The sequence below is a fragment of the Deinococcus taeanensis genome, assembly GCF_020229735.1.
GTDB classification, from domain to species: Bacteria; Deinococcota; Deinococci; order Deinococcales; family Deinococcaceae; genus Deinococcus; species Deinococcus taeanensis.
In genome coordinates this window covers 1,224,194-1,448,480 of record NZ_CP083455.1, presented here as the reverse complement: position 1 = coordinate 1,448,480, position 224,287 = coordinate 1,224,194, and the positions used below count along the sequence as shown (strand labels likewise).

At 68.3% G+C, this 224,287-nt stretch carries 217 protein-coding genes, 2 tRNA genes and 3 pseudogenes (2 of these 222 cut by a window edge); 121 read left to right on the top strand and 101 right to left on the bottom strand.

What is annotated here, in order from left to right:
- Positions 1–869, bottom strand: the 5' portion of a protein-coding gene (gene mntE, locus LAJ19_RS07050) for a manganese efflux transporter MntE (RefSeq protein WP_285892295.1). The gene continues 61 nt to the left of window position 1, outside the view; only the first 869 of its 930 coding nucleotides appear in the window; the start codon lies at positions 867–869; its stop codon lies off the left edge, out of view.
- Between the two features lie 110 nt (positions 870–979).
- Between mntE and LAJ19_RS07045 the strand changes: the two genes are divergently transcribed.
- Complete coding sequence (locus LAJ19_RS07045) at positions 980–3,196, top strand: ATP-dependent helicase (protein WP_225475075.1); 2,217 nt, start codon at positions 980–982, stop codon at positions 3,194–3,196.
- Between the two features lie 30 nt (positions 3,197–3,226).
- On the opposite strand, the gene LAJ19_RS07040 is transcribed toward LAJ19_RS07045, so the two are convergent.
- From LAJ19_RS07040 to LAJ19_RS07020, 5 genes are all read right to left on the bottom strand, one after another.
- Positions 3,227–3,652, bottom strand: coding sequence for an NUDIX domain-containing protein (locus LAJ19_RS07040; RefSeq protein ID WP_225475074.1), 426 nt, complete (start codon positions 3,650–3,652; stop codon positions 3,227–3,229).
- A gap of 131 nt (positions 3,653–3,783) precedes the next feature.
- Positions 3,784–5,184, bottom strand: coding sequence for a hypothetical protein (locus LAJ19_RS07035; RefSeq protein ID WP_225475073.1), 1,401 nt, complete (start codon positions 5,182–5,184; stop codon positions 3,784–3,786).
- 54 nt (positions 5,185–5,238) lie between these two features.
- Positions 5,239–6,060, bottom strand: coding sequence for an NAD(+) diphosphatase (gene nudC, locus LAJ19_RS07030; RefSeq protein ID WP_225475072.1), 822 nt, complete (start codon positions 6,058–6,060; stop codon positions 5,239–5,241).
- Positions 6,057–7,196, bottom strand: coding sequence for a vWA domain-containing protein (locus LAJ19_RS07025; RefSeq protein WP_225475071.1), 1,140 nt, complete (start codon positions 7,194–7,196; stop codon positions 6,057–6,059). The genes nudC and LAJ19_RS07025 overlap by 4 nt, the downstream gene beginning before the upstream one ends.
- A gap of 71 nt (positions 7,197–7,267) precedes the next feature.
- Positions 7,268–8,293: an ATP-binding protein gene (locus LAJ19_RS07020; protein ID WP_225475070.1), complete on the bottom strand. Its 1,026-nt coding sequence runs from the start codon at positions 8,291–8,293 to the stop codon at positions 7,268–7,270.
- Between the two features lie 344 nt (positions 8,294–8,637).
- On the opposite strand from LAJ19_RS07020, the gene LAJ19_RS07015 reads away from it, so the two are divergent.
- From LAJ19_RS07015 to LAJ19_RS07005, 3 genes are all read left to right on the top strand, one after another.
- Positions 8,638–11,823, top strand: a complete 3,186-nt coding sequence (locus tag LAJ19_RS07015; RefSeq protein ID WP_225475069.1) for a (Fe-S)-binding protein — start codon at positions 8,638–8,640, stop codon at positions 11,821–11,823.
- Between the two features lie 146 nt (positions 11,824–11,969).
- Positions 11,970–12,815, top strand: a complete 846-nt coding sequence (locus tag LAJ19_RS07010) for a DegV family protein (protein ID WP_225475068.1) — start codon at positions 11,970–11,972, stop codon at positions 12,813–12,815.
- Positions 12,816–13,106: 291 nt separating this feature from the next.
- Positions 13,107–14,015 carry a serine hydrolase gene (locus LAJ19_RS07005; RefSeq protein ID WP_349774800.1) on the top strand — a complete coding sequence of 303 codons (909 nt, stop codon included), beginning with the start codon at positions 13,107–13,109 and terminating at the stop codon, positions 14,013–14,015.
- Between the two features lie 79 nt (positions 14,016–14,094).
- Here LAJ19_RS07005 and LAJ19_RS07000 read toward each other — a convergent pair whose 3' ends face one another.
- Entirely contained in the window at positions 14,095–15,093 is a 999-nt protein-coding gene (locus LAJ19_RS07000; protein ID WP_225475067.1) for a DHH family phosphoesterase, read from the bottom strand.
- A gap of 66 nt (positions 15,094–15,159) precedes the next feature.
- Here LAJ19_RS07000 and LAJ19_RS06995 point away from each other — a divergent pair, with 66 nt between their 5' ends.
- From LAJ19_RS06995 to aceA, 3 genes and pseudogenes are all read left to right on the top strand, one after another.
- Positions 15,160–15,825 (top strand): hypothetical protein, encoded by a 666-nt coding sequence (locus LAJ19_RS06995; RefSeq protein ID WP_225475066.1) that lies wholly within the window; start codon positions 15,160–15,162, stop codon positions 15,823–15,825.
- Between the two features lie 63 nt (positions 15,826–15,888).
- A pseudogene (locus LAJ19_RS06990) lies at positions 15,889–16,502 on the top strand (HAD family hydrolase).
- Positions 16,503–16,727: 225 nt separating this feature from the next.
- Complete coding sequence (gene aceA / locus LAJ19_RS06985) at positions 16,728–18,038, top strand: isocitrate lyase (protein ID WP_225475065.1); 1,311 nt, start codon at positions 16,728–16,730, stop codon at positions 18,036–18,038.
- A gap of 100 nt (positions 18,039–18,138) precedes the next feature.
- Here aceA and LAJ19_RS06980 read toward each other — a convergent pair whose 3' ends face one another.
- From LAJ19_RS06980 to LAJ19_RS06970, 3 genes are all read right to left on the bottom strand, one after another.
- On the bottom strand, positions 18,139–18,378 hold the full coding sequence (locus LAJ19_RS06980; protein ID WP_225475064.1) for a hypothetical protein: 240 nt from the start codon (positions 18,376–18,378) through the stop codon (positions 18,139–18,141).
- A gap of 113 nt (positions 18,379–18,491) precedes the next feature.
- The gene (cdd, locus tag LAJ19_RS06975; protein WP_225475063.1) at positions 18,492–18,935 is read right to left on the bottom strand and encodes a cytidine deaminase; all 444 of its coding nucleotides are present in this window, start codon (positions 18,933–18,935) and stop codon (positions 18,492–18,494) included.
- The gene (locus LAJ19_RS06970) at positions 18,928–20,262 is read right to left on the bottom strand and encodes a hemolysin family protein (RefSeq protein ID WP_225475062.1); all 1,335 of its coding nucleotides are present in this window, start codon (positions 20,260–20,262) and stop codon (positions 18,928–18,930) included. Before LAJ19_RS06970 ends, cdd begins: the two co-directional genes overlap by 8 nt.
- Before the next feature lie 297 nt (positions 20,263–20,559).
- On the opposite strand from LAJ19_RS06970, the gene LAJ19_RS06965 reads away from it, so the two are divergent.
- Positions 20,560–21,567, top strand: coding sequence for an MDR family oxidoreductase (locus LAJ19_RS06965; RefSeq protein ID WP_285892306.1), 1,008 nt, complete (start codon positions 20,560–20,562; stop codon positions 21,565–21,567).
- Positions 21,568–21,636: 69 nt separating this feature from the next.
- Here LAJ19_RS06965 and LAJ19_RS06960 read toward each other — a convergent pair whose 3' ends face one another.
- Positions 21,637–23,709 carry a S8 family serine peptidase gene (locus tag LAJ19_RS06960; RefSeq protein ID WP_225477878.1) on the bottom strand — a complete coding sequence of 691 codons (2,073 nt, stop codon included), beginning with the start codon at positions 23,707–23,709 and terminating at the stop codon, positions 21,637–21,639.
- A gap of 70 nt (positions 23,710–23,779) precedes the next feature.
- On the opposite strand from LAJ19_RS06960, the gene LAJ19_RS06955 reads away from it, so the two are divergent.
- From LAJ19_RS06955 to LAJ19_RS06920, 8 genes are all read left to right on the top strand, one after another.
- Positions 23,780–24,295: a metal-binding protein gene (locus LAJ19_RS06955; protein ID WP_225477876.1), complete on the top strand. Its 516-nt coding sequence runs from the start codon at positions 23,780–23,782 to the stop codon at positions 24,293–24,295.
- A 104-nt stretch (positions 24,296–24,399) separates the two neighbouring features.
- A complete protein-coding gene (gene secG / locus LAJ19_RS06950) occupies positions 24,400–24,624 on the top strand; it encodes a preprotein translocase subunit SecG (protein WP_225477874.1) in 225 nt (74 codons plus the stop codon).
- Positions 24,625–24,939: 315 nt separating this feature from the next.
- On the top strand, positions 24,940–26,706 hold the full coding sequence (locus LAJ19_RS06945; RefSeq protein ID WP_225477872.1) for an ABC transporter substrate-binding protein: 1,767 nt from the start codon (positions 24,940–24,942) through the stop codon (positions 26,704–26,706).
- Positions 26,707–26,793: 87 nt separating this feature from the next.
- Positions 26,794–27,777, top strand: a complete 984-nt coding sequence (locus LAJ19_RS06940; RefSeq protein WP_225477870.1) for an ABC transporter permease — start codon at positions 26,794–26,796, stop codon at positions 27,775–27,777.
- A gap of 1 nt (position 27,778) precedes the next feature.
- On the top strand, positions 27,779–28,912 hold the full coding sequence (locus LAJ19_RS06935) for an ABC transporter permease (protein WP_225477868.1): 1,134 nt from the start codon (positions 27,779–27,781) through the stop codon (positions 28,910–28,912).
- Positions 28,913–29,023: 111 nt separating this feature from the next.
- Positions 29,024–30,070 (top strand): ABC transporter ATP-binding protein, encoded by a 1,047-nt coding sequence (locus LAJ19_RS06930; protein ID WP_225477866.1) that lies wholly within the window; start codon positions 29,024–29,026, stop codon positions 30,068–30,070.
- Complete coding sequence (locus LAJ19_RS06925; RefSeq protein WP_285892305.1) at positions 30,067–31,083, top strand: ABC transporter ATP-binding protein; 1,017 nt, start codon at positions 30,067–30,069, stop codon at positions 31,081–31,083. The genes LAJ19_RS06930 and LAJ19_RS06925 overlap by 4 nt, the downstream gene beginning before the upstream one ends.
- A 113-nt stretch (positions 31,084–31,196) precedes the next feature.
- On the top strand, positions 31,197–32,486 hold the full coding sequence (locus tag LAJ19_RS06920; RefSeq protein ID WP_225477864.1) for a DUF4139 domain-containing protein: 1,290 nt from the start codon (positions 31,197–31,199) through the stop codon (positions 32,484–32,486).
- A gap of 271 nt (positions 32,487–32,757) precedes the next feature.
- Here LAJ19_RS06920 and LAJ19_RS06915 read toward each other — a convergent pair whose 3' ends face one another.
- The 5 genes from LAJ19_RS06915 to LAJ19_RS06895 form a co-directional block, all read right to left on the bottom strand.
- On the bottom strand, positions 32,758–33,498 hold the full coding sequence (locus LAJ19_RS06915) for a methylenetetrahydrofolate reductase (protein WP_225477863.1): 741 nt from the start codon (positions 33,496–33,498) through the stop codon (positions 32,758–32,760).
- Positions 33,495–37,202 (bottom strand): methionine synthase, encoded by a 3,708-nt coding sequence (metH, locus tag LAJ19_RS06910; protein ID WP_225477861.1) that lies wholly within the window; start codon positions 37,200–37,202, stop codon positions 33,495–33,497. The genes LAJ19_RS06915 and metH overlap by 4 nt, the downstream gene beginning before the upstream one ends.
- 362 nt (positions 37,203–37,564) lie before the next feature.
- Entirely contained in the window at positions 37,565–39,076 is a 1,512-nt protein-coding gene (locus LAJ19_RS06905) for a tripartite tricarboxylate transporter permease (protein WP_225477859.1), read from the bottom strand.
- Entirely contained in the window at positions 39,076–39,594 is a 519-nt protein-coding gene (locus tag LAJ19_RS06900) for a tripartite tricarboxylate transporter TctB family protein (protein WP_225477857.1), read from the bottom strand. The genes LAJ19_RS06905 and LAJ19_RS06900 overlap by 1 nt, the downstream gene beginning before the upstream one ends.
- 86 nt (positions 39,595–39,680) lie before the next feature.
- Positions 39,681–40,631 carry a Bug family tripartite tricarboxylate transporter substrate binding protein gene (locus tag LAJ19_RS06895; RefSeq protein ID WP_225477856.1) on the bottom strand — a complete coding sequence of 317 codons (951 nt, stop codon included), beginning with the start codon at positions 40,629–40,631 and terminating at the stop codon, positions 39,681–39,683.
- Positions 40,632–40,839: 208 nt separating this feature from the next.
- Between LAJ19_RS06895 and LAJ19_RS06890 the strand changes: the two genes are divergently transcribed.
- From LAJ19_RS06890 to LAJ19_RS06880, 3 genes are read left to right on the top strand one after another with little or no spacing between them, the layout of a single operon-like run.
- Positions 40,840–42,432 (top strand): ATP-binding protein, encoded by a 1,593-nt coding sequence (locus tag LAJ19_RS06890; protein ID WP_225477854.1) that lies wholly within the window; start codon positions 40,840–40,842, stop codon positions 42,430–42,432.
- Entirely contained in the window at positions 42,429–43,112 is a 684-nt protein-coding gene (locus LAJ19_RS06885) for a response regulator (protein WP_225477852.1), read from the top strand. Before LAJ19_RS06890 ends, LAJ19_RS06885 begins: the two co-directional genes overlap by 4 nt.
- A 50-nt stretch (positions 43,113–43,162) precedes the next feature.
- Complete coding sequence (locus LAJ19_RS06880) at positions 43,163–44,041, top strand: hypothetical protein (protein WP_225477850.1); 879 nt, start codon at positions 43,163–43,165, stop codon at positions 44,039–44,041.
- A gap of 76 nt (positions 44,042–44,117) precedes the next feature.
- On the opposite strand, the gene LAJ19_RS06875 is transcribed toward LAJ19_RS06880, so the two are convergent.
- The 3 genes from LAJ19_RS06875 to LAJ19_RS06865 all read right to left on the bottom strand — a co-directional run bounded on the left by LAJ19_RS06875 (position 44,118) and on the right by LAJ19_RS06865 (position 45,860).
- The gene (locus tag LAJ19_RS06875; RefSeq protein WP_225477847.1) at positions 44,118–44,540 is read right to left on the bottom strand and encodes an inorganic diphosphatase; all 423 of its coding nucleotides are present in this window, start codon (positions 44,538–44,540) and stop codon (positions 44,118–44,120) included.
- Entirely contained in the window at positions 44,537–44,908 is a 372-nt protein-coding gene (locus LAJ19_RS06870; protein WP_225477845.1) for a hypothetical protein, read from the bottom strand. The genes LAJ19_RS06875 and LAJ19_RS06870 overlap by 4 nt, the downstream gene beginning before the upstream one ends.
- Before the next feature lie 64 nt (positions 44,909–44,972).
- Positions 44,973–45,860, bottom strand: a complete 888-nt coding sequence (locus tag LAJ19_RS06865) for an alpha/beta hydrolase (protein WP_225477844.1) — start codon at positions 45,858–45,860, stop codon at positions 44,973–44,975.
- A gap of 142 nt (positions 45,861–46,002) precedes the next feature.
- Between LAJ19_RS06865 and LAJ19_RS06860 the strand changes: the two genes are divergently transcribed.
- The 3 genes from LAJ19_RS06860 (at position 46,003) to LAJ19_RS06850 (ending at position 50,776) form a co-directional block, all read left to right on the top strand.
- Positions 46,003–47,466: a lycopene cyclase family protein gene (locus LAJ19_RS06860; protein WP_225477842.1), complete on the top strand. Its 1,464-nt coding sequence runs from the start codon at positions 46,003–46,005 to the stop codon at positions 47,464–47,466.
- A gap of 102 nt (positions 47,467–47,568) precedes the next feature.
- Positions 47,569–48,234 carry an L-serine ammonia-lyase, iron-sulfur-dependent subunit beta gene (sdaAB, locus tag LAJ19_RS06855; RefSeq protein ID WP_225477840.1) on the top strand — a complete coding sequence of 222 codons (666 nt, stop codon included), beginning with the start codon at positions 47,569–47,571 and terminating at the stop codon, positions 48,232–48,234.
- A gap of 103 nt (positions 48,235–48,337) precedes the next feature.
- The gene (locus LAJ19_RS06850) at positions 48,338–50,776 is read left to right on the top strand and encodes an EAL domain-containing protein (RefSeq protein WP_225477838.1); all 2,439 of its coding nucleotides are present in this window, start codon (positions 48,338–48,340) and stop codon (positions 50,774–50,776) included.
- On the opposite strand, the gene LAJ19_RS06845 is transcribed toward LAJ19_RS06850, so the two are convergent.
- Positions 50,745–51,455, bottom strand: coding sequence for an IclR family transcriptional regulator (locus LAJ19_RS06845; RefSeq protein WP_255639845.1), 711 nt, complete (start codon positions 51,453–51,455; stop codon positions 50,745–50,747). The two genes, LAJ19_RS06850 and LAJ19_RS06845, sit on opposite strands and share 32 nt — an antisense overlap.
- A 23-nt stretch (positions 51,456–51,478) precedes the next feature.
- Positions 51,479–51,796 carry a DUF1349 domain-containing protein gene (locus LAJ19_RS06840; protein ID WP_225477836.1) on the bottom strand — a complete coding sequence of 106 codons (318 nt, stop codon included), beginning with the start codon at positions 51,794–51,796 and terminating at the stop codon, positions 51,479–51,481.
- 225 nt (positions 51,797–52,021) lie between these two features.
- Between LAJ19_RS06840 and hutU the strand changes: the two genes are divergently transcribed.
- The 5 genes from hutU to sdaAA all read left to right on the top strand — a co-directional run bounded on the left by hutU (position 52,022) and on the right by sdaAA (position 58,858).
- Positions 52,022–53,722 carry a urocanate hydratase gene (gene hutU / locus LAJ19_RS06835; RefSeq protein ID WP_225477834.1) on the top strand — a complete coding sequence of 567 codons (1,701 nt, stop codon included), beginning with the start codon at positions 52,022–52,024 and terminating at the stop codon, positions 53,720–53,722.
- On the top strand, positions 53,719–54,657 hold the full coding sequence (locus tag LAJ19_RS06830; protein ID WP_225477832.1) for an arginase family protein: 939 nt from the start codon (positions 53,719–53,721) through the stop codon (positions 54,655–54,657). Before hutU ends, LAJ19_RS06830 begins: the two co-directional genes overlap by 4 nt.
- Complete coding sequence (gene hutI, locus LAJ19_RS06825) at positions 54,654–55,859, top strand: imidazolonepropionase (protein ID WP_225477829.1); 1,206 nt, start codon at positions 54,654–54,656, stop codon at positions 55,857–55,859. The genes LAJ19_RS06830 and hutI overlap by 4 nt, the downstream gene beginning before the upstream one ends.
- Positions 55,860–55,903: 44 nt before the next feature.
- Positions 55,904–57,406 (top strand): histidine ammonia-lyase, encoded by a 1,503-nt coding sequence (hutH, locus tag LAJ19_RS06820; protein WP_225477827.1) that lies wholly within the window; start codon positions 55,904–55,906, stop codon positions 57,404–57,406.
- Between the two features lie 558 nt (positions 57,407–57,964).
- Positions 57,965–58,858 (top strand): L-serine ammonia-lyase, iron-sulfur-dependent, subunit alpha, encoded by an 894-nt coding sequence (sdaAA, locus tag LAJ19_RS06815; protein WP_225477826.1) that lies wholly within the window; start codon positions 57,965–57,967, stop codon positions 58,856–58,858.
- 55 nt (positions 58,859–58,913) lie between these two features.
- Here the strand turns inward: sdaAA and LAJ19_RS06810 are convergent, their stop codons facing one another.
- The 5 genes from LAJ19_RS06810 to LAJ19_RS06790 form a co-directional block, all read right to left on the bottom strand.
- On the bottom strand, positions 58,914–59,378 hold the full coding sequence (locus LAJ19_RS06810) for a hypothetical protein (RefSeq protein WP_225477824.1): 465 nt from the start codon (positions 59,376–59,378) through the stop codon (positions 58,914–58,916).
- Positions 59,375–59,923 carry a hypothetical protein gene (locus tag LAJ19_RS06805; RefSeq protein ID WP_225477822.1) on the bottom strand — a complete coding sequence of 183 codons (549 nt, stop codon included), beginning with the start codon at positions 59,921–59,923 and terminating at the stop codon, positions 59,375–59,377. The genes LAJ19_RS06810 and LAJ19_RS06805 overlap by 4 nt, the downstream gene beginning before the upstream one ends.
- Positions 59,920–60,225: a PadR family transcriptional regulator gene (locus LAJ19_RS06800; RefSeq protein ID WP_225477821.1), complete on the bottom strand. Its 306-nt coding sequence runs from the start codon at positions 60,223–60,225 to the stop codon at positions 59,920–59,922. The genes LAJ19_RS06805 and LAJ19_RS06800 overlap by 4 nt, the downstream gene beginning before the upstream one ends.
- Positions 60,226–60,298: 73 nt before the next feature.
- Positions 60,299–60,982 carry an HAD family hydrolase gene (locus LAJ19_RS06795; protein ID WP_225477820.1) on the bottom strand — a complete coding sequence of 228 codons (684 nt, stop codon included), beginning with the start codon at positions 60,980–60,982 and terminating at the stop codon, positions 60,299–60,301.
- Entirely contained in the window at positions 60,982–61,320 is a 339-nt protein-coding gene (locus LAJ19_RS06790; RefSeq protein ID WP_225477818.1) for a histidine triad nucleotide-binding protein, read from the bottom strand. Before LAJ19_RS06790 ends, LAJ19_RS06795 begins: the two co-directional genes overlap by 1 nt.
- Before the next feature lie 198 nt (positions 61,321–61,518).
- Here LAJ19_RS06790 and LAJ19_RS06785 point away from each other — a divergent pair, with 198 nt between their 5' ends.
- Both LAJ19_RS06785 and LAJ19_RS06780 read left to right on the top strand, forming a co-directional pair.
- Positions 61,519–62,445, top strand: a complete 927-nt coding sequence (locus tag LAJ19_RS06785) for a ferritin-like domain-containing protein (RefSeq protein WP_225477816.1) — start codon at positions 61,519–61,521, stop codon at positions 62,443–62,445.
- Between the two features lie 82 nt (positions 62,446–62,527).
- Positions 62,528–63,661: a DNA glycosylase AlkZ-like family protein gene (locus LAJ19_RS06780; protein WP_225477814.1), complete on the top strand. Its 1,134-nt coding sequence runs from the start codon at positions 62,528–62,530 to the stop codon at positions 63,659–63,661.
- Here the strand turns inward: LAJ19_RS06780 and LAJ19_RS06775 are convergent.
- Complete coding sequence (locus LAJ19_RS06775; protein WP_225477812.1) at positions 63,616–64,632, bottom strand: phosphotransferase family protein; 1,017 nt, start codon at positions 64,630–64,632, stop codon at positions 63,616–63,618. The two genes, LAJ19_RS06780 and LAJ19_RS06775, sit on opposite strands and share 46 nt — an antisense overlap.
- A complete protein-coding gene (locus tag LAJ19_RS06770; protein ID WP_225477810.1) occupies positions 64,632–64,874 on the bottom strand; it encodes a hypothetical protein in 243 nt (80 codons plus the stop codon). The genes LAJ19_RS06775 and LAJ19_RS06770 overlap by 1 nt, the downstream gene beginning before the upstream one ends.
- A gap of 77 nt (positions 64,875–64,951) precedes the next feature.
- Here LAJ19_RS06770 and glmM point away from each other — a divergent pair, with 77 nt between their 5' ends.
- The gene (gene glmM / locus LAJ19_RS06765; RefSeq protein ID WP_225477808.1) at positions 64,952–66,283 is read left to right on the top strand and encodes a phosphoglucosamine mutase; all 1,332 of its coding nucleotides are present in this window, start codon (positions 64,952–64,954) and stop codon (positions 66,281–66,283) included.
- A gap of 482 nt (positions 66,284–66,765) precedes the next feature.
- Here the strand turns inward: glmM and rpsT are convergent, their stop codons facing one another.
- Positions 66,766–67,044, bottom strand: a complete 279-nt coding sequence (rpsT, locus tag LAJ19_RS06760) for a 30S ribosomal protein S20 (protein WP_225477806.1) — start codon at positions 67,042–67,044, stop codon at positions 66,766–66,768.
- Positions 67,045–67,258: 214 nt separating this feature from the next.
- Here rpsT and LAJ19_RS06755 point away from each other — a divergent pair, with 214 nt between their 5' ends.
- The 7 genes from LAJ19_RS06755 to LAJ19_RS06725 all read left to right on the top strand — a co-directional run bounded on the left by LAJ19_RS06755 (position 67,259) and on the right by LAJ19_RS06725 (position 71,249).
- On the top strand, positions 67,259–67,834 hold the full coding sequence (locus tag LAJ19_RS06755; protein ID WP_225477804.1) for a regulatory protein RecX: 576 nt from the start codon (positions 67,259–67,261) through the stop codon (positions 67,832–67,834).
- 170 nt (positions 67,835–68,004) lie between these two features.
- Positions 68,005–68,081, top strand: a tRNA-Pro gene (locus LAJ19_RS06750).
- Positions 68,082–68,137: 56 nt separating this feature from the next.
- Positions 68,138–68,845 carry a metallophosphoesterase gene (locus LAJ19_RS06745; protein WP_225477802.1) on the top strand — a complete coding sequence of 236 codons (708 nt, stop codon included), beginning with the start codon at positions 68,138–68,140 and terminating at the stop codon, positions 68,843–68,845.
- 97 nt (positions 68,846–68,942) lie between these two features.
- A complete protein-coding gene (locus LAJ19_RS06740; protein ID WP_225477800.1) occupies positions 68,943–69,368 on the top strand; it encodes a MerR family transcriptional regulator in 426 nt (141 codons plus the stop codon).
- A complete protein-coding gene (locus LAJ19_RS06735; RefSeq protein WP_225477798.1) occupies positions 69,365–69,826 on the top strand; it encodes a putative antibiotic biosynthesis monooxygenase in 462 nt (153 codons plus the stop codon). Before LAJ19_RS06740 ends, LAJ19_RS06735 begins: the two co-directional genes overlap by 4 nt.
- Positions 69,823–70,818, top strand: a complete 996-nt coding sequence (locus LAJ19_RS06730; RefSeq protein ID WP_225477795.1) for an aldo/keto reductase — start codon at positions 69,823–69,825, stop codon at positions 70,816–70,818. The genes LAJ19_RS06735 and LAJ19_RS06730 overlap by 4 nt, the downstream gene beginning before the upstream one ends.
- A gap of 65 nt (positions 70,819–70,883) precedes the next feature.
- Positions 70,884–71,249 (top strand): hypothetical protein, encoded by a 366-nt coding sequence (locus tag LAJ19_RS06725; RefSeq protein WP_225477794.1) that lies wholly within the window; start codon positions 70,884–70,886, stop codon positions 71,247–71,249.
- A 134-nt stretch (positions 71,250–71,383) separates the two neighbouring features.
- Here LAJ19_RS06725 and LAJ19_RS06720 read toward each other — a convergent pair whose 3' ends face one another.
- Positions 71,384–73,138 (bottom strand): DEAD/DEAH box RNA helicase, encoded by a 1,755-nt coding sequence (locus LAJ19_RS06720; RefSeq protein WP_225477792.1) that lies wholly within the window; start codon positions 73,136–73,138, stop codon positions 71,384–71,386.
- Between the two features lie 165 nt (positions 73,139–73,303).
- Positions 73,304–74,269: an RluA family pseudouridine synthase gene (locus tag LAJ19_RS06715; RefSeq protein ID WP_225523216.1), complete on the bottom strand. Its 966-nt coding sequence runs from the start codon at positions 74,267–74,269 to the stop codon at positions 73,304–73,306.
- A 127-nt stretch (positions 74,270–74,396) separates the two neighbouring features.
- Here LAJ19_RS06715 and LAJ19_RS06710 point away from each other — a divergent pair, with 127 nt between their 5' ends.
- From LAJ19_RS06710 to LAJ19_RS06700, 3 genes are all read left to right on the top strand, one after another.
- Entirely contained in the window at positions 74,397–74,636 is a 240-nt protein-coding gene (locus tag LAJ19_RS06710; RefSeq protein WP_225477790.1) for a Sec-independent protein translocase subunit TatA/TatB, read from the top strand.
- 82 nt (positions 74,637–74,718) lie between these two features.
- Complete coding sequence (locus LAJ19_RS06705) at positions 74,719–75,255, top strand: RNA polymerase sigma factor (RefSeq protein ID WP_225477788.1); 537 nt, start codon at positions 74,719–74,721, stop codon at positions 75,253–75,255.
- A gap of 59 nt (positions 75,256–75,314) precedes the next feature.
- Complete coding sequence (locus LAJ19_RS06700) at positions 75,315–75,998, top strand: anti-sigma factor (RefSeq protein WP_225477786.1); 684 nt, start codon at positions 75,315–75,317, stop codon at positions 75,996–75,998.
- A gap of 65 nt (positions 75,999–76,063) precedes the next feature.
- On the opposite strand, the gene LAJ19_RS06695 is transcribed toward LAJ19_RS06700, so the two are convergent.
- From LAJ19_RS06695 to LAJ19_RS06685, 3 genes are all read right to left on the bottom strand, one after another.
- Positions 76,064–77,833 carry an ATP-binding protein gene (locus LAJ19_RS06695; protein ID WP_225523215.1) on the bottom strand — a complete coding sequence of 590 codons (1,770 nt, stop codon included), beginning with the start codon at positions 77,831–77,833 and terminating at the stop codon, positions 76,064–76,066.
- Positions 77,834–77,880: 47 nt separating this feature from the next.
- The gene (locus LAJ19_RS06690) at positions 77,881–78,927 is read right to left on the bottom strand and encodes a DNA double-strand break repair nuclease NurA (RefSeq protein ID WP_225477784.1); all 1,047 of its coding nucleotides are present in this window, start codon (positions 78,925–78,927) and stop codon (positions 77,881–77,883) included.
- 91 nt (positions 78,928–79,018) lie between these two features.
- Positions 79,019–79,645 (bottom strand): cyclic nucleotide-binding domain-containing protein, encoded by a 627-nt coding sequence (locus LAJ19_RS06685; RefSeq protein WP_225477783.1) that lies wholly within the window; start codon positions 79,643–79,645, stop codon positions 79,019–79,021.
- A gap of 202 nt (positions 79,646–79,847) precedes the next feature.
- Between LAJ19_RS06685 and LAJ19_RS06680 the strand changes: the two genes are divergently transcribed.
- On the top strand, positions 79,848–80,744 hold the full coding sequence (locus LAJ19_RS06680) for a histone deacetylase family protein (protein ID WP_225477782.1): 897 nt from the start codon (positions 79,848–79,850) through the stop codon (positions 80,742–80,744).
- Positions 80,745–80,799: 55 nt separating this feature from the next.
- Positions 80,800–82,026 (top strand): MFS transporter, encoded by a 1,227-nt coding sequence (locus tag LAJ19_RS06675; RefSeq protein ID WP_225477780.1) that lies wholly within the window; start codon positions 80,800–80,802, stop codon positions 82,024–82,026.
- 63 nt (positions 82,027–82,089) lie between these two features.
- Here the strand turns inward: LAJ19_RS06675 and LAJ19_RS06670 are convergent, their stop codons facing one another.
- A complete protein-coding gene (locus tag LAJ19_RS06670) occupies positions 82,090–82,815 on the bottom strand; it encodes an amino acid ABC transporter ATP-binding protein (RefSeq protein WP_225523214.1) in 726 nt (241 codons plus the stop codon).
- 237 nt (positions 82,816–83,052) lie between these two features.
- Here LAJ19_RS06670 and LAJ19_RS06665 point away from each other — a divergent pair, with 237 nt between their 5' ends.
- Both LAJ19_RS06665 and LAJ19_RS06660 read left to right on the top strand, forming a co-directional pair.
- Complete coding sequence (locus tag LAJ19_RS06665) at positions 83,053–84,021, top strand: TAXI family TRAP transporter solute-binding subunit (RefSeq protein WP_225477778.1); 969 nt, start codon at positions 83,053–83,055, stop codon at positions 84,019–84,021.
- 69 nt (positions 84,022–84,090) lie between these two features.
- Complete coding sequence (locus tag LAJ19_RS06660) at positions 84,091–86,247, top strand: TRAP transporter permease (RefSeq protein WP_225477776.1); 2,157 nt, start codon at positions 84,091–84,093, stop codon at positions 86,245–86,247.
- Positions 86,248–86,249: 2 nt separating this feature from the next.
- Here the strand turns inward: LAJ19_RS06660 and LAJ19_RS06655 are convergent, their stop codons facing one another.
- The 6 genes from LAJ19_RS06655 to LAJ19_RS06630 all read right to left on the bottom strand — a co-directional run bounded on the left by LAJ19_RS06655 (position 86,250) and on the right by LAJ19_RS06630 (position 91,305).
- Positions 86,250–87,242, bottom strand: coding sequence for a diacylglycerol/lipid kinase family protein (locus LAJ19_RS06655; RefSeq protein WP_225477774.1), 993 nt, complete (start codon positions 87,240–87,242; stop codon positions 86,250–86,252).
- 46 nt (positions 87,243–87,288) lie between these two features.
- A complete protein-coding gene (locus tag LAJ19_RS06650) occupies positions 87,289–87,501 on the bottom strand; it encodes a hypothetical protein (protein ID WP_225477772.1) in 213 nt (70 codons plus the stop codon).
- Between the two features lie 134 nt (positions 87,502–87,635).
- Complete coding sequence (locus LAJ19_RS06645) at positions 87,636–89,282, bottom strand: methylmalonyl-CoA mutase family protein (RefSeq protein ID WP_225477771.1); 1,647 nt, start codon at positions 89,280–89,282, stop codon at positions 87,636–87,638.
- A 109-nt stretch (positions 89,283–89,391) separates the two neighbouring features.
- Positions 89,392–90,421, bottom strand: a protein-coding gene (locus LAJ19_RS06640; protein WP_225477769.1) for an IS630 family transposase whose coding sequence is annotated in 2 segments (ribosomal slippage) — positions 89,392–89,958 and positions 89,960–90,421 — 1,029 coding nt in all. Because the reading frame shifts where the segments join, the coding sequence is not laid out codon by codon here.
- A 187-nt stretch (positions 90,422–90,608) separates the two neighbouring features.
- Entirely contained in the window at positions 90,609–90,944 is a 336-nt protein-coding gene (locus LAJ19_RS22045; protein WP_225477767.1) for a TerC family protein, read from the bottom strand.
- The gene (locus LAJ19_RS06630) at positions 90,874–91,305 is read right to left on the bottom strand and encodes a TerC family protein (RefSeq protein WP_225477765.1); all 432 of its coding nucleotides are present in this window, start codon (positions 91,303–91,305) and stop codon (positions 90,874–90,876) included. Before LAJ19_RS06630 ends, LAJ19_RS22045 begins: the two co-directional genes overlap by 71 nt.
- A 140-nt stretch (positions 91,306–91,445) precedes the next feature.
- Between LAJ19_RS06630 and LAJ19_RS06625 the strand changes: the two genes are divergently transcribed.
- Together LAJ19_RS06625 and typA are read left to right on the top strand one after the other, a co-directional pair.
- Positions 91,446–92,729, top strand: a complete 1,284-nt coding sequence (locus LAJ19_RS06625; protein WP_225477764.1) for an AI-2E family transporter — start codon at positions 91,446–91,448, stop codon at positions 92,727–92,729.
- Positions 92,730–92,872: 143 nt separating this feature from the next.
- Positions 92,873–94,654: a translational GTPase TypA gene (typA, locus tag LAJ19_RS06620; RefSeq protein WP_225477761.1), complete on the top strand. Its 1,782-nt coding sequence runs from the start codon at positions 92,873–92,875 to the stop codon at positions 94,652–94,654.
- A gap of 101 nt (positions 94,655–94,755) precedes the next feature.
- On the opposite strand, the gene LAJ19_RS06615 is transcribed toward typA, so the two are convergent.
- Positions 94,756–96,792, bottom strand: a complete 2,037-nt coding sequence (locus LAJ19_RS06615) for a beta-N-acetylhexosaminidase (RefSeq protein WP_225477759.1) — start codon at positions 96,790–96,792, stop codon at positions 94,756–94,758.
- A 75-nt stretch (positions 96,793–96,867) separates the two neighbouring features.
- Positions 96,868–98,112, bottom strand: coding sequence for an ABC transporter substrate-binding protein (locus tag LAJ19_RS06610; RefSeq protein ID WP_225477757.1), 1,245 nt, complete (start codon positions 98,110–98,112; stop codon positions 96,868–96,870).
- A gap of 221 nt (positions 98,113–98,333) precedes the next feature.
- Here LAJ19_RS06610 and nagZ point away from each other — a divergent pair, with 221 nt between their 5' ends.
- Positions 98,334–99,800 (top strand): beta-N-acetylhexosaminidase, encoded by a 1,467-nt coding sequence (gene nagZ / locus LAJ19_RS06605; RefSeq protein WP_349774833.1) that lies wholly within the window; start codon positions 98,334–98,336, stop codon positions 99,798–99,800.
- Positions 99,801–99,827: 27 nt separating this feature from the next.
- On the opposite strand, the gene LAJ19_RS06600 is transcribed toward nagZ, so the two are convergent.
- From LAJ19_RS06600 to LAJ19_RS06585, 4 genes are all read right to left on the bottom strand, one after another.
- Positions 99,828–100,703 (bottom strand): DegV family protein, encoded by an 876-nt coding sequence (locus LAJ19_RS06600; RefSeq protein WP_225477755.1) that lies wholly within the window; start codon positions 100,701–100,703, stop codon positions 99,828–99,830.
- Positions 100,700–101,584: an NAD(P)-dependent oxidoreductase gene (locus LAJ19_RS06595; protein WP_225477754.1), complete on the bottom strand. Its 885-nt coding sequence runs from the start codon at positions 101,582–101,584 to the stop codon at positions 100,700–100,702. The genes LAJ19_RS06600 and LAJ19_RS06595 overlap by 4 nt, the downstream gene beginning before the upstream one ends.
- Before the next feature lie 103 nt (positions 101,585–101,687).
- On the bottom strand, positions 101,688–102,515 hold the full coding sequence (locus tag LAJ19_RS06590) for an SDR family oxidoreductase (RefSeq protein ID WP_225477753.1): 828 nt from the start codon (positions 102,513–102,515) through the stop codon (positions 101,688–101,690).
- A 223-nt stretch (positions 102,516–102,738) separates the two neighbouring features.
- Positions 102,739–103,338, bottom strand: coding sequence for a TetR/AcrR family transcriptional regulator (locus LAJ19_RS06585; protein ID WP_225477751.1), 600 nt, complete (start codon positions 103,336–103,338; stop codon positions 102,739–102,741).
- Positions 103,339–103,450: 112 nt separating this feature from the next.
- On the opposite strand from LAJ19_RS06585, the gene LAJ19_RS06580 reads away from it, so the two are divergent.
- Positions 103,451–106,177: a YhgE/Pip domain-containing protein gene (locus tag LAJ19_RS06580; RefSeq protein ID WP_225477749.1), complete on the top strand. Its 2,727-nt coding sequence runs from the start codon at positions 103,451–103,453 to the stop codon at positions 106,175–106,177.
- Between the two features lie 56 nt (positions 106,178–106,233).
- On the opposite strand, the gene LAJ19_RS06575 is transcribed toward LAJ19_RS06580, so the two are convergent.
- From LAJ19_RS06575 to LAJ19_RS06550, 6 genes are all read right to left on the bottom strand, one after another.
- Entirely contained in the window at positions 106,234–107,484 is a 1,251-nt protein-coding gene (locus LAJ19_RS06575; protein WP_225477747.1) for an MFS transporter, read from the bottom strand.
- A 37-nt stretch (positions 107,485–107,521) separates the two neighbouring features.
- On the bottom strand, positions 107,522–108,277 hold the full coding sequence (locus tag LAJ19_RS06570) for an RluA family pseudouridine synthase (protein ID WP_225477745.1): 756 nt from the start codon (positions 108,275–108,277) through the stop codon (positions 107,522–107,524).
- Complete coding sequence (locus tag LAJ19_RS06565) at positions 108,274–108,864, bottom strand: NADPH-dependent FMN reductase (RefSeq protein ID WP_225477743.1); 591 nt, start codon at positions 108,862–108,864, stop codon at positions 108,274–108,276. Before LAJ19_RS06565 ends, LAJ19_RS06570 begins: the two co-directional genes overlap by 4 nt.
- A 15-nt stretch (positions 108,865–108,879) precedes the next feature.
- Complete coding sequence (locus LAJ19_RS06560) at positions 108,880–109,968, bottom strand: M48 family metallopeptidase (protein ID WP_225477741.1); 1,089 nt, start codon at positions 109,966–109,968, stop codon at positions 108,880–108,882.
- Positions 109,968–111,113 carry a YjgN family protein gene (locus LAJ19_RS06555; protein WP_225477739.1) on the bottom strand — a complete coding sequence of 382 codons (1,146 nt, stop codon included), beginning with the start codon at positions 111,111–111,113 and terminating at the stop codon, positions 109,968–109,970. Before LAJ19_RS06555 ends, LAJ19_RS06560 begins: the two co-directional genes overlap by 1 nt.
- Positions 111,114–111,213: 100 nt before the next feature.
- On the bottom strand, positions 111,214–111,471 hold the full coding sequence (locus tag LAJ19_RS06550; RefSeq protein ID WP_225477737.1) for a cold-shock protein: 258 nt from the start codon (positions 111,469–111,471) through the stop codon (positions 111,214–111,216).
- Positions 111,472–111,746: 275 nt separating this feature from the next.
- Here LAJ19_RS06550 and LAJ19_RS06545 point away from each other — a divergent pair, with 275 nt between their 5' ends.
- Both LAJ19_RS06545 and LAJ19_RS06540 read left to right on the top strand, forming a co-directional pair.
- Entirely contained in the window at positions 111,747–112,304 is a 558-nt protein-coding gene (locus tag LAJ19_RS06545) for a gamma carbonic anhydrase family protein (protein WP_225477736.1), read from the top strand.
- 18 nt (positions 112,305–112,322) lie between these two features.
- Complete coding sequence (locus LAJ19_RS06540; protein ID WP_225477735.1) at positions 112,323–113,156, top strand: hypothetical protein; 834 nt, start codon at positions 112,323–112,325, stop codon at positions 113,154–113,156.
- Between the two features lie 52 nt (positions 113,157–113,208).
- On the opposite strand, the gene LAJ19_RS06535 is transcribed toward LAJ19_RS06540, so the two are convergent.
- Genes LAJ19_RS06535 through LAJ19_RS06525 form a run of 3 tightly spaced genes read right to left on the bottom strand, consistent with a single transcriptional unit; the run spans position 113,209 to position 115,053 of the window.
- Positions 113,209–113,697, bottom strand: a complete 489-nt coding sequence (locus LAJ19_RS06535; RefSeq protein WP_225477733.1) for a hypothetical protein — start codon at positions 113,695–113,697, stop codon at positions 113,209–113,211.
- The gene (locus tag LAJ19_RS06530; RefSeq protein ID WP_225477731.1) at positions 113,694–114,620 is read right to left on the bottom strand and encodes a prohibitin family protein; all 927 of its coding nucleotides are present in this window, start codon (positions 114,618–114,620) and stop codon (positions 113,694–113,696) included. Before LAJ19_RS06530 ends, LAJ19_RS06535 begins: the two co-directional genes overlap by 4 nt.
- Positions 114,621–114,666: 46 nt before the next feature.
- Entirely contained in the window at positions 114,667–115,053 is a 387-nt protein-coding gene (locus LAJ19_RS06525; RefSeq protein WP_225477728.1) for a YchJ family protein, read from the bottom strand.
- A gap of 70 nt (positions 115,054–115,123) precedes the next feature.
- On the opposite strand from LAJ19_RS06525, the gene LAJ19_RS06520 reads away from it, so the two are divergent.
- The 3 genes from LAJ19_RS06520 to msrA are packed head-to-tail and all read left to right on the top strand — an operon-like array spanning position 115,124 to position 117,693.
- On the top strand, positions 115,124–115,924 hold the full coding sequence (locus tag LAJ19_RS06520) for a TrmH family RNA methyltransferase (protein WP_225477727.1): 801 nt from the start codon (positions 115,124–115,126) through the stop codon (positions 115,922–115,924).
- Entirely contained in the window at positions 115,921–117,090 is a 1,170-nt protein-coding gene (locus LAJ19_RS06515; protein WP_225477724.1) for a hypothetical protein, read from the top strand. The genes LAJ19_RS06520 and LAJ19_RS06515 overlap by 4 nt, the downstream gene beginning before the upstream one ends.
- Before the next feature lie 51 nt (positions 117,091–117,141).
- Positions 117,142–117,693, top strand: a complete 552-nt coding sequence (msrA, locus tag LAJ19_RS06510) for a peptide-methionine (S)-S-oxide reductase MsrA (RefSeq protein ID WP_225477722.1) — start codon at positions 117,142–117,144, stop codon at positions 117,691–117,693.
- Positions 117,694–117,765: 72 nt separating this feature from the next.
- On the opposite strand, the gene icd is transcribed toward msrA, so the two are convergent.
- Positions 117,766–119,022 carry an NADP-dependent isocitrate dehydrogenase gene (icd, locus tag LAJ19_RS06505; RefSeq protein ID WP_225477720.1) on the bottom strand — a complete coding sequence of 419 codons (1,257 nt, stop codon included), beginning with the start codon at positions 119,020–119,022 and terminating at the stop codon, positions 117,766–117,768.
- A gap of 216 nt (positions 119,023–119,238) precedes the next feature.
- On the opposite strand from icd, the gene LAJ19_RS06500 reads away from it, so the two are divergent.
- From LAJ19_RS06500 to LAJ19_RS06480, 5 genes are all read left to right on the top strand, one after another.
- A complete protein-coding gene (locus LAJ19_RS06500; protein ID WP_225477718.1) occupies positions 119,239–119,472 on the top strand; it encodes a hypothetical protein in 234 nt (77 codons plus the stop codon).
- Positions 119,473–119,577: 105 nt separating this feature from the next.
- Entirely contained in the window at positions 119,578–120,519 is a 942-nt protein-coding gene (locus LAJ19_RS06495; protein WP_225477716.1) for a carbohydrate ABC transporter permease, read from the top strand.
- On the top strand, positions 120,512–121,444 hold the full coding sequence (locus tag LAJ19_RS06490; RefSeq protein ID WP_225477714.1) for a carbohydrate ABC transporter permease: 933 nt from the start codon (positions 120,512–120,514) through the stop codon (positions 121,442–121,444). Before LAJ19_RS06495 ends, LAJ19_RS06490 begins: the two co-directional genes overlap by 8 nt.
- Positions 121,444–121,947: an NUDIX domain-containing protein gene (locus LAJ19_RS06485; protein WP_225477712.1), complete on the top strand. Its 504-nt coding sequence runs from the start codon at positions 121,444–121,446 to the stop codon at positions 121,945–121,947. Before LAJ19_RS06490 ends, LAJ19_RS06485 begins: the two co-directional genes overlap by 1 nt.
- Positions 121,944–123,317, top strand: coding sequence for an FAD-dependent oxidoreductase (locus tag LAJ19_RS06480; RefSeq protein WP_225477711.1), 1,374 nt, complete (start codon positions 121,944–121,946; stop codon positions 123,315–123,317). Before LAJ19_RS06485 ends, LAJ19_RS06480 begins: the two co-directional genes overlap by 4 nt.
- Positions 123,318–123,512: 195 nt before the next feature.
- Here LAJ19_RS06480 and LAJ19_RS06475 read toward each other — a convergent pair whose 3' ends face one another.
- The 8 genes from LAJ19_RS06475 to LAJ19_RS06440 form a co-directional block, all read right to left on the bottom strand.
- Positions 123,513–123,872: a hypothetical protein gene (locus LAJ19_RS06475; protein WP_225477709.1), complete on the bottom strand. Its 360-nt coding sequence runs from the start codon at positions 123,870–123,872 to the stop codon at positions 123,513–123,515.
- A 314-nt stretch (positions 123,873–124,186) separates the two neighbouring features.
- Positions 124,187–124,426 (bottom strand): DUF7669 domain-containing protein, encoded by a 240-nt coding sequence (locus LAJ19_RS06470; protein ID WP_225477707.1) that lies wholly within the window; start codon positions 124,424–124,426, stop codon positions 124,187–124,189.
- Positions 124,427–126,510: 2,084 nt separating this feature from the next.
- Positions 126,511–126,592 (bottom strand) — tRNA-Leu (locus LAJ19_RS06465).
- A 42-nt stretch (positions 126,593–126,634) separates the two neighbouring features.
- Complete coding sequence (gene purD, locus LAJ19_RS06460; protein WP_225477705.1) at positions 126,635–127,882, bottom strand: phosphoribosylamine--glycine ligase; 1,248 nt, start codon at positions 127,880–127,882, stop codon at positions 126,635–126,637.
- Positions 127,882–128,793: an MBL fold metallo-hydrolase gene (locus LAJ19_RS06455; RefSeq protein ID WP_225477704.1), complete on the bottom strand. Its 912-nt coding sequence runs from the start codon at positions 128,791–128,793 to the stop codon at positions 127,882–127,884. The genes purD and LAJ19_RS06455 overlap by 1 nt, the downstream gene beginning before the upstream one ends.
- Positions 128,790–128,963, bottom strand: coding sequence for a hypothetical protein (locus LAJ19_RS06450; RefSeq protein ID WP_225477703.1), 174 nt, complete (start codon positions 128,961–128,963; stop codon positions 128,790–128,792). The genes LAJ19_RS06455 and LAJ19_RS06450 overlap by 4 nt, the downstream gene beginning before the upstream one ends.
- Positions 128,964–129,022: 59 nt before the next feature.
- Positions 129,023–129,367, bottom strand: coding sequence for an RNHCP domain-containing protein (locus LAJ19_RS06445; RefSeq protein ID WP_225477702.1), 345 nt, complete (start codon positions 129,365–129,367; stop codon positions 129,023–129,025).
- Positions 129,364–129,807 (bottom strand): prominin family protein, encoded by a 444-nt coding sequence (locus LAJ19_RS06440; RefSeq protein WP_225477700.1) that lies wholly within the window; start codon positions 129,805–129,807, stop codon positions 129,364–129,366. Before LAJ19_RS06440 ends, LAJ19_RS06445 begins: the two co-directional genes overlap by 4 nt.
- 61 nt (positions 129,808–129,868) lie before the next feature.
- Here LAJ19_RS06440 and LAJ19_RS06435 point away from each other — a divergent pair, with 61 nt between their 5' ends.
- Positions 129,869–130,516, top strand: coding sequence for an MOSC domain-containing protein (locus LAJ19_RS06435; RefSeq protein WP_225477698.1), 648 nt, complete (start codon positions 129,869–129,871; stop codon positions 130,514–130,516).
- Between the two features lie 78 nt (positions 130,517–130,594).
- Here LAJ19_RS06435 and nadA read toward each other — a convergent pair whose 3' ends face one another.
- The 3 genes from nadA to nadB are packed head-to-tail and all read right to left on the bottom strand — an operon-like array spanning position 130,595 to position 134,020.
- Positions 130,595–131,596 (bottom strand): quinolinate synthase NadA, encoded by a 1,002-nt coding sequence (gene nadA, locus LAJ19_RS06430; protein ID WP_225477696.1) that lies wholly within the window; start codon positions 131,594–131,596, stop codon positions 130,595–130,597.
- The gene (nadC, locus tag LAJ19_RS06425) at positions 131,593–132,441 is read right to left on the bottom strand and encodes a carboxylating nicotinate-nucleotide diphosphorylase (RefSeq protein ID WP_225477694.1); all 849 of its coding nucleotides are present in this window, start codon (positions 132,439–132,441) and stop codon (positions 131,593–131,595) included. The genes nadA and nadC overlap by 4 nt, the downstream gene beginning before the upstream one ends.
- Before the next feature lie 40 nt (positions 132,442–132,481).
- Entirely contained in the window at positions 132,482–134,020 is a 1,539-nt protein-coding gene (gene nadB, locus LAJ19_RS06420) for an L-aspartate oxidase (protein ID WP_225477691.1), read from the bottom strand.
- 80 nt (positions 134,021–134,100) lie between these two features.
- Between nadB and LAJ19_RS06415 the strand changes: the two genes are divergently transcribed.
- From LAJ19_RS06415 to LAJ19_RS06400, 4 genes are all read left to right on the top strand, one after another.
- On the top strand, positions 134,101–134,445 hold the full coding sequence (locus tag LAJ19_RS06415; RefSeq protein WP_225477689.1) for a hypothetical protein: 345 nt from the start codon (positions 134,101–134,103) through the stop codon (positions 134,443–134,445).
- A 26-nt stretch (positions 134,446–134,471) separates the two neighbouring features.
- Positions 134,472–135,251, top strand: a complete 780-nt coding sequence (locus LAJ19_RS06410; RefSeq protein ID WP_225477687.1) for a class I SAM-dependent methyltransferase — start codon at positions 134,472–134,474, stop codon at positions 135,249–135,251.
- 96 nt (positions 135,252–135,347) lie between these two features.
- On the top strand, positions 135,348–135,785 hold the full coding sequence (locus LAJ19_RS06405; RefSeq protein WP_225477686.1) for a Panacea domain-containing protein: 438 nt from the start codon (positions 135,348–135,350) through the stop codon (positions 135,783–135,785).
- Positions 135,786–136,296: 511 nt separating this feature from the next.
- Complete coding sequence (locus LAJ19_RS06400) at positions 136,297–137,829, top strand: B12-binding domain-containing radical SAM protein (RefSeq protein WP_225477684.1); 1,533 nt, start codon at positions 136,297–136,299, stop codon at positions 137,827–137,829.
- Between the two features lie 55 nt (positions 137,830–137,884).
- On the opposite strand, the gene LAJ19_RS06395 is transcribed toward LAJ19_RS06400, so the two are convergent.
- A complete protein-coding gene (locus LAJ19_RS06395) occupies positions 137,885–138,604 on the bottom strand; it encodes an MIP/aquaporin family protein (protein ID WP_225477683.1) in 720 nt (239 codons plus the stop codon).
- Positions 138,605–138,838: 234 nt separating this feature from the next.
- On the opposite strand from LAJ19_RS06395, the gene LAJ19_RS06390 reads away from it, so the two are divergent.
- The 5 genes from LAJ19_RS06390 to lysX all read left to right on the top strand — a co-directional run bounded on the left by LAJ19_RS06390 (position 138,839) and on the right by lysX (position 142,292).
- On the top strand, positions 138,839–140,122 hold the full coding sequence (locus LAJ19_RS06390; RefSeq protein ID WP_432804231.1) for a homoaconitate hydratase family protein: 1,284 nt from the start codon (positions 138,839–138,841) through the stop codon (positions 140,120–140,122).
- Positions 140,123–140,280: 158 nt separating this feature from the next.
- The gene (locus tag LAJ19_RS06385) at positions 140,281–140,775 is read left to right on the top strand and encodes a LeuD/DmdB family oxidoreductase small subunit (RefSeq protein ID WP_225477680.1); all 495 of its coding nucleotides are present in this window, start codon (positions 140,281–140,283) and stop codon (positions 140,773–140,775) included.
- A 9-nt stretch (positions 140,776–140,784) separates the two neighbouring features.
- Complete coding sequence (locus tag LAJ19_RS06380) at positions 140,785–141,123, top strand: hypothetical protein (RefSeq protein ID WP_225477678.1); 339 nt, start codon at positions 140,785–140,787, stop codon at positions 141,121–141,123.
- A 56-nt stretch (positions 141,124–141,179) separates the two neighbouring features.
- Positions 141,180–141,353, top strand: coding sequence for a lysine biosynthesis protein LysW (gene lysW, locus LAJ19_RS06375; protein WP_225477676.1), 174 nt, complete (start codon positions 141,180–141,182; stop codon positions 141,351–141,353).
- Between the two features lie 75 nt (positions 141,354–141,428).
- On the top strand, positions 141,429–142,292 hold the full coding sequence (gene lysX / locus LAJ19_RS06370; protein WP_225477674.1) for a lysine biosynthesis protein LysX: 864 nt from the start codon (positions 141,429–141,431) through the stop codon (positions 142,290–142,292).
- A gap of 53 nt (positions 142,293–142,345) precedes the next feature.
- Here the strand turns inward: lysX and LAJ19_RS06365 are convergent, their stop codons facing one another.
- Positions 142,346–142,969: a CBS and ACT domain-containing protein gene (locus LAJ19_RS06365; protein WP_225477672.1), complete on the bottom strand. Its 624-nt coding sequence runs from the start codon at positions 142,967–142,969 to the stop codon at positions 142,346–142,348.
- Positions 142,970–143,091: 122 nt separating this feature from the next.
- Between LAJ19_RS06365 and LAJ19_RS06360 the strand changes: the two genes are divergently transcribed.
- Together LAJ19_RS06360 and LAJ19_RS06355 are read left to right on the top strand one after the other, a co-directional pair.
- Entirely contained in the window at positions 143,092–143,580 is a 489-nt protein-coding gene (locus LAJ19_RS06360; RefSeq protein ID WP_225477670.1) for an OmpH/Skp family outer membrane protein, read from the top strand.
- 71 nt (positions 143,581–143,651) lie between these two features.
- A complete protein-coding gene (locus LAJ19_RS06355; protein ID WP_225477668.1) occupies positions 143,652–144,122 on the top strand; it encodes an OmpH family outer membrane protein in 471 nt (156 codons plus the stop codon).
- 63 nt (positions 144,123–144,185) lie between these two features.
- Here the strand turns inward: LAJ19_RS06355 and LAJ19_RS06350 are convergent, their stop codons facing one another.
- Together LAJ19_RS06350 and LAJ19_RS06345 are read right to left on the bottom strand one after the other, a co-directional pair.
- Positions 144,186–144,677, bottom strand: a complete 492-nt coding sequence (locus LAJ19_RS06350; protein WP_225477666.1) for a pyridoxamine 5'-phosphate oxidase family protein — start codon at positions 144,675–144,677, stop codon at positions 144,186–144,188.
- A 38-nt stretch (positions 144,678–144,715) separates the two neighbouring features.
- Positions 144,716–145,417, bottom strand: coding sequence for a hypothetical protein (locus LAJ19_RS06345; RefSeq protein WP_225477665.1), 702 nt, complete (start codon positions 145,415–145,417; stop codon positions 144,716–144,718).
- A gap of 70 nt (positions 145,418–145,487) precedes the next feature.
- Here LAJ19_RS06345 and LAJ19_RS06340 point away from each other — a divergent pair, with 70 nt between their 5' ends.
- A complete protein-coding gene (locus LAJ19_RS06340) occupies positions 145,488–145,664 on the top strand; it encodes a hypothetical protein (RefSeq protein WP_225477663.1) in 177 nt (58 codons plus the stop codon).
- A gap of 15 nt (positions 145,665–145,679) precedes the next feature.
- Here LAJ19_RS06340 and LAJ19_RS06335 read toward each other — a convergent pair whose 3' ends face one another.
- A complete protein-coding gene (locus LAJ19_RS06335) occupies positions 145,680–147,323 on the bottom strand; it encodes a chloride channel protein (protein WP_225477661.1) in 1,644 nt (547 codons plus the stop codon).
- Positions 147,324–147,498: 175 nt separating this feature from the next.
- Here LAJ19_RS06335 and sodA point away from each other — a divergent pair, with 175 nt between their 5' ends.
- Entirely contained in the window at positions 147,499–148,122 is a 624-nt protein-coding gene (sodA, locus tag LAJ19_RS06330) for a superoxide dismutase (protein ID WP_225477659.1), read from the top strand.
- Between the two features lie 43 nt (positions 148,123–148,165).
- On the opposite strand, the gene LAJ19_RS22040 is transcribed toward sodA, so the two are convergent.
- From LAJ19_RS22040 to LAJ19_RS06310, 4 genes and pseudogenes are all read right to left on the bottom strand, one after another.
- Positions 148,166–148,435, bottom strand: coding sequence for an AMP-binding enzyme (locus tag LAJ19_RS22040; RefSeq protein ID WP_225477657.1), 270 nt, complete (start codon positions 148,433–148,435; stop codon positions 148,166–148,168).
- Between the two features lie 130 nt (positions 148,436–148,565).
- A pseudogene (locus LAJ19_RS22035) lies at positions 148,566–149,153 on the bottom strand (AMP-binding protein); the annotation flags it as partial.
- Positions 149,154–149,563: 410 nt separating this feature from the next.
- Positions 149,564–150,406: an SDR family NAD(P)-dependent oxidoreductase gene (locus tag LAJ19_RS06315; RefSeq protein ID WP_225477655.1), complete on the bottom strand. Its 843-nt coding sequence runs from the start codon at positions 150,404–150,406 to the stop codon at positions 149,564–149,566.
- Positions 150,407–150,456: 50 nt separating this feature from the next.
- Positions 150,457–151,293: a prephenate dehydratase gene (locus LAJ19_RS06310; RefSeq protein WP_225477654.1), complete on the bottom strand. Its 837-nt coding sequence runs from the start codon at positions 151,291–151,293 to the stop codon at positions 150,457–150,459.
- Positions 151,294–151,361: 68 nt separating this feature from the next.
- Between LAJ19_RS06310 and LAJ19_RS06305 the strand changes: the two genes are divergently transcribed.
- Positions 151,362–152,777, top strand: coding sequence for an amidase family protein (locus LAJ19_RS06305; RefSeq protein WP_225477652.1), 1,416 nt, complete (start codon positions 151,362–151,364; stop codon positions 152,775–152,777).
- Between the two features lie 59 nt (positions 152,778–152,836).
- Here the strand turns inward: LAJ19_RS06305 and LAJ19_RS06300 are convergent, their stop codons facing one another.
- Positions 152,837–153,451 carry a septum site-determining protein MinC gene (locus tag LAJ19_RS06300; protein WP_225477650.1) on the bottom strand — a complete coding sequence of 205 codons (615 nt, stop codon included), beginning with the start codon at positions 153,449–153,451 and terminating at the stop codon, positions 152,837–152,839.
- A 101-nt stretch (positions 153,452–153,552) separates the two neighbouring features.
- On the opposite strand from LAJ19_RS06300, the gene LAJ19_RS06295 reads away from it, so the two are divergent.
- Positions 153,553–153,933 carry a S1 RNA-binding domain-containing protein gene (locus LAJ19_RS06295; protein ID WP_055362658.1) on the top strand — a complete coding sequence of 127 codons (381 nt, stop codon included), beginning with the start codon at positions 153,553–153,555 and terminating at the stop codon, positions 153,931–153,933.
- Between the two features lie 73 nt (positions 153,934–154,006).
- Here the strand turns inward: LAJ19_RS06295 and LAJ19_RS06290 are convergent, their stop codons facing one another.
- Both LAJ19_RS06290 and LAJ19_RS06285 read right to left on the bottom strand, forming a co-directional pair.
- Entirely contained in the window at positions 154,007–154,828 is an 822-nt protein-coding gene (locus tag LAJ19_RS06290; RefSeq protein ID WP_225477649.1) for a PIG-L deacetylase family protein, read from the bottom strand.
- Between the two features lie 12 nt (positions 154,829–154,840).
- Entirely contained in the window at positions 154,841–155,098 is a 258-nt protein-coding gene (locus LAJ19_RS06285; protein ID WP_349774832.1) for a hypothetical protein, read from the bottom strand.
- A gap of 61 nt (positions 155,099–155,159) precedes the next feature.
- On the opposite strand from LAJ19_RS06285, the gene LAJ19_RS06280 reads away from it, so the two are divergent.
- From LAJ19_RS06280 to trpA, 6 genes are read left to right on the top strand one after another with little or no spacing between them, the layout of a single operon-like run.
- Entirely contained in the window at positions 155,160–155,768 is a 609-nt protein-coding gene (locus LAJ19_RS06280) for a ParA family protein (RefSeq protein ID WP_225477647.1), read from the top strand.
- A gap of 9 nt (positions 155,769–155,777) precedes the next feature.
- Complete coding sequence (locus LAJ19_RS06275; protein ID WP_225477646.1) at positions 155,778–156,017, top strand: hypothetical protein; 240 nt, start codon at positions 155,778–155,780, stop codon at positions 156,015–156,017.
- On the top strand, positions 156,014–156,538 hold the full coding sequence (locus tag LAJ19_RS06270) for a hypothetical protein (RefSeq protein WP_225477644.1): 525 nt from the start codon (positions 156,014–156,016) through the stop codon (positions 156,536–156,538). Before LAJ19_RS06275 ends, LAJ19_RS06270 begins: the two co-directional genes overlap by 4 nt.
- Positions 156,528–157,421: a tRNA glutamyl-Q(34) synthetase GluQRS gene (gene gluQRS / locus LAJ19_RS06265; protein WP_225477642.1), complete on the top strand. Its 894-nt coding sequence runs from the start codon at positions 156,528–156,530 to the stop codon at positions 157,419–157,421. The genes LAJ19_RS06270 and gluQRS overlap by 11 nt, the downstream gene beginning before the upstream one ends.
- Before the next feature lie 53 nt (positions 157,422–157,474).
- Positions 157,475–158,752 carry a tryptophan synthase subunit beta gene (gene trpB / locus LAJ19_RS06260; protein WP_225477640.1) on the top strand — a complete coding sequence of 426 codons (1,278 nt, stop codon included), beginning with the start codon at positions 157,475–157,477 and terminating at the stop codon, positions 158,750–158,752.
- A complete protein-coding gene (gene trpA / locus LAJ19_RS06255; RefSeq protein WP_225477638.1) occupies positions 158,749–159,558 on the top strand; it encodes a tryptophan synthase subunit alpha in 810 nt (269 codons plus the stop codon). The genes trpB and trpA overlap by 4 nt, the downstream gene beginning before the upstream one ends.
- Positions 159,559–159,612: 54 nt before the next feature.
- Here trpA and LAJ19_RS06250 read toward each other — a convergent pair whose 3' ends face one another.
- Complete coding sequence (locus tag LAJ19_RS06250; protein ID WP_225477636.1) at positions 159,613–160,914, bottom strand: sugar efflux transporter; 1,302 nt, start codon at positions 160,912–160,914, stop codon at positions 159,613–159,615.
- Between LAJ19_RS06250 and pepF the strand changes: the two genes are divergently transcribed.
- Positions 160,913–162,724 (top strand): oligoendopeptidase F, encoded by a 1,812-nt coding sequence (pepF, locus tag LAJ19_RS06245; RefSeq protein ID WP_225477634.1) that lies wholly within the window; start codon positions 160,913–160,915, stop codon positions 162,722–162,724. The two genes, LAJ19_RS06250 and pepF, sit on opposite strands and share 2 nt — an antisense overlap.
- A gap of 194 nt (positions 162,725–162,918) precedes the next feature.
- Here pepF and LAJ19_RS06240 read toward each other — a convergent pair whose 3' ends face one another.
- From LAJ19_RS06240 to LAJ19_RS06230, 3 genes are all read right to left on the bottom strand, one after another.
- Positions 162,919–163,380 carry a type III secretion system chaperone family protein gene (locus tag LAJ19_RS06240; RefSeq protein WP_225477632.1) on the bottom strand — a complete coding sequence of 154 codons (462 nt, stop codon included), beginning with the start codon at positions 163,378–163,380 and terminating at the stop codon, positions 162,919–162,921.
- 100 nt (positions 163,381–163,480) lie between these two features.
- Complete coding sequence (locus tag LAJ19_RS06235) at positions 163,481–164,011, bottom strand: septal ring lytic transglycosylase RlpA family protein (RefSeq protein ID WP_225477630.1); 531 nt, start codon at positions 164,009–164,011, stop codon at positions 163,481–163,483.
- A complete protein-coding gene (locus LAJ19_RS06230; protein WP_225477628.1) occupies positions 164,008–165,057 on the bottom strand; it encodes a M24 family metallopeptidase in 1,050 nt (349 codons plus the stop codon). Before LAJ19_RS06230 ends, LAJ19_RS06235 begins: the two co-directional genes overlap by 4 nt.
- Positions 165,058–165,210: 153 nt before the next feature.
- Here LAJ19_RS06230 and sucC point away from each other — a divergent pair, with 153 nt between their 5' ends.
- The 6 genes from sucC to LAJ19_RS06200 all read left to right on the top strand — a co-directional run bounded on the left by sucC (position 165,211) and on the right by LAJ19_RS06200 (position 170,078).
- On the top strand, positions 165,211–166,356 hold the full coding sequence (gene sucC / locus LAJ19_RS06225) for an ADP-forming succinate--CoA ligase subunit beta (protein WP_225477626.1): 1,146 nt from the start codon (positions 165,211–165,213) through the stop codon (positions 166,354–166,356).
- Positions 166,356–167,261: a succinate--CoA ligase subunit alpha gene (gene sucD, locus LAJ19_RS06220; RefSeq protein WP_225477624.1), complete on the top strand. Its 906-nt coding sequence runs from the start codon at positions 166,356–166,358 to the stop codon at positions 167,259–167,261. The genes sucC and sucD overlap by 1 nt, the downstream gene beginning before the upstream one ends.
- A 131-nt stretch (positions 167,262–167,392) precedes the next feature.
- Positions 167,393–167,962, top strand: a complete 570-nt coding sequence (locus tag LAJ19_RS06215) for a hypothetical protein (RefSeq protein ID WP_225477622.1) — start codon at positions 167,393–167,395, stop codon at positions 167,960–167,962.
- 77 nt (positions 167,963–168,039) lie between these two features.
- Positions 168,040–168,453 carry an Rrf2 family transcriptional regulator gene (locus tag LAJ19_RS06210; protein ID WP_225477620.1) on the top strand — a complete coding sequence of 138 codons (414 nt, stop codon included), beginning with the start codon at positions 168,040–168,042 and terminating at the stop codon, positions 168,451–168,453.
- 68 nt (positions 168,454–168,521) lie between these two features.
- Complete coding sequence (locus LAJ19_RS06205) at positions 168,522–169,379, top strand: SDR family oxidoreductase (RefSeq protein ID WP_225477618.1); 858 nt, start codon at positions 168,522–168,524, stop codon at positions 169,377–169,379.
- A 96-nt stretch (positions 169,380–169,475) separates the two neighbouring features.
- Positions 169,476–170,078, top strand: a complete 603-nt coding sequence (locus tag LAJ19_RS06200; RefSeq protein ID WP_225477616.1) for a histidine phosphatase family protein — start codon at positions 169,476–169,478, stop codon at positions 170,076–170,078.
- A gap of 93 nt (positions 170,079–170,171) precedes the next feature.
- Here LAJ19_RS06200 and aspS read toward each other — a convergent pair whose 3' ends face one another.
- The 3 genes from aspS to LAJ19_RS06185 form a co-directional block, all read right to left on the bottom strand.
- Positions 170,172–171,902: an aspartate--tRNA ligase gene (aspS, locus tag LAJ19_RS06195; RefSeq protein WP_225477615.1), complete on the bottom strand. Its 1,731-nt coding sequence runs from the start codon at positions 171,900–171,902 to the stop codon at positions 170,172–170,174.
- Positions 171,899–173,194 carry a histidine--tRNA ligase gene (hisS, locus tag LAJ19_RS06190; protein ID WP_225477614.1) on the bottom strand — a complete coding sequence of 432 codons (1,296 nt, stop codon included), beginning with the start codon at positions 173,192–173,194 and terminating at the stop codon, positions 171,899–171,901. Before hisS ends, aspS begins: the two co-directional genes overlap by 4 nt.
- Before the next feature lie 116 nt (positions 173,195–173,310).
- Positions 173,311–173,682 (bottom strand): IPT/TIG domain-containing protein, encoded by a 372-nt coding sequence (locus LAJ19_RS06185; RefSeq protein ID WP_225477613.1) that lies wholly within the window; start codon positions 173,680–173,682, stop codon positions 173,311–173,313.
- Positions 173,683–173,708: 26 nt separating this feature from the next.
- On the opposite strand from LAJ19_RS06185, the gene LAJ19_RS06180 reads away from it, so the two are divergent.
- Positions 173,709–174,668 (top strand): diacylglycerol/lipid kinase family protein, encoded by a 960-nt coding sequence (locus tag LAJ19_RS06180; protein ID WP_225477612.1) that lies wholly within the window; start codon positions 173,709–173,711, stop codon positions 174,666–174,668.
- A gap of 143 nt (positions 174,669–174,811) precedes the next feature.
- On the opposite strand, the gene LAJ19_RS06175 is transcribed toward LAJ19_RS06180, so the two are convergent.
- Together LAJ19_RS06175 and lnt are read right to left on the bottom strand one after the other, a co-directional pair.
- Positions 174,812–175,780, bottom strand: a complete 969-nt coding sequence (locus tag LAJ19_RS06175) for a tyrosine-type recombinase/integrase (RefSeq protein ID WP_225477599.1) — start codon at positions 175,778–175,780, stop codon at positions 174,812–174,814.
- Positions 175,781–175,839: 59 nt separating this feature from the next.
- Entirely contained in the window at positions 175,840–177,351 is a 1,512-nt protein-coding gene (gene lnt / locus LAJ19_RS06170) for an apolipoprotein N-acyltransferase (protein ID WP_349774831.1), read from the bottom strand.
- A gap of 73 nt (positions 177,352–177,424) precedes the next feature.
- Between lnt and LAJ19_RS06165 the strand changes: the two genes are divergently transcribed.
- Positions 177,425–178,129 carry a metallophosphoesterase family protein gene (locus LAJ19_RS06165; protein ID WP_225477595.1) on the top strand — a complete coding sequence of 235 codons (705 nt, stop codon included), beginning with the start codon at positions 177,425–177,427 and terminating at the stop codon, positions 178,127–178,129.
- A gap of 64 nt (positions 178,130–178,193) precedes the next feature.
- Here the strand turns inward: LAJ19_RS06165 and LAJ19_RS06160 are convergent, their stop codons facing one another.
- On the bottom strand, positions 178,194–179,345 hold the full coding sequence (locus LAJ19_RS06160; protein ID WP_225477593.1) for an alanine--glyoxylate aminotransferase family protein: 1,152 nt from the start codon (positions 179,343–179,345) through the stop codon (positions 178,194–178,196).
- A gap of 205 nt (positions 179,346–179,550) precedes the next feature.
- Here LAJ19_RS06160 and LAJ19_RS06155 point away from each other — a divergent pair, with 205 nt between their 5' ends.
- From LAJ19_RS06155 to LAJ19_RS06135, 5 genes and pseudogenes are all read left to right on the top strand, one after another.
- Entirely contained in the window at positions 179,551–180,252 is a 702-nt protein-coding gene (locus LAJ19_RS06155) for an HAD family hydrolase (protein ID WP_225477591.1), read from the top strand.
- 8 nt (positions 180,253–180,260) lie between these two features.
- A complete protein-coding gene (locus LAJ19_RS06150; protein ID WP_225523212.1) occupies positions 180,261–181,244 on the top strand; it encodes a dipeptidase in 984 nt (327 codons plus the stop codon).
- Positions 181,245–181,316: 72 nt separating this feature from the next.
- Positions 181,317–182,192, top strand: a complete 876-nt coding sequence (locus LAJ19_RS06145; protein ID WP_225477589.1) for a C40 family peptidase — start codon at positions 181,317–181,319, stop codon at positions 182,190–182,192.
- Positions 182,189–183,220 carry a mandelate racemase/muconate lactonizing enzyme family protein gene (locus tag LAJ19_RS06140; RefSeq protein WP_225477587.1) on the top strand — a complete coding sequence of 344 codons (1,032 nt, stop codon included), beginning with the start codon at positions 182,189–182,191 and terminating at the stop codon, positions 183,218–183,220. Before LAJ19_RS06145 ends, LAJ19_RS06140 begins: the two co-directional genes overlap by 4 nt.
- Positions 183,217–184,421: pseudogene (locus tag LAJ19_RS06135) on the top strand (Gfo/Idh/MocA family protein). The gene LAJ19_RS06140 and the pseudogene LAJ19_RS06135 overlap by 4 nt, the downstream one beginning before the upstream one ends.
- A gap of 104 nt (positions 184,422–184,525) precedes the next feature.
- Here LAJ19_RS06135 and LAJ19_RS06130 read toward each other — a convergent pair.
- Together LAJ19_RS06130 and LAJ19_RS06125 are read right to left on the bottom strand one after the other, a co-directional pair.
- A complete protein-coding gene (locus LAJ19_RS06130; protein WP_225477586.1) occupies positions 184,526–185,272 on the bottom strand; it encodes an alpha/beta fold hydrolase in 747 nt (248 codons plus the stop codon).
- Positions 185,269–186,021 (bottom strand): alpha/beta fold hydrolase, encoded by a 753-nt coding sequence (locus tag LAJ19_RS06125; RefSeq protein WP_225477585.1) that lies wholly within the window; start codon positions 186,019–186,021, stop codon positions 185,269–185,271. The genes LAJ19_RS06130 and LAJ19_RS06125 overlap by 4 nt, the downstream gene beginning before the upstream one ends.
- Before the next feature lie 181 nt (positions 186,022–186,202).
- On the opposite strand from LAJ19_RS06125, the gene uvrC reads away from it, so the two are divergent.
- A complete protein-coding gene (gene uvrC / locus LAJ19_RS06120) occupies positions 186,203–188,056 on the top strand; it encodes an excinuclease ABC subunit UvrC (RefSeq protein WP_225477584.1) in 1,854 nt (617 codons plus the stop codon).
- Between the two features lie 84 nt (positions 188,057–188,140).
- Here uvrC and LAJ19_RS06115 read toward each other — a convergent pair whose 3' ends face one another.
- Complete coding sequence (locus LAJ19_RS06115; protein WP_225477583.1) at positions 188,141–188,299, bottom strand: hypothetical protein; 159 nt, start codon at positions 188,297–188,299, stop codon at positions 188,141–188,143.
- Between the two features lie 205 nt (positions 188,300–188,504).
- On the opposite strand from LAJ19_RS06115, the gene LAJ19_RS06110 reads away from it, so the two are divergent.
- Positions 188,505–189,224, top strand: coding sequence for a phosphatase PAP2 family protein (locus tag LAJ19_RS06110; RefSeq protein WP_225477582.1), 720 nt, complete (start codon positions 188,505–188,507; stop codon positions 189,222–189,224).
- A 10-nt stretch (positions 189,225–189,234) separates the two neighbouring features.
- Here the strand turns inward: LAJ19_RS06110 and LAJ19_RS06105 are convergent, their stop codons facing one another.
- A complete protein-coding gene (locus LAJ19_RS06105) occupies positions 189,235–190,644 on the bottom strand; it encodes an aspartate kinase (RefSeq protein ID WP_225477580.1) in 1,410 nt (469 codons plus the stop codon).
- 120 nt (positions 190,645–190,764) lie between these two features.
- Here LAJ19_RS06105 and LAJ19_RS06100 point away from each other — a divergent pair, with 120 nt between their 5' ends.
- The 9 genes from LAJ19_RS06100 (at position 190,765) to LAJ19_RS06060 (ending at position 199,626) form a co-directional block, all read left to right on the top strand.
- Positions 190,765–191,316 (top strand): YceI family protein, encoded by a 552-nt coding sequence (locus LAJ19_RS06100; protein WP_225477578.1) that lies wholly within the window; start codon positions 190,765–190,767, stop codon positions 191,314–191,316.
- A gap of 175 nt (positions 191,317–191,491) precedes the next feature.
- Positions 191,492–192,484 (top strand): type I glyceraldehyde-3-phosphate dehydrogenase, encoded by a 993-nt coding sequence (gap, locus tag LAJ19_RS06095; protein WP_225477576.1) that lies wholly within the window; start codon positions 191,492–191,494, stop codon positions 192,482–192,484.
- A gap of 81 nt (positions 192,485–192,565) precedes the next feature.
- Positions 192,566–193,738 carry a phosphoglycerate kinase gene (locus LAJ19_RS06090; protein ID WP_225477574.1) on the top strand — a complete coding sequence of 391 codons (1,173 nt, stop codon included), beginning with the start codon at positions 192,566–192,568 and terminating at the stop codon, positions 193,736–193,738.
- Between the two features lie 40 nt (positions 193,739–193,778).
- The gene (locus tag LAJ19_RS06085; protein ID WP_225477572.1) at positions 193,779–194,810 is read left to right on the top strand and encodes a GNAT family N-acetyltransferase; all 1,032 of its coding nucleotides are present in this window, start codon (positions 193,779–193,781) and stop codon (positions 194,808–194,810) included.
- A 5-nt stretch (positions 194,811–194,815) separates the two neighbouring features.
- Entirely contained in the window at positions 194,816–195,550 is a 735-nt protein-coding gene (gene tpiA / locus LAJ19_RS06080) for a triose-phosphate isomerase (protein ID WP_225477570.1), read from the top strand.
- Between the two features lie 444 nt (positions 195,551–195,994).
- Positions 195,995–197,338: an asparagine--tRNA ligase gene (gene asnS, locus LAJ19_RS06075; protein WP_225477568.1), complete on the top strand. Its 1,344-nt coding sequence runs from the start codon at positions 195,995–195,997 to the stop codon at positions 197,336–197,338.
- 126 nt (positions 197,339–197,464) lie between these two features.
- Positions 197,465–198,355 carry a PhzF family phenazine biosynthesis isomerase gene (locus LAJ19_RS06070; protein ID WP_225477566.1) on the top strand — a complete coding sequence of 297 codons (891 nt, stop codon included), beginning with the start codon at positions 197,465–197,467 and terminating at the stop codon, positions 198,353–198,355.
- Between the two features lie 55 nt (positions 198,356–198,410).
- Positions 198,411–199,205 carry a Cof-type HAD-IIB family hydrolase gene (locus LAJ19_RS06065; protein WP_225477565.1) on the top strand — a complete coding sequence of 265 codons (795 nt, stop codon included), beginning with the start codon at positions 198,411–198,413 and terminating at the stop codon, positions 199,203–199,205.
- Positions 199,206–199,269: 64 nt separating this feature from the next.
- On the top strand, positions 199,270–199,626 hold the full coding sequence (locus LAJ19_RS06060; RefSeq protein ID WP_225477563.1) for a DUF1622 domain-containing protein: 357 nt from the start codon (positions 199,270–199,272) through the stop codon (positions 199,624–199,626).
- An 18-nt stretch (positions 199,627–199,644) separates the two neighbouring features.
- Here LAJ19_RS06060 and recQ read toward each other — a convergent pair whose 3' ends face one another.
- From recQ to LAJ19_RS06040, 4 genes are all read right to left on the bottom strand, one after another.
- Positions 199,645–201,810 (bottom strand): DNA helicase RecQ, encoded by a 2,166-nt coding sequence (gene recQ / locus LAJ19_RS06055; protein WP_225477561.1) that lies wholly within the window; start codon positions 201,808–201,810, stop codon positions 199,645–199,647.
- Positions 201,811–201,965: 155 nt separating this feature from the next.
- On the bottom strand, positions 201,966–202,847 hold the full coding sequence (locus LAJ19_RS06050; RefSeq protein ID WP_225523211.1) for a hypothetical protein: 882 nt from the start codon (positions 202,845–202,847) through the stop codon (positions 201,966–201,968).
- Between the two features lie 197 nt (positions 202,848–203,044).
- On the bottom strand, positions 203,045–204,352 hold the full coding sequence (locus tag LAJ19_RS06045) for a S1C family serine protease (protein ID WP_225477558.1): 1,308 nt from the start codon (positions 204,350–204,352) through the stop codon (positions 203,045–203,047).
- Positions 204,353–204,484: 132 nt separating this feature from the next.
- Positions 204,485–205,801: a S41 family peptidase gene (locus LAJ19_RS06040; RefSeq protein WP_225477557.1), complete on the bottom strand. Its 1,317-nt coding sequence runs from the start codon at positions 205,799–205,801 to the stop codon at positions 204,485–204,487.
- Between the two features lie 142 nt (positions 205,802–205,943).
- On the opposite strand from LAJ19_RS06040, the gene ftsE reads away from it, so the two are divergent.
- From ftsE to recG, 9 genes are all read left to right on the top strand, one after another.
- Positions 205,944–206,627 (top strand): cell division ATP-binding protein FtsE, encoded by a 684-nt coding sequence (gene ftsE / locus LAJ19_RS06035; protein WP_225477555.1) that lies wholly within the window; start codon positions 205,944–205,946, stop codon positions 206,625–206,627.
- The gene (locus LAJ19_RS06030) at positions 206,624–207,487 is read left to right on the top strand and encodes a cell division protein FtsX (protein ID WP_225477553.1); all 864 of its coding nucleotides are present in this window, start codon (positions 206,624–206,626) and stop codon (positions 207,485–207,487) included. Before ftsE ends, LAJ19_RS06030 begins: the two co-directional genes overlap by 4 nt.
- A gap of 2 nt (positions 207,488–207,489) precedes the next feature.
- Positions 207,490–208,935 (top strand): murein hydrolase activator EnvC family protein, encoded by a 1,446-nt coding sequence (locus LAJ19_RS06025; protein WP_225477551.1) that lies wholly within the window; start codon positions 207,490–207,492, stop codon positions 208,933–208,935.
- 135 nt (positions 208,936–209,070) lie between these two features.
- A complete protein-coding gene (rpsP, locus tag LAJ19_RS06020) occupies positions 209,071–209,319 on the top strand; it encodes a 30S ribosomal protein S16 (RefSeq protein ID WP_225477549.1) in 249 nt (82 codons plus the stop codon).
- A 99-nt stretch (positions 209,320–209,418) separates the two neighbouring features.
- Positions 209,419–209,658 (top strand): KH domain-containing protein, encoded by a 240-nt coding sequence (locus LAJ19_RS06015; protein WP_225477547.1) that lies wholly within the window; start codon positions 209,419–209,421, stop codon positions 209,656–209,658.
- Entirely contained in the window at positions 209,655–210,230 is a 576-nt protein-coding gene (gene rimM / locus LAJ19_RS06010) for a ribosome maturation factor RimM (protein ID WP_225477545.1), read from the top strand. The genes LAJ19_RS06015 and rimM overlap by 4 nt, the downstream gene beginning before the upstream one ends.
- Positions 210,220–211,044: a tRNA (guanosine(37)-N1)-methyltransferase TrmD gene (trmD, locus tag LAJ19_RS06005; RefSeq protein WP_225477543.1), complete on the top strand. Its 825-nt coding sequence runs from the start codon at positions 210,220–210,222 to the stop codon at positions 211,042–211,044. The genes rimM and trmD overlap by 11 nt, the downstream gene beginning before the upstream one ends.
- Positions 211,045–211,182: 138 nt before the next feature.
- Positions 211,183–211,785 carry an LON peptidase substrate-binding domain-containing protein gene (locus LAJ19_RS06000; RefSeq protein WP_225477541.1) on the top strand — a complete coding sequence of 201 codons (603 nt, stop codon included), beginning with the start codon at positions 211,183–211,185 and terminating at the stop codon, positions 211,783–211,785.
- A 105-nt stretch (positions 211,786–211,890) separates the two neighbouring features.
- Positions 211,891–214,227: an ATP-dependent DNA helicase RecG gene (gene recG / locus LAJ19_RS05995; RefSeq protein WP_225477539.1), complete on the top strand. Its 2,337-nt coding sequence runs from the start codon at positions 211,891–211,893 to the stop codon at positions 214,225–214,227.
- 332 nt (positions 214,228–214,559) lie between these two features.
- On the opposite strand, the gene LAJ19_RS05990 is transcribed toward recG, so the two are convergent.
- The gene (locus LAJ19_RS05990) at positions 214,560–215,075 is read right to left on the bottom strand and encodes a hypothetical protein (protein ID WP_225477537.1); all 516 of its coding nucleotides are present in this window, start codon (positions 215,073–215,075) and stop codon (positions 214,560–214,562) included.
- Between the two features lie 229 nt (positions 215,076–215,304).
- Between LAJ19_RS05990 and purB the strand changes: the two genes are divergently transcribed.
- The 7 genes from purB to LAJ19_RS05955 all read left to right on the top strand — a co-directional run bounded on the left by purB (position 215,305) and on the right by LAJ19_RS05955 (position 222,510).
- Positions 215,305–216,612: an adenylosuccinate lyase gene (gene purB / locus LAJ19_RS05985; protein WP_225477535.1), complete on the top strand. Its 1,308-nt coding sequence runs from the start codon at positions 215,305–215,307 to the stop codon at positions 216,610–216,612.
- A 336-nt stretch (positions 216,613–216,948) separates the two neighbouring features.
- Entirely contained in the window at positions 216,949–217,317 is a 369-nt protein-coding gene (locus tag LAJ19_RS05980; RefSeq protein WP_225477533.1) for a phage holin family protein, read from the top strand.
- A complete protein-coding gene (gene panC, locus LAJ19_RS05975) occupies positions 217,314–218,189 on the top strand; it encodes a pantoate--beta-alanine ligase (RefSeq protein WP_225477531.1) in 876 nt (291 codons plus the stop codon). The genes LAJ19_RS05980 and panC overlap by 4 nt, the downstream gene beginning before the upstream one ends.
- A complete protein-coding gene (locus LAJ19_RS05970; protein WP_225477529.1) occupies positions 218,186–219,262 on the top strand; it encodes a type IV pilus twitching motility protein PilT in 1,077 nt (358 codons plus the stop codon). Before panC ends, LAJ19_RS05970 begins: the two co-directional genes overlap by 4 nt.
- Positions 219,263–219,488: 226 nt before the next feature.
- Positions 219,489–220,661 carry an ABC transporter ATP-binding protein gene (locus LAJ19_RS05965; protein ID WP_225477527.1) on the top strand — a complete coding sequence of 391 codons (1,173 nt, stop codon included), beginning with the start codon at positions 219,489–219,491 and terminating at the stop codon, positions 220,659–220,661.
- Positions 220,662–220,817: 156 nt separating this feature from the next.
- Positions 220,818–221,573: an ABC transporter substrate-binding protein gene (locus LAJ19_RS05960; protein ID WP_225477525.1), complete on the top strand. Its 756-nt coding sequence runs from the start codon at positions 220,818–220,820 to the stop codon at positions 221,571–221,573.
- Positions 221,574–221,724: 151 nt separating this feature from the next.
- Positions 221,725–222,510, top strand: a complete 786-nt coding sequence (locus tag LAJ19_RS05955) for an amino acid ABC transporter permease (protein ID WP_225477523.1) — start codon at positions 221,725–221,727, stop codon at positions 222,508–222,510.
- 83 nt (positions 222,511–222,593) lie between these two features.
- Here LAJ19_RS05955 and LAJ19_RS05950 read toward each other — a convergent pair whose 3' ends face one another.
- Together LAJ19_RS05950 and LAJ19_RS05945 are read right to left on the bottom strand one after the other, a co-directional pair.
- The gene (locus LAJ19_RS05950; RefSeq protein ID WP_225477521.1) at positions 222,594–223,790 is read right to left on the bottom strand and encodes an AI-2E family transporter; all 1,197 of its coding nucleotides are present in this window, start codon (positions 223,788–223,790) and stop codon (positions 222,594–222,596) included.
- 158 nt (positions 223,791–223,948) lie between these two features.
- A protein-coding gene (locus LAJ19_RS05945; RefSeq protein WP_225477520.1) for a hypothetical protein crosses the window boundary here: on the bottom strand, positions 223,949–224,287 show its 3' end. It continues 357 nt past the right edge of the window; the window shows 339 of its 696 coding nt (coding positions 358–696); its start codon lies off the right edge, out of view — the gene reads right to left on this strand; it ends in the stop codon at positions 223,949–223,951.

Genomic DNA, 224,287 nt, shown 5'->3' with positions numbered 1-224,287 from the left:
GAGGACTGCGGTGACTGTGCGCGGATGGCGTCCTCCAGACGGTCGCAGATGGCGTGCGCCTCGGCGACTGTCATGCTGCCGGGCACGACCATGTGAAACTCGATGAAGGTCACGCTGCCCGCGTGCCGGGTCCGCAGGTCGTGCATTTCCAGCGCGCCCTCGCCGTGCTCGCTCATCGCCTGCCGGATGCGGGCTTCCGTCTCGCGGTCAACGGCGGCATCCATCAGGCCGCCGATGCTGTCGCGCACCAGCAGCCACCCGCTCCAGAGAATGTTCACCGCGACCACCACGGCCAGCAGCGGATCAAGCCACCCCAGCCCCGAGAGCCGCGCCGCCAGGACGCCCACCAGCACGCCGATGCTGGTCACCACGTCACTCATCACGTGCCGCCCGTCAGCGAGCAGCGCCGGGGACCGCAGAAGCCGTCCCTGCCGGGTCAGGATGGTGGCCCACACCGCGTTCAGGGCGCTGGCGCCCAGGTTCACTGCCAGACCGGACAGTCCGGTCCCGGACCGGCCCTGCAGCAGCTGCGGGTTGAGCAGCACCGGCAGCGCTTCGCGGACAATGGCGGCGGCGGCCAGCACGATCAGGACCCCTTCGGCCACCGCGCTGAAGTATTCGGCTTTCGTGTGCCCGTACGGGTGGTTCGCGTCGGCCGGGCGCGCCGCGACGCGCAGCGCAACGAAGGCGGCGACGGCCGCGGCCACGTTGATGATGCTTTCCAGCGCGTCGGAGTACAGTGCGACGCTTCCGGTCAGCAGGTAGGCCAGGAATTTCAGGCCCAGCACGACCAGGGCCACGAGAATACTGCCCAGCGCCAGGCGGGAAGCGCGGGAGGAGGTCTGCTGGGAGGCGGAAGGCACCGTCACCGCAGGAGCGTACCAGGGTTAGTCCCGGCGAAAGGCGTGCCCCGTGCAGGGACAACGTCGCACCCTGCCCGTTACGTCCGAAACAGAACCGGCCCTGATACACTTCCAAAGTGACCGCGCCCGACCTGCTTCAACAACTGAACCCCACCCAGGCCCAGGCTGCCGACCACTTCACCGGCCCGGCCCTGGTGATCGCCGGCGCCGGCAGCGGCAAGACCCGCACCCTGATCTACCGCATCGCCCACCTGATCGGCCACTACGGCGTGAACCCCGGCGAGATCCTGGCGGTGACCTTCACGAACAAGGCCGCCGCCGAGATGCGCGAGCGCGCCAGTCACCTCGTGCCCGGCGCCGACAAACTCTGGATGAGCACCTTCCATTCCGCCGGCGTCCGCATTCTGCGCGCCTACGGCGAGCACATCGGCCTGAAACGCGGCTTTGTCATCTACGACGACGACGACCAGCTGGACATCCTCAAGGAGGTCATGGGCAGCGTGCCCGGCATCGGCCCGGACACCAACCCCCGCGTGATCCGGTCCATCCTTGACCGGGCCAAGAGCAACCTGCTGACCCCCGCCGACCTGGCCCGCAGCGGCGAGCCGTTCATCAGCGGCGTGCCGCGCGAAGCGGCTGCCGAAGCGTACCGCCGCTACGAGACCCGCAAGAAAGGCCAGAACGCCATTGACTTCGGGGACCTGATCACGGAAACCGTCCGGCTGTTTCACGAGGTTCCTGCCGTGCTGAACGCCGTCCAGAACCGCGCCAGATTCATTCACGTGGACGAGTACCAGGACACCAACAAGGCCCAGTACGAACTGACGCGGCTGCTTGCCAGCCGTGACCGCAACCTGCTCGTCGTGGGTGACCCCGACCAGAGCATCTACAAATTCCGCGGCGCGGACATCCAGAACATCCTGGATTTCCAGAAGGACTACGCGGACGCCAGGGTGTACCTGCTGGAGCACAACTACCGCTCCAGCGCGCGGGTCCTGACCATCGCCAACAAACTCATCGAGAACAACGCCGAACGCCTCGACAAGACACTGAAACCCGTCAAGGAGGACGGTCACCCCGTCGTGTTCCACCGCGCCACCGACCACCGCGCCGAAGGGGACTTCGTGGCCGAGTGGCTCACGCGCCTGCACTCCCTGGAGGGCCGGCGCTTCAGTGAGATGGCCATCCTGTACCGCACCAACGCGCAGTCCCGCGTCATCGAAGAAAGCCTGCGGCGCGTTCAGATCCCCGCGAAGATCGTCGGCGGCGTCGGCTTCTACGACCGGCGTGAAATCAAGGACATCCTCGCGTACGCCCGGCTCGCCATCAACCCCAGTGACGACGTGGCCCTGCGCCGCATCATCGGCCGGCCCAAACGCGGCATCGGTGACACCGCCCTGGAGAAACTTCTGGACTGGGCTCGCCTGCACGGCACGAGCCTCCTGACCGCCTGTGCGAACGCCGAGGAGCAGCGCATCCTGGACCGCGGCGCACAGAAACCCGTGGAGTTCGCCCGCCTGATCGAAGCCATGAGTGACGCCGCCGACAACTACGAACCCGCCCAGTTCCTGAGGTTCGTCATCGAAACCAGCGGCTACCTTGACCTGCTGCGCCAGGAAGGACAGGAAGGCCAGGTGCGCATGGAGAACCTCGACGAACTCATCAACGCCGCGCAGGAATGGTCCCAGGAGCACGAGGGCACCATCGCTGACTTCCTCGACGACGCCGCGCTGCTCTCCAGCGTGGACGACATGCGCACCAGAACGGAGAACAAGGGCACCCCCGAGGACGCCGTGACCCTCATGACCATGCACAACGCCAAGGGCCTCGAATTCCCCGTGGTGTTCATTGTGGGTGCCGAGGAGGGCCTGCTGCCCAGCAAGGGCGCCCTGGTCGAGGCGGGCGGCATCGAAGAGGAACGCCGGCTGTTCTACGTCGGCATCACCCGCGCCATGGAGCGCCTGTTCCTGACAGCCGCGCAGAACCGCATGCAGTTCGGCAAGACGAACGCCGCCGAGGACAGCCGTTTCCTGGAAGAGATCGAAGGGCACTTCGACACCATCGACCCGTACGGACAGGTTATCGAGTACCGCGCCAAAACCTGGAAGAACTACCGCCCCACGGTCCCCCTGCCCTCCGCGGTGAAGAACACCAGCCCCATGACTGGCAGCATGGCCTACCGCGGCGGCGAAAAGGTCCGTCACCCCAAATTCGGGGAGGGGCAGGTGCTGGCCGTGGCCGGCGTGGGCGACCGCCAGGAGGTCACCGTGCACTTCCCCGGCACCGGCACGAAGAAACTGCTCGTGAAGTTTGCCAACCTCAGCCCCGCCTGAAGACCGGACCGGACTGAACCCGCGGGGCCCTCACGCCTCGCGGTTCAGGGTGTGCCGCACCACACCAGGCGGGACACTGAGCAACGCCGTGAGCACCAGCGGGTACACGGGAGTGGCCTCAAGCTGGGTGAACGGGACCCACTGACCGGTCACGGCCGCGTTATCCAGGACCGTAAACGGTTCGTCCGGCAGGGCGTCCGGGGCCGCCATGTGGGAGGAGAAGCCCACTTCGTGCTGCCGCCGTCCGCGCGCGCCGAAGCAACTCTCAATCACCCCCACCAGCCGCAGAGGGCCAGGCTGCAGGCCAGTCTCTTCCTGCCACTCCCGCGCCGCACAGGCCGCGGTGTCCTCGTCGGCTCTCAGGGCGCCGCCCGGGAGGAAGTGAAACCCACTTCCGTTCGCTCCGGCGCCCGTGTTTGTCAGGAGGAAGGAACCGCGCGGGCACAGAACCGACACGCGAACACTGAACTGCAGGCCCCCCCCAGGGGCAGGCGAAGATCCGTCACGCCCGCAGTCTCACGGGCAACACGATCAGGGCGCCTCTGCCTTCTGGCGTACGGCGCGGACAGATTGTCCGCGCCGAGGCTTCAGCCCTGCGTCAGGGCGGCTTCCTCACGCACGCTGGGTTCCGTGTCGGCCAGGAGCCGCGCCCGCACGGCAGGGGAGAGGTCCGCCCGGCCCGCCACAGCCAGCCGCACGCCGTCATCGGTATCTCCCGCCAACGCGTCCAGCTGTCCAGCCGGCAGCGACGGATGAAGCGCCGCGGCGCGCCGCACCCCGGCGTTCACGTCACCCGCCAGTACCGCCAGCGTGCCCGGCGGCGTGCCCGCTGCGTACGCCACGGCGCGGCGCACCTCCGGGTTCAGGTCGGCGGCCAGCGCCGCCAGCCTCGACTCACCCAGGTCCGGCCGGACCGCCAGCACCGTGCGGACACTGGCGTCCAGGTCCCCTATCAGAACGTCGAGCACCGCGCCGCTCAGATCCTCCGCACTCGCGACGTGCAGGCGGATGTCCTGTTCAGGCGCCCGCGCCAGGGCCAGCACCGCCTCATCCGGCAGGTCACTGCGTTCCAGCACCGCGCGCCTCACCGTTTCAGACTCGTCGCCCGCCAGACGGACCAGCAGCTGCGCCGGCAGGTCCGGGCGGCGCGCCAGGGCGGCCCGCACGTCCGCGTCGGCGTCCTGCTCTGCGCGCACCAGCCACGACCCGGGGACGGTCCAGGCCTGCAGGGCGGCGGCCCGCACAAGCGGCTGGTCACTGGTGGAGAGCCACTCACGCACGCTGCGCGGCAGGTCCACGCGGCGCGCCAGGGTGCCCAGCACGTCCGGGTCACCGTCAGCTGCCAGCGTGATCATGCAGTCCAGCGGCAGGTCCAGCCGGCGCGCGACGCTGGCACGGACCATGCCGTGCCCGTCCTGCACGAAGCGTCGCAGAACGTCCCCTGGAAGGTCCGTTCGGGCCGCCACGGCCTTGCGGACGTCGTAGTCATCATCTGCGGCCAGCTGACGCACCAGGGCCTCACTGAGTCCCTCCCGCCGCGCCACCGCCTCGCGGATCTGCCACCCGGCGTCCTGCGCGAGCGCCGCGACCCGCTCGGCACTCAGGCCCGGCCGGGCAGCCAGCGCGGTGCGCACCGCGTAATCGTCGTGCCGCAGGGCGGCGTCCACCACCCACCCGGGCAGACCGGGCGCGTTCAGCAGGGCAATCACGCCGTCTGCAGGAAACGCGTTCAGCAGATTGGGGCGGGCCAGACGCATCAGCGGCAGGCCAGGATTGGCCAGCACGTCCGCCGGATACGCCGCAGCGAGGCTGCCCAGCACGTCCACCGGCGTGTTGGGGTGGCGGGCCACCAGGGCGCGCACGCGGGAATCCGGGTGCGCGCTGAGGCCCGAGAGGGTGTCAGCCGTGGCGCGGGGAGCGGCCGCGGCCTCCAGGGCGCCCTCCACTCCCAGAATGGTCAGTGTGCGCGGGTCTAGCTCGCCAGTCATCCGCCCGATGATGCCACGAGCGCCGGGGAGCGCGGCGTCCCTGAACCGGGCCGCCTAGAGGGGAAGCGCGGCCTGCACCGCCCGGTCGATCAGCGCGCGGGCGATACTCACCGGTGCCGGCAGGGTCGGCAGGGCCGTGACCGGAAACCAGCGGGCGTCCTCGATCTCACCGGCCTGGGGGGTGATCGCCCCGCTCACGTACTCGGCGTCAAAACCCAGCATCAGGGAGTGCGGGAACGGCCACGGCTGACTGAACGCGTAGCGCAGCTCCCCCACCTGCACGCCCACCTCCTCAAGCACCTCGCGCCGCGCCGCTGTTTCCAGCGTCTCAGACGGCTCCACGAAGCCGGCAATGGCGGAGTACATTCCGGGCGGAAAGTGCGGACTGCGGGCCAGAAGCAGTTCCGTGGCGGCGCCCTGCCCGCGGTGAATCAGGACCATTGCCACGGGCGCCACGCGCGGGTACACCGCCAGGCCGCAGTTCGGGCAGCGGCGGGAGCGCTCATGCGCCGCGTCGGTCAGGGCCGAGGCGCAGCGACCGCAGTAACGGTGGGTGCGGATGAAATCCAGCACCTGCGCCGCGTACCCGGCCAGACCCATCCGGTCATCCGGCAGGCGGCCGAAGCACGCCCGGACGGGCAGCGCCGCCCAGCCCTCCGGCGCGTCACCGCTCAGACCCGCAGTGAAGAACGGCACGTCCTCCTGGCGGCCCAGCGGCGTGACGTCCTCCAGCGCCCAGGGCACCTCACCCTGGGGGAGGGTGCCGTCCTCACGCACCAGCAGTCTGGGCCCCTGAAAAACGAACCACACGGTCTGCGGGGTGGGACTCAGGGTCAGGTCCGGCTCGAACGCCTGTGGGCGGCTCGTGGCGATCATGTGTGTTCCTCCAGGCGCAGCACCTCACCGAACGGGAAGCCTTCGTCCTCCAGCCCACCAGGCGGCACCACCCACAGCGTCGGGACGCGCGGCGCCGCGTCCGGGAAGTCCCCGTACCCGTCCGTGAGGTACACCAGCACGTCCGGCTCATGCTCATCGAGCAGGGCGAACACCGGGCGGAAGTCCGTGCCACCCCCACCCTGCGGCGGCGGGATCTCCCCGCCGGGGGTCAGGTCGTGCGGACCGTACGCCTCCGTGTCCGCGTAGTACAGCGTGGCCCGCACGTGCGGGTACGCGCCCAGCACCCCCTGCACCTCGCTCACCAGGGCGCGCACGGCGTCGTCATCCACACTGCCTGAGGTGTCCACGGCGATCAGGGCGCGCAGGGACTCGTCATCCAGCGCCTCCAGGTACAGGCCCCGGCCCACGAACCGCCGGTCGAACCCCCCGAAATCCACCGGCGTCCGGGCGAGGAAGCGCCACAGGTGCGCCCGCCAGTCGAGCCGCGCAGGCGCGAGGCGCTGCAACTCGCGGTGTTCGCCCAGCGGGTCGTCGCCCTTGCCACTCATGGCTTCCACGCTGCGGGCCTGCGCCAGCGCCTGCTGCCACTGACGCTGGGTCTGTCCGCTCTGTCCGGGTTTCTGCCCGCGGGGCGGCGCGTCACTTGGGGGGCCGTCGAGCAGGTCATCCCCTTCGTCCTCGCCGTCGCCCTGCGCTTCGGCCTCAATGGCGGTGTACACCTCTTCCACGCTCAGGCGCTCCAGGTGCTCGTCCCGGCGGGATTGCGGCGGGACCGGCAGGCCCGCGGCGGCCACCATGCCGTTCACGATCAGGTCCGCACTCTTGTTCCAGCGTTTCTTCTCGCGCGGCCCGCGCCGCTCCACGTGCGACAGCGCGGCGTGCAGCACCTCGTGCAGCAGCAGGCCATCGAGCACATCCACGGGCAGACTGGCGGCCACCTCCGGGTTCACGTACACCCGCTCACCGTCCGTGCCCGCCGCCGCAACCTCGCGGGACGGAACGAATTCCGCGTGCAGCAGCAGCGTCGCGAAGAAGGCCGAGCGGCCTCTCAGGCGCAGCCGCGCTCCGGAAATCAGCCGCTGAAAGTCCGGCGTGACCGGCACAGGCCCCGTCACGGCGCCCCCGCCGCCCGGAGCGGGGAGCGGCCGGGGCGCCGGCTGTCGGTCCTCACCGGCCGCCGCTGCACCTACGCGCCCTCCGTGAGCGTCAGGGTGGTCTGCACCAGGGTCGCCAGGCGGTCGTCACGGCCCACCAGATCTGCCAGATCCGCGAGCTGACCGATCGCCTGGAACTTGCTGACCAGCGTCGCCACGTACAGCTGCAGCCATTCCGGACCGGCACTGTCGGCCAGCCACGTGAAGGCGTGGTACGCCTCGTCGGCCGTCTGCGCGCGCGCCGCGAGACCCACCACGGCCGCGTAGCGCACGCTCGGTTCGTCCGGCAGGCGCAGCCCACCGCCGCGGCCCTCCAGCACGATGCCGAGGTCCGGCAGCTGCTCGTACAGCCGCACGAATGCACTGAACTCCGCTCCGGCGGCCTCACCGATGGCGGGGGCCGCGTCCAGCCCGGCGCGGTGCAGCCGGGACGCCATCTCCCACGCGCGCGGGCTGGGCCACGCCGGCTGCTGCGGGTCCAGGCGGTGCAGCAGTTCCGGGCGGAACGTCAGGAAGGCCACCACGTGCTCGTGCAGGCCGCGTCCCAGCGCGTAGGCGCGCCACGAGTCGAAATCGGGCCGGACCGTGAGGTGCAGGAAGCGGTTGGCAAGTGGGGCGGGCATGTCGAACACGCTGGCGCGGTCCTCCTTGCGGTTCCCGGCCGCCCACACGAACCACCCGTCGGGCAGTTCGTAACTGCCCACCCGGCGGTCCAGGATCAGCTGCTGCGCCATGCCCTGCATGGTGGGAGGCGCCATGTTCACCTCGTCCAGGAACAGGATGCCGCGCCCGTCGCGGGGCAGGAACTCCGGCGGGTACCAGCGGCTCACCCCGCCGCCCTGCCCGTCGCTTTCCGGCACGGGCAGCCCGCGCAGGTCCGTGGGCGCCAGCTGGGAGAGGCGCACGTCCACGAACCCCAGCCGGTTCGCGGCGGCCACCTGCGCCACCACGCTGCTCTTGCCCACGCCGGGCGGTCCCCAGATCATGGTGGAGAGTTTCAGTTCGCCCCGGACGAGGGCATTCAGGTACGTCTGAAGTTCAGCAGCAGTGAGGCTCACGCCTGTCAGGCTAGCGCACCCACCCGGCCGGGGCAGGCACGCCTGCCGGCGGGCTGAAGGCGGTGGCGGCGCGGCCATCGGGCCCAGGGTTCGGCGGTGGTCCCGGCTATACCGTCCGTGGCCCGCCCAGGGGAGGCCACCGTGCCACTGGTGTCTACCCGGTCAGGCCGGGGGTGGGCCCGGGGAGGCTCCCGTGCCGCTGGATGCCCGGCGTTCTTCTGGGGGAGGGAGTGGCGCCGGGGGGGAATTTCAGTGTGCTGTGACCGGTGAACCTGTGATAATTTGACTCAGTTCAAGTTCGCGCCGCAGTACAGTTGAAGTATTTCGCCTGAAGGAGTTGCCCCTTGCTGCCCCTGACCCACCAGATTCTGTTTTTCATCTTCGCCCTGGCCGCCGGCGCGTTCGGCGCCTGGAACTTCTACCGCCTCTATCGCCGCGTTGCCCGCGGCGCCCCCGCCAGCGAGAACCGCGCCGGCTCCCCGGCCGCGCGCCTGCTGTACGCCCTGCGCGTCTCCCTGACCCAGGAACGCACCTTCCGCCGCCGCACCGCCATCAGCGTGCTGCACGCCTTCATCTTCTACGGCTTCGTGTACTACCTGCTCGTCAACGTCATCGACGGCCTCGAAGGGTACCTGAACTTTCACATCGACAGTGACGCCAGCCCGCTGTTCGCGGCGTACAACATCCTGGCAGACGTTCTGAGCCTGCTTGTCCTGGTGGGCGTGATCAGTCTGGTCGTGCGGCGCCTCTTCACGCCCTCCCGGCGTGACTTCCGGTTCACCGAGAAAACCCTGCTGCACCCGCTGCTGAAAGCCAACTACATCCTGCGCGACAGCCTGATCGTCAGCGCCTTCATCACCTTCCACGTCGGTAGCCGCCTCCTTGGCAACGCGGCCAAGATGGCGCAGGAAGGCGGTGATCCGTTCCAGCCGTTCAGCACCGCGCTCGGCAACCTGATGTTCGGCGGCCTGAGCGAGCAGGCCCTGCAGGGCTGGCGCATCTTCGGGTACTGGGGCGCGCTCGGCAGCGTCCTGGCCTTCCTGGCCTACTTCCCGTTCACCAAGCACATCCACATCTTCATGGCGCCCGTCAACTACGCGCTGAAACGCCCGGTGGGCAGTGGCGTCCTGCCGCCCATGAAGGGCCTCGAGGAAGCGATGGAAGCCGAGGAGCCCAAGCTTGGCGTCGAGAAGCTCGAGGACCTCGAATGGCCGCGGCTCCTTGATGCGTACGCCTGCATTCAGTGCAACCGCTGCCAGGACGTCTGTCCCGCCAACGCCACCGGCAAAGCCCTGAGTCCCGCCGCACTGGAAATCAACAAACGCATGGAACTCAACGTGATCGGCGCCCACCCCAGCCCGTTCACGCTGAAACCAGCCCCCTTCGAGAGTGGCGCCAGCACGGCCCACCCCCTGCTGGAGTTCGCCATCAACGAGGAGAGCGTCTGGGCGTGCACCACCTGCGGCGCCTGCATGCAGGTGTGCCCGGTGCAGGACGAGCAGATGCTCGACATCATCGACATCCGCCGCCACCAGGTCATGGTGGCCGGCGAATTCCCCCCGCAGCTGCAGACCGCGTTCCGCGGCATGGAACGCGCCAGCAACCCCTGGGGGATCAGCCGCGACAAACGCATGGAATGGGCCGAAGGCCTCCGGGTGCCCACCATCGACGAGAACCCCACCCCCGACGTCATCTACTGGGTCGGCTGCGCCGCCAGTTACGACCCGGGCGCGCAGAAGGTCGCGCGGTCCTTCGTGCAGCTGCTCGACAAAGCCGGCGTGAACTACGCCGTGCTGGGCAAGAAGGAAGCCTGCACCGGCGACAGCGCCCGCCGCGCCGGCAACGAATTCCTGTACCAGCAGCTTGCCCAGGAGAACGTGGAGACGCTGAACACCGTCGCGCCGAAGCTGATCGTCGCCACCTGCCCGCACTGCATGAACATCATCGGGAACGAGTACCAGCAGATCGGCGGCGACTACCGCACCATTCACCACACCGAATACCTCGAGACGCTGGTGGCCGCCGGGAAACTCCCCCTGGAAAAACTCCCCGAGCACGTCACGTACCACGACCCCTGCTACCTCGGCCGGCACAACGGCGTGTTTGACGCTCCGCGCGCCCTGATCACCCAGATGGCCGGCGAGGTGCTGGAACTCGAACGCACCCGCGAGAATTCCTTCTGCTGCGGCGCAGGCGGCGCGCAGTTCTGGAAGGAAGAGGAGGAGGGCCGCGAGCGCATCAGCGACAACCGCTTCCGTGAAATTCAGGCCCGCCTCGACAGTGCCAGAACCACGAGCGACACCTTCGAGCAGACCGGCAAGGTGGTTGCCGTCGGCTGCCCCTTCTGCAAATCCATGATGAACTCCACGCCCGAAAAGCAGAAACGGGACGACATCATCGTGAAAGACGTCGCGGAACTCATGCTGGAAAGCGTGCAGCGCGCCGACGGTACGTGGCAGGCCCCCACCGGCCCCGTTCCGGACGCCACGCCCCTCGAACAGCCCGAACCGGTCACGGCGCCCAACGCGCAGATGCCCATGACCCGCACCGGTGACACCCCCGCCGCCGGCAGCCCGGTGGTGGGCGAAACGAGCGCGGACGTGCTGAATGCCCAGCCCGGCAGCCCCGTGCAGAACCCGGACACGCAGCCCGAACCGCAGGCCGCCCACCCGGAAGCCGCCGCCCGGAAGGCGTGGACCCCCAAAACCGGGGACGACGTTCAGCGCCCCGCAGCGCCCGCAGAAGGCACCCCGGCCCGCAAAGCCTGGGCGCCCAGAACGAAAGGGGACGACGTGAGCGCGGCGCCGGCCGCCCAGACGGATGACGTGCCCGCCGCCCCGACCCCCGCGGCCCGCAAGCCGTGGGCCCCGAAGGCCAGCCCGGATGACGTGAGCCCAGCCCCGGTGGGGGCCGCCCCGACCCCCGCCCCCACGGACGCTCCGGTCCGCAAAGCGTGGGCGCCAAAAGCAAAAACACCGGCGGCCGACGCTGCCGACCCCGCCCCCACGCCCACAGAGATGGCCACGGAGCCGCCGGTCACGCCCGAGCGGAAGAAATGGACTCCTGGTGCCCGGTCGGCCCCATCAGCAACCCCGGCCCAGGACAGCGGCACCACCGGCGAGGCCGCTGCGGCCACCCAGCCAGTCGAACAGCCAGTCACGGAGGGCGCCGACAGCGAGGCCACTCGCCGCAAATGGACCCCTAAAACCCAGGTGGCACCCGAGCAGACGCAGCAGATTCAACCGGTCGAGGTCGCGGCCGCACCGACCAGCGCCGCCCCGGTGGGGTCCGCACCCGACGTGACCATCGAGGCGCCGGCAGTGCCGCCCGCCCCTGAAGGGGCCGCAGCCCCGGGGGCGCGCCGGAAGTGGCAGCCCCGCAGCGCCGCCCCCGCCGCCGGGACCGCCCCGCAGGGCACAGCCGAGCCGACCGACGCCCCGGCCGTCCCGGCGCAGGACAGCGCTCCCCCGGCCCCCAGCGAGGCGGGAGCGGCCGCCCGCCCGAAGTGGCAGCCGAAAAAGAAGGACTGAGACTGCCGTGAGAAGGGACCGCTGCTCTTGTCAGGGCCGCGGTTCCGTCCTGTAGGCACCTGCGCCAGTGCCCGCCGGACCACTCGGGTCATCCCCGTGCCTCCGGTGCGTGCGGGGAGCGGGGCGCGTCACGCTAGTATCATCGAATGACCATTGCAATTGTCACGGATTCCACGTGTGACCTGAGTCCGGACCTGCTCGCGCAGATTCGCGTGACCAGCGTGCCACTGTACGTTCTGTTCGATGGCAAGATGCACAGAGACGGACTGGAGATCCGGCCGGGCGACATCTTCGCGGGCCTGAAGGCCGGGAAGAAGACGCCCAGTACCTCCCAGCCCAGTCCGGCCGAGTTTGCCGTGGCGTACAGCCACGCGCTGGAACACGCGGACGAGGTGCTGAGCATCCACATCAGCGGGCAGATGTCCGGCACGGTCGGCAGCGCGCGGCTGGCCGCGCAGGAATTCGGCGGGAAGGTCACGGTCGTGGACAGCCGCTCGGTGAGCATGGGGCTGGGCCTGCGCGTGCTGCGCACCGCGGAACTCGTTCATGAAGGGCGCAGCATGGCGCAGATCGTGGCGAAGCTGGAAGCCGCGGCGCAGCACGCGGACATCCGCTTTACGGTGGACACCCTGGACTTCCTGCGCATCAACGGCCGGATTGGTGGGGCGCAGGCGCTGCTGGGCGGCCTGCTGAACATCAAGCCGATCCTGGTGGTCCGCGACGGGCGCGTGGAATCCGGCGGCCGCGTCCGCGGCCACAAAAAGGCCATGGCGGACATCGTGGACCACGTGAAGAAGTACGTGGCGAAGCACGGTGGGGCGCGCGTGGCGATCATGAGCACGCCCGGCGGGGAGGCGTTCGTGCAGGAGGTCCGTGACGGGCTGCGCGGCGTGAACTTCGAGGACATGGGCAACCACCAGATCGGTGCCGTCGTGGCGACGCACGCCGGGCCCGGTACGGTCGGCGTGACCCTGGAACCCGTTCAGGTCTGACCCGGATTGCGTTCCCTGGCTTTCACCTTTCACGCCGCCTGCGCCCCCCTGCTGGGCCGGGTGGGCCTCGCGGCGCTGGTGTGCGGGCTGCTGGTGGCCTGTCGTTCAGGTGGCCCGGCCTCCAGTGAGGGCCACGTGCGGCTGCAGCGCCACGGGGCGGCCCACGCCGCCGCAGATCCGATGCGAGATGAGCGGGGGTGCCTGCGCGCCGCGCCGGCAGTTCCGCGTGCACCGGCCCCTCCGCGGCCCCTGAGTGGCCGGTTGGGCCTGTGGGTGGCGGAGGTGGACCCCGTGACCCTGCGGCCCCTCCGCGCGGTTGCTGCTGACCCGGACGGCGTGTTCCCACTGGCGAGCACGTACAAGCAGGCGGTGCTGTGGGCGGTGCTGCGCGAATTGGACGCCGGACGGCTGCAGGCGAAGGAGCGTTTCAGCGTCACGCGGCAGAACCAGTCGCTCGGAAGTTTCCCGTTCGATCACTCGGACGTGCGGACCCTCTCCGAGCGCATGATCCGCAACAGTGACAACACGGCCACCGACATCCTGCATCGCCGCGCCGGGCTCCAGACCGTTCAGGGGCTCGCGGATCACCTGGGTCTGTGCCACACGCGGCTGATTCTGCCCACCAAGGCCTGGTGGGCGGCGCAGGCAGGGCTGTCTCCGGCGTTCAACGCTGCCTCCGCCTGGCCGGAGGCGCGCGGGCCGGAGCAGGCCAGACTTGCCGGGCAAATCGACGCGGACGCCCAGCAGACCCGGCCTGATTATCTGCAGCGGCAGCTGGACACGTACTTCGAGCAGCGGCACCGGCTGGCGGAGGACCTGCGGGTGTACAACCTCAGCACCCCGTATGAGTTTGGAACGCTGGTCGCGCAGGAATTCCTGCGGCCCGACCTGAGTGAGGGGGCGCGCCGCTGGCAGCGGGACGTGATGGCCCTCGGGTTCGGCCGCTCGGCCCTCACCATCACGCATCAGGGACGCGTGCGGTACGTGGGCGCCAAAGGCGGCAACGGCTGGCAGCTTCTCACGTACAGCGGGTACGTGGAAACCACGGACGGGCGGCACCTCGTGTACGTGTTCATGCAGCACGGCGCAGAGCAGACCTACACCATGCCGAACACCCGCCGGGCATTCCTGTGGATCAACGCGGCGCTGAAGGTGATCCTGGACGGTCCGCCGATCAGATCGGCGGTCTCCTGGCCCTGACCCCTGACGAGAGGGGCGCCGTGGCCCGCGGCGCCCTCTCGCCTTACTGCCCGCCGCGCCGCGTGCCGACCCCACTGGATTACTGCGCGGCGTCCACCCGGGCCAGTTCTGCAGTGATCGCAGCCTCCAGGCGTCCAAAAGCCTCGGCGAACGGCTCCTGGAGGCTCGCGCCGGCCGCCGGGACGTGCCCGCCCCCCCCGAGACTCACGGCAATATTCTGGGCACTGACGCCACCCCGGGAGCGCAGTGACAGCTTCACGCGGTCCCCGTAGTCCTTGACCATCACGGCCAGCTGGGCACCCTCGGCGTTGCGCAGCATCCCCACGTAGTTCTCCACGTCCTCCCAGCTGGCGCCGGAACGGTCCAGCATGGCCTCGTCCACGCGGGCCAGCACCACGCGGCCGCCGTGCAGAAACTGCAGGGTGCCCAGCACCTCACGCAGCAGATGGTAGTAGGTGTGGGGGTTCTGGCTGAGGTGGTCACTGATCCAGCCCAGGCGCGCTCCGGCCTCCCGCAGGGTCGCGGCGGCCCGGAAGGCGTCGGGGGTGACCGAGTCGAAGCGGAACGACCCCGTATCGGTAATCAGCCCCAGCATCAGGGCGGTGGCAATCTGTTCCGTCCAGCGAACCCCCAGCAGCTGAACCAGGTCTGCGACCATGATGGCTGCGGCCGGCTGGCTGGGGTCCACAGCGAGCGCCGTCGCCTGCCGGCGATTCGTGCCGTGGTGGTCCACATTCACGACCGGGCCGGTGAAGGTGGTCAGGTCCGCGCCAGCCACGCGGCTGGGGTCATTGTTGTCCACGTCCAGCACGGCCACCAGCGCTCCTTCGGGCCAGTCGTCCAGGCGGGGGCTCAGTTCGCCCGGCTCGGTCATGAACGTCAGGTACCGGGGGACGTGCATCGGGGCGATCACCTCGCGGCCCAGCTGGCGCAGCGCGCGGGTGAGTCCCAGGACACTGCCCAGCGCGTCGCCGTCCGGATTCTCGTGGGACAGAACCACGATGGGTCCCTGGTGGGCAAGCAGTACGGCCGCGACCTGCCGGAGGTCGCCGTGCGCGGCGGAGGAGAGGGTGGTCATCGCAACCACTATAGGGAGCGGCCCGGTGTGCTGAAAGTGTAAGGGTGGCACGTTATTCTCTGGGGCGTGCCCCGTTGCCTGAACCTGGCTGCCCTGACCGATGAGGAACTGCAGCAGCTCGTCGGTCCTGAGCGCGCCGTGGGGCTGCTGGCCGACATCAGCCGCGCACGCCTGGAGGGCCGCGCGGTAACCGGCCCCGGCGTGACCGACGCCCTGAGTCCACAACTGCTGGAAGACCGCGCCTGGGGCGCCACCCCGGAGCAGTCGCGCGCCATTACCGCCACGCACGCAGACCTGCTGGCGTTGGGGGCGGCGCCTCAGGGAACATTCTACCTGCCGGGCCTCAGCGAGGTGCGGCACGTGCGCGCCTACACGCTGGAGCCGGACATGACGGTCACGCTGCGCTGGAGTGAAACCCCGGAGAGCGCGCAGACGGGCTGGCCGGTCGTGCAGGTGCTCACGTGGCTGCGGGACCGCGCCAGCGGTTTCGCGTGCGTCCTGACCAGCGGCGCGCCCCAGGCTCCGGCGCCCGCGCTGAGTGAGGAGATCGACGTTCACCGTCATGCGGACGCCAGCGTGCCGGAGCTGATTGCCTTTCACCGCGCACATGTCGTGCGGCACGGCCGGGGTCAGAAACTCCCGGTGGACGCTGACTGGACGCGGCCGTGGCAGGCGGTCCACACCCTGAACGTGAGTGCCTGGGCAAGGCGTGGACTGCTGGTGGAGTGCTGAGCGGCCTCTCCGGTCTGCACAGCGTCAGCAGGCGCGGACGTTCCCTGCGGCACAATCGGGCGCATGAGTTCAAGCAGCAGCAACCGGCACGTCGCCTTCGACTGGGGGGCGTGTTCACCATCGGCACCTTCGACGGACGCAGCACGCAGAATGTCGCCGACCGCAGCGGCGTCCCGGTCGAGCGGGTGCGTGACAGTTACTTCCGGCACGTCCGGCAGCTGGAGGTGGGCGCCTGGACGCTCCCGCAGTTCTGGACGGTGGTGCAGGAGGAAGCGGGTGTGCCCATGCCGTACGACGACTTCGAGCGCCTGTACCTGGGCAGCATTGCTGACAACGACCCGATGTACACCACCCTGGCTGCGCTGCCGCGCGAGGTCCGTGTGGGCCTGCTGAGCAACAACTACCCGGTGGTGAGTGACCACCTGCGCCGGGACCCGCGGTTCAGTCGGTTCGACGCCCTGGTGTTCAGCAACGAACTCGGGCACAAAAAGCCCGCTCCGGAGGCGTTCGCAGCGCTGGAGCAGGCCATGGGCGTCCCGGCCTCTCAGGTGGCCTTCGTGGATGACGTGCAGGAGAACATCGACGCCGCGAACGCTGCAGGGTTCCACGGTCTCCTGTACCACCATGATCACCACGCGGCGTTCGAGCAGACGCTGCGCGCATGGCTCAGCAGCTGAACCCACCGTGCCGAAGGCGCCCGCACCCGCGGGCGTTTTTTTTGCCTCAGGTGGTGTACCTGACCACCTGGTGTACTTCCCGGTGTCATGACTACACCACCCCCTGCGGCCCGGCCGGACCTGCACAATGCCTTCACCGCAAGCTCCCACCCACCGGGCGCACCGCTCTCCCACCACCCCGCCGGCACCGGCGAGGACCGCTCCGCACACCCCAGGAGGACCACCATGACCCCCACCCCCCGCACACCCGCCGAAATTCTGGAGAAAACCTGGCAGACCGAGGACCGCTGGCAGGGCATCCGGCGCAACTACACCGCGGATGAGGTCGTGAAACTCCGCGGCAGCCTGCCCATCGAGCACACCCTCGCCCGGCACGGCGCCACCAAACTCTGGCGCCTGATGAAGGACGAACCCTTCGTGAACGCCCTGGGCGCCCTGACCGGCAACCAGGCCATGCAGCAGGTCAAGGCCGGCCTGAAAGCCATCTACCTCAGCGGGTGGCAGGTCGCTGGCGACGCCAACAACGCCGGACAGATGTACCCCGACCAGAGTCTCTACCCAGCCAGCAGTGTCCCGGACGTCGTGAAACGCATCAACAACACTCTGCGCCGCGCCGACCAGATTCAGCACAGCGAAGGCAGAAGCGACATCGACTTCTTCGTGCCGATCGTCGCGGACGCCGAGGCTGGCTTCGGCGGCCCCCTGAACGCCTTCGAACTCATGAAGGCCATGATTGAGGCCGGCGCCGCCGGCGTGCACTTCGAAGATCAGCTGGCCAGCGAAAAGAAATGCGGTCACCTGGGCGGCAAGGTGCTGGTGCCCACCAGCCAGTTCATCCGCACCCTGAACGCCGCGCGCCTTGCGGCAGACGTGAGCGGCGTGCCCACCGTCCTGATCGCCCGCACCGACGCGGACGCCGCCAATCTGCTGACCAGCGACATTGACGAGAACGACCGGGCGTTCACGACCGGTGAGCGCACACCCGAAGGGTTCTACTACGTCCGGCCCGGCATTGAGCAGGCCATCAGCCGCGCCCTCGCGTACGCCCCGTACGCCGACGTCATCTGGTGCGAGACCTCCGTGCCCAACCTGGAGGACGCCCGCCGCTTCGCGGAGGCAGTGCACGCCAAATTCCCCGGGAAACTTCTGGCGTACAACTGCAGCCCGAGCTTCAACTGGCGCAAGAATCTCGATGATGAGACCATCGCGAAATTCCAGGTCGAACTGGGCCGGCTGGGATACAAGTTCCAGTTCATTACGCTGGCCGGCTTCCACTCCCTGAACATGAGCATGTTCGATCTCGCGTACGGTTACGCCCGCACCCAGATGAGCGCGTTCGTGGAACTTCAGGAACGGGAGTTCGCCGCGCAGGAACGTGGATTCACGGCCGTGAAGCACCAGCGCGAGGTCGGCACCGGGTACTTCGATCTGGTGGCGCAGGCGGCGGGTGGCGGACAGAGCAGCACCACCGCGCTCGCCGGCAGCACCGAAGCGCAGCAGTTCGGCCGCAAGGAACTGGCCGGCGCCCACGACTGACCGCCCGCCCCGATACGGCAGCGTTTCCGCTGCGCCATGACCGCCCGACAGGGGAGAACCGAAGGTTCTCCCCTGCCGGCGTGTGACTGCCAGTCGGGTGTTATCGCCGCCCGCGGGGGCGGCGGGCCGGTTGCCCGGTCAGGACCCGCAGAGCCTCCAGCGTCCCCTGCGCCAGGGCCTGGACAGGTGTGGCCAAGGGCAAGGTCGCCTGCATGCGCCGGCGCTGCGCGCGGGCGGTTGCCTGTTCCTCGGGGGTAGGGCGTGAGGTCAGCGGCTGCATGAGCAGCAGCGCCGACAGGGAACCAGCCAGGCCCAGCAGGGTGCGCCACGTTCGGGTCATGGCCCGCAGTTTCCAGCACAGCTGAAGGGGGCCGTTCCACTTTGCGTGAAGGTCCCTCAACGCCAGGGCCGGGCCTCCCGCATCAACGGTGAAGCCCGGCCCTGGCGTTGAGGTCAGTCTGCGCTGAGGTCCTGCCCGTCGTCCCGGTGTTCCAGCCGGAACCCGTGCGGCAGGAAATCCCGCACGTACCCGCTCACGATGTCGCCGTGCTGGTTCGTGCAGACCACGCGGGCGTCAGGCGCGAACTCGAACAGCACCTGACGGCACGCGCCGCACGGGCTGGCAGGCGGGGACGCCTCGGAATACACCACGATGTCCGTGAATTCCCGCTCGCCCGCCGTGGCCATCGCCTGCACGGCACTCTGTTCGGCGCAGCGGCCCAGGCCGTAACTGGCGTTCTCGACGTTCGCGCCGAAGAACACGCGGCCGTCCCGGGTGCGCAGCGCGGCCCCCACGTGAAACCGGCTGTACGGCGCGTACGCCTGCCGGAAGGCCGCCTGGGCGCCTTCCAGAAGCTGCGGATCAGGCGTCAGGTTCAGGGGGTTGCTGTTACTCATAGGATTCCTCAGGGGCGAGTGGATCGGGGTTCTGGACGCGTTCGACGCGCACGCGCGTCACGCGGCGCTGGTCTGCGTCCTCGACCGTGAAGGCCCAGCCGTTGTGAATGAAGTTCTGCCCGGCTTCAGGGATATCCCCGAAGTGACTGGTCATAAAGCCGCTGAGGGTGTCGAATTCGCCCTCGCCGTCCTCAATGTTGCTGCCCAGGCGTTCCTCGACCTCTCCCACGGTGAGGCTGGCGTCCATCAGGTACACGCCTTCGGAAAGCACCTCGATCATGGGGACCTCCTCCTCGTCGGTCTCGTCGTAGATCTCCCCGACGATCTCCTCAAGGGCGTCCTCCAGTGTGACCAGGCCGGCGGTGCCGCCGAACTCGTCCACGACGATACTCAGGTGACTTTTCTTCTCCCTCATCTTGGTGAGCAGGTCCTTGATCTTCATGCCTTCCGGCACGAAGAACACTGGCCGCATGATGTCCGCCACCAGCGTGTGGTCCAGGGCGTCCAGGTGGGTCAGCACGTCGCCGGTGTGCACGATGCCCACGATGTTGTCCGGCGTGTCCTGAAACACGGGAATGCGGGAGTACCCGTGCTCGGCCCGCAGGTCCAGCAGGCGCCGCAGGGGAGAGGCGCCGTCCATGAGGACCATCTCGATGCGGGGGGTCATAACCTCGCGCACCGTGGTGTCCGACAGGTCGAACACGTTGTACACGAGTTCCTTTTCACTGTCTTCCAGCACGCCTTCCTGGCTTGACGCGCTGACGATCATGCGGATTTCCTCTTCGGAATAGGCGGTGTGGTGTCCGGCCACACCCCGCAGCCCGAACATGCGGACCACGCCGTTGCCGAGGGCGTTCAGGCCACGGATGGCCCATTTGAACACGGTCGTGAACAGCAGCAGCGGCCGCGTGATCAGCAGGCTGACCTGTTCGCTGCGCTGCAACGCCCAGCTTTTGGGCGCAAGCTCCCCGAACACGATGTGCAGCACGGTGCTGATCGCGAACGCCACCCCGAAGGAAATCGTTTTGATCTGGCGTTCCGTGAACTGCCCTTCCGGAAACAGCGGGTGAATGAGGTGCTCAATGGCGGGCTCAGCCACGAAACCGATGGCGAGACTGGCCATGGTGATGCCCAGCTGCGTCGCAGCGATGTACAGGTCAAGGTTCTGCAGGGCCCGCTGCGTGGCGAGGGCCGTTTTGTTGCCCTCTTCTGCCAGCTGGTCGATGCGCGTTCGGCGCACGCTGACGAGCGCGAACTCCGCTGCGACGAAAAAGCCGTTCATGAGCACCAGAAAGAACAGGGCAACGATACCAAGAAGGTCGTTCATGTATGGACGCGCTCCATGGTCGCGTCCCGGTCATCCGCACGGCACGTGCTGCCCGCCCCGCCTGTTCTCAGGCGGCGGCGTCGGTGACCGGTAAAAGGGGAGTGCCACGGCAAAAAATCCGCCCTCGGGCGGTGGTCTCCGGGCGCGGTACGAGAGCCGGAACTGGGAGGCTCCATAGCAGGTGGGAGTTTAACACACCCGGCCCGGGCCGGACTGTTACGCGCCCGGGAGCGCACACGGGCGCGGATCACACGGTACGCTGCGGGCAGTTCATTCCAACTTCCGGAGGTTCCCGACGTGAGCACCCCTGTCCTGCCCGAAACGTACCGTGCCCTGCGAGTGCTGAACGATAACGCCGGCGTCCGCGCCGAACTTCAGGAACTGCCTGTTCAGGCTCTCCCTGACGGTGACGTGCTGATCGAGGTCAGCCACTCCAGCCTGAACTACAAAGATGGCCTCGCCGTCTCCGGGCGGCCCGGCGTGCTGCGCACCCACCCCATGACGCCCGGCATTGACCTGGCGGGCACCGTGGTGCAGGACCGCTCCGGTCGCTGGGCGGAGGGCAGCGCCGTCATCCTGACTGGGTGGGGCGTCGGCGAGCGGCAGGACGGCGGCTACGCGACGCTGGCCCGCGCGCGGCCCGGGTGGCTGGTTGCGCAGCCGGGCGGCACAGACGCCCACTGGGCCATGAGTGTCGGCACGGCCGGGTTCACCGCCATGCTCGCTGTCATGGCGCTGGAAGAGCACGGGCTCACTCCCGGGGACGGCGAGGTGCTCGTGACTGGGGCGGCCGGCGGCGTGGGCAGTACGGCGGTGGCCCTGCTGGCCCATGCGGGTCACACCGTGGTGGCCAGCACGGGCCGCCCCGAAGAGGAAGCCTACCTGCGCGCCCTGGGGGCCAGCGCGGTCCTGCCACGCGAGACCCTGCCCGCCCTGAAACGTCCGCTGGAAAAGGAACGCTGGGCGGGCGTCGTGGATACCGTGGGCGGCGCCACGCTGGCGGGGGCGTACGCCTCCACCCGCACGCACGGGGCTCTGGCCGTGTGCGGCCTGGCAAGCGGAAATGAGCTGGTGACCACGGTCTTCCCGTTGATTCTGCGGGGAGTGAACCTGCTTGGCATCGATTCCGTCACCTGCCCCCCCGCGCGGCGCGAGGCGGCCTGGGCCCGGCTGGCCCGTGATCTGCCGGCGAGCACGCTGGAACAGGTGACGCAGACGCGGTCCCTGAGTGAGGTGCCGGCCCTGGCTGAAGAGATCCTGGCGGGCCGGGTGCGGGGCCGGACGGTCATCGACGTTCGCCGCTAGGACCTCCGGTTGTGGGCAGAGGGACCCCTGCGGACTTCAGGGGGCGGCCCTCTGCCCGGGCAGGCTGAATCAGCGGGGCGTGAGGTCGCCCACGTTCACGTTCGGGGTGTCCTGGGCCAGCGTGACCTGACGCTCATCCCGGGCCTCGTTGGCCTCGCCGTAAATCCCGTTGCCGTTCACGTCGGTGCCGCCGGTAACGTGGTAGGTGCCTTCACCCAGGTAAGCGTGGAACGCGCCGGTCGGGTCCACGGCCGGCTGGAAGCTCAGGCCGCGACTGCTCTGCACGCGCAGGCCCAGGCGCCAGCTCACCTGCGGGGCGTTCAGGGCGGCGGCGGCATTGACCATGCCGTACCCGAACAGCGGATCGCGGCCCTGTTCGCCGAGATCGGTGGCGGTGTCCCGCAAGCGGGCCAGGGTACTCGCGGCGTCTGTGGTGACGCCCTTACTGAGCAGCAACGCCGCGAGCGCCGCCACCTGCGGGCTGGCCTGGCTGGTGCCGACCTCCGCTTCGTAGTTGGGCTGGTTTTTCGCGTAGTTCCAGCCGGTCGACAGGATCATGTCCGGGAACGCGACCCCGTTGAACATGCCGCCGTTGAATTTCGCGCCGCTGTACGGGTCGGCCCCGCCGGGCGCTGAGAGCTGCACTTCCGGGTAGGCGTTGCTGAACGGCGAGTGTACCGGAGCGCTCGCGCCCGAGAGGCTCACGCTGGCGACACTCACTGCCCCCGGACACGCGGCCGGGTAGTACGGCACCGTGCCGTAGCCGTTGCCCGCGGCAACGATCACCAGGGCGCCGGCGTCCGTGGCGTCCCTCACGGCGTCGCACATGGGTTTTGCCTCCTCTGCACTCACGGCACCCCCCAGGCTCAGGTTGATGACCTGTGCCGGGTGGGGCGTGCGGGAGGTGACGCCCGCCATGTCGATGGGAAGGCCCGCAGCGTAGCGCAGGCCCACGGCCACGTCCTCCGCGGTGGCGTCCCCGCTCGAGTCGATCACGCGGACCGGCAGGACCTTCACGGGCGCGCGGTAGGTGGCGCCCACCACGCCGCTCGTGCTGCACCCGGCGCAGGTGGTGGTGTTCTGGCCCCAACGGGCGGCGATGATCCCGGTGACGTGCGTGCCGTGGCTCCCGTTCGTTCGCCCGGTGTACCAGGGGTCGGTGGGATCGGTGTCGGGTCCGTCCATGTCCCCATTGTTCGGGTCGGCCAGGACGTCCATCGCGCCTTCCCCTGGCAGCCACAGCTGCCCCTGCAGGTCCGGGTGGTCGAAGCGCACGCCGGTGTCGACGACGGCCACCGTGACCGGACGCGTATACGCGCCGCTCTCCATGTCGCGCCACACGGCGCCGTACCCCATCAGGGGGTACGCCCACTGGAGCGGCGCGAACTGGTCGGTGGGGGTGACCGGCTGGGCGAGTTGCGCCTGGGTGTGCACCACCACGTTCGGTACGGCGTACTCCACGTCCGGATCCGCCCGCAACGCTGCGAGGGCGCCGGGCACGTCGCTGACACTCAGGGCGGCGGTACGTCCGCCCAGGTGCCGCGTGCGGGTCACCGTCAGCCCCCTGGCCCGCAGCGCCTGCGTGCCCAGCTGTTCGGGAGCTGGCCCGCGGTTGGGACCGGTCATCTGGGCACCCAGCGCGGAGGCGCGGTATTTCACGATCACGCCGCGGGCTGCGGCCGTTGTGCTCTGCTTGGGCAGGCCTGCGCTACGCAGGTGCACGTCCTGGCCCTGCACCTGCGCCGGTTCAATCAGCCGGCCGCTCAGTTCGAACTGCCGCGCCGTAACGGTCCACTCCGCAGTGCCGTTCCGGGCGTCCGGGCCGGTACCGGTGGACCACGCGATGCGCAGAGTGCCGCTGAGGGTCGGCTGATCAGCGGTAACAGGCGTGGCGTCCTGCCTCACTGCCGTCATGTCCAGTTTGACGGGACCTGACCCGGCCTGCTGCGTCACCCGCAGCCAGGCGGGCACGCCCGTGACCCGCCACGTGCCGCTCAAGGGCGCCGTCACCTGCCGCTGTGACGCCAGCCCGAAGTCAACACTGCGGTTCTGCAGACCGGTGCCAGCCGGGCTCAGCTGATCACAGGCGGAAATTGCAAGGGCCAGTCCCAGCAGCCCTGCCGTACGCACACTTTGGTTCATCGTGGCCCCAGCATGCCGCACGGCGCCTGACGGAACATGAACGTCCCGGGCGGGTGGCACAATGGCGCGCGTGCCCAGTGGACGTGTTCACAACCTGATCAATATCGCGGCGTACAGCGTGCTCGCTGCCGGAGCGCTGGTGGCCGTGCGGCAGCAGTGGCTGGTGGTGACCCCCGTGCAGGCGCTGAACTTCAGCCTGGCGTACGCCGCCGGGACGTTCCTGCTGTCCCCGGACCTGGATCTCGCTGAAGGCAAGGTGGACAGCAAACGGCACTGGGGCATCCTCGGGGTGTTGTGGGTCCCGTACGGCATGCTGTTCAGTCACCGGGGCTGGTCCCACTCCTGGGTGATTGGCCCCCTGACCCGCCTGGCATATGTGGCCCTGATCGGGCTGCTGCTCGTGGGGATTCTCAAGTTCGTCGCGCCGGGCGTGTCCCTGCCGCAGATGCCGCAGCCTCTCAGCCTGAAGGTGACGGTGCCGCTGGTACTCGGGTACTACCTGAGTCAGTGGCTGCACCTGATGGCCGATGGGGTGCGGCCGGACCATGGACTGCGAAAAGGCTACCGGCGCGTCCGTGGACGCTGAGACCTGACCGCTGTGCCAGGCTGCGCTACACTGGGGTGTTGCCAGACGCCGGCGCTCATGATTATTCACGCGAGCTGCGCTGTCACTCCTGAAACGAGGTATTCATGATTCTGACCCTGTTCATCGTTCTGTTCGCCCTGGTCTGTGTCGGGCTGGTGTTTTTCGTGCTTCTGCAGGTCCCCAAGCAGGCTGGCCTGTCCGCGAGCATGGCGTCGGGTGGTTCACTGTTGGGTGGACGCGGGGTCGAGGGTGGCCTCATCCGCATCACGAGCGTACTGGGCGGGTTTTTTATGCTGCTGGCGCTGCTTATCAACCTTGTGTCCCGCTGAAACATTCTCTCTGTCCGGGTGACCTCCGTCAGTGGAGGTCACCTTTTTATGATTTGAGATCGTCTTTGCCCTCGTGAAGTGTTTTCAAAAGAACAGTGCGTGCGGTGAAAATGGTACATAAACCACGCTTCTGAACCTTGAAATGTCACCGCGTTCATGCTGATGCGCCAGATATTCATGGAAAAGATCGGTTGACCTTGACCGCGCATAAGCCACTCCATATATTGAGCACGCTGGAAAACGAAATACCCTGCCCCTGACCCGGCTCACGCCGGCGGGCTGCCATACCTCTCACCTACTCGTTTCGGAGGAATCATGAAGAAAATCCTTGCCCTTGCTCTCGCGCTGACCGTCGGCGCCGCAACAGCCCAGTCCGCCTTCGTCTGGCCCGCCGCCTGGACCGCTGAGCAGAACACCACGAACAAACGCGGCGGTGAACTGCGCCTGTCGGCCATCAGCGACTTCAAGACCATGAACCCCTTCACCAGCGCCGAAGCGGACAGCATCCCCACCCGCATGGCGACTGGCAGCGGCCTGTTCACGCAGGATCCCCGCAACGACGAGTTCATCCCTTACATGGCCACCGGCGCACCCGTGGTCAGCAACAACAACAAGCGCTTTGTGGTCAAGATCCGCCAGGGCATGAAGTTCAGCGACGGTCAGGCCATCACGGCTGACGACTGGATTTCCACCTACAAGATCCACACCGACGACAAGGTCGGCAGCAACAGCCGCGACACCTTCTTCCTGATCGGCAAGCCCATCACGGTCAAGAAGCTCGACAACTACACCCTGCAGTTCGACTTCCCTCAGCCCAGCGCCAGTGCCCTGAGCATCATGAGTTACGCGCCCTGGCCTGACCACGTGTTCGGCAAGGCCTACCGCGAAGGCGGCGCCGACGCCATCAAGAAGATGTGGGGCCTGGGCACCAACCCCAGCCAGATCGTCAGCCCCGGCATGTGGGTCGTCGAGTCCTACCGCGCCGGCGAGCGCACCGTGTTCAAGAAGAACCCCAACTGGGGCGACTGGAACAAGGACAGCCGGGGCCAGGAGTTGCCCTACCTGAACAACCTCTCCGTGCGCATCGTCTCCGACGCCAACGCCGCTCTCGCCGCCTTCCTGGCCGGTCAGATCGACATCGTCGGCATGCGCAACGCCGACGACCTGGCCCAGAGCAAGAAGGCCATTGACGCCGGAAGCCTCAAGGCTTTCCTCAAGCCCAACGTCAGCCCCCAGGCCACCAGCCAGTGGATCGTGTTCAACTGGAACAAGGCCAGCGATCCCGCCAAGCAGAAGCTCTTCCGTGACGTGCGTTTCCGCCGCGCCATGAGCCACATCGCCAACCGTCAGGCCATGGTTCAGCTGGCCCTGGGTGGCCTGGGCAGCGAGACTTACTTCAGCACCTACCCCATCTTCAAGCAGCAGCTCGAAGCCGGCCTCGCCGCCGGGGCGCCCCAGTACAAGTACAACCTCGCCGAAGCCACCAAACTGCTCGCGCAGGTGGGCTACACCAAGAAAAACGCGCAGGGGTACCTGGTCGACAAGGCCGGTAAGGTTCTTGAATTCAACCTCAGCACCAACGCCGGGAACACCGTGCGTGAACAGCTCGGCCGCATCTTCGCGGACGAAGCCAAGAAGGTCGGCGTGAAGGTCAACTTCACCCCCATCGACTTCAACAGCCTGGTCGGCCAGCTGACCGCCAAGGGCGAGAACCGTCCCTTCGACGCAATTCTGCTGGGCCTGTCCGGCGGCAGCAACATCTGGAGCTTCGGCAGCAACGTCGTGCCTTGCGGCACCAACCTGCACTCGTACAACAACCCCACCGACGGGAAGTGCGCCACCAGCCAGGAGCAGCTGATGACCAAGCTGTACTACCAGGGCGACGCGGAACTGAACGACGCCAAGCGCCGCGCCATCGGCGGGCAGCTCATGAAAGTCGAGGGTGAACTCCAGCCCGTCATCTACCTCGTGGGCGGCAACTACCACGTGGCCTTCAACGAGCGTCTGGGTGGCGAATTCGCCGCCAACATGATGGACGCCTACTACGGCCAGCGCTTCCAGGCCCTGACCTTCATCAAGTAAGCGCACGAGCAGCACGCTGCTCCCACGGGGGGTGGTCCGCCCGCGCGGACTGCCCCCCACACCCATGACGCCTCACGGAGAGCCCGCATGATCCCATTCCTCCTGCGCCGATTGGTGCAGTCCATTCCCACCCTGCTCCTGGCCAGCCTCCTGATTTTCTTCGTGATCCAGCTGGCCCCCGGCGACTTCCTGACCCCGGCCAAACTCAACCCGAACATCAGCCCCGAGGCGCTCGCGGCCCTGGAACGCAACTTCGGCCTCGACCGCCATCCCGTCGAGCAGTATTTCCTGTGGCTGCGGAACATGGTTCTCAACCTTGATCTGGGGCTGTCCTTCTCGTACCAGCAGCCCGTGCTGGACGTCATCAAACCGCGCATCGCCAACTCCATGTACCTCGTGCTGCTCTCGACGCTGCTGTTCTACGCCATCGCCATTCCTATCGGCGTGTACGGCGCCGTGCGGCAAAATTCTCTGGGTGACAAAAGTGTCAACGTCATCCTGTACTTCCTGCTGGGCTTCCCGAGCTTCTTCGTGGCGCTGATCGTTATCTACTTCATCCTGAAGATGCGCACCGCCACCGGCTGGGAGATCCCCATCAACGGCATGACCAGCAACGGCTTTGACAGCATGACCAGCACGCAGAAGATCCTTGACATCGCCAAACACATCCTGATTCCCGCCATCATCCTGGCTATCACTGATGCCGCCGGACTGACCCGCGTGATCCGCGGCCAGATGCTGGAAGTCATGCGCTCGGACTACATCCGCACCGCGCGCGCCAAGGGCGTCAGCGAACGCACCGCCATCTGGAAGCACACCTTCCGCAACGCCATCCTGCCCATCGTGGCGAACATCGGCGGCCTGCTGCCCAGTGCAGTAGCCGGGGCCGGTTTCATCGAGGTCGTCTTCGCCTATCCCGGCATGACCCCCATGATCCTCGAGGCCATCAACGCGCAGGACCTGTACCTGATCGCCGGTTTCACTGTCATCACCACTGTCCTGCTCGTGATCGGCAACGTCCTGAGCGACATTCTCCTCGCGGTCGTCGATCCGCGCATCAAGGTTGGTTGACATGACCACCACTGCACCCACCACCCGCCAGAAAGCCAGGGCGCTCGGACAGTCACAGTTCTCCGTTGCCTGGCAACAGTTCCAGAAGAACCGCCTCGCGCAGGCCGGTGGCCTGATGCTGATCGTGCTGTATGTCATGGCGATCTTCGCGCCGTTCATTGCTCCCGACGCGCTGTCGTCATACTCAACGAGCAACATCACCCGCTTCCACCCACCCACCCCCATTGAGTTCCGCGATCCCGACACCGGCGCCCTCACGCGGCCCTACGTGTTCAAGTACACCCAGCAGCTGAACATGGATACGTTCGTCAACGAGTTCAAGCCCAGCGGGGAACGCTGCCCGCTGTACTTTGGCGTGCGCGGCGCCAGCTACAAGATCCTGGGTTTCATTCCCGGCAACCTGCACCTGTTCGGCACCAACAAGGAAGAGTGCAGCGTGTACCTCTTCGGGGGCGAGGACCTGGGCCGTGACCTGTTCACCCGCACCATGTACGCCTCGCAGATCAGCCTGACCATCGGGTTCGGCGCCGTGATCATCACCACCCTGATCGGCCTGATGATGGGCGCCATGGCTGCCTACTTCGGCGGCGTCGTGGACATCCTGATTATGCGGCTCGTCGAGGTGCTGGCCGCTATTCCTTACCTGTTCCTGCTGCTTCTGCTGCGCAGCGTGTTCCCCCGCGACATCAATCCCATCCTGGCGCTGTACATGATCCTGGGCATCCTGGCCTTCATCGGCTGGGGCGGCCTGGCCCGCGTGACGCGCGGGCATCTACTCAGCGTCCGCGAGCAGGACTTCGTCTCGGCCGCCAAGAGCCTCGGCGCCAGCGACCAGCGCATCATGTGGCGGCACATGCTCCCCACCCTGACCACCTACGTGATCGTCACGACCAGCCTCGCCATCCCCAGCTTCATCCTGCTGGAGTCCGGCCTGAGCTTCCTTGGCATTGGGGCAGTTGAACCGTACGCGTCGTGGGGCAGCCTGCTGAAAGCCGCACAGGACGGCGGCCTGAGCAGCCTGAACACCCGGCCCTGGGTGCTGATTCCCGGCTTCTTCATCGTCTTCACGGTGATGTGCTTCCAGTTGCTTGGTGACGGCCTGCGAGATGCGTTCGATCCTCGCAAGCGCTCCTGAAGCGAAGCGTACGCCGGGCGCGGCCCATTTGGCTGGCCGCGCCCGGCTCTGTAAACGCTTTAGAATCCTTTACGGTTGTATGATGCTCAGCGTGTTCAAAACGGAGGAAGAATGACCCACGAGGGTGAAGTCCTGCTGGCCGTGAACGGCCTCAAAACGTACTTCAGCACGGACGACGGCGTCGTGAAAAGCGTTGACGGCGTTACGTTCCATATCAAGAAAGGTGAAACGCTGGCCGTCGTCGGTGAGTCCGGCTCCGGGAAGAGCGTCACCAGTCTCAGCGTCATGCGCCTGATCCCCAGCCCTCCGGGCAAGATCGTGGAAGGCGAAATCCTCTTCACCGGCAAGGACGGCACCCGCAAGGACCTCGTTCACCTGAGTGAAGCGGACATGCGCAAGATCCGCGGCAACGACATCAGCATGATCTTCCAGGAGCCCATGACCAGCCTCAACCCCGTCTATACGGTCGGGGATCAGATTGCTGAAGCGGTCATGCTGCACCAGGCCAAGAACAAAAAAGACGCCATGGGTGTCGCCACCGACATGCTGCGCTTCGTGGGCATCCCCGCCCCCGAGAAACGCGTGCACGAGTACCCGCACCAGATGTCCGGCGGGATGCGTCAGCGCGTGATGATCGCCATGGCGCTGTCGTGCAACCCGGCCCTGCTGATCGCGGACGAACCGACCACCGCGCTCGACGTGACGATCCAGGCGCAGATTCTGGACCTGATGCGCAAGTTGCAGAAGGACATCGGCATGAGCATCCTGTTCATCACGCACAACCTGGGCGTGGTGGCCGAGATGGCCGACCGCGTCGTGGTCATGTACGGCGGACGCGTGGTGGAAGAAGGGGACGTGATCGAGATTTTCAAGGCGCCCCGTCACCCGTACACCATGGGCCTCCTGAACAGCATTCCCCGCCCCGGCGAGGTCGTGCAGGTTCCCGGGCAGCCCAAGGGCCGCCTGGAGGCCATTCCCGGCAACGTGCCCAACCCCCTGAACCTGCCTCCCGGCTGCGCCTTCGAGCCGCGCTGCAAGTTCGCTGTTCCTGACTGCTCCAAGGCCGTCCCGGCCCTGGAAGATACCGGCCATGGCCACATGGCCCGCTGCATCCGCTGGCGCGAATTCGAGCAGACGCAGCGCGAGGTGACCGCATGACCGCCATGACCACTCAGGGCCGCCGGGTGATGCCCGCGACAGGCGACACGCTGCTGGACGTTCAGAACCTCGAGAAGTACTTCCCGATCCGCGGCGGCCTGCTGTCACGCGTGGTGGGGAACGTTAAGGCCGTCAACGACGTGTCCTTCAAGATCGGGCGCGGCGAAGTGGTCGGCCTGGTGGGTGAATCCGGCTCCGGCAAGACCACCGCCGGCCGCGCCATCCTGCGCCTGATCGAACCCACCGGCGGGCAGGTGCTGTTCAACGGCACCGATATCACCAAGCTCTCCAAAGGGCAGATGCGTGACTACCGCCGCGAGATGCAGATCATCTTCCAGGATCCCTTCGCGTCCCTGAACCCGCGCATGACCGTGTCGGACATCATTGGGGAAGCCATGCAGATCCACAATCTGCACCCCGGCAAGCAGCGCATCGACCGCATCGCCGAACTGCTCCAGAAGGTGGGGCTGCGCCCCGAGCACATGCGCCGCTACCCGCACGAGTTCAGCGGCGGCCAGCGTCAGCGCATCGGTATCGCGCGCGCCCTGGCGGTGGACCCGGCGTTCATCGTGGCCGATGAGCCGGTCTCGGCGCTGGACGTGTCGATTCAGGCGCAGGTCGTGAACCTGCTGCAGGACCTGCAGGAAGAACTGGGCCTGACCGTGCTGTTCATCGCGCACGACCTCGCGGTCGTGGAGTACATCTGCGACCGGATCATCGTGATGTACCTGGGCCGCGTGATGGAAATCGCGCCCAGCCGCGAACTGAACAGCAACCCGAAACACCCGTACACCGAGGCGCTGCTGTCGGCGGCGCCGGTGCCGGACCCGACGGTGAAACGCCAGCGGATCATTCTGGAAGGGGATATTCCCAGCCCGATCAATCCGCCGTCGGGCTGCGTGTTCCGCACGCGCTGCCGGTACGCGATTGCCGAGTGTGCCAACGTGGTGCCGGAACTGCGCGAAGTCAGCCCCGGGCACTTCAAGGCCTGTATCCGCGACGACATTCTCTGACCGTCCAGGTAGCCTGAACAGGCCGCCGCTCCAGATTGGAGCGGCGGCTTTTCTGTCGCGATCCTGACTGACCCTCTCACATCTCATATTAGGCACCGGGTCACCATTCAGGTATGAAAAGCGCCTTCTCTACCGTTCTCACCGTCGCTGCCGCCCTCGCCACCACTACCGCTCACGCCGCCGACCTGCGCATCTACCCGAGCTTCAGTGAGGTCCGTGAGCCCATCACCGCCAGCACCACCACCCTGAACATCACCCTGCCGCTCGACACCTGGCAGAACATCCTCAGCGGCAGCCTCGACCTGGACGGCCTGAGCTTCACGCAGGCCATTCAGAAGCAGGAAGCCAACTGGCTGAGCAGCCTCGAAGGCAAGACCGTGTACCTGAAACGCGACGGCAAAACCGAACCTGTCACGCTGATCCGCGCCCGCGACCTGCTCGTGAAAGACGCCCAGGGCCGCTACTTCAACGCCCGCTACGAAGAACTGCAGTTCGACACCCTGCCCCCCACCAACGCCCAGGCCCCCACGCAATCCGTCACGTACACCCTGGCGCAACCCGGCAAGGGCACCCTGAGCTACCTGACCCGCGCCGTCACCTGGACCCCGCGCTACACCCTGAAAGCCAGTGCGGCCGGCGCGCAACTGGGCGCCCTGGCGGACATCCGGAACACCACCGAACAGGCCTACGAGGTTCAGAACACTGAACTGTACGCCGGGGACGTGAACGTCCAGAACCAGCAGGAAGCGGGGTACATGATGCGTGACGTCGCCATGGCCGCGCCCATCACCACCTCGGCACCTGCCCCGAAAATTGAGAGTCAGGGCGAACTGCGCGGCCTGTACCGCTACGCCCTCACCACCCCGTTCACCCTGCCTGCCAACAGCGTCGTGACCCTGCCGTTCCTCACGCCCAAGCTCACCACGTTCGACCGCTACGCGGGACTGAACACCTATTTCGGAACGGAACCCCGCGACGGCCACCTGGGCCGGTCCTACCGCCTGAAAGCGGACCAGCGTCTTCCCGGCGGCCCCCTGACCGTCCGCGAGGAAGGGCGCATCGTCGGCCAGACCACCATCCCTGAAACGCGCGAAGGCGGCAGCGTCGATTTCACCCTCGGTGAAGATCCCGACCTCGCCTACACCCGCAGCGTTCAGCAGACCGCGCAGATCAGGGACGCCAAAGGCAACGTCACCAAAACCACCTACCGCGTGACCTACGCCTTCGAAAGCAGCAAGGACCGCGCCGTGCGCGCCGAAGTGACCGAACGCGTCGGCGGGCGCCTCATCATCATCGACAGTGCCGCGCCCGTGAAAAACCAGGGCGTCGCCACCCTGAAGGTCGACGTTCCAGCCAAGAGCAAGATCAGCCGCAGCTTCACGGTGGTCATCGACAACAGCTGACCCGCTGTGCCTCCCCGCCTCCCCGCCTGCCGGGGGGGTTCTTCATGGGCACGGGCAGCTGTCAGGAAGGCACCGGACAGCGGCGACCAGCCGCAGAGCCGTGACCCTATGGGCGAGGCCGGCACCTTCCGGGCCGGCGTGAGGAGTGCCTCGCTCCTGAGCCGCGGCTGGAGGCAACTGCGAACGTTCCCCCCGGGCGGCAGTCACCGGAGGCCTCCCTGCAGGGAATGCCCCTGAGTCCCTATCACCGCGTCGGCTGATCGCCCACTGTCTACAGGATGCCGCTCAGGTACTCCAGAACATTCACTTTGACCGGCATAAAGTACGCGTTCTGGCGCCGGTCGCGGGCAAACGCCAGGAGGTCCTGCGCGAACGTCCGGTTGCACGCCAGAGTCGGCTCGAAGGTCCGGGGGAACACCGCGTGATTCCGGGCGCGCCAGTAGTTCAGGCTCGCCTCCGTAAGGATGCTCGTCGCGCCCCACCAGACGTCGGTACCGTCCGGCAGAAGGTCCGCCCAGGTGTCCAGCAGCCGCAGGTCGAAGAACGGCTGCGTGAAGAACCCGGCGGCGCCGGCATCAAGTTTGCGTTCGAGGTAATCGCGTTCCCGCACGAAGGACTGCCGGTACGGGTCCAGGCCCGCGTACACCCGCAGGTGCGGCGCTTCCCTGGTCAGGCGGCGGATGAGGTCCACGGCATCGGCGTCGTAGACTTTCGCGCTCATGTCGATCGGCGCGTCGCCTGTCACGACCAGCACCTCGCGGATCCCATGCGCGTCGAGGTCCGGCAGGAACGGCAGGGGTGCGCGGGGATTGAAGTCCACCGCCCGCAGGTGCGGAATGGTGGCGAAGGCTGGCCGAGCGAACGCGCAACCCGCCCAGGAGCGCAGCGAGTAACGCGTCAGGTCCGGAACGTTCACGGTGTCCACGCCGCGCAGGTGCCCGGCGACCTCCGCAATCTCGGCGCGCAGGCCGCTGCGCGAGCGGGGCACCAGCTCAACGGAAATGCGGGTCATGCCTGCACCTGCGCTGAAGCCGTGACCTTCGCCGGGTCGTACGCCAGAATGGGAGCAAGCCAGCGTTCCGTCTCCTGCACGCTCTGGCCCTTGCGCCGCGCGTAGTCTTCCACCTGGTCCCGGCCGATCCGGCCGACGGCGAGGTAGCGCGCGTCCGGGTGCGCGAAGTACAGGCCGGACACGGCCGCGGCGGGCGTCATCGCGCAGGACTCCGTGAGCTTCAGGCCGATGTCCTGCGCGGCGAGCAGCTGGAAGATCGTGCGCTTTTCAGTGTGGTCCGGCTGGGCGGGATAACCCGGAGCGGGCCGGATGCCCTGGTACCGTTCGCGGATCAGGTCGTCATTGCCAAGGGACTCATCCGGCACGTACCCCCAGTGCGTGACACGCACGTCGCGGTGCAGTTTTTCCGCGAACGCCTCGGCAAGCCGGTCGGCGATGGCCTTCACGAGAATGGCGCTGTAATCGTCATGCGCCGCCTCAAACTGCGCGGCGAGCGCCTCGGCGCCGTGAATGGCAACGGCGAACGCACCGATGTGGTCCCCGTCCGGCTGCACGAAGTCCGCCAGCGCGGCGTTCGGTGTGGCCTGCTGCCGCTGCTGGCGTAGGGTGTGCAGGTGAACCACACCGGGCAGCGGCTCGCGTCCGGCGGCAAGTTCATGCGTGTGCCAGTCGAGCGTTTCGCCGGCGGGAATGTCCGGCGTGACCTGCACGGCGATGTCGTCCCCGTCGCGCCGGGCAGGCCACAGGCCGATCACGCCGCGCGCGGTCAGGAGCCGCTCGTCAATGATGCGGCGCAGCAGGGCCTGCGCGTCGGCGAACAGGCTCCGGGCTTCCTCGCCACGCAGCGGATCGGTGAGGATGTTCGGGTAGATGCCCTTCATCTCCCACGCGATGAAAAAAGGCGTCCAGTCAATGTAGTCCAGCAGGCCCGTGATGGGCTGCTCGATGATCTGCCGCCCCGGTTCGCGCGGCGCGGGCGCCGGGGTGGGGGAGAGCTGAGGCGCGCCGGCCCGGGCCTCAGCCAGGGTCACCAGCCGCACCTGCCGTTCACCGTGCCGTTCGCGCAGCGCGTCGTACTCCGCCCGCACGCGGTCCTGCACCGCGCCGGGGTCGGCCAGCAGGTCGGCCGTGATGGTCACGGCGCGGCTGGCGTCCAGCACGTGCACCACCGGGCCCGCGTAGGCCGGGTCGATCTTCACGGCCGTGTGCGCGCGGCTGGTGGTGGCCCCGCCGATCAGCAGCGGCAGGCTCAGGCCGCGGCGGGTCATCTCGCTGGCCACGCCCACCATCTCGTCCAGGCTCGGGGTGATCAGGCCGCTCAGGCCGATCACGTCCGCGCCGATCCGCGCCGCCTCGTCCAGGATCCGCTCGGTGGGCACCATCACGCCCAGGTCCGTCACCTGATACCCGTTGCAGGCCAGCACCACGCCCACGATGTTCTTCCCGATATCGTGCACGTCGCCCTTGACGGTGGCGAGCAGCACGCGGCCCTTCCCGCCCGCCTCCTGCTTCTCGGCTTCCATGTACGGCGTGAGGTACGCCACGGCGCGTTTCATCACGCGGGCCGACTTCACCACCTGCGGCAGGAACATTTTGCCCGCACCGAACAGATCACCGACGACGTTCATGCCGTCCATGAGGGGCCCCTCGATCACCCGCAGGGGCGAGCCCAGCTCCTGGTACGCCTCCTCGGCGTCAGCCTCGACGAAGTCCGCGATGCCCTGCACCAGGGCGTGCTTGAGGCGCTGGCCGACCGGCAGGTCCCGCCACGCGCTCGCCGCGCCTGCCTCGCGTTTCACGCCCTTGTACCGGTCGGCGAGCTCCAGCAGCCGCTCGGTCGCGTCGGACCGGCGGGCGAGGATCACGTCCTCGACCGCGTCGCGCAGCTCCGGTTCGATGTCCTCGTACACGGCGAGCATGCCGGCGTTCACGATGCCCATGTCCAGGCCCGCGCGGATCGCGTGGTACAGGAACACGGCGTGCATCGCCTCACGCACGTGGTTGTTGCCGCGGAAACTGAACGACACGTTGGAAATCCCGCCCGACACGAGCGCACCGGGCAGGTTCGCCTTGATCCAGCGGGTCGCCTCGATGAAATCAATGGCGTACCGGTCGTGCTCCTCGATGCCGGTGGCGACCGTCAGGACGTTCGGGTCGAAGATGATGTCCTGCGGCGCGAAGGCCGCCTGCGTGGTCAGCAGGTGGTAGGCGCGCGAGCAGATCTCGGTGCGCCGCGCGAGGTTATCCGCCTGCCCCTGCTCGTCGAACGCCATGACGACCGCCGCCGCGCCGTAGCGGCGCAGCAGGCGGGCCCGCTCCAGGAACTTCGCCTCACCGTCCTTCAGCGAGATGGAATTCACGACCGCCTTGCCCTGCACCCGCTTGAGTCCCGCTTCAAGAATCTCCCACTTGGAACTGTCCAGCATCAGCGGCACGCGGCTGATGTCCGGCTCGCCCGCAAGGAGATTCAGGAACTTCACCATGGCCGCCTCGCCGTCCAGCATGCCCTCATCGAAGTTCACGTCCACCAGCTGCGCGCCGTTCTCCACCTGCTGGCGCGCGATCTTCAGGCCCGCGTCGAAATCCCCCGCGAGAATGGCCTTCGCGAACTTCGGGCTCCCCGTGACGTTCGTGCGCTCCCCGACGTTCACGAAGTTCGTTTCGGCCGTGACCTTGAAGGCTTCCAGGCCACTCAGGCGCAGCACCGGCGACAGGACCGGCGCCGCGCGCGGCGGCAGCTCCCGCACCGCCGCGGCAATCGCGCGGATGTGCTCGGGCGTGGTGCCGCAGCAGCCGCCCACAATGTTCACGAGCCCCTCGCGGGCGAAGTCCGCCAGGACAGACGCGGTGTACTCGGGCGTCTCGTCGTACTCCCCGAACGCATTCGGCAGACCGGCGTTCGGATGCACCGACACCAGCGCCTCGGTGCTGCGGGCAATCTCCCGCAGGTGCGGCCGCAGCAGGTCCGCGCCGAGCGCGCAGTTCAGGCCCAGGCTGAACAGGTTCGCGTGGGCGGTGCTGATGGCGAACGCCTCCGGCGTCTGACCACTCAGCGTGCGGCCCGACGCGTCCGTGATCGTGCCCGACAGCATGACCGGCAGGTGCACGCCGGTCCGCGCGAACGCCTCCTCGCAGGCGAACAGCGCCGCCTTCGCGTTCAGCGTGTCGAACACCGTCTCAATGAGCAGCAGGTCCGCGCCACCCTCGATCAGGCCTTCCACCGCGTCGGTGTACGCCGCGACCAGATCGTCAAACGTCACGTTCCGGAACTCCGGGCGCTCCACGTCCGGGGAAAGGGTGGCCGTGCGGTTCGTGGGCCCCACGCTGCCGGCCACCCAGCGGCGCCGGCCGTCACGCGCCGTGAACTCATCGGCAACTTCGCGCGCCAGTCGGGCGCCCGCCACATTCATGGCCCGCGCCAGGTGCTCGGTTCCGTAGTCCGCCTGGCTGATCGTGGTGGAGTTGAACGTGTTCGTGCTGGCGATATCCGCGCCTGCCTCGAAGTACGCGCGGTGCACGGCGCGGATGACGTCCGGCCGGGTCAGCTGCAGCAGGTCGAAGTTCCCGCGGTACATCCGCAGGGGATCGGCGCCGTCCCAGCGGAAGTCACCTTCGCTCAGGCCCGCCTGCTGCAGCTGCGTGCCCCACGCGCCGTCCAGAATCAAGATTCGCCGTTGCGCCTCAGCGCGAATGTCCGTGCTCACTGTTGTACCCCTGATCGTCGAGAGCCGCCCTGACAGCGGCCCTGAAAGTCGTGTTGCGCGCGCAGCGCCGCCTGTGGGCCATCGTCCCCGCTCGCGCCATCGTCAGCGCACCCACGCGGGTCTTTCCTGAGGGCACCGGTGCCGTAATGAAGGCCGGTTGCCACGCCGTGCAATCGGGCAGGAAACACCCTCCGGCAGTTCTGGATGACCACGCCCATCAGGCGCGGTTCCCGCCAGGATAGCGCAGCCCTCCTCCCGGGCTCCCCGGGGTGCTTGGACAGGTGCCTGCTCACACGCCGTTCAGGCTGGGCCCATCGGAAAGGGCGCCCAGGTCACCCCGGACGCCCCCTGACGGCAGAGCCTCAGCCTGCCTGCACCGCCCCCCGCCCAGCGGCGCGTGCGCGGGCCTTGAGCACCTGCGGAATGATCAGCGACAGCAGCACCAGCAGCAGGATGAACGCCGAGAGAGGCTGGCGCACAAACACACTGAAATCCCCATTGCTCTGCTGGGTGGCCGTGCGGAACTGACTTTCGGCGACCGGCCCCAGAATCACACCGATGATCGCGGGCGTGACCGGAAAGTCGAAGCGGCGCATGCCGTACCCGATCACGCCGAAGATCGCCAGCAGGAACAGGTCGAACACGCTGTTGTTCAGTGAATACACGCCGACCGTGCTGAACACCAGGATGCCGGCGTACAGGAACGGACGGGGGATCAGCAGCAGCCGCGCCCAGATGGGGGCCAGCGGCAGGTTCAGGGCCAGCAGCATGACGTTGCCGATGTACAGGCTGGCAATCAGGCCCCACACCAGGTCCGGGCTGGTGACGAACAGCAGTGGCCCGGGTTGCAGCCCGTACTGCTGGAACGCGGCCAGCAGAATCGCGGCCGTGGCACTGGTGGGCAGGCCCAAGGTCAGCAGGGGAACGAGCACGCCGGCCGCAGAGGCGTTGTTCGCGGCTTCCGGCCCGGCCACACCCTCAATGGCGCCCTTGCCGAACTCCTCAGGGTGCCGGCTGAGCTTCTTCTCCAGGGTGTAGCTCAGGAAGGTGGGGATCTCCGCGCCGCCCGCCGGAATCGCCCCGAACGGGAAGCCGAGCGCCGTGCCGCGCAGCCAGGGTTTCCACGAGCGGCGCCAGTCGTCGCGGGTCATGCTGGCGTTCCCTTCAAGCTTGATGACGCTGGCTTTGTCCTTGCGCAGGCGGCTGGCGACGAACAGCGTCTCACCGACCGCGAACAGGCCGATCACCACGGTCACGAAATCAATGCCGTCCAGGAGTTCCGGGTACCCCAGCGTGAAGCGCGCCTGCCCGCTCTGCAGGTCCGTGCCGACCAGACCGATTGCCAGGCCGAAGAACAGACTGATCAGGCCGCGCAGCGGCGACCCGCCAAAGGTGGCGCTGATGGTCACGAACGCCAGCATGATCAGCGCGAACTTCGCGCTGGGCGGGATCTGCACCGCGACCTCCGCAATGGCGGGCGCCGCGAAGGTCAGCAGGGCCGTGCCGATCGTGCCGGCCACGAACGACCCGATGGCCGCGGTGGCCAGGGCCGCGGCGGCGCGGCCACGGCGGGCCATCTTGTTGCCTTCCAGCGCCGTGATGATGGAGCTTGATTCCCCAGGTGTGTTCAGCAGAATGCTGGTCGTGGACCCACCGAACATCCCCCCGTAATAGATCCCGGCGAACATGATGAACGCGCTCACCGGCGGCAGTTTCGCCGTGACCGGCAGCAGCAGCGCCACTGTCAGGGCCGGGCCGATGCCGGGCAGCACGCCCACCAGCGTGCCCAGCGTCACGCCGAGCAGAGCCCACAGCAGGTTCAGGGGAGTCAGGGCGGTCTCGAAGCCCGCCAGCAGGGACTGAACGGCGTCCATCACAGCACCCCTTTCAGCACACCGGCCGGCAGGCTGAGCCCCAGCCCGCGGGTGAAGGCCACGTACGTGACCAGCGCCACAACGAGCGCCACGCCCACCAGCAGGGGCAGGCGGCGCTCACCGAACGCGAAGCCCACACTGAAATACATCACGGCCGTGCCCAGCACGAACCCCAGCGGCTGCAGAAGCAGGGTGCCCACCAGGAATCCCGCCAGGATGATCCCGGGCTGGCGCAGGTCCGGCTTCGCGTCCGGGTCGGAATCCTCCTCGGCGGCCGGTTCGGCCCGGTAGCCGCGCAGTGTGGAGACGAGCAGCAGGGCGCCCAGCAGCAGCGTACCGACCGAGACGATCAGCGGAAACACGCGCGGGCCGACCACCGCGTTGATTCCGAACGGAATCTGCAGCGTACCGGCCAGCAGCAGGCCGCCAAGCACCAGGATGCCCAGCGCCACGGCGAGGTCCGGGAGGCTCAGCGGTGCCCGGACGGCCGGCGCAGGGGAGGGGGAAGGGTCAGTCACAGGGGAAACTCCTCAGGAAGGGCAAGAACGGGGGCGGAGGCGAGGCTCGCTCGCCCCCGCCCTTGAACGGCGGGTGTGGCGTGGACTTACTTGACGAGCCCGATGTCCTTGAGGATCTCGCGCGTGCGGTTCGCTTCGAGTTTCAGGAACACGTCGAACCTGCTGCCGCTCATGTACAGGTCCGTCCAGTTGCGGGTCTTGAGGGTGTCCTTCCATTCCTTGCTGGCGTGCATCTTGTCCAGCGCGGAGACCAGCGCGGCCTTCTCGCTGCTGCTGATGCCGGGAGGGGCGACGATGCCGCGCCAGTTCGCGAGGTCCACGTTGAAGCCCTGGGACTTCATGGTGGGCACCGGAATGGCCGCCTGCGCCTTGGGCGCGCTGATGGCCAGCGCACGGAGCTTGCCGGCCTTGATCTGCGCTTCGAACTCGCCGTACCCCGCCACCGCGGCGGTCACCTGGTTGCCCAGCACCGCGGCCAGGGTTTCGCCGCCGCCGCTGAACGGCACGTAGTTCATCTTCTTGGGGTCCACGCCCGCCGCCTTGGCGAACAGACCGACAAGCATGTGGTCGGTTCCGCCGGCGCTGCCGCCAGCGAACGCGAGGCCAGTGTTGCTCTTCCAGGCGGCCGCCAGGTCACCCAGCGTCTTGTAGGGGCTGCTGGCAGGCACCACGATAACTTCGTACTCGCCGGTGAGGCGGGCAATCGGGGTGACGCGGCTGAGGTCCACCTTGGAGCTGTTCGTCTGAATGGCGCCGACCATCACGAGCCCCATGGTCATCAGCAGTTTGCCGTCACCCTTGCTGTTGTACAGCTGGGCCAGGCCGATGGTGCCGCCGGCGCCGGGCACGTTGAACACCTGCACGGGCTTGACGATGTTCTGGTTCTGCAGCGTGCTCTGCAGGGCGCGGCTGGTCTGGTCCCAGCCGCCGCCGGGGCTGGCGGGGGCCATGATGCGCAGGTTGTCGAGCGACTGGGCACTGACGGGGGCGATAAGGGTCAGCAGCGCTGACACGGCTAGAACGGCGTGTTTCTTCATGGGTGTTCCTCCTGAGGTGGTGCGCCGCGGCGGTCGCGGCAGCCTGGTTGTGAATGCCCCTTTACGCTACGCCTGTTCCTGTGTGGGTCACAAGACGTTTTTTGCGCGTCACAGCGGCTTTCCGTGTACGCAATGCACGGCCATGCACGCATTGCACAAAACCCGGTGTGCGGAACCCGGCAACCTTCTACACTCAGGGAGAACTGTCATGATCCTTTCCCGTCGCCCCACCCTGCAGGGCCGCCTGGTGCGGCTGCACCTGATGGTGCTGTGCGGCATGACGGTCCTGCTGGTGATCGTCCAGACCGCCCAGCTGTACCGCGAGGCCCGCGCCCGCCTGGGCGAGCGGGCCCTGACCGCCAGCCGCATCGTCGCGCAGCTGCCGGTGGTCGTGCGGGGCGCGGAGCGCGGCACGCAGAACCCGGACCTGAATGCCCGCGTGAATGCCCTGCGCGACGAGGCCGAAGCGGACTTCATCGTGGTCGGCAACCGCGCCGGCATCCGGCTGGCGCACCCGCTGACCGACCGGCTGGGGCAGCCCATGGAGGGCGGCGACAACGCTGAACCGTTCGCCGGGCGCGAGGTGGTCACCGTTGCGCGCGGCAGCCTGGGCTACAGCGTGCGCGGCAAGGTGCCGGTCTGGCAGGGCGGCGTGACGGGCACGCGGGTGGTCGGTGTGGTCAGCACCGGCTACCTGATGCCCCAGGTGTGGCACCTGGTGCTCAGTGCGCTGGTCAGCCTGCTGCCCTGGTTCATCCTGGCGCTGAGCCTGGGAACGGGGGGCGCCGTGTGGGCGGCGCGGCGCCTTCGGGCCGAGATCCTGAATCTCGAGCCTGAACAGATCGCGCAGCTCGCCCAGCAGCAGCGGGCCGTTCTGGCAGCGCTACGCGAGGGCGTCCTGGCGGTCGGCCCAGGCGGCCTGGTCACCCTGATCAGCAGCCGCGCCGGCGCCATGCTGGGCGGGCCGTCTGCCCCGGCGCCCCTGGCGACCCTCTGGCCGGAACTGGCGCTGTTCACGGCCGGCAGCGGCGCCGCGCGCACCCAGAACCTGGAACTCAGCCTGCGGGGTCAGCCGGTCCTGGTGAACATCGAACCGCTGGACGGCGGCGGCTTCGTGGTGGGTTTCCGCGACCGCGCCGAGGCGCTCGCCCTGGCCGATGAGCTCACGCACGCGCGCGGCTTCGTGGACGTGCTGCGCGCGCAGACCCACGAGTACCAGAACCGCCTGCACGTTCTGTCGGGCCTGCTGCAACTGGGCCGCAGCGACGAGGCCCTGCGCGTCCTGAACGCCGAGATTCACGCGGACACCCAGTTCCGCCAGCTGCTGCGCGACGTGCAGGTTCCCCGCCTCGTGGCGCTGCTCGCCGGAAAGCGTGAGCGCGCCCAGGAACTCGGCGTGGACTTCGAGGTGGTCGAGGGCAGCAGCCTGAGCGCCGTGTGGGAACGGCACGCCGACACCCTGGTCAGCGCCGTGGGGAACCTTACCGAGAACGCCTTCGAGGCACTCGCCGGACAGCCCGGGTACGTGAGCGTCCTGATTGGCGAGGACCCCGACGGCATGCAGATCGAGGTGGAGGACACCGGCCCCGGCGTCTCCCCCCACCTCGCGCAGACCCTGTACGCCCGCGGCGTGAGTAGCAAAGGCGAAGGCCGTGGCTACGGCCTGCACGGCGTGATGACGCGCGTGGAGGCCCTGGGCGGCACCCTGCGCCACACCCGGCGCGGTGAGCACACCGTCTTTCAGCTGAGCCTGCCGCTCCCCGCCGCGCGCCTGCAGCTCCCACAGGAGGCCGGCGCATGACGCCCTCCGCCCGCGTGAGGGTCCTGCTCGTCGAGGATGACCTGCGGGTCGCCCGCGTGAACCGCGACCTGCTGGAACGCGATCCGGACGTGCACGTGGTCGGCAGCGCCGCCACCTGCGCGCAGGGTGACGCGCTCGCCCAGGCGCTGCGCCCGGACCTGATCCTGCTCGACGTGCACCTGCCCGACGGCAGCGGACTGGGCCTGCTGCGCCACTGGAGGACCCAGGGCCTCACGACCGACGTCGCCATGATCACCGCCGCGGACGATGAACCCAGCGTGCGCCTCGCCCTCGCCCACGGCGCATTCGACTACCTGATCAAACCATTCACCGGCGCGCGCCTCGCCGACCTGATCGCCCGGCACCGCGCCCGGCACGCCCGCACCCCCAGCGCTTCCCGCCTGGACCAGGGCCGCCTCGACCGCCTGCTTGGCCTGAGCAGCACCTCGCCCGCGCCCCTGCCGCGCGGCATCGACCCGAACACCCTGGAACGGGTCGCGCAGGCCCTGGCCGTCGCTACGGGCGCCGTCACCGCCGAGGAGGTCGGGGATCAGGTCGGGCTGAGCCGTGTGACCGCGTGGCGTTACCTGGAGCACCTCGTGCGCAGCGGGCAGGCCACCCTGGAACACCAGTACGGCCATGCGGGCCGACCCGTGAAACTCTACCGGGCCCGCGCCTGACCCCCACGGGCGCCACACTGCCCCGGCACCCGGCCCCCTACACTGAGCGCGTGAATGTCCGCCACGCGCTGCTCTGCGGCCTGCTCCTGACGGCCTGCGCGCCCGTGCGCACTGTCCTCCCCACCCTGACCCCCGCCCTGAACCTGTCCGGACCCGCGCCGGACGTGGTGGTGCTGAGCGTCTCCGGCCGCTGCGGCGTGCCGTGCGCCGCGCCGCGCGACAACTGGGATTACCTCTCGTCCCGCGGCGCGGTGGACCGCGTGGCCGCCGCCTTCCAGGACGCGGGCCTGTCGGTGCAGGTGGCCGGGTACGCCAGCCACCCGGCCCGGACCTTCACGTCTACACTGGTCAATGTGCCTCAGCGGGGGTACGCGGCGCTGGAGGACGACCTGAAGGCCGTGAAACGAACGTGGCTCAGCGGGCCGCGCCCGCCGCGGATGGTACTGCTGGGCCATTCGCAGGGCGTCGCGTGGACCCACCAGCTCACCCGGGACCACCCGGACGTCACCTTCGACGTGCAGATCGACCTGGACGGGATCTGTCTGGGCTGGAAAACCGATTTCCGGCCGTTGCTGCGCGGCGCAGGGCCGTATTCCCCCCTCACCGCCTGCGACCGCATGATGGTCGCCGGGCGACTGATAAACGCCAAGGACGTGGTCTGGACCAACGTCCGGCGCGGCCTGGAAGTCCAGAGCAAACGCCTTCCGGAGCGGGGCGCCGAGACCGGATTCACCGTGAACTACCTGTTCGAACTCGGGCATAACGTCCGCCTGGACGGCACGGACCGCGCCCTTGACCGCTTTGTTTCCGTGCGCGAGGACCACAGCGCCATCACGTACCCGAACAGTGAGGGGATGACGTGGGTGGCGGCGCAACTCGCGCCCCTCTCGCAGGGCTGGGCGGCAGAAGCTCAGGGTCACAGACCCTGACGAATGGGGCGCAGCGGGTCGTGTGCGGTCGCCCGGTCATGCTGCGCCCCCGTCCGGGACCCGCGGCCAGTGGCGTTCAGCCCCCGGGGTGACGGCCGGTTTTCTCCAGCTGCGTCAGCCACGCCCAGGCGGCCGCGGCCGGCTGCACCACCGCGCCCCGGTCCGGCGGAAACCAGGACAGCAGCCCCGTCAGCGCCTCCGGGTTCAGGGGCGCGTCGCTGAAAATCACCTTGTGATCCCCGTCCAGCAGGTGCAGCAGTCCGGCGGGCGCGGCCGTGACCTCCTCGCCGACCGGGCGGGGGGGACCCAGCCACACGGCGTCCACCTCGGCGTTATCGGCGGGGTTCAGCGTGCCCGGCAGGCACCCGTAGTTTACCGGCGCGGGCCGCGCTTCCGTGCGCAGCGGCTCCAGGACCCCGCCGCGCCAGATGAAACGCTCGTGCGTGCCGGCCGTCCATTCGACCACGCCGAGCCAGGCGGGGGTGCCGCTTCCGCTCAAGGCTGAACCTCGTACAGTTCCAGTTGCCGCAGCACGGTTCCGCCGAACGACAGCACGGCCCGGTACGCGCCCTTGCCGGGGGCGCTCAGCTCGAAGGTGGCCGTCCGCTGCCCGGCGTCCAGGTACACGCTGTCCTGCCCGATCGGTGCACTGCCGTTGAACCACGCCACGCTCAGGTACCCCGGCTCGAACCGGCCCTGCACCTGCGCACTCAGGCGCAGGCGCTCCCCGTCACGCGTCAGGACCGCCTGCTCAATGCGCGCGGGCAGGTCCGGTTCGATCTGCCCGGGGATCAGCGGCACGAAGTTGTAACGGCAGCTGCTCAGGACCGGGCACAGCAGCAGCAGCGCAAGAACGGGGCGTAGCATGCTGCCTATGCTACGCCCCGCCCGTGAGCCCACCCGGCGCCTGCCAGGGGGAGCCCACCGGGCGTCACCGCAGGCGGCGCGTTTCGATGAAATCAATCACGGCCTGCCGGGTCCCGCCGAGGAAAGTCAGCGGGCGCGCCATGGCGGCAATCACGGTGATGTGATTCACGCGCGGCAGCACGGTGTACGTCACAGGTACCCCGGCCCGCTGCAACGCGGCGCGCATGTTCACGCCGTTCTGCTCATACACCGTCTCGTCGTTCGCCGCAACGAGCAGCAGGTGGGGCGGCGCGTCGGGACGCACGTGCCGGTCGGGCATCACCTCATCCGGCGTGGCGCCTTCCGGGAAGGCCCGCGCGCTGGAGAACTGCCGGAAATCGTATGAGTACGGTCCGGCCACGCCGATCACGCCCCGCACGGCCCTCACCGGCACGCCCACCTCCGCCAGCCACCGCACGTTATCCACGGCTTCCACGGCGTTGAATGCCCCGGCCGAGTGGCCCATCACGAACAGATTGTCCGGATGGCCGCCCAGAACGCCGGCCTTCTCCCGCAGGACCTTCAGAGCCAGCGCGGCGTCCTGCACGTACGCCGGGTAACGGTTCATGGGCGCCAGGCGGTAGTTCATCACGGCCGTGACGTAGCCGGCGCGTGCCAGGGATTCCCCCACGAACCGGTGCGTCTCCTTGCTGCCGCCCTCCCAGGACCCGCCGTGAATGAACAGCACGACCGGCGCGTTCCGGGCGTTCTGCGGAGCGTACACGTCCATCCGGTGACGGGCGTCCGGGCCGAACCGGAGGTCCGGCGTGACCGTCAGGCCGCGGGTGGAAACGGCGAGGTTCAGGGTGTCCTGCGCTCCGCGCTGGGAGCAGGCGGCGAGGCCCGCCGCGAGGGCCAGCATCGCCCCGCCCAGCAGGGCGCGCCGGCCGGTGGAACGTCCATTGACAGTCATGCCGCACAGGCTAGGTGCCCGTCCTGCAGCTGACAAACCCCTGCGCCACAGTTCCGCGTTGACCGGATCTTCACGCCCGCCGCCCCCGCGGGTGGGTGCCGTCCTACACTCCGGCCTGGAGTGGCAGCGGTAGCCTGAACGGGTGATCCTGCCGGCCGACACCCACGCCCTCATCATCGGGGGCGGGCCCGCCGCACTTGCCATGACCGGCGCGTTGCGCGGCGAGGGGCTCAGTGTGCGTGTGATCACCCCGCACGCCCCCACCGCGTTTCCCGCCACGTACGGCGCCTGGCTCGACGACCTGCCCGGCTGGGCCCGCTCGTGCGCGGCGCACGTGTGGACGGACGTGCGCGTGTACACCGGGCCGGAACCCACGCCCCTGCTGCGCCCGTACGCCCTGCTGGACAACGCCCGGCTGCTGCGCGCGCTCCTGGCCCGGGCCTCCGGGTCGGTGTGGACGTGCGATCACGTGCTTGGCGCTCAGCCTGCCGGGGCCCTGTGGGCCGTCACCACCCGCAGCGGCGTCACGTACCGCGCCGCGTTCCTCGTGGATGCCAGCGGCCACCACCCGGTCCTGCAGCCGCCCGTGCACCCGGGCGGCGCGGCCCTTCAGACCGCGTACGGCCTGACCGCGCGGTTCGAGCGGCCACCCAGCCCGCCCGGCGCGATGGTGTGGATGGATCACCGCGCGCCGCACGGACCCCACCCGCACCCCACGTTCCTGTACGCCATGCACCTGGGCGGCGACCGGTACTTCGTGGAGGAAACCAGCCTGATCGCCCGCCCCGCCCCCACCCGCAGTGACCTGCGCGGACGACTTCACGCGCGGCTGCGCGCCCAGGGCACCCCCCCGGGCGAGATCCTGGCCGAGGAGTGGGTGTCGTTTCCCATGAACGCCGCGGCGCCCGCCGCGCACGGGCCGCTGGCCTTCGGCGCGGCCGGAGGTATGGTGCACCCCATCAGCGGGTTTCAGGTCACGGCGGCGCTGCGCGCAGCGCCCCTCGTGGCCCGCGCCGCCGCCGCCGCCCTGGCCGGCGGGGACGACCCCCACCGCGCGGCGTGGGCGGCCCTGTGGCCCGCGCCCCGGCGGGCAGAGCGCGACGTGCACCTGCTGGGCGTGCAGGCCCTCCTGACCCTCCCGCCCGAGGCCCTGAGTCCGTTCTTTCAGGCGTTCTTCGCGCTGCCGGCAGAACAGTGGCGGGCGTTCCTGGACCCCGGCACGCCGGCCGGAACGCTGGCGCGCATCATGCTGAGGCTGTTCGTGGCCCTGCCCGCCCGGGCCCGCCTGCCCCTGACCCGCGCGGCCCTGGCCCGGCCGCGCAGCAGCGTCACGGCGCTGCGGGCGGCCATGAAGGTCACTTCCCGCGTTTCCCATCCTCTGCACGGAGCGGTCCCGCAGGCTGAGCGTATGACCCACCCGGACCTTCCCCTCGATGACGACACCCGCGACCATGAGGACACCAGTCAGACCGAACCGGTGACCGAAGGCATGCAGGGCTCGACCGGCAGTACCGACGCCAACGGCCTTGACCCGAATGCCGACCTGGGTGAGAAGGTCGAGGAACTTCGCGAGAACCTGCGCGCAATGACCCGCACGGACCGCTGACCCCGGCGCTCGGTGGGCACTCCGGCCGGCGGCGTCTGCCTGAAGCGGCCACTGCGCCCCGCAGTACCCCGGCTATCCGGGGCGCTTCCGTATACTCGGGCTATGTCCCTCCTCGACATGATCGGTCCCGTGATGATCGGCCCCAGCAGCAGCCACACGGCGGGCGCGTGCCGGCTGGGACTGGTCGCGCACCACCTGCTGGGCGAGGCCCCGGCGCAGGCCCGCATCGGCCTGCACGCCTCCTTCGCCAAGACCGGACGGGGACACGGCACGCACCTCGCGCTAATTGCCGGCCTGCTGGGGTTCGCGCCGGATGACGCCCGGCTGCCCCAGGCCTTCGAAGTGGCGGCGCAGGCGGGCCTGACCTTTGAGTTTCACGACGCGGACCTGGGCGACGTTCACCCGAACACCGCCCTGCTGGACGTCCGGGGCGCGGCGCAGCGCGTCACCGTGCAGGGCAGCAGCACGGGCGGCGGCGTGATTCAGGTGACGCACGTGCAGGGCCTCGGCGTGAACTTCAGCGGCGCGAGCCCCACGGTGCTGCTGCGCTACACCGACGCGGTCGGCATGATCGCCCGCATTGCCACCACCATCGCCGCAGACGGCGTGAACATCGCCACGCTGACCTGCACGCGCGAAACCCGCGGCGGGCAGGCGCTGCTGGCCGTGGAACTCGACCAGGCCCTGAGCCCTGAGGCGCTGGCCTTCCTGAACCGCTGGCCGGACGTGAACTGGGTGCGGATGCTGCCCAAGCTCATGGACGGCTGACCCGCACGCCCCGGACCTAAAGGTCCAGGGCCTGTGAGACTTCTGTGGTGCGCCGGCCCCTACTCTGACCGGGCTGGCCCGGACGCGGCCCGCAGGAGGCACCTTGACCCGATCCGTACTTCCCGACCCCGCCCCGGCCCCCCAGGACGCCACGCTCCTGGCTCGCCTGCAGGCGCTGGAGGCCGGAATGTACCGCACCCCGGAGGTGTCCCGCGGCGAGATCCGCACGCTGCTCGCTGAGGCCCAGCGCACAAAAGACCTGCACGCCGAGGCGCACGCCCACCTGCTGCTGGCCGGCTGCGCGCTGTACACCGGGCAGCTGCCCGAGGTGCTCAGCACCCTGAGCACCTGCCTGACGCTGGCCGTGCAGGTTCAGGACCGGCCCCTGGAAGCGCGGGTCCTGAACGGCCTGGGCCTGGGGTACGACCGCACCGGCCAGTACAGCCGCGCGCTTGAAGCGTACCTGCAGAGCCTGCGCATCACGCAGGAGATCGGGGACCGGACCGGCAGTTTCCGGGCCCTGAATAACCTCGCGAGCCTGTACAGCGACACCGGGAACCTCACCCAGGCCCTGGCGTTTCACGAGCAGGCCCTGCAGATCGCTGAGGCGCTGCGGGAACCCGTGATGCTCGCGTCCTCCATGACGCACCTGCTGCTGATTCACGACCGCCTGGGGCACCCGGACGACGTGCTCGCACTGGCCGAAGAGCACCTGAACCTGATCCAGGAGGTGGGACCGCCGCGCTGGACCTCCACCGCGCAGGAATGCGTGGCGTCCGCCCTGCTTGCCCGTGGCCGCGCGCCCGAAGCCCTGAGCGTCGCCCTGGTCAACCTGGACGCCGCGCGCGCCCGGCAGGATCACGAGGGCACCTGCCGCCTCGCCACGGCCGGCGCGCGCGCCCTGCTGGCCCTGAACCGCCCCGACGAAGCCGAGCCGCTGCTGCACGAGAGCCTCACCCTGAGCCGCGAGGTGGGCAGCCGCCCCGTGGAGATCCGCGCCCTGGAAAGTCTCGCGGCGCTGCACGAACTGCGCGGCGAGCATCAGCAGGCGCTGACCGTCGCGCGCCAGCACTTCGTGCTGGAACGGCAGCTGCACGCCCATGAGGTCGACGCCCGCTCGCACCTCCTGACCGCCGAGATCCGCCTGGAACTCCTGAACCGCGAAGCGGAAATCGAGCGGCTGCGGAACGTGGAACTCGCCCGCGCCAACCAGCAGCTGCAGGAGACGCAGCAGGTGCTGCTGCACCGCGCCACGCACGACCCCCTCACCGGCGTGTCCAACCGCGCGCACTTTCATCAGGTCACGCACGACACGCTCTCCAGCCTGAGTGACGGGGAGCTGGCCGCACTGATCTTCATTGACCTGGACGGGTTCAAACGCGTCAACGACACCCTGGGGCACCCGGCCGGAGACAACCTGCTGCAGCAGGTGGCGCGCCGCCTGCAGGGCGCGGTACGCAGCTCCGACCTCGTGGGCCGCATGGGCGGCGACGAGTTCACCGTGCTGCTGCGCCGCGTGACCGTCCGGCAGGACGTCACGCTCGTGGCCCAGAAACTTGCCGACGCGCTGGCTGAACCGTTCACCCTGGGCGGGCAGAACGTGAACCTGACGGCGTCGGTCGGGTGCGCCGTGGCGCCCGACGACGGCCGGGACGCCGAAGCCCTCCAGCAGCACGCGGATATGGCGATGTACCGCGTCAAGCGCAGCGGCGGCAACCGCGTCCTGCACTTCGAGAGCGGCATGGGCGAACCCGGCGAGCAGGAGCTGCTGGAACGTGACCTGCGCCTCGCCCTGGACCGCGGGGAACTGCTGCTGCACTACCAGGGCCGCTACGCGCTGCGCGGCCCGGCCCTGGTGGGGTTTGAGGCCCTGATCCGCTGGCAGCACCCGCAGCGCGGCCTGATTCCGCCCGGCGTGTTCATCCCGGTCGCGGAGGACACGCGCGTCATCCTGCAGATCGGAGAGTGGGTGCTGCGCGAGGCGTGCACGCAGGCCGTGACGTGGGACTTCGCGCGGCGGGGCCTGAGCATGTCCGTGAACGTCTCCCCGCTGCAGTTTGAACTGCCGCACTTCGTGGACACAGTCTGTGCCGCGCTCAGCGCCTCCGGACTCCCGGCGCAACACCTGATCCTGGAAATCACCGAGAGTCTCGTCATGCGTGACCTCGAACGCGCGCAGTCGCACATCCACGCGCTGAAGGCCCTGGGCGTACAGATCGCCATGGACGACTTCGGCACCGGGTACAGCAGCCTCAGCGTGCTGGAGTCGCTCCCGTTCGATCAGCTGAAAATCGACCGGTCCTTCACCCGCCACCTGTCTGGCGAGCGTCGAGGGCGCGTCGCGGCCCTCATGACCGCCATGATTCACCTCGCGCAGACCCTGGACATGACCGTGACCGTGGAGGGCGTCGAGGAACACACCCAGAAAGACCTGCTGACCGAACTCGGCTGCGACCACGTCCAGGGGTTCCTGCTGGCCCGTCCCGTGCCGTCCGCTCAGGCCGGCGCGCTTATCGCGAACGCCAGCCCAGACCCCAGCTGACGCGGTCCGCGGCGTCCTGCACCACCCGCAGCAGCGTGTCCGGCGTCCGCAGGCGGGTGGTGGGCAGACTCACGCCCAGCGCGGCCAGCACCCGGCCGTCCGCGTCACGGATGGGAACGGCCAGACTGCCGGTGCCGGCCGCCCACTCGTCGCGCGTCACGGCGTACCCCTGGGCACGGATCTCCTGCGCCTCACGCGCCCAGTCGCCGGCGCGGGTCACGGTCCGGTCCGTGAACGCGGGCACGCCGCCGGGCAGGGCCCGCCCGGCCAGGGCCAGCAGCAGCTTCCCGCTCGCCGACGCATGCGCCGGCAGTTCGAAGTCCAGCTCGCCGGCCACGGGCGGTCCGTCGCGGCCCTGCACGCTGCGCGCAATGCACAGCACCCGGGCCTCGCCATCCATGACGCACAGGAACGCCAGGTGATGCAGGGCGCGGGCCACGTCCTCCATCGCGTCGTGCGCCGGGGCGTACCACGGCAGGCTGCCGTACAGGGCGCTGGACAGTTTCAGCAGCCGCCACCCCAGCCGGTACCGGCCGCGCCCGGCGCGCAGCAGCAGCCCCGTGGCCGTCAGGGCGGTGAGCTGCTCATGCAGTGTGGAGGTGGGCAGGTCAAGGTGCCGGGCCAGATCAGACAGGCGCCACTCGGTGTGATCCGCGTCGAAGGCCGTAAGGACAGCCACCGCGCCCTGCAGCGCCGAGCCGCTCAGTGCAGCGCCTCCCCGCTGGGGTGGCCCGGCGTGAAGTCCCGGACGGTCACCGGGAGCCCAGTGCGGTCCGGACTGACCGGGCATGGTCCCACCGGCACGTCCGGCGGGCAGTCTGTGGCCCGCAGCACCGGCCACGCCTGACCTTCAGGGCGCACCGGCGTGTCCGTAACCGCCGCGCCCGCCGTCACCCACGCCTGCGGCGAGGCGCGCCGCACCTGGTGTGTGCGCTGCCACAGGTCACTCTCAGACTCCCTCTGAGGGTTCGCTCCGCCCCAGCGGGATTCATCCGGCCACGTCATGTCCGCCCAGGTCATGCCCACAGTCTAGGGGTGCCCTGGCGTCCGGACCTGCCGGGCGACGCAGGCTGCCCGGCGCGGGGAGGAGAGAGCGGGTGCGCTGAGGTAACCCGGCGGCATGCCGTTCATGTAATGAGGATTTTTCCGGCCATTCCGGAAAAAGCCATTGAGGGGGCCGGCTCCTGCGGGGAAGATGCAGGCACCAGCACGCCCTTCGCCTCCCCTCTCTCCACAGGAGTTCACATGACGCACATTGCCCCCACCGAACCTGCCCCCATTATCCGCGCTCCCCGCGGCCCTGAGAAAACAGCCAAGGGCTGGATTCAGGAAGCCGCCAAGCGCATGCTCATGAACAACCTTGACCCGGAGGTGGCGGAGCACCCCGATACGCTCGTCGTGTACGGCGGGCGCGGCAAAGCGGCCCGCAACTGGGCAGCCTTCCACAAGATCGTCGAAACCCTCGACCGGCTGGAAAACGACGAAACCCTCCTCATCCAGTCCGGCAAGCCCGTCGCGGTCCTGAAAACGCACGAGTGGGCGCCCCGCGTGCTGCTCGCCAACAGCAACCTCGTGCCGCACTGGGCGAACTGGGAGACCTTCGACAAACTCGACCAGGCGGGCCTGATGATGTACGGCCAGATGACGGCCGGCAGCTGGATCTACATCGGCACGCAGGGCATCCTCCAGGGCACCTACGAAACGTTCGCCGGCGCCGCCCGCAAGCACTTCGGCGGCAGCCTGAAAGGCACCATCACCGTCACCGCCGGTCTGGGCGGCATGGGCGGCGCGCAGCCGCTGGCCGTGAAACTCGCCGGGGGCGTCAGCATCAACATCGAAGTTGACCCCACCCGCATCCAGAAGCGCCTCGACACCCGCTACCTCGACGAGGTTGCCGGCACCCTGGAGGACGCCATCCGCCGCGCCGAAGAGTACAAGGCGCAGGGCGTGGCCCGGTCCATCGGCGTGCAGGGCAACGCCGCGGAACTCGTTCCGCAGCTGGTCGCGATGAACTGGACCCCGGACCTCATCACCGACCAGACCAGCGCGCACGATCCCATGTGGGGCTACCTCCCGCCCGTCAGTGCCGACGAGGACCCCGCCCGACTCCGCAGTGAGCACGCCGACGAGTACCGCCGGCGCGCGTACGAGGCCATGGCGGCACACGTGCGCGCCATCCTCGAACTTCAGAAACGTGGCGCAGTCGCGTTCGATTACGGCAACAACCTCCGTCACCGCGCCTTCGAGGCCGGCGTCACCGACGCGTTCGACTACCCGGGGTTCGTCCCGGCTTTCATTCGTGACAGTTTCTGCGAGGGCCGCGGCCCGTTCCGCTGGGTGGCCCTCAGCGGCGACCCGGAGGACATCCGCGCCACCGACCGCGCGCTGCTTGAACTCTTCCCGAACGATGAGCGCCTGCAGAGCTGGCTGACGTACGCCGCCGACCAGATCGCCTTCCAGGGCCTGCCCGCCCGGATCTGCTGGCTTGGGTACAAGGAGCGCGATCAGGCCGCCAGACTCTTCAATGAGATGGTCGCCGACGGCCGCCTGAAAGCCCCCATCGTCATCGGCCGTGACCACCTCGACGCCGGCAGTGTCGCCAGCCCGTACCGCGAAACGGAAGCCATGCTGGACGGCAGTGACGCCGTGAGCGACTGGCCCCTTCTGAACTTCGGCGTGGGGATCGCGTCAGGCGCCGCGTGGATGAGCTTCCATCACGGCGGCGGCGTCGGCCTGGGCTTCAGCCAGCACAGCGGCCTCGTGGCGCTCGCCGACGGCACCCCCGAAGCGGCGCGGCGCCTCGCGCGGTGCCTCACCAACGACCCCGGCATGGGCGTCATCCGCCACGCGGACGCCGGGTACGACCTGGCGCTCGACGTGGCCCGCGACCGCGGTCTGGACCTGCCCAGCCTCGGCGTCACCGATCACACCCAGGGCGGGCAGTGACCCAGCCCGCCCACTTGCCCTACGGCGGGATTCCCACCTTCGCCCGCGCGCCCCTGGTGACGCCGGGCGGAGACTGGCAGGCGGACGTCGCCGCGCTCGGCATTCCCTTCGACATCGCCCTGGGGTTCCGGCCCGGCGCCCGCTTCGCGCCGCGCGCCCTGCGCGAAGCGAGCCTGCGCAGCGTGCCGCCCTTCACCGGCCTGGACGGCGTGACGCGTCTGTCCGGCGTGACCTTCGCGGACGCCGGGGACGTGATCCTGCCCAGCCTGGAACCTGAGCTGGCAAGGCAGCGCATCAGCGCGGCGGCGGAATCCGTTCGTGACCGGTGCAGCCTCCCCGTCTTCCTGGGCGGTGATCACAGCGTGACCTTCCCGATCCTGCGGGCCTTTGCGGGCGTGCCCGACCTGCACGTGGTGCAGCTCGACGCGCACCTGGACTTCACGGATACCCGGAACGACACCCGCTTCAGTAACAGCAGTCCGTTCCGCCGCGCCTGCGAGGCCCTGCCGAACCTCGTGCACATCACGACTGTGGGCCTGCGAGGGCTGCGCTTCGACCCGGAAGCGGTCTCGGCGGCCCGCTCGCGTGGGCACACCCTGATGCCCATGGTGGACGTGTCCAGCGACCTGCCGGGCGTCCTGGCCCGCCTGCCCCGCGGGAAGAACGTGTATCTCAGCGTGGACGTGGACGGCTTCGACCCCAGCGTCATCCCCGGCACGAGCAGCCCCGAACCCGACGGCCTGACCTACGCGCAGGGCATGCGCATCCTGGCCGAGACAGCGCGGCACAACACCATCGTCGGCCTGGACGTCGTGGAACTCGCCCCGAACCTCGACCCCACCGGCCGCAGCGAACTGCTCATGGCGCGGCTGATCATGGAGACGCTGTGCGCTGTAGACGAATTCGGCTCCGCGCAGCCGGGGTGGACACGATGACGGGCACGGCAACGCTGTTCACCAACATCAGCCAGCTCGTCACGCCGGGTGTGGGCGTGCAGCGTGGTGCGGCCATGCGTGACCTGACCGTCATCCCCGACGCGGCGCTCCTCGTTCAGGACGGCGTCATTCAGTGGGTGGGCGCGCGCGCCGACGCCCCGGCCACGCCGGACGAGCGGGACCTGGGAGGCGTAGCAGTCGTCCCGGGCCTGATCGACCCGCACACGCATGCCGTGTGGGCCGGGGATCGCCTCGCGGACTTCGAAGCGCGCGTGCAGGGCGTCCCTTACGAGGAGATCCTGGCGCGCGGTGGCGGTATCCGCAGCAGCATGCGCGCCACCGGCGCCGCCAGCGTCGAGGAACTCGTGACGCTCGCCCGGCCCCGCCTCACGGCCCTGCAGGCGTCCGGCGCCACCACCACCGAAGTAAAAAGCGGGTACGGCCTGGACTTCGGCGCTGAGAAACGCATGCTTCAGGCAATCCGGGTCCTTCAGGCGGAATTTGCGCTCGTGCCGACCCTCCTCATTCACGTTCCTCCCACCGATGACCGCGCCGGGTACGTGCAGGCTGTCTGCCGGGACCTGATTCCCGAGGTGGCCCGGGAAGGTCTCGCCACCGCCGTGGACGTATTCTGTGAGCGTGAAGCGTTTACCGTTGACGAAACCCGCGCGGTCCTGGAGGCCGCCCGCGCTCACGGTCTGCGCACTAAACTGCACGCCGATCAGTTCCACGCCATCGGCGGCACGGAACTCGCCTGCGACCTCGGCGCCCTGAGTGTGGATCACCTGGAAGCCAGCGGCGACGCGCAGATCGCCGCGCTTGCCGCGTCGGACACCGTGGCGACCATCCTGCCGGGCGTGACCCTGCACCTGGGCCTGAATGCCGCGCCGGGCCGTTCCCTGATTGACGCGGGGGCCGCGGTGGCGGTCGGCACTGACCTGAACCCCGGTTCGTCCCCCGTGTTCAGCACCCAGCTGGCCTTGGCCCTCGCCGTGCGTCTGTGTCACCTCACGCCTGCCGAGGCGCTCACCGCCGCCACGGTGAATGCCGCCGCAGCAGTGGGCCTGCGCGACCGCGGCGCCCTCGCGCCGGGCCAGCGCGCCGACTTTCTCACCCTGCACAGCGCCGACTGGCGCGACCTGGCCTACACCCTGGGTGCGCACCCGGCGCGCGCCGTCTACACCGGCGGCCATGCACGCTGAGCCTCGCCCCTGTTCCATGCCCCACCTCTCCAGAGGAGTCCCCTGTGATACTTGACCAACACCTGTCCCTCGAAGCCTTCCTGACCGTCGTGCGCGGAGGCGAGCCGGTTCAGCTCGCCGACGAGGCGCGCGGGCGCGTTCTGCGTGCGCGGGCTGTGATCGAACGCATCGTGGACGGCCAGGAGGCCGTGTACGGCGTGAACACCGGGTTCGGGAAGTTCGCGAACGTTCAGGTGCCCCGCGAGGGGCTGGAAGAGCTGCAGCTGAACCTGATTCTGTCCCACGCGATTGGGGTGGGGGAGGCCCTGCCGCGCGAGGTGGTGCGCGGCATGCTGCTGCTGCGCGCGCAGTCCCTGGCTCTGGGCCACTCGGGCGTGCGGCCCGAGGTGATCGAGCTGCTGCTGGCCCTCCTGAATGCGGGGGTGCACCCGGTGATTCCCGCGCAGGGCAGTGTGGGAGCGTCCGGTGACCTGGCGCCCCTGGCGCACCTCGCGCTGGCCCTGATCGGCCTGGGAGAGGTCGAGTACGGCGGGGACGTGCGGCCCAGCGCGGACGTGTTCGCTGAGCTGAACCTTACCCCGCTGGTCCTTCAGGCCAAGGAAGGCCTGGCGCTGATCAACGGAACGCAGCTGATGGGCAGCCTGCTCGCGCTGGCCGTGGCCGACGCGCGGACGCTGCTGGGCACCGCGAACCTCGCGGCGGCCATGACGGTGGAAGCGCTGTACGGCTCGCACCGGCCGTTCCAGGCGGACGTGATGCGCCTGCGCCCTCACCCGGGCGCGGTGCAGGTGGCGCAGGACCTGCGGTTCTACCTGCGGGACTCCGAGATTGCACCGTCTCACCTGGTCGGCGACGGTAAGGTGCAGGACGCCTACTCGCTGCGCGCCGCGCCGCAGGTGCACGGCGCGAGCCTGGACGCCCTCGCGCACGCCGAGCGGGTCCTGGCGGTGGAGTTCGCCTCTGTGACCGACAACCCACTGATCTTCCCGGACACCGGGGACGTGGTGTCCGGCGGGAACTTTCACGGTCAGCCACTGGCAGTGACCATCGACGCCCTGAAGGTTGCCGTGGCGGAACTGGGCAGCATCAGCGAACGGCGCTGCGAGCAGCTGCTCAACCCGTCCCTGTCCGGCCTGCCGGGGTTCCTGGCGCCGCAGGGCGGCCTGAACAGTGGGTTCATGATCGCGCAGTACACCGCTGCGGCCCTCGTCAGCGAGAACAAGGTGCTGGCGCACCCGGCCAGTGTGGACACCATCCCCACCAGCGCCAATCAGGAAGATCACGTGAGCATGGGCGCCCACGGGGCCCGGCAGCTGCGCCAGATCCTGGAGAACGTGCAGAACGTCGTGGCGATTGAACTCATGTGTGCCGCTCAGGCCCTGGACTTCCAGCAGCTGCGCGCCGGGCGGGGCGCGCAGGCCGCGTGGGAGTACATTCGCGCGCACATTCCCAACATGACCCGCGACCGCTACTACCGCCCGGACCTGCTGAAGATCGTGGCCATGGTCCGCAGCGGCGACCTGCTGCGGGTGGCTCGCGAGGCGTAACTGCAGGACGCGGCCCAGGGTCCCCAGGGCGCTGGACTGGTCAGTCCAGCGCCCTCCTCATTGATCTGGCGTGGCGTTCCTCGCTCTGGCCTGGCGCCGGTGAGATGCAGCAGAAAGGGCCAGGGGAGGGGACCCTTCAGTCCACACCGGCCCTGTCCTGGGGTGGCGTGCGTGACGGTTTCCGTAGTGCAGGGTGGGGGACGAGGGGCGCGGGTTCTCCCGGGGTGGAGTGAATCCGGCCATCCTGTGGACCGGCTGTGAACTTCTCCTCCGGTCTTGCCGTGGGCGTCAATCATGCCTGAGGAGCGGCACCGTGGATGGTTGGCCTGCTGGTTCATGTTGTATTGAGAGGAAATGCGTGGCCGGCATTGAAGGTGGGGTGTCCGGTTTCCGGTGGTGGCGCGGAGAGGCGCGGGGCCAGCTGGGGCGTGCCTCTCACGCCGGATGCGTCCATGCGCTCTGGACGCCTTCATGTGGCGCTGATTCAGCTAGACAGGCTGCGCCGTACCATGAGTTCATCTCTGCACTTGACCCTCACCAACTGCACCGAAGGACGCCATGACCACTCTTGATGACATCCTCAACGCCCCCGCTCCCGCCTCTGCCTGGATTCTCGCCCAGGACTGCGCAGAAACCGGCCTGAACCCCGACGACATCCGCACCGAGATGCTCCGCCGCATCCGTGAAATGCGCGCCAGCATCGAGCGTGGCCTCAGCAGTGACGCCCGGAGCATCACCGGCATGGTGGGCTGGAACGCCAAGGGACTCTGGGACGCCCCGGACGTCCTCGGCGCGCCGCTGCTCAAACGCGTGCAGGCGTACGCCATGGCCGTCAATGAGGAAAACGCCCGCATGGGCCGCATTGTCGCGGCCCCGACGGCCGGGTCCGCCGGGACCATCCCCGGCGCCCTGATCGGCGTGGCTGACCACCTCAGCCTTGAGGACGAACGCCTTGTGGATCCCATGATTCTCGCCGCAGGGATCGGCAAGGCCATCAGCAAGCGGATGTTCATCAGCGGCGCGGCTGGCGGCTGTCAGGCGGAGATCGGGTCCAGCGCTGCCATGGCGGCCGCCGCCATTGTGGAACTGCTGGGTGGAACGCCGCGCGCCGCTGTGCACGCCGCGTCTCTGGCCCTGATGAACACCATCGGCCTGGTGTGCGACCCGGTGGGCGGGTACGTGGAGGTGCCCTGCGTGAGCCGCAACGCCTTTTACGCCGTGCACGCGGTCAGCGCCGCGCAGCTGGCCCTGGCGCAGCTGGAGTCGTTCATTCCTCCCGACGAGGTTCTGGGCGCCATGGCGTCGGTGGGGCGCATGATGCCCGCCGCGCTGCGTGAAACCGCCGACGGTGGCCTCGCGCAGACGCCCACCGGCCTGGCCGTCACCGCCCGCATGGAAGGCCGGAAGGAGACCGGGGGACCGGGGGGAATGATCGAACTGCCCCTCGCGTAACCTCAGCGGCGGCGGGCCGATCCCTCAGTGTGGGATCGGCCCGCCGCCGCTGTCCTCAGGCGGGCAGTGCAGGTGGTCTCAGGCTTCTGACCACGCTGGCTGCGCCTGCTGCGATCACTGCCAGAGTTGTCACTGCTTCATTTTCGAACCCGGGACTGGCCGGCGCGTGGTGTCCAAAAATGGCCTGCAAGGCCACGACGGTCAGCCATGCGCCTGGCAGGAAGGCAAGAGCCCCCGCCCCTGCTTCCAGGGCACCCACGCGCCGTGCTCCCAGCAGTGTGCCCACGACGCCCGTGACTGTCATGACGCCCAGCCAGAGTTGCGCCGGTCTCTCCTGCTGCCAGGAGAACGCGTTGAGCAGTACCAGCGCACTTCCGAGCAGGGCGAACGCGACTGCTGCCCGCAGACTCTGGCGCCCGTTGAATCGGCCTGCTGCCCAGTGGGTTTCCATGATCCACTGCTGGTCGGTCACGTTCGCCGCCTCATTGCGCATGCCCCGCTGCCACTCTTCGGGCGTCATGCCGGCCTCCGGGAGTGCCTGAAGGGCAGGCCAAGCAGGATGCCGAGTGTGGCGACGCCCAGCGCTGCAGTCAGGGGAAAGGCGGGGAAGCCTGCGAAATTCGGCAGGACGAGCTGGGCCAGGGTACTGATGGTGAGGGTACCCAGAGCGGCGCTCAGGAGTGTGAGCCACCGCGGAACGTGCAGGCGGGTGGCGACGGCAGCCAGCATGAACAGGGCCAGCAGAAGGGCGGTGGTGGGCAGCTGAGGGTCAGCGCTGTTGATGATGGTGGTCACAGGCTGTGGGTTGCCCAGGGCGTTCCAGGTCAGGAAGGTGAACGTACTCACGTCGTTACGTTCCGCTTCACGGGACAGGACGTCCCACAGGGTGCCTAGCGTGACGGCGGCACTCGCACCGAGACTGCCGCCTGCAACCAGGAGGGTGCTCAGAGCGGTGCGGGCGCGGCGCTGCCGGTGCAGGTGGGCTCTGGTGTCCTGTGCCCAGGTGAGGTCGTTCACGCTGTCGGCCTCGTTGTGAATGCCGGCGGTCCATTCGTCTGGGGTCATGTAAGCGCTCCTGGCGTGCGGATGGAGGGGGTGAGGGTGCCCTGGCGTTCGCGGGCGAGCTGCAGGCCGGCGTGGGTGAGGCGGTAGGTGTGCCGGGGGGGGCGCCCGGGGTGCGGGGACTCCTCCCACTGGGCGTCGAGGTATCCCTGTTCATGGAGACGCTGAAGGATGGGGTAGAGGGTGCCGCTTTTCAGGCCGGTGCTTTTGCTGAGGTCGTAGCCGTAGCTGTGCTGGGGGTAGGTGCTCTGGAGGGCACCAAGGACGGTCCTGGTGTGGGGGCTGGTGTTGGGGGCGCGCGGCATGCACCAATAGCAACATATGTAGACTTTCAAGTCAAGTACACAGAAGGCAGCACGACTGCCAATTCACCTTCACTCAGACTGGTGGGTTCAGGCCGAGTGCACCCTGCAACTCGCGGTGCGACCACAGCACCCTCGCTGCGCCCACCAACCGGAGTTGTGCCTCTCCGTCCGGATGCACGTGGCCAGCGGCCAGCAGTCCGTACACGGCCGCGCCTGCCCGGATGCCGGCCGTGGCGCCCGGAGCGGAGTCCTCCACGACCACGCACCGCCGGATGTCCACACCCAGCCGCTGCGCGGCGAACACGTACAGGTCCGGCAGAGGCTTGCCCCGTCCGCCCACCCACGACGGATCGTAGGCGTGTTCCCCGACCAGCGTGCTCAGGCCGGCCGTGCGCAGCTTGAGGTGCAGGCGCCCGCGTTCACTGTTACTCGCCACTGCGAATGGAATGCCGGCCCGTTTCAGGCCCTCCAGCGTCTCACGCGCGTTGTCAATGGCCGAGAGAGTATCAAACGCGGCATTGAAGCGCTCTTCCAGGATGGGCAGGAACGCGTCGCTGGCCGTCCAGCCGTGCAGATCCTGAAGGCGCAGCAGCACGTTCGCAAAGGTCTGTCCCACCGCCAGATGCGAGAACTCGTTTACAGCGAGAGGAAGGCCGTGCTCCGCCAGGGTTCGCATCCACACCGCTTCGGCCAGGGCCTCGCTGTCCACCAGCACCCCGTCGAGGTCAAACAGCACCGCGTCGAACTCGCGGGTCATCACGTGTGACTGTCCGGACCGTTCGCCCAGCCGGCCAGCACATGAATATGCGTGTGAAAGACAACCTGGCCGCCGCCAGGGCCGCAGTTCACCACCAGACGGTAATCCTCGGCATGCTGCCGGGCGATCTTCATGGCGGTGAGCCACAGCTCCCCCAGAACAACCGGGTCCGTGAGGTCGTCCATGCGGTGCGTGACCACCTTGGGGATCACGAGCAGATGAATGGGCGCGCGCGGCGCGATGTCGCGGATGGCGATGAACCGTTCATCCTCGTACACGATCTCGCTCGGGAGTTCCCGGGCAATGATGCGTTCGAACAGGGTGGGCTGGACGCTCATGCGTTCACTGTAGCGGCGCACCGGTCTTCATGTGCCCTTCATGCTCGCAGACCCGGTGATCCAACCGGGTGCACACCTGCATAAGGCTGAGTGTCAACAGAAGTGCCCGCCGCACACACGGCCGTGGCAGACGCCCCCACCCCCATCAGGACCCGCCCACGGCGCGGTCCACGGGCTGACCATTCCCAGGAGAACGCCATGACCCACGACACCACCGAACAGCAGATTCTCGCCGACGCCACCAACGACAGCGCCATGAACCGCCGCGGCGCCCTCGGATTCCTCGGCAAGCTCGGCCTGGGCGCCGCCGCAATGGGCCTCGCCGGCACCGCCGCCGCCATTCCCGCCAAGAACATCGACGGGGACGTCCTGAACTTCGCCCTGAACCTGGAGTACCTCGAAGCCGCCTTCTACCTGGCTGCCGTGGGCCGCATCAAGGAACTGCGCCGCATCGGTGGGGGCGCGGATATCATCCTGCCCGCCAGCCTCGACCAGGACCGCGGCATGCAGTTCAAGGACGCGAATGTGCAGGCGCTCGCCCGCGATATCGCCGAAGATGAACTCTCGCACGTGAAGTTCCTGTACGGCGCGCTCGGCAAGGGCGCCGCGCCCCGCCCCGTCATCGACCTGAACGGTGCGTTCCGCGCCGCCGGGCAGGCCGCGTCCGGCGGGAAGATCGACGGTTTCAACCCCTTCGCGAACGACCTGTTCTTCCTGCACGGCGCGTTCATCTTTGAAGACGTGGGCGTCACGGCCTACAACGGCGCCGCCACGCTGATCACCAACCCCGCGTACCTGCAGGCCGCAGCCGGCATTCTGGCCGTCGAGGCGTACCACGGCGGCGCCATCCGCTCCATGCTGTTCCAGCAGCGTCAGGTGAGTGCCGCTGCCGGCCTGTACGTGGGCCAGGTCGTGCAGGCCATCAGCGCCTTGCGCGGCAAGGTGGGCGGCATGAAGGACCAGGGCCTCACGGACGCCAACGGCATGGCCGTCTTCGCGCCGGCCGACCGCAACGGCGTGGCCTACCCACGCACCACACGCGAGGTGCTGAACATCGTGTACCTCGCGCCGAACGCCAGCAAGGGCGGGTTCTACCCGAACGGTCTGAACGGCACCATCAAGTAAACCGGCCGGGGCCACATGACAGGAGAGGCGCGCTGCTGGCGCGCCTCTCCTGTCATGTGTGGCGCCTGCTACGCTGCGCGCCGTGACGCCCGATCCCACCCTGGCCGCCCTGCGCGCCGCCGCGTACCGGACCCTGATCCCCGAACGGTCCGTGCAGGCCGCCCTGAACCGCATGGGCTTCGTGCAGGCCGACCCCATTCGCGCGCCGGCCCGCGCGCAGGACCTCGCCCTGCTGGCCCGCGTCCGCGGGTACCGCGCCGGAGACCTGGAACGCCTGTACCCCACGCTGGACGCCGAGGAGGACGTGATTCCCAACTACGGCTTCGTGACGCGCGGCGTTCAGAGGTTGCTGCACCCGCGCGTCACGGCCACCCGCGCGGAGCGTGACCACCCGCAGCTGCTGGCCCGTGTGCGCGACCTGCTGCGCGAGCGGGGCGAACTGCACCCGCGGGACGTCACGGCCGCGCTGGGACAGACGCGCGTCGTGAACGCCTGGGGCGGCCAGAGCAACGCCACCACCCGCGTCCTGGACGCCCTGCATTACCGCGGTGAGGCGCGTGTCGTCCGGCGGGAAGCCGGGGTGCGCGTGTACGGCCCCGCGCCGCACCTCGACCAGTACCGGCAGGCACCTCTGCCGGACCCGGAAAGGGTGCGTGGCGTGGTGCACCTGCTGGCCGCCCTGTACGGCCCGCTGCCCGAAGCCAGCCTGGGGTATCTGGTCGGCCTGTCCAGGTACGGCCTGCCGCACCTGCGGCCCAGATTGCGGGCCGCATTCCGCGCTGCGGTTCGGGAGGACCTCCGGGGCGCGCAGGTGGAGGGGGTGCGGTACGTATGGCCTGCCGACTGGGCCCTGGACAGCCTGCCGGTGCCCCGTGGGGTGCGGATCGTGAATCCCTTTGACCCGTTGGTCTGGGACCGCCGGAGATTCGAGCACCTGCATGGCTGGGCGTACCGTTTCGAGGCGTACACGCCGCCCGCGCGCCGCACCATGGGGTACTACGCGCTGCCGCTCTTCCGGGCGGAGCGTGCGGTGGGCTGGGTGACCATGAGCGTGCACCACGGAACGCTGCAGGCGCACGTCGGGCTGCGGCCCGGAGGCCGCATCACCGCGCGGTTTACAGGCGCACTGGAGCGGGAACTGGAGCGGTACCGGGTGTTCCTGAGCGCCGATCAGGTGCAGTGGGCCTGGGCAGCGTCCGCCTCCAGCCAGACCTGAGCGGCGGCGTCCAGCGCCCCCAGCACGCCCGGCGTGCCGCGCCGCAGCGCCTGCCGCGCCGTGGACAGCACGTTCAGGGCCAGGCCCGCCCGTTCCTGAGCCGCCAGCTCACCCGGGCTGAAACACAGACCAGCGTCCCTCAGGGCGGCGTGGTACGTGGCGCGCAGATCCCCGCCCAGACGGCGCCGCTCCTCCACCCCCAGCCGCAGCGCCAGCAGGTGGGCGAGGTCCTCGCCCGGCACGCTCGCATGCACCTGACCGTAATCAATCAGCACGGCGCCGTTCCCGTCACGGCGCCACAGCACCTGCCCGGCGTGAATGTCTCCGTGCACCAGCGTCCACACCGGGGCGTCACGCAGCAGGCCGGGCAGCGCCTCTGCGGCCAGTTGCACCGCAGCCTGAACCTGATCCGGGAACCGGACCAGGGCCGGGTCGGCGCCCAGGACCGCGGCGCGGCGCGTGGCCCGGTCCGGCCGCCACTCCCACTCGGGTCCCAGGTGCCGCTGCCCCGGCCCGGCCCAGAACGCGTGCAGCTGCGCCAGCAGACGCACCACATCCCGCAGGCCTTCTTCCCGTTCCTCATCTGACCGGAAAAAGCCCCAGCCGGTCGTTTCGTCCGTCAGGTCCCGGGTCAGCAGGTGTGCCAGCGGCCGGGCCGGGTCCGCCGCGGCGTGCAGCAGCGGCGCGTACGGCACCGGCGACAGGGGGGCGAGCGTGCGCAGGTACGCGGCCTCCCGGTCCAGCCGCTCGGCGGCCCGCGCGTCGCGCCACCCGGCCGGCAGGTACTTCAGGAACAGCGGCCCCCTTCGGCTTGCGTAGCGCGCAAACGCGGCCCCCTCACCCACCCAGGCCTCCCGCAGCTGCGACCCCGGAAACGCCCGGCGCAGCCGCCGCGGCCACACGCGGGCGTCCACGGCCACCTCACCCGTCCCGGCGCGCGCCACGTCACGCAGCCACGCCCCCAGCGGCATCAGCTCAGCAGCGTGATCAGGCCCGCCAGACTCCCCCCGGCAGCCACAGCTCCCACCACGAACACGCCCATGCACCCCAGTGGGGAGCGGCGCCTCACCTGACGGTAGTGCCCGCCATGCCCGTACTGCGTGCGGTGATGCCCATGGCTGAACGACGAATGGCTCCGGTGCCCGAACACCCCTCCACGGTGACCGTGGCCGCTGCGACTGAACGAGAACGATCCGACAGAGAATCCACTCATGCCTCACAGTACGCGACCGGCGCCGCCGGGGTTGCACGGAGGCTCAGCCGCGCCCGCCGCGTATCATGGGCGCCACCATGAGTGAACGGAAGTATTTCGGAACGGACGGCGTGCGCGCTGTCGCGGGCGCCTACCCCCTGACCGCCGCGTGGGTGATGTCCCTCGGCGCCGCGGCCGGCGAGGTTCTCAAAGAGCAGAATCCGCGCGCCACGGTCGTGATCGGCAAGGACACCCGCCAGAGCGGCGACATGCTCGAAGCCGCCCTCGCCGCCGGGCTCACGAGCCGCGGCGTGAACGTCGTGCACCTCGGCGTGCTGCCCACCCCCGGCGTCAGCTACCTGACCCGGCACCTGAAGGCCGATGCGGGCGTCGTGATCAGCGCCTCGCACAACCCCTACGAGGACAACGGCATCAAGTTCTTCGGCGCGGACGGTCAGAAACTCCGTGACGCCACCGAACTGCAGATCGAGGCCGCCATCGACCGCGTGCCGGACCTCACGCCCGTCACAGGCGTGGATCTGGGCAGTGTCACCAACTACACCGAAGCAGAACGGCTCTACGTCAACTTCCTCCTCACGCACGCGCCGGACCTGAGCGGCCTGCGCATCGCCATGGACTGCGCCAACGGCGCCGCGTACCGCGTGGGCCCCAAGGTGTTCCAGGCGGCCGGCGCGGACGTGTTCGCGGTGTACACCACCCCGGACGGCCGGAACATCAACCGCGGGTGCGGCAGTACGCACATGGATCACCTGCAGCGCATCGTGCGTGAAGGCGGGTACGACCTGGGCGTTGCCTTCGACGGCGACGCCGACCGCGCCCTGTTCGTGGACAGCCGCGGACAGGTCGTCCACGGTGACCACATGCTCCTTCTGAATGCGCGCGCGCGCGGCGAGACGGCGGTCGTCACCACCATCATGGCGAACATGGCCCTGGAAGTGAAACTGAGCGAGGCGGGCATCCCGCTGGAACGCACCGCGGTGGGCGACCGGTACGTGCATGAACGCCTGCACGGGCAGCACCTGAACCTGGGCGGCGAACAGAGCGGGCATATCCTGTTCCTGGATGTCTCACCGACCGGGGACGGCGTCCTGACGGCGCTGCTGACCCTGGACAGCATGAACAAACTGGGCACGACCCTCGACGCCCTGCATGACGACCTCGTGATGTTCCCGCAGACCCTGGTGAACGTCCGCGTGAGCGACAAGAAGGCCATCGCCCTGGACCCCGAGGTGCAGCAGGCCGTAGCGCGGGCCGAGGCGCAGCTGCACGGCAAAGGCCGCGTGAACCTGCGCCCCAGCGGCACCGAGAATCTGATCCGCGTGATGGTCGAGGGCCAGAACGCCGAGGAGATCCATGAGGTTGCCCGGGTGCTGGCCAGCGTGGTCGAGGCGCGCGGCGCCCAGGCCTGACCAACGGCGCGTGAGTACTACGCCACGGCCTGAAGTCACGCGCTGCTCCACTCAGCCTGCGCCTCCTCTCAGGGCTCTTCAGCAACGACCCCCGGCTGGCGGACGGCCATGCCACCTGCCTCAGGCTGCGACGCGTGCCCGGCTCCAGCCCTGAGAGGACGGCCCGCGGAGCCTGAACGCGTCCGCACAGTTGGACACTGCCTGTTCCTGAGAACCGGGCACAGAACGCGTGTGGGTGCGCTGCGCAGCCTGAATCCACGCGGGCATGCAGGCCGCTGTACCTGTTGCCAAGCCCCCCTGATCCGGCACGGAGGCGGGGGATTTCAGCCTCAACCCGTCTCATGACCTCCACTGGCAGGGTCTGAGGTTCAGGGCTGCTAAGGTCGCTGGGTTCGCTCGGCGCGCCCCTGTACTACGGCGGCCCACCCTGAACCAGAACGCAGCGCGCCGGACTGGTCCGGCGCGCTGCGTTCTGAGGGACTTCAGCCCTGCTGGGTGGCCTTGGCGCGGTTGATCGCCTTGGCCAGACGGCTCTTCTTGCGGGCCGCGGTGTTCTTGTGCAGGGTGCTGCCCTTGGCGGCCTTGTCGATCAGGCTCTCGGCGCGGGCCTGCAGGGTCGCGATGTCCTCGGCGCCAGTCTGGGCGGCTACCACGGCCTTCTTGGTGAAGGTCTTGATGGTGCTCTTGCGGCTGCGGTTGATCAGGCGGCGCTTGAGGCTCTGGCGGTGACGTTTCTGGGCGGACTTGTGACGAAGGGCCATGTGTGTTCTCCTTTTCACCCGCCGCCTGTCCGGCGGATCGGGGCGGTTCCCGAACCGGGGAACGCGAGCGTCCGGGAAGCGAACTTGCTTCCGCAGCGCACCGGGGTGCCGTCTCGCTGAACGGCTGAGCACCCGGGCCGCTCACCGTAACTGGTGGGCAACCTCGTGACTATACCCGCCTTTGCGCCGCACAGCAAGCGGCATACTGACCCGCATGAAAGGACGACGCCCCCGCCCGGAGGCCCGCACCGGCCCGGACGCCGCGCCCACCCCGCCGCGCGCGCCCCGCACCCCGCAGGAAGAACGCGACGCACTGCTCGCCTATGCGTTCCGCGCGCTGGGCCAGCGCGCCTTGAGCGCCCAGGAACTCCGCGCAAGGCTGGAGCGGCGCAGCACGGACCTGGACCTGGTGGAGGACATCCTGACCCGCGTGCAGGAGCTCGGGTACCAGAACGACGAGCAGGTCGCCCGCGTGGAGGGCGCGCGGCGCGGAGTGGGCGCCATGCGTGTGCGGCAGACCCTGAAACGGCGCGGCGTGAGCGAGGACCTGATCCGAGACACGGTCAGTGCCCGTGACCCGGATGACGAGGTGCAGGCCGTTCAGGCCCTCCTCGCGCGGCGCTGGTCGTCGTTTGCCCGCAAGAGGGACCCGCAGGCCAGTGCGTTCTCGTTTCTCGCGCGGCGCGGGTATCCCGGGAGCGTGATCTGGCCCGTGATTCGGGCGTTCGTGGCGGAGCTGCCTGACGTTCCCGACCTTCCCGATGAGCTGCCGGACGACCTGGAGGACTGAGCCGCAGCACCCGGCGAGGACGCGGGCTGCTGACGTTCAGCGGCTCCCTTCCGGAAAAGCTGGCGCTGCGGTGCGCGATCGGCAGATTGCAGCGCGCTTGACACCCCAGAGGGCCGCGCGTAGACTTCTCCCTGCCCTGCCGCCAGACGGTGCGGGTGATGGTCGGAAGTCGGGGCGTAGCGCAGCCTGGTAGCGCACTTCGTTCGGGACGAAGGGGTCGGAGGTTCGAATCCTCTCGCCCCGACCATCGCCAAAAGGCCCTCCCCAAGCGCGGGAGGGCCTTTTGTCACCCCTGGAGAGAACATGCGCGTGTACGCCATCGCCGACCTGCACCTCGCCTTCACCACCCCGAAACCCATGACGGTCTTCGGGTCGCAGTGGGCCGGTCACCCGCAGGCCATCTTTGACGAGTGGCGCGCCGCGGTGCGCGACGAGGACCTGGTTCTGCTGCCCGGTGACCTGTCGTGGGCCATGCGCCTCCCGGACGCCCTGCAGGATCTGGCGCCGGTGGCTGCGCTGCCCGGCACCAAGGTGCTGCTGCGAGGAAATCATGATTACTGGTGGCCGACCGCCGCGAAGCTGCGCGCCGCCCTGCCGCCCGGCATGCTGGCTGTGGTGAACGACGCCGTGCGGGTGGGGAACGTGGTGGTGTGCGGTTCACGCGGCTGGGTCACGCCCGGACACGAACCACTGAGTGCTGAGGATGACCGTCTGCTGGCCCGTGAGGGCGAGCGCCTCGCGCTGAGCGTGAACGCGGCGCGAGCTGTGCGGCGGCCCGGTGATCACCTGATTCTGATGCTGCATTACCCGCCAGCCTCGCCGCCGTACCCGGGCAATGCACTGACCCGCGTGATAGACGACGCCCGGCCGGATCTGGTGGTGTACGGGCACCTGCACGGCGTGGCGCCGGAACGGGCCATGCGGCACGTGAATGGCGTGCCGGCTCATCTGGTGGCGGCAGATGGCCTGAAATTCCGCCCGAAGCTTCTGCTCGATACGGGCTGCTCCTGAGGCGTCCTGCATGGGCAGCGGGCGCAGGGCTTTACCGGCGCTTCATCTGGTTCCTGGCCCTTGACTTAGAGCGCGCTCGAAGGGGTACGGTGCGCCCATGGCCGATCCACCCACCGCACTGACCATTCAGGACGCCGCGCTGAGACTCGGCGTGAGCCCCCACACCCTGCGCTATTACGACCGCGAAGGGCTCCTCAGCGTGCCGCGCACAGGCAGCGGAGAGCGCCGCTACAGTGACGTTGAACTGCGCTTTCTGACCTTCCTGATCTACCTCCGGGGCACCGGCATGCCCATGGCTGGCCTGCGCGACTACGCCGCGCTGTTCCGCCAGGGTGACGCGAGCATTCCGCAGCGCCGCGTCCTGCTGGTGGCGCACGAGCGGCACGTCGCGCGGCAGCTCGAGGACATGAAGCGCGCCCTGGAGGCCATCCGCAACAAGATCGCCCGGTACGATGAACTGCGCTGTTCTGGCCAGGCGCCTTCGCCTGAACGCGCCGCGGCGTCTGCCCCGGAGTACGCATGAACCGGCCTGGACCGTCCAGTCCCGTGCGCCTCATGGTGGGGCGGTGGCTGGGGATCTACCCCAGTATCACCGCGCTGCTGCTGGTGCTCGGGCCGTTTCTGCTGGGCCGCTTTCCCACGCCGCTGATCGCGTTGCTACTCACCGCAGTGCTCGTGCCCCTCACCCATTACGTCATGTTTCCGCTGGTTGAACACCTCACGCGCGGCTGGGTCCGCTTTCCCGCGCTGCTCGGCGCGGCACACCACCGCGTGGCCCTGCTGGTGTGGGCGGTCACGTACCCCCTGATCACGGCTGTTCTGCTGCTGGTCCTGCCGGTTCTGGCCGGACACACTCCCGTCCCCGTCATCACTCTGGTTGTCACCCTGATCGCCGTTCCCCTGCAGTCCCTGCTCATCCTGCCCCGCCTGATGCCGCGCGCCCTGCCCTGGATCCTGGGCGCGCAGAGGAGCCCCGCATGACCCCCAGCCCCCTGCCCACCCGTACCCTCGGAACCCTCACTGTGTCTGCCCTCGGCCTGGGCTGCATGGGCATGAGTGCCTTCTACGGTCCGCGCGACGACAGCGAGAACCTCCGCACCCTGGACCGCGCCCTGGAGCTGGGCGTGACCTTCTACGATACCGCCGACATGTACGGCCCGCACACCAACGAGGAACTCCTCGGCGGCTGGCTGCAGGGCAAACGCGACCGCGTGATTCTCGCCACGAAGTTCGGCATTCAGTTCGCTCCGGACGCCCCTGGTGGGCGGCGCGTCAACGGCCGGCCCGAGTACGTCCGGCAGGCCATTGAAGGCAGCCTCAAGCGCCTGCGCACCGACCACGTGGACCTGTACTACCTGCACCGTGTGGACCCGGACACCCCAATTGAGGACACCGTCGGAGCCATGAGCGACCTTGTGCGCGAGGGTCTGGTCCGCGCCATCGGGCTCAGTGAAGCCAGCCCGGACACCCTGCGCCGGGCTCACGCCACCCACCCCATCACGGCGCTGCAAAGCGAATACTCCCTGTGGACCCGGGACCCGGAGCAGGACGTGCTGGCCACCTGCCGCGAACTGGGCGTGGGCTTCGTGCCGTACAGCCCGCTGGGCCGGGGCTTCCTGACCGGTGAGATCCGCACCCCGGACGACCTTGCCGACGACGACTTCCGCAAGCACAACCCCCGCTTCCAGGGGGAGAACTTCCAGAAGAACCTCGACCTTGTGCGCGAGGTCCGCGCCCTGGCGGCCGACAAGGGCTGCACGCCGTCGCAGCTGGCCCTCGCCTGGGTGCTGGCGCAGGGCCCGGACCTCGTTCCGATCCCCGGCACCAAGCGCGTGAAGTACCTGGAGGACAACCTGGGGGCCCTCAGCGTGCAACTGACCCCCGACGAACTGGCCCGCATCGACGCCGCCTTCCCGCCCGGCGCGGCGCAGGGCACCCGTTACCCTGAGTCGAGCATGAGCAGCCTCAGCTGAGGCGGGCCAGGCGGAATGCAGTCCAGTCCGCCTCCCCGCGGCGCGCAACGTGGCAGCATAACCGGGTGAATGCCCAGATGCTCAGAACGGCCCTGATCACCGGCGCGGTGATTGGGGCGCTTAACATTGTCTTTGCCGCGCTCGACTACGGCCTGGAGGCGCTGCCCGCCTGGTTCTTCCTGGCCCAGCTGCTGCTGCTGCCGGCGATGCTGCTGCCCATGCGGTACTTCCCTCAGGCCGTGCTCACGCGGGCCTTCCTCGCCCGGGCAGGCCTGTACGCCCTGGGCTGGGCGGTACCTTACGCCATCTACAAGTTCGCGCACGACGTGCTCAGCCCCGCCTTCAACCCTCTGATCTCCCTCGCGTCGTACCTGGTGACCGTGGTGGTGTTCTCCCTGCTGTTCGCCGCGATTCGCCGCCCCCGCGACTGACCAGACCCGCTCCCGGCGCGCGCTGCACGTGCGGAGCACTCTGGCCTGAGTGCCACCCGTTCCAGTCAGGGTACCGCCCTTCAGCATGCAAACGCCCCCTCCTGTGTGGAGGGGGCGTTTACTGATATCAGCGTTCAGCGGCTGGAAGGCACGAACTCGCGGTCCGCGAAGTCCTCGCGGGGCCGTCCGCCACGGTCGTCACGGTCACGGCTCCAGCGGCCCTGACCCTGCCCGCCACGGCTTCCGCCCTGGTACCCGCCGCGCGAACCGCCACCGCCACGGTCGTCGCGGTAGCCACGGCCACCCTGGTAGCCGCCGCTGCCTTCACGGCGTTCACGGGTGGGCTGCTCGAATAGTTCGGGGAGTTCCTGAGCCACTTCCACCTGCACCTCACCTTCCAGCGGGCTGGCAGCCAGGAGTTTCTCCACGAATTCGCTGGGCACGTCGGCGACCGCACCGCCGCGCCACTGACGGACCTTGCCCAGCCGGCGGGTGTCGAGGTCGCTGTTGCGGGCGATGACGGCCACGGCGCGCGCCACACTCATGCGCTCGGCGTGCAGCACGATGGTCGTCTGACCTTCCTCGCCGCTGAGGAGGCTGGCGGCCTTGACGGGCTCGGTCACGCCGCTGATCTTCGCCAGGGCGCGCGCCAGGGCTTCCAGGCCCAGCTCACTGAACAGACGTTCGGCTTCCGCCTGGAAGGTGCTCGCCACGCCGGTGTCCACCTTGCGGACCATGTCGGCGCTGGTGCGGGCGCTCGCGGCCTGCACTTCCTTGGGGGTGGGGAGGGGACGCTCGATGAAGCGCACGCCGGTCACGCGTTCCAGGCCCATCACTTCGCGGTTTTCCCGGTCGCTGTACATGATGATGGCCGTGCCGGTGCGGCCCGCGCGGCCTGTACGGCCGGAGCGGTGCACGTAGCTGTCGGGGTCCTGCGGCAGGTGGTACTGCACCACCAGGTCCACTTCCGGAATGTCCAGACCACGCGCAGCCACGTCGGTGGCGACCAGGACGTTGGCACGGCCATTGCGGAAGGCGCCGAGGGCACGTTCACGCTGGCTCTGGGCGAGGTCGCCGTGAAGCGCTTCGCTTTCAATGCCGCGGTGAATCAGTTCGTTGGCCAGTTCGTCCGCTTCACGCTTGGTGCGGGTGAACACGATGGCTTTTTCCGGGTTGTAGATGGTGAGCAGGTCGGCGAGCACGCGGGTGCGGGTGCGGCCCACCTTCACCTTCAGGTGCTCGACGGTCTGCGCCGCCTGGCTCTTGCCTTCCCCAACCATGTCCAGCAGCAGGGGGTCGTTCAGGTACTTGCGCGACAGGCGCTTGATGTCACCGTTGAGGGTGGCGCTGAACAGCATGGTCTGACGGGTTTCCGGCGTTTTCTGCAGGATGGTTTCGATCGCTTCGGCGAAGCCGACGGAGAGCATTTCGTCCGCTTCGTCCAGCACTGCGAATTCTACGGCGCTGAGGTCGAGGTTGCCGCGTTCGAGGTGGTCAATGAGGCGGCCGGGGGTGCCGACCACGACGTCCACGCCACGGCGCAGCGCGTTTTCCTGCGGGGCGTAGGCAGCGCCGCCGTACACGGTGACGGTGGTCAGGCCGACGCCGCTCTTGCTGAACTCCTCGGCAACCTGCTTGGCCAGTTCGCGGGTGGGGGCCACGACGATGGCGCGGGGCAGGCGGGCACGTTCGCGGCTGGGTTCCATCTTGCTGATGATGGGCAGGGCAAAGGCCAGCGTCTTGCCGGTGCCGGTGCGGGCGCGGCCGATCATGTCGCGGCCCTGCAGGGTGTGGGGCAGGCTTTCGGCCTGGATGGGGCTGGCTTCCGTAATACCGCGCTCGGCGAGACGCGCCGCGAGTTCGGGCGCAATCAGTTGATCAAAGTTCATTTGTGGTCCTTTCGGGAAAGCACAGCCCCAGTGACCAGCAAACGCCCTTGAAACGGCATCCAGCATGTCCTGAAAGTGGGGGCACTCTCCAGCCGCCCGGGAACTTCCCGCCGCGGCGCACGAATTGATACTATACACCCTTGGGGGTCATAAAGCAAGTGGTGTTCAGCGCGGCGCGCGTTCCAGGTCGTCCGGCACCTGACCGCCCAGCGTGACCCACGCGTGCAGCAGATCGTCCGGTACCGGCGCGTGCAGCTGCAGCGCCGCACCGCTGACCGGGTGCGGCACGGTCAGGAACTGCGCGTGCAGCGCGTGCCGTTTCATGACCTCGCTCTCCCGGCCGTAGACGCTGTCACCCAGGATCGGGCTGCCCAGATGCGCCAGATGCACCCGGATCTGGTGGGTGCGGCCCGTCCGCGGCTGCGCCCGCACCAGCGCCAGCGTGCGCCCATGCCCATCCGGATGAACGGCCAGCGGCGTGAACAGCGTCTGAGCTTCACGCGGATGGGCGCCGCCGACCGTCATGCGCTGGCGCTGCACCGGGTGCCGGCCGATTGAGACGTCCACGTTCACCTGCTCCTGCGCCCGCCACTGCCCCGCCGCGATCGCCAGGTACGTCTTGCGGGTTTCGCGGTCCTTGAACGCCGCCGCGAGCCGCGCGTGCGCTCCCACCGTTTTGGCCACCACGATCACGCCGCTGGTGTCCCGGTCCAGTCGGTGCACAATGCCTGGCCGGTACCCGTCCGGCCCGTCAAATCCTGACTGTTCCGGCAGGGCCATGCGGCCCAGCAGGGCGTTCACCAGCGTGCCGGTCGTCACGCCCGGCGCCGGGTGGGTGACCATTCCCGCGGGCTTGTTCACCGCAATCAGGTACTCGTCCTCGTACAGCACCTCCAGCGGCACCTGTTCAGGCTCGACCGTCGCGTCCGGCGGCGGCGGCACCTGCACGGTCAGCGTCTCGCCCCCCCGCAACTTCAGGCTGGCCTTCACGGCCACCTCTGTGCCCACCTGCACGAACCCACCGGCAATCCACCCGGCCACCTGCGACCGGCTCGCGCCGCTCAGGCCTGAGAGCACCGCGTCCAGGCGGCCTGGGGTGGCAGTCACGATCAGCGGGGCGGGGGAGGGCAACGTACTCACGGCGCGCAGTGTACCCGCTCCCCTGCGGCAGACGCCCGGTGATCCAATTGCGCCCGGAGTGCATATGTCTGAGTGAACAGCGGCCCCCCACCCCCTTACCCCTCCAGGAGGAGACTTCATGCCCAACATTGGTGCCCCCGAACTTATCGTGATTCTGCTTGTCGCTCTGGTCGTCTTTGGTCCCCGCAAACTTCCGGAACTGGGCAAGAGCCTCGGTCACGGCCTGCGTGAATTCCGCAAGAGTACCCAGGGTCTGCGTGAAGAACTGACGGCCGGCATCAGCACGCCGGATGCCCCGGCCGCCCAGGTGGCCGTGCCGGCGCCCGTACCTGCCCGTGACGTCACCCCCCAGGCCTGAACAGTACCGGCACGATGAACCATCTGTAAGGGTTCCAGGCCGCGCGGCACCAGCCTGAGGCTGGTACGCTTGACAGGCATCTATGACGCCTTCCCTGCACCCCGACCTGCCCGACGAGGCACTGATCCACGCCATGGCCGGCGGCACGGAGGAGGCCTTGCAGGAACTTCACCGGCGCTACGCGCGTCTCCTGTATTCCCTCGGACACCGGATGCTCCGTCAGGCTGATGATGTTGAATCCTGTGTCCAGGACGCCTTCATGAACGCCTGGAAGCACGCCGGGCGGTTCGACCCGAAACGGGCCAAGGCCAAAACCTGGCTGGTGAGTATCGCCCACCACCGGTTCCTGCAGGAACTCCGTGACCGTCCCGACACTGCCCTCGAAATCGAGGAGTGGGACACCCCCACCAGCCCCCCCGACCCTGAGAACCAGATTATGGCGGAGCGCGCTGTGCAGGGTCTGGACGAAGCGCAGCGCACCCTGGTGGAACTCGCGTACTACCGCGGCTACTCCCACAGCGAACTGGCCATCATCACGGGCCTGCCGGTCGGTACAGTAAAATCCCGTTTGCGTTCTGCGATTGACCGAATGCGAACCCAGCTGGGCCTGTCCAGCTGAATGCCCCGCCCCCACTCCAACGCTGCGCGCAGGATAAACGCAAGGCAGGTGAAACACGCGTGACCACAACCAGAGACGACATCCTCAGCTTCGCCCTGGGCCAGCTGGCTCCCGCGGATGAGGCACGCGTGCGTGCCGCCCTAGAGGCCGACCCCGCCTTGATGGACGACTACCACGCCGATCTTGCCGCGCTGCACGCCCTTCCCGACGAACTTCCCCCACAGGCCGTTCCCGCTGGCGCCGAGGAGCGGTTGATGGCCCGGCTGCGCCGTGAGCAGGCCCACGCCCGCCCCAACCAGGTGCTGCCTGCCGCGCCGCCCGCCCCGGCTGCGGGACCCGCACGCCACCTGAACTGGCGCCTCATGCTGATGAGCGTGGTGGCCGCCCTGACGCTCGGGGTGCTGTTCCTGCGGCCGCAACCGCCGCAAGATCTGCTCAGCCAGTACAGTGCGGCGCCCGGCGCCCAGGTGCAGCCACTGACCGCCAACGGTCAGGACGTGGGTCAGCTGATCCGCCTGCCCGACGGCCGGGCCTACGTTCACCTGAACGTCCTGGCGCCCGAGAACCGCGTGTACCAGCTGTGGCGTATCGAGGACGGCAAGCCCGTGAGCGCCGGCGTGTTCGACGGTCAGGGCATCGTTATCGCCCGGGCGCAGGCGGGCCAGACTGTGGCGGTCAGTGTGGAGCCCGTGGGCGGCAGTGAGCAGCCCACGACCACTCCCATCCTCGTAAAACAGCTCTGAACCGTGCACCCGGAAGGGGAAGGCGCCGCGTGACTCCGCGTGGCGCCTTCCCCTTCCGCAGGGGCTCAGCGCAGCCAGTCCTCGCCGACCTCCTGCGCGGCGCGGCCCTGCAGGTCATCCACCTCATCCTTGCGGGTCGCCCAGGCCGGGAACGGGTAGTTCACCAGCACGGGGTTCGGAACGTCCGGCTGGCTGACCAGCATCGTTCCGGGCTGCAGAATGCCGGCGCGCGCGCGAAAGCTCTGGGGCAGGAAGCGGTACTCGGGCCGCTCGGCCTCCGCGAGGTCCAGCCGGCCGACCACCCGCACCGCGGCGTTTGACACGATGCGCCGTTCGACCTCACTGGCCGTCTGCTGAGCGCCGATCAGGATGATGCCCAGGCTGCGGCCACGCTCGGCGATATCCAGCAGCACGTCCTTGATGGGACTGTCCCCGTCGCGCGGCGCGTACTTGTTCAGTTCGTCCAGCACCACGAACACCGTGTCCTGGCGGCCGACCCGCTCCTTGTGCTCGAACAGGTCGCGCAGCAGCACGCCCACCACGAACATCTGGGCCGTGGCGGACAGCGTGTGAATATCCACCACGGTCGTCTGAACGCCCGCCTTGAGAGGATCCGGCCGGTACTGGGCGGCCTGCGTGACCGTGATGTCCCCGCGTACCAGCGGCGTGAGGTGTTTCTGCACGCCCCGCAGCCGGCGGATGAACGCCTGCAGGGTGGCGGGCGCCTGCTTGCCCACCCAGCGGCGGTCGCCCTCGCCGTCGTTGGCGTCCAGGAGTTTGTACTCCAGGTAGGCCACGAGCTGCGCGAAGGTGCTGAGGCGCACGCCGCCCATCTCGTCAAAGCGGACGTCCTCGTCCAGCAGCTGCTCCGTGTCGGGCTGCCAGTCCTCCACGGTCAGGTACGGCGTGTCGGCCCCCTGCGCGAGACGGTACAGGCGTTCCTCAATGCTGCCGATCACGAACCCCAGGTTCACGCTCGCGTCGCGGTCCACGAACACGTACGGCAGCATGCGGCGCAGGCAGAACTCCCGCAGGGAGTACAGGAACGGCGTGACGCCGCTGGCGCGCTGTTCGACATGCGCGACAATCGTTCCGCTGCTCCCTGGGCGGGGCGGCGCCAGGAACTGCACGTCCCGGAACGGCTCGGCGGGCAGACCCATCAGGGCGTACCGCGACCGGGGCAGTCCCTTCTGCGCCTGAGCGTCGGCCTCGCGCGCCGTCACATCCCGGTTGGGCTGATCGAGGAACAGCAGGTCCTCACCCTTGACGTTGAAGATCAGGGCCCGCCCGGCCGACGCACTGGCCCCCATCACGCCGCTGCGGAAGATGGAGTGCAGCAGGAACAGCGCGAAACTGGTTTTCGTGGCCACGCCGGAGATCCCGCTGATGTTGATGTGCCCGCCGTTCTCGCCGTTCACGAACCGGTAGTTGATGGGCATCACCTGCCCGTCGGCCAGGAGCCCGCCGGGAAAGGCCTTGTCACCCATCTTGTCAGCGCTCAGGGCCATGCGCAGGTCCGCGTCGCGCGCGTGGCGGACTGCGTCGCCCGGCTGAGGCGGAATGAAATTCTCGGGGTGCACCCGCGTCACGAGCACCCGCGCCGCGTAGCTCACGCTGGCAGGCAATAGCCCGGCAACAACGTCCTGCACGTCACTGTCGAAGGTGACGCCCTCATGCCGCGTGCGGACGTGATCCACAATGCCGTAGAAGCGGACCTCCGCTCCGTCGGGCTTGCGGGTCCCGACCACCACAAGGTCGTCGAGCTGCACGCTGGCGCCGGGCAGCACCGCAAACCAGAAGCTCACCGGGGTGACGTCCTGCGTGCCCAGCACCATGCCCACCACCGCGCCCGGGTGCGGCCCGCCCTGACCTTCAGGCCGGGTCACGCGACGGCCTCCTGGCCGTACGCCGCGGCGATATGCGCCCGGATGCGGCGCGTGATCAGGTCGGCGCTGCCCATGGCGCGCGTCATGGCCTGCTCCAGAGCCGCGGTGGGAATCAGGTTCTGTGGCGCACGTGGGTCCTTGTGCGGTGCGCTGCCCAGGCGGCACAGCAGCGTGCCGGACAGATTCGCCACCTCACGCACGGTGCGCGGCAGGAAGTCCGGTTCGGGCGGCGCGTACATTTCCAGGCGCATGACGCCGCTCATGGGATGCTGGTAGAAAGCCGCCTCGCACAGGCGCACGTACCAGGTGAAGCGCGTGCTGCGGCCCGTTTCGGACTTCATGTGCAGGATCGGGGTGCGCTCGCCGGGTTTCAGCCCGGACAGCAGGCCCACCCGGTCGGGCGGAAGGTACTGCGTCTGCATGGTCTTCACGTACCCGACGACCGCGCCGCCCAGCGTGGCGCCGCCGCGGCGCAGCGTGCCGTCCTGCAGGGTCAGGGCCGTGAGGGGTTCAGTGTCGTCGGTCTCGTCGAAAGGCACGCTGGACGCGTACGCGTGCGACAGGTCCTGCTCGGCATTCAGCATCAGCGCCTGCAGCCGGTGTAGCGGCGCGAGCGGGTCGCTGCCCTCGGTGGCGACGGGCGTGTACAGCAGCTGCCCGGTGTGCGGGTCCCGGGGGGAGAGCTGCGTGGGATTCACGAGAAGGTCCGGCGCGTGGGCCAGCACCCGCTGCGCGCGCACGTCAAGCAGTTCGGCGGGGCGGGTGCCGTGCGGACACAGGCTCACGGCGCCCACCACGAACGCCCCGAAGCCGCCCATGCCGGCGCTGCCGTGAGCGTCTTCCAGGAACACGCGGGATTCCATGCGGCGTTTGCCATCCACGACATACACGCGCCGCAGGCCCTGTGGAAGAGGCCGGGCCGGAATGGCCGCCCAGCGGGGCGTTTCAATGTCAATCAGGTCCCCCTGAAACGGGGCGAGGGTCAGCTGTCCGCCTTCAAGGTCCACGGGCCAGGGGTCAAGGCGAATGCGCATGCGCGCCATTCTACGTGCCGGACAGAATCGCCGGGTGGGAGCCCTGCTCAAGGCGGCGCGCCGCCCCTGGGTGGGGGCGGCGCGCCGGGCAGCAGAGCGTTCAGCCGTGGTAGCCGCTCAGCAGGCGCAGGCCGGCCTCGTCCGTGAGTGTCAGGCAGCGGTAGGCGGGGCTGAGCAGACCGTCATCCCGCATCTCCCCGATGAGTTTGCTCACACTTTCGCGCGTGGCGCCGGTGCCCTCGGCAATCAGTTCATGCGTGGCGCGCACGAAGCGGACCCCGTCCGGGTGAGTGCCGCCCAGGCTGCTGCCGGCGAGGTTCAGGAGGTAGCGGGCAATGCGTTCACGCAGGTCGCCGTCCTGAATGTGCACGCCGTCGGTCATCATGCGCTGCAGCTGTGCGCTGAGGCTGCGGGTCAGGTCCCACAGGTCAGCGGCCGACAGGTGCTGCGGGTGGATGGGGGTCAGGACGGCGTCCGTCAGGGCAACCACCTGGTGTCCGCGGGTCTGGCCGTGCAGGCACTCCTCACCGAAGATGTCGCCGGGCCGGATGTGACGCACGGTGAGGTTCCGGCCCTGGGGGGTCAGGCGCACGGCGCGCATGAGGCCGCTGTCCAGCCGGTACAGGCTGGGCGCCGCGTCGCCGGCGTAGTACAGCGTCTGCCCGCGGCGGACGGTGCGGTTGGGGTCCGTGAGATGCAGTGAGCTGGTCGGGGCAAGGTAGGTCATGGGGAGACTCCTTCGGGCCGCCCGCAGTGCGGGGGGGAGAGGGAAGGGCACGCGGCGGCTCGAACTGCCCGGATCGTACAAGGTTTGTACAACCTGTAAATGTCGGCTGCGCACAGTGTGAAAAGTCAATCAATCGAAACGTCAAAGTACTCCGTGTCCTCTCACGCCGCCGCCGCGCAGCCCACGCGGCACACTGAACGGCGTGACCGCCCCCTACCGCGCCTGGACCCCCGCCGCGTACACCTTTCCCCTCCCCGAAGGCCACCGCTTTCCCGCCTACAAGTACGCCGGCGTGCGTGAGCGCCTGAGCGGCCTGCTGCCCATTCTCGACACACCCAACCTCTCCTGGGCGGACGCCGCGCGCGCCCATGACCCCCACTGGCTGCGCCGCTGGCGGCGCGGTGAGATTGACCGCCACGAGGAGCGCGCCTTCGGCCTGCCGTGGAGCCCCGAAGTGGTCGAACGCGCCCGCCGCGCCGCGGGCGGCTCCCTCGCCGCTCTGCACGACGCTCTCGCCTGCGGGTGGGGCATCAACCTCGCGGGCGGTACCCACCACGCCTTCCTGGACCGCGCGGAAGGCTTCTGCCTGGTCAACGACGCCGCCATCCTCACCCGCCTCGCCCTCTCCGGCGGGCTGGCCTCCCGCGTCGCCGTGCTCGACCTGGACGTACACCAGGGCAACGGCACCGCCGCCCTGCTGGGCCCCGAGCCACGCGCCTTCACGCTCAGCATCCACGGCGAGCGCAACTATCCGTTCCGCAAGGAACGCAGCAGCCTGGACCTGGGACTGCCCGACGGCGTCACGGACCACGACTACCTCCGTGTGCTGCGTCAGCAGGCCCTGCCCGCCCTGGAGGCCTTCCGGCCGGACCTGCTGCTGTACCTGGCCGGGGTGGACGTGCTGGCCGGTGACCGTTTCGGTCGCTTCGCACTCACGCTGGACGGCGTGCGGGAGCGCAACCGCACGGTCCTCACCTGGGCGCGCCAGGCGGGCCTGCCGGTAGTGACCATGATGGCCGGCGGGTACAACCACGACCACAGCCTGACCGTGGAAGCGCACGCCAGTGTCGTGCTCGACGGCCTGGACCTCCTGAGCTGAGGGGGTGTCCAGCCACCCCGGTCAACGGAACCGGTCCGGGCGGATAATGCGCCGCATGACCCGTCGGGCCCCCTGGAACCGGAACGAACGGCTCGGCATTCTCAACGGCTGGGCCGTCTTCCTGGGCGACGGCTTCCTCAGCGTTGCCGTGGTTCTCACCGGCTTCGCTGCCCGCCTCGGCGCGCCCAACTGGGTGATCGGTCTGCTGCCCGGCATTGCCGGCGGCGGCTGGATGCTGCCCCAGTTACTCGTCGCCGCACGCGTCCGCGCCCTGCCGTACAAACTGCCGGTGTACCGCTCCGCGGCCCTGGTAAGAACCAGCGCCTACATCTTCATGGTGCTGGCCGCCGCGCTGCTCAGCGACCGGCCCGCACTGTGCCTGACGCTGTTTATCGTCGCCATGAGCCTGAACGCCCTGGCCTCCGGCGTGAGCGGCCTGCCGTTCCTTGAAGTGATCAGCAAGACCGTCCCCAGCGAACGCCGCGCCCGCTTCTTCGGCACCCGCAACCTGTACGGCGGCCTGCTCGCCTTCGGCGCAGGTCTGCTCGTCCGCGCCATTCTGGGCAGCGACCTGCCCTTCCCACTGAACTACGCCCTGATCTTCGCCCTGGGCACCGTTGCCTTCACGTTCGGCTACTGGGTGTTCGGTCTCGTGCAGGAACCCGCCGACCCCCCCCGGGAACCCCAGGGCACCCGCGCCGAACTGCGCGCCGTGCCCGAAACCCTGCGGGACCCGCACTTCCGCGCGTTTCTCACCGTGCGGCTGCTGCTCGCCGCCGCCAGCATGAGCGACCCGTTCCTGGCGGTGTACGCCCTGCGGGACCTGCACTACCCCCCCGCCGCGCTCGGGACCTTCGTGATGGTCCTCACCGGCGCCGCTCCCTTCTCCAACCTCGTCTGGCAGCGCGTTGCGGAACGGAAGGGCTCGCGGCGCATCATCCGCTACGCGACCGTGTTCTACGGCCTGGCGCCCCTGTGGGCCCTGACGGTCGGCACCCTGCACCTGCCCACCTGGACGTACCTGATCGCGTTCATGCTCACCAGCGTCGCCGCGCAGGGTTTCAACCTGGGGCACACCAACCACCTGCTGAACATCGCTCCGGAAGACGCCCGCAGCCGCTACATCGGCACGCTGAACACCCTGGTCGGCGCGGCGCTGTTCACGCCCGTCCTGGGCGGCCTGCTGGCCGACCGCGCCGGGTACGGCCCCGTGTTCATCCTCAGCGGCCTGCTGTGTGCCGGCGCGTGGTGGGGGTGCGGGAACCTGCGGCGCGACGCGTAAAGCCGCCCGGAGCACAAGAGAAGGGGAGAGCGTGAACCCTCCCCTGAGCCGCAGGCCCTGGCCTCAGTGGCCGAGGATCTTGCTGAGAAAGGCCTTGGCGCGGTCATGCTGGGGGTTCTGGTAGAAGGCTTCCGGGGTGGTGTCCTCGACGATCGTGCCCTGATCGAAGAACAGGATGCGGTCGGCGACCTCCCGCGCGAAGCCCATCTCGTGCGTGACGACGAGCATGGTCATGCCGCTGCGGGCAAGTTCCTTCATGACGTCCAGAACCTCCTTGATCATCTCGGGGTCCAGGGCGGAGGTGGGCTCGTCGAACAGCATGACCTTGGGGTCCATGGCGAGCGCGCGGGCGATGGCGACGCGCTGCTGTTGGCCGCCGGAGAGCTGGGCGGGGTACTTGTGGGCCTGCTCCTCGATGCCGACCCGGCGCAGCAGCTCCAGGCCGCGCGCCTCGGCGTCGGCCTTGCTCTGGCGGCGCACCCGCATGGGCGCGAGCGTGATGTTGTCCAGCACCGTCAGGTGCGGAAACAGATTGAACGACTGGAACACCATCCCCACCTCCCGCCGGATCGCGTCCAGGTTCCCCTGACCGTCCAGGGGGATCTGATCCACGGTGATCCGGCCGCCGTCATGCGGGTCGAGCGCGTTCAGCGTGCGGATGAAGGTACTTTTCCCACTCCCGCTCGGGCCGATAATCACGACGACCTCGCCGGACTGCACCGTGAGGTTCACGCCCCTGAGTGCATGAAACGTGCCGAAGTGCTTCTCCACGCCCACAGCCTCGATCATGGGCGGCCCGGCGGGCCGCGCCTTCGCGCCGGACGGATCGAGCGGAGTCTGGGCAGTCGGGGGCGTGCTGTGCGTCATGCCACGCACTGTAGCGCCCACGGCCGGTGCCGCCCACCCGGCGGGCAGGGCCAGACAGTGGGAAACAACGCCCAATGCGAATAAATTGCCCTGTGGTACCATCGCCGCACCTGTCACGTTCTGGTCAGGGCGCCGCCCTGACCGTCTCCCGGAGGAGTCATGAAGAAACACACCAAACAGATTACGGCGGTTCTCGTGCTCGGCACGGCCGCCCTCGCCCTGGCGCAGGGCACCACCTTCCTCACCATCGGTTCCGGCAGCACCACCGGGGTGTACTTTCCCGTCGCCACGGGCATGGCGAAGATGATCAACGACGCCGGCGCCGGCGTCCGCGCCAACGCCCGCTCCACGGGCGGCAGCGTGTTCAACGTGAACGCCATCGCCAGCGGCGAACTTGACGCTGCCGTCGCCCAGAACGACGTGGTGTACTACGCGTACAAGGGCACGGGCCTGCAGGCCTTCCAGGGCAAGGCGAACACCAAGCTGCGCACCATGGCCGTGCTGTACCCCGAGGTGCTGCACGTCGTGGCCCGCAAGGACAGCGGCATCCGCTCCATCGCTGATCTCAAGGGCAAACGCGTTGTGATCGGCGACCTGGGCTCCGGCACCGAGCTGACCGCCAGGCAGGTCCTTGAAGCCTACGGCATGGGCTTCGATGACCTCGGGCAGGCGCTGCGCGTGTCTCCTGCGCAGGGCATCACCCTGATGCAGGACAAACGCGCCGACGCGCTGTTCTACACGGTGGGCGTGGGCGCCAGCGCCATCAGCCAGATCGCGCAGACGGTGGACGTCGCCATGGTGCCCGTCGGCGGCAACCAGGCCGCCAGCCTGATCAAGAAGTACCCCTTCTACGTGCGGTACAACATTCCTGCCAAGAGCTACAAGGGCGTGGGTGCCACCGTGCCCAGCGTGGCCGTGCAGGCCACCCTGGTGACCAGCACGAACGTCAGCGAGGACGCCGTGTACAAGGCCATGAAGGCCATCTTCAACAGCGACGCGGACGTCAAGGCGCTGCACCCCAGCCTCGCCACCAACTTCAGCTACGAGAAGGCCGTCAAGGGCATCCCGGCGCCCCTGCACGCCGGCGCCGTGAAGTTCTTCCGGGAAAAAGGCCTGAACGTCAAGTAACGGCCACCTGCCGGGCCAGTCGAGCTCCTGTTCGGCTGGCCCGTTCGCCTTTCACCCCATGAGGACCCCATGAGCGACCCCACCCGACCCATCAGTTCCGACCCGACCCTCACCCCACCCGGCGCCGAAATGACCGAAGGGGAACGCCGCGCCCTGGAAATGGTGGAAGCCGCCGAGACCGGCGGACGCAAACTCTTCAGCTGGCAGAAAACCCTCGTCACCCTGGTGGCCGTCGCCTGGTGCCTGTACCAGATGTACGCCGCTCAGGTTGGCAATATCGACACCCTCACCCTGCGCGCCACCCACCTGGGCTTCGCGTTCTTCCTGACCTACCTCGTCTTCCCGTTCCGTAAAACGCCCGGGGAGCCCCAGACGCGCGTGCCCTGGTACGACTGGATCCTGGGCATCGGCGCGACCGGCACCGCCGCGTACCTCATCACGCAGTACCCGCACATCGCCAACGAACAGGGCGGCCTGCTCACCAGCACCGACGTCTGGGTGGGCAGCGGCATGGTCCTGCTGCTCCTGCTGGCCGCGTGGCGCACCATCGGCGTCGCCATGCCCATCGTGGCCGCCGTGTTCATCCTGTACGCCCTCACCGGCCCCAAGGGCCTGATCCGCGGGGACCTGGGCCCGAACCTGCAACTGCACGCCGGGCAGACCTGGCCACAGGTGGTGGGCCAGCTGTTCGCGAACACCGAAGGGATTTTCGGCACGGCGATCGGCGTGTCCGCCCAGATCGTGTTCCTGTTTGTGCTGTTCGGAAGCGTGTTCGACAAGCTGGGCGCCGGGGACTGGTTCATGCGCGTCGCGCAGGGCCTGCTGGGCGGCTTCCGCGGCGGGGCCGCCAAGGCCAGCATCCTGTCCAGCGCCCTGAACGGCGTGATTTCGGGTTCTGCCGTCAGCAACGTCGTGACCGGCGGGAACATCACCATCGGCACCATGATCCGCACCGGTTACAGCCGCGAGAAGGCCGGCGCCATCGAGGTCGCCAGCTCCAGTAACGGTCAGCTGATGCCGCCCGTCATGGGCGCCGCGGCGTTCATCATGGCGCAGAACCTGAACATCGAGTACCGCAGCCTGATTCTCGCGGCCGCCATTCCGGCCTTCCTGTGCTACGGCGCGCTGCTCGTCGTGTCGCACATCGAGGCGCTGAAGCTCGGCCTGAGGGGCGTGCCGAAAAACGAACTGCCGCGCGTGCGGCAGACGCTGCTGTCCGGCTGGTACTACATGCTGCCGCTGGGGTACCTGATCGGCACGCTCAGCGTGAACCCGGACGCCACGCCTGAACGCGTCGCCCTGAACACCATCGTGGTGATGCTGGTCATGATGCTCGTGCAGGAAGGCTTCCTGGCTGCCCGGGATGGCCGCGGCGTGGGCCGCGGCGTGCTGGACGGCGCGCGCAAGATCATCGAAGCCTTCGAATCCGGCGCGCGCTCCATGATCGGCATTGCCATCGCCACGGCCGCTGCCGGCATCATCGTTGGGATCGTGACCATCACCGGCCTGGGCTTCGGGCTGGCCGACATTGTGCAGCTCGCCAGTGACGGCATGCGCAGCCTGCTGGGCTTCGCGGGTCCGCAGGTGGCGACCTTCGGCGCGGTCCTGATGGTGCTGGTCATGGCGCAGCTCATTGCCCTGATCCTGGGCATGGGTCTGCCCACCACCGCGAACTACATCCTGATGAGCGCCCTGATTGTCCCCATCATCGCCAAGATTGCCGGCCTCGAGCCCAGCAACCCGGCGCAGATGCTGCCTGTTCACATGTTCGTGTTCTACTTCGGCATCATGGCCGACAGCACCCCCCCAGTCGCGCTGGCCGCCTTCGCCGCCGCGGCCATCAGCGGCGGCAATCCCGTCGCAACCGGCGTTCAGGCCTTCCAGTACGAACTGCGGACCGCGCTGCTGGCGTACATGATGTTCTTCAACCCGCAGCTGCTCCTCATTGCCAACGGGCGGCTGGGCGGCGTGGGCTGGGGTGAGGCCATCCCCATGATCATCTTTGCGTTCATCGGACTCGTGGCGTTCAGCGCCGCCACACTGCGCTTCCTGCACCGCCGGACGAACCCGCTTCAGATGCTGCTGCTGCTCGTGGCGTCCTTCATCCTGATCATCCCCACCCACATCCTGTGGAACCTGCTCGCGCTGGGCCTGATTGCCGCGGTGTACTTCTGGCAGAAGCTCGGTGGGCGCGCCGAACCGCCCGCCGCGACCCTCACGGCTTAACGTCAGAAGAAGGCCACCCGGGAAGCGGACGAAGCTCCCGGGTGGCCTTCTTCTGGGCGCCAGGCGTTCAGCAGCCGCACGGCACCCGGCACGGTCTGCACGTCCATGCCGGTCACGGCGCCACTCAGGTCGCCGTCCAGATGCACCCGCACCGGCCGGTGCCACGTCACCGTCACCTCCTGGGCGGCCGCGGTGTGCACCAGCGGGTGACCCAGGTGCGCGCCCCGCAGAACGCGCCCCATCAGGTCCGCGAGCTGAAGGCGGTTCATCGGCCCGCCGACCACGACGTTCACGCGGCCGTCCCGCACGTCAGACGCCGGACTGATCCGGAAACCTCCGCCGTACCGGGTGCCGTTCATGACCGCCACAATGGCGCTCGGCCCGGCGTACACCACCTGCCCGTCCGCCTGGACGGTCACGTTCGACAGCTTCAGTTCCCGCAGGGTGATCACCGCCGCCCAGGCGTACCGGGCGAACCCCCGCACGGCCCGCGGAACGCGCGGCATGTTCGCGGTGACGTCCGCGTCGAACCCCATGCCGAGGCCGTTCAGCAGCCACCGCTCGGTCTGCTGCCCATCCGGCGCCCTGCAGCGCACGCGCAGGGCGTCCACACTGCGGGGCGTGAAGGCCAGCCGGTCCAGCGCCTCACCGAACGCGCCGGGTTTCAGGCCCAGCAGGCCGGCGAAGTCGTTCCCGGTGCCCAGCGGCATGATGGCCAGCTGCCGGTCGCTGTTCACCAGTGCGGGCAGGAGCGCCCCGATGGTTCCGTCGCCGCCGACCGCCATCACCGCTACGCCCGGGGCCAGACTCTGGACCCGGCTGGCGGCAGCCGCAGCGCTGCTCTCCTGAATGAGGGTGTAGCGCAGGCCGCGGCGGTCAAGTTCATCCCGAAGCCGGGGCCAGGACCGGAGGGCCTGGCCGCCCCCGGCCTGGGGATTGAGGACCACTGTGAGAGACGGCCGGCCGGCCGGGCGGGACTGGGCGTCAGTGCTCAAGGTGCGCTCAGCATAGAGCAGCGGCCGGGCGCGGACGGGGCGGCGCTCAGAGCATGTTGGGGTCGCCTTGCAGTTTGCGCTGTTCCATCAGGCCCATCAGACGCAGCCATTCCTCGTCGGGAATGTCCTCCAGGGTCGCGCCGCCCATGTGGTCATTCAGAACCTCGCGCATGATCAGCGCTTCCCGGTCGGTGGTGCCCTGGGCACCCAGGCGGTCCAGGATGGCTTGCAGCGACATGGTGGGGGTGATGGGGGTCATGCGTCACCCTAGCCTGAGGGGGGCCTGGACGGCATTCATGCCTGCGACAGCGCTTCCTCATCTGCGCCGCAAGAGACGCGGAACCCAGGCACCACGTCGGGTCAGAGCCTGGGCCCGGGGGTGCGCCAGGGGTTTTACACGACGGCGGGTTCCACGTACTCGCCGTACACGGTTTTCAGGACGTCCATCTGCTCGCCCAGCGTGCAGTACGCGTGCGCACACTCGAGGAACGCCGGCATGGAGTTCGCACCGGTGACTGCCGTGTCGCGCAGGGCCTCCAGAGCCGCCTGCACCCGCTGCGGATCGCGTTCGCGCCGGACCTGCGCCAGCCGCGCTTCCTGCACCCGCTCCACCTGGGGGTCGATCAGCTGGATGGGAACTTCCACGGCGTCCTGCACGAACTCGTTGACACCCACGATGATCCGGTCCCGGCGCTCTACTTCCCGCTGGTACCGGTAGGCCGCTTCGGCCATTTCCAGCTGGAAGAAGCCGTTGTCGATGCCCGCTTCCACGCCGCCCATCATGCGGATCTGCTCGATGTACCCCATCGCCGCCGCTTCAATGTCATTGGTGAACTTCTCCACGTAGTAGCTGCCTGCCAGCGGGTCCACGACGCCCGCCACGCCAGTCTCGTACGCAATGATCTGCTGGGTGCGCAGGGCGATCGTGGCGGCCTCCTCGGTGGGGAGTGCCAGCGCCTCATCGAAGGAGTCGGTGTGGAGGCTCTGGGTGCCGCCCAGCACCGCTGCCATGGCCTGAATCGCGACCCGTGCGATGTTGTTCAGGGGCTGCTGCGCTGGCAGGGACACGCCTGCCGTCTGCGAGTGGGTCCGCAGCATCCAGGAGCGGGGACTCTTCGCGCCGTACCGGTCCCGCATCTGCCGCGCCCAGATGCGCCGGGCAGCGCGGAGCTTGGCGATCTCCTCGAAAAAGTCATTGTGAATGTCCCAGAAGAACGAGATGCGCGGCGCAAACTCGTCAATATCCAGCCCGCGCTCCAGGGCCTTCTCCACATAGTGAAACCCGTCGGCGAGCGTAAAGGCGAGTTCCTGCACGCCGGTCGCGCCAGCCTCACGGATGTGATACCCGCTTACGGAAATGAAGTTCCATTTCGGCAGGGTCTTCGGGCCCCACTCGAAGGTGTCGATCACCAGCTTCACGCTGGGCGCCGGCGGGTAGATGAACTCCTTCTGCGCGATGAATTCCTTGAGGATGTCGTTCTGAATGGTGCCGCCCACCTGCCCGAGATCCTTGCCCTGCTTCTGCGCGTTGGCAATGTACATCGCCCAGATTGCGTTCGCCGGGGAGTTGATGGTCATGGACGTCGTGACCTGCGTCGGGTCAATGCCGCGGAACAGGATTTCCATGTCGGCCAGGGAGGACACGGCCACGCCACACTTGCCCACCTCACCCTTGCTGAACGGGTGGTCGCTGTCGTACCCCATCAGGGTCGGCAGGTCGAACGCCGTGGACAGACCCGTCTGTCCGGCGCGGAGCAGGGCGTGGAAGCGCTCGTTGGTCTGCTCGGCGCTGCCGAACCCCGCGAACATCCGCATTGTCCAGAGTTTTCCGCGGTACACGCTGGGCTGAACGCCGCGCGTGTACGGGAATTCGCCCGGGTAGCCCAGGTCGCGTTCGGCGTCCCAGTCCTTCAGGTCGTCGGCCGTGTAGATCGGCTCCGGGTCCAGGTCAGAGAGGTTCTTGAAGTTGTACTTGCGTTCAGGGAATTTCTGGGTGGCGGGGCCGTAGACGCTCTGCATCCACTCGTTCTTGCTTTTCATGAAAAACCTCCGGGGCGGGGAGAGGTCGAAACAAACGCTCGTTAGGTACCTTCAGGATAGCAGGCGGGGTCCTGCCGTGAGCGTAGGTGCCGGACATACTGATTCTTGCTTAAATCGATAACGATACGGTGAAGGGCGCACCCCGGATGAAGGCCAGTGGTAACCCTCTGCGCCGGATTCGCTGCCATCCGACCGTCAAGCGCATTTTCAACGCTGCCACCGATAGCGCGTAGAAGTTCCCCACCACATTCCGCTTGAGATCCGCCCAGATCAATTCAATCGGGTTCAGTTCCGGCGCATACGGCGGCAGGTAGACCAACGACAGGCGTTCGTGCTCCTGCACGAACGCCTGAACGGCTTTTGACCGGTGGATCATGGCTCGATCCAGCACCACGATGACTTCGCCAGCCACGTGGCGCAAGACATGCGCAAGGAAATCCACGACCTGCACTGAGCACACCGCGCCGCGGTGCGTGTGGTGCAGAAACTGTCCACCTGTGGTGATGGCACCGATCACGGACAGGTGTTCCCAGCGGAGTTTGGTCGGGATGATGGGAGTCTGGCCGCAGCGCCCCCACGTGCGGACCTTCGTTGTTTTCAGGCTGAAGCCACTCTCGTCCAGGAACACGAGTGTGGCACCTTCACGGACTTTTTTTTCCCAGCGCGTCCCGGTGGACGCGCACCCAGCTGGCAATGTCGTCTTCATTGCGCTCTACGGCCCGCACCGCGGGCCGCTGATACGAGAACCCCCAGCGTTTCAGTTTTCGCGACAGGTGCGCGCCATCAAGCCAGATGCCATACGTCACACCGATCACATGCCGGATTTTTGGCGTGGTCCACCCGCTGGTCTCGAAGCCGTGTAATCGGGCGTCACCATCCAGGATCAGACCGATCTCGTCCTGCTGTGCGCCCGTGAGCTTCTCGGGGCGGCCGGTGGCGCGGGACGCGCGCAGCGCGTCCTCGCCGTTCCATCTGAGCCGGGCTCGCCAGGCCCGGATCGTGACTTCAGCGACGCCGAACTGGTGCGCCAGGTCGCGGGTCGTGCGACGGGGGTCGTTCAGTGCAGGTTGAGCGGCGAGACGTCGTTCTTCCAGTTGGTTGCGGGTGAGGCGGCTGGGTCGCCAGGGAGGTACGGTCACACTCAGATGCTACACATTTACGCAGGGATCAATAACTCTTCACCGGACATGGCTGCGTCTTGTTCAGCGGTCCTGCGGACACTGCGTGGCAGAAAACCCACCTTTACGGCGCTGCCACCCGACGTTCCGAAGCGCGTGCGCCACCGTCTGATGACGGACCGTGCGGGACACCCTGACGGTGAACAGATCACTCTGCCTGGGAACAAGATCGTGAAGTACAGGGATGCGCTTTCCCACCCGACCCAGAGGCCCTGGACACCAGACTCGTGCCCACCAACAGCAGAAACGTGACCGCCAGCCGCTGCTGGGGCGGATGCGCGTCCGGGGAGCGGCTGATTGGCACGCTGGCCCTACCATGATTCAGCGTCGCCAGCACCACCGCTGCGGCCATCACCGGGATGTACCCGCTGAACCCAATCTCCACCATGACGCTGTCCGGACGGCACCCCAGATCACTCACCGGGATCTGAATGATCACGCCCCGCAAGGACGTCTGCTCGCCCTGCGTTTCTCCGGTGCCCATCTCCGGTGTCCAGCGAATGGGCCGCCATGTGGGACAGCTTCAGGACACTTTTGACCATCACGAACAGCCCTTTGTCCAGCAGGATCAGGTCCCGGACGATCACCGCCAGCCTGAATGGAGTGAGCAGGGATGCTGGCCTCCGCGTGAGCCACCCAATGCCAGTCAGCAGCGCCACGCGCGTCACCACTGTCAGATCCAGCTCAATGGTGCGGGCCAGATCGTGGTGCGCACGCGGCAGGTGGAACGCGAGCAGGGTGATGAACACGATGTCGTCGCTCCCGAGCCCCAGCTTGAGCAGGGGCAGGATGCTGGTCCAGTCCTGCGGTGTTGTCGGGACGTCCAGGAATCCGTGCACCTGCAACGGCAGGAAGCTCCTCCTGGTGGGCCTCCGGAGGGTAAAGAGACGATCAAGCGGGCGCGGCCCTGACCACCACCAGGACCGGGCGGGGCCCTCTACACTAAATTTCTCATGAACTCCACACACGCAGCACCAAGGTGGCCGTGAACGCCCCACGTACTTCCCGGCCACCCGCCAGCATTTTCGTGGTGAACCTCATGCCGGTCGCCGCGGCCGTGATCGCCCTGCTGCTGCTGCTGAGCTTCTTCGGCAAGGTCGCGCCCAGCCTGCTGGCCATTACCCTGGCCGTCATCGTCGCCACCGCGCTGAACCCGTTGGCCCGCACGCTGGAACGCTGGCTGCCGCGCGCCGCTGCCGGCGCCCTCACCGTTTTGCTGGTCGTGGCTGTACTGGTGGGCGTGGGCTTCCTCGCCCTTCCACCCATCGCGGCGCAGCTCGGCAGCCTGGGCAGCAGCACGTTTGACCTCAGCCGCATCGAGCCGAAACTGACCGCCTGGCTGCGCGCCCACCCGCAGATGGACGCCATGCTGCCCGACGACGCCATCGGGCAACTGCAACTGCAGCTCGGCAAACTCGGAACCCGCGCCACTGCCGCGCTCCCGAGCATCCTCAGTCTTGTTTTGGGCGGCCTGTTCACCGGCCTGATCACCCTGGTGATGGTCGTGTACGTGCTGGGCAACCCGGTTCCCCTTGTCAACGGGATCCTGGGCGCCGTGCCGCCGCGCCACCGGCTGAACGCCACGTACGCCCTGGCGCAGATTCTCAAGCAGACCGGAGCGTGGGGGCGCGCCACGCTGCTGGTCATGCTCGTCACGGGCAGCTGCACCGCCCTGGGCTTCTACCTGCTCGGCGTGCAGAACTGGCTGGTCTTCGGCATCCTGGCCGCCCTGGCCGAGCTCATTCCCACAGTCGGCCCGATCCTGGCAACCATTCCGCCGGTGCTGTTCACACTGGCGGAGGACCCGCAGCGCGCCCTGTACGTCGCTCTGTTCGTGCTGGTGTTCCAGCAGATCTCCGGCTTCGCGCTCAGCCCGTTCATTGTGGGCGGCGCCGGAAACCTGCACCCGCTGAGCGTCATTGTGGGTGTGGTGCTGTTCGGCGGTGTGTTCGGCGTGATCGGCGCGTTCCTCACCGTTCCGTTCCTCATTGTCATCAAGGCGGTGTACCAGCACTTCTACCAGCGGGACTCGCCCGACATTCCCGACGCGGTTGCCATGGCTCTGATCAGCGGCGTGGTTGAGGAACAGCTCGACCGCGAGGACGAAGCCCGCGAAGTCGTGCGCCGCGCCCGCGCCGAGATTCAGGAAGCGGAACTGGAACGTCAGCTCGAGGAGGGCGAACTGGACCTCGAAGCGGCCCTTGACCCGGAGGCGCCCACCGCGGCGAACGCCGCTCCAACCGGCGATGGCGGCGCCCGGCACTCTTAGGCCCGTTCAATCTGCTAAACTTCATGTTTGGGTGTCCCGCCCACAAGACGTGTGGCGGGCTTTTTCGTGCCTACGAGAGCAGAAGGCCGCCGGCGCGCGCGCAGAGGGCCAACCGCTCCGACAACAAGGGAGCTGAGAATCACATGGAATACCGCAACATCGCCATCATCGCCCACGTCGACCACGGCAAGACCACACTCGTCGACGGCCTGCTCAAGCAGACCCTGAAACTCGGCCACGGTGAGGAAATCACCGAGCGCGCCATGGACAGCAACGACCTCGAACGCGAGCGCGGCATCACCATTCTGGCGAAGAACACCGCCGTGGAATACAACGGCGTGAAGATCAACATCGTTGACACCCCCGGCCACGCCGACTTCGGCGGGGAAGTGGAACGCGTGCTCGGCATGGTCGACGGCGCCCTGGTGCTCGTGGACGCCGCCGAAGGCCCCATGCCCCAGACCCGCTTCGTGCTCCGCAAGGCCATCGAACTGGGCCTCAAGCCCATCGTGGTCATCAACAAGATCGACCGCAACGACGCCCGCCCCGAAGAAGTCGTGAACCTCACCTTCGACCTGATGGCCGAACTCGGCGCCAACGACGACCAGCTCGACTTCCCGATCCTGTACGCCATCGCCCGCGAAGGCAAGGCGTTCCGGGACCTGAACAGCCCCCAGGACGACATGCACGAACTGTTCGAGATGGTGCTCGAGCAGATCCCGGCCCCCCAGGTCGACCTGGAAGCCCCCTTCCAGATGCTCGTCACCAACCTCGACTACTCCGAGTACCTGGGCCGCATCGTGCTGGGCCGCGTGCAGCGCGGCACCGTCAAGAAAGGCGAATTTGTGCAGCTGATGCACAAAGACGGCACCATGACCAAGTCGCGCGTCGTGCAGCCCTTCACGCACATGGGCCTGCGCCGCATTGAAGTTGATCAGGTGGGCGCCGGGGACATCGTGGCGCTCGCCGGCATCGAAGACGCCCAGATTGGTGAGACCGTCGCTGACCTGGCCGACCCCGAAGCGCTGCCCATCATCACCGTGGACGAACCCACCGTGTCCATGATCTTCCAGCCGAACACCTCCCCGTTCGCCGGCAAGGAAGGCAAGTACGTCACGTCCCGCCACATCAACGACCGCCTCAAGCGCGAAGTGATGACCAACGTGTCCCTGAAGGTCGAGGAAATCCGCCCCGACGAGTTCAAGGTGTCCGGCCGCGGTGAGCTGCACCTCTCGATCCTGCTGGAAACCATGCGCCGCGAAGGCTACGAAGTGCAGGTGGGTGCCCCCCAGGTCATCATCCGCGAGATCGACGGCGAGAAGCACGAGCCCATCGAGCACCTCGTGATCGACGTCCCGGAGCACCACTCCAGCACCGTCATCGGTGTGCTCGGCGCCCGCAAGGGACAGATGGTGAACATGGAACCCCAGGGCAACCGCACCCGCGTGGAGTTCAAGATTCCCAGCCGCGCCCTGTTCGGCTTCCGCACCCAGTTCCTGTCCATGACGCAGGGCGAAGGCATCATGAGTCACATCTTCGACGGCTACGCGCCCTGGGCCGGCGACCTCAAAACCCGCCAGAACGGCTCGCTGGTCAGCATGGAAGACGGCGTGGCCTTCGCGTACAGCATCTGGAAACTCCAGGACCGCGGCAGCTTCTTCATCGACGCCGGCCAGGACGTCTACGTGGGCATGATCGTGGGTGAGAACGCCCGCGAGCAGGACATGAACGTCAACGTCTGCAAGAACAAGAAGCTCACGAACGTCCGCTCCAGCGGCGCCGACGAGGCCCTGACCCTGATTCCCCCCAAGCGCATGAGCCTGGAAGACGCCCTAGAGTACATCAGTGAGGACGAACTCGTCGAACTGACGCCCCAGAGCATCCGCCTGCGCAAGAAGATCCTGAACCCCAGCTTCCGCAAGTAACCCCCAGCGCGAACGGCCTCCTCCGGATCCGGAGGAGGCCGTTCTGTGGTTGGACTTCAGGGCTGTGCGCGGCGCTGCTGGGCCTCACGCCAGGTGACGGCTCAGTTGCCCAGGACGGTCAGGCCCAGCAGGGCGGGGTTGGCGTTTCCACCCGCGCTGACCAGCGTGACGGACCGGATGGGGACTGTCGGCTTGGGGTTCACCCATTCCAGCGCTGGGACCGCCACGCTCAGGCCCTCGCCGGTCACGCCGTTCCAGCCGGGGGCGGGGATCATGCTTGTGGGCGCGGTGTCCGTCCAGGCGCGGATGTGCCGCCCGTATTCGAGCGGCTGCGTGATCTTCGTGCCGTCCGCGTACTCGATGTCGTACTGGCCGATCTTCTCGCGGTTGGTCGCGGCGGGCCATCCGGTGGCGTGCAGGAACACCAGGGCGCGGGCTGTGCGGTTCAGATCCACCGTGGCCCGCTCGGGGAGGGTCTTCACGCTGGCGCGGCTGCCGCGCAGCATCACGGCGCCCTGCACGTCGAACAGGTACGCGCCCAGGCGCTGCACCCCGCTCTTCAGGTTGCGCAGGTCAATGTCGGCCCCTTTGCCGATCCAGCCGTGGCCATCCTCGTCTGTCAGGGAGCGCGTGACAACCGGGGTGAGATTGACGGTGACGCCTGCCTCGGCGCGGTACGGGGTGGGCTGGTACAGATCGCGGTAACGCCGCTCGGCGTCCTGGACTGGGGGCGCCGCAGGATTCCAGAAGGCACTGGCAGCCCGCACGAACGGCGTGCCCTGGTCTGCATTTCCGTCCCACACGCTGGGGTTCCCGAAGTACCCGGTCCAGCGGGTCTGGATCATTCCCTGCGCGCCTGTGGCCGCGGCGGCCTTCGCGTGCCCTTCCGGGTTGCCCGGGTCGGACCAGCTGGCGCCGAAGGTCGGGAAGCCGAGCTTCTGGATGGTGCCGAGCAGGCCGAAGCTGTTGCCGGGCGCGTAGTTCCAGTACGCGACCTGCAGGTCTTTGGGAAGGCGGGCGGGCAGCGTGCCGATCACGGCGTCCGCGAAGGCCGTGTCGTGCCAGATCATGCTGTTCACGCCCAGGCTCTTCAGGTAGTCGTGGAGGGTCACGACGTCGTTGACAAACAGCGTCTCGAACCCGGCGGCCTTGCCGTTCTCACGGGCGGGGAAGCGGTCGCGGTTGCGCACCTCATCGTGGCCCAGGTGGATGGTGCGGGGCTGGAACAGGTCCACGGCTTCTTTCAGGATGGGCAGCACCACGCGGGAGTACGTGTCGGGGTTCAGGGTGTCGTACGCCCAGGGGTTCTGACTGTCGGGGTCCTGCCGCAGGTCCTGGTTCTTGCCGCCGTAGAACATCCACCCGGCGTGCGAGAGCGTCTCGAGCAGCGGAATGACCTCCAGCCCGTAGCTGCGGGCCACGTCGGCCACCCGCCGTGCCTCGGCCTTGCTCGCGCCGCCCGGGTGGGCGTACCCGCCGGCTTTGGCGGTGTCCCACTGCACGTAATTGCTCATGACCAGCACCGCGTTGTACTTCAGCTGCGCGAGCATGGGAATCAGGGCGTCGTTCACCCCTTTGCTGTACTGGTCGAGGTAGATCATGGCCACGCGCTGGCGCAGGGCCGGCGCGTCCGTGATCCGCGCGTACCGCAGCCCCGCGGGCGTGAGCAGCTGGCGCAGGGTCTGCGCGCCCAGGTACGCGCCCCGCGCGTCGGCGCCCACCACGTACGCGCCGCCCGCATCCACCCACAGGGCGTACCCTTCTGCGCCGCTGGGGGTCAGGCCAGCCGCTTTCGCCTGAGCGGCGAGGGTCGCGTCGGCCAGCGTTCCGATCACGATGGCGGGAGTGCCGGCAGCGGCGTCCGGCAGGGCCGCGCCCAGGCGGGACTGCCACTCGGCGCGCAGGTCCCGGGCGGCCCAGCCCAGTTCCGGAGCATTGCCGGCCACGCGGACGCCCAGCCCGGTCAGGGCGAGCGTGCCCGCGGGGAACGACGCGGACTTCGGTTGCGGCACCAGGGTCTGGAATGGGGTCTGGACGCGCGCCTCGGGCGTGGCGGTGAAGATGACGGGGGTGGCCCGGGCATTGAGGCCCAGAGCGGCGGTGATCAGCAGGGCGCGCAGGCCTATGGCGTGGTTCATGTGGTCTCCAGTAAGAAACGGGGAGGGGGAGGCAGCGTGGGCCGCCCTCCACCTCCCGCGCCGGGTGCCGTGCGGTTACAGGCTGGCGTTCCAGGCCTTGACGATGTCGTCCAGGGCCTGCTTGGCGCTCTTCTGACCGGCCATGGCGGACTCGATGTTGTCCTTGAAGACCTTGTTCAGTTTGCTGGCGTCCGGGTACACCAGCGTGAGGTCCTTGGCTTTCTTCAGTTCGGTGGAGGCCACGAGGCGGCCCTGGCTCACGGCGTCCGTGCCGCCCTGCTTGAAGAACTTGTCGGTGCTGGCCTTCACGGTGCTGGGGAACGTGGTTTTCGTCACCTTGCTGAACTGCAGCTGGTTCACGTCACTGGTGAGGAACAGCGCGAGTTTCTGTGACAGCGCCTTGTCCCGCACGCCCTTGGGCACCATAAAGCCCATCAGGCCGGTGTGAATGACGTTTCCGGAAATATTGATGGGGTACGGCGCTACCTTCGTGAGGTCGAAAATGGCCTTGTTGTCGTTCTGCACGCGGAGAATGAACTGCGGGCCGGTGATCAGCATGCCGAGTTTGCCGGCCGAGTACAGCTCGGTGGCGGCCGTGAAGCCGCGGCGCATGGTGTCCTCGGGAATGTACCCCTTCTTGTACAGGTCCACGTACGTCTGCAGGAGCTTGACGTGCTCAGGCCCGTTGAACACGGCCTTGCTGCCGCTCTTGTCCAGGATGGGCAGCCCGGCCTCCTGGAACATGAACAGCATGTTGATGCCGTTGATGTTGGGCATGAAGCCGTACAGGCCGGTCTTGTCCTTGATCTGTTTCGCCGCGGCGATCAGCGTCTGGATGGTGCGTGGGGGGTTCTGAGGGTCCAGGCCGGCCTTGCGGAAGATGTCCGTGTTGTACGCCACGACCTTCGGCGCCCAGTACCACGGAACGCCCATGACCTTCCCGTCGAAGGTAAAGGTGTTCAGGGGGTTGGCGAAGTACAGCTTCCTCTGGGCGGCACTCAGGTCCAGGGGCTCGAGCGCGCCCTGCTGCACGAGTTTCACCGTCATGTCGCTGCTGAGGTTCACGGCGGCGGGCGGACGGCCGGCGGCCACCGACGCCAGGAGTTTCTGTTCGATGGCAGTGGCAGGGACATCCACCCACTTGAGTTCCACGGTGGGGTTTTCCTTCTCGAACTGCGCCACGAGGCGGTTCATTTCATCGTTGAACAGCGGCGCGAGGCTGATCGTCCAGAATTCCAGCTGCGTTTTCTGCGCGCCGGCCATCGTGGAGCCCAGCAGGGCGGCGGTAAGCAGGGCGGTGGTTACACGGGGGTTGTTCATGGCACTCCTGAGCATGAGGACAGATGGTTGCGGGGGCCTGGGCCGACCTTGAGAAGGATGTGCGCCGAATGTAGCGGTTTTCGTTTCGCGGCGTCTGAGAATCGAAGCGCCCGGTCTCACAAGGCGGTCAGGTTCCGCCTGACCTTGCTCCCAGGCCGCGCGCCACTGGTTCACGCCACCCGGACCGGTCTGCCGGGCGCCCGTGACGTACGCTGGTCGGCGTGACCAACCGGTTTCAAAGCGGCGCGCTGGTAATGGTAGACATTCCCGGCCCCACCCTGGACGACGACACCGCCGCGCACCTGCAGCGGCATGGCATCCGCAGCGTCTGCCTGTTCCGCAAGAACGTGCAGGACGAAGCCCAGCTGCGCCGACTGTGCGCCGCGCTGCGCGCCGTGATGGGTGAGCACGCCCTGATTGCCCTGGACCACGAGGGCGGCGCCATCCTGCGGCCCACCTTCTGGCCGCACGCGCCCAGCGCCATGAACCTGGGCGCGGCCGGGGATGAGGCCCTGACCGAGGCGGTCACGGCCGCCCTGGCGCGGCAGCTCCGGTCGGTGGGCGTGAACTGGAACTTTGCGCCGGTGCTGGACGTGAACGTGAATCCCGCCAACCCCGTGATCGGGGAGCGCGCCTACGGTGCGGACGTGGCCCTGGTGACCCGGATGGGGCGCGCGGCGCTGGCCGGGCACGGCCGGGCAGGTGTGGCGGCCTGCGTGAAACACTTTCCGGGGCACGGGGACACCAGCCTGGACAGTCACCTGGCGCTGCCCAGCGTCAGCCGATCGCGCGAGGAACTGGACCGAATGGAGTTCGCCCCGTTCCGGGACCTGCTGCCGGTCACACCGGCCGTGATGACCGCGCACATCGTGTACCCGGCCCTGGACGCGCAGGCCCCCGCGACGCTGTCGCGCGCCGTGCTGACCGGCCTGCTGCGCGAGGAGTGGGGGTACGACGGCGTGGTCGTCACGGACTCGATGGGCATGAAGGCCATTGACGATCACTACGGACGCGGAGAGGCGGGCGTCCTGGCCTTGCGGGCCGGCGCGGACCTCGTGATGGCGCTGGGCCGCCGCGAGGCACAGGAGGCCACGCTGAGCGCCGTTCAGGGGGCGCTGGACGGCGGCGTGCTGGACGCGGCCCAGATGAAGGCCAGCGTGCGCCGCCTGGAGGCCCTCGCGGCGCGGTACCCGGCCGAGGCGGACCTCACCCTGCGCCCGGAGGACGACGCGCCTCTTCTGACGGACGCCTGGGCGCGTGGTCTGAGCGGCGCGCGCGCCCCGCAGCCGCCCCGGCCCGGGTCGCGAGTGCTGCTGGTGGCGCAGACCCGCGTGCCGCGCGAGAATGTCAGTGAAGCCAGCGTGGACGCCCACACCCTGGCGGTCGAACTGGGCAGCGTCTACGACGTGCAGCTGCATGCCTTCGACGATCCTGCCGACCTGAACTGGCCGGCCCTGCGGGCCCAGGGACTCCCCGTGATCCTGGCGAGCACGTCCCGCCACCGGCACGCGGCGCTGCGCGGCGCTCGCCCCGACCTGCACCTGGCGCTGTACAACCCGTACGCCGCCCTGGACGTGGACGCTCCGGCGCTCGTGACGTACGGCTTCCAGCCTGAAGCGCGCGTGGCGGTCCTCGCGTGGCTGCGTGGTGAGCGGCCCGCCGCGGGCACGTTGCCTTTCCTGGCCTGAAGCAGGGCCAGCAGGACCCGCAGTATTTCAGCGGTCCCAGGGCCACGCGCCGGGCGCCGCCGCCACGCCCAGCGCGCGTGGCCCCACATGAACGCTGAGCACCGGATTCACACCGGTCCGGTCTGACCACACGACCGGATGCCGGGCGGTCAGCAGCGCCAGCGCCTGATCGGCGTCCTCCGGGTGATCCCCGAACAGCAGCGCCACCCGCAGCGGCGTGCCTTCACCGTAGCGGCGCGTCACCTGCTCGGTGAGGGCCTGAATCGCGCCGCGGTACGAGCGGGCGCGGCCCACGTTCGTGTACGTGCCGGTCGCGTGGTCCACCGTGACGACCGGTTTGAGGTTCAGCAGGCCGCCCAGCGTGGCCTGCACCCGCCCGATTCGCCCGCCGCGGCGCAGGTACTCCAGCGTCTCGATCGTGAAGTACAGTTCGGTTTCCTGATGAACCGCCCGCAGCCACTCCTGGGCCTGCCCGACACTCAGGCCGCGCTGGGCGGCCGTGACGGCCGCGTGCACCTGGAACGCCTGCGCGGCGCTGAGGGTGCCACTGTCGTGCAGCGTCACGCGGGGGCCGCCCGGGCCGAGCAGCTGCCGCGCCTGGTCGGCGGCGTTGTGGCTGCCGCTGAGCCCGGCGCTGATCGTCACGGCCAGCACTTCCGGCGTCCCGGCGGTCTGCAGGGCAACCAGCCAGTCCTGAGGGGTGGGCTGGGCGCTCGTGGGGTGCGCGGGGTTCGTCTGCAGTTCGCGGTACAGGGTTTCCCGGGTGATTTCGGTCATGCGGTAGGACGTGCTGCCGAACGTCACGGAGAACGGCGCGACCGGCACGTCGTTCAGCAGGGTGGGGTAGACGTCCAGGCCGCCGTCCGTGACGACCGTGAACGGAGCGGCGGAACCGGCGTTCACCGGAGCTCCTGGTCGTTCATGGTCTCGATGAGCTTCAGGGCGGCCGTGTGATCCGCCGCGGCGCCCACGACGCGCTGCGCGCCGCGCAGCAGGGCCGCGACCTGGGCGAGGACCGGGGCGCTTCCCTGCACGCTCTGCGTGAGGTCCACGGCGATGCCAGCGTCCTTGGCGAGCAGCCCGAGTGCGAACGTCGGGGGAAATTCGCGGGTCAGTACGCGCTGCGGGATGAGGTTCTCGCTGGCGTTGCTGCGGCCGCTGCTGGCATTGATGACACTGAGCGCCGCTTCCAGGTTCACGCCGGCGCGGCCCAGCACGGCCAGACCCTCGCCGGTCGCCCAGAGGGTCACGCCCAGCAGGGCGTTGTTCACGGCCTTCACTGCGAAGCCCGCGCCGGTCCGGCCCACATGCTCGACCTTCCCCGCGAAGGCCAGGTGAGGGCGCGCGGCGGCCAGGGCGCTGGGGTCACCGCCGACCATGACGGTCAGGCGCCCGGCCTGGGCACCCGCAGTGCCGCCGCTGACGGGCGCGTCGAGAAAGGTCACGTCTGCGGCGGCGAGCTGCCCGGCCTGCCGGACCGCTGCGGCGGGGTGGCCGCTGGTGCAGTCGATCCACACGGCCCTGGGGCGCAGGTGCGGCTGCATGGCGTTCAGGACCTCGTCGACCTCGGCGCTGGTGGGGAGGCAAGTGAAGATGAAGTCGGCGCGCGCGGCCTGTGCCAGCGTGGCGACCTCGCTGCCATGCTCGCTGGCGTGCGCCTCGGCTTTGGTGGTGGTGCGGTTCCACACGAGCGTGCGGTGTCCGTGCGCGTGGGCGTGCTTGGCCAGGTGCGTAGCCATCGGGGCGCCCATCGCGCCCAGGCCCAGGAAAGCGAAGGTGGTCATAAGCACTCAGGGTAGGCGGTGAAGCCCTGCCTGGACGGAATCATGAACCCGGTGCAACGTTACCGGCGGTGAAGTGCCCGTTGGCAGCGGCCGCCCCAGAGATTCAGTCCGGGGCGCCCACCATCTCCTCGCTGAGGGTCCACAGGCGGTAGGCGGCGCCGTCGTCCTGCGCCTGCAGAGCGGGCGTGGTTTCCCGGCGGTTACTGAAGTACCGCCCGCTCACGCTGACCGGGGCTGCGGCCAGGTGGATGCTGGTCTGCGCGCCCTGTTCGGGGGTGACGGCAAACCGGTCCACGATCCGGTAGGCGCGGCTGACCCACCCGCCGTTGTTGTGGGCGAAGCCGGTGGCGACCATGCCGGGGTGCAGACTGTTGCTCTGAAGGCCGCTTTCGCGCCGGGCAAGCTCGCGGGCGAACAGAATATTGGCGAGTTTGCTCTGCGCGTACGCGGCCCAGCCGCCGTAACCGCGGCGGAATTCGGGGTCGTCGAACCGGATGCGGCCCGTCATGTGCGCCGCGGAGGCGACGGTCACCACGCGCGGCGCCTGACCTTGGCGGAGCAGGGGCAGCAGTTCACGGGTGAGCAGGAAGGGGGAGAGGTGGTTCAGGGCCCAGGTCTGCTCGATGCCCTCGCGGGTTTCCTGGCGCGTGGTGAAGAACGCCCCGGCGTTGTTGATCAGCACGTCGAGCCCCTCGCCGCGCGCCGTGAATTCCCGGGCGGCCCGGCGCACCTGCGCGAGTTCGGACAGGTCGGCCAGGAGCGTGGCCTGCGCGCCGGTGTCCTGCGCGACCTGCCGGGTCTTGTCGGGGTTGCGGCCCACGATGGTCACGTGCGCGCCCCACCGGACGAGTTCGCGGGCGGTGATCAGCCCGATTCCCCCGGTGGCGCCCGTGATCAGGACGCGCCGGCCTTGCATGCTCTGGGTGGTCATGGTGTTCAGGATAGTGGCTGTCGCGTGGGCAAAAGCGCAGCCTGAAGGACACTTCAGGACACCTTTGGCACAGGAAGAAAGGCCTCGCTCGTGGGAGTCCGGCCTCTCGCGCTGCGGACTTCACCCGGCCCGCATATTCATTTGTGCGCTGGTGAGTCAAGTCTACGGGTCCGCTTTGACAGAAGTGTCACATCTGCCTGAAGGTGTCTTCACAGGCCGGCGTTCAGTGCCCGTTCAGGTCAGGCATGCCGGCAAGGCCCGCCTGCAGGAACCGGTTGAGCGTTCCGGCAAGCTGCGTGGTCTGCGCCGGGCTGAGTCCGGCGTTCACGGCGTGCGTGGCGGTGGCCTGCAGCAGCAGCGTCAGGCAGGTGAGCAGGAACGGCACGCGATCCCGCCCCTGGGGAGGCTGGACGTAAGCGTTCAGGCGGGTTTCCAGATCGGCGAACACGGCGAGGCGGCGCCCCGTGAAGGCGGGTCCGCTGCCACTCTGAAGCAGGGTCAGGAGGTGGCGTTCTCCGACGAGCATCAGGAAGATCTCGGCGAAGGGCTGCGGGTGCTGGTGCAGGTCGCGCAGCACAGGCGCCAGCCGGGTCTCGAAGGCCTGGAGACGCTGGCTGAGCAGCTCGGTGAGGATGTCGGCGGTGGAAGTGAAGTAGCTGTACACCGTGGGGCGGGAGATGCCCAGGTGGTGCGCGATGTCCCCCATGCTGACGGCTTCGAACCCGCGCGTGGTGAACAGGGTCTCGCTGCCGTCGAGAATCTGCTGTCGCCGGTCGGCGGAGGGAAGGCGGCGGCGGCCCCCGGTGGGGGAGAGGGGAGTCATGCCAGCAGTCTAGCATACTGCTGACAAACTGTCATTTGACAAAGTGTCGGTAATGAGGCAGGCTGGGCCCAAACCGCCACTCCAGCGGCCCATTCCCCACCCAGAGGTCCCCATGACAGAGCCCAGCCCCCGCACATCGTCCCTGCGCGACAGCTACCGCCTGCTCTCCCCCGCAGAGCGCAGTCTGTGGCGCCACCCCATCATGTGGGCCGCTGCCACCGCCTTCCTGTTTATCCCCATCATCTACGTCAGCGTCTACCTCATGAGCGTCTGGGACCCAACCGGCACCCTCGACCGGCTGCCCGCCGCACTCGTCAACCTCGACCGCGGCGCCGTCTCCCACGGCAGAACCGTGAACGTCGGCCACGACCTGGTCGTGGAACTCCAGAACGACCCACCCGTTCACCTCATCCGCTACCCCACGGAAGCCGCCGCGCAGGCCGCCGTGCGCCGCGGCGAGGTGTACTTCGCCCTGACCATCCCGGCAGATTTCAGCCGTAACGCCGTGGCAGGCAGCAGCAACCAGCACGGCCTCCTGCACCTGTACCGCGCGCCCGGCCTGAACTCCTACGCCAGCACCGTCGCCGACCGCGTGGCCACCACCACCGCCACCTCCCTGAACACCCGCCTGAGCGAAAACCGCTGGGACACCGTGCAGACCAGCCTCAAAGACCTCCAGCAGGGCTTCGCTGAGATCCGCACCGCCACGGACCAGCTTGCCAGCGGCGCCCAGAACCTCACCGCCGGCACCCGCAGACTCAACGAGGGCGCCGGCGGCCTCACCCTGGGCGCCCGTACCCTCCAGACCAGCTCCGGTAGACTCGCGGCGGGCGCCGGCACCCTCAGCCGCGGCGTCACCCGCCTGACCGGCGGCGTCACCGCGCTGTCCGGGGGGCTGCGCCAGCTGGAACGGGCGGCCCCCGGTGAGCAGGCCCTTGTGCCGCTGCGCCGCGGCGCGGCGCAGCTCACGACCGGTGCCAGGGACCTCAGCGGCGGCCTCGCCCGGCTCGCCCAGGGGAGCGATCAGCTGTCTGCCGGCGCCACAGAACTCGCCGGCGGCGCCACTCAGGTCAACACCGGCACCACGCAGCTTGCCCGGCAACTGCCGGGTCTGGCCCGCGGCCTGGAAGACCTCAGCAGCGGCGCCCGCCAGCTCGCCACCGGCGCCGGCACCCTGCGCAGCGGAGTTACTCAGGGCCTTGCGCCTGTCGCGCAGGGCGCCACCCAGCTTCAGGCGGGCGCACATGCCCTCGGTACCGGCATGGAACAGGTCCGCAGCGGCGCGCAGAACGCCGCGAACGGAGCCGCGCAGCTCGCTGCCGGGCTGCCGGAACTCACGCAGAGCCTGGGGCAGCTGCAGGGGGGCGCCCGGACCCTCGGCGGCGGCGCGGCTCAGCTGGCCGGCGCGCTGAACGGCACACCCACCCAGAACAGCGCGCAGAGCCTCCAGGCCGGCGCACAGTCCCTGACTGCCGGCCTCGGCCAGGCCCACGCCGCGGCGCAGAACGCGGGGAGCGGCGCCCGACAGCTGGCCACGCAGCTGCCCGCCCTGAACACTGGCCTCAAGAACCTGCAGGCGGGGGCCGCGGCCTTAGATGACGGCGCGCGGCAGCTTGCCGGAGGCGTCCAGCAGGGTCTGGCCCCCCTCCAGACCGGCGCCACGCAGCTTCAGGCCGGCGCCCAGACGCTCGCCCAGGGTGCCCGGCAGGCCCGGACCGGCGCACAGAAAGCCGCTTCAGGGGCCGCGCAGCTGGCGCAGGGCACTGCCCAGGTTCAGACAGGCGCCCAGACGCTCGTCCGGGGCGCCCGCTCCCTCGCCGCCCATACCCGCCAGGCGTCGGCCGGGGCCGCGCACGTTGCCCGCGGCGCCAGCACCCTGCAGGGCGGCGTGAACCGTCTCGCCGACGGCAACGTGAAGATCAGGGCCGCGCTGACGCAGATCACCCGCACACTCCCCAGCCAGACGAGTCTGACCACCCTCAGCACCGGCAGCCAGACCCTGGCCGGCAGCGCCCGGCAGCTTGCGGGAGGCGCCGGCCAGCTCGCTGACGGCGCGGCAGCGCTACAGGACGGCACCGCCGACGTTCTCGGCGGCGCGCAGGATCTCACGGACGGCCTGAAGGCCTTGCGTGACCGCATTCCCACCAGCATCGAGCAGCTCGGCGGCGACCCCACCGGGCTTGCCGAGAGCGTGCAGGTCCGCACCCAGACTTTCGCGAACGTGCCCAACAACGGCAACGCCTTCGCGCCGTACTTCATCGCCCTGGCCCTGTGGGTGGGCGCCACCATGACCACATTCATCTTCCCGTACCTGCTGCTGCCTGAAAGCGGCCGTGACACCCCGCAGGTCGCGCGCGTGCTGCGCAAACTCACCCATCCGCTGCTGATCGTGCTGGGGCAGGCCGTGATCGTCGTGACCGGCGCCCATTTGATGGGGGTGCAGTTCGCCCGCCCCGTCCAGGTGCTGCTGACCACTGTGGCGGGCAGCGTCACGTTCCTGCTGGTCATCCTGGCGCTGAACCTGCTGCTCGGCCCGGCCGGGCGAGTTCTGGCACTGGTGCTGCTGATCGTGCAGCTCGCGGCAAGTGGCGGCAGCTACCCCGTGGAACTCAGCAGCCCGGTCTTCCAGGCCATTCATACGGCCATCCCGGTCACAGACGTGATCAATGCCCTGCGGCACGCCATGTTCGGGGCTTTTGAGGGTCAGTACTGGACGTTCATGGGCCACCTGGGGGTGGTCGCCCTGCTCAGCCTGACCGCCGCGCTGCTCAGCCGCCGCCGCTGGGTGTTCATCCCCGATGACCGCTTCCGCTCCCCGATCATCACCGACGTCGGTTAAAGCCCGTTACAGCCCGGCGCCCCCACCACCGGGTGGGGGCGCCGGCCGTTCAGTTCTCAGGCGGCACTGACCTGGGGCCGCCTTTCCGGCACGTTGCGGATCAGGACCACGCCCAGCATGAAACACAGCGCCGCAATGCCGAAGACCAGCGTGTACCCCAGGTTGCCGCCCTGCGCATTTCCCCAGTCGAGCAGCGCCCCCTGCGGCGCACTGCTCATCTGGGGCGCCACGAAGGCCACGTGCCAGATGCCCATGTCCCGCGCGTAACTGCTCTGGCTGGGCATCGCGTCGCTGCCCAGCGCCCAGTCCACGCTCGTGAATGCCCCGAACCCCAGGCCGAACGCCGCGGCCAGCGCCAGCGCCGGTCCGAAACCCGGCGCGATCAGCAGCAGCAGCGCTGCGGCCGCCATCACGCTGCCCGCCACGTAGATCACGGGCTTGCGGCCCACCCGGTCACTCACGCGTCCGCCCACGCTGGCCGACACGATGCTGCCCACGATGATGCACAGCAGCATCACGCTGGTGCTGGTCTCCGGGTCCGCCTGGCGCAGCACGTCCTTGTTGTAGTACTGCAAGAAGGGCTGCACCGAATACTGCCCCAACGAGAACAGCACCCGGGTGACGAACACCCACAGAAACGGCTGGTGCGCGAACAGCGCCCGCCAGCTCAGGGTAGGGGCGTGCAGGTCGCGTGCGATCACCGTGTCCGGCACGCCCCGCAGCGTCACGATGGCGGGCACCACCAGGAACCCTGCGATCAGCGCGAACAACACCAGCGGGGGCAGGTGGAGCGCCCCGACCGCAAAGGCGCTCACGGCGCCCAGCAGCTGCCCCAGCGCCTGAAGCATGGCCATCACGCCGCTGTAGCGCCCGCGCTGTTCCGGGCGCACCAGTTCCGGAATCAGCGCGGAGTACGGGGCCGTGGCAAAGTTGTTCCCGAACTGCACCAGCAGGAATCCCAGCACGTACACCCAGAAACCGGTCATGCCGCCCAGCGTCGCCACGGCCAGCGCCATGACTGCCACCCCCGCGAGATTCACGATCAGGCCTTCGCGCAGGTACAGCAGGCGTTTGCCGGTCCGGTCGCTGTGGGCCCCCACCAGCGGCGGCAGGACCAGGGCCAGCACCGCTCCGATGCCCGTGAGAAGCCCCAGGAACGTGCCCTTGTGGGTAGTTCCGACGAAGGTCACCACGTTCTGCGGCATCAGGATCAGCAGCAGCACCAGCCAGTGAAACGCGGAACCGAACCAGAAGGCGGACAGCACCCAGGGGTTCACCCGCGGGCGCGCAGGAGCAGGAACAGTCATGTGCGGCGAGTATACGTGCCGCTTCCCGGCGCGCGCCTCAGCATGTGGGGTCCGGCAGCCCCTCCCAGTAGGCCCGCAGGTCCGCGGCAAGCGGCACCTCCGCGACCATCTGCGCGCCGGCCCAGGGAAACGCGACGCGCGCGGCATGCAGCGCCTGGCGCGCCAGGCCCAGCCGCGCCGTGAGTTCCGGCGTCTGACCGGTCTCCATGAAGCTCAGGAACACGCCCGGGTCCCGCCCGTAGATTTTGTCTCCCACCATGGGCAGCCCCAGATGCGCGAGGTGCGCGCGGATCTGGTGCAGCCGCCCGGAGCGGGGGTACGCCTCAACCAGGGCGTGACCTGCGCGGCGGTCCAGCACCCGGAAGTCCGTGACCGCGGGACGACCGTCCGGCACGACGCCCTGCCGGATGGCAATCCGGTTCGCGCCGCCCAGCCCGACGTCACCGAGCGGCGCGTCCAGCGTGAAGCGATCCCACCCGGGCGTTCCGTGCACCACGGCCACGTACGTCTTGCCCACAAGGTGCGTCTTGAACAGGGTAAAGAACCGCTGCGCCGCCTCCCGGTCCCGGGTGAGGATCTGCGCGCCGCTCGTTTCCCGGTCCAGCCGGTGTGGCGGCGCCAGGTCGGCTTCACCCGTTTCGCCCCGCATGAACGTGAGCAGGTCCGGCACGTCCACCCGCGCCCTCACCGGGTGCGTGAGCCACAGGGCGGGCTTGTGCACCACGTAAAAGTCCGGGTGTTCCACAATCACGCGCGGCTTCTCGGCAGGCCGCGCCAGCGGCGCGCGGGTCACAGTTCCCACACGCTGTGGTAGTCGCGGCCACGCAGGCGCGTCGACAGGTCCACGCCCCGGTCCACCGTGCGGGCCAGGCGGGCCGTGAGCCATTTCCCCGGCACGCCCGGCGCGTCCCAGTGCGCGGAGGTGGCGTACACGAAGTGGGGGTTCACCACGCAGCGGAAATCCACCATCAACCCGAACGCGAACGCCCCGTGACTCAGGTAGCCGTGATCCAGCCCGCCCGACACCAGGAACGTGACCGGGCGGTCGAACCACGCGCCGTGCAGCCCCCGCTCCGCGTCGCTGCTGCCCGTGAGTTCCACCAGTGCCTTGACGCCGGAACCCAGACCCCAGTTGTAGACGGGGACCCCGAGAAAAACCCCATCAGCCTCGCGGACCGCACGGTGATACGACTCCGCGTTCGGGTGCGCGTAGCAGCCCCCGGGCCCCTGGTCGTTATCGAACGGAGGCAGTGGCGTGCGGCGCAGGTCGAGGTGGGTGACCTCGTGCCCCTGGGCGCTGAGCTGAGCTGCCGTCAGGTCACACAGCCACGCGCTGCGGCTGTCTGCGTCAAGACTGGTGGACAGAACCGTGAACTTCATCCTCTGAGGGTAGCGTCACGGGGCGCCGCGCGCCGCGCTCTCCAGCGCCCTGAGCGACGCAATCCGCTGCGCCGTGACCGGATGCGACCGGAACACGTCCAGCCACGAGCCCAGCCCACGGTCCTCAGCCTTCTCGCGCGCGTCGGCTTCGAGGCGCGCGAGGATGGCCTGGAGCGGCCGGGTGGTGCCGAACGCCTCCATCATGAACCGCGCGGAGTCCTCATCCGACTCGCTTTCGGCCGCGCGGGAGTACCCGCCCTTCAGGATCGCTGCAGGCACCGCCGCCGCAAAGGTACTCGAACTCACGAGGTCTCCCGTCAGCAGGGTGGTCACCAGCCCCAGGCCCAGTCCCTGGTAGACCGCGGCCAGTCCGTGCCGCCGCGTGACGTGCCCCGTCTCGTGGGCCAGCACGCCCAGCAGTTCCCGGTCACTGCGGGCCAGCCGCACGAGTTGATCAGTCATGACAATGGTGCCGTTCGGCAGGGCGAACGCATTCGCGCCCAGCTCCAGGTCTCCGCCCACCTCTCCGTCACGCAGCAGCAGCCGGTACGGGTAACTGCCGCCTGCCCAGCTGCGCACGCGCCCGAACGACCGTTGAAGTTGAGCCTGCCGCGCCGCGGGCAGGCCACTCGGCCCGATCAGCTTCTGGGTTTCCAGAAACTCCAGGGTCTCCCGGTCAAAGGCCGCCAGGACGGTGCGCGGCGTGACCCGCGCCGCCTGCGTCGCCAGCGCGGGGATCCCCCACACGATGAAGCCTCCCAGCAGCCCGAACGCCACCGCGACCGCCGTCAGGGCGCTGCCCCAGTGGGCTTCCAGCCACGCCACCCCCCGCAGCGCGCGGTTGCGGCCTGCGGCGCGCTCCCACGCCCGCAGGTCCGCGGTCTGCGCTGACTCGAACCGCCCGCCGTCCGGGAACTTCACCACGCGGCGCACCCCCGGAACCGGCGGGTCCACGGTCAGGGCCGAGACCGGCCACCGCTGGTCCTCCCCGGGCCCGTCCAGGCTCAGCAGGGCGTCAGTGCCGCCCAGAGTCAGTTGCGCGGGCTGGTCGCGGCTGCTCTGCCCGTCGAAGTACACGCCGCGCAGCGCCGCCTCGGGAATCATCAGAAGCCCACCTGAATATCGAGCAGTTCCGTGGCCGCCTCGCCAACGGCGGTGCCGGGCGGCTGCGCCTGCCCGCGGAAATGATCGAGGTCCGTGATGGTCCGCACGTGCAGCCCCTCCAGCACGAAGCGGGCGCGCCGCACAGCTGCCCAGGGGGTCGCCAGGCCCAGCGTCAGCATCTGCGCGAGGCTGTTCGTGACGCTCAGCCACACCAGCCCCCACGGACTGAAGGTCGCGCCCGTCCTCACCACGCCCCCCAGCTCCGCCTGGTTCAGCACGTACTTCATGGTCGCGCCGCGCACGTACTGCCACGCCACCACGTACAACAGCAGGAACGAGACGTACGCGACCCCCACGAACGTGAGGATGGTGCCCGGGGACAGGCGGTCCCACACGTCCCCCGACTGGTTCAGGTCACCGCTCACGACGGCCACGACGCCCGCCAGCAGGCCCCCCAGCAGCACCGCCGCGAGCCCGCCCCCCACAGTCAGGCCAAGGCCGGTCAGGCCGACCATGTAGAACGGCGCCACGTCCCCCCGGAAGGCCGCGCGCGCCTGCCCGAAGCCCACCCCGTTCACCTGGTAGCGGCGCTGCATGAACCACGCCCACGGCAGCGCAAACCCGATCACGGACGAGGCGACATTCGCCGCGCCGTACGCCACATACGAGTTGCGCACCGTACCGTGGAACGAGAAGTTCAGACCCCGGTGGAAGGTATTGGCCGCCTGAAACCGCATGGACTTCCACACCAGCCACGGGTACACCGCCACGTAGATCAGAATGATCGGCACGACCAGCCACCACCGCTCCGTCTGACTCCCGAAGGCATACAGCGCGAACAGTGTGCCCACCAGCAGGTACCCGCGCAGCAGCGCCGCCGGGTTGGCGCGGTACTCGAAGTTCTGCCCGGCCAGCCACGTGTGCCCGTAGAAGTACTGGCGGGTCCGCACCCGCGCCCACGGCAGGTACAGCCCGAGCGTCACGAGGGTCAGGGCCACGTTCACGATCCACAAGCGGAAGTACTCGCCGGCGGCGCCGGTAAACTGCATGTCATGCCGCTCCACGGGCCCCGGCACGGCCTCGGGCGGAGTGGCCGGCGCCTGGGGGCGGCCGTATTCGCGGTGGGAAAGAGCGGCGTCAGTCATGGGGTCATGGTAGGACGGGCGGAGTTGTGGCGATGCCCCACCTGCGCGGCTGCACCACAAAGGGCGGGCGCCGCGGCGCCCGCCCGGGACAGGGTAATGCCTACCAGCGGCTGCTGCGGCTGTCGCCCCCGCCCATGGCGACGGGAGCGGCGTGGGTCACCACGACGTTCCTGGCCTGGGGCCCCTTGCTGCCCTGGCCGGCCTCGACCTCAAACTCGACTTCATCGCCCTCGTTCAGCTTGCGGAACCCACCACTCTGAATGGCGCTGTAGTGCACAAACACGTCCGGGTTGCCGGGGTGCTCGATGAATCCGTAGCCTTTCTCGACGTTGAACCACTTCACACGACCTTGAGCCATAACTCTCCTTGCATCCCATGGGTGTGGCAGCCGGATCCGAGCCCTCTGGACCGGACCCATCTGGTGGCGCAACACGATGAGACTCGAGGATTATCGCACGTTTCACATAAGCCGGACGTCAAAGATGAGCGCTGCCTGCCCGCCGGATGGAGTGCGGGCCGCGCCACCTGACACGCCGTGCTACCCTGACCGCAATTCATTGCTTGCCGCGCTGCGCCGTCCACGCCGCCCCATACAGGGGGCCGGGAGGCCAGCGTGAGCCCCCGGAGGAAGTCATGCCGCGCTACGCCCTGGAAGGGCACAGGCCCCAGATTCACCCCACCGCCTTCATCGCCCCGAGCGCCGAGATCATCGGGCAGGTGACCGTCGCGCCGCAGGCCAGCGTCTGGTTCGGTGCGGTGCTGCGCGGCGACCTGGAACCCATCACCATCGGCCCGGGCAGCAACGTGCAGGACGGCGCGGTGCTGCACACCGACGCCGGCTGGCCCTGCGTGCTGATGGACCACGTGACCGTCGGCCACCGCGCCATCGTGCACGGGGCGACCTGCGGTCCCGGCAGCCTGGTCGGCATGGGGGCCGTGATGCTCAGCGGGTCCAGTCTGGGGGCCGGCGCGGTCCTGGGGGCCGGCGCGGTCCTGCCTGAAGGAGCGCATGTCCCGGACGGCATGCTCGCGGTGGGCGTTCCGGCACGCGTGGTGCGGCCTGCGCCCAGTGGGGGTAATGCTCAGCGGTACGTGCACAACGCCACGCGGTTCCGTGAACACCTGCGCGAACTCCTCCCCGACGAGATCCGGCCCGGCGCTGAGGTCCTGAGCGGCGAATGCGCGTCCTGACCCGGCCCGGAGGAGCGAATGACTGAACCCAGCGGCACCCCCCGCCACGACCCGGCGCCCCCACCGGCCGACGAACCGGACCTCGCGGACATGGTGCAGGACCTGCACCCCATGTTCCCCGGCGCCGCGCCGTTCCTGGCGCGTTTCCTGCCGCAGGCGGAAGCCACCCACATCGGCCTGAGCCACCAGTTCTGCGACCTGCACGCCTTCCTGAAGTACCTTCACGAGCAGACCTGGTACGGGTACCTGCACGCCTCGCTCGGTGAGCAGCACGCCTACGTCCTGCTGTTCGAAGGCCGGACTGTAACCGCCGCCGCTGCGAGCGCCACCGGCGAGCAGGCGCTGGGGGAACTGCTGCACCTTTACGAGCAGGGGGCCGTTCTGAATGCGCATCCCCTTGCCCCGGGACTCGCGCACATTCTGAGCGGCATCGGGTCACGCGCCTGGAAATTCAACCTCACCGAGGACTTCACCGGACTGCACGCCCGCCCCACCGGCGCGATCTTCTACGAGCGCGGTGAGATCACGGCCACCATGAATGCCACCCTGCCTTATGAGGGCGCGTTCCCGGCGCCCCTGCGCCCACAGACTCTGATTCTTCCGCGCAGCCTCGCCGGTTGGGCCCACCATCACTACACGCTGACGCTCCGCGGGCGGGACGCCATGAATGCCATTACCAGCATTCACCAGGCGTTCCGTGCGCAGCACGGCCCGGCCGGACTGGCCTTCATGCGCGCCTTGGGCGAGGACCTGACGCCCGCCGAGTACGCCCTGCGCAGCGACGTGGCCCTGCATGACCTGGAACCCATGCTGCAGGGCTTCCTGGGCAGCGGCTTCGTCCGGGAGCACTGACCCCGGCCACCTGCTGACCGCTGTCGGCGGCAGCCGGAAGGGGCCTGCGGTCCTAGTCCCGCTTGGGGTGGCCGAGCCGAAGTTCGTCTGCGCCGAAGCGTTCACGCAGGAACCGCCCCTGCGTCAGCAGGCGGTCTGCAGCGGCGTGATCGTGACGCAGGACCTCGCGCAGACCGCCTTCCATCAGGGTCAGCTGCTCCCCGAGGAGCGCCTCGGCCGGTTGACCCTGGCGTTCCAGGAGGGCGCGTGAGGCAGGGGTGAGGCTCAGGTACGCCTCCACGGTATCTGGCAGGTAGGCGTCCCGCGTCTGGGTCAGGAGCCAGCTGCTGCGCGGGTCCAGCCCGGGCTGCTGCAGCGCGTCGTGCACCTGACACATCAGCGCCCAGGCGCGCGCACGCGCCGGTTCCGGCAGGCGCAGCACCGTGCTTTCAGGCGTCTGTGCCGGAGCCACGGGGGGGGGCTGGGCCGGGGCCGCTGGCCGGGCGCGCAGCGCCGCCACGATCAGCGCCACGGCAATCAGGAGCAGCAGGCCGGTGATCACGGTGTGCTGCTGCCTGCCTTCCCAGTCAGGTTCGCCACGTCCAGCAGAAAGTTGCCGTCACTGGGCAGCATGACCGTCTGAATGCCGGGCGCGAGTTTTTCAGCGACAGTCAGCTGAATCAGCTGCGGGTTCTCACGCAGGGCCCGGCCGCGCAGCGACAGCGCCTGCGCCTCCCCGCGCGCCTTGGCCACCGCGGCCTTCGCGGCCCCCTCCGCCTCCACCACCTGCCGCTGCGCGGAGATGTCCGCCTGCTGGAGACGGTTGCGCTCCACGGCCACCTGCTGCTCGGCCGTCTGCTTCTGCTCGATGGCCTTGGCGACGCTCTCCGGGATGCGCAGCTCCCGGAGCAGCACGCCGTCGAGGGTGAGGTTGTTCTGCTCGAACACCTCTCGCAGCGCCCTGGTGATGCTGGCCTCCACCTGCTGCCGCTGCGTGCTGATAATGTCCGCCGCGCTGAACTGCCCGATCGCGTCCCGGACCTTGCTGCGCACCTGGGGCCGGATCACGGTCCGCACGTAGTCCCGCCCGAGCTCCTTGTGCAGCACGGCCGCCTTGCTGCGGTCCACCCGGAACTGAACGGTCACGTCCGCCGTGATCTCCAGACCCTCCTTGCTGCGCGCGCGGATGGCCCCCTCGTCGCCGTCCTGCACCTTGTCCGCCAGCGTCACCTCCTGCAGCTTGGCGTCGTACAGGGTCAGGTGATCCACGAACGGCGTCAGGAAGTGCACGCCCTCCTGCATGGGCTGACTTTTGACGCCGGACAGGGCACTGAAGGTCACGCCCACGTAGCCGGCCGGAATCACCTTGACGCTCTGCGCGACGAGCAGCGCCGCGATGAGGACGCTGCCCGCGATCAGTCCGGCGCGGCGGCCCGGAGCCTTGAGGGTCAGAGGTCGGGGCGGACGCGTCTGCTGCTCGGTCATGCCACTCCTACGGGCTCCATACTGATCGGGTTCCCACCGCGCGGGCTCACGCGTCCGGCGTCTCGCCGTCCAGGTACACCCAGGCGCCGTCCACCTGCACGAACCGGCTCCGTTCGCGCAGCACGTATTTCTGTCCGTCCGGAAGTTTCAGCTGGGCTGTGAAACTCACCCAGTCGTCGCCGCTGCTGTCCACGCGCAGCCCCACGTACCGGGTGCCGTCGCGCAGGTCGAGCGTTCCGGGGCGAGTGTGGACGTGCCAGGTGCGCTGCACGTACTCGGCGTCCCCCAGCGCGTACGCCGCGTACCGGGATCTCATCAGCGCCTCGGGCGTGGCGGCCGCCTGCTGCCCGGCGTGCAGCGGACCGCAGCAGTGGCCGTAACTGCGGCCCGTCCCGCACGGGCAGGACTTGAAGGTGGGATACGCCACGGGCATGCGCGCAGGCTAAAGCATTTCGGGCTCACGCGCACCGGCAGGCTGCGGGGGGTGGCTCATAATGCAGGCAATGAGTGCCCCTGAAGTTATTACCTCCCTGCAGAACGCGCACGTCAAGCGGCTGGTGCGGCTGCGCAGCCGCCGCGACCGCGAGCAGGAGGGCGTCATCGTGATCGAAGGTGCCCGCGAGATCGCCCGCGCCGTGAGCAGCGGCGTGTCGCTGAGCGCCGTGTACAGCGCCCCGGACCTGCACAGCGCCGAGGCGGCCGGCCTGGCCCCCACCCTTCAGGCGCCCGGCGCGCTGCTCAGCCGCGCCGCTTTCGGGAAGGTGAGCGGCCGTGAGAACCCCGACGGGCTGATCGCGCTGGCGCCCACCCCACGCGTCACGCTGCCCGAACCCGGCCCGCAGGCGGTCACGGTGCTGCTGCACGGCCTGGAGAAACCCGGCAATGTCGGCGCGATCCTGCGCAGCGCGGACGCTGCCGGCGCCGACAGCGTGATCGTGCTGGGCCGCGGCGCGGACCCGTACGGCCCGAACGTGATCCGCGCCTCGCAGGGCAGCGTGTTCACCCTGCCGGTCGCCGTGATGACTGAGCACGACGCTCAGGCCTGGCTGGCCGCGCGGCAGTTCACCACCTTCGCCTGCACGCCGGACGCACCCCGGGCGTACTGGGACGCACCCCTCACCGGGCGGGTGGCCCTGCTGCTGGGCACCGAGCACGAAGGGCTGCCCGCCCAGTGGCGCCAGACGGACCACAGCGTGAGCATCCCCATGAACGCTTCCCGCGGCGCGGACTCCCTGAATGTGGCCACGGCCGCCGCCCTGATGCTGTTCGAATGTGCCCGCCAGCGCCGCCGGCGGAGCGCATGACCCGCCCCAGCAGCGACCCGTACCGCGACTGGCTGCGCGCCCGCCTCAGCACCGAGCTGGGCGTGCGGGAAGCGGAGCTTGCCATTCAGAGTGCCGTGCAGCGTCGCGGCTGGACTGCCATCCGCGCCCTGGGGCCGCGGGACGTGGTGGCGGTCCTTCAGGACATCTACGCGCAGATGCACGATGAGTACGGTCACGCCCGCGCCGACCGCTGGCTTGAAGGGACCACCCTCGACCTCGCCAAATTCGCCGAGGCTGTGCCTGTGCCTGCGCAGCCCACCGAGGGACCCATTGCGCCCGCGCCCACACCGCTGCGCTGGGGCCGCCGCGCCCATGACCTCCCGCTGCTGTTGTCCCGCTCGCACGCCGAGATTGCCGGGCGCAGCCTGAGCGCCATCCGCGTCAACCCGGACCTGCGCAGCCTGGAACGCGCCGCCGAGTGGGACGTGCAGGCTACGCAGGCCGAGGTGCGCCGCTGGGAGACCGAGGAGATGCTCAGCCGCCTGCGCGCGGACCACGCCCGCGTGGAGGTCGCTGATCAGGTGGCCGCCGCCGCCGCCCAGGCTGAACTGCTGGAACTCAACGTCACGGAACTCGAAGGCGCCCTGCGGGCCCGCGAACCCGTGGGGCCGCGCCTGGCCCACACCCGCCTGATGGCCGCGCAGACCCGCGCCTTCCTGGACGCCTTCACGCCCCTGATTGACCTGACCCTCGCAGACACCCCCCTGACCGCGCCGGAGGTGGACCTCGCCCACGCCCGCTTCGCGCTTGGCGTGCCGCTGCACCCCAGCGTGCTGCGCGCCCGACAGACCCTGAACTACACGCAGTGGCAGTCCGGGGAGGACAGCCCGGCCGTGATGCACGCCCAGCACGCCGTGCACCTCGCCGAGGAGGAGGCGCGCGCCCAGTTGGACACCACGCTGCGCGCCGCGCGCACCCACCAGGCGGCCCTTCGGGAACTGCGCATGCAGATCGGGGACCTGGAACGCCGCGCCGCCCGCCTCACCCAGCTTGGGGGCGACCCACTGAGTCGCGCCCGCCTCCAGCTGGAATGGCGTCAGGCCCGCACCGCTGCGCGCGTGCAGGCACACCGGCTGGAGGAATCCGTCCGACTGCTTGAAGCGCTGGTCAGTGAGAACGGCGAACCGGAACTCCCCTTGGCCTGACCGGAACGCAACACACCTTCCGGCCGCCCCCGGCAGCGGAGAATACCCGGCATGACAACCAGTTCGACAGGTGCGCAGCAGGCCATTCTTGCCGGCGGATGCTTCTGGTGCACCGAGGCGGTCCTGAAGGACGTGCGCGGCGTGCAGAAGATCGAGAGCGGGTACATCGGCGGGCATACCCCCACCCCCGACTACCGCAGCGTGTGCAGCGGCACCACCGGGCACGCCGAAGCGGTCCGCGTGACCTTCGACCCGGCCCAGGTGTCCTACACGGACCTGCTGGGCCTGTTTTTCGCCACGCACGACCCCACGAGCCTGAACCGGCAGGGGGCCGACGTGGGCACCCAGTACCGCAGCGCCGTATTTCCGCTGACGCCTGAACAGGAGGCGCAGACGCGCGAGGTCATTGAGGACCTGACCCGGCAGGACGTGTTCGGGCAGCCGATCGTGACCACCATCGAGCCCGCCAGCGAGTTCCACGTGGCCGAGGACTACCACCAGAACTACTACGAGAACAACCCCCGACAGCCCTACTGCGTGGCCGTGATTGCCCCGAAGGTCACGAAACTGCGGCAGTACTACGCTGACCGCCTGCGCGCCTGAATTCAGCGCTGCACCCCACAACACAGAGGAGGGGCGCTCCGGTGCGGGGCGCCCCTCCTCTATGTTCAGTCCTCAGGCCTTGCGGGCCTGCATGTTCTCAATAATCCGGTTGCCGAACTCGCTGGTCTTCACTTCGGTGGCGCCTTCCATGTTGCGGGCGAAGTCGTACGTGACGACCTTCTGCTGGATGGTGTCGTCCAGGCCGCGCAGGATCAGGTCGGCCGCTTCGGTCCAGCCCATGTAGCGCAGCATCATCTCGCCGCTCAGAATCACGGAGCTGGGGTTGATGACGTCCTTGCCGGCGTACTTGGGCGCCGTGCCGTGGGTCGCCTCGAAAATCGCGTGACCCGTCACGTAGTTGATGTTCGCGCCGGGCGCAATGCCGATCCCGCCGACCTGCGCGGCAAGCGCGTCGCTGATGTAGTCGCCGTTCAGGTTCAGGGTGGCGATCACGTCGTAGTCCGTGGGGCGCAGCAGGATCTGCTGCAGGAAGTTATCCGCGATGACGTCCTTGATGACGATTCCGCCCGGCAGCTGCAGCCAGGGGCCCCCGTCGAGTTCCACGCCGCCGAACTCGCGTTTGGCGAGCTCATAGCCCCAGTCGCGGAAGCCGCCCTCCGTGAACTTCATGATGTTGCCCTTGTGCACCAGCGCGACGCTCTTGCGGCCGTTGTCGATGGCGAACTGGATGGCGGCGCGCACCAGGCGCTCGGTCCCTTCGCGGGACACAGGTTTGATGCCGAACGAGCTGCTGTCGGGGAAGCGGATTTTCTTGACGCCCATCTCGCGCATCAGGAAGCCGCGCACCTTATCGGCCTCGTCCGTGCCGGCCTTGTACTCGATGCCGGCGTAGATGTCCTCGGTGTTCTCCCGGAAGATCACCATGTCCACGTCCTGCGGGCGCTTGACGGGGCTGGGCACGCCGTTGAAGTACTGCACGGGACGCACGCAGGCGTACAGGTCCAGTTCCTGACGGAGCGCCACGTTGATGCTGCGGATGCCGGTGCCGACCGGGGTGGTCAGCGGGCCCTTGATGCCGAACAGGTACTCGTTGAAGGCATTGACGGTGCTCTGGGGCAGCCACTCGTTCTCGCCGTACACCTCAAGGCTCTTCTCGCCGGCGTAGACTTCCATCCACTCGATCTTCCGCTCGCCGCCGTACGCGATGTCCACGGCCGCGTCGAGAACGCGCACGCTGGCACGCCAGATGTCCGGGCCCGTTCCGTCGCCTTCCACGAAGGGAATCACGGGGTGGTTCGGCACGTTCAGCTTGCCGTCTTGCATCGTGATCTTCTCGCCCTGCGCGGGCACCTTGATGTGCTTATCCATGACGGGGTCCACTGTACTCCACCCGGCGAGGGCGCGAGTTGGTGTACCTGTTACCCGAAGGGTTTATACGCAGTTCAGCGCAGCCCCGCGCCAACGTGAAGATTTCCGGCAGGGACACTCCGGACCACCTCAAGGTCCGTCTTACCCAACCGGATGAGCCCGGCGGGATGCTGGAGGTACCCACGCCGGGAATTCAGATTCAGGAGGACCGCACCGATGAGCGACAAGAGCACCATGCAGAACATGGCCGACGCCGCAGCAGCCAAGGTCAACGAGGCCGCCGACCGCGCCCGCGAGGCGGGTCACAACGCCGCGCACGCCGTGACCGGCGACGCCCACCACAAGGCCGAAGCGCTCGAAGACCGCGCGAAAGCCGAACTTCACAACCGCGAAGCCCAGGTCGAGTACCGCGAGGGTCAACACGAAGCCCGCGACGGTGACGGTCACTGAGTCCAGGGCTTCACGCCAGTCATGTCCAGACGGTCCAGACCAGCCCCCATCACCGGGGGCTGATTTTTCACGCCAGCCCGCGTCAGTGCCGCTACACTGCCGGACATGACAGCAAAACGGCGGCGCGTGTCGCGCCGTGAACAACACCGCCGCGGCGGCACCGGCGCCTCCGTCACGGTCCGCAACACGCTGATCGCCTACGCGTTCATGCTGCCCTTCCTGGTCCTGCTCGTCGTGTACCACACGTGGCCCGTGGTGTTCGGCACGTACCTGGCGTTCACGGAATACAACATCATCAGCCCGCCCAAATGGGTGGGCCTCGCGAACTTCCGCGAACTCTTCGCCGACGAGCAGTTCTGGTCCGGGCTGCGCAACAGCCTGAAGTACGTGCTGGTCGTCCCCGTGATCCAGGTGATCTCCATCCTGGTCGCGCTCCTCGTCAACCGCCCCCTGAAAGGCATCGGGTTCTTCCGCACGGCGTACTACGTGCCGGTCGTGACCAGCTTCGCCGTGGTTGGCCTCATCTGGTCGTGGCTGTACAAGCAGGGCGGCGCCGTGAACAGCCTCCTGATGGCCCTCGGCCTGATGCACGGGGATCACAGCCTGCTGGACTCTCCCGCCACCGCGCTGTTCGCCGTCATGTTCGTCACCCTCTGGAAGGGCATCGGGTACTACATGGTGCTGTACCTCGCCGGCCTGCAGGGCATCAGCCCGGAACTGGAGGAAGCCGCCGTGATCGACGGCGCCACCCGCGCGCAGGTGTTCTGGAACATCACGCTGCCGGGCCTGCGCCCCACCATCCTGGTGTGCAGCCTGCTGTCCACCATCAGCGCCGTGAAGGTGTTCGAGGAGCTGTACGTCATGACGCCCAACGGCTACCCCGCCGGCAGCACGTACTCCGCGCTGATGTACTCGTTCTCCAAAGCTTTCGGCGGGGACTTCAACTTCGGACTGGCCGCCGCCGCGAGCATGGTCGTCGCGGTGGTCAGCATCCTGTTCGGCCTGCTGAACTTCCGCCTGACCCGGGGAGGGCGCACCGATGCCTGAGACCTCCCTCCCCCAGGAAGTGCTGCAGCGTGACCGTCACGCGCAGGTGGCCGCCCGCCTGAAGGTCGCGCGCCGGCGCCGCCAGGGCCTGCGCAACCTCGTGGCGTACGCCGTACTGACCGTCATCGCACTGATCATGCTCTACCCCTTCTACTGGACGCTCATCACGTCCCTGGAACCCACCGGGAACATCTACGAGGTGAAACTCCTGCCGCGCAGCTTCAGCCTGCGCAACTACGCTGAGATGTTCAGCGGCACCACCGTCCCCTTCTGGCGCCTGATCATGAACTCCGTCGTGATCTGCGCGCTGGGCGTCACCCTCACCACCACGCTCGCCACGCTCGCCGCGTACCCGCTGGCCAAAATGCGCTTCCCGGGCCGGGACCTGATCTTCTACGCCATCCTGATCCTGATGGTGCTGCCGAACGAGGCAGGACTGATCGTCAACTACATCACCACCATCAAACTGGGCCTGCTCCAGCAGACCAGCCCAGCCGCAGACATGATCCGCCAGTACCTCGCCGTGGTGCTGCCCGGCGCGGCCAGCATCGTCGGGCTGTTTCTACTAAGGCAGGCGTACCTGGGCGTTCCGCTGGAACTGATCGAGGCCGCCCGGATCGACGGCGCACCGGAACTCACCATCTGGCGCCGCATCATGCTGCCTCTCGCCCTGCCCACCATCGCAGCGTTCGCCATTCTGGAATTCGTGGCGTACTGGAACTCGTTTCTGTGGGCCCGCATCATGCTGCCCGACAAGAACATGCTGCCCCTCTCCGCAGGGCTGCTGGAACTGTCCGGCACGTTCAGCACCAACTCCCGCGCCGTGATGGCCGGCGCCGTCATCACCATCATCCCCATTCTCGTGGTGTTCCTGATGGGCCAGAAGTACTTCATGAAAGGCCTGGAAGGTGCGGTGAAGGGCTGATGTTCACCCGCCGCCCTGCCTTCTACGTGAACGCCCGCGCGATCATCGAACGTTCTGGCCCGCACGGCCGGGAGGTGCTGCTCCAGGTGCGCGCCAAGCCCGGCGAACCCCGAACCCTCGAGTTCCCCGGCGGACAACTCGACCCGTTTGAACCCATCACCGCCGCCCTGAAACGCGAGGTGAACGAGGAGACCGGCCTGACCATCACCGCGTTTCTCGACGACCTGAACCTCACCCACTCCACAGTGCCAGGCGGGGACGTCGAGTGCCTGACCCCCTCCTTCGTGTACCAGACCACCCGCGGCCCCGTGGACAGCGTCGGCTTCTTCTTCCGCGTGGAAGCCACCGGGACGCTCACCCGCCACGGCGACCACGCCGAAGCCCACCAGTGGGTGGCGCTGACGGCGCTCCGCAGGCAAGTGGATACGCACCCCGCCCACTTCAACTGGCTGACCCTCGCCGCCCTCAGGCACCTGTTCACGTCTCCCTGGAGGGCCACGTGACCCTCACCGTCCGGTCCGTCGAACGGGAATGGGACGTCCTGGTCGCGGGCGGCGGGACCGCCGGCGCCATCGCCGGCATCGCCGCCGCCCGCACCGGTGCGCGCGTCCTGATCGTCGAAGCGCAGGGCAGCCTCGGCGGCACCGGCACGAACGCCTGGGTCACGCCGCTCATGCGCAACGTCTCCGCCGGGCAGAACCTCAACCGCGGCCTCACCGACGAACTCAAGGCACGGCTCCGGCAACGCGGCGACGGCGCGGTCGACGCGAACGGCAACGACAACTGGTTCAACCCCGAAGGGCTGAAATTCGTGCTGGACGACCTGCTGCTCGGCGCTGGCGGCGAAGCGCTGTTTCACACGCACGTCGTGCAGCCCGAGGTGACCGGCGGGCACATCACCAGCCTGATCGTGCACAACAAGGGCGGCCTGCAACGCCTGCACGCCCGCACGTTCATCGATGCCACCGGGGACGCAGACGTCGCCGCGCTCGCCGGCGCCCCCACGGCCGGTGGGGACGCGGACGGCCTCCACCAGGCCATGAGCCTGCGCTTCACGCTTGCCGGCGTGAACACCGCCCGCCTGCGCGACTACCTCGGCGCCCAGGGCCAGCGGCAGGACAGCGAGAACTTCCTGCATTTCTGGATGGTGTGGGACCGCCGCAGCACACTGGAACCCCTCTTCCGCCGCGCCGTTCAGGAGGGCGTGCTGCTTGAGCGCGACGGCGACTACTTCCAGGCCTTCAGCGTACCCGGCCGCCCGGGCGAACTGAGTTTCAACTGCCCCCGCATCCGCGCCGACCTGCACGACGGCACCGACCCCTGGCACCTCAGCGCCGCTCAACTCGACGGCCGGCAGGCCATCACGCGCCTGACCAGCTTCTGCCGGACCTACCTTCCCGGCTGCGAGGACGCCGTGGTCGGCGTGGTGGCCCCCATGGTGGGGGTACGCGAAACGCGCCGGATCACCGGCGACTACGTCCTCACACTCACGGACATCCTCGACTGCGCCCGCTTTGAGGACAGCATCTGCCGCAACCACTACCCGGTGGACATTCACAGCGTCAAAGGTGGAGCCCGGCTCCTGCACGAACGCGACGGCACCGCCCCCTACTTCGCGCCCGACGCGTACCATGACATCCCCTACCGCTGCCTGATCCCCCAGCGGATCACGAACCTGCTGGTTCCCGGCCGCGCCGCCAGCAGCACCTTCGAAGCGCAGTCCAGCATCCGCGTGCAGCAGAACTGCCACACCATGGGTGAAGCGGCCGGCATCGCGGCCGCCTGGGCCGCCCGCGATCACGGCGGCACCGTCCGGTCCGTGGATGTAGGCGCCCTGCAGTGCGAGATGCGCGCCCGCGGCGCGAACCTCTAACGGCCACCTGGGTAAGCCCGCCCCCGTTAACGCCCCCCCCACAGCATGGGCACACCAGCAGCACCCACTTCAGACAGGTCCGAACGCCCCGCGGACCGGTCAGGGAACCCGAACCCTACAGAGTCTTGCTCAATGCTCAGTCGGCGCGGCCGCATCCACTCCCGGGCCGCGGTGGTATCCCAGCAGGCTTGCTCATCAGCTGCTGTCCAGGGTTGTCCGGGTTGCAGGAGACGTGGAGATCTCCCCGGCGGTGGTGAGCAGACTGCCCAGGCCGCTGGCGACCCGGCGGCATCGCCTGGTGAGCACTTGACCGCAGACCTTCAGGGTGATGTCCGCATGAACCAGGCGCTCGGCGAGCATGCGGACATCCATGCCGCTGGTGATGGCCAGGAAGGCACACCTTAGCCCCGGGTTGTGGAACCGAACAGGGGAGACGTCGCAACTGTCACGCAGGGCAGGCCAATGACCGTCGATCCGCCAGAACATCAGCGGTTCCCCGTTCAGACCGGGGGAGATCAAGTCATGGTCCTGCCAGGCCTCAGCGCCGCCCAGCACCGCGGCGCTCCAGCTCAAGACGTTCTTTCAACCCATAAAAGCTTGACGACTACAGCCTTGAGAGGGTGACGTCCAGGGACGCGCCGTCAATGGCTGGGACACCACCCGGAGCACTGAGGAAGGCCAGGAAACCAGGGCGCAGGATGCACGGCCCATGAACCCCCAGCGCCGGTCGTGAATACCGAGCCCGGTTGAGCCCGGCTTCCAAAAGCAGCGGGCAAAAACCTGACACTTTCCACCGACGATAAAGGGTCCACATGTTGATAGAGATGGTCTCGCAACTCACGCTTTCGCGAGCATCGCCGGGCTCGCCTTCACGGCAGCAACCGGTAGCGACCTCGCGCGACACGCTCCAGGTCCTTATACTTCCCGGCCCGCGCACCCGTCGCATTCGCGCACATCTCCATGTTCACGTGACGCCGGATGACCGTATCCAGGTGGAGGGTGCCCTTCTGCCGCATGGCCGACACAATGTCCTGAACCGAAAACGTTCCGTCTGCATGCTGCGGGGTCAGAATGCGGGCAGCCGCCAGGACTTCTTCTCGGCACGTCATACGTTCATTGTGAGCCACTCTCAGAACCCTGTTGCCGCACATAGGGACACGTCTCGACCACCCTAAAGAGGCGCCGGCTTTACATAACCGGAGTTCCTCACGTCACTCCAAGTCTTCAATGGGCGGCAAGCTGGCTTGCTGAACGTTCTGGTACTAGAAATGGTCCCGCAAGGAGGCTCGGGCACGTTGCCAGCGGAGGACAATCTGAAGGTGTTCACAGCCGTGCGAGGCAAACTTCAATCCGCAGCAGGCCACGGACCAGCGGAGCTGATATCAATGGGTTCCTGAACGATCTTGCTCAGGTCAACCGCGGGTGGTCGCCGTCAGACCCCCGAGTGATCTCGCCAGACACAGCTGTTTTGTTCATCATTTCTGGGACGGCACCGGCCCGGCGATTTCGCGAGCCCTTCGCTTGTATACAGTTCATCGAGCATGGGGTTTTTCCTGATGCGGAAAGCTCTCATTCTTTCCTTGCGGCGCGGGAACTGCATCCCGTCAGGGCCAAAGAAGTCTCGATCTGTAACCAGCGCTGTCCAGCGGTCCGCTGGGCAGCCCTTTCCAGTCCCGCCGGTATTGAAGATCCCTCGTCGCTGTAGGCTCAGCATGCCCAACGACATGAGCCCCACGAACGCCCCAGCCGTCTGGGCATTTCATGGATCAACTGCCGTGCGACAGCATAATCTCGTCCCGAAGTCGCACAGCCTCCTGATGGGACATGCCACACTCCACCAGGTAGCTCTCCACAGCCGCACCTGCTGAAGAAATCGATTCTTCTTTCGTGCTGATCGCAGAGAACATCATGATATAGAGCCGAAACAGGTGATCGGCTGTTGCCATTGCGACTCGGTTTGCGTCCATTCCTTACCCTACCCCGGGTGTGCTCCAGGTCTGCCCAAATTAGTGTCCGCGCATTACGACGATCGAACGTAGTGCCCCTGAGACAATCCAGGCCGTCAGGTTAGGACACTCTTTAGCGAGACTGTCTCAAATAAAACGTGAAAAGTTTCCACCTCAAGAGTTGGTGAAAAATGATTCCTAAACAAAAATATCTGAAATCCAGCCGTTCTTATCGTAAGAACGTAGGGATGAGTCAAGAGGACCAAGACACAGGAGTATTTATTTCTCCCGAAAAAATCCACTCACCCGTTATCCAGGACTACAATTCGTAGGCGCAAAACATATCCTGCTTTCCTCATTGTAGTAGACTGCTTTACCCTTTTAAGCATTGCAGCTGCTTCGAGTCTTTAGAGGGAGAAGAAGCCTGAGATAGGACGATCAGAAAAAACTCTGAGACCCCCAATACGCCTGCATTTCTCTGATAGAACGGGTGCGTGGTGACTCACCGCACTTAACCGTGTACTTCTGCTGGGACGTGGTATGAAAGTGGGTGCTGTTGAGCGAGCCAGGCGTCCTGACCGCGTTTCCATGTCACGTTCTCTCCGGTGAATGTTGGCACGGCACGCTGGGCAGCGCCTGCATCTGCATAGGGCCCCAGTCGACGAATCAGGCTATTGGTCTTGAGGTCTGTTACGGTCACATACACCAGCGGTGTTGACATGAAGACAAGATAAAACAGGCGTCATGGACACGTGCATGCTGCCCCGCTGGGGGTACCCGGCATAAACACTCGCCTCACGCGTGTTCCGGCACGACAATGAAGCATCACTCCATCTTAAGGAAGGGCGGCTACAGCTCGCTGACACGCCAAAAGACACTTTTCCAGCGTCTTTGGGGCTGAGACGCGCCTTGAGATCCTATGTTGGCGCGTGAGAATTCAGCACAGGGCTGGCTGCAGACCGGCCGTCTGATCAGCCTTGGTGAAGCACTACTTCTTGGACTCTGCACACGTCACCTGGATCACTCGGCTACGGCAAGGTTTAACTGAGAGGCTACGTCACCCGGCTCAGGCAGCATCTAGAGCAGGGTGGGAGTCGTACCCGGACGAAGGCAACCACGAAGGGGAGAGGTCACTTCCATACTCACGCTGCGCCCCTGGGAAGCCAGTCGCGGGAAGGCAGCGGGCCAGGTCAGGCATCCAGTATGGACAAAAAGGACCAGCTCCGTCTAAACGGAACTGGTCGAGGTGGTGCCGGTGAGGGGACTCGAACCCCTACGGTTTCCCGCTCGATTTTGAGTCGAGTGCGTCTACCATTCCGCCACACCGGCGCGGGGGTGCGGAGCGAATGGTAGCGCCTGCGGGTACCGCGGTCAAACGGGGTCGGGTACCGCGCCGATCCTCGCGCCGATGTCACGCCGGAGCTGTGCGCCGGGGAAGTCGGTGCGTTCTGCCAGTGCGTACGCGCGGCCCAGCGCGGCGTTCAGCGTGGACGCCACGGCGGTGATGGCCAGCACGCGGCCGCCGCTGCTGACGAGGCCCGCGTGGCTGCCGGTGGTGCCTGCGTGGTAGATCACCTCGTCCGGTCCTGGTTCGGGGAGGCTCAGAGGAATGCCCTTCTGGGGTTCAGCGGGGTAGCCGGGCGCTGCGAGGATGATCGTGGCACTGGCGGCGGTGCGGAACTGAACGTCTGTGGGGTTCAGGGTGCCGCGGGCGGCGTCCAGGGCGTGCTGGGCAAGATCACTGTCGAGCAGAGGCAGCACCGCCTCGGCTTCCGGGTCGCCGAAGCGGGCGTTGAACTCCACGACTTTCGGGCCGTTGGGGGTGAGCATGAGGCCGGCGTACAGCACACCCTGGAACGGGTGGCCGTCTGCGCGCATGCCGCGCAGGGTAGGTTCGATGATGGTCTGGCGGATGGTGCTGAGCTGCTCGTCGCTGAGCGGGAAGGGGCAGATGACGCCCATGCCGCCGGTCATGGGGCCTGTGTCGCCCTCGTTGATGGTCTTGTGGTCCTGGCTGGGGGGGGTCAGGGCGTAGCGTTCTCCGTCTGTCAGGGCCAGCACGGTGACTTCATGACCGGTCATGAAGTCCTCGATGACGGCCTGCGCGCCGTCCTGCGTGAAGATATCGAGCAGCGCGGCCTCGGCGTCCTGGGTGGTGTGGGCGATGGTGACGCCTTTTCCGGCTTTCAGGCCGGCGTCCTTGACCACGATGGGTGGCGTGAGCCGCTGCACGTGGGTGCGCGCGTCGTCCATTCTGCTGAATGTGTGGTGCGCGGCTGTGGGAATGCCGTGGCGGTGCATGAATGCTTTGCTCCAGGCCTTGTCGCCTTCCAGGCGGCTGGCGGCGCGGGTGGGTCCGAACGCCGGAATGCCGAGGACCGCGCACTCGTCCACGACTCCGGCGGCCAGGTACGCTTCGGGACCCACGATGACCACGTCTGCGCTTTCCTGCTGGGCCAGCCGGGCGAGACTTGCCGCGTCCTGTGCAGACGGAATGATGCGCGCGATCTGCGCGATGCCGGGGTTGCCGGGCGTGCACAGCACCTCATGGCCTGCCCGGGCGCAGGCGTGTACGATGGCGTGCTCGCGGCCGCCGCCGCCAATCACGAGAACCCGCATCAGCGCTGTTCTCCGCGGGCCGCTTCGCGCCGCCAGTAGCGGATGAGGCCCTGAACGCTCATCCAGGGGGGGCAGGCGAACTCGTAGCGGGCGGGCAGGTCGGGGTGTTCAGCGTGCAGGTCGCGCATGAGGTCTCCAGTGAAGGCGGCGGTCAGGGCCTCCGGGTCTTGTCCGGCGTCCAGGCCGGTGAGGATACGTTGCGCGTCGACGGTCATGGTGGTTCTCAGGCCCGCCCAGTGCGCGGGGGTGTTGGGGTACGCGCCGAAGTGCGTGAGGTGGAGCGTGCGGGCGGGGAGCTGTTCCAGGCGGTCCAGGCTGTCCCGCCACGCGCTCAGGTTGATGTCGGGCGGGGGGGTGGGGGCGCGGGGGGTCTGGTCGGCGTCCAGGCGGATGCCGCCCACGTCCCCCAGGAAGAGGTCGTCCCCGGCGTGGTAGGACACGTGATGCACCGCGTGTCCGGGTGTGTAGTGCACCTGCACGTCCCGGTTGCCCAGGCGGAGTGTCTCGCCGCCGCTCAGGGGGAGGAGGCGGTCCGGGGCGACGGGCGTCATGGCGCCCCACAGGCGGTCCATCTGATCTCCGTAGATCTGGGTGGCGCTCGCCACGAGCCGTTCCGGGCGGGTGAGGTGGGCGGCGCCGCGCTCGTGCACGTAGGCGCGGGCGGCCGGTACCTGCGTGAGGAGCGTGCCGGCCGCGCCCGCATGATCGAAGTGGATGTGCGTCAGCAGCACGTGCCGGACGTCTGCGAGCCCAGCGCCGAGGGCGTTGAGCCCGGCCTTGAGGGTGGCCAGGGTGCTGCCCGGTCCGGGATCCACGACGGCCAGTCCGTCTCCGGTGTCGAACACACTCACGGCGATCACGCCGGGCGTTCCCTGGAAGTTCAGGTCCAGGGTGTGCACGCCGGCGCTCACGCTTTCCCGGCCAGGCGGGCACCCAGCAGCAGCAGCGCCGCGGCGTACTGCACGAAGGCCACCATGCGGATGGCCTGCACGTTTCCGGCGGCGCGCAGCGGTCCGAACGTCAAGGCCAGAATGAGGGTCGCGCTGAGCAGAATGAAACCAAACAGAAGCCACAAAGCCATACCCGGCAGGATACCGTGCTGCCTCTTCCGGTCCGGGCGGGCCGTCCAACCTCGGGTGGTCAGTCCCGCCGGCGGGCGCTGAGGGCGACCAGGGCGTTCCAGTCGTCGGGCTGGTCCGGGTCGTCCAGCGCGGCGCGGTTACGGCCCGTGAACCCGCAGCGCTGGCAGCGGTGCACGATCACCCAGCCCTTCTTGCCGCTCTGGTCGACCTCCACGGGTTCCATCAGGCCGTGACAGTCGCAGGCCCGGTCGCCGGGCAGCACGTCCACGTGCTTGCTGTGCAGGCACACCGGGCAGTGGTTGCGAACCGAGCCGTTACGCAGCGGCTGCACTGGCGCGCCGCAGTGTCCACACGTGAACGCGTTGTTCGTGCCCTGCACCGTGAAGCGCCGCTCGCCGCTCACGGCTGTCTCCGGCCGCCGTGGCGCCCGCTGCGCTGCGCCCAGCGGGCATCCAGGAACGCGCGGATGCCGGGTGTGCCCACAAGGGCCGTGCACAGCAGCAGGTACCCGACGCCCGCGGCACTGACCAGCCAGCCGCGCCAGGACGCGCTGCCGGCCAGCATGCCCACCACGAACACCAGCAGGCCGGCCAGCATTCCGAAACTGATGGTCAGGCGCCACGCCCAGATGCTGCCGCGCCACACCATGTGCAGCAGGAACGCCGTGCCGCAGGCATACACGAGCTGCCGCGCCGTGCCGGTCATCTGCCCCTGCACCAGACCCGCAAGGGACGGCAGGACGGTCAGCATGAACAGGGTGCACAGAACAGCCAGGGTCGGCACGCGGCCGGATTCGGCCAGGGCAGGATCAGGGCGGTGGGCGGGCGCAGTCACGCTCCGCATTCCAGCACACCGGCGCGCCGCACACGAGGACGCCCGTCACGTCGGCTGCTACGCTGCCGGCATGCAGCTTCTCCTCACGGCCGTGTGTGTCGGTCAGCCTGCCGCCCTGTCTGTCGGGACACGCGAGACCGTGACCGGCATCGACAAGCGTGCCGTGCCTTTGCGCGTGCCGGTCACCCCGGCTGGCCTGGACGGCGATCACGTCCTGAACCGCCAGTACCACGGCGGCCCGGACCAGGCGGTGTACGCGTACACAGTTCCCGATTATGCCTGCTGGGCCGACTATTTTGGTGCGCTGCCGGTTCCGGGCACGTTTGGGGAGAACCTGGTGCTCAGCGGTCTGGACTCCGCCGCGCTGCGTGTCGGGGACCGTCTGACCGTGCATGGGCCGGACGGCAACGTGACGCTGGAGGTGACCGCGCCCCGCATTCCGTGCGCTACGCTCGCCGCGCGCCTGCAGGATGACACTTTTGTCAGGCGCTTTGCGCAGGGGCGGCGGCCGGGCGCGTACCTGCGGGTGCTGACCAGCGGCACGCTTGGGGCGGGCGACCCGGTCAGCGTGGCGTCCGCGCCCGCCGGGTCACCCACGCTGGGTGAGCTGTTCGACCTGGGCCTCGGGGCCAGGCCGGACCGCGCGACCCTGGAAGGGTACCTGCAGTTCCCGCTGGCTGAGCGCCTGCGCGGCACCGTGCGCGACCTGCTGGCATAGGGGCGGACCTCCCCCCGGCCCGGTGAATGGCGTGCAGGGACCCGGGTCTGATCCGTGGTCCCTGCACGCCTCCCGGCTCTACCCGATGGCGAGCATGCGCTCAATGGGTTTCAGGGCCTGCTCGCGAATCGCGTCCGGAACGGTGACGCGCGGCTGAAGGGTGAGCAGGCTGTCGCGGATGTTCTCCAGCGTAATCATCTTCATGTACTCGCAGCACGCGGCGCGGCTCACAGGAATGAAGGTCTTGCCGGGCACGTCGCGCTGCAGCCGCGTGACCATCCCGGTTTCGGTCACGACAATGAACTCCTGCGCGGCACTGGCCCGGGCGCGGTGAATCATGCCTTCCGTGGAGTACAGCTGCAAGTCCGGAATGGCATTCAGGATCCTGCTGGAGCAGCCGCACTCCGGGTGAATCAGCAGCTCGGCGTCCGGGTGCGCGGCCTGCTGGCCCTGCACGTCCTCCGGGCGGATCGCTTCGTGCACGTGACACGCCCCGTCCCAGACGTCCATCTGCCGGCCGGTCACCCGAATGACGTGCGCCGCCAGGAAGCGGTCCGGAGCGAACAGGACCGGCACGCCCGGCGGGAGGCTCTCAACGACCTGCACGGCGTTACCGCTGGTGACGCAGTAGTCGGATTCGGCTTTCACGTCTGCGGTGGTGTTCACGTACGTCACCACCAGGCCGCCGGGGTGCCGCGCCTTCCAGTCCCGGATGCCCTGCGCGGTGAGCGTGTCGGCCAGCGAGCAGCCTGCGCGCAGGTCGGGCAGCAGCACCGTCTTCCCTGGGTTGAGGATGGCAGCGGTCTCCGCCATGAAATGCACGCCCGCGAACACGATCACGTCCGCGTCGGTGGTGGCCGCCTGCCGCGACAGGCCGAGCGAATCGCCCACGAAGTCCGCGATCTGCTGCACTTCGGGCCGCTGGTAGTTGTGCGCCAGGATCACGGCATTTCTCTCCAGACGCAGGCGCGTGATGTCCGCACGAAGCTGCGTCTCGTCGGTCAGCACCTCCAGTTGCAGCAGGTCGCGGTGCGGCACCTGGGGGCGCGGCACGACAGGGGTCGGTTCACGGTTCGTCATGGTTGCTCCTCGGGCAGGGGCGTGAAGTTCAGGCTGATGTCCAGTGCGGGTGCGGAATGCGTCAGGGCGCCGACACTCACGTAATCGACGCCGCTGGCCGCCACCCGGGGCAGGCGGGCCAGGGTCATGTTGCCGCTGGCTTCCAGGGTGACGTGCGGCGCCAGCCGGTCGCGCAGCGCCACGGCCTGCGCCAGCAGGCTGTCGTTCATGTTGTCCAGGAGCACGCGGTCCGCACCGGCCCGCAGCGCGGTCTCCAGGCCCGCGAGATCCGGGACCTCGCACTCGATCTTCAGGAGGTACGCGGCCTCACGCGCGCGGGTGATCGCCTCGGCAATGCCCCCGGCGGCGGCCACGTGGTTGTCCTTGATCAGGATGCCGTCGTCCAGGCCGGCGCGGTGGTTCAGGCCTCCGCCGTGCCGCACCGCCTGTTTTTCCAGGTCGCGCCACAGGGGCGTGGTTTTGCGGGTGTCCAGCACCCGGGTCCGGCCGGTGCCCAGGGCGTCCACGTGGCGGCGGGTGTGCGTGGCCACCCCGCTGAGGCGCTGCAGAAGATTCAGGGCGAGCCGCTCGCCGGTCAGGAGACTGCGGGCCGGGCCGCGCAGCGTGCCGATGGGTCCGCCGGGCCGGGTCTCGCCGTCCCGGGCGGTCCAGGTGACCTGCACGGCAGGGTCAACCAGGGTGAACACGCGTTCGGCGACGCTCAGGCCGCTCAGGACCCCCGGTTCCTTCAGGAGCACCTCGGCGTGCGCCGCCTGATCCGGGGGAATCGTGGCGAGGGTGGTGGCGTCGCCGCGGCCGACGTCCTCGGCAAGAGCGGCGCGCAGGCGGTCATCCAGGCTCAGCATGACGTCCGCCCGGGCACGGTGCAGGGGATTGTGCGGGAAATCACGCGGTGAACCCTAGCACAGCCGGACTCACCGGCACGCTCTGAATGCGGCCCCCGACCCCCGGTACCAGGACCGAGTGGGCCGCGACTGCGCCCTCCCACGCGTGTTCCGTGCGGTGATGCCCGCCCCGGGACTCCTCGCGGGCCAGCGCCGAGCGCAGCAGCAGCTCTCCAATAACCGCAAGGTGCCCGGCCTCCAGCGCCGCCCGGCACCCGGTTGTGGCGGCCGGCCAAGCCCAGGCGGCCAGGGCAGCCCGCAGGCCCGCCGCGTTCCGTTGCAGGCCCGCCGCCTGAGCCACCACCGCCCGCAGTGCCGGGAGGGCCGCCGGATCTGTCACCGGGGCCGGCAGCCCGTCCGTGCAGGCCGGAGGGACCTTCAGGACAGACAGGGCGGCGCGGGCGGCGCGGGCGCCGAACACCAGGCCCTCCGACAGACTGTTGCTCGCCAGGCGGTTCGCGCCGTGCAGTCCGCTCGACGCGACCTCACCCGCCGCATACAGGCCCGGAACGGTGGTCCGGCCCTGCACGTCGGTCTGCACGCCCCCCATGGTGTAATGCACGGCCGGCTGGACCGGAATCAGATCGCGGCCCAGGTCCAGGCCCAGCCGCGCCAGCGACGCAGTCACGGTCGGGAAGCGCTGGCGGACGAACGTCGCGCCGAGGTGCCGCAAGTCCAGGTCCACGCGGCCCGTGGCGGCGATTTCCGCAGCGATGGCGCGCGCCACCACGTCCCGCGGCGCCAGTTCCAGCGCCGGGTCGTACCGCTGCATGAACCGCTCGCCCCGGGCATTGAGCAGCTGCCCCCCCTCGCCCCGCGCGGCCTCGGTGACGAGGTGGGCGGTGCCGTCGTGCACCACCGCCGTCGGGTGAAACTGCACGAACTCCAGGTCCCGCAGCGCCGCGCCCGCCTGCCAGGCCAGGCCCAGGCCGTCCCCGGTACCTTCAGGGGGCGCGGTGGTGACCGGGTACAGCTGCCCGAACCCTCCGGTGGCCAGCAGCACCGCGCCGGCCCGCACCTGCACCGGTCCGTTCCGGGTGAGGACGTCGGCGCCCACCACCGCACCCCCTGCCACGCGCAGGTTCCGCACGAACGCCCCCTCGAGCAGGGTCAGCGCGGGGCTGCGGGCGGCCTGGAGGGCGCCACTCAGCGCGGCGCTGATGGCGTGGCCGGTGGCGTCCCCGGTGTGCCGGATGCGGGCGCGGCTGTGGCCGCCTTCGAGCGTCACGTGCGGTGAGAATGCCACCCCCAGGTCACGCAGGGTCTCCACGTGGGACCGCGCGTCGCGCACAAAGGCGTGTACAGCGTCCGGTTCGCACAGGCCCCGGCCCGCCTTGAGGGTGTCCTGCGCGTGCGCGTCTTCATCCCCTGGCGCCAGGGGCGCGGCAATGCCGCCCTGCGCCCAGCGGGTCGAGCCACCCGTCAGAGGTGTCTTGCAGGCCAGGATCACGTCCGCGCCGTAACTGCGGGCCGTGAGGGCAGCGTACGCTCCGGCCACGCCGCCGCCCACCACGAGAAGCTCGGTCTCCACTCTGTTCACGCCCGCCAGGGTACGGCACGCCCCACGCCCGTCCACGCTGTGTTCAGGCGGGGCCAGGTGAATGCTCTAGACTGCCTGCCATGACGCGACTCCTGCTGGCCCTGGCGGGCGTGGTGCTGCTGGCCGTCACGGCCCTGGGCGCCGTGTGGCTGCTGGGGCAGCTGCTGACCGGGCTGGGCGTGTTTATTGTGGGGGCCGCCGGGGTGCTGGGGCGACTGCTGTGGTTCCTGATGCTCACGGGCCTGCTGTCCGGTGCGGTCTACTTTGTGGCCAGCGCGTGGCGACCCACCGCCCCCGTGCGTCCGCACACCCCCGTGACCCGCGCCCCTGTGCCCACGCCCCTGCACGAAGAGCCGGTCCGCCCGCCGGCGCCCGCGGCTACGCACCCGGCGCCCGATCCGGTCCCCGAACCTCTGGACGTCTGACCCGGCCGTGCCCCTATCCTCAGGGTATGAGCGATCTCCGCACGCCCCTGTCGAACCCGGACCGCTTCCTGGGCCGCGCCGGTGCCTACGCCGCTGCGCGGCCCGGGTACCCGCCTGAACTCGGCACTTGGCTGAGGAACGACGGTCTGCTGGGCGCCGGTGTCGCAGACATCGGTGCCGGCACGGGCCTGTTCACCCGCCTGCTGCTCCATGAAGGGGCCACGGTCACTGCTGTGGAACCGAACCCGGAGATGCGCACGCACCTCGCCGCCGCGTTTCCAGACGAGCAGGCCGCCGGGCGCCTCACGGTGCAGGCCGGCACCTCGGAAGCCACCGGGTTGCCTGGCGCGAGCGTGAACCTGATCACGGCGGCGCAGGCGGCACACTGGTTCGATCCGCCCCGCACGGTCCTGGAGTTCCGGCGCGTCCTGCGGCCCGGCGGACAGGTGCTGCTGGTGTGGAACGACTGGCGCGGCGCGGACACGCCCTTCAACCGGGTGTATGGGGAGGTGGTCCGGGCGTTCACGGAGCAGGACGCCCCGCCCCTCGCGACCCGCGTCCCGGAAGATCAACTGCCGGGCCTCCTGCCTGGAGGGTTCCAGACGCGGCTGTTCGAGCAGCGCAACGCGCTCTCGCGGGAGCGCCTTCACGCCCTGGCAGGCAGCGTAAGTTACCTGCCTGCGCCGGACGCGCCGGCCTTCCCGGCCCTGCAGGCGGAACTGGACCTCGCCTTCGACCACCACGCCGAGAGGGGAAAGGTCACGCTGACGTACGTCACCCACGCCTTTCTGGGCCGATTGGACTGACCGGCTCCGGCTGGCATGTGTTCCGCAGTAAGCACAAGGAAGGGGACGGCAGCAACCGCAGACTTCACCGAGCGGCGCGCCGGGTACCCGGCCGAAGTGATCGCCAACGAATTCATCCGCCTGGCCGGCAAGGAACGCCGCAGCCTGACGCAGATGCAGCTGCATAACCTCGTGTACATCGCCCACAGCCGGGCGTTGCTGGGCCGCCCCCTCACCTTCACCGCCGTGCATGCCTGGCGCAACGGTCCGGTCGTGCGCCGCCTGTGGCAGCTCTGGGGAGAACGGGAGCGCGAAAACCCATCCGCGAGCCCCTGCCCGCACCCGCTGACGACCCCGGCCTCCAGCACGGCCCCGAAGCGCTTGAGGTCATCGGCAGCGTGTGGCGCCTGTACGGCCGCATGGATGGGCTGGATCACTTTACGTCTCACGCACCGCATCGGCAGCCGCTGGTGGCAGACGTACGGCGCCCCCACCCACCTGGTTCCCGATGAGCTCACGCGCGAGGAGCACGCCACACTTGCGCGCGGCGCCTGAACGCCGTGCCGCTGTAGCGGGAGCCGCCGGCGACCGAATGGTCCATTGAACGTGCTGTGCGGCATGACCTGGAAGCAGAGCAGCGGGAACAGACGGAACCCGGTCGCCGCTCCCGTGAACTTCGGTACTGCGAAGGTGTGGATCAACGGTGGTTGCGGCTGGGCGTGGGCGCCATGGGGTTCCTCGTACCGCCCCCGTGCGGGGTCTGTTCCTGGTGTCCCTGCGCTGGTTGTACCCGCCGGGACCGGGTGCTGGTATGTCCGGTTGGGACGAGTCTCCGGATCTTCGAAGCCAGCACCCTGCCTATAATCTAAGAGGTAAAAGTTTCACGCGTAAGATTTATAGTGAAAGCTTTCACTAATGTACTCTTCTTCCGTGAGGCGTACTTCAGTTCAAGGAACGAAATCCGGTAGAATTGCAGATTGTGACGCGCGCCGCCCCCTGAGCCCCAGCCGCAGGCTGATGAACCGCTCAGGCTCCCTCCGGCGCGGGCCGCTTCCCCGGAGGACCCTTGAGTTACTGGCGCACTACCATGAAACCCCTGCTGGACGCTGAGACCGGCACCATCACCAAACAGGCCCCGATCCGCGTCACCCTCGCCTTCCCGAACCGGTACTCCGTGGGTATGGCGTCCCTGGGCTACCAGGTGATCTACCGCATGTTCAACCAGGAAGAGGGCGTCGCCTGCGAACGCGCCTTCCTGCCCGATGATGTCGAGGCGTTCGAACGCACCAGTCAGGCTCTGCCGACCGTGGAGAGCGGCCGGGACGCAGGCGACTGTGAACTGTTCGCTCTGAGCGTCTCATTCGAGCTCGATCTCACGAACATCATCCGCACGCTTGACGTTGCCGGCATGCGGCCCCTGCGCGAAGAACGCGACGAGACTGACCCGCTCGTCATGATCGGCGGCCCCTTCACCAGCAGCAACCCCTACCCGCTGACGCCCTTTGCGGACATCATCGTGATCGGGGACGGCGAGCAGATCGTTCCGGTTGTCAGCGAGGCGCTGCGCGAGGCGACGTCCCGCGAGGACTTCTACGACCTGATCGACGGCATGCCCGGCATCTTCCTGCCGGCCCGGCACACGCACGAACCGAAGTGGGCCACTGCCCCGAAGGAACTTCTGCCGGCGTACAGCCAGATCGTCACGCCGCACAGCGAACTGAGCAACATGTTCCTCGTCGAAGCGCAGCGCGGCTGCCCGCGGCCCTGCACGTTCTGCCTTGCGCGGACCATGTACGGCCCGAACCGCAACAACCAGGCGCAGGAACTGCTGGACGTGATTCCGGACTGGGTGGAGAAGGTCGGGCTGGTGGGCGCGGCGCTGAGTGACTTCCCGCACACGAAGTTCGTGGGCCGCACCCTCACGGACCGGGGCGTCAAGCTGGGGGTCAGCTCGATCCGTGCAGACACTGTGGACGCCGAACTGGCTGAGATTCTCAAGGCGGGCGGGCTGCGGACCTTCACGGTCGCCAGCGACGCGCCCAGCGAGCGCCTGCGCCGCTGGCTGAAAAAGGGCATCACCACCGAGGATCTGATCAAGACCGCGCACATCAGCCGCGACCTGGGGTTCAAGGGCGTGAAGGTGTACATGATGATCGGCCTGGGTCCGGAAACGGATGACGACATCACTGAACTGATCTCGTTCACGAAGGACCTGGCGAAGATCAACCGGATCGCGCTGGGGATCAGCCCGTTCGTGCCGAAACGGCACACGCCTCACTTCGCGGATCCCTTTGCGGGCGTGCAGACCATCGAGAAACGCATGAAGCGGATTCAGAAGGAGCTGCGCACCACCGCCGAGCTGCGGAACGTGTCTGCCAAATGGGCGTGGGTGGAGAGCGTGATTGCCCGCGGCGGGCCGGAGGTCGGCCTGGCCGCGTACCGCATCTACCGCAACGAGAGTATCGGCGCGTGGAAGAAAGCACTCGAGGACGTGGGCTGGAGTGACGAATTCGAGGCGAACACGCCCAGCATCGGCCTGCCGCCCGGTCAGTACGAAAGCCGCGACGTGAGCGCGCACGCACAGGGCCTCGCGATCTGAGGTGACGGGCAGGCCGCGTCCCGCGCCGTCGCGCCGGGCGCGGTCTTCGTGCTGCTCAGGCGCTGCTGGCCTTGCCCTGGGCCGCCTCGCACTCCTGTGTATTCGCGCGGCCGCGCAGCAGGGTGACGAGCCCGACGGCGAGAAGTGCGCCGCCCAACGGGGCGAGCAGGTGCGGCCAGCTGCCGCTGAGGTGCCCTGCGAGCAGGGCCGGCCCGAAGCTTCTGGCAGGATTCATGCTTACGGCCGCCACCGGGTGGGAGACGAAGTGATCCAGGGCCACGGTGGACCCCACGATCATGCCCATCACGGGCTTGAGCGTGTCGTTGCGGTGCGCAGTGGAGAGCACCACGGTGACCAGCAGGCACGTACACGCGATCTCCAGCAGGGCGGCGCCGCCGGCCGGAAGGCGTTCCGTGGGGGTGGGCAGGGGCATGAACGTGGTCAGCAGGGCTGCGGCGAGCACGGCGCCGCCCACCTGGGCGGCCAGGTAGGGCAGGGCGCGTGCCCAGAGGAACGCGCGGCGCAGGGCGAACGCGAGGGTCACGGCCGGGTTGAAGTGCGCGCCGGAGACGTCGCCCAGCGTGAAGATCAGGGTGAGGATCACCAGGCCGGGTGGGAGGGCGTGCGCGGCGGGTTCCGGCAGCAGGCCGGTCTCGGCGAGGCGCGCGGCGCCTGTGCGGGCCGCAGTCAGGACGAAGGTGCCTAACGCTTCGGCCGCCAGGGCGCGGCCCAGGGGAGGCGGCGTGTGGTGCGGGCGGGAGGCCGGTCCGCTCATGGGTGTGCATCATGACACCCGGTCCAGCGGGACTGTCAGGGGAACGTCATGGGGCGGACCTTCACCCTTTTCTCTGGGGAAGGGCACAGTGGGATGAAATGATGTGGGTGGGACCAGTAGGGAACGCAGATGGCGTCTGGGATCCGGCGCCACGCATCCGAGATGCTTGCATTTGATAAGTATTCTGCACGAAATCCATTCAATCTCACACCGCGGGGCGTGAGATGCGGCATCATGAAGGGTATGACAGCAGCTTCTCCCCGCCCCCAGACCATGGCGGAAAAAATACTGACCCACCGCGGAACCCAGACGGTATACGCAGGCGACCTCGCCGTGGTCGAGGTCGACCAGGTCATGGTGGTCGACTCCATCGCCCAGAGCTTCATCGAACGCATGCAGCGGGACCTGAACGCCACCCCCAAATACCCCGAGCGCGTCAGTATTGTCATTGACCACGTGGCGCCCGCCAGCACCGTCAGTGTCGCCCAGGCCCAGAAGGAAGCCCGCGAGTACGCGGCCCGGACCGGCGTGCGGCTGTTCGACGTGGGCCGCGGCATCTGCCATCAGGTGCTGATGGAAGAAGGCCTCGCCCGCCCCGGCTGGATCGTGCTGGGCAGCGACAGTCACTCCACCACCTACGGCGCGGTGGCCGCGTTCGGCAGCGGCATGGGCGCCACCGATATCGCGCTGGCCGCCGCAAGTGGCAAGACGTGGCTGAAGGTGCCCGACAGTGTCAAGGTCACCTTCACCGGCGAGCTGAGGAGCGGCGTGAGTGCCAAGGACGTCGCACTGGAAATGATCCGGCGGCTCGGCGCGGACGGCGCCACCTACCAGAGCATCGAGATGCACGCCGGAGACCGATTCACGCGGGGGGAACGCATGACCCTGGCGAATCTCTGCGTGGAAGCCGGCGCGAAGGCCGGACTGGTCGTGCCGGGCGGTGAGATTCTCACCGCCTACGGTTACGACGTGCCCGCCTGGGTGTACCCGGACGAGGGCGCCACCTACGTCCAGGCCATCGAGATCGATCTGACGGCCCTGAACCCCCGCATGAGTGCGCCCAGCGAGGTAGACAACGTTCATGACGTCGCGGACCTGCGCGAACAGCTGCGTGACACGCCCGTGGATCAGGTGTTCATCGGCACCTGCACGAACGGCCGCATTGAGGACCTGCACGAGGCCGCGAACGTGCTGCGCGGGCACCGCGTGGCCCCCGGTACGCGCCTGCTGGTGATTCCGGCCAGCAGCGAAGTGATGGAACAGGCCATGGCAGACGGCACGCTGCTCATCCTGCAGCGTGCCGGGGCGGTGCTGGGCACGCCCGGGTGCGGGCCGTGCATGGGGCGCCATCAGGGCGTGCTGGCCCCCGGGGAGGTGTGCGTGAGCACCAGCAACCGGAACTTCATCGGCCGTATGGGCGACAAGGACGCCCGGATCTACTTGGCGTCCCCCGCTGTGGCTGCGGCGACTGCCGTGATGGGCCGCGTGTCCCTCCCCGCAGACGTGGCGGCCCTCTGAACCGAACGGGCTGCGGTCGCGGGTACCGGTGAAGCCCCGTGGCGCAGTTTTGGTCAGCGGAAACCGGCGGGGTGGGTTGTTGTCCCTGGGCCGGGAGCGACCAGGCCGGTGACTGGCCAGCACTGAACATCGTTCAACTTTCTTCAAGGAGGCACGTGATGCCCAGAATCTGGAAATTTGGTGACAGCGTCAACACGGACGACATCCTGCCAGGCAAGTTTGCGCCGTTTATGGCGGGAGAGGACGTCTTTCAGACCTTCGCGTTTCATTACATCCGCCCGGAGTTTGCCGCGGCCGTGGCGCCGGGGGACGTGCTGATCGGAGGGCGCAACTGGGGGCTGGGCAGCAGCCGCGAGTACGCGCCGCAGGCCCTGAAGAAACTGAGGATCGGCGCGATTGTGGCGCCCTCCTTCGCGCGCATTCACTACCGGAACCTCCTGAATCTGGGCATTCCTGCCTTTGAGTACGACCTGACCGGGCTCCTTCAGGACGGGGATGAAGTGTCACTGGACGTGAACACGGGCGTGCTGACGTACGGGGGCGGTACGGTGCAACTGCCGCCCCCACCGGAGTTCCTGCGGGAAGCGCTGGCAGAGGGAAGCATTCTGGCGTTCTTCAAGAAGTACGGGCGGTTCCCGGGAGAGAGTGCCTAAACTGAGCGCATGGCGACCCTGGAGATTGACTGCCCGGTATGTGCGGAAGTGCTTGAACTGACCGATGAGGACCGCGCGGAGTTGCTGGTCGGCGACGTGATTGTGTGCGCGTCGTGCCACAGCGAGATGGAAGTGACGCGCAATGAGGGAGGCGAGGAGTTCGAGCTGGAACTGCTGGGCGCCATGACGACCTGTCCGAACTGTGACGAGGAGTTTGAGGTGACGGCGGAGATGCTGGCGGCGTCGCCGGTGGTCCGCAGCGCGGATGGGGTGGAGGTGACCCTGATGACCTGTCCGCATTGCCAGGTGAAGTTTGAACTTGAGCTCGCTGACGACGAATCTGCCTAGACAATATCGTTCGTAAATCAATCAATCCGATAACCTAACAAACGCAAGGAGTGACTATGCCTACCGTTCAATTTGAAAACCCTGATACCGGAGCGACCATCGAGCTGACCAACCCCGAACTCGGCGAACTCGTCATTGACGACGAAACCGGCGTGGAATACGAGGTCGTGTCCATCGACCCCCCCCGCCTCGAGGCAGCCCCGCAGGAAGCGGAGGACTGGGGCGAGTAAAGCGGCCACGCGGCGGTCAGGCTGGGGTGTCCCCCAAGCCTGACCGTCCGCCGCTTCACCCCCAGGTACACCAGCATGGCTGACCTCGCCGTTCTGTACGACCGCATCCGCCCCGACGAGAAAATGCTCTTCGAGGCGCTCGACGCTCTCGGGGTGGCCTACGACAAGGTGTACACCCCGCAGCTCAACCTCACCTTCGACGAGCGCGGCCAGACCCAGGTGCCCTGGAAGGTCGCCATTGAACGCTGCGTCAGCCAGAGCCGCGGTCACGCCGTGACCCGCGCCCTCGAAGGCTTCGGCGTGAAGGTCATCAACCCCGCGCAGGTCATCGAACTGTGCGGCGACAAGCTCGCCACGAACGCGGCCCTGCACGCGGCGGGTCTTCCGACACCCCGCACCGGCGTTGCCTTCGACGGCGAGACAGCCCTCACCCTGATCGAGGCGATGGGCTACCCCGTGGTCCTGAAACCCACCGTGGGCTCCTGGGGACGCATGGTCAGCCGCCTGAACGACCGCGCCGCCGCAGAGGCCGTCATCGAGCACAAGGAGGTCCTGGGCGGTCCGCAGCACGGCATCTTCTACGTTCAGGAACTCATCAACAAGCCCCAGCGGGACATCCGCGCTTTCGTGATCGGCGGACAGTGCATCGGCGCGATCTACCGCACCAGTGAGCACTGGATCACCAACACTGCCCGCGGCGCCAAGGCCAGCAACTGCCCCGTCACGCCCGAGATCGCGGACCTCGCCACCCGCGCCGCCGCTGCGGTCCACGGTCAGATTGTCGCCATCGACCTTGTCGAGGACCCCGGCCGTCAGAACGACTGGGGGGGGCTGCTGGTCATCGAGATCAACCACACCATGGAGTTCAAGAACTCCGTCAGCACCACCGGCGTGAACATCCCGCGCCTGATGGGCGAGTACGCCCTCAGCCTGCTGTAACCGCAGGAAGGAAGGGAGGGCTCCGGCGAACAGCGGGAGCCCTCCCTTCCAGGTCAATCGAGGACGTCGATGCCGGCCGCCTGAACGCGCCGCCGCACGTCCCGCACGCCGTCCCCATTGACGCGCATCACGAAGCGGCGCCGACCGTTCTCCCCGCCGAAGGTGGCCACGGAAATGATGTTACTGGGCAGAATTGCACCCGTGGCGCGCTCCAGGCTGCCGGGAACGTCCGGCATGTCCAGGGTCAGGCGCATGCCGCCTTCGCGCATGCCCAGAATGCCCGTGAAGGCCCGCAGGACATCCATGGTCGTGATGATCCCGGTCAGGATCCCCGCGTCGTTCAGAACCGGAAGGCCCCCCACGTGATGCTCCTGCATCCGCAGCGCCGCGTCCTCCATGTACTCACCCTCGGCCGCCGTGATGACCGGGCGCGCCATCATTTCCTCCACCGTCAGCTTGCTCAGCAGGTAGTTCAGTTCCCACACACTCAGGGTCGTGGCCTTGCTGGGCATGGCGTCCTTGAGATCCTTGCGGGTCGTGATACCCACCAGGCGGCCGTCCTCCACCACCGGCAGGCGGCGGAACCCGCCTTCCTTGAGAATCCTCAGGGCGTCCATGACTGGCGTGTCAGGGGTGACGGTCACAGGCGAACGGGTCATCCAGTCGCGTACATGCATGGCACTCAGTCTAGGCGATCGGTTCAGACTGCCGTGCTCCCTGACGCGACGCTGATTCTGGATGTGTGACGCATGGACCACGCTTCATTCGGCTCAGAAACGAGCATGCTAGCTTGCCCCTCATGAAGATCAGCTCCAAAGTCATCGCACCTCTGGCCCTCGCAACCGCGTTCGGCCTCGGAATGGTAGCCCCGCACGCCCAGACCACCCCGCAGAAGGTGGGTTTCGTGGACGTCTCCAAACTCCTCGCCGCGCATCCCAACGACAAGGACATCAAGGCCATTCAGGCCAAGGCCGACGCCGAACTTGCCGCGCTTGACAAACAGGTCAAGGCCATTGACGCCAAGGGCGCCAGCGCCTCCGCCGCCGAGAAGCAGAACCGTGACGCCCTCGTGAAAACCATCCAGGCCAAAGCCGCGGAATACGACAAGCAGCTCGACCCGAAAATCACGGCGGTCGAAAGTGCCGTGGACACGGCTGTCGGCAGCGTCGCCAAGGCCAACGGCTTCAGCATCGTGATGGACAAGGGCGTCGCGGCGAAAAGTGGCCTCGTGATCTACGCGGACACCAGCGCCGAAATCACGGACGCCGTCGTCAAAGCCATCAAGTAACCCCTCCTGACGGCTGGCCTGGCGCCCCCACCACAGGGACAGGGCCAGCCGCATTCACGCCTGGAGGCCCCATGAACAAAGCACTTCTTCTTCTTCCCCTGGCCCTGCTGGCCACGGTTCCGCACGCCCAGCAGACCCGCAGCCGCGTCGGCATCGTGAACGTGCAGAGCGTCGTGAAGGGCATGGCCGGCAGCAAAACGTACCTCGACCTGAACACCAAGGCCACAGCTGACCTGAAAGCCAGGGCGGCCGCCATTCAGACCCTGGCGGCCAAAGCGGCCCGCGGCACCGCCGCCGACAAGAGCGCGCTCACCAAGGCGCAGCAGGCCTACGCCGCCAGCCGCACCGAGTACACCAGGCAGATCGAAGCGGCGTTCAAACCCCTGGCCAGCAAAGTCAATGCGTCCGTGGCCAAGGTGGCTAAAGCCAACGGGTACACGATCGTGCTCGACGAGAACGTGGCGGCGCAGACCAGCCTGGTCGTGTATGCCAACAAGACGGCCGTGGACCTCACGCAGGCCGTCCTGAAAGACCTGAAGTAAATCCAGGAACGCGAGGCGCCCCAGTTCGGGGCGCCTCGCTGTCTCTGTAATCTGCCCGGCCCGTCAGAGTTTCACAGTCTCGTTTTCTCCCTGGTGGGCATGCTGCCCGGTGACCAGACCGCGCGCCAGCTGAATCAGGTTGCGGACCTTGCCGTCGCTCTCCCAGTACTCGGCCCCGTGCGCCTCAATCCGGATCAGCTGCACGTTCGGGTCATCCTTGCCTTCCGGGAAATACGCCTTATAGAAGTCACTCCACAGTTCATCCAGTTTTGCGCGGTCCTCCACGAGCTGCGCCGTGCCGTTCACACTGACGTACAGGCCCTTGTCCGGCTGACTGTAACTGACATTCACCTGTGGCCGGGCCCGCATGGCGGCCACCTGCCCCGTGTCCCGGCCCCCGATGAACCACAGGTCACCGTCAAACTCGAACTGCTGGGTGGTCATCGGGTGGGCGTGCAGGTGCCCGTCGTCGGTGATAACGGTCAGCATCGCGAATTTCACACCCTTGATGATCTGCCCGATCTTACGAACGCTGTCCTCGTGGCTCTGAGTCATGTCGACACCGTGCCATGCACCGGCCCCGGCCGATTGGGTCACCCCGTACCGTCTGAAGAGCCGGATAAGGTCCCGTGAGACCCCGCCTGGCTGCGCTGCACACGGACCCGCACCCGCGCCGAGACGCCCGCCCACAGCAACGAGGTGGTGGGCACCAGCAGCGCCCCCAGCGGCAGGTAAGCTCCCCACCGGGTGTCGAACGGCACGGCATCCGGCAGGCCCGCCGCGCGCTGAAGGGCGTTCTGGTAGGTCGCGCAGTCAAACGCGTTCCCCTGCCCATTCAGCAGATAGGGAGCCCCCTGCAGGCGGGCCGCCTCGGCCCGGAGGGCCGGCAGATGCACTCCGCGGACCCCCACGTCCAGCACAAGGACAAGGTCCCGCACGAGCAGGCTCGTCAGGGGCCGCTGGGTCGCTCCGACCCCCAGGGCGCCGGTTTCCTCGGTCAGGTGCGCCTCGTCGATTTTGCGGGTCACATGCGTGCACTGCCCCCACGGTGAGCCCCGCGTCCAGCAGGCAACGATGACACTCCCGACCGGCGCTCGCCGGATTGCTTCTTCCAACGGCAGCACGCGCTCCGCGGGCAGCAGCGAGCGGTCCAGCAGGTCCGCCGGAGTCCACGGCGACCCGGGCGCCGTGACGCTCAGCGCCGACAGCTCCGGTCCACGCGGGGCCGGCAGGCAGCTGCTCAGCACACCGCACAGCAGCAGCGCAGGCAGGACGGGGAACGCACGGCGGAGCATGTCTCACAGTCTGCCCTTACAGTGGGGAGGAGATGGTCATCCCGTCACCTTCCCGTTCCGGAGTCCGCGAATGCTGATCGGCCTGCTGGTGCTGATCCTGATGTGCGTAAATGTGGGCGGACTGATCAGCGTGGCGCTGCAGTTCGGCCGCGGTGAATGGCCCGGCGCCCTGTCGAGCCTCGTCACGCTCGTGCTGCTGGACGCACTGGGTTTCCGGCTGCTGCGCGGGCTGCGCGAACAGCGCTGACCCTCTGGGTTCCGGTCAGGCGCCCGGCAGGCGCAACACCCCTTCCAGAGCGGTGTACGCGTCCGGCCGGGCCAAGAAGACGAGTTCGTCACTCGCGGTCAGCCGGTACTCGGGCCGCGGCAGCCGGACCGCACCGTCCCGGACCACGCCGACGATATCCACGCCCGGCGGCAGGGTCACCACACCCAGGCGCGCGCCGCGCCAGCTGGGCGGCACGACGCGGCGGTACAGTTCACGCTCGTTCGTCGGGCTGGGCAGCACGTCCGCATCCAGGGGCGGCTCGCCCGGCGCATCGAACGGCACAGCCGGAGAATCCGCCACGCGCCGCGGAATGAACCGCACGGTATCCGGCAGCCACCCCGGGCTGCTGGCATGCACACCGCTGTCCCGCCGCCCCTGCACCTGCGCCGGCACGACGCCGCGTGTGCCGCTCAGCAGGTGCGCCAGTCCGCTTGCGGCCAACGTGACGGGCAGCAGGGCCTCACCGCCCCACGTGACGGTGAGGAGGGTGGCGGCCAGAGGCACGTTCAGCGTCACCGTCAGGAACGCGGCGGCGCCCACCATCGTCGCCACGGCGGTATCCACGCCCATCAGACTGCCCAGCCCCGCGCCCAGCAGGCCACCAACGCCTACAGACGGCAGCACCCCCCCTCCGAAGGCCACGTGCATGCCCAGCGCCAGAAGCACCCAGCGCCACGCCGCCTGGCCGGCCCCCTCGGCGCCGACGAAGCCGGCCGCACTCAGCTGCACCCAGCCGCTCCCGTCGCCCAGCACGGCGGGGGTGACCAGCGTGGCGACCGCCGCTGTTGCCAGACCGAACGCCGCGCCGTACGCCGCGCGCACCCAGCCGGTCAGGGCCCCGTCGGCCAGGACGGACCGTCCCAGCAGCACCAGGCTGCCCAGCAGCGTCGCCGTGAGCGCCACGCCCAGGAACGCCGGCAGCTGCGCGCCTGCCGGCACCTGCACGTCCGGGAAGGTGAGCAGGGGCGTGAACCCGAAGGCCAGGCCGTACACGGCGGTCCCGGCCACCGCTGCCAGCAGACACGGCATCACAATTTCGAACTCGAACTCGAAGCGGCGGTACAGCACCTCGGCGATGAGCACGGCGGCCGCCAGGGGCGCGTGCAGCACCGCGCCCAGGCCCGCCGCGGCGCCGGCCAGGGTGAGGGTCCTCAGTTCCACGGCGTCCAGCCTCGTCACGCGCTGCATCAGGCGGGCGCCGAGCTGACCGGTCATCGTGAACGCCGAGTCCCGCCCGATCATCAGTCCGGCGGCGTTGCCCAGAAGCGTGGCCCCCAGCGTGCGCAGCTGCGCCGGCACTGGCGTCCACTGCCCGCGGGCGTGGTAGCCGCGCACCAGCTGCGTCAGCGGATCGCCGTGCGCTGCGGGAATCAGGACCGCGCACGCCGCGCCGATCACCGGCAGACTGATCAGGCTCCAGTGGGCCAGCGCACCGAACGCCATCATCAGCCCCCCCTCGCCAGTCGTGCCGGGCGGCGCGTAATCCGTGAGGCGCGCGCCGAACGTGATCAGCACGTCCAGCGTGAGGCGCAGCACAATGCACAGGCCCCCCACAAGTGCGCCCAGCAGCACGCTCAGTACCACCAGCCGTCCGGTTTCCAGTCGGTTGAGCACGGCGCGGGGCAACGGGGAACGCATTGCCGCCCATGCTAGTCCATTTTGTGTGGACCTGACCCGGCCGCCGACATGAAGATGAATTAAAGTCCGGGCCGGTCTGCACAGCGCGCGCCCGGACGCGTAAGATACTCAGCGGTTAAGCGGGGAATGCCGCGCGGCGCCGTGCCGCGCACCCCGCCCTGAAAGGAGCTTCACCATGGCCTACGAACTGCCCACGCTGCCCTACGCCTACGACGCCCTCGAACCCCACATTGACGCGCGCACCATGGAGATCCACCACACCAAGCACCACCAGACCTACGTGGACAACGCCAACAAGGCGCTCGAAGGCACCGAGTTCGCCAGCATGAGCGTTGAAGAGCTGATCGGCAACCTCGACCGCGTGCCGGCCGACAAGAAGAACGTGCTGCGCAACAATGCCGGCGGTCACGCCAACCACAGCCTGTTCTGGCAGGTCATGGGCCCCCAGGGCGCCGGTCAGCCCAGCGGTGACCTCGCCGCCGCGATCACCGCCGCCTTTGGGTCCTTCGAAGCGTTCAAGGAGAAGTTCGAGGACGCCGCCAAGACCCGCTTCGGCAGCGGCTGGGCCTGGCTCGTCGTGAAGGGCGGACAGCTGGCCGTGGTCAGCACCGCCAACCAGGACAACCCCCTGATGGGCGACGCCGTGGCCGGCGTCAGTGGCACGCCCCTCCTGGGCGTGGACGTGTGGGAGCACGCGTACTACCTGAACTACCAGAACAAGCGTCCCGACTACCTCAAGGCGTTCTGGAACGTCGTGAATTGGGACGAGGTTGCACGCCGCTACGCCGCCGCGCAGTAACCCGCTGGGACCACCCCGCACGCCCTCACCCGGGGCGTGTTTCTCATTGGCTCAGGGCCGGTTCCGCCTCAAGCAAGTCACGCAGAGCCGCCCGCGCCAGCTTTCCGGCCACCGTTCGCGGCAGCTCCGGGCAGACCACCCACTGCGCCGGGCGAAGCCGGCGGGGCAGCCGCGCGTCCAGCGCCCCTCGCAACTCCTGCTCCGGGCGGTCCGACTCCACAAACGCCACCGGTGCCTGCCCGTACTCCAGGGACGCAACCGGCAGAACCACGCAGGCCCGCACGCCCGGCAGCGCCGCGATGACGCTCTCCATCTGCGCGGGCCATACCTTCTCCCCGCCGATCACCATGCGGGCGTCCGCGCGGCCAAGCAGACGCAGGTGCCCCCCCGGCGTCCAGCTGACCCAGATCGCCGGACGGCCGCCACCCCCGGGAACCCCGCACGAGCACCTGCCCGTCGGCAGCCACCCGGACACGCACCCCGGGCAGAGGCCGCCTCACAACGTCCGGTGAGGCCCGCAGATCCTGCGGACCCGCCAGCGTGATGAGGCCCGGTTCCGTGGTGCCATACAGATTGAACAGCACGCTCCCCAGCCGCTGCGCCGCACGGCAGGCCAGATCAGGGTCCAGCGGCGCAGAACCGCACACCACGCTCCGCAGCACCGGCGCCTTGCCTGAAAGAGCCAGCAGGCGGTGCAGGATCGTCGGCACGAGGACAGGCACCTCAATCTGTTCCTGCGCCAGCACCTGCCACAGCGTGTCCGGCCGGGCGTCAGGCCGCAGGTACAGCGGGCTGCCCAGCCCCAGACTCAGGGCCAGGGTGGCCAGCCCATGGCCGTGCCACAGGGGCAGGGGCAGCAGCACCGGCACGCCGGCCCGGACACCCAGTGCCCTCACCAGGGTGCGTGACACCCGGAGGGCGCTCAGCACGCCCACGTCCGGCCGCACGGGTTTCGGCGCGCCCGTGCTGCCCGAGCTCAGAAGCCGGACCCGGCCGGCGCGCGGCCCGAACCGGACGGCCGGCGCGGGCATTTCGCCTTCCTCCGCACGCAGGATGAGGCGCAGCCGCAGGTGCTCCTGCGTGCCGGGTGTGTCCAGGCCGGGCGGAAGCAGCGTCACCTGCAGACCCAGACGCAGCGCGGCCAGCAACGTCACCACGTAGGAAGTGCCCTCACCGGGGGGCAGGCCTACGGACCAGCCGGCGCGCACCCATGGTGCCAGAGCCGCCACCCGCTCCTGCACCCGGTGGTGCAATTGCCGGTACGTGAGCCTCGTGTGCCCGTCGCACAGCGCCAGCTGCTCCGGGCGGCGCCCTGCGTGCCAGGCGACCGTACCGGCGAGGGTCGGGCCATGGCGCAGGACCGCCCCGATCAGACCGCCCAGAGGGGGCAGGGGCGCCCTGCCAGGCAGCGCGCTCGCGGACGCACGCACGACCCCGACCTTCACCGCCGGGCCGCCCACCGGACCTCGGTCGCTTCCAGGTGCCGGAGTGCCCGCGCCAGGGCGCCCGGGGCAATCAGGCCGGCCACCTCCACGGCGCCCAGCCACCACGGCGCGACGCGCACCACCGGACTCACGAGTGGCAGTGTGACCGCCTGCGCCGCCTCGTCGGCACTCAGGGCCGGCAGGTACCGGTACGCCTGGGTGGGCGCGACCATGGGCGTGCGAACCAGCGGCAGGTACACGCTCGCGGCGCGCACGCCGGACCACTCGGCTGCGGCGGCCTGAAGCCACAGGTCGAAGCCCGCCTTGCTGCCCTGGTACGCCGCCCAGCGCGGTGCGCCCACGTGCCGGGCTGAGACGCTGGAGACATTCACGATGACCGCCCGGCCGCTTTCCAGGGCGGGCCGCAGCGCGAGAAGCAGCGCGGCCGGTCCGCTGAAGTTCACCGCGAGCAGGCGCTCCAGGTCCCTGCGCGCTGCGCCGTCCTGCGCCCGGCGGCGGACGGACCGTCCCGCGCTGCTGATCACCGCGTGCAGCGCCGGGAACTCGCTCAGCAGCCGGGCCGCTACGGCCTGCACCTGCGCCGGATCCGAGAGGTCCGCCGGCATCACCACCGCGCGCCCACCGGCCGCTTCAATTCGCGCGGCGACCTCCTGGAGAGCGGCGTCACGCCGGGCGAGCAGCAGCACGGTCGCGCCCGCCCGGCCCAGCTGGCAGGCGGTGGCAGCGCCAATGCCGGAGGACGCGCCGGTGACCAGCACCGTGCGCCCCTGCACCGCCCGCTTTAACCGGGGAAGGTCACGGCAGGCGGGTGGAGACAGCAGGGCCCGGCGCCAGTTCACCCGGCTATGGTGTCACAGCCAGGGCCTCCGGGTGCACCCACCTGGGCGGGTCAGCCGACCGTGCCGCTCGCCACCGGGTACGACCCGATGATCTTCGCGTAACTCGCCTTGCGCAGCACGCCGGCCAGGGCCTGCGCCACCTGCGGGTCGCGGGCGTTGCCTTCGATGTCCACGTACATCAGGTAACTCCACGCGCGGTCGCGGCGCGGGCGGCTCTCAATGCGCGAGAGGTTCAGTCCGCGCAGCTCATTCAGGGTTTCGACCAGGAAGCCCGGCGTGTGCCGCACCGCGAACACCAGGCTGGTCTTGTGCGGAGCGTCACTGGACGCAGGTTCATGCCGCGCAAGAATCATGAACCGCGTGAAGTTGAACGGCTCGTCCTCAATTTCCCGCTGCAGGATGTTCAGGCCGTACAGCTCAGCGGCGCGCGCGCTGGCGATCGCGGCGAGGTCCCGTTCCCCACTGGCCGCGAGGTTCTTCGCGCTGCCGGCCGTGTCGTGCGCCGCGACCGGCTGCCAGCCGTGCTGCCGGATCAGGTTCGTGCACTGATCCAGGGCCGGCTGCTGGCTTGCCACGCGCCGGATCTCGCTGATGTCCACGCCGGGCAGCGCCATCAGGCAGTGACTGACGCGCACCACCACCTCCCCGATCACATGCAGGTCCGTTTCGCTGAGCAGGTCAATGCTCTGGTGAATCGCGCCCATCAGGCTGTTCTCCACGGGCAGCACCCCGTAGGCCGCCTCGCCGGTCTCCACGGCGCGCGCCACCTCATGAAAGGTGGGGTAGCCGCGCGAGTCGGTGGTGCCGGGCACGGCGTTCAGGGCGGCAATCTCGCCGTACGAGCCGGGATTGCCCTGGAAGGCGGTGATGGCAGGGGCGTCACTCATGCCCGAAACGCTAGCGCACCGCGTCCCGGCCCGGCCCGGCCGGGCATAGACGTGCGTAGAGTGAAGGGGTGACCCTGCCCATTCCTGACCCGATCCTTGACCTGGACGCCGTGACCCTGGCCGCCGCCACCCGCCGCGGCGACCTGACGTGCAGTGAGGTCACCCGCACGTACCTCGCCCGCCTGGTCGGCCTGAACCCCCACCTGCGGGCCGTGATCACCGTGAACCCGGACGCGCAGGCCGACGCTGACCGCCTGGACGGCGTGCCGGAGAGCCGCCGCGGCGTCCTGCACGGCGTGCCCATGCTGATCAAGGACAACATTGACGTGGCCGGCCTGCCCACCACGGCCGGCAGCGCCCTGCTGGCCGCTCACGTGCCCGCGCAGGACGCGCCCCTCGTGGCGCGGCTGCGCGCCGCGGGCGCGGTGATTCTCGGCAAGGCCAACATGACCGAATGGGCGAACTTCATGACGCTGGGCATGACGAACGGCTACTCCAGCGCCGGCGGGCAGACCGTGAACCCCTGGGGGGACACGCTCGATACGGGCGGCAGTTCCAGCGGCAGCGGCGTGGGCGTCGCCGCGCGTCTGTGCGCCGCCGCGATCGGCACGGAAACCAGCGGCAGCATCGTGAGCCCCGCGCATCAGAACGGCATGCTGGGCCTGAAACCCACACTGGGGCTCGTGCCCCGCACCGGCATCGTGCCGATCAGCCACAGCCAGGACACCGCCGGGCCGATCACCCGCAGCGCCCGTGACGCCGCGCTGATCCTCAGCGTGATTGCCGGTCCGGACGAGCACGATGAAGCCAGCCGCCGCCTGCCGGTCCCGGACCTGACCGTGATGCCCGACGCGGCGCGCGGCGCCTTGATCGGCGTGATCCGCGACGAGGCGAACGTGAGCTCCGTCTCGGCCCGCGCCCTGGACCGCGTCACCGCCACCCTCCTGGACCTGAACGCCACCCTCCACGACCTGACCTTCCCGTCCCGCGCTGAACTCAACGCGCGCGGCTGGGCGCTGGACGTCCTGGTGTACGAGTTCAAGGGAGACCTGAACGCCTACCTTCAGGGGGTCACGAATGGCCCGCGGTCCCTGGCGGACGTCATCACCGCGAACGACACGGACCCCGAACGGTTCCTGCGCTACGGACAGACCCTCCTGCACGCGGCCCAGGGCACCCGCGGCGACTTCAGCGAGGCCGCGTACCGTCAGGCACGGCAGAAGGACCTGGACCTGACCCGCACGCGCGGCTTCGATCCGCTGTTCGCTCAGGGCCTGGACGTGGTCGTGTTCCCCGGTATTCACGGCGCCGCGCTGGCGGCCAAAGCCGGGTATCCCAGCCTGGCCCTGCCAGTCACTGTGGAGGGTGAGCCGGTTCCCGGCGGCGTGCTGCTGGTCGCCCCGGCGGGCGGGGACGGCCGGCTGCTGTCGCTGGCCGCGCACCTGAACCGCCAGCTGGGCGGCGTGCGCTTCCCCGCCGGTTGAGCCCGGGACGACAGGCGGGGCGTCCAGGCATAATCGGCGGCCCCGCCTGCCCCGTGGGGTTACTTCTGCACGTCGATGTGAATCACGCCGTCCTGCAGCCGGGCGATCTCCGGGACCGGCTGGTCGTCGCGGTGGCGCATGTTGCTCAGGCTGCTGCCCTCCGGGGCGCGGGCCACGGCGTCTCCAATGCGGATCTGGGTGCTGGCAATGGGGCGGGCCCACACGATGGCGTCTGCGCGCCCGCCCAGTCCGGCGTGGGCCAGGCCGCGCAGGGCGCCCACCACGATCACGTCGCCGCCAGCGAGCAGTTCCGCACCTGGGTTGACGTCACCCAGAACGATGACGCTGCCTGGAAATTCACCGCGGAACCCGGCGCGCAGGGTGTGCGGCACGATCTCCGTGCGGGCCGGTGCAGGCGTGGGCGGTTCCGGCGCGGGGGGCGGCGTGGGGACACTCACGCGGGGAGCGCGGACCCGGCCGGGGGTCCCGCCGGCCGCGCGGATGGCGGTGAGGGCCACTTCGATCGCTTCGGGGTCCGCGTCGCCCTGCAGTTCGACCGTGACGTTGCTGGACAGCAGGTCCGTGCGGGCGCTGAGGCCCTCCAGCACGCTGGGGCCGGTATCGCCGGGTTCGATCAGGAGATTCAGGCCGCCCAGGGTGCCACGCAACTTCATGAGCTTCAATCTAGCGCGGCGCTCACGTTTCTGCGCCGCCGCGCCTCATGAGTCGCGGGGATGGTGTAACATGCGTTTCATGCTTTGCAAGGAGACTTCCTTTGGTGCAGCTTGATTCCGGCGCGGTCGTGGAGGGCCGCGTGACGCGCGTGACCGACTTCGGCGCGTTCATTCAGTTCGAGAACGGCGAGACGGGCCTGGTGCACATCTCGCAGATCGCGCATTCCTTCGTCCGGAACATCCACGATCACGTCCGCGAGGGCGAGAACGTGGAAGTGAAGGTGCTGGGACGCGACGAGCGGGGCCGTCTCGACCTCTCGATCAAGGAGCTGCTCGAGGAGCCTGAAGAGGTTCCCCGTCCCCGGGCGATCGGGCGTCAGAGCCCGCAGTTCGAGGCCAAACTCCGCTCATTCATGCGGGATGCGAAGGAACGCACCACGGCCGGCGGAGGCAAGAAACCCGCCGGGAAACGCAAGAAGTAACCCGGGCCGCACAAGCGGACTACGGCAGCCTGCCCCTGGAGTTCATTGCTCCAGGGGCAGGCTGCTGTGGTCGTCAGTGCAGGTGCTCAAACCCGCTGAGCCCGTCGAACAGTCCGCGCAGCGGGTACGACCGCAGGGCCGTGCGCGTGCCCCCGATACTGAAACTCTCGGTGCCCAGCATGCGCCGCTCCATTGCCTGCCGTTCCTCCGGGCTCAACTGTCCCAGCAGGCTCTGCTCGCCCGTCTGCGTGCCGTGCGCCAGGAGGGCCGCCTTCTTGTGTTCTGCGTACGCGCTGACGTTCAGGGTCAGGGCCAGCGTGCTCTCGGAAACGCCGTACACCCGGGGGTCGAGGTCCCGCCCCATCCGGGAGAGGCCCTCGGCAGCCTCGGACGTCAGGGCCGTGTAGTACAGCCGCTGCGGCCCGCCGTACGGCAAGTGACCGGTGCTGAAAAACGCGGCGACCGCAGCGCGGTGAATCTGCAGGTGGTCCACGTGACCGTACCCGCCGTGCGGATCGAAGGTGATGAGCACCTGCGGCTGCTCCGTCTCGATCAGGGCGCGGAGCTTGACCTCAATCTCCAGCGGATTCACGTTCATCAGGGCGGCCGGGTCGTCGTGGCGGGTCCGTTCGTACCGCCCGGAGTCGTGGTAATCCAGGAAGATGGGCGGTTCGATCTCCAGGACCCGGCACGCGTCGCGCAACTCCTGTTCCCGCTGCGCGCCGAGGTCGTCGACCGTCATGCCGGGCACGGTGATCTTACCGGCTTCACCGCGCGTGGCGCAGGCCAGCAGGACCCGCACGCCCTGCCGGGCGTAGTGGGTGAGGGTGCCGCCCACACTGAACGCTTCGTCGTCCGGGTGAGCAAAAATGGCCAGCAGGGTCGGTCGGGTCATGGTCGGCCCAGTCTAAGCGTCCGGTCGTGCCCGGCTGTGGCCAGGCTTCCCCCCGTCTGCCTCGGCCGCCTCAAGGCACAGGCCGCGCTCGTAGAAGTCCCAGCAGGCGTCAGGCCAGGTGCCGTAGATCAGGTGGCGGTTCACGGCGTCGGCGGCGTGCAGGGCGTCGCCCAGCGCGCGGTAGAAGCGGCTGCCCTGGGCCTGCATGGCGCGCGCCGTCCAGTACACCTCGCTGCGGCGCAGCGTACTCATCTGTTCCGGGGTGATCACCCCCCCATCATGCCGCGGGGCGCTGACGTGCGGCATAGGCTGGTCTGCTACGCTGCCCCGCATGGCGCGGGTCGCGGCGATCACTTCGGATAAGGGAGGGGTAGGCAAGAGCACCCTGGCCGTTCACCTCGCCGGCGCGGCGCAGCGGCGCGGCCTGAACACCGTGCTGATCGACGAGGACGGCCGTGTCGGCAGCAGTCTGCGGTGGGCGCGGCGTGCTGAGGCGCTGCCGTTCACCGTCATGGCTGCGGACGACGTGAAACCTCGCAGGCTCGCGGCGTTCGACCTGGTGCTGGTTGACACCGAAGGCCGGCCCCGCCGCCGGGACCTGCGGCAGCTGGCCGAGCGCGCCGACCTGATCCTGGTGCCCAGTGGCGTCAGTGCACTGGAGGTGGACGCGACCCGTGAACTGCTGGAATTCCTGACGGAGGAGGGCGCGGCGCGCAAGTCACGGGTCATCCTGACGCGCGTGCCGCCGGTCGGCCGGGCAGGCGAGGAGGTCAGGGAGGACCTGCGGGAAGACGGCCTGACCGTGTGCAACACGCTGGTCCGTGCGTACGCGGCGTACCAGCGCGCCGCGGAGCAGGGGGTCCTGGCGCACGAGGTCCGGGACCCCAGGGCCGCGGCGGCCTGGGCCGACATCGAGGCCCTGGCGGGGGAACTGTGGTGAGGGCCTGAGGTGGGCCGCTTCGACTACCTGGGCCCGGCCGGGCGGGGGGAACGTAAGGTGCGGGGGCGGAAACTCACGCCCGAACCGGCCGGCCGGCTGCCGGGTGAGACCGCGGAGCGTGTGGAGGCGGTGTACGTGCGCCGGGAAACGGTTCGCGCGGTGTGGCGGCACGTGAAGCGTGACGGTGGGGAGAGCGTGAGTGAGCTGGTTGAGGACCTGCTGCTGGCCTGGCTGCGGAGCCGCCGTTGAGCGGGCTCCTGGCCCGCTGGCCTGCGTGGGCGCCGCGCGTGCTGGGGCTGAGCGCGGCCCTGTGGGTCACCGTGCCGGGGGTGGTGCGTCCGGCCGAGCCGGGCGTCCTGGGGAACGTGAACCTGATTTTTCACGAGGCGGGGCACGTGCTGCTGATGTGGGCGGGGGAGACGGTGACGCTGCTGGGCGGCAGCCTGACCCAGGTGCTGGTGCCTGCTGGGTGCGTGGCCGCGTTTCTGTGGCGCCGGGACCGCTTCTCGGCCGGCGTGGTGACGTTGTGGCTGGGTCACGCCCTGGCCGGGGTGGGCGCCTACATTCAGGATGCCCCGCAGCGGAACCTGCCGCTGATCACCGGTGACCCGGACACGCACGACTGGTGGCAGCTGCTGAGCGGCTGGAACGCCCTGGGTGCCGCGGACAGCCTGGGGCGATTCACGCTGGCGCTGGCGTTCGTGGCGGTCATTGCCGGAACGCTCCTGGCGGTCTGGGATGATCTGCAGGAGCGTCCGGATGAACCTTGAGGGGGGCGTGGTGGGGCGGTACGCGCCCAGCCCGACCGGCGCCATGCACCTCGGCAACGCCCGCACGGCCCTGCTGGCGTGGTTGCACACGCGCGCGCAGGGTGGCCGGCACCTGCTGCGGTTTGAGGATCTGGATACGGGCCGGGTGCGGCCGTGGGCGTACGACGTGACGCGCATGGACCTGGAGTGGCTGGGTCTGGACTGGGATGAGGAAGTCATTCAGTCTTCCAGGCAGGCGCGGTACGAGGCGGCCGCGGCCCGCCTGGACACGTACCGGTGCACCTGCACGCGGAGGGAGGTGCTGGCTGCGGTTCAGGACAGTGCCGGCGCGCCTCACGGCGCGGAGCCGGTATACCCGGGCACCTGCCGGGCGGGGTCGGTGTCTCCGGCGCGTCCCGCGGCGCTGCGCTGGCGGGTGCCGGACACGGCGGTGTGCGTCCGGGATGAGTGGACCGGCGACACGCTCTGTCAGGACCTGACGAGCGAGGTGGGTGACGTGGTCCTGCGCCGCAACGACGGAGTGTTCGCGTATCACCTCGCGGTGGTCGTGGATGACGCGCAGGCGGGGGTGACGGACGTGGTGCGGGGCGCGGACCTGTGGCCGGCCACGCCGCGGCAGGTGGCGTTGCAGCGGGCGCTGGGCTTGCCCACACCGCGCTACTGGCATGTTCCGCTGATGCATGACTACCGCGGTGAACGGCTGGCCAAGCGGGGGGGCGCACCGTCGGTGCAGGCGCTGCGCGAGGCGGGCACGCCAGCGGGGCAGGTGCTGTCGTCTCTCGCGGGGAGCCTGGGCTGGGCCGTTCCGGAGCAGGTGAATGCCTCGGATCTGCTGCCGTTCTGGCGGGGTCAGCTTGGTGCCCGGCACCACAAACTTAGATGACTTGTCTAAGTTTGCCAAACGCCCGTTCGGAGGGCCAGGCCTACTCTGAATCCATGGCGCTTTCCCTTCCCACCTACCCCCAACCGGACGAACGTGGCCGTTACGGCCGGTTCGGCGGTCGGTACGTGCCTGAAACCCTTATCCCCGCCCTGGATGAACTCCAGCAGGCGTATCACACCGCCCGGACAGACCCCGCATTCCTGAATGAACTCGACCGCCTTCTGCGCGACTTCGTCGGGCGGCCCAGCAGCCTGTACCTCGCGGAGCGCCTCACTGAACATGCCGGCGGCGCGAAAATCTACCTGAAGCGCGAGGACCAGAACTACACCGGCGCGCACAAGATCAACAACTGCCTCGCGCAGGCCCTGCTGGCCAAACGCATGGGCAAACAGCGCGTCATTGCCGAAACCGGCGCCGGGCAGCACGGCGTGGCCAGCGCCACAGCCGCCGCCCTGCTGGGCCTGGACTGCGTGGTGTACATGGGCGCCGAGGACATCCGCCGCCAGGCCCTGAACGTGTTCCGCATGAAACTCCTGGGTGCCGAGGTCCGCGAGGTCACGTCCGGCACCAGCACCCTCAAGGACGCGACCAACGAAGCCATCCGCGACTGGGTCACCAACGTCCGCGACACCTTCTACATCCTGGGCAGTGTCGTCGGGCCGCACCCGTATCCCGCGATGGTCCGTGACTTCCAGTCCATCATCGGCGAGGAGGTCAAGGTGCAGCATCAGGCGCTGGAAGGCCGGGAGGTGCCCGATGTCATCGTCGCGTGCGTGGGAGGCGGCAGCAACGCCATCGGCATCTTCGCGCCCTTCGCGTACCTGCCCGAGCACGAGCGGCCCCTCATGATCGGTACCGAGGCGGCCGGCGAGGGCGTGGAGAGCGGCCGGCACGCCGCGAGCGTCGCCGGCGGCCGCATCGGCGTGCTGCACGGCGCAATGATGTACCTCCTGAACGACGATGAGGGACAGATCGTTCCTCCGCACTCCATCAGCGCCGGCCTGGACTACCCCGGTATCGGCCCGGAGCACTGCCTGTACGCCGAGACTGGCGTGGCGCAGTACGTGCCCGTCACGGACGCCCAGGCCCTGGACGCCCTGCAGCTTCTCACGCGGCTGGAGGGCATCATCCCGGCGCTGGAAAGCGCGCACGCCATTCACGCCGCCGTGGAGATCGCCGGCCGCATGCCACCCGAGCAGACGGTCGTCGTGAACCTCTCCGGCCGCGGCGACAAGGACGTCGCGGAGGTCATGCGTCTTCTTGACCTCGCCCAGACGGCGCCGGCCCAGGACGCCCCCGGCGTCATCCGCCCGCAGGAGGTGCACGCATGACCGCCACCCTCACCGCCACCACGCCCGGCGCTGCCCGCATTCACGCGGCCTTCGCCCGCGCCCACGCTGAGGGCCGCGCCGCCTTCATTCCGTTCATGACGGCTGGGTACCCCACCGCGCAGGCCTTCGCGGGCGTCGCCGATGAACTGCTCGAGCACGCGGACCTGCTGGAAGTCGGCATTCCCTACAGCGATCCGCTCGGAGACGGCCCCACCATCCAGCGGGCCAGCGAGCAGGCCCTGGCGGGCGGCACGAGCACCCGCGGCACGCTGGCGCTCGTGAAGGCCCTGCGTGCGCGCCACGCCACGCCCATCGTGATCATGACCTACGTGAATCCCATCTACGCCGTGGGGCCGCGCGAGTTCATGCGCCTGGCCCAGGACGCCGGCGTGGACGGCCTGATCCTGCCGGACCTGCCCCCGGACCAGGACCTGGAGATCGCCGACCTGGCGGCCGAGCACGGCCTGGCCGTGACCTTCCTGATCGCGCCGACCAGCACCCCGGCGCGCGTGAAACTGGTGGCGGAAGCCTGCACCGGCTTCCTGTACGCCGTGAGTGTCACGGGCGTGACCGGCGCGCGCGAAGGCAGCGCCCTGGCCGAGGTGCCCGCCATGCTGGCACTGGCCCGTGAGCACGCGCGCGTGCCGGTCGCGGTGGGGTTCGGCGTGAAGGACGCCGACACCGCCCGCCAGGTTGCGCAGGTGGCCGACGGCGTGGTGGTGGGCAGCGCGTTCATCAACGCCGCCCGGCAGGGTCAGTCGGTGGGCGCGCTGGCCGCCACGATCCGCGCGGGCTGCCAGAAGTAATCCAGGCAGGAGGCGGGCGACCGGTCACCGGTCGCCCGCCTTCCTGTCCGGGGCTCAGCTACCCTGGTCCTCGGCGTCTGCCGCGCGGTTGTTCAGGGTCATCACCACGAACGCCGTGAAGGTGAGCGCGGCGCACACCAGGAACACGCTGCGGTACCCGAGGGCCTGCGCCACGGCGCCCGACGTGACACCGCTAAGCATGCCGCCCAGACTGGAGGTATTCGCGAACAGGGTGGTCGCCGCACTGAACCGCCCGGGCATCAGCGTCTGGAAGTAGGTCATGCCCAGCCCGGCCGAAATGGCCAGAACCACCGCGCGGATCACCTGCGCCGCAATCAGCAGCGGCAGCGTGTGCGCCAGGGCAATCAGGACGAAGTGCGCCACGAACAACCCCATCGCTGCCGCCATGAGCACCGGAACGCCCGGCAGGCGCCGCCACGTGACGAGGATGAGCATCACCGGAATCTCCAGCAGCGCGCACAGGCCCACCAGGAAGCCCACCTCGCCGCTGGTGCCCCTCAGCGTTTCGGTGATGAACAGCGGAAACATCGACATGCCCATCTGCAGGCTCATGCCGTACAGCACGAAGGCCAGGGCGGCCAGCGCAATGGCGCGCCGGGCCGTTCGCCGGGGTGTGTCGGGCAGGTCCGGTGTGACCCCCCGGGTGGCCTGGGGCCGGCGGCCCGGCACACGGAGCAAGGGCACAGCCGCCAGGACGAAGCACGCGGCAGCGCTGAGGAACACCGCGTGGTAGTGCCCGCCTCCCAGAATCACGGCGCCCAGACCGGGCCCCACCACCCAGGACAGACTGAAGACGGCGCGCAGAACGGTCATGGCGCGGTCGGCCAGGTCACTGGGAAGGTCCTGCAGGCTGGCCCGGGCGAATGAGAACACCTGCGGAAACGCGGCGGACCCCAGCGACAGCAGGAGCGCGCCGATGACAAGCAGCCCCGGGAAGTGCGGCGTGACACTGATCAGGGTGTAGGCGGCCGCGCCGGCCGTCATGGTGACCAGCACAATGGGCTTGCGGTTCGGCAGCCGGTCTGACCAGCGGGCCAGGAGCGTGGCGACGATCACCGCACTGATGGCGTTGGTGGACAGGAACACGCCCAGCTGCAGCGGGCTCATCCCGGCGCGGTTCACGGCGTAGAGCGCCATATACGGCATGGCGAGGGAGAGCCCGAAGCCCAGCAGGAACACGCACAGCGCCAGTCCGGCAGCGTGCGGGAGGCGCAGCATCACGCGCAGGCTGGGCCGCGCAGAGGCGGGCGAGGTGGTGGTGGTCATCGGCTGAACCGTCCGTTCATCCGGATCACTGTAGTCCTGGTGCAACCGGGAAATGTTAGCGTTCGGCATGCCAACTGAAACGATCAAGGCGCTGCCGCCCCGCAGCGACGTGCCGCGTGAGCAGACCTGGGACATCGAGGCGCTCTACGCCACGCCCGACGCCTGGACCGCCGAAGGGGAAACCCTGGCCACCGAGTTCGCGCGGCTGTCTGCGCACGCCGGGCAGCTGGGCACCCCTGAAGGCCTCCTCGCCTACCTGCGCGCCTCCGACGACCTGGAACTGCGCCTGAACCGGTTCATGTCCTACGCCGGCATGACCGCCAGCGTCGACGGTCGTGACGCGGTCGCGGCCGCGCGCCGTGACCGCGCCAGCACCCTCGCCGCGCAGTTCGGCAGCACCACCGCCTTCTCCCGCCCTGAACTGCTCGCCCTGGACGACACGCAGCTGCGCGGCTGGCTCACCACCCCGGCCTTCACCGACCACCGCGTGCGCCTGGAACGCCTCCTGCGCGGCAGACCGCACGTCCGCAGCGCCGAAGTGGAGGAACTGCTCGGCGCCGTGCAGGGTCCTTTCGCCTCGGAGCGCGGCATTCACCCTGCCCTTGCCAACATGGATCTGCGCTTCGGCGCGGCCGGCGGCGAACCGGTCACCCAGGGGAACGTGGACCGCCTGACCGCCCACCCGGACCGCGACGTGCGCCGTGAAGCCTGGGAGCACTACGCCGACGCCCACCTCGCCGTGCGTCACTCGCAGGCCGCCATGTACGCCACGAACGTCCGCCAGAGCGTCTTCCTGGCCCGCGCCCGCCACTACCCGGACGCTGTGACCGCGTCGCTCGCGCCCGACAACATCCCCACAGCTGTGGTGACCACGCTGCTGGACACCTACCGAGCCAACACCTCCGTCTGGCACCGCTACTGGCGCGTGCGGCGCGAGTGGCTGAACCTGCCCGAGCTGCGCGAGTACGACGTGAAGGCCGCACTCGTCGAGCCGCGCCGCGTCTCCTACGAGCAGGCCGTGGACTGGATTGCCGACGGCATGGCGCCGCTGGGCGACGCGTACGTGCAGGACCTGCGTGCCGGCCTGACCACCGAACGCTGGGTGGACTACGCCGAGAACGACGGCAAACGGCAGGGCGCGTACTCGAACGGCGGGGGGCGCGTCAAACCGTTCATCTTTATGACCTGGAACGGCACCATGAACTCCTACTCCACCCTGGCGCACGAGATCGGGCACTCCATGCATTCCCTGCTTTCCCAGCGGGAACACCCGTACTCCGTACCCCGTTACACGCTGTTTCACGCGGAAGTCGCCAGCAACTTCAACCAGGCGATGGTCCGTCAGCACCTGCTCGCCCAGGCCCGGGCCGCAGGGGACACCGAATTTGAGGTTCAAATTATCGAGGAGGCCCTCTCGAACTTCCACCGGTACTTCTTTATCATGCCGACCCTTGCGGCCTTTGAGATGGAAGCGTACCGGCGGATCGAGGCGGGCGGCACCCTGAGCGCCCCGGACCTCATCACCCTGACCGCCGACCTGCTGGAGCAGGGCTACGGCGACGGTGTGAGCATGGATCGCGAACGCAGCGGCATCCTCTGGGCGCAGTTCTCCACGCACCTGTACGCGAACTTCTACGCGTACCAGTACGCCACGGGCATCAGTGCCGCGCACCAGCTGCTGGAGAGCTTCCAGGCCGACCCGGCCGCGGCGCGCGAGAACTACCTGCGTTTCCTGCGTTCCGGTGGAAGTCAGGATCCTATCGATGCGCTGCGGGAGGCCGGGGTGGATATGCTCAGCGCCAACCCGGTCGAGGCGACATTCCGCACCCTGGAGGGCCACGTCGCCCGGCTCGAAGAGCTGCTCGCGCAGCGTCGATAGCGCACAGCGGGTTGGGGGCGGCACAGGCTTGAGGGCTGTGCCGCTCTGAGTGCTCTGTAATGGTTCCCATCCCGCTATAACTGCAAAGCGCAATCGGACAAAATTTTCACGTGCCAGCAAAATCGTGAAATGATTCACTTATATGTCGCAAAGTAAGGGCGGAGATCACCCCGCCCTTTGCACCAGATCAGGCTTTACGCCTGGGGCTGCTGCACCTGCATCTGAGGCACGAAGCCCTCGAGCGTGGCGTAGTCGTCCTGGAAGTGCATCAGCACGCCGCCGAACAGCGTGTCGAAGGTTTCCTGGGGCATTTCGGCCAGGGTGGGGTAGAAGCCCACGTACTCCAGCCACACGTTGCCGTCCGCGTCAATGCTGCGCGCGAAGGCACGCTCGCGGTTGCGGTCGTTCAGCATGTTCACGACTTCCTGACGGCGCTCACCGTACTGCTTCTGGGTCACGCAGGTGATCTCCAGGCGGCTGGTGTTGTTCGGGCCGTCGTTCACGCTGACCAGCACGGCCGCGTCGCCCATCTCAAAGCGCCAGCCCATGCGGATGAAGCGCTGCCCGCCGTTTTCTTCCATGTCCAGCTGGACTTCTTTTTCCTTCAGGTACTTCGCCAGGGTGTCCAGGGTCAGCAGGGCCGTTTCCATCGTCATTGAAACCATCCTCCTCGGTGGGTGAAGCACATCAGTACCTTCTGTTCTGTGTGTGGTTGAAACCCGAATGATTCTACACCCCTCCCGGGCGCCGCGGGCTTCAGGGACGACTCAGGACGCTCAGGCTGACCGGCGCGATCCCTTCACCCAGGATGCCCAGGGCGCGTGCCGCGTCGGTGGACAGGTCGATGATGCGGGACTGGATCCCGAACGGGCCCCGGTCGTTGATCATGACGTCCACGGTGCGCCCGGTGCGGGCGTGCGTGACGCGGACCCAGGTGCCGAACGGCAGCGTGAGGTGCGCCGCGGTCATGGTGGTGTGCGGGTCGAACCGCCCGCCGTAGTACACGGCCTGCCCCTGCTGGGCCTCTGCGGCGGGCGCCTGGGCGGGCGGTGCAAAGGACGCAGGACGGACCGTGGCCGCGCCGCGCTGGTCAGGCACCCGGAGGACCTCACCGGCGCGGAGGGTTTCGCTGCGGCGGCCGTTGAGGCTCAGCAGGGCACCGATACTCACGCCGTACTTCCGGGCGATACCCCACATGGAATCACCGGCCTGCACGCGGTACGATCCGGCCTGGGCGGTGCTGAGCAGCAGGGCACCCAGCAGGCTGGTGAGCAGGGTGCGCTTCACAGGGTGTCCTTGGGGGAGGTGCTGAGCACCTCGTACCCGTCGTCGGTCACGAGCACAAGATCCTCGATGCGGACGCCGCCCCGGCCGGGGAGATACGCGCCAGGCTCAATGGTGATGACCATGCCGCTCGCCAGGACGTCCTCGCTGGTGGCGCGCAGGCTCGGCCCTTCGTGGACCTCCAGGCCCACGCCGTGCCCCAGGGAGTGGGCGAACGCGTCGCCCAGGCCGTGCCCGGTGAGGATGTCACGCGCCAGGCGGTCGAGATCAGCGGTGCGTACGCCGGGCCGCACGGCCTGCACGGCGGCCTCCTCGGCTTCCAGTACAGCGCGGTACACGCGGCGCATCTCCTCGGGGGGGTCACCCACTGCGACGGTGCGGGTCATGTCGCTGTGGTAGCCGCGCACCCGGGCCCCCATGTCGATGGTCACGAGGTCGCCATCCTCGATGAGGCGTTCGGACGCCACGCCGTGCGGCATGGCGCCGCGCGGGCCGCTCGCCACGATGATGTCGAACGCACTCCCGGCGCCGCGCTGCCGGAGGCGAAGCTCGATCTCGTTGGCGATATCGAGTTCCCGCGCGCCGGCCACGATCATGGGCCGGACTGCCATGAACACTTCGTCCGCGAGCACCTGCGCGTCCCGCAGGGCCTGGATCTCGTCGGCGGTCTTGATCACCCGCAGGCTCTGCACGAGGCCCTGCACCGGCAGCAGGGTCGCGCCGGGCCAGTTGGCGCGCAGGTCCTCCAGTGCGGCGACCGTCAGGTGATCCGCTTCAAACCCGACCCGGAGGCCGCTCACGCCGGGCGCGGCGTGCTCGTACGTGGCGGGGGGCCGCGCGATGTGCGCGGTAAGGGGTGACTCCTCAGCGGCCTGCACGGTGTACCGGGCGTCGGTGTACAGCGTGGCGCCGTCGGGCGTCACGAGCACCTTGGCGTCCCTGCCGCTGGTGAAGCCACTCAGGGCGCGGACGTTGGCGGGGTCGCTGATCCACACGGCGTCCAGTTCTGCGCGGCGCATGGCGTGGCGCAACTGTTCCAGTTGAGTCATGACAGGCACGGTAACACGGAGTGCGCTGCGCCTTTTCTGTCCCCGGTCTGGGGACAGCGGGGCCGGGTTTTTCAATTGTGCGTTTATACTCGTCTATCGGGACAATTGAATCGGCCTTAACGCAGGTCACTCACCCCCAAGGAGGGAACAGCCGTGAAACTTCACGAGTATCAGGGTAAGGAAATTCTGCGCCAGTTCGGCGTGAACGTGCAGGACGGCAAAGTGGCGCGGACGCCCGACGAGGTGCGTCAGATCGCGCGCGAGTACGGTCAGGCTGTGGTGGTCAAGGCCCAGGTGCACGTGGGCGGCCGCGGGAAGGCGGGGGGCGTGAAGTTCAGCCCCACGGAGGACAAGGCCTTCGAGAACGGCGAGAAGATCCTCGGGATGGACATCAAGGGTCTGACCGTGAACAAGGTGCTGGTGACCAGGGCGGTCGATATTGACGCCGGCACCGAGTACTACGTCGGCATGATCGTCGACCGGAACGTCCAGAGCTACACCCTGATGGCCTCCGCCGAGGGCGGCATGGAAATCGAGGAAGTCGCGGCTGCCACGCCCGAGAAGATCATCAAGCACCGCGTTGATCCCGTGACTGGTCTGCGTCCCTACGAGGCGCGCGAAGTGGCGATCAAGGCCGGGTTCAAGGGCAACCTGAACAAGATCGCAGACATGATGGTGAAGATGAGTGAGGCCGCGCTGAAGCGTGACGCCGTGCTTGTCGAGATCAACCCGCTGTTCGTGGGTCCTGACGGCGTGCCGCTGGCCCTGGACACCAAGTTTGAGATCGACGACAACGCCATGTACCGCCACCAGGATCTCGCCGACTGGCGCGAGCTGGAAGCGGAGCACCCCCTGGAAATCGAGGCCAGCAAGTACGGCTTCGCGTACGTGAAACTCAACGGGAACGTCGGTGTGCTGGGCAACGGCGCAGGTATCGTGATGACGTCGCTGGACGTGGTCAACCGCGCCGGCGCCAAGCCCGCGAACTTCCTGGACATCGGCGGCGGCGCCAAGGCCGAAGTCGTGTACAACGCCGTGAAGCTCGTCAGCAAGGACAACGACGTCAAGGCGATCTTCATCAACATCTTCGGCGGCATCACCCGCGCCGACGAGGTGGCCAAGGGCGTCATTCAGGCGCTGAACGACGGCATCCTGACGAAGCCCGTGCGCATGCGCATTGCCGGGACAGCCGAGGATGAGGCCAAGGCGCTGCTCGCGGAGATGAACAGCCCCCTGATCCAGATGTACCCCACCATGTTTGAGGCTGCCGACGAGGCCGCCAAGGAGGCGAACAAGTAATGGGTATTCTCGTTGGCAAGGACAGCCGGGTCATCGTGCAGGGCATGACCGGCCGTGAAGGTGCGTCGCACAGCCGCGCCATGAAGGAATTCGGTACGCAGGTCGTCGCGGGCGTGACCCCCGGCAAGGGCGGCACGGACTTCGAAGGCTGGCCGGTGTACAGCAGCGTCGCCGAGGCAAAAGCTGCGACCGGCGCGAACGTGTCGATCATCTTCGTGCCCCCGGCGGGCGCGGCGGACGCGGTGCTGGAAGCCGCCCACGCCGGCATGCCCCTGATCGTCCTGATCACCGAGGGCGTGCCCACGGTGGACATGATGCGCGCCGTGCAGGAAGTCAAGACGCTCGACGCGCAGAGCCGCGCGCAGGGCGGCGAGGGCGTTCGCCTGATCGGCGGGAACTGCCCGGGCCTGGTCACGAACGGGGAAGCGAAGATCGGCATCATGCCGAACAAGATCTACGCCAACCCCGGCCGCATTGGCCTGATCAGCCGTTCCGGCACGCTCACCTACGAAGCGGCGAAGCTTCTGAATGATGCGGGCATGGGTACGAGCACCACCGTCGGCATCGGCGGTGACCCGGTGATCGGCACGACGTTCGCGGACGTGCTGCCCCTGTTCGAGGCGGACCCGGACACCGACGCGGTGGTCGTGATCGGCGAGATCGGCGGCGCGGACGAGGAAGCGGCCGCGGAGTACATCGCGCAGAACATGAAGAAGCCCGTCGTGGCGTTCATCAGTGGCCGCAGCGCCCCCAAGGGCAAACGCATGGGGCACGCGGGCGCGATCATCATGGGTGACGTGGGAACGCCGGAAAGCAAGCTCGCGGCCTTCAAGGCGGCGAATGTTCCCGTGGCTGACACGATGCCCGAAATCATTGATCTCGTGAAGCAGGCGCTGAACAAGTAAGCGCGCAGGCAGGGGGGGCGGCTCAGATTAGTCTGGACCGCCCCCCTGCGTTCCCCCAGTATGTGAGTGGCGTGAACGCGGTTCGGGGTTTTGGTGGGCGTGGCGGTCAGCTGCGCGAGTAGACTGGAGGTATGAACCTCCGAGCGTTTCTTCTCACTGCGTTTCTCCTGTCTGCCGGGCAGGCGGGTGCGCTGACCGTGGCGGGGTCCGTGGAGGGCAGCGTGCCGCCGGATCTGCGCGTGGCGGGCGTGGTGGTCAGTCCGTTCGGTCAGGTGATTCAGGAAGTGGCGAGTGTGCCGGTGACGCAGGGACGGTTCACGCTGGAATTGCCCTCGGCGGCCCCGAGTGCCCGCGCTCAGGCGGTGCTGACCCCCCAGAACGTGACGTGGCCCGGCGTGATTGATCCGGTGCAGGTGAGTGCGCAGGCGCAGGTGGCAGAACTGAAGTTCTTCACGTACCGCGACGTGAACAACAATGGGCGCCGCGATGAGAACGAGGCGCTGCGTGAGGTGACGGCGCAGGTGCGCGGCGCGAGTCTGTTCGTGGTGTGGGTCAACACGGACGTGACGGTCACGGCGAGCAAGGGGTTCCAGGCGCCGCTCAGGCGGGGCTGGAATGCCTTCCTGCTGGATGTGGGGCGCGTGGTGAAGGTGCAGCCGTTTGCGGACAGTACTGTGGTGACGGTCCGCGTGGGGCGCTGAGGCGCGGGCCGTGTGGTCCGCTCTTGACTTCCCCCATCCTGTAAGTAAAATAATTACAGGTTGGAGGAGGTGATGCGGTGAACAGTCAATTCGCGGTGGCGGTGCACGTTCTGTCCCTGGTCAGTCAGTTCCCTCAGCACAGCAGCTCCGCGGACCTGGCAGCCAGCGTCGGGACCAATCCGGTCGTGATCCGCAACATCTGTGGACAGCTGCGCCGGGCCGGACTCCTGCAGACGCAGCAGGGCGTCAGCGGGGCCCACCTGACCCGCCTGCCCGCCGACATCACCCTGCTGGACGTGTACCGCGCTGTAAACGGCGCTGCATCGGTGTTCCGGATACATGAGCATCCGCACCCGAACTGCCCGGTGGGCGCCCACATCCAGGCCACCCTCGACGTCCGGTTTGTCCAGGCGCAGGCTGCTCTGGAAGCGGAGCTTGCGCAGACCACGCTGGCGGATGTCATGGGGGACCTGGCCGCCCGCGCCGGTTGAGCTTCCCATCCCCAACATGTAATCAAAACGGTTACCACCTGTTCGCCTCTCACCCCAAGGAGCCCAGCATGATCGCCATCACCGGAGCCACCGGCCACCTCGGCCACCTCGTTATCCAGACCCTCCTGCACCGCGGCGTGCCTGCCCACAGCATCGCCGCCCTCGTCCGCAACCCGGAGAAGGCCGCCGCACTCGCCGCGAAGGGCGTCCAGGTCCGTACCGCCGACTACACGCAGCCGGACACCCTGCGCGCCGCACTCCAGGGCGTGGACCGCCTGCTCCTCATCTCCAGCAACGACTACAACGACCGGCCCGGCCAGCACCGCAACGTGATTCACGCGGCCCGTGACGCCGGCGTTCAGCTCATCGCGTACACCAGCATCCTGAACGCCAACCGGTCCGCCATGATCCTCGCCGCTGACCACAAAGCCACCGAGGACATCCTCCGGACCTCCGGCGTCCCCTTCGCGTTGCTGCGTAACGGCTGGTACACGGAGAACTACACCGGCAGCCTGACCCAGACCCTGGACCAGGGCGCGCTTCTGGGTGCAGCCGGCACCCACGCCTTTCAACCCGCCACGCGCCAGGATTACGCCGAAGCGGCCGCCGTCGTCCTCACGACAGTCGGGCACGAAAGGAAGACGTACGAACTCGCTGGCGATGAAGCTGTGACCCTCGACGCGATCGCCGAGGCCTTCACCCAGGTGAGCGGCCGCCCAGTGCAGTACCACAATCTGAGCGCCGACGAATACGCCCGCACTCTCGTGGGCTTTGGCGTGCCCGAAGGGTTTGCCGCGGTGCTGGCTGACAGTGACACGGGAATCACCCGCGGAGACCTCAGCACCGATGGCCGTGATCTCAGCCGCCTGATCGGGCGCCCCACCACCGCCCTGAGCCAGGCAGTCCGTGACGCGCTGAACTCCTGATCCCCAGTCAGGCCAGAGCGGCCTCTCAGGACAGGACGGTTCTGGGTGGCCGTTTTTTTTAGCCTGATACGGTGCTGCTCACCTAGACTCTTCTGCATGCAACTCTGGGTGATCCGGCATGCAGAAACGAAGGGCAACACCGCGGGCATCCTGCGCGGCGCCGCCAGCGCCCAGGATGAGATTACGGAGACCGGGCACGCTCAGGCACGTGCGCTGGCTGAGCACCTGAGCAGGGGAGAGCCTCGCCCGCTGGCGGTGTACGCCAGCCGTTACCGGCGGGCGCAGCAGACGGCCGAACCTCTCGCCCAGCGGCTGGGGTGTGCCGTGCAGATCCTCGATGGCCTCCATGAATTGGACTGCGGTGCCTGGGCCGGCCAGCCCTACTCGGCGCTCCGGGAACATCCGGAACAACTGACGCTGGCGAACGGCGACCTGGGCTTCCGGGGAGGCGAGACTTTTGAAGGGATCGCTCACCGGTTCCTCCGTGATCTGAACGCGTTGCCGGTCCAGAACAGCGCTGTTGTTTCTCACGGGGGAATTATCCGGATTGGCCTGACTGCTCTTCTGGCGCTGGATCAGCGGAAGGCGTGGCGCCAGGGGCTGTTCCTTCTGGGAAATACAGGTTTTGTCCGCCTGGAGAAACAGGAGAATCAATGGACGTTAGCTGAAACCCAGCCTCTTCCTGACTGGTCAAAATGATTTAAAGAAATAGAATTTTCACGATCCGGATAAATCGTGAATACTTTCACTTGCTTTATCTGGAAAAAAAGGAGGGCTTCACCTCCTTCCTTCCTATTCTGTTGCCAACGCCAGCCCCACGTCAGCCAGCTGCGTGGTGTCCACAGGGGAGGGCGCGAGGGCCATCAGGTCCACCCCGCGGTTGTTCTTGGGGAAAGCAATCACTTCGCGGATGCTGGTGGCGCCGCTCATGACCATGATCAGACGGTCAAACCCCCAGGCGATGCCTCCGTGCGGGGGCGTACCGTACTCGAGGGCGTCCATGAAGAACCCGAATTTCTCGTTGGCCTGTTCGGGGGTGAAGCCGATGGCCTGGAACATGCGGCCTTGCACTTCCGGGTCGTGAATGCGGATGCTGCCGCCCCCCACCTCATACCCGTTGAGCACCAGGTCGTACGCCTGGGCGCGAATCTCGCCCTGACGGGCCGTGCCGAACAGCGGCAGGTCGTCCGGGTGCGGAGCGGTGAACGGGTGGTGCATGTACGTCCAGGTGCCGCTGTCCTCGTCGAATTCGAGTTGGGGGAATTCGGTGACCCAGGACACGTGGAACTGCGGGCCGGTGGCCGCGAGGTTGAACAGGTCGCGCAGTGCCAGGCGGACGGCGCCGAGGGCGGACACGGCTTTCTTCCAGTCTCCGGCGGCGAAGAGCAGGGTGCCGCCGTGCGCGACGCCGGTGCGGGTGAGCAGGGCGGGGGTCTGGGCGGCGACAAATTTGCTGATGCCGCCGGTGAAGGTGTCCCCGTCGCGTTTGAGCCACGCGAGGCCGCGCGCGCCGTTCTGTTTGGCGATGCGTTCGAGTTCGTCAATCTGTTTGCGGGTCAGTTCGGGGGCCGCGATGACTTTCACGGTCTGCGCCTCCGCGAACGCTTTGAACTCGCCGCCCTGGAAGAGGTCGGTGACGTCGGTGAAGGCCAGGTCGAAGCGCAGGTCGGGTTTGTCGGACCCGTAGCGGTTCATGGCGTCCATGTAGGGGATGCGGGGGAACGGCACGGGCAGTTCAATGCCGAGCGTCTGGCGGAACACGTGTGCCAGGAGCTGCTCCTGAATCTCGAGGACGTCGTCCTGGTCAACGAAGCTGAGTTCCATGTCCAGCTGCGTGAAGTCGGGCTGGCGGTCGGCGCGGAGGTCCTCGTCGCGGAAGCAGCGGGCCAGCTGGTAGTAGCGGTCGTACCCGGCGATCATCAGCATCTGCTTGAACAGCTGCGGGCTCTGCGGCAGGGCGTAGAACTCTCCGGGGTTCTGGCGGCTGGGCACGAGGAAGTCGCGGGCACCTTCGGGGGTGGACTTGGTGAGCATGGGCGTTTCGACCTGCACGAAGCCGTGCTCGTCGAGGAAGGCCGTGACGGCCGCCACGGCTTTGCTACGGAGCATCAGGTTGCGCTGCATGTCGGGGCGGCGCAGGTCCAGGTAGCGGTACTTCAGGCGGATGTCCTCGGCGACGCTGTCACCTTTTTCCAGCTCGAAGGGGGGGGTTTTGGCGGTGTTCAGGACGCGCACGCGCGTGGCAATCACTTCGTAGTCGGCGAGGCCGCCTTTGCGCTGGCTTTCCGGGCGGGTCTGGTACGTGCCTTCGATTTCGGTGACGTACTCGGCGCGCAGGCGGTCCGCGTCCGCGAACGCGGCCGAGTCCGGCTCGACCTGCACCTGCACCATGCCGCTGCGGTCGCGCAGTTCCAGGAAGATCAGGCCGCCCAGGTCGCGGCGGCGGTTCACCCAGCCGTGCAGGGTGACGGTCTGGCCGGCGTGCGTGTCGTTGAGATGGCCGATCAGGGCGGTGCGTTTCATGCTTGCTCCTGGAGGAAGGTGGGAAGTTCGGTGGCGGCGAGGCTGCGCTGCTCACCAGTCCTGATGTTCTTGAGGCTGAGGGTGCCCTGCGTGACCTCGTCGGTCCCGAGGAGGGCGACCCAGTGCGCGCCGCGCCGTTCGGCGTCGCGGAAGGCGGCGGCGGGTTTCATCGCGCGGTACGCGAACTCCGCGCGGGCGTGCGCGCGGGCGCTCATGGCGGTGCGTGCGGCGTGCGGGACGTTCACCTCGTCCAGCGCGGCCACGTAGAGAAGTGGCCCGGTGATCTCGGGGAGGGCCATGCCTTCGGCCTCCAGCGCCAGCAGGAGCCGCTCGACACCGAACGCCCAGCCGATTCCGGGAAGCGCCTCCTTGCCGCCGAGTTCCTGCGCCAGTCCGTCATAGCGGCCCCCGCCACCCAGCGCGGACTTCGCGCCCACGCCCTCGTGGTGCAGTTCCCACGCCGTGCGGCGGTAGTAGTCCAGGCCGCGCACGATGCTCGGGTCGATGTCGAACGCCACGCCCCACTCGGTCAGGTAGGCCTGCACGGCGCGGAAGTGCGCGCCCGCCTCCTCACCCAGGAAGTCCAGCATGGGTTTCACGCCAAGCTCCGCCAGCAGTTCCTGGTCCGCGGCGCTCTTGCTGTCCAGGATCCGCATGGGGTTGCGGGTCAGGCGGTCCTTCGAGTCGTCCGACAGGCGCTCCAGGTGCGGCGTGAACAGCTCGCGCAGGTAGGTGTTGTAGCGCTCGCGGTCCTCCGGGTCGCCGATGCTGCCCAGTTTCACGCGCACGCCCGTCAGGCCCAGTTCACGCACCACGCCCACCATCAGCGCGATCGCCTCGGCGTCCACCAGCGCGTCGGTGGACCCCAGCACCTCGTAGTCCACCTGATGGAACTGCCGTAACCGCCCGCGCTGCTGCCGCTCCGCGCGGAACATTGGCCCGTGCGTCCACAACTTCAGCGGCGCCGGCAGCTGCTTCAGGCCGTTTTGCAGGTACGCCCGCACGATCGCCGCCGTCCCTTCGGGGCGCAGGATGTACCCGCCGTGATTCCCGAAGTAGTACACGGTGAACATCTCTTTGCGCACGATGTCTGTGGTGCCTCCCACGCCGCGCTGCACGAGGTCCGCCTCCTCGAACAGGGGCGTGTCGATGCGCTGCGCGCCTGCGCGTTCCAGAACGCGCCTTGCCTTCTCCACCAGCCAGCCGTGCGCCTGCGCCGAAACGTCAAGCGTGAGTTTCGGACTCGATGCCGGAAGGTGATCTTCAGTGCCCTTGGGGCGGGTGATCGCCATAACCCGAGCAGCATAGCGCCTGCACGGCAAAACCCCCATCCGCCGACCGGCTCACACACCCCAACAGGGGAGGGGCGGCTCCGGACTCCCGGAAACCGCCCCCACGCTTCGCGGCCTTACTGCCGGACGCTGAACGGCAGGCCCGTGGATCGTTTCCCGCCCACCTCCACGAACAGCCAGCTTGCCCCGACAGGCGCGTCGCTGGGCACAGTCAGAACGATCTCGGTGTCCGTCCAGGACTGCACGGCGGTGGCGGGGAACAGGTACCCGCCGTCACCCTGCTCGTTGGCGCCGAGGCGCACGCGGCCCGTGGACGGCCCGCCCAGGTAGCGGCCCTGCACCGTGACCGTCGCGCCGCGCGCGGCCCCTTCGGACACCTTGATCAGCATGGGCGTCACGGTCACCATCTGCGCCGCGCCCTGCTGCGTGGGTGCGCAGGACACCACCGCACCAGCCATCAGTAAAGAAGCAACCAAGAATCGCAGCATGTTTTACCCTCCGTACGCGCAGTCTAATGCATGGGATGACTTCCGAAGTCCCTCCCGCGACCGGCCCCCTGACTGGCAAACGAGTGCTCGTGGTGTTCAACCCGAAGAGTGGCAGCGGTGACAACGAACTGCCGAACTTCCTGACCCTGCTGCGTCAGGACGGAGCGGAGGTCGTGGAACGTGAACTGAATCCGGATGTGCCCATCAGCGAGTGCGTGCAGGACATTGAGGCGTTCGCGTATCTGGTCGGGGCGGGCGGGGACGGCACGGTGAGCAGCCTCGCGTACGCGGCCCGCTACCGCAATGTGCCCATGCTGGCGTTCCCGGCCGGCACGGCGAACCTCATCGCGCAGAACCTCGATCTTCCGCACGACGCCGCGACGCTGCTGGAGATCATGCGCGACGGCCACAGCCTCCGGGTGGATATGGGCGAGATTGAGGTGAAGGGCGAGACGAGCGGCTTCTGCATGCTGGCCGGCGCTGGCGCGGACGCCAGCATGATCCGCGACAGTGAGGAACTCAAGGAACGTTTCGGGGCGCTCGCGTACGTGATGAGCGCCATGAAGCAGCTGAATCCCAAGAAGACGACGTTTCTCCTGAAGATCGACGGGGAGCCGCGAGAATTTGAAGGGATTGGCGTGATGATCGCGAATTTCGGGATGGCCAACTACCGCCTGCCGATCACGAGCGACATCAGCCCCAGTGACGGACGGTTTACGGTAATTCTCATGAAGGCCGGGAACATCATGCGGCTCATTCCGAACCTGATTGATTCCGTGCGCGTTAAAATGAACCTCGGTGACCCGGTGTTCAGCGGCAACCTGGAGACCATCGAAGCCAAGCAGGTGGAAGTGGACGCCGTCGAGCCGTTCCCACTGCAGTTTGACGGGGAACTGCACGTGGAGACCACGCCGTTCCATGCCCGGATTCTGCCCGGCGCCATTCAGTTTCTCACCCGGGCCCGCCGCGACGACATCGAAACCTGAGCAGGCAGGGCTCGTCTGACGGCTCAACGAGTCGTTGCGTTCATCTGCCGGGTTCTCACTTGGTCCCAGACTACGTGAAAACAGTTGCCTCCCAGGAGGCCCAGGAAGGCCCCTGCGACGGCGCCTGAGGGGGACAGCACCCCCTAACGGAAGGCCTCGACCGCTTCATCCAGATCATCCTCGGGGAGTTCCACGTACCGGCGGGTGGTATCAACCTGTTCGTGCCCCAGGAACCCGGCCACCCGCGTGAAGTCCTTCACCGCGGCGTACAGCTGCGTGCCCGCGTACTTCCGGCCTGCATGGAAGCCCCGGAACTCATGCTCCCGGCCGCATTTCAGCGCCAGCCGCTGCAGCCGCTCATACGCACTCGAGTACGCCCGGAACGGCAGCACGAACCCGCCCTCCAGGCTCCCGGCACTCCGCAGGCCTTCCAGGGCCTCACGCAGACGCGCGCTGAGCGGCACCAGACGCGCTTTATCCCCCTTACCGTGGGCCACGAGCAGCCGCCGCCCGGACAGGTTCACGTGCGACCATTCGACCGCGAGGGCCTCCGCGATCCGCAGGCCCGCGTGGGTGAGCAGCAGCAGCAGCGCCGCCTCGTGCGGGTCGGCCTCGGCTAGCATCGCCTGCACGAAGTCCGCGCGATAGGGCGGGTTCTTCACCACGCCTTTCGTGCGGTCCTTCGGGCGTTTCACGTCCGTAAACGGGTCGGCGTCCGTGGCGCCCGCCCAGCGCAGCGCGCGGTACAGCGCTCCGGCGGCCGCCACGCGGGCCTGCACAGTCGCCGGCTTCAGGCCCGACGCGGTGAGGGCCGCCACGTACAGCGCCGGTTCACGCCGGCCTGGATGCAGGAGGTTCCAGGCGTTCGAGCTGGCGTGCTCCAGCAGCACCTCAATGCCTTTGCGGTAGGCGCGCAGCGTGTGCGGGCTGAGTTTCACCCCGGCGCTGGTTTCGCTGCTGAGGTAGGACAGGGTGAGGGCCCACAGGTCGTTCAGGTTTTTGTCACGCGCGGCGGTGACGGCCCGGACGCGCAGGGCTTCGTCGGTGAGGCCGGCCAGGGCGCGCGCCTGGGCGAGTCGGTCGCCCGCGTACAGGGTCAGGCTCTCGGTCATGGGAGCCGATGATAACATGCATTATCAACGGCACTCGCATGCTGCACTGGAACTCGCCCTTACAGCCGCTCCCGCCGCGTCACGCCAAACGCCACCATCCCCAGGGCCAGCACCAGCGCCAAGCTATCCCCAGTCCGCATGTACAGCGTCGCGCCGCTCAGCAGGCGGGGCCGCACATCCAGCGTCCGCAACTGCGAGCCGGCCGCGATGGTCTGCACCGGCTCACCCAGGTCGTTCACGGCGCCCGCCACGCCGTTGTTCACACTGCGCACCAGCCAGCGGCGGGTTTCGATGGCGCGCACGCGGCCCATGCTGAAGTGCTGCTGCACACCCCAGCCCTGGTACCAGCCGTCGTTGCTGGGGTTCACGAGCACCTGCGCGCCGGTGTTCGCCAGGCGGCGGGCCACCCACGGAAACACACTGTCGTAACAGATGTACACGCCGTACTGAACGCCGTTCAGGTTCAGGGGCGTGGGGCTCAGGTTGCGGGGCATGGCGCCGAGGGGAAAGTTGAGAGTGCGTTCCAGGACGTCGTACAGGGGCGTGAGAATGGGACGGAACGGGAACAGCTCGCCGAACGGCACGGGCTGCGCTTTGGCGTTGACGCTCCGGAGCGTGCCGGCAGCGTCGATGCTGGCGACGGTGTTGAATTCCCGGTAGGCTCCGGGCTGCCGGATGGGGTCTGGGCCGGGTGGCGTGATCTGCTCGAGTCCGCCGATACCACTGATGCCGGGGCCAGGGAAGTCAGGGACCGTCTGGCCGGGCTGGGGCCGGGTACCGGAGAAGCTCACGGCCCCTTCGCTCCAGACGATGACGCTGCCTGTGGGACGTCTGAGACTGGCGGCTCGCTGCTCCGCGAACTGCTGCTCGCTGCTGATTGCGCCCGTGGCCCGGCCGAACGCGTCGAAGGTGACGCGCAGGACGCGCATGGGCTGTTCGGGGCCGGCGCCGGGCGTGCGCGTCAGACCGTACGCCAGGGCGAGCGCCCAGGCGAGCACGGCCAGCAGGGCCGGGCCGTACGAACGCCTCCCCCACTGCGCCCGCTCCAGCCACGCGTGAGCCAGCGCGGCGGCCGTGCCGGCCACGAGGACGCTGCCCAGCAGCACGCCGCCCAGGTCTGCGATCTGAATGGCCGGCGTGGGCAGCAGCGTGTACCCCAGGGTGGGCCAGGGGAATGCCAGAGGACCGAGGAACCGCAGCCATTCCAGCAGCACCCAGCCGCCTGCCAGGGTCCACACGCGGCCGGTGGGGGTCCAGGCGATCCGGGCAGCAAACAACGCCATGACCGCCAGGAAGGCGCCTTCGAGGGCGAACAGCACACTGGCGAGCAGTGCCAGCGGCGGGAACTGCAGGAGGTTCACCAGGAACGCTCCGAGCCACCACAGGTGCAGGCCGAAGTACCCGAAGCCCACCCAGAACGCCCGCCCGGCACTGCCGCGTGCGGTGGGCGCCCGGGCCAGGAAGACAAGGATGAGGGCGAGCGGCAGGGGGGTCAGGGCACTCCAGGGCAGCGGGAGGCCGCACGCGGCCAGGGCCAGGCCGAGCAGCAGCGCGAGGGCGGGAACGGGCATGCGGGCCATGATAGGGGGCACTGGGGGGCATGAAGGTGGAGTGCAGCGGCTGATGCTTTAGGATGGTCGTACTTTGAGACTGGCTTTCATCAGTGACATTCATGGCAACATTCACGCCCTGACCGCCGTGAAACGCTTCCTGGCCGAGAACATTGTGAACCAGGTGATTGTGGTGGGCGACCTTGTGGGCTACGGCGCCAGCCCGGGGCCGGTGATTGATTTCGTGCGGCGTGAAGGCTGGGTGGTGGGCCTGGGTTCCAGTGACATGCGCGTGGCGATGGACATGGGTGACCGCGCCGACCGGAAGGGTGTGGCCGACCAGGTGCTGAGCTGGACGAAGAAGATGCTCTCTCCCGAGCAGGTGGATTTTCTGCGGCGCCTGCCGCCCGGGGGGCGGCTGATGACGCCGGTGGGCCGCGTACGTTACTTTCACGGTAGCCCGCACGACCCGGAGCAGCGGCTGGACCTGATGGCAGCTGAGCGCGACCTGGAGGCGCTGGCGGATTCGCTGGGTTCACGGGTGATCGTGGTGGGCGGCACGCACGTGCCCTTCACGCGGGTGGTGGGGGACACGACGTTCGTGGATCCGGGCAGTGTGGGCCTGACTCTGAATCATGAACCGGGTGCGGACGTGGTAATCGTGGACTGCGTGGGGCGTAAACCGAAGGTGTCGCTGCACAAGGTGACGTACGATTTTGCGTCGAGCGCGTTCGACATCATGGCGTGGAACCTGCCGCCCGTGATCGCGGACGTGATTCGCACCGGCCGGATGGGCTGACAGGGCAACGCAAGGCGATCGGGGGGCGGAGCATCATGCTCCGCCCCCCTCGCGGCGTGCGCCGTCAGGCGTGAACGGGCTGCGGGGTCAGTGCCTCCAGGAACCGGTCGGCGAGCCCGCGTTCGCCGAGCAGCTCTTCCAGGGCGCGCATCAGCGTGAGGTACGGCGCGGGGCGGGCCGTTTCGCCCATCAGTCCCAGACGCCAGATCAGGCCGGCCGTCGGGCCCAGGCCACCGGTGACGCTGATCTCGCGGGTCCGCAGGGCGCGGCGGATGCCGGCGTCGTCGAACCCTTCGGGGAGGCGCAGGGCCAGCACGGTGGGCAGCCGGTCCTCCGGCCGGCGGACGTAGGGCGTGAAGCCCAGGGGCGCCAGGGCCAGCTCGATGGCCTGCCCGACCTGCTGCACGCGCGCCTGCCGGTTCTCGAGGCCCTCGTCGAGGGCGGCGCGCAGCGCGGCGTGCAGCGCGAAGTGCAGGTTCACGGGCACGGTGTGATGGTACGAGTGGTCCTCCCAGTAGTCGCGCAGGCCCTCGAAGTCGCAGTACCACAGGGGCGTGGGGGCCCGGCGGGCGCTGAAGCGCGCGAATGCCCGTTCGCTGATCGCGACGGGCGCGAGGCCAGGAGGGGCGCTGAGGCACTTCTGGGCGCCGGTATACGCGTAGTCCACGCCCCAGTCGGCCATGTGGAAGGGTTCCATGCCGGCGGTCGTGACGGCGTCGACGGTGAGCAGCGCGCCGCTTTCGCGCACGAGCCGCGCGATCTCCGGGACGGGGTTCAGCACGCCGGTGCTGGTTTCGCCGTGCACGACCGCGACCATCTGCACGCCGTCGAGGTGCGCGGCGACGTCGGCGGGTCTGATGGCCTCTCCGAGGGGCGCGGTGACGAGGCGCACGCGGGCGCCGTACCGGGCGGCCATTTCCGCCATGCGGCGGCCGAATGAGCCGTTGGCGCACACGAGCACGTCGTCGCCCGGCTCGACGAGGTTCGCGAAGCCCGCTTCCATGCCGAGACTGCCGGTGCCGGCCAGCAGCGCGGTGAAGGTGCTTTCTTCGGTGCCGTACATGACGCGCAGGTCCGCCTGGATCTCGCGGTTGAGGGCAAAGACCTCGGGGTCCATGTGGCCGAGCATGGGCCGCGTGAGGGCCTGCATGGCCCGCGGGTGGATCGGGGTGGGGCCGGGGGTCAGCAGGGTGTGCTCGGGGCGCGCGTCGGACATGCGACTCAGGCTAACCGAAATAGACCCTCTTAGCAACAATATTGCTGGATTAACCTGCATTTTGCCTAGGTCTGCTGGAATATTGCTAAAAATATCAAACACCGCATTTTTATTGCTACATTCTGAGGAATGCCGCTTGATTTCTGCAGGGTGCCCCCACCTCCGCGCTCACCCGGCGCCTCCACGGAGGACTAGCATGTCCCGCATGGCCCCACCCTCCCCCGTGCGCGCCGTCCTGTTCGACCGGGACGACACCATCGCCTTTACCGACCCTGGCGTGTACCGGGACGCGGCCCTGTGGGGCCAGGCGACCTTCGGACTCGATCCGCACACGTTCGGCGCGGCCCTGCACGAGCAGTGGCAACGGCGGGCCCTCTCCTGGTGGCACCTGCGCACCCCTGCGGACGAGGACGCCTTCTGGCAGGACTACGGCGTAGAGCTTGCCAACCAGCTGAACCTGAATGCCGCGCAGACCCAGGCGCTGATGAACCGCTGGCCGTACGAGGCCTACATGAAGCCGGTCCCGAACCCCCGTGAAGTCCTGCACCACCTGCGGAACCAGGGACTGCGGGTGGGCGTGCTGAGCAACACGCTGCCCAGCATTGACCGCACCCTGAAGTTCGTGGGCCTCGACGACCTGGTGGACGCGGCCGTCGCCACCTGCACGGTCGGCGTGCACAAACCCGAGCCCGGCGCGTACCTGCACGCCGCGCAGCAGCTCGGCGTGCCGCCGCGTGAGATCCTGTTCGTGGACGACAAGCAGGAGAACGTGGACGCCGCGCGCGCCGTGGGCATGCACGCCACCCTGATTGACCTGCGCGGCACGCACCCCGAAGCCATTCACGACCTGCAGGAGGTCCTGGCGCTTGTGGACGCGCTGAACGCGCACGGGACGGTGGACGTCTGAACGCTCCCATCCTGATTGACGGGCACCTGGACCTCGCCATGAACGCCGTGGACGGCCGCGATCTCACCCTGCCTCTGGACACCCTGCGCGCGCACGACCCAGTGCCGGGGCAGACGGCCACGGTGAGCTTCCCGGAACTGCGGGCGGCGGGCGTGCGCGTGTGCTTCGGCACGCTGTTCGCCCTGCCGCACAGCGCGGCCAGCCCGGCCGGGTACACCGGCCCCCAGGGTGCGCGCGCCCAGGCCCTGGCGCAACTGGACGTGTACCACCGCTGGCAGGACCAGGGGCACGTGCATCTCCTGCCGGACGCCGCCGCGGTCGCCGCCCACCTCGGCGACCCGGACGCGCCGCTCGGGGTGGTGCTGCTGATGGAAGGCGCCGACCCCATCCGGGACGCCAGCGACCTGCCTTTCTGGGTGCAGCGCGGGGTGCGGGTCATCGGCCCGGCCTGGGGCCGCACCCGGTACGCAGGCGGCACGGCCGCGCCCGGCCCGCTGACTCCGGCGGGCCACGACCTGGTGACCGCCATGCGCGACCTGGGGGTCACGCTGGACGCCTCCCACCTGGACGACGCCGCGTTCTGGGACGCCGCGCAGATCGGCCCGAAACTGATCGCCACGCACGCCAACAGCCGCGCCTTCGTGCCCGGCAACCGGCACCTCACGGACGACATGGTCCGCACGATCGCGCAGGCGGACGGGGTGATCGGCCTGGTGCTCCTGAACCGCTTCCTGCACCCCCTGCCCGAAGGCAGCCTGGAACGCGTGCCCCTTGCGACGCTCGCCGCGCACGCAGCGCACTACGCCTCGCTGGTCGGGTGGAACCGTGTGGCGCTCGGCACGGACCTCGACGGCGGCTTCGGCGCGGAGAAAACCCCCGCGGGCATCAACCGGTACCGCGACGTGCCCCAGGTGCTGGGCGCCCTGCCTGAAGCGGCCCGGCCGGGCATCGCGGCCGGAAACTGGGCGCGCTGGCTGACCACCCACCTCTGAACCACGGCGGGGGGAACTGGCGTGCACCACTCGGGGCGGCGCCCGCGCAGGAATGGGCGTAGGCTGGGGCGCGTGAGTTCCCCAGTGCCTGACCCGCGCCTTCACGCTTTCGACCCGGCCATGCATGTCGCCGAGGAGGCCCTGCGCGGACAGCTGCCCGGAGACGCGTGGCGGTTCGTGCAGCCCCAGCCGGCCCACGTGGGCGCCGCGCGTCTGAGTCTGCGCGCCCAGCCCGACCTGCAGTCCGCGCAGGTGACCGAGGCGCTGCCCGGAGAGCCCCTGCAGCGCCTGTGGGACACCGCCGAAGGCTGGGCGCGCGTCCGCACCGCGCACGACGGGTACCTCGGCTGGGCGCGCGCGGACGGCCTGGTGGGCCCGCGCCCGCAGGGTGAGACGCTCACGGTCGGCGCCCTGCGGGCCCACGCGTTTGCCGGGCCCAGGATCAGTCAGCCCATCCGCGCGGAACTCGCCCTGGGAGCAGTCCTCACCCGGGGCGCCGGTGAGGTGGTGACCGAACAGGGCCGCCGCTGGGTGCCGGTCCTGCTGCCAGACAGCACGGACGCCTGGGTGCAGGAGGTGGTGTTCTCCCCCACCAGCGCCGATGTCGCGGACCTCGCCCTGCAGTTCCTTCACACGCCGTACGTGTGGGGCGGGCGCAGCGCGTGGGGCCTGGACTGCTCCGGCCTGACCCAGGTGGTGTACGCCGCCTGCGGGCGGGCTCTCCCACGTGACGCCGACCAGCAGCAGGCGGTCCTGACCCCAGTGCAGACGCCCGCCCGAGGTGACCTGGCCTTCTTCCCCGGACACGTGGGCCTCATGCTCAACGCCCGCGACATGGTGCACGCGAACGCCACGCACATGCGCGTCACCGTCGAAACCCTCGGCGAGAACGAGTACGGCACCCGCCTCGCGCAGACCCTCACCGGGTACGGACGGTGGACCCGGTGAGCACCCCGCCCACCGTCACGTGGGAAACCCTGGACCTGCACACCGCGCAACCGTTCGGCATTGCCCGCTGGACGCACAGCACCTACCCCCGCACCTTCGTCACGCTCGACGCGGGCGGCCTCACTGGGCGCGGTGAGGCCGCCCCGAACGCCTACTACGGCGAGACGCGCGGCACCGTGGACGCGGTGCTGCCCCTGCTCGCCGGGGCCCTGACCGACCCGTGGGACTGGGACGGCCTGCACGCGCAGCTCTGCGCAAAAATGCCACACGACCACCCCAGCGTGAAATGCGCACTGGAAATGGCTGCCGTGGAATGGTGCGCCCACGCCGCCGGCGTGCCCGTCTGGCGCCTGCTGGGCCTCTCGCCCGCTGCCCTGCCGGAAAGCAGCTACACCGTCAGTCTCGCGTCCCTGGACGACATGCGCCGGCAGGCGCGCGACGCCGCGGCCCGCGGTCACGGCGTTCTGAAGGTCAAACTCGGCACCGCGCAGGACGAAGCGATCCTCGAGGCGCTGCGGGAGGAAGCGCCCCACGTCGCCCTGAGGGTCGACGCGAACGCCGCCTGGACCCGCACGCAGGCGCGGCGGATGCTCGGCGTGCTCGACGCCGCCCGCGTGGAATTCGTGGAACAGCCCCTCGCGGCCGGCGACCTCGACGGGCACGCCGCACTGCGCGCCGTGTCCACGGTGCCCATCGTCGCTGATGAAAGCCTGCACCACGTCGCGGACATCCTCCCGCTCGCCCGCGCGTTCGACGGCGTGAACCTCAAACTGGCCAAGCTGGGCGGCCCCCTGCAGGCCCTGCGGGCGCTGCGACTCGCCCGCGCGCACGGCCTGCACGTCATGATGGGCTGCATGATTGAAAGCAGCCTCGGGATCGCCGCCGCCGCGCACCTTGCCGGCGCCTGCGACTGGGCCGACCTGGACGGCGCCCTGCTCCTCGCGGACGACCCGTTCACCGGGCTCCGCTGGACGGCCGGGCACCTCGCCCGGCCCGACGGGCCCGGCTGGGGCGTGCAGCGCGCATGATCCCCCGCGTGGCGGTCATCGGCTGCGGAAACCGCGGCGCGGACGTGTACGCCCGGCACCTCGCTGCGCACGGCGCGCAGATCACGCACCTGATCGACGCCCGACCTCATCGGCTCACCGAGGTGGCCGCCCGGCACGGTGTGCCGGTCGAACGTCAGTTCACGCACTGGGACGAGTTCTTCACGCTGGGCCGCGTCGCGGACGCCGTGGTGATCGCCACGCCCGACGACGCGCACGTCGCGCCCACCCTGCAGGCCCTGGCGCTCGGCTACGACGTGCTGCTCGAAAAACCCATCTGCCTGCACGAACACGAACTCAACGAACTGCTCACGGCCGAAGCCGCGTCACCCGGCCGCGTGGCCGTATGCCACGTGCTGCGCACCGCCCCCTTCTTTCAGGAGGTCCGCCGGATCCTGCACACCGGCACGCTCGGCCAGCTCGTCGGGGTGCAGCACGCCGAGAACGTCGCGTTCTGGCACTATGCGCACTCCTACGTGCGCGGCAACTGGCGCGCCTCCCCCCCGCAGCGCCGTTCCTGCTTGCCAAAAGCTGCCACGACCTCGACCTGCTGCGGGCCTTTGCCGGCGCGCCGCCCGCCCGGGTCAGCAGCGCCGGCGCCCTGCATCACTTCCGTCCCGAACACGCCCCTCCCGGCGCTGCCCGGCGGTGCACCCAGTGCCCTGTCCTGGACTGCCCGTATGACGCTCGGCGCATCTACCTCACCCGCGACCCGCACACGTGGCCCGTCACCGTCCTCACCGCCGGCGGGCAGAGCGTCGTGGAGGCACTGCAGACCGGCCCGTACGGGGAATGCGTGTACCTCGGCCTGAACAACGTCATGGATCACCAGGCCGTCACTGTGAGTTTCCAGAACGGCGTGCAGGCGCAACTCACCGTGAGTGCCTTCACGCACAACAACACCCGCACCCTGAAACTTCTCGGCACGCACGGCGAACTGCGCGCCCACATGGACCGCGGCGAACTGGAACTGCACCACTTCCGCACCGGCCTCAGCGACACCTGGACGGTCCAGACCAACGGCCGGCACGGCGGGGGCGACGAAGCCATGATCCGGGCGTGGCTCGCCGCCCTTCGCGGAGAGTCACCCCTCCCCACCCCATTGTCTGAATCTCTGGACTCTCACCGGATGGCGTTTGCCGCTGAGCAGGCGCGGATCAAGGGCGAGCCCGTGAACCTCTGATCTTGGAGGAAGTGATGACAGACAGGTCAACTATCAAGATAGTGAAAAGATTCACGGATAAGCTGTGTCGTGAAATCGATGTTCTCTTTTTCTACACCGTTTTTCTACACTGACAGTTCTCTGAGAAAGTCAAGCGTAAACCGCGCCACCGCTTGCGGATGGGAGTCCGTCAGGGCGTGGGTGCCGCCCTCGATCTGCCGCACCAAAGCGTCGGGAATATCCACCTGAATCCGCTGCACCGTCCAGGACTGCACCACGGGGTCCGCCAGCCCGTCAAGCAGCAGGGTCGGGACGTCCACCCGCCCCAGCAGCGGCCCGGTCATATGCACCTGCTGGTCCCGGGCAAGCAGGTAGATGCGCCGCAGGCCACACCGCGAATACGCACGGATTCCTGGAACAAGCAACCCGGGACGTTCCCTCGGCAGGTCCCTGAGCAGGCGCAGCAGCTGAACATGCACACTTGGGTTCTCAGGAATTCCCGTCGGCGCACAGGCGACCAGGGCACACGCCGCGCCGGGGTGGCGCGCTGCCAGGTCAAACATCACCTCTCCCCCGAGCGAGTGCCCCAGCATGGGCGCGCCCCACAACCCCGCCTGGCGCAGCCACGCTGCGAGGTGATCCGTGAGGTGCTCAATGCACACCGGGTACGCCGGCCGGTCGTCCGAATGACCGTGTCCCGGCGGGTCGTAGACGAAGACCGTTCGTTCCCGCGCGAGTTCGCGGGCCAGCCGGACGTACATCCATGAGGCGCACGCCAGCCCTGGAACAAGCACCAGCGGCCGGCCTTTTCCCCGCTTCCAGGCGTGCGTACGCAGCCCATTCACGGTCAGGTAGGTGGCTTCCCCGCTCAACCCGTCACGTCTCCGCCGGGTGCGCCGGGACTGCTCAGGAACGCCAGGAGCAGCGCATTGAACCGCCGGGGGTCATCCACCATGACCACGTGGCCGGCGCGTGGAATCACCTCGAACTGCGAACCGGGCAACGCTTCGTGCAGCAGGCGGCCCAGTTCCAGCGGCACGAGCACGTCCCGCTCACCCCAGATGATCAGCGTGCGCGCCTGCACACCGGGCAGAACGTCCTGCACGCTGTCCTTGAGGAGATCCACGGCGTTCCGCCACAGGTTCCACGGTCCGGCGCGCAGACTGTCAAGAACGATCCGGCCAATAAATCGTTTCTGGCCGATCAACGCCGCGCGGGGCAGGTGCAGCGCCGTCCGGACGGCGCTCGCACGCAGCAGGCCGCTGGCACAGACGAGCACGAGGTTCCGCACACGCCCGGGGGCACCTGCGGCGACGTGAAGGCTGATCTGCCCGCCCATGGAGTGACCCACGAGCGTGACGTCGTGCAGGTCGTGGTGATCGAGCCACGCGACAATCAGGGCCGCAGCGGCCCGCACCGTCAGGGACCGCTGGCCGCGCGAGAGTCCATAGCCGCTGAGGTCCAGGGTGTAGACGCGGTGCTGCTGCTCAAGGGCAGGGATGTTGAAGCGCCACCAGCGGCTGGAGCCGCTCAGGCCGTGAACCAGCACGATGGGGCGGCCCTCCCCGTGAGTGGCGTAGGTAAGCCGGGATCGCCCGTGGGTGAAGGTTTCGGCGGGCACAGCTGGAGCATAGAGCGTTCACTCCCCGGGCAGCTTGATCAAACCATAAGCACGCTTGTGAGTAGTTTCACGATTAACCGGGTTGTGAAATTTTAGTCTCCTTCGTTGCGATCCGCTCCGGCTGACGGCACCGGGGGCCTTGTCACGGACACCGCCGCCACCCTCCCCTATCCTGACAGACGTGCATCCAGACGATCTGCCCGTGCTGCCCATCACCCCCGGCGTGTACATCTTCCGCAAGGGCGGCACCCCGATCTACATCGGCAAGGCGAACAACCTCCGCAGCCGCGTCGGACAGCACTTCAAAGCAGGCGGCAAAAGCGGAAAGTTCACCGCGCTGGCCGACACCCTGGAATTCATCACGGCCCGCAACGAGGTGGAGGCGCTCGTGCTGGAAGCCAACCTCATCAAGCAGCACCGCCCCCACTACAACGTCACGCTCAAGGACGACAAACACTACCCGTTCCTGAAACTCACCAACGAAACCTTCCCCATGCTGGTCGTGACCCGCCGCGTGCTCAAGGACGGCGGCAACTACTACGGCCCGTACCCGGACTCGTCTGCCGTGCGCCGAGTCAAGCACCTGATCGACACCATGTTCCCGCTGCGCAAGAACAGCGGCCTGCCCCTGCAGAAAAAACCCCGCCCCTGCCTGAACTACCACATGGGCCGCTGCCTGGGACCCTGCGTGGACCGTGCCGAGCCGGACGCGTACGCGCGGGTGGTCGAGGACGTCCGCGCCCTGCTCGAAGGCCGCGCCGCGCCCGTGATCGCCCGGCTGCGTGACGACATGAAAGTCGCTGCCAGCGCCCAGGACTTCGAGCAGGCCGCCCGCGTGCGCGACCGCGTGCAGGCCGTGGAAAAGCTGTTCGGAACAGAACAGCACGCCTTCGTGAGTGACGAAACCGACCTGGACTTCCTGGGCGCCGCGCAGGCCGGGGAGTACGCCATGGTGCAGCTGTTCCGCATGCGCGGGGGGCGGGTCGTGGGCCGCGACAAGCGGTTCCTGACCGGCACGGAGGACGCTCCGCTCGGTGAGATTGTCGAGGCGTTCGTGCAGGACTACTACACGCAGGCCACCCACGTCCCGCCGCTGATTCTGCTGCCCGCCGACTTCGAGGACGCGCCCATCTGGAGTGAATTCCTCAGCGAGAAAGCCGGCCGGCGCATCGAGATGCGCGCCCCGAAACGCGGCGACAAGGTCGACCTGATTGACATGGCGCAGCGCAACGCCACCACGGGCCTGGAAAGCGAACTCGCGCTGCTCGAGCGCCGCGGCGACCACCCCGGACTGGACGCCCTGCGGGAGGTGCTGGCCCTCCCGGACCGCCCATGGCGGATCGAAGGGTACGACAACAGCAACCTGTTCGGCACGAACATCGTGTCCGGCATGGTCGTGTTTGAGGGCGGCCGGACGCGGCGCGGCGAGCACCGGCGCTTCAAGGTGCGCGGCCTGGACCACCCGGACGACTACACCAGCATGCGCCAGACGATCACGCGGCGCTTCACCGGCAGCCTCGCGGACAAGCTGCCCCTCCCGGACCTGCTGCTGATCGACGGCGGGCGCGGACAGGTGAATGCCGCGCTGGACGCCCTGAAAGAAGCCAACGTGCAGATTCCCGTGGTCGGGCTTGCCAAACGTGAGGAACGCCTGATCCTGCCCGGGCGGTACGGCGCGCAGTGGTGGCTGGACACAGGAACCGAAATCGGCGTGGAGCGCGAACTGCTTCTGCCTCACACGCACCCGGCCCTGCGCATGCTGATCGGCGTGCGCGACGAGGTGCACAACTACGCCGTGACGTACCACCGCAAGCTGCGCGGACAGGACATGCTGCGCAGCGTGTTCGACGATCTGCCCGGCATCGGTCAGAAACGCCGGGACGCGCTGCTGGAACACTTCACCAGCCTGGAGGATCTCGCCAGCGCCCCGGTAGAACAGATTGCCGCGGTGCCGGGCATGACGCTGCGCGCCGCGCAGAGCGTCAAGACGTTCCTGACGCAGCGCGAAGCGAACCACACGCCGCTGAGCAACTGAACGCGCCGCGCCCCGCAGGGCCCGAAAAGGGCGCCGCTCCTCTTCACGGGGAAGGGAGCGGCGCGCAGAGGCAACTGGCCGGGGTCACGCGAGATTCAGCCGGTGCAGCAGGGCCTGAAGACCGCGGGGCTTGCGGGGCGACTGGGCATCGCGGGCCGCCTGGGCCTGCCGGACGAGTCGATGCTGCTCGGCCTCCTGAAGGAGGGCCTGCGCGTGAAGGGAACCGAGGAACTGGTGTTGCATGACGCTCTCCTTGGGGTGGAACGCGGCCGGCCGTGGTGGCGGGCACTGGGAGGCGTTCCCGATGTGCCTCATGGTGCGCTGTGCACAGGGCCTGGCACATGCGTCAGGGAGCGCAGGGCGCACTGCGCCACTGTGCCTAGCGGACCTGGGGGACCGTTAAGCATCCGGCAACGCGCAGGCGCACGGCAGAGGCTGTAATGGGCCCATGTTTCCCCGGTCCCGCCGTGAATTCCTGCCGTTCATCAAGGATCACTGGCGCTCCCTGCTGTTTCTGCTGCTGGGGGTCATGATTCCGTTTGCGCTGTTCACCCAGCTGAGCCACGAGATTTTCCGGGAGGGCGGCTTCGAGTGGGACCAGGCGGTCTTGAACTGGTACGCGCAGCGGCGCACGCCGGGCCTGACGCGCTTCGCGCAGCTTCTGGCGCAACTGGGCGGCGTGTCGGTCCTGCCGTTCGTGACGTTCGCCATCGCGTGGCTGCTCGGCCAGACACGCGGCAAGGCGCACGGGTGGTTCCTCGTGACCGGCGTGGTGGGCGCCATCCTGCTGAATGTCGCGGCGAAAGTGGTGTTTCAGCGCCCCCGCCCGGACGAGCTGGTGGCCGTCCTGACCGAGCCCGGGTACAGCTTCCCAAGCGGGCACGCCATGGCGAACGCCGCGTTCGGGATCGCCCTGACCCTGGTGTTCTGGCGGTCCCGGGCCGGCTGGCCGGTCGCCGTGTTCGGGGCGCTGTGGGCAGTGGCGGTGGGCGCAAGTCGCAATTACCTGGGCGTGCACTACCCGTCCGATGTGCTGGCGGGCTTCACGGCCAGCGCCACCTGGGTGGCGGGCGTGTACATCCTGATGCGCCGGCGCTGGCCGCAACTGCGCCGCTCGCCTGCCGGGCCGCAGGACACGCTGGGTGAACCGCCGGCAGCCCAGAGCTAGGGTGATGTGCTCAGGCGCTGACCTTGGTTTCCCCCAGCCCGAAGGCGCTGTGCACAGCGACTGTGGCGGCGTCCACGTGCGCGGCCTCCACGGCAACGGAGACGTTCAGTTCGCTGCTGCCCTGGGAGATCATCAGGACATTGACGTCCTGCTCGGCCAGCGCAGTGAACATCCGCGCAGACACCCCCCTCTGGCCGCGCATGCCGCTGCCCACGATCGCCAGGACGGCCACGCCGTCCTGCTCCTCGACCTTCAGTTCCAGACTCACGCCGGCGCGCAGGGCGGCCAGGGTGCGCTCGGCGTCCACGGTCTGCACCGCCAGGGACACGTTGCTCATGGAGGAACTCTGCGAGACCATCAGCAGCGTGACGTTCTCCCGGGCGATCGCGTCGAACACACTGGCGATCACTTCCGGGATGCCCAGGACGCCCGCACCGCTCACGTTGATGATGCTGACGTTCCGGATGGCCGTCACGGCCTTGACCGGGTGACGGGCGTCGTCGCGCGGCGCGGCCTGCACGAGCGTGCCGGGAAAGTCCGGGTCCGCGGCACTTTTCACGCGCAGCGGGATGCCGCTTTCCTGCAGGGGCGTCACGGCCAGGGGGTGCAGGACCTTCGCTCCGAAGTACGCGAGTTCCATCACCTCGCCGTACGAGAGCACCTCGATGTTCTGCGCGTCGCGCACCACGCGCGGGTCGGCACTCATGACGCCGTCGACGTCCTTCCACGCCCACACCTCGTCGGCGCCAAGGGCTTTGCCGATGATGGTGGCGCTGAAATCCGTGCCGCCGCGGCCCAGCGTGGTGATGGCGCCCTTCTCGGTTTCACCCATGAAGCCGGCCACGACCGGCGTGACGCCCGCACTCAGCAGGCCGCTGAGGCGGTCCTTGACGCGTTCGTAGGTGCTGAGAAGCGGTTTGGCATTCCCGAAGTGCGAATCGGTCAGGATGCCGGCCTCACCGCCGGTGAGATGGTGGGCGCGCAGGCCATCCTGTTCCAGCGCGAGGCGCATCAGCGGCGCCGAGAGCCGCTCACCGAACGCGACGATCAGATCGCGGCTGCGCGGCGTGAGTTCGCGCAGCAGGTACACGCCGTACACCGCCTGGCGGAGCGTTTCATGCATCTCGCGGATCTCCCGCACGGTGTCACTGTCGGGCGCGGCGCCCAGTTCCTGCGCCGCCGTGAAGTGGCGGGTGCGCATCAGGGCGATCTCGTCGTTGGCGCTGGCAATGTCGCCGGACTGGGCGGCGTCAGCGAGTTTCAGCAGCTGGTTGGTGACGCCGGCCATGGCTGAGACGACCACGACGACCTTCACGTGGTCGCGCAGACTCCGCGCGGCCAGCGTGGCGCTGTGGCGGATGGCGCGGGCGTCCTGCATGTTGGTGCCGCCGAATTTCATTACGAGGAGGTCGTAGGCCATAGCCCGCAGTATGACGCGGCGCCCCGGCCAGCCGGGCTCAGGCGTCTGTGCAGCCTGCAGGGGGGGCGGGGCAGAAGGTCGTTTCACCAGGGCTTCACGGGGTCAGGTCAAGATCGTGGCATGAAGCGGACAATTGCAGGACTGGCAGGGACCGCCCTCGTGGCGGGGTCCATGGTGAGCGCGGCCCCTTACCGCGCCTCAGACGGTACGGCGACGTTTACGTACACCGTGAGGTTCATTCCGGTGCGCGGCACGATCAGTGGCGTGAGTGCGAGCGTGACGCTGGACCCCGCGAATCTCGCGGCGACCGCCGGCACGGTGACGGTGCCGGTGGCGAACCTGAAAACCGGCATCAGCCTGAGGGACGCCCATGCCAAGCGTGAGGACGCCCTCAACGCCGCGAAGTTCCCGAACGCGACGTTCACGCTGGAGAAACTCACCGGCGGGAAGCTGGTGGAGGGTCAGACGCTGGCCACGACGGCCACCGGGAAACTGACAGTGAAGGGCACGGCGAAGGCTGTCAGCGTGCCGGTGAAGGCAACGCTGCAGGACGGGAAGGTGAACGTGAGCACCCAGTTCAAGTTCAACCCGTTCGACTTTGACGTGCGCTACCCGGGCAGCAGTGACAGCGTGACGGTGGAGGTCTCGTTCGTGCTCACGACCACCGGCTGAGCGGTCGGAACAGGAGCAGCGCCCCGCGGGGCGCTTTTTTCTTGTACCCGGTACAGAACTCTGTTCGTGTACAGGTGACACGAAGGGGCGCCTTGACATCAGGCGTTAAACTGCCACATGCGAGGTGACCCACCCCACGATTCAGGGGGAGGCACCTCACGACTGGAGGCACAGCATGAAAGTAGGGATTAACGGCTTCGGCCGCATCGGCCGTCTGGTGTTCCGCATCCTCGTGGCGCGCGGCGTGGACGTCGTCGCCATCAACGACCTCACCGACAACAAGACGCTCGCCACCCTCCTGAAGTACGACAGCACCGCCGGCAAGTTCGACGGCACCGTCGAGTACGACGAATCCAGCCTCACCGTGAACGGCAAGCAGATCCACGCCCTGGCCGAACGCGATCCCGCCAACATCAAGTGGGGCGACCTGGGCGTCGACATCGTGATCGAGTCCACCGGGATCTTCACCAGCCGCGAAGGCGCCGGCAAGCACCTCGAGGGCGGCGCGAAGAAGGTCATCATCACCGCCCCCGCCAAAGGCGAGGACATCAGCGTCGTGCTGGGCGTCAACGAGCAGGACTACGACCCCGCGCAGCACAACATCATCAGCAACGCCAGCTGCACCACCAACAGCCTCGGCGCCCCCATGAAGCTGATCGACGAAGCCTTCGGCATCGAGAAGGCCATCATGACCACCGTCCACTCCTACACCAACGACCAGCGCGTGCTGGACCTGCCGCACAGCGACCTGCGCCGCGCGCGCGCCGCCGCCGTGAACATCATCCCCACCAGCACCGGCGCCGCCAAGGCCGTGTCCCAGGTGTACCCCGCCCTGAAAGGCAAGTTCGACGGCACCAGCCTGCGCGTGCCCACCCCCACCGGCTCCATCAGCGACGTCGTCGTGATTCTCAAGCGCGAGGTTACCGTTGACGAGGTGAACAAGGTCTTCCGTGACGCCGCCGAAGGCAGCCACAAGGGCATCATCGCCTACACCGAAGACCCCATCGTCCTGTCCGACATCGTGGGCGACCCGCACAGCGCCATCATCGACGGCGGCCTGACCATGGTGATGGGCAACCTCGTGAAGTTCTTCAGCTGGTACGACAACGAGTGGGGCTACAGCAACCGCATCGCCGACCTCGTCGAACTCGTGCAGCAGAAAGGCTAAAGCGCCCACCCGTGATGGTTGATGGTTGATGGTCCTTACCGTCCACCATCAACCATCACTTCCTGTGTTCCTGGAGGTCCCATGCAGAACCTGAATTCCCTCGATGTCAGCGGCAAACGCGTCCTGGTGCGCGTGGACTACAACGTGCCCGTCAAGGACGGCGTGGTGCAGGACGACACGCGCGTCACCGCCAGCCTCCCCACCATCAACGCCCTGCTGGACGCCGGGGCGCGCAACGTGATCCTCATGAGCCACTTCGGCCGTCCCAAGAACGGCCCTGAAGAGAAATACTCTCTGCGCCCCGTGGCGCCGGTCCTGCAACAGGTGCTGGGCCGCCCGGTCACGTTCATTGAAGGCACCGCCGACAGCGAGGAAACGCTCGCCGCGGTGCAGGCCCTGCCCGGCGGCGCCGTGGCGCTGCTGGAGAACGTGCGCTTCAGCACCGGCGAGGAGAAGAACAACGCCGAGCTGAACGAGAAACTTGCCCGCCTGGGTGACGCGTTCGTGCTGGACGCGTTCGGCAGCGCCCACCGCGCGCACTCCTCCGTCAGCGGCGTGGCTGAACGCCTGCCGCACGCGGCCGGCACCCTGCTGCAAACCGAAGTGGACGCCCTCGGGAAACTCCTGCACGGCGCCGAACGCCCGTACGTGGTGATCATCGGCGGCGCGAAGGTCAGCGACAAGATCAAGGTCATTGAGAACCTGCTGCCCCGCGTGGACCGCCTCCTGATCGGTGGCGGCATGGCCTACACGTTCATCAAGTCGCAGGGCGGCAAGATCGGCGAGAGCATCCATGAAGACGATCAGCTTGACCTCGCCCGCCGCCTGCTCAGCGAGTACGGGGACAAAATCATGCTGCCCGTGGACGTCGTTGCCGCCGACGCCTTCAGCGCCGACGCGAACACCCAGGTGGTGGCCTCGAACGCCATCCCGGACGGGTGGCAGGGCCTGGACGCCGGACCCGCCACGGTCGAGCAGTACAGCGAGGCGCTCAAGGGGGCCAGAACCGTCTTCTGGAACGGACCACTCGGTGTATTCGAATTCCCCGCCTTCGCCAGTGGCACCAACGCCATCGCCGCCGCCGTGGGCAGCCTGAAGAACCAGGCGTACACCGTGATCGGCGGCGGCGACTCCGTAAGCGCCATCAACAAGAGCGGCAAAGCCGATCAGATCGACCACATCAGCACCGGCGGCGGCGCCAGTCTCGAACTGCTCGAAGGCAAAGCGCTGCCCGGCGTCGAAGCAATGAAATGAGCCACGCCGGGGTCGGCACGCGTGACACACTGGAGGTCACATGACCACCAGCACACCAACCGTCATGCGGCGCGACCGCACGCAGTTCACCGAGGAATTCACCCGGCAGTTCGTGACCCACCTGAACGAACTCAGACGCGAATCGAACCCCGGTGACCCGGCCATCCGCGCGCAGGACATCTGGGGTCAGCTGCAGCACCTCCCCGCCATGGTCGACATGCACATCTGGACCGTGGAGGACGACACCGGCATTCACGCCCACGCCCGCACGCAGATGCTGAACCTCGACACCAACCGGCACGTCGCGGAACTCGACGTCATGGTCGCGCCCGCCTGGCGACACCGGGGCCTGGGCCGCGACCTGCTGCGCCAAGCCGCGCAGTTCGTGCAGACGCGCGGGCGGACCCTGCTGCTGACCCGCACCGTTGACCGCGTGCCGGCGGGCGAGGCGTTCGCTGTGCGCGCCGGCTTCGAGCGGGGGCAGGTGAACCGCGAGAGCCGGCTGATGCTCACAGACATCCCGGACGGCCTGCTCGACCGCTGGACCGCCCGTCCCGACGACGACTACAGCATCGAATTCTGGCTGAACGGAACGCCCGACGCGCAACTGACCGGGTACGCCACCCTCCTGAACGTGATGAACAGCGCCCCACGGGACGACCTGAACGTGGAGGACACCCACATCACCGCGAAGGAAGTCCAGGAAATGGAGCAGCTGAGCCGCGCCGGTGGGCGCACGCTCCTGACCGCCGTGGTCCGCGCCCCGAACGGCGAGCTGGTTGGCCTGAACGAACTGTCCTGGCGCGAAGCGCGCCCGGAGATCGTGGCGCAGGGCAACACCGGGGTGCTGCCCGAACACCGAGGCCACGGCCTGGGCCGCTGGCTGAAAGGGGCGAACGTGAAGGAACTCGCCCGGCACAATCCGGGCGCCCGCGAAATCCGCACGCAGAATGCCGAGAGCAACAGCCCGATGCTCAAAATCAACACCGACATGGGCTTCCGGCCGTTCATTGCCGCCACCGTGTGGCAGGGCGACGTGCACACGGTCCTGGCCCGCCTGAAAAAGGAGTAAGACACATGCCGAACAACCTGCTGGCCCTGAACTGGAAGATGAACAAGACCCCCACCGAGGCGCGCGCGTGGGCGCAGGATCTCTCGGAGAAACTCGTTCCGGGCGACGCGACCCTGGCCGTTATGGCGCCCGCCGTGACCCTCAGTGCGCTCGCGGCCAACCTGCCGGCGGGCGTGGCCTTTGGGGGCCAGGACGTGTCTGCGCATGACTCCGGCGCGTACACCGGCGAGATCAGCGCCGCGATGCTCAAGGACGTCGGCGCGAGCTACGTTGTCGTGGGCCACAGCGAACGGCGTGACTACCACGGTGAGTCAGACGCCCTCGTGGCTGCCAAAGCCAGGCAGGCGCAGGCGAACGGCCTGATCCCCATCGTATGTGTGGGCGAGAAGCTCGATGTGCGCGAGAAAGGTGAGCACGTGCCCTTCACGCTGGCGCAGCTGACCGGCAGCCTGGAGGGCGTGAGCAGTGACGTGGTGATCGCCTACGAGCCTGTCTGGGCGATTGGGACTGGCCGGACCGCCACGGCCGACGACGCGGAGGAACTGGCCGCCGCCATTCGCGGCGCGCTGGAACAACGGTACGGCGCGGCGGCAGCTGAAGTGCGCGTGCTGTACGGCGGGAGCGTGAAGCCGGACAATATTGCCAGCATCTGCGCAAAGCCAAATGTGAACGGTGCGCTGGTGGGCGGCGCCAGTCTGAAGGTCTCTGATGTTCTGGGCATGAATGACGCGCTGAAGTGAACGGTGCAGCCCGCCATTTCGGCGGGTCTATATCAAATCAAGTGAATATTTTCACGATGAGGCAGATTCGTGATTTTATAATCTTCAAGATCTGATAATGTTCTTTCAAACGCCAAGCCTCGTGTGGGACCGCACACCAACCGGTTCACATTATCTTCGTTCCTCGCACGCTCGGCCCGGCGCAGACCTGGGCGCAGCCTCCGGGGACAGGGCAGCCTGCCTCCATGCATACCAGCTAAAGAAACCGACATTCGTGTCCTGTAGAGAGGGCGCCGCGCAGATACCCTTACCAAAGCCGAGCTGGAGAAAGAACCATCAAGAAGCGGCAGAGTGACAGAAAGACTAAATTCCAGTAACGGATGAACTGCGAGCTCGGACGGCAGATCTCGGCGGGAGCCCCGGCGCCGTGCCTGGACGTGCCGCGGCTGCCTATACTGAGCCGCGATGAGCGTTCATTCCAGCATTCACGACCTGAAACAACATGTGGGTCAGACGGTCACGCTGCACGCGTGGCTGACGGACAAAAGTGGCAAGGGGAAGATCCAGTTCCTGAAGCTCCGTGACGGGAGTGGCTTCGTGCAGGCCACTGTCTTCAAGAACGATGTCAGTGAAGACGTGTTCGAGCAGGCCAAACGCCTCACGCAGGAGCAGGCGGTCACGGTCACCGGTGAGGTCCGCGCCGATGACCGCGCCCCGGGTGGAGTGGAGCTCGCGGTGCAGGATCTCTCCCCCATCAGCGAGAATCACGCGGAGTACGCCATTACGCCCAAGGAGCACGGCATTGAGTTCCTGATGGATCACCGGCACGTGTGGCTACGGCACCGTCGTCCCTGGGCGATCATGCGCGTGCGCGACTGCGTGCAGCGTGCGGTCGTGGATTTCTTCCATGGCGAGGGGTTCATCCGGTTCGACGCGCCGTTCTTCACGCCGAACGCCGCGGAAGGCACCACGGAACTGTTCGAGATTGACCTGTTCGGTGAGGACAAGGCGTACCTTTCCCAGACCGGACAGCTGCATGCCGAGGCAGGAGCGTTCGCGTTCGGGAAGGTGTACACCTTCGGCCCGACGTTCCGCGCTGAGAAAAGCAAGACGCGCCGGCACCTGCTGGAGTTCTGGATGATCGAGCCCGAGGTGGTGCCCAGCAACCATGCGGAGAACATGGCGCTTCAGGAGCGGTTCGTGAGTTTCATCGTGCGCCGCGCCCTGAGTGAATGTCAGGAGGAACTGAAGGTCCTCGGTCGTGACGTCACCAGACTGGAGGGCGCGGCTGAGGGCAACTACCCGCGCGTCACTTACACGGACGCTCTGGACATCGTGCGTCAGCACATCGAGAGCCGGGATCTGCCGCCGAACGTTCAGGAGGACGTTCAGCCTGTCGAGTGGGGCGACGATCTGGGTGCGCCGCACGAGACGATTCTCGGGCATCACTTTGACCGTCCGGTGATTATTGAACGTTACCCGGCAGCCATCAAGGCGTTCTACATGCAGCCTGACCCGCTGGACCCACGCGTGGCGCTGTGTGACGACATGATTGCTCCTGAAGGGTACGGCGAGATTATTGGGGGCAGTGAACGCATCCATGATTACGATCTGCTGAAATCGCGCATTGAGCATGAGGGACTGCCCGTGGAGGCCTTCGAATGGTACCTGGATCTGCGCCGGACGGGCAGCATGCCGCACGCAGGCTTTGGGATGGGCCTGGAACGGGTGATCGCATGGATTACGGGCATTGACCACATTCGTGAGGCCATTCCGTTCCCACGGATGTTGACGCGAATGCGGCCTTAAAAAATTGGTGCATGTGGCCCTCTTTTTAGGGGGCCTGTATGTCCGCATTAAGTGAATTATTTCACGATTTTCTGCATCGTGAAATTCTTGTCCGATTATCCCGCTTCCTTGAGCTACACTGATGAGATGATCGCTTTCAGCGAGGTGAGCGCCTTCACCGATACCCCAGGGCACGGCAACCGTGCCGGGGTGGTCCTGGACGCCGCCCGGCTCTCACGGCAGGACATGCAGGCCCTCGCCACACACCTGGGGGCCCCGGAGACCGTGTTTATCACGAGGCGCGAAGGCCCAGTGGCCCGGGTCCGCTATTTCACGCCCACGCAGGAGGTCGAGTTCTGCGGGCACGCCACGGTCGCGCTTGGCCTGACGCTCGCTCAGGCCGGAGAGTGGACGGCTGGCGACGAGCTGCACCTCGACACTCTCGCCGGCCGGGTGCCCCTGCGTCTGGAGTGCGAAGCGGGCGTACCGCGGCGCGTGTGGATGCAGCAGCCCTCCCCTGCCTACCGTGCCCTGCCGGTCGAACTGCGTGAAGGACTGGCCGAGGCGCTCGGCATCAATTCCCGCATGATTCACCGCGGCCTGCCCATGGCCGCCGCCAGCACCGGCCTGTGGAGCGTCTTCGTGCCGCTCCTGGACAGCGTGATTCTCGACGGCCTGGAACCGGACCTCACGCGGATTCACGCGCTGAGTGACGCTCTGGGCGTCGTGAGTATCTACGCTTACGCGCCGATGGGCGTGAACCGCTTTGCCGCACGGGACTTCGCACCGGCGGTCGGCATCCCGGAAGATCCGGTCACGGGCAGCGCGGCGGGGGCCCTGATGGCGCTGCTGGCCCGGCAGGGGCGCCTCCCGGTCCGTGGCGACCGGGCGTGCGGACTGGTGTACCAGGGGCACGCCCTGGGCACGCCCGGTGAAGTTGAGGTGGAACTGGAGCTGCAGGGCGAACAGGTGCTGGCCGTGCACGTGGGTGGGTGCGCGACGGTGGAGCGCGAGGGGCACTGGCAGCCCGGCCACTGAGCGCCTGTCCACCCGACCCGGCGTGGCCCTGAGACGCAGCGCCTATAGTGCCCGGATGCTTGGACTGATCTGTGTGGACGTGGACGGCACCCTGGTGGGAACGGGAAATCACGTCCGGGAGGACGTGTGGGTGGCGCTGGCGCACGCCCGGGCTCAGGGCGTGCGGATTGCGCTGTGCAGCGGGCGTCCGGCCATCGGGAACGCGCGGACGTATGCCGAGCGCCTTGACCCGGACGGCTGGCACGTCTTCCAGAACGGCGCGAGCGTCGTGAATGTCGGTGACGGCCGCAGCCTGTCGGCGCCGTTCCCGAAAGACGGCCTGGCGCTGCTGCTGGACCGCGCCCGCCATACCGACCGGCTGCTGGAGGTGTACACGGACCTCGAGTTCGCGGTCACGAAACCCGGTGACCTCGCCGAGCGGCACGCGGCGCTGCTGGGCGTCCCGTACGAGGCGCGCGCGCCGCGCGACCTGCCGGGCAGCGTGGTTCGCACGCAGTGGGTGGTTCCGCGTGACGAGGAGACCGTCGTGACGGCTGAGGCGCACCCAGGCATGGAACTGCACCCGGCAGGCAGTCCGGTGATGCCGGAGGTCATGTTCATCAGTGTGACGGCCGCCGGAGTCAGCAAGGGCACGGCGGTGCAGCGCGTGGCGGCGCAGTACGGACTGGACATGGACCGCGTGATGATGGTCGGGGACGGCGAGAACGACGTGACCGCAATGCGCGTGGTGGGCCACCCCGTCGCCATGGGCAATGCCGACGCCCCCGCGGTCGCCGCGTCCCGGTACCGGGTTGCGCACGTGGATGACGGTGGGCTGCGCGAGGCGGTAGAGCTGGCCCTGAGCCTGTAAGGCGCTGGTTCAGGAACCCTTGAGCCTCCCAGAGAACCCTGAGGGCACGTGGAACACTCAGGGCATGTTCGAGGCCGTGAAGCACTGGACCGAAGTGGTGGCCACCGTGGTGGAGGTCGCGGCTGCGCTGCTGATCGCCGCAGCCACCCTCGTGGCCCTGGTGCAGGCCGTCATGGCCTTTGTGCGGCCCAGTCGGGAACCGGACCGGCAGAAGGAGAGCCTGCGCCTGGAGTTGGGCCGCTGGCTGGCGGTGGCGCTGGAGTTCACGCTGGCGGCCGATATCCTGCGCACAGCGATCGCGCCGTCGTGGGATGACATTGGGAAGCTCGCGGCCATCGCGACCCTGCGGACGCTGCTGAACTTCTTCCTGCAGCGTGAAATTGACGGCCACCGGGCCCGGCATGCAGACGCCGCGCCCTGAGGGTGGGCGCCCCGGGGGTCAGGCGAGAACGCGGTCCACGGCGGCCAGAATCCGTTCACCGTACGCTTCAATTCGTTTGGGTCCGAAGCCGGGGATGTCCCGCAGATCGTCGAGGCTGCGGGGCTGGCGTTCAGCGAGCGCTTCAAGCGCGGCGTTCGTATAGATCACGTACGCACTAAGTCCAGTTTCGCGGGTGAGGGTGCGCCGCAGGTCCCTCAGGGCGTCCGCGACGGACGCTGGCGCGGGGGTTTCGTCCAGGGCGTCCGGGCCGCGGCGATTGAGGACGCCCAGCACGGCGGAGTTTGCCCGCACGCCCCGCTCCTGCGGGTCGGGCAGCGTGACCGTCTTGCCGCTCAGGGCGTCCCGGACGATCTGCACGACCTCATCGCCGTAATCACTGAGTTTGCGCTGTCCGATGCCGCTGACGGTGCCCAGGGTGGCGTGGCTGGTGGGCTTGAATTCCGTGATGGCTTTCAGGGTAGCGTCCGTGAAGATCACGTACGGCGGAACGCCCTGCGCGCGCGCGCGGGTCAGGCGCCACTGCCGCAGCGTCTCGAACAGCGGCTGATCATCAGCCGAGACGGGCGCGCGGCTGGCGCGGTCCCGGGTGCGGTCGCCGCGGTCCCGTTTGCCGGGCCGGGCGCTCAGGGTATCCTCGCGCAGCGCCAGGGTCGTTTCGCCCTTCAGTAACGCGCGGGCCTTGCCGGTGGCGGACAGGCCGTGGTGCTCGGCGGCCGCAAGGTACCCGAGGCTCACGAGCTGGCGCAGCACGCCCCGCCAGGTTTTCTCGTCGTGTGTGGCGCCCACCCCGAAGGTCGGCAGCGTGTGGTGATTCATGGCAACGACCTTCTCGGTGGCGCGGCCCAGCAGGACGTCGGTCAGGTGCGCGGCGCCGTAACGGTTCCCGGTCCGGATTGCGGCTGACAGCGCCATCTGGGCCTCGCGGGTCATGTCCCGCACCTGCGGAGGGTTGATGCAGGTGTCGCAGTGGCCGCACGGGCCCTGGTAGGCCTCGCCGAAGTACTCCAGCAGCACCTCGCGGCGGCAGGAGGCCGTCTCGCAGTAGGTGAGCAGGGCGTCGAGCTTCGCGGCCTCCACCCGCTTGACCTCCTCGGGGGCGTCGCTGGAGGCCAGCATGCGGCGCACGTTCACGACGTCGGCGAGGCCGTACACCATCCAGGCGGTGCTGGGCAGACCGTCACGGCCAGCGCGGCCCGTTTCCTGGTAGTAGCCTTCCATGCTCTTGGGCAGGTCCAGGTGCGCCACGAACCGCACGTTCGGTTTGTCGATCCCCATGCCGAAGGCCACGGTGGCGACCACCACCAGACCCTCCTCATTCAGGAAGCGGTCCTGAGCGAGGGTGCGTTCACGGGGTGGCAGGCCAGCGTGGTACGCGACCGCATCGACACCCTGCGCCTGAAGCCACCGCGCGGTGTCCTCCACGGATTTTCGCGACAGACAGTACACGATGCCCGCGTCCCCCGGGTGTTCGCTCCGGATGAAGTCAAGCAGCTGCGTTTTCGGGCCTTCCTTGGTCGCCACCCGGTACTGGATGTTCGGCCGGTCGAAAGATGAGATGAACTGCGGCGCGCCGCGCAGACCCAGCACGTTCAGGATGTCCGCGCGGGTCCGGTCGTCCGCGGTGGCAGTCAGGGCGAGGCGCGGCACCTGAGGAAAGCGTTCGGGCAGCACCCCCAGGCCCTGGTACTCCGGCCGGAAGTCATGGCCCCACTGGGACACGCAGTGGGCTTCGTCCACAGCGAACAGGGCCACCGGGGCCCGCTCCAGGAGCTCCAGGGTGCGCGGCAGCAGCAGGCGCTCGGGGGCGACGTACAGCAGGTCCAGAGTGCCGGCCAGCAGGGCCGCTTCAACCTCGCGGACGCCCTCCGGGGACAGCGTGGAGTTCAGGGCGGCGGCCCGGACACCCAGACCGCGCAGGGTATCCACCTGGTCCTTCATCAGGGCAATCAGGGGGGACACCACGATGCCCACACCGTCGCGCAGGAGGCTGGGCACCTGGTAGCACAGGCTCTTGCCGCCGCCGGTAGGCATCAGGACCATGGCGTTGCCGCCCTGCGTGACGGTGTGGACGATGTCAGCCTGCACGCCGCGGAAGGCGTCGTAGCCCCATACGGTCTTCAGGAGGGTCAGGGCAGCGTTGGGGGTGGGCACAGCGGCAGACATCCCGTCCAGCATAGCGCGTTACGTGAATGGCGTAATGAAAGCCACTGAGCCCTCAACCCGGCCTGCGCCACTGGGCTCCTGAGCCTTTGCAGGCCTGCCGCTCCCAGGGCAGTTTCTCCTGGTCGACCGCAGCCCTCCAGGCCATGCGTTCCCGCCTACTTCACTTTCAGTTCCTCGGGTATCTTCGCAAACCGCTCCCGCAGGAACCGGCCGTGCGTCAGAAGTTCCTGTCCGCCGGTCCTGAGCGCAGTGTTCATGATGTCCTGCACCCCGTCCAGCAGAATCTCCAGCTGCTCGGCCAGCAGCGCCCGACCTGTCTTGCCGTCCTGCAGGGGCGTGATGTCCGCCATCGAGCGCGGCAGTTTCAGGTACGCCTGCACGGCGGCCGGTGCGTACTCCTCCCTCACGGCGCGCGCCACGTACCCCGCCTCACTGCCGTCCTGCCCCTGATCCCGGAGCAGATCCAGGGCCTCACGGGTCCGGAGATTCAGGGCAGCCAGCTGCGCGCGGGCTTCAGGGGGCAGGCGCTCATCGCGTACGAACGCCGCCAGCGGGCCGTCCACGACCGCCGCCACAGCGTTCACGGGCGTGCCGCTGGCCTGTTCTGGCAAGGCTGACGCTATGTCCGCAGCCGGTTGCGCGGCCCGGCGGCGACGGGAACGCCGGCCTCCCCGCCGCGGCCCGCCGGACAACACCCAGCCCAGCGCCATGAAGAACAGCGGAAAGATCAGCCACGTCGCTCCCAGCGCCATGAACGCCGCCGCGGCCACCAGAGCCATCATCAGGCCCCCCTGAGATTCCCGCCAGTGACTGAACGCCCGTGACCCGAAGTACCCCAGCAGCATGCCCGCCGCCGGATGCACCAGCCACGGCGCGCCCAGCACGCTCAGGACCGTCACCACGGCCAGCACCCGCAGCACCGCGCTGGCCGACCGGCCCACGGGGGAAAAGTACAACATGGCAATAAATGGAATGGCGAAACCGGCCGCCACGTGCACCAGCCACGCGAAAGGTCCCAGCAGTCCACTCAGGTCCATCACGACGCCACCGTCCGCATGCGTTCAGCCTACACCTGCGGCCTGCTCCGTCCGCCAGCAAGTGGACCGGCGCCCGCCGTCTCCAGAGCCGGCTGCACCATCACAAGGTTCGTCGACCGGACGGGGGTCAGTCGGCCGACAGCAGTGAAATGAGCCGGGCCGCTCCCCGCTGAGAGCGGCCCGGTCTGCCGCTGTGCTCAGGGGGTCTGGTCGTACTGCTGGGCAGCGGCGGCCAGGTCGAAGGCTTTCAGGATGACTTTCACGTCACGCTTCTTCCCGCCGCGATCGACAGTGAGTGTCACGGTCTCTCCGATCTTGTGGCTGATGATGGCCTGGGGCAACTGGTTCACGTCCGTCAGGGGCCGGCCGTCCACGGCGGTGATGACGTCCGCGTAGCGGGTCGTGCGCTGTCCGGTCGAGTCGTCTGTGACCGTGGTGGTGGCGCGCAGGCCCGCGGCAGCAGCAGGGCTGCCCGGGTACACGCGGCTCACGAGCACACCCTGCGCCGGCAGCTTGTTCCGCTGCCGCTCGGCGGCGCTCACCAGGGACACGTCGGCAATGCCCACCCCCAGGCTGGGCGTCTGGATGACCGTGCCTTTGCCCGCCTGCAGTTCCGGCAGGAGTTTCTTGACGGTGTTCACGGGAATGGCGAAGCCCACGCCGGCACTCTGGCCGATGCCGCCCGTGAGAATCTGTGTATTCACGCCGATCACCTGTCCGGCGCTGTTCAGCAGCGGGCCGCCGCTGTTGCCGGGGTTGATGGCGGCGTCCGTCTGGATGACGCTCTGCTGAACGCCTTTGGTGCCGACCGGGACCTGCCGCTCGAGGCTGCTGATGATGCCTTCAGAGACGCTGAAATCCAGGCCGAACGGGGCGCCCATGGCGATCGCTTTCAGGCCGACGTCGAGGCGGTCGCTGTCGCCCAGGGGCAGGGCCTTGATTTCGTTGCTGGGAACGCCCTGGGGGCGGATCAGAGCGAGATCGAAGTCCGGGGCGCGGGCGATGACCTTCGCGGGGTAGGTTCTGGTGCTGCCGTGCAGGCGGACAGTGATTTCACTGGCGCCTTCCACGACGTGGTTGTTCGTGATGATGTCCCCCCCGCTCGTGACAAAGAAGCCGCTGCCCGTCCCGGTCTGCGCCTGGCCCTGGCCGCCGTTGTCGGGCAGGCCGAAGTCGAAGGGAAGCTGCTGCTGGAGCCGCTGGCGGAGTTGCGCCTGGGCGCTGCTGGTATCGTTCTCGGTGACGCTGATGTACACCAGGCCGTCACGGCGGTCCTTGACGACCTGCACGGTGTTCGCTTCGGATTCCGTGCGGGCGCGGGTGGCGTCGGAGGTGGGCGTGGCGAGGGTCTGCACCATCTGGCCCTGCGTGGCAGTGGGTGCCGTGGTGCCCGCGCCGGGCGTTGTGGCGGTGGGTTCACTGCGCCGCTCGTGGATGTCGTAGCCGACCAGTCCGCCGAGAACCAGGGAACAGGTGAGTGCCAGGATGGACAGGGTCTTGTTCATGCGGGCAGTCTGCCGGGCGCCGGTTACAGGGCGGTTAAGGACCGCGTGGCTGGACGTTGAGGGTCCAGACCTGACACAGACGCAGGGGCGGCCGGCGCCCGGAGGCTGGGGGCCGCCCCTGCGTCTGTGGGGTTACTTCAGGGTGTCGAGCGCGCGTTTGAGGATGGCGTCGTTCTGCACGTCCACGACCGCTTCGCCCTGCTGGGCGCTGCGGGTGGGGCGTTTGATCTCGCCGGTGTACGTGAACTTGCCGTCTTTGTCGGCCGTCACGGTCACGGGTTTCCCTTCGATGGTGAGGGTCAGTTTCTCGCCGGGTTTCACGCCGCTGCCGGTGAAGTTCACGGGCGTGGTGAAGCGCGTGTCCTTGACCTCAATGTCGGGCGTGATGCCCTTCTTGTGAATCTGGCGGCCCTTGGGGGTCAGCCACTCGTTGGAGACGATGGCGACCTTGCCGCCGTCCGGCAGGGTGATGGGGGTCTGCGCGACACCCTTGCCGAAGGTCTGCTCGCCGATGATGGTGGCGCGGCCGGTGTCCTGCAGGGCGCCCGACACGACTTCGCTGGCGCTGGCACTGTTCTTGTTCACGAGCACAACGAGCTTGCCCGCATAATCGCTCGCGGCGTTCGTGGCGCTGCCGTACACCTGGGTGTTCTTCGCGCGGTCGCGCAGACTCACGATCGGGCCGGATTTCATGAACTGGTCGGCCACGTCCACACCGGCGTTCAGGAGGCCACCGCCGTTGTCGCGCAGGTCCAGGATTAGTTTCTGCACGTTTTTCTTTTTCATGCTCGCCACGGCCGCACGGAACTGTTCGCTGGCCTTTTCGTTGTAGAAGGTGTTCAGTGCGATGTAGCCCACGTTGCCAGGCAGGACGGTCTGTTCGACGCTGACGATCTGCACCGGCTGGCGTTCCATCCTGACGGCGTAGGGTTTGCCGTCGCGGGCGAAGGTGACGGTCACGGTGGTGCCCTTCTCTCCGCGAACGAGACGCACGATCTCGTTCAGTTTCGCGTTCGTGACGTCTTTGTCCCCGATCTTCAGGAAGACGTCGCCGATCTGCACGCCCGCACCGGACGCGGCGCCGCCTTTGAACACGTTGTCGATCTTGCCGCCGGTCCCGTCGGCGTTTGCCGCGACAAGGGTCACACCGATGCCGAAGAATTCGCCCTGCAGGTTGGCTGCGTCGATGGCGTTGTCCTCAGGTTCGCTGTAGTACGTGAACTCGTCATTCAGGCTGCCGAGCGCGCCGGTGATCGCGCCGCGCAGCACCTTCTCCTGGTCCACGGGGTGCAGGTAGTAGCGGTTCAGGTCGTTCAGGACCTGCAGGAGACTCTTCCCTTCGGCGCTGCTGCTGAGGTTCACCGGCGTGTACCCTCCCAGTTGCGCGTAGGCGACAGCGGCAGTCGCGCCCAGCGCGGCTCCCACAATGGTCAGTCGTTTGGCGTTCACGCCGCTCAGGATAGTGCGCGTGGGTGAAACGAACGTAAGCCTGGACTCCAGGCGGCGTGGGGGCGGGGGGTGGGCTATGCTGGGCCGCGAGCATGACAGACCGCGTCCCCCCACCGCTGCGCCGCCCACTGCGGGGTGCGGCGTGATTGATTTCAAGCACGTGTCCCTGGAGTACCCCGTGACCCGCACCCTGGCCCTCGATGACGTGTCCATGCACGTCGGCAAGGGTGAATTCGTGTACCTGGTGGGTCATTCGGGGGCTGGAAAGAGCAGTTTCATGAGTCTGGTTCTCAAGCGGGCGCTGCCCACGCGCGGCGAGGTGCGCGTGGCGGGCGAGGCTCTGTCGCATTACCGGGGGCGGCGCACGTCGCTGCTGCGCCGGCGGATGGGCACCGTGTTCCAGGACAACCTGCTGCTGCCGCACCTGAACGCGTACGACAACGTGGCGTTCGCGCTGCGCGTCACGGGGGTGTCGCAGCGGGAGTGGCCGCAGCGGGTCACGACGGCCCTGCGGACCGTGGGGCTGGAGCACAAGAAGTACGCGCTGCCGGTGCAGCTGTCGCAGGGCGAGCAGCAGCGCGTGGCAATTGCGCGCGCCATCGTGGGGAACCCGCCGCTGCTGCTGGCGGATGAACCCACCGGGAACCTCGACCCGGACAACAGCCGGGAGGTCCTGAAGGTGCTGCAGAACGTGAACCTGCGCGGCACGACTGTGATCGTGGCCACGCACGCCCGGGACCTCGTGGAGACCTTCCGGCACCGGACCCTCACGCTGCGCAAGGGGAAACTCGTGCGTGACGACCCCTACGGCGGGTACGCGCTGTGAGGTACCACCTGCGGCAGGCGCTGCTGGCCATGCGCGGGAATGTCACGGCGACCCTGGCGACCCTGATGACCATGACCCTGACGCTGTTGATGCTGGGGTTCGTGCTGCTGCTCACGCTGAACGTGAACCGCACGATCACGCAGCTTGAATCCCAGGTGGAGGTCGCGGCGTTCCTCTCCCCCGACGCGCAGGACGAGGCGCTGCTCACGCAGGTGCGCTCGATCACGCAGGTGCGGGAGGCGCGGCTGGTCACGAGTGAGCAGGTGCTTCAGGAAATGACGCAGGACTCCCCGTTCACGCGCGACGCCGCGGCCCTGGTGGGCAATCCCTTCCCGGACACGCTGCGGATGCGGGTGAGCCGTGTGGAGGACTCCCGCGTGGTGGCCGCCCAGGTGGCCCTGCTGCCGGGCGTGCAGGACGTGGAGTACGGCGCAGGGTACGTGGATCCCACCGTGAAGACCCTGGCGGCAGTCCGGCTGGCGGGGTACGTGCTGGTGGGCCTGCTGCTGCTGGGCACGCTGTTCAACATCCTGAACGCCGTGCGGGTGGCGATGTACGCCCGCCGCGACGAGATCAGCGTGATGCGCCTGCTGGGGGCCACGCGCGGCTTCATCCGCATGCCGCATGTCCTTGAGGGCCTGATGGTGGGCGTCGTGGCGGCGGCGCTGGCGCTGGGCATCCTGACGCCGGCGTACCTGGGCCTGACGCGGCGCGTGCAGGAACTTGCCCCTGTGTTCCCGGTGGTCCGTGACCCGGAGACCCTGGCGCCGCTGCTGGGGGCGGTGGGGTGCCTGGGCGTCCTGATCGGCCTGCTGGGAAGTATCTTCGCCACGCGCCGGTACCTGCAGGAGCTGGAGTGAACATGCTGGGCCGGTCCGGGCGGGCGCTGCTGCTCGTCGCGCTGCTGGGGGCCGCGGCCGCGCAGACCACCAGTGAACGCCTTCAGGCGCTGGAGCGGGATCTGCAGCAGCAGCGGCAGCTGAGTCTCAGCAAGGCCCGGGAACTGGAAAACCTGCGGCGCAGCATCCAGAACCTGACGGCGCAGCAGCAGGACACCCTGAATCAGCTGGACGCCCTGGCGCAGCGCACCGCGGCGCTGGAAAACGAGCTGGCGACCGTCACGGCGCGCGTGGCCCTCGCCGACCGGGCCCTGGCGGACACCGCTCAGCAGCTGAAGGTCACGCAGGCCCGCGTGGCCCGCCTTCAGGGAGACGTGCGGGAAATCCTGCTGCTGATGTACCGGCAGCGCAGTGGGCAGTACCTTCAGCTGCTGTCGCAGTCCCGGAGTCTGTCGGACCTGCTGATCCGGCTGCGGTACTCGAACATGGCCGGCGCCTACCAGACGCAGGTCATGGCGCGACTCCGGGGCGAGGTGCAGGTGCTGAACGAGCAGCAGGCGCAGCAGAAACGCCAGACGCTGGACCTGAAGGCCCTGCAGGTTCAGCGCAGCGCGAAACTGCGGGCTTTGCAGGCGCAGCGCGCGCAGCAGAACACGCTGCTCGCCCGGCTGCGCACGAGCGAGCAGGGCCAGCGGACCCTGGCCGCCCGCACCGCGGCCGATCAGGCCCTGGCCGCCCGGACCGTGGATCAGCTGGTGACGCAGGTGGTGGCCGAACGCAGCCGGCTGGAAGCGGAGCGGCGGCGCCGGCTGGAGGAGGAACGCCGGCGCCGTGAAGCGGAGGCCCGGCGGATTCGTGAGGCGCAGGAGCGTGCCCGTCAGGAGGCGCTGCGGCTGGCGCGGCTGCGCGAGGAGCAGGCGCGCCTGGCACAGTTGCGGGCGCAGGCGGCCCAGCAGGCCCAGCAGCGGGCGCAGTTGGCCGCGCAGCAGCGTCAGCGGCTGGCCGAGCAGCAGGCCCGGGAAGCGCAGCTGCGCCGGGAGCAGGAGGCGCTCCGGGCCCGGCAGGTGCAGGTGCAGGCCGCGCAGCAGCAGGTGGAGGTGCAGCTGGCGCCGCTGCCCGTGGTGAGCGGTCCGCTGGGTTTTCCCCTGCCCGGGGGGCGGGTGGAGGCGCCCTTCGGTGCGAACGGCGCACCGTGGGTGGTGCTGACGGGCGCGCCGCAGGCCGCAGCGTCCGCCGACGGCAACGTGCTGGCCGTTACGTTCTACGCCTCACTGGGGTGGGTGGTGCTGGTGGATCACGGCAGCAGCGTCACGGCGTACCTGGGCCTGCGCGACCCACTGGTCAGCGTGGGGAGTCGCGTGGCGCGCGGCACGCTGGTCGGCACGGTGGGCGGCAGTTCGATCATCGGGCCGGAAAGCATGGCCTTCCAGCTGCGCCGGGGCGGACAGCCGGTTCCGCCGGGTTTCTGAAGCGCCCCTTGATGGGTGGCGCGCGCGTCTGATACTCTTCTTCGGTGCGCTTACCGGTTGGCTGCTGACGGGCGCATGACCCCCCGTGATCCTAGCGGGAGAACCACCCTCAAGCTGTTCTGGAGAGTTCCTACCATGGTTAAAATTCGCCTGTCCCGTTTCGGTTCCGCCCACAACCCCCACTACCGTATCGTCGTTGCGGACGTCCGTCGTCCCCGTGACGGTGGCTACATCGAGAACCTGGGTCACTATGACCCCCGCAAGACCACCGAGAACTACCTGAAGGTGAACGCCGAGCGCGCCGCCTACTGGATCGCGCAGGGCGCCCAGCCCACCCAGACGGCCCGCCGTCTCCTCAAGAGCCAGGGCGTCAAGGTCAGCTGAATTCTGCCTGGGGGGTTCCCCTTCGGCAGTGCACAGGGTCCCTCCGGGGGCCCTGTTTCGTGTGGTGGGTCCAGGGCGGGCCGCGCTACAATGCCGCGCATGACAACCGATCCCGTAGACCTGACCCTGTTCCTGGCGCAGAGCGTGGTGGACCAGCCGGCCCTGGTGCGCGTGTCTCGCCGCGGGCCCACCGTGATGGTCCGGGTTGGTCCGGGGGAAGAAGGGCGCCTGATTGGCCGGCAGGGCCGCGTGATACAGGCCATCCGGACCCTGGTGCGCGCCGCGTCCGACCCGCGTGACCGTCTGAACGTCGACCTGGACGCCCCCCGCAAAGCGTGACGGGCGAGGGGGAACGGACGCGGCTCGGGTATTTTCTCGGGCCGCACGGCGTGAAGGGCGGCGTGAAGGTGTACGTGCTCGGTGACGCCGCGCAGTTCAGTGCGCTGCGCCGCGTGTACATCGAGAGTCGCGGCTGGCTGCGGGTCTCCCGTGTCGAGCAGCTCGCGCCGGGCGTGGCGCTGCACCTGGCGGGCGTGAGCAGCCGTGAGGGGGCTGAGGAGTTACGGGGCCTGAACGTGTACGCCGCCGACAGTGACCTGCCGGAGCCGGAAGAAGGGATCTACTACTACCATGAGCTGCGCGGCCTCGCCGTGATCGACGCGTCTGGCGCGCCTGTGGGCGACGTGGTGGACGTGGAGGACGCCGGGCATCAGGACCTGCTCCTCGTCCGGCACGAGCGCGGCGAGTCGTTTGTGCCCCTCCAGGCGCCGTACGTGATGGTGAACCTGGATGAGCGGCGGCGTCCCGCATCGCTCACGCTTACCGGGGACACCCCGGCCAACCTGCTGCACGACGAGGATGGTGACGACGCCGGACTGCCCGGGGCGGAAGGTGGCCCACGTGACCGCTGAAGCGCTTCCCCTCACGTTCTCGTTCCTGACGCTGTTCCCGGAACTGCTGGCGCCGTTTGCCAGCGAGGCGATTCTGGGCCGGGCGCACGAGCGCGGCCTGGTGAACGTCCAGCTGGTGAACATGCGGGACTTCGCGCAGAACAAGCACCTGAAGGTGGATGACACGCCCTACGGGGGCGGGGCCGGCATGGTGATCCGCGCGGACGTGGCCGAGCGCGCACTGGCGAGCCTGCCGCCCGCAGATGAGGTGATTCTCTTCAGCCCCGCCGGGCCGCGCTTCACGCAGGCGGTCGCAGAGGACCTCGCCACGAAAACGCACCTTGCGTTCCTGTGCGGCCGCTACGAGGGCTTCGACGCGCGCGTGGAGACGCTGGTCACGCGGGAGCTCAGCGTGGGGGATTTCGTGATGATGGGCGGAGAGGCCGCCGCCGCGTGCGTCCTGGAGGCGGTAGCCCGCCTGCGCCCAGGGGTCCTGGGCGACCCCGATTCGCACCGCGCTGACAGTTTCAGCTCCGGCCTGCTGGATTACCCTGAGTACACGCGGCCGCTGGACTGGCGCGGGCAGGCAGTCCCCGAAGTGCTGCGCGGGGGAAATCACGCGGCAGTGGCGGCGTGGCGCCGAGAGCAGGCCCTGGCCCGGACACTGGCGCGGCGCCCAGATCTTCTGCACTCCGCCCCCCTGACCCCCCAGGACAGCGTGACCCTGCTGACGCTCGGCGCCTCCCCGGCCGACCTGGAGGCCTGGGGGGCTCCACCGCCCCCACCGCCGAAAAAGGTGCGGCGCCGGAAAAACCCGCCGAGCGAACCCGCCTGACGGGTGTGGCCGGCGCTAACCGCAAGCGGTGAACCTCGCCGACCGGTGGCGTGACAATGTCAGGAAAGTTGCGTATTGGCGGGCATCTGTGGGTTGTACTCAATTCTTGAACGGCGGAACGCGGCAGCATGACAGCCTATGCGCGTTCCGCTGTTTCCCCTGCCCAACCTGGTGCTGTTCCCGGGCGTGCTGCTTCCGCTATACGTGTTTGAAGCCCGGTACCGCACGCTGCTGGCTGACGTTCAGGCCAGCGGGGAGCCGTTCGGGATCGTCCGCATCGTCGAGTCCTCCAGCGAGTCCAGTCGGCCGTTCGAGGAGCGCGTGTCGCGGGTGGGCACCCTGGCGTACCTCCGGGAGGCCCGGCCGCACGAGGACGGCACGAGCACCATCATGATCGTGGGCGGGGAGCGCTTTCAGGTGCAGGCCTTCCACCTGGACCGGCCCTACCTGAGTGCCGACGTGACCCTGTGGCCGCTGGAGAATGAGCCCACTTTGCCCCCAGGCGTGGCGGAAACGTCCTCGCGTGAACTCCTGGCGGCGCTGCTGCGCCTGAACCCGGACTCGGCCGACACCATCCGGGACAGCGCGCCCGAAGACCCCCTCTTGATGGCGAGTTTCGTAGCAAGTCTGCTGCCCATCACCCCGCGGGCGCGTGAGGACGCCCTGCAGTGCGCCACCCTTCAGGACCGCCTGGACCTGCTGCTGACGCTGGTGCCCCGGGACGCGAAACTTCTCAACTGACCTCGCGGGGCACCACGCCAGGCCGCTCCCCCCTGCACGGCCGGGGCGGAACCGTAAGGTGGCTCGGCGTGCCGGGCCGGACTGCTCTGGTAGCCTGTCCGGGCGATGGCGACCGTAGCGGAACTTCGGGACAAACTGCGGCGGCCCCTGTCGGCGGAACTGGCCTCCGGCTGCCAGAACCGCGTGGTGGCAGGCGGCGTGGAGAAACTGCTGGCCTCCCCGCTGGGGAATCCGTTCCCGAAGGTGCGTGAAACACTCAGCGGGTACGCCGCACTGGAACACGAGGCGCGCGAGGCAGCGGTGCGCGCCGCACTGGCCCTCCTGACGGACGAGCCGCCCAGGGCCGCGCCACGCCGCGCGGCGCGGGCGGCCGTTCCGGTCGCGGCCCCGGGCGAACGCCTCCCACCGGACGCCGGGGTGGCGCAGCTGGACACCGGCCCTGGCGGCGCCCGCAAACTGCAGACCCTGGGACTGCACCTCCTGAGGGACGTGCTGCACGCCTACCCGCACCGGCACGAGGACCGTCGCGCCCTGCCGGACCTGTCGCAGGTGGAAGAAGGTCAGAAGGTGACCGTGGAGGGCCGCGTCGTGACGAAATCGCGCCGCAGTCCGAAACCCGGCATGCTGATTCTGGAGGTGACGCTCGAAACCCCGACGGGCGGGCGGGTGAAAGCCACCTGGTTCAACCAGCCGTGGGTAGAAAAACAGCTGCGGGAAGGTGCGCGGCTCGTCCTGACCGGCCGCGTGAAGAAATTCGGGCGCAGCGTGCAGCTGGGCGTCGAGCACCTGGAAACCGTGGACGGCGCGCAGGACAGCCTGTCCACCGGCCGCATCGTCGGCGTGTACGACGCGAAGGACGGCATCTCGCAGGAGTTTCTGCGCCGGGCCGCGCACCGGGCCCTGCAGGCCGTGCCGCTCGACGACTACCTGCCGGCACACTGGCGGCAGAAGTACGGCGTGACCGACCTGGGAGACGCCCTGTGGGGCATTCACTTTCCCGGGGACGAACATCACCTTCAGCGGGCCAGCCACCGCCTGCGCTTCGACGAGTACCTCTTCCTGGAACTACGCATGCTGCTGCAGGGTGAGGACGCCGTGCTGCAGGGCAAACGCTTCCAGGCGCGCGGGGATGACGTGCACACCTTCGAGCAGGCCCTGCCGTTCCGGTTCACGAACGCGCAGCGGCGCGTACTGCTTGAGATAACGGACGACATGCGCTCGGAACGGCAGATGGCGCGCCTGGTACAGGGCGACGTGGGCAGCGGCAAAACGGCCGTCGCGGCCTGCGCGCTGTACCTCGCCGTGCGTGACGGATACCAGGGGGCGCTGATGGCCCCCACGGAAATTCTTGCGCGCCAGCACTACAACAACCTTGTCGGGTACCTGGGGCCGCTGGACGTCCGGGTGGGCCTGCTGATCGGCGCCATGACACCCCGGACAAAGCTGGACATGCAGACCCGCATTGCGCAGGGCGACGTGGACGTAGTCGTGGGCACTCAGGCCCTGATTCAGGAAAACGTTCAGTTCGACCACCTCGGCCTCGCGGTGATTGATGAGGAACACCGCTTCGGGGTGCAGCAGCGCCGCAAACTGCTTGCCGGCCGGCCTGACGTGCTCGTCATGAGCGCCACGCCCATCCCGCGTTCCCTGGCCCTCACGGCGTACGGTGACCTGGAACTCAGCGTGATTGACGAACTCCCGCCCGGCCGCACGCCCATCGAGACCAAACTCATTCAGGACAACTTCCGGCCGCAGGCGTACGGGTTCGTGATGCGCCAGATCCGCGAGGGCCGGCAGGCGTTCGTGGTGACCAGCCTGATCGACGAGAACGAGAACCTGGAACTGCTGGCCGCCACCCAGCTTGCCGACGACCTGAAAACCATTCTGCCCGAGGCGCGCATTGATCTGCTGCACGGCAAGATGAGCGCCGCCGAGAAGGACCACGTCATGGGGCGCTTCCGCGCCCACGAGTTCGACGTGCTGGTCTCCACGACCGTCATCGAGGTGGGGGTCGACGTGCCCAACGCCACGGTCATGGTGATCGAGAATGCCGAACGTTTCGGCCTGGCGCAGCTGCACCAGCTGCGCGGCCGGGTGGGCCGGGGCAGCGCCCAGTCGTACTGCGTGCTGATCGCCGGGGAACACAGCAAGAAAACCCGGCAGCGACTCAAGATCATTGAGGGCAGCACGGACGGCTTCGTGATTGCAGAAGCGGACCTCAAGCTGCGCGGGCCGGGCGAACTGCGAGGCACGCGTCAGAGTGGAATTCCGGACCTGCGACTCGCGGACCTGGCCAACGATACGCAGATCATCGAGCAGGCCCGTGAACTCGCCAAGCACATCCTCGCGCATGATCCGAGGCTGGAACATCCGCGCCTGCAGTACCTGCGCAGCGAACTTCAGAACCGAAGCCAGAGCGTCGCTTTCCGCGAGGTGATCTGAACGCCGGTCAGCGGTCCGCACATGGGTGGCTACGGCCGAATGGTGGAGGCGTCGGCGGAAGCTCAGGCAGAACATCACGCGTTGAGAGGGAGCGGCCCGCCAGCCTTGACGCTGGTGCTCGAGGCACGTGCAACCGCCCCGTGTGAACGGCCGAGGCGGCCCGGGTTGCGGCCTCCCCGGCACCGTCACTCTGCTGGAGCGCAGGCAACCCTGAATGCAGGGCGGGACCGTCCCCTGGCACCTGCCTGTGTGGTTCACAACGGCTGACCCGGCGGGAGCAACAAAGAACCACCCTTGCGGGTGGCTCTCTGGTCAGCTGAGGGTGAACAGGGTCAGGGGCGACCCTTCCCGGAGTTCGATCCGGACTTACCGCTCTTCTTGTCGGGTTTGACGGTCGTGCTCTGGCTGTCGTCCGTGGCGCTTTCAGCACTGTCATCGGTGGTGGGCGCAGTGGCCCGCAACCGGTTCACGATGGCGGGCAGCGGCAGGGACTGCTTTTTCCCGTCGGGCGAGATGTACTCGATCTTCACGGCGCCGGGTTTGCTCAGGTCACGCGTGACGTTGACGGTCACGGCGTCACCCTGCGCGGGAGTCAGGCGGACGCTCTTCACGTCGCTGAGGGTGGCGGTGCCAGTCAGGGTGACGGTACCGTCGGCGTTCAGGGTGCCCAACACAGTGCCGTCGGCACTGAGCAGCTCCGCCTTGCCGCCAGCGGCAGCGAAGGCCGCCCAGACGTCCTTCACCTGGGTGGTGATTTTGCCGGGCAGCGTCACCGTGGTGGTGGCCTGAGCGAGGGCGGGGCTGAAGGTCAGGACAGCGGTCAGGGCGAGCAGAAGACGTCGACTCATGAATGAACCTCCTTGAGGGTGAACTTTCAGCCCGGGACGGGCACGGGGGTGCGCCCGGCACTGGTGGGCTGAACTGATGGTCTGCAGTCTGCACCGCGAAGCTGACCAGAAGCTGTGAGTGACTGAAATTTTACTTTCTTCCCGCCATTCAGGGGGGTGCATGAGGGTGGGCTGCGCAACTGGACACGGAGTGCAGCGGGCGCGGCGGGGGGTGGTAGGCTGGCCAACCGTGATTGACCGTTACCTGACCCCGGAAATGAAGACCCTCTGGAGCGAGGCCAGCAAGTACCGCGCGTGGCTGAGGGTGGAACTCGCGGCCATGCAGGCGCAGGCGCGGCACGGTGAAGTGCCCCTGTCGGCGTACGAGGCCCTGACGGCGCAGAGTGAAGCTGATCCGCTGGACGAGGCGTTCGCATTGAAGGTCGCGGAGATTGAAGCCGTCACCCGGCATGACATTGTGGCGTTCACGCGGGCGCTCACCGACCGGTACGGGGAAGAGGCCCGGTTCATTCATCACGGGCTGACAAGCACGGACGTGGTGGACACCGCTCAGAACCTGCTGCTCGATGAGGCGCTGGGCGTCATCCTGGCCGACGTCGAAGCGCTGCGGGAGGTGTGCCGCACGCAGGCGGTGGCGTACAAGCACACGCCCACGGTGGGCCGCACGCACGGCATTCACGCAGAACCCATGACCTTCGGGCTGAAGTTTCTGAACTGGATGGCCACGCTCGACCGCGACCTGGAGCGCCTGCACGCCGCACGCAAGAGGGTGCAGGTGGTCATGCTGTCAGGCAGCGTGGGCACGTACGCGCACGTGTCCCCGCGTGTGGAGGAAGAAGTCGCCCAGGCGTGGGGCTGGCAGGCGGCGCCCGTCACGAACCAGACGCTCGCCCGTGACCGGCACGCGGAGGTGCTGAGTGCCCTGGCGATCCTGGGCACCACCCTGGAACGCATTGCGGTGGAGATCCGCCACCTGCAGCGCAGCGAGGTGCGTGAGGCGATGGAGCCCTTCGGGAAAGGCCAGACGGGCAGTTCCTCCATGCCTCACAAGAAGAACCCGATCCTGACGGAAAACGTGACGGGCTTCGCGCGGCTGCTCCGGGGCTTCCTGACGACCGGCCTGGAGAACGTGGCGCTGTGGCACGAACGGGACATCAGCCATTCCAGCGCGGAGCGGGTCATTCTGCCGGATGCGACCAGCGCTGCCAGTTACGCCACGCGCCGCCTGACGGGGGTGCTGCGGGACCTGGTGGTGTTCCCTGACCGCATGCTGCGCAACCTGAATGACCTGGGCGGCCTGGTGTTCAGCCAGCGGGTTCTTCACGCCCTCATTGACGAGAAGGGCATGACGCGCGAGGCGGCGTACGGGATTGTGCAGCGGAACGCCCTGAAGTCCTGGGAGTCCGGCGAGGGGCTCCGGGAGCTCCTGAAAGCTGACCCCGAAAGCCCCCTCAGCGATGGGGAGCTGGACGCCGCGTTCGACCTGGAGTGGTACCTGCGGCACGTGAACGACATCTACGCCCGTTTCGGACTGTAACAGTCAGGCGGGTCGGGGCGTGAAGTGTGGTCGCGGTCGGCAGGCACGCGACCGCCTGGGTGTGCGCAGCGCCAATGCGGCCGCTTCTGACAGGGTCTGACCCGTCAGGACAGAGGGCACGCCGGTCAGAGCGGGACTGCCGTGGAGCCCAGGTACACCCCGGGTTCCATAGCGGTCCCGCCGTCTGGGACCAGTGCCGGAACACGTCCCTTCAGGTCTGGCCAGTGGCGCGTGGCGCGGATGTGGGCATCACAACGCAACTCGCGCAGCAGGCAGAGGCCTCCGCGCGTGGCGCACCGGGGAAGACGGCTCGGGCTGATCTCGTATTCTTGCGTTATGGGTTTCCTTCTTCGTCTGCTGGTGAATGCGCTGGCCCTGTACCTGCTGACGCGGGTGTACGGGGGGGTGAGTTTCGCGCCGGGCGCGGACGTGGTGAGCGTGGTGCTGGCGGCGCTGGTGATGGGCATCGTGAACGCACTGATCCGCCCGGTGCTGCTGCTGCTGTCCATGCCGGTCAATGTGCTCACGCTGGGGCTCTTCACGCTGGTAGTGAACGGCGTCGTGCTGTGGCTGGTGGCGGCCGTCACGGCACTGAACGTGGCGGGGTTCGGCGCGGCGATCGTGGGGGCGTTGCTCCTGACGGTCATCTCGTGGGTGCTGGACGCGGTGCTGGGCGTGGCAGGCCTGGACGGGGACCGGACATGACCTTGACGGCGAAAGGACCGCTGGTGGTATCCACGCCGGGCGAACTGCGTCAGTTGGTGCAGGGGTGCGAGGTTGCGCTCGTCCCGACGATGGGGTACCTGCATGAGGGGCACGCGGCCCTGATCCGGGCGGCGAGGGCGGCCGTGCCGGACGGGCGGGTGGTGGTCAGCGTGTTCGTGAATCCCATGCAGTTCGGGCCGAACGAGGACCTGAGCCGCTACCCACGGGACCTGGAGCGGGACCTGCGGGTGGCCGGTCACGCGGGGGCGGACGTGGTGTTCCACCCGCAGGTGAGCACCATGTACCCGGAAGGGTTCAGTACCAGTGTGACGGTCTCAGGCGTCAGTGAACCGCTGGACGGCGCGGCCCGCCCGGGGCATTTCACGGGTGTGGCGACGGTGGTCCTGAAGCTGCTGAACATGGTGCGGCCTGATGTGGCGCTGTTCGGCGAGAAGGACTGGCAGCAGCTGGCCGTGATCCGGCGGATGGTGCGGGACCTGAACGTGCCGGTGGAGGTGCGGGGCGTGCCGACGATCCGGGCGGCGAGCGGGCTGGCCCTGAGCAGCCGGAACAGTTACCTGACAGCGGACCAGCAGGCACGCGCTGCGGTGCTCTCGGCAGCGCTGCGCGCGGTGCAGGGAGCGTTTGCTGCGGGCGAGCGACGGCGCGAGGCGCTGGAGGAGGCGGGGCGCGTGGTCCTGGCGTCCGAGCCGGACTTGAGCGTGGATTACCTCAGCGTGGTGGGGGGTGATATGCAGGAGCGGGAAAAGGTGGAGAATGATCCCATGAACCGCGTACTCGTGGCGGCCCGGCTGTCCGGGGTGCGTCTGATCGACAACATGGCTTTGATCGCGCCGGAGGGCCCCGAGTGACGCTGGATGAGCTGCTGCGGGAAATGGTGTCGCGCCGCGCGTCAGACGTGCACCTGCAGGCGGGCAGTCCGCCGATGGGGCGGATTGACGGGGCGCTGGTGCCCTTCGGAACGCAGGCGCTGATGCCGCCGGATACGCAGATGCTTGCGCAGGCGCTCATGACGGGCGATCAGTGGGACGATTTTACGTACCGCAATGAGCTGGACCTGGCGTACTCCGTGTCCGGGCTGGGCCGGTTCCGCTGCAACGTGTTCCGCCAGCGGGGCGCGGTGGGCATGGTGATGCGCATCGTGTCGGACGCCATTCCAGGCTTCGAAGCGCTGGGGCTGCCCGCAGATGTGATGCGCGGCCTGGCCGACGCGCCGCGCGGCCTGATTCTCGTGACCGGTCCGACGGGGGCAGGCAAATCCACGACGCTGGCCAGCCTGGTGGATCACATCAACCGGACGTTTGCGTACAACATCATCACGGTTGAGGATCCGATCGAGATTCTGCACAAGAACAAGAAGAGCATCGTGGTGCAGCGGGAAGTGGGCAGTGACACGCGGGATTTCCGGACGGCGCTGAAGTACGCGATGCGTCAGGATCCGGACGTGATCATGATTGGTGAGATGCGGGACAAGGAGACGGTGGAGGCGGCGCTGTCGGCCTCGCAGACTGGTCACCTGGTCCTGAGCACGCTGCACACGCAGGACGCCGTGCGGACCGTGAACCGCATCATTGATTTTTTTCCTCCCTTTGAGCGGGAGCAGGTGCGGCTGCAACTCGCCGAGTCGCTGGTGGGCATCATCAGTCAGCGGCTGCTGCGCCGCGCGGATGGCGTGGGGCGGGTACTGGGGCTGGAAGTGCTGATGAACACGCCGCTGATTCAGGAGTACGTGAAGAACGAGGACAAGACGCCGCTGATCAAGGACGCCCTGATTGAGGACAACATCCGCGGGATGCACACGTTCGATCAGCATCTGGTGCAGCTGTACCGCAACACCCTGATCACGCTCGATGAGGCGCTTGCCGCGGCGACCAGTCCGCATGAGCTTAAGCTGATGGTGACCCGGTCGGGCATCACGTACTGAGCCGCGTCTCCTGGGTGCCCCTGCGCTGGCCGTGGGGGCCTTTCGTTGTCTGGAACGCTGCAGAGACCCGGCGCTGGGCGTGGTATGCTGGCAGGGTCAGCAAGGCGGCAGCGGAAACCCGGGCTTCATTCACGCACCCCGGTTACCCGAACTTTTCTCACTTCCGGCCTCCGGAAGCGCGAAACCATTCACGGGTAAGAGCAGGGGCGAAGAAGGCAGGCATGTTATGGCAGAAGTGATTCTGGAGCACATCAACAAGCGTTACGGCACCAAGCACCACGCGGTGAAGGATTTCAACCTTCACATTCAGGACCGTGAGCTGATGGTGTTCGTCGGGCCCTCCGGCTGCGGGAAGTCCACCACCCTGCGCATGATCGCAGGTCTGGAAGACATCAGCGACGGCATTCTGAAGATCGGCGACCGCGTCGTGAACGACGTGCCCCCCAAGGACCGTGACATTGCGATGGTCTTCCAGAACTACGCTCTGTACCCGCACATGAACGTGTACGAGAACATGGCGTTCGGTCTGAAGCTGCGCAAAACGCCGAAAGAAGAGATTGACCGCCGCGTGCGTGAAGCGGCGAAGATCCTTCAGATCGAGCACCTGCTGGGCCGCAAACCCAAGGAACTCTCCGGTGGTCAGCGTCAGCGCGTGGCGATGGGCCGCGCCATTGTGCGTGAACCGAAAGTCTTCCTCATGGACGAGCCGCTCTCCAACCTGGATGCCAAGCTCCGCGTGGAGATGCGTTCCCAGATCAGCCAGCTGCACCGCCGCCTGGGCGCAACCATCGTGTACGTGACGCACGATCAGGTGGAAGCCATGACGCTCGGCAACCGCATCGTGGTGATGCGCGACGGCGTGATCATGCAGGTCGACACGCCCATGAACCTGTACGACTTCCCCCAGAACCGCTTCGTGGCCGGCTTTATCGGCAGCCCCAGCATGAACTTCCTGTCCGGCCGCGTGCAGAACGGTGAATTCGTGATCGGCGAGAACCGCGTGGCGCCCATGGGCCGCCTCGCGCAGAGCGTCAAGGCCTACGAGGGCAAGGACGTCCTGATGGGCATCCGCCCTGAGCACCTGGGGATGGTCGGCATGACTGACATTCCCCGCGGCACGAACGTCCTGCGCGGCCAGGTGGTCGTGGTGGAACCGCTGGGCGCGCAGACCGACCTGATCATTGACGTGTCCGGGCAGCACATCACCGCGAAGGTTGAAGGGCAGGCGAACGTGCTGCCGGGCGACAGCGTGGAACTGGTCGTGGATCAGACCCGCCTGCACGCCTTTGACCCCAGCAGCGAGGCCGCCATTGACCGTGGTACGCCCACCGGCTCGCGCGGCCAGGCGGACACCCCCGGCCTGGGTTACGAGTACCCGGCTGCAGCTTCCATTTACTGACCAGCGGCCCTCCTGGCGCGCGGCCTCCCCGTCCGGGGAGGCCGCGCGGCCCTTGAGCGGACCTTCACGCGCAGGTAGAATCAGGCACCCATCACTGGACCGTGCTCTGCTCTGCCTGCGCATGCGCGTGCCGTTCAGTTCACACAAGGAGTACCCATGAAGAAAGTCATGCTGACCATCGCGGCCCTGAGCCTCCTTGCCACGAGCGCGCAGGCCCGGACCTGGGCGGACATCAAAAAGGCCGGCACCATCAAGATTGCGACGGAAGGAGCGTTCCCGCCTTTCAACCTGCTCAAGGGCAAAGAACTCACCGGCTTCGAGGTGGACCTCGCCAACGCGCTCGCCAAGCAGATGGGCCTGAAGGTCGTGTGGGTCACGCAGCCGTTCGATAACCTGCTGATCGGACTGCAGCAGGACCGCTACGACTTCGTGATTGCCAGCCACGGCATCACGCCCGAACGCCTCAAGGCAGTGGATTTCAGCAGCCCGCACTACTGCACGGGGGGCGCAATTGTCACCCGCCCCGGTGGCCCGATGACGGCAGCGGCCCTGAACAGCAAGAGCGTGGCGGTGCAGGTGGGCACCACCTACCTGGAAAACGTCCGGAAGGTCCCCGGCGTAAAGGACGTCAAGACGTTCCCCAAGGACACGGACGCGCAGGCGGCCCTGATGTCCGGCCGGGTGGACGCCTGGGTGGGCGATAAATTCACGGGGCTGGACCTGGTGAAGGCGCAGAAGGGCAAGGTCGTGCAGGGTGAGCTGCTGTTCAAGGAGCGCATCGGGATGGCCGTGAAGAAAGGCAACAGCACCCTCCTCAAGGAGCTGAACGGCGCCCTGGCCAAAGCCATCAGCAACGGAACGTACGCCAAGATCAGCCAGCAGTACTTTGGCACGGACGTTCGCTGCAAGTAAGCTTCAGCTCCGCGCGGGCGCCTTCCCACCGGTGGGGGGGCGCCCGCGCTCTTTCAGGCGCCGCACCGCCTTGAGTGGGGCATGAATGTGGCATTATCCCTCAAATGCAACGCTCCACTCTTTTCTCCCTTCGATTCCTCCCGGAGGCGCGATGACCCGCGCTGCCCGGAGTCAGCCGCTGGGCGGCAGGACCCTGGTCCTCTGGATTGCAGGGGCGGCGCTGGCGTTCCTGGCTCTGTTCTACGCGATCACCCTCGTCCTGCGCCAGATGCCCGACCCGATCGGACCGCGGGCCGACTTGTTTGTGGAAGGCGCACGCATCACCCTGCAACTCACGGTGGTCAGCGGCCTGATCGGCCTGATTATCGGCGTGATTGCCGGCATTCAGAAAACCAGCAGCGTGTGGCTGGTCCGTGCTCCCGCCAGCGCCTTTATCTGGCTGATTCGCGGCACGCCGCTGCTCATTCAGATTCTGTTCGTGTACAACGCCCTGCCGCCCATCCTCAAGAGCATCGGCCTGAATGTTCAGCTCAACGAGTTCTGGTCGGCCGTGATCGCCCTGGCCCTGAACGTCGGCGCGTATAACGCCGAGGTGATTCGCGCCGGGATTCTGGCGATCCCGCGTGGGCAGACCGAAGCGGCCCGTTCCCTGGGCCTCAGCGGCGGGCAGACCATGCGCACCGTGGTGCTTCCACAGGCGCTGCGCATTGTGGTGCCGCCCCTGGTGAACAACCTCGTGGCGCTGCTCAAGGATTCCTCACTGGCCAGCGCGATTGCCCTGCTGGAGCTGTCACTGGCCGGTCAGCGGGTCAGCAGCGAGAGTTTCATGCCGGTGCCGGTCCTCACGACCGTCGGCGCCGTGTACCTGGCCCTGACGACAGTGATGACGCTGTTCACGGATCAGCTGGAACGGCGCGTGAAGATCGCCAGTCGCTGAGCCCGGCAGAAAAGGAGCGACCCAACTTCCGGGTCGCTCCTTTTGCGTGCAGGCTGCCCCGGGCGGCTTCCGCCCTCCCCTGCTTAGCGGTTCTGGGCGGCTGGCGCGGGCAGACCGGGGGCGCCGCGGTACCACGCGCTGCGCAGCCAGTAGCGTTCCGTCCATCGTTTCATGAGGATGGCGATGGGCACCGCCAGGAGGGCGCCGGCGGCGCCCGCCAGGGCCAGCCCCACCAGCACCGCGATCAGGATGCTGGCGGGCCGCACGTGGGCGCTGCGGCCCATGATCATCGGGCCGATCACGTTCCCGAGCAGCTGGTTGATGATGAAGTACAACCCGGCGACCTCCAGAACGGTGCCTGTGCCCTGCGGAATGGCCTGCAGGATCGGCAGGAGGGAGGCGATCAGGATGCCGAGGTACGGAATGAGGTTCAGCAGGCCGCTCAGGATGCCCAGCGCCAGCGCGTTGGGAATGTGCAGGATCAGCAGACCAGCCGTCGCCAGGGCGGAGCAGGCGAGGGTCGTGAGGACCGAGCCGCGCAGGTACATGCCGAAGCTGTCACTGACGTCATCGGCAAGTTGCATCAGGGTGGGCTGCCAGCGCCGCGGGAACAGCCGCAGGAGGCTGGCGCCGAAGGTGTTGTACTCGAACATGAAGTACATGGCGAGAGTCAGGATCAGGCCCAGCTGCCCGAGCCAGCCGACCAGGCTGGAGATGGTGCCGAGCACGTCCGGGCTGGAGTTCAGGAGCCGCTCGATAATCGGCCCGGCGTTCGTGGTGATGCCGGTGGTCTGTTCGTCAATGTACTTCGTGACGCTGGCCTTCAGGCCGGTCGTGCCGGGAATGCTGTCCAGGCGGTCGAGGAGGCTGTTCACCAGCACTTTCAGGTTTTGCGCGAGGTACGGCAGGCCGTCCATCAGGCCGCTCAGCTGTGAACTGACGGCCGTGAACAGGATGGTCAGAAGACCCGCCAGCAGCACCAGCAGCAGCAGCACCCCCACGGCGCGGCCCACGCGGCGCCGTTCCAGCCAAGACAGGATCGGGTTGACGAGGAAGGCCAGGGCGTAGGCGACCATGACCGTGATCAGCACGCTGGCGAGTGTTCCAGTGATCCACAGCACCACCCGCAGGACAAGCGCGAACACGGCCACCATGGCCAGGAGACGCACTGCGGGGGACTGCCAGAGGGCGTCAAGCAGCTCACGAACAGTGCGGGCGGAGCGCCAGCTGGCCAGCGGCTGAGGGGCCTCTGAAAGGGGGGCGGATTGAGGGTCGGTCACAGCTTTCATGGTGACAGCCGGGCCCGGGCGTGCCTACTGCCCGGGGTGGGGCGCCAGGGCGCATGAACTTGGTTCTTTCTTGGGAGTCGGGCAGGCGGGCGGCGCAGCCACCGGAAACGGCGCGCCCCGGATCCGGGGCGCGCCGTCATGGTGCGGGCTTACTTCAGTTTGGCGAGGGTGGCTTTGGCAGTCTCCTGGTCACGCTTCTCCCAGAAGGTGTCGGCATTGATGCTGACCGCCTTTTCCAGCTGCGCGGCCGCTTCGGCCTTCCTGCCCTGGAGAATCAGGGCGTTGGCGTACTCGATGCGGTGCACCGCCACGTTCGGTTCGATGCTGATGGCCTTCTCGAAGTTGGGGAGGATCTGGTTGCGATCAGCGCCGGTGGCGCGGGTCGCAATAAAGCCTTTGGCGACCAGGTTGGCATGCCACAGGCCCAGAGCCACGTAGGCGCCGGCCATTTTCGGGTCCAGTTTCACGGCGGTATCGAGGTTTTTCTT

Excerpts from the sequence above, each read along its gene's own strand:
- sucD (WP_225477624.1), top strand. The coding sequence starts at position 166,356 with ATGGGTATTCTCGTTGGCAAGGACAGCCGGGTCATCGTGCAGGGCATG.
- LAJ19_RS06945 (WP_225477872.1), top strand. The coding sequence starts at position 24,940 with ATGAAGAAAATCCTTGCCCTTGCTCTCGCGCTGACCGTCGGCGCCGCA.
- LAJ19_RS06730 (WP_225477795.1), top strand. The coding sequence starts at position 69,823 with ATGACCCCCAGCCCCCTGCCCACCCGTACCCTCGGAACCCTCACTGTG.
- LAJ19_RS06395 (WP_225477683.1), bottom strand. The coding sequence starts at position 138,604 with ATGAGCGGACCGGCCTCCCGCCCGCACCACACGCCGCCTCCCCTGGGC.
- LAJ19_RS06550 (WP_225477737.1), bottom strand. The coding sequence starts at position 111,471 with ATGGCTCAAGGTCGTGTGAAGTGGTTCAACGTCGAGAAAGGCTACGGA.
- trpB (WP_225477640.1), top strand. The coding sequence starts at position 157,475 with ATGGCGCTTTCCCTTCCCACCTACCCCCAACCGGACGAACGTGGCCGT.
- nudC (WP_225475072.1), bottom strand. The coding sequence starts at position 6,060 with ATGATCGCCACGAGCCGCCCACAGGCGTTCGAGCCGGACCTGACCCTG.
- LAJ19_RS06250 (WP_225477636.1), bottom strand. The coding sequence starts at position 160,914 with ATGCCGAACGCTAACATTTCCCGGTTGCACCAGGACTACAGTGATCCG.
- cdd (WP_225475063.1), bottom strand. The coding sequence starts at position 18,935 with ATGAGTAACAGCAACCCCCTGAACCTGACGCCTGATCCGCAGCTTCTG.
- LAJ19_RS06665 (WP_225477778.1), top strand. The coding sequence starts at position 83,053 with ATGAAGAAACACACCAAACAGATTACGGCGGTTCTCGTGCTCGGCACG.
- LAJ19_RS06690 (WP_225477784.1), bottom strand. The coding sequence starts at position 78,927 with ATGGCGCGCATGCGCATTCGCCTTGACCCCTGGCCCGTGGACCTTGAA.
- LAJ19_RS06205 (WP_225477618.1), top strand. The coding sequence starts at position 168,522 with ATGATCGCCATCACCGGAGCCACCGGCCACCTCGGCCACCTCGTTATC.
- LAJ19_RS06685 (WP_225477783.1), bottom strand. The coding sequence starts at position 79,645 with ATGACCTACCTTGCCCCGACCAGCTCACTGCATCTCACGGACCCCAAC.
- LAJ19_RS06720 (WP_225477792.1), bottom strand. The coding sequence starts at position 73,138 with ATGAACTTTGATCAACTGATTGCGCCCGAACTCGCGGCGCGTCTCGCC.
- trpA (WP_225477638.1), top strand. The coding sequence starts at position 158,749 with ATGACCGCCACCCTCACCGCCACCACGCCCGGCGCTGCCCGCATTCAC.
- glmM (WP_225477808.1), top strand. The coding sequence starts at position 64,952 with ATGAGTGAACGGAAGTATTTCGGAACGGACGGCGTGCGCGCTGTCGCG.
- LAJ19_RS06115 (WP_225477583.1), bottom strand. The coding sequence starts at position 188,299 with ATGCAACACCAGTTCCTCGGTTCCCTTCACGCGCAGGCCCTCCTTCAG.
- sdaAA (WP_225477826.1), top strand. The coding sequence starts at position 57,965 with ATGACCACTCTTGATGACATCCTCAACGCCCCCGCTCCCGCCTCTGCC.
- LAJ19_RS06710 (WP_225477790.1), top strand. The coding sequence starts at position 74,397 with ATGCCCAACATTGGTGCCCCCGAACTTATCGTGATTCTGCTTGTCGCT.
- LAJ19_RS07035 (WP_225475073.1), bottom strand. The coding sequence starts at position 5,184 with ATGACTGGCGAGCTAGACCCGCGCACACTGACCATTCTGGGAGTGGAG.
- sodA (WP_225477659.1), top strand. The coding sequence starts at position 147,499 with ATGGCCTACGAACTGCCCACGCTGCCCTACGCCTACGACGCCCTCGAA.
- LAJ19_RS06385 (WP_225477680.1), top strand. The coding sequence starts at position 140,281 with ATGCCCAGAATCTGGAAATTTGGTGACAGCGTCAACACGGACGACATC.
- lysW (WP_225477676.1), top strand. The coding sequence starts at position 141,180 with ATGCCTACCGTTCAATTTGAAAACCCTGATACCGGAGCGACCATCGAG.
- LAJ19_RS06410 (WP_225477687.1), top strand. The coding sequence starts at position 134,472 with ATGAGCGATCTCCGCACGCCCCTGTCGAACCCGGACCGCTTCCTGGGC.
- lnt (WP_349774831.1), bottom strand. The coding sequence starts at position 177,351 with ATGCCCGTTCCCGCCCTCGCGCTGCTGCTCGGCCTGGCCCTGGCCGCG.
- rpsP (WP_225477549.1), top strand. The coding sequence starts at position 209,071 with ATGGTTAAAATTCGCCTGTCCCGTTTCGGTTCCGCCCACAACCCCCAC.
- hisS (WP_225477614.1), bottom strand. The coding sequence starts at position 173,194 with ATGGCGATCACCCGCCCCAAGGGCACTGAAGATCACCTTCCGGCATCG.
- LAJ19_RS06310 (WP_225477654.1), bottom strand. The coding sequence starts at position 151,293 with ATGAGTGACGCCCCTGCCATCACCGCCTTCCAGGGCAATCCCGGCTCG.
- LAJ19_RS06070 (WP_225477566.1), top strand. The coding sequence starts at position 197,465 with ATGATCGCTTTCAGCGAGGTGAGCGCCTTCACCGATACCCCAGGGCAC.
- LAJ19_RS06105 (WP_225477580.1), bottom strand. The coding sequence starts at position 190,644 with ATGGCCTACGACCTCCTCGTAATGAAATTCGGCGGCACCAACATGCAG.
- LAJ19_RS06785 (WP_225477816.1), top strand. The coding sequence starts at position 61,519 with ATGACCCACGACACCACCGAACAGCAGATTCTCGCCGACGCCACCAAC.
- LAJ19_RS06085 (WP_225477572.1), top strand. The coding sequence starts at position 193,779 with ATGACCACCAGCACACCAACCGTCATGCGGCGCGACCGCACGCAGTTC.
- LAJ19_RS07000 (WP_225475067.1), bottom strand. The coding sequence starts at position 15,093 with ATGACCACCCTCTCCTCCGCCGCGCACGGCGACCTCCGGCAGGTCGCG.
- LAJ19_RS06895 (WP_225477856.1), bottom strand. The coding sequence starts at position 40,631 with ATGAAGAAACACGCCGTTCTAGCCGTGTCAGCGCTGCTGACCCTTATC.
- LAJ19_RS05955 (WP_225477523.1), top strand. The coding sequence starts at position 221,725 with ATGACCCGCGCTGCCCGGAGTCAGCCGCTGGGCGGCAGGACCCTGGTC.
- LAJ19_RS06415 (WP_225477689.1), top strand. The coding sequence starts at position 134,101 with ATGACGCGACTCCTGCTGGCCCTGGCGGGCGTGGTGCTGCTGGCCGTC.
- nadA (WP_225477696.1), bottom strand. The coding sequence starts at position 131,596 with ATGACGAACCGTGAACCGACCCCTGTCGTGCCGCGCCCCCAGGTGCCG.
- LAJ19_RS06970 (WP_225475062.1), bottom strand. The coding sequence starts at position 20,262 with ATGAACGACCTTCTTGGTATCGTTGCCCTGTTCTTTCTGGTGCTCATG.
- LAJ19_RS06090 (WP_225477574.1), top strand. The coding sequence starts at position 192,566 with ATGCAGAACCTGAATTCCCTCGATGTCAGCGGCAAACGCGTCCTGGTG.
- LAJ19_RS07010 (WP_225475068.1), top strand. The coding sequence starts at position 11,970 with ATGACCATTGCAATTGTCACGGATTCCACGTGTGACCTGAGTCCGGAC.
- LAJ19_RS06590 (WP_225477753.1), bottom strand. The coding sequence starts at position 102,515 with ATGACCACCCAGAGCATGCAAGGCCGGCGCGTCCTGATCACGGGCGCC.
- LAJ19_RS05965 (WP_225477527.1), top strand. The coding sequence starts at position 219,489 with ATGGCAGAAGTGATTCTGGAGCACATCAACAAGCGTTACGGCACCAAG.
- LAJ19_RS06890 (WP_225477854.1), top strand. The coding sequence starts at position 40,840 with ATGATCCTTTCCCGTCGCCCCACCCTGCAGGGCCGCCTGGTGCGGCTG.
- LAJ19_RS06800 (WP_225477821.1), bottom strand. The coding sequence starts at position 60,225 with ATGCCGCGCGCCCCCAACACCAGCCCCCACACCAGGACCGTCCTTGGT.
- LAJ19_RS06865 (WP_225477844.1), bottom strand. The coding sequence starts at position 45,860 with ATGACTGTCAATGGACGTTCCACCGGCCGGCGCGCCCTGCTGGGCGGG.
- LAJ19_RS05980 (WP_225477533.1), top strand. The coding sequence starts at position 216,949 with ATGGGTTTCCTTCTTCGTCTGCTGGTGAATGCGCTGGCCCTGTACCTG.
- LAJ19_RS06230 (WP_225477628.1), bottom strand. The coding sequence starts at position 165,057 with ATGACTCAACTGGAACAGTTGCGCCACGCCATGCGCCGCGCAGAACTG.
- LAJ19_RS06585 (WP_225477751.1), bottom strand. The coding sequence starts at position 103,338 with ATGACTCCCCTCTCCCCCACCGGGGGCCGCCGCCGCCTTCCCTCCGCC.
- LAJ19_RS06980 (WP_225475064.1), bottom strand. The coding sequence starts at position 18,378 with ATGACCCGAACGTGGCGCACCCTGCTGGGCCTGGCTGGTTCCCTGTCG.
- LAJ19_RS06560 (WP_225477741.1), bottom strand. The coding sequence starts at position 109,968 with ATGATTCCCGAGGCGGCGCTGCGCGGCGTGTACTTCGACGGGCAGAGC.
- LAJ19_RS06390 (WP_432804231.1), top strand. The coding sequence starts at position 138,839 with ATGAAGGGTATGACAGCAGCTTCTCCCCGCCCCCAGACCATGGCGGAA.
- LAJ19_RS06755 (WP_225477804.1), top strand. The coding sequence starts at position 67,259 with ATGAAAGGACGACGCCCCCGCCCGGAGGCCCGCACCGGCCCGGACGCC.
- LAJ19_RS06960 (WP_225477878.1), bottom strand. The coding sequence starts at position 23,709 with ATGAACCAAAGTGTGCGTACGGCAGGGCTGCTGGGACTGGCCCTTGCA.
- LAJ19_RS06530 (WP_225477731.1), bottom strand. The coding sequence starts at position 114,620 with ATGACCGAGCAGCAGACGCGTCCGCCCCGACCTCTGACCCTCAAGGCT.
- LAJ19_RS06060 (WP_225477563.1), top strand. The coding sequence starts at position 199,270 with ATGTTCGAGGCCGTGAAGCACTGGACCGAAGTGGTGGCCACCGTGGTG.
- LAJ19_RS22040 (WP_225477657.1), bottom strand. The coding sequence starts at position 148,435 with ATGGAGAGCGTCATCGCGGCGCTGCCGGGCGTGCGGGCCTGCGTGGTT.
- LAJ19_RS06450 (WP_225477703.1), bottom strand. The coding sequence starts at position 128,963 with ATGGCTTTGTGGCTTCTGTTTGGTTTCATTCTGCTCAGCGCGACCCTC.
- LAJ19_RS06440 (WP_225477700.1), bottom strand. The coding sequence starts at position 129,807 with ATGCGGAGCGTGACTGCGCCCGCCCACCGCCCTGATCCTGCCCTGGCC.
- aceA (WP_225475065.1), top strand. The coding sequence starts at position 16,728 with ATGACCCCCACCCCCCGCACACCCGCCGAAATTCTGGAGAAAACCTGG.
- LAJ19_RS06905 (WP_225477859.1), bottom strand. The coding sequence starts at position 39,076 with ATGGACGCCGTTCAGTCCCTGCTGGCGGGCTTCGAGACCGCCCTGACT.
- LAJ19_RS06065 (WP_225477565.1), top strand. The coding sequence starts at position 198,411 with ATGCTTGGACTGATCTGTGTGGACGTGGACGGCACCCTGGTGGGAACG.
- LAJ19_RS06805 (WP_225477822.1), bottom strand. The coding sequence starts at position 59,923 with ATGACCCCAGACGAATGGACCGCCGGCATTCACAACGAGGCCGACAGC.
- LAJ19_RS06920 (WP_225477864.1), top strand. The coding sequence starts at position 31,197 with ATGAAAAGCGCCTTCTCTACCGTTCTCACCGTCGCTGCCGCCCTCGCC.
- LAJ19_RS06290 (WP_225477649.1), bottom strand. The coding sequence starts at position 154,828 with ATGACCCGACCGACCCTGCTGGCCATTTTTGCTCACCCGGACGACGAA.
- LAJ19_RS06745 (WP_225477802.1), top strand. The coding sequence starts at position 68,138 with ATGCGCGTGTACGCCATCGCCGACCTGCACCTCGCCTTCACCACCCCG.
- LAJ19_RS06670 (WP_225523214.1), bottom strand. The coding sequence starts at position 82,815 with ATGATCGAGGCTGTGGGCGTGGAGAAGCACTTCGGCACGTTTCATGCA.
- LAJ19_RS06240 (WP_225477632.1), bottom strand. The coding sequence starts at position 163,380 with ATGACGATGGAAACGGCCCTGCTGACCCTGGACACCCTGGCGAAGTAC.
- LAJ19_RS06580 (WP_225477749.1), top strand. The coding sequence starts at position 103,451 with ATGACAGAGCCCAGCCCCCGCACATCGTCCCTGCGCGACAGCTACCGC.
- LAJ19_RS06175 (WP_225477599.1), bottom strand. The coding sequence starts at position 175,780 with ATGACCGAGAGCCTGACCCTGTACGCGGGCGACCGACTCGCCCAGGCG.
- LAJ19_RS06795 (WP_225477820.1), bottom strand. The coding sequence starts at position 60,982 with ATGACCCGCGAGTTCGACGCGGTGCTGTTTGACCTCGACGGGGTGCTG.
- tpiA (WP_225477570.1), top strand. The coding sequence starts at position 194,816 with ATGCCGAACAACCTGCTGGCCCTGAACTGGAAGATGAACAAGACCCCC.
- rpsT (WP_225477806.1), bottom strand. The coding sequence starts at position 67,044 with ATGGCCCTTCGTCACAAGTCCGCCCAGAAACGTCACCGCCAGAGCCTC.
- LAJ19_RS06200 (WP_225477616.1), top strand. The coding sequence starts at position 169,476 with ATGCAACTCTGGGTGATCCGGCATGCAGAAACGAAGGGCAACACCGCG.
- LAJ19_RS06770 (WP_225477810.1), bottom strand. The coding sequence starts at position 64,874 with ATGAGTGGATTCTCTGTCGGATCGTTCTCGTTCAGTCGCAGCGGCCAC.
- LAJ19_RS05960 (WP_225477525.1), top strand. The coding sequence starts at position 220,818 with ATGAAGAAAGTCATGCTGACCATCGCGGCCCTGAGCCTCCTTGCCACG.
- LAJ19_RS06340 (WP_225477663.1), top strand. The coding sequence starts at position 145,488 with ATGCTGATCGGCCTGCTGGTGCTGATCCTGATGTGCGTAAATGTGGGC.
- panC (WP_225477531.1), top strand. The coding sequence starts at position 217,314 with ATGACCTTGACGGCGAAAGGACCGCTGGTGGTATCCACGCCGGGCGAA.
- LAJ19_RS06615 (WP_225477759.1), bottom strand. The coding sequence starts at position 96,792 with ATGAACCACGCCATAGGCCTGCGCGCCCTGCTGATCACCGCCGCTCTG.
- nadC (WP_225477694.1), bottom strand. The coding sequence starts at position 132,441 with ATGCTGAGCCTGGATGACCGCCTGCGCGCCGCTCTTGCCGAGGACGTC.
- LAJ19_RS06565 (WP_225477743.1), bottom strand. The coding sequence starts at position 108,864 with ATGAAGTTCACGGTTCTGTCCACCAGTCTTGACGCAGACAGCCGCAGC.
- LAJ19_RS06930 (WP_225477866.1), top strand. The coding sequence starts at position 29,024 with ATGACCCACGAGGGTGAAGTCCTGCTGGCCGTGAACGGCCTCAAAACG.
- LAJ19_RS06110 (WP_225477582.1), top strand. The coding sequence starts at position 188,505 with ATGTTTCCCCGGTCCCGCCGTGAATTCCTGCCGTTCATCAAGGATCAC.
- LAJ19_RS06045 (WP_225477558.1), bottom strand. The coding sequence starts at position 204,352 with ATGAACAAGACCCTGTCCATCCTGGCACTCACCTGTTCCCTGGTTCTC.
- LAJ19_RS06365 (WP_225477672.1), bottom strand. The coding sequence starts at position 142,969 with ATGCATGTACGCGACTGGATGACCCGTTCGCCTGTGACCGTCACCCCT.
- LAJ19_RS06050 (WP_225523211.1), bottom strand. The coding sequence starts at position 202,847 with ATGGACCTGAGTGGACTGCTGGGACCTTTCGCGTGGCTGGTGCACGTG.
- LAJ19_RS06555 (WP_225477739.1), bottom strand. The coding sequence starts at position 111,113 with ATGACTGACGCCGCTCTTTCCCACCGCGAATACGGCCGCCCCCAGGCG.
- recQ (WP_225477561.1), bottom strand. The coding sequence starts at position 201,810 with ATGTCTGCCGCTGTGCCCACCCCCAACGCTGCCCTGACCCTCCTGAAG.
- gluQRS (WP_225477642.1), top strand. The coding sequence starts at position 156,528 with ATGAACCTTGAGGGGGGCGTGGTGGGGCGGTACGCGCCCAGCCCGACC.
- msrA (WP_225477722.1), top strand. The coding sequence starts at position 117,142 with ATGACAACCAGTTCGACAGGTGCGCAGCAGGCCATTCTTGCCGGCGGA.
- LAJ19_RS06160 (WP_225477593.1), bottom strand. The coding sequence starts at position 179,345 with ATGTCCGACGCGCGCCCCGAGCACACCCTGCTGACCCCCGGCCCCACC.
- LAJ19_RS06515 (WP_225477724.1), top strand. The coding sequence starts at position 115,921 with ATGACCCGCCCCAGCAGCGACCCGTACCGCGACTGGCTGCGCGCCCGC.
- LAJ19_RS06500 (WP_225477718.1), top strand. The coding sequence starts at position 119,239 with ATGAGCGACAAGAGCACCATGCAGAACATGGCCGACGCCGCAGCAGCC.
- LAJ19_RS06495 (WP_225477716.1), top strand. The coding sequence starts at position 119,578 with ATGACAGCAAAACGGCGGCGCGTGTCGCGCCGTGAACAACACCGCCGC.
- lysX (WP_225477674.1), top strand. The coding sequence starts at position 141,429 with ATGGCTGACCTCGCCGTTCTGTACGACCGCATCCGCCCCGACGAGAAA.
- LAJ19_RS06355 (WP_225477668.1), top strand. The coding sequence starts at position 143,652 with ATGAACAAAGCACTTCTTCTTCTTCCCCTGGCCCTGCTGGCCACGGTT.
- hutU (WP_225477834.1), top strand. The coding sequence starts at position 52,022 with ATGACGCACATTGCCCCCACCGAACCTGCCCCCATTATCCGCGCTCCC.
- LAJ19_RS06470 (WP_225477707.1), bottom strand. The coding sequence starts at position 124,426 with ATGACGTGCCGAGAAGAAGTCCTGGCGGCTGCCCGCATTCTGACCCCG.
- LAJ19_RS06525 (WP_225477728.1), bottom strand. The coding sequence starts at position 115,053 with ATGCCCGTGGCGTATCCCACCTTCAAGTCCTGCCCGTGCGGGACGGGC.
- LAJ19_RS06280 (WP_225477647.1), top strand. The coding sequence starts at position 155,160 with ATGGCGCGGGTCGCGGCGATCACTTCGGATAAGGGAGGGGTAGGCAAG.
- LAJ19_RS06485 (WP_225477712.1), top strand. The coding sequence starts at position 121,444 with ATGTTCACCCGCCGCCCTGCCTTCTACGTGAACGCCCGCGCGATCATC.
- LAJ19_RS06215 (WP_225477622.1), top strand. The coding sequence starts at position 167,393 with ATGAACCTCCGAGCGTTTCTTCTCACTGCGTTTCTCCTGTCTGCCGGG.
- LAJ19_RS06675 (WP_225477780.1), top strand. The coding sequence starts at position 80,800 with ATGACCCGTCGGGCCCCCTGGAACCGGAACGAACGGCTCGGCATTCTC.
- icd (WP_225477720.1), bottom strand. The coding sequence starts at position 119,022 with ATGGATAAGCACATCAAGGTGCCCGCGCAGGGCGAGAAGATCACGATG.
- LAJ19_RS06775 (WP_225477812.1), bottom strand. The coding sequence starts at position 64,632 with ATGCCGCTGGGGGCGTGGCTGCGTGACGTGGCGCGCGCCGGGACGGGT.
- LAJ19_RS06380 (WP_225477678.1), top strand. The coding sequence starts at position 140,785 with ATGGCGACCCTGGAGATTGACTGCCCGGTATGTGCGGAAGTGCTTGAA.
- LAJ19_RS06695 (WP_225523215.1), bottom strand. The coding sequence starts at position 77,833 with ATGGTGCTGGGCACGCAGGACGTCACCCCGGTGAGCTTCTGGTTTGCG.
- LAJ19_RS06185 (WP_225477613.1), bottom strand. The coding sequence starts at position 173,682 with ATGCTGCGATTCTTGGTTGCTTCTTTACTGATGGCTGGTGCGGTGGTG.
- recG (WP_225477539.1), top strand. The coding sequence starts at position 211,891 with ATGGCGACCGTAGCGGAACTTCGGGACAAACTGCGGCGGCCCCTGTCG.
- LAJ19_RS06870 (WP_225477845.1), bottom strand. The coding sequence starts at position 44,908 with ATGCTACGCCCCGTTCTTGCGCTGCTGCTGCTGTGCCCGGTCCTGAGC.
- LAJ19_RS06000 (WP_225477541.1), top strand. The coding sequence starts at position 211,183 with ATGCGCGTTCCGCTGTTTCCCCTGCCCAACCTGGTGCTGTTCCCGGGC.
- LAJ19_RS06650 (WP_225477772.1), bottom strand. The coding sequence starts at position 87,501 with ATGACCCCCATCACCCCCACCATGTCGCTGCAAGCCATCCTGGACCGC.
- sdaAB (WP_225477840.1), top strand. The coding sequence starts at position 47,569 with ATGTCCCTCCTCGACATGATCGGTCCCGTGATGATCGGCCCCAGCAGC.
- LAJ19_RS06360 (WP_225477670.1), top strand. The coding sequence starts at position 143,092 with ATGAAGATCAGCTCCAAAGTCATCGCACCTCTGGCCCTCGCAACCGCG.
- LAJ19_RS06925 (WP_285892305.1), top strand. The coding sequence starts at position 30,067 with ATGACCGCCATGACCACTCAGGGCCGCCGGGTGATGCCCGCGACAGGC.
- LAJ19_RS06595 (WP_225477754.1), bottom strand. The coding sequence starts at position 101,584 with ATGACCACCTTCGCTTTCCTGGGCCTGGGCGCGATGGGCGCCCCGATG.
- pepF (WP_225477634.1), top strand. The coding sequence starts at position 160,913 with ATGCCAACTGAAACGATCAAGGCGCTGCCGCCCCGCAGCGACGTGCCG.
- LAJ19_RS06350 (WP_225477666.1), bottom strand. The coding sequence starts at position 144,677 with ATGACTCAGAGCCACGAGGACAGCGTTCGTAAGATCGGGCAGATCATC.
- LAJ19_RS06660 (WP_225477776.1), top strand. The coding sequence starts at position 84,091 with ATGAGCGACCCCACCCGACCCATCAGTTCCGACCCGACCCTCACCCCA.
- LAJ19_RS06015 (WP_225477547.1), top strand. The coding sequence starts at position 209,419 with ATGACAACCGATCCCGTAGACCTGACCCTGTTCCTGGCGCAGAGCGTG.
- LAJ19_RS06155 (WP_225477591.1), top strand. The coding sequence starts at position 179,551 with ATGGCCCCACCCTCCCCCGTGCGCGCCGTCCTGTTCGACCGGGACGAC.
- LAJ19_RS06840 (WP_225477836.1), bottom strand. The coding sequence starts at position 51,796 with ATGACCTGGGCGGACATGACGTGGCCGGATGAATCCCGCTGGGGCGGA.
- gap (WP_225477576.1), top strand. The coding sequence starts at position 191,492 with ATGAAAGTAGGGATTAACGGCTTCGGCCGCATCGGCCGTCTGGTGTTC.
- LAJ19_RS06790 (WP_225477818.1), bottom strand. The coding sequence starts at position 61,320 with ATGAGCGTCCAGCCCACCCTGTTCGAACGCATCATTGCCCGGGAACTC.
- LAJ19_RS06545 (WP_225477736.1), top strand. The coding sequence starts at position 111,747 with ATGCCGCGCTACGCCCTGGAAGGGCACAGGCCCCAGATTCACCCCACC.
- LAJ19_RS06705 (WP_225477788.1), top strand. The coding sequence starts at position 74,719 with ATGACGCCTTCCCTGCACCCCGACCTGCCCGACGAGGCACTGATCCAC.
- LAJ19_RS06435 (WP_225477698.1), top strand. The coding sequence starts at position 129,869 with ATGCAGCTTCTCCTCACGGCCGTGTGTGTCGGTCAGCCTGCCGCCCTG.
- LAJ19_RS06575 (WP_225477747.1), bottom strand. The coding sequence starts at position 107,484 with ATGACTGTTCCTGCTCCTGCGCGCCCGCGGGTGAACCCCTGGGTGCTG.
- LAJ19_RS06740 (WP_225477800.1), top strand. The coding sequence starts at position 68,943 with ATGGCCGATCCACCCACCGCACTGACCATTCAGGACGCCGCGCTGAGA.
- LAJ19_RS06935 (WP_225477868.1), top strand. The coding sequence starts at position 27,779 with ATGACCACCACTGCACCCACCACCCGCCAGAAAGCCAGGGCGCTCGGA.
- asnS (WP_225477568.1), top strand. The coding sequence starts at position 195,995 with ATGAGCGTTCATTCCAGCATTCACGACCTGAAACAACATGTGGGTCAG.
- secG (WP_225477874.1), top strand. The coding sequence starts at position 24,400 with ATGATTCTGACCCTGTTCATCGTTCTGTTCGCCCTGGTCTGTGTCGGG.
- hutI (WP_225477829.1), top strand. The coding sequence starts at position 54,654 with ATGACGGGCACGGCAACGCTGTTCACCAACATCAGCCAGCTCGTCACG.
- LAJ19_RS06300 (WP_225477650.1), bottom strand. The coding sequence starts at position 153,451 with ATGAAGTTGCGTGGCACCCTGGGCGGCCTGAATCTCCTGATCGAACCC.
- LAJ19_RS06025 (WP_225477551.1), top strand. The coding sequence starts at position 207,490 with ATGCTGGGCCGGTCCGGGCGGGCGCTGCTGCTCGTCGCGCTGCTGGGG.
- LAJ19_RS06610 (WP_225477757.1), bottom strand. The coding sequence starts at position 98,112 with ATGAACAACCCCCGTGTAACCACCGCCCTGCTTACCGCCGCCCTGCTG.
- purD (WP_225477705.1), bottom strand. The coding sequence starts at position 127,882 with ATGCGGGTTCTCGTGATTGGCGGCGGCGGCCGCGAGCACGCCATCGTA.
- aspS (WP_225477615.1), bottom strand. The coding sequence starts at position 171,902 with ATGAAACGCACCGCCCTGATCGGCCATCTCAACGACACGCACGCCGGC.
- LAJ19_RS06810 (WP_225477824.1), bottom strand. The coding sequence starts at position 59,378 with ATGACGCCCGAAGAGTGGCAGCGGGGCATGCGCAATGAGGCGGCGAAC.
- LAJ19_RS06540 (WP_225477735.1), top strand. The coding sequence starts at position 112,323 with ATGACTGAACCCAGCGGCACCCCCCGCCACGACCCGGCGCCCCCACCG.
- LAJ19_RS06735 (WP_225477798.1), top strand. The coding sequence starts at position 69,365 with ATGAACCGGCCTGGACCGTCCAGTCCCGTGCGCCTCATGGTGGGGCGG.
- LAJ19_RS06915 (WP_225477863.1), bottom strand. The coding sequence starts at position 33,498 with ATGACCCGCATTTCCGTTGAGCTGGTGCCCCGCTCGCGCAGCGGCCTG.
- LAJ19_RS06885 (WP_225477852.1), top strand. The coding sequence starts at position 42,429 with ATGACGCCCTCCGCCCGCGTGAGGGTCCTGCTCGTCGAGGATGACCTG.
- LAJ19_RS06645 (WP_225477771.1), bottom strand. The coding sequence starts at position 89,282 with ATGAAAAGCAAGAACGAGTGGATGCAGAGCGTCTACGGCCCCGCCACC.
- LAJ19_RS05990 (WP_225477537.1), bottom strand. The coding sequence starts at position 215,075 with ATGAGTCGACGTCTTCTGCTCGCCCTGACCGCTGTCCTGACCTTCAGC.
- typA (WP_225477761.1), top strand. The coding sequence starts at position 92,873 with ATGGAATACCGCAACATCGCCATCATCGCCCACGTCGACCACGGCAAG.
- LAJ19_RS22045 (WP_225477767.1), bottom strand. The coding sequence starts at position 90,944 with ATGGGCACCGGAGAAACGCAGGGCGAGCAGACGTCCTTGCGGGGCGTG.
- LAJ19_RS06100 (WP_225477578.1), top strand. The coding sequence starts at position 190,765 with ATGAAGCGGACAATTGCAGGACTGGCAGGGACCGCCCTCGTGGCGGGG.
- LAJ19_RS06520 (WP_225477727.1), top strand. The coding sequence starts at position 115,124 with ATGAGTGCCCCTGAAGTTATTACCTCCCTGCAGAACGCGCACGTCAAG.
- LAJ19_RS06335 (WP_225477661.1), bottom strand. The coding sequence starts at position 147,323 with ATGCGTTCCCCGTTGCCCCGCGCCGTGCTCAACCGACTGGAAACCGGA.
- LAJ19_RS06180 (WP_225477612.1), top strand. The coding sequence starts at position 173,709 with ATGCATGGGATGACTTCCGAAGTCCCTCCCGCGACCGGCCCCCTGACT.
- LAJ19_RS06345 (WP_225477665.1), bottom strand. The coding sequence starts at position 145,417 with ATGCTCCGCCGTGCGTTCCCCGTCCTGCCTGCGCTGCTGCTGTGCGGT.
- LAJ19_RS06940 (WP_225477870.1), top strand. The coding sequence starts at position 26,794 with ATGATCCCATTCCTCCTGCGCCGATTGGTGCAGTCCATTCCCACCCTG.
- LAJ19_RS06490 (WP_225477714.1), top strand. The coding sequence starts at position 120,512 with ATGCCTGAGACCTCCCTCCCCCAGGAAGTGCTGCAGCGTGACCGTCAC.